Origin of the sequence: Streptomyces sediminimaris, from assembly GCF_047049295.1 — a bacterium.
In the GTDB taxonomy this organism is placed as follows: Bacteria; Actinomycetota; Actinomycetes; order Streptomycetales; family Streptomycetaceae; genus Streptomyces; species Streptomyces sediminimaris.
Map to the genome: position 1 here is coordinate 1 of NZ_JBJWOT010000003.1, position 230,686 is coordinate 230,686.

184 protein-coding genes and 17 pseudogenes (1 of these 201 cut by a window edge) are annotated in these 230,686 nt (G+C 70.3%); 104 read left to right on the forward strand and 97 right to left on the reverse strand.

The genetic code is table 11. The features are described from left to right. Both ACJ9NR_RS39410 and ACJ9NR_RS39415 read left to right on the forward strand, forming a co-directional pair. A partial coding sequence (locus ACJ9NR_RS39410) for a hypothetical protein (RefSeq protein ID WP_412494819.1) occupies positions 1 to 467 on the forward strand: 467 nt, incomplete at its 5' end. 67 nt (positions 468 to 534) lie between these two features. Further along, positions 535 to 1,989 (forward strand): AAA family ATPase, encoded by a 1,455-nt coding sequence (locus ACJ9NR_RS39415; RefSeq protein ID WP_412494825.1) that lies wholly within the window; start codon positions 535 to 537, stop codon positions 1,987 to 1,989. A 1,604-nt stretch (positions 1,990 to 3,593) separates the two neighbouring features. Here the strand turns inward: ACJ9NR_RS39415 and ACJ9NR_RS39420 are convergent. The 3 genes from ACJ9NR_RS39420 to ACJ9NR_RS39430 all read right to left on the reverse strand — a co-directional run bounded on the left by ACJ9NR_RS39420 (position 3,594) and on the right by ACJ9NR_RS39430 (position 6,363). Then, positions 3,594 to 4,991: an IS1380 family transposase gene (locus tag ACJ9NR_RS39420; protein WP_412494820.1), complete on the reverse strand. Its 1,398-nt coding sequence runs from the start codon at positions 4,989 to 4,991 to the stop codon at positions 3,594 to 3,596. Positions 4,992 to 5,332: 341 nt separating this feature from the next. Beyond that, a complete protein-coding gene (locus ACJ9NR_RS39425; RefSeq protein ID WP_108999122.1) occupies positions 5,333 to 5,734 on the reverse strand; it encodes a DUF5958 family protein in 402 nt (133 codons plus the stop codon). Positions 5,735 to 5,736: 2 nt separating this feature from the next. Continuing rightward, a complete protein-coding gene (locus tag ACJ9NR_RS39430) occupies positions 5,737 to 6,363 on the reverse strand; it encodes a DUF6000 family protein (protein ID WP_412494821.1) in 627 nt (208 codons plus the stop codon). 211 nt (positions 6,364 to 6,574) lie between these two features. Here ACJ9NR_RS39430 and ACJ9NR_RS39435 point away from each other — a divergent pair. Then, a pseudogene (locus tag ACJ9NR_RS39435) lies at positions 6,575 to 7,342 on the forward strand (IS256 family transposase); the annotation flags it as partial. Between the two features lie 15 nt (positions 7,343 to 7,357). On the opposite strand, the gene ACJ9NR_RS39440 reads toward ACJ9NR_RS39435, so the two are convergent. After that, positions 7,358 to 9,463 carry an ISAzo13 family transposase gene (locus ACJ9NR_RS39440; RefSeq protein ID WP_412494822.1) on the reverse strand — a complete coding sequence of 702 codons (2,106 nt, stop codon included), beginning with the start codon at positions 9,461 to 9,463 and terminating at the stop codon, positions 7,358 to 7,360. Positions 9,464 to 9,510: 47 nt separating this feature from the next. Here ACJ9NR_RS39440 and ACJ9NR_RS39445 point away from each other — a divergent pair. The 3 genes and pseudogenes from ACJ9NR_RS39445 to ACJ9NR_RS39455 form a co-directional block, all read left to right on the forward strand. Further along, positions 9,511 to 9,969 (forward strand): annotated as a pseudogene (locus tag ACJ9NR_RS39445) (transposase); the annotation flags it as partial. A gap of 345 nt (positions 9,970 to 10,314) precedes the next feature. Further along, on the forward strand, positions 10,315 to 10,437 hold the full coding sequence (locus ACJ9NR_RS39450) for a hypothetical protein (RefSeq protein WP_412494823.1): 123 nt from the start codon (positions 10,315 to 10,317) through the stop codon (positions 10,435 to 10,437). A gap of 12 nt (positions 10,438 to 10,449) precedes the next feature. Beyond that, a pseudogene (locus tag ACJ9NR_RS39455) lies at positions 10,450 to 10,674 on the forward strand (transposase family protein); the annotation flags it as partial. Here the strand turns inward: ACJ9NR_RS39455 and ACJ9NR_RS39460 are convergent. From ACJ9NR_RS39460 to ACJ9NR_RS39470, 3 genes are all read right to left on the reverse strand, one after another. Continuing rightward, positions 10,584 to 11,267, reverse strand: coding sequence for a hypothetical protein (locus tag ACJ9NR_RS39460; protein WP_412512786.1), 684 nt, complete (start codon positions 11,265 to 11,267; stop codon positions 10,584 to 10,586). The pseudogene ACJ9NR_RS39455 and the gene ACJ9NR_RS39460 sit on opposite strands and share 91 nt — an antisense overlap. A 130-nt stretch (positions 11,268 to 11,397) precedes the next feature. Beyond that, positions 11,398 to 12,351, reverse strand: a complete 954-nt coding sequence (locus ACJ9NR_RS39465; RefSeq protein ID WP_412512787.1) for an IS481 family transposase — start codon at positions 12,349 to 12,351, stop codon at positions 11,398 to 11,400. A 79-nt stretch (positions 12,352 to 12,430) separates the two neighbouring features. Beyond that, the gene (locus ACJ9NR_RS39470; RefSeq protein WP_412512788.1) at positions 12,431 to 12,781 is read right to left on the reverse strand and encodes a helix-turn-helix domain-containing protein; all 351 of its coding nucleotides are present in this window, start codon (positions 12,779 to 12,781) and stop codon (positions 12,431 to 12,433) included. 204 nt (positions 12,782 to 12,985) lie between these two features. Here ACJ9NR_RS39470 and ACJ9NR_RS39475 point away from each other — a divergent pair, with 204 nt between their 5' ends. The 5 genes from ACJ9NR_RS39475 (at position 12,986) to ACJ9NR_RS39495 (ending at position 17,005) form a co-directional block, all read left to right on the forward strand. Continuing rightward, positions 12,986 to 13,213, forward strand: a complete 228-nt coding sequence (locus ACJ9NR_RS39475; RefSeq protein WP_412494720.1) for a hypothetical protein — start codon at positions 12,986 to 12,988, stop codon at positions 13,211 to 13,213. A 165-nt stretch (positions 13,214 to 13,378) separates the two neighbouring features. After that, positions 13,379 to 13,963: a transposase gene (locus tag ACJ9NR_RS39480; RefSeq protein WP_412494721.1), complete on the forward strand. Its 585-nt coding sequence runs from the start codon at positions 13,379 to 13,381 to the stop codon at positions 13,961 to 13,963. Further along, entirely contained in the window at positions 13,876 to 15,096 is a 1,221-nt protein-coding gene (locus ACJ9NR_RS39485; RefSeq protein WP_412494722.1) for a tyrosine-type recombinase/integrase, read from the forward strand. The genes ACJ9NR_RS39480 and ACJ9NR_RS39485 overlap by 88 nt, the downstream gene beginning before the upstream one ends. Beyond that, on the forward strand, positions 15,093 to 16,022 hold the full coding sequence (locus ACJ9NR_RS39490) for a tyrosine-type recombinase/integrase (RefSeq protein ID WP_412494723.1): 930 nt from the start codon (positions 15,093 to 15,095) through the stop codon (positions 16,020 to 16,022). The genes ACJ9NR_RS39485 and ACJ9NR_RS39490 overlap by 4 nt, the downstream gene beginning before the upstream one ends. Next, the gene (locus ACJ9NR_RS39495; RefSeq protein ID WP_412494724.1) at positions 16,019 to 17,005 is read left to right on the forward strand and encodes a tyrosine-type recombinase/integrase; all 987 of its coding nucleotides are present in this window, start codon (positions 16,019 to 16,021) and stop codon (positions 17,003 to 17,005) included. The genes ACJ9NR_RS39490 and ACJ9NR_RS39495 overlap by 4 nt, the downstream gene beginning before the upstream one ends. Before the next feature lie 19 nt (positions 17,006 to 17,024). Here the strand turns inward: ACJ9NR_RS39495 and ACJ9NR_RS39500 are convergent, their stop codons facing one another. Then, positions 17,025 to 17,453: a transposase gene (locus ACJ9NR_RS39500; protein WP_412494725.1), complete on the reverse strand. Its 429-nt coding sequence runs from the start codon at positions 17,451 to 17,453 to the stop codon at positions 17,025 to 17,027. A gap of 324 nt (positions 17,454 to 17,777) precedes the next feature. Here ACJ9NR_RS39500 and ACJ9NR_RS39505 point away from each other — a divergent pair, with 324 nt between their 5' ends. The 4 genes from ACJ9NR_RS39505 (at position 17,778) to ACJ9NR_RS39520 (ending at position 21,189) form a co-directional block, all read left to right on the forward strand. Further along, positions 17,778 to 18,071 (forward strand): hypothetical protein, encoded by a 294-nt coding sequence (locus ACJ9NR_RS39505; RefSeq protein ID WP_412494726.1) that lies wholly within the window; start codon positions 17,778 to 17,780, stop codon positions 18,069 to 18,071. 153 nt (positions 18,072 to 18,224) lie between these two features. Next, on the forward strand, positions 18,225 to 19,655 hold the full coding sequence (locus ACJ9NR_RS39510; RefSeq protein WP_412494727.1) for a replication initiator: 1,431 nt from the start codon (positions 18,225 to 18,227) through the stop codon (positions 19,653 to 19,655). Further along, the gene (locus ACJ9NR_RS39515; protein WP_412494728.1) at positions 19,655 to 19,882 is read left to right on the forward strand and encodes a helix-turn-helix domain-containing protein; all 228 of its coding nucleotides are present in this window, start codon (positions 19,655 to 19,657) and stop codon (positions 19,880 to 19,882) included. Before ACJ9NR_RS39510 ends, ACJ9NR_RS39515 begins: the two co-directional genes overlap by 1 nt. After that, on the forward strand, positions 19,882 to 21,189 hold the full coding sequence (locus ACJ9NR_RS39520) for a tyrosine-type recombinase/integrase (RefSeq protein ID WP_412494729.1): 1,308 nt from the start codon (positions 19,882 to 19,884) through the stop codon (positions 21,187 to 21,189). Before ACJ9NR_RS39515 ends, ACJ9NR_RS39520 begins: the two co-directional genes overlap by 1 nt. Positions 21,190 to 21,368: 179 nt before the next feature. Here ACJ9NR_RS39520 and ACJ9NR_RS39525 read toward each other — a convergent pair whose 3' ends face one another. Both ACJ9NR_RS39525 and ACJ9NR_RS39530 read right to left on the reverse strand, forming a co-directional pair. After that, the gene (locus ACJ9NR_RS39525; RefSeq protein ID WP_007505730.1) at positions 21,369 to 21,704 is read right to left on the reverse strand and encodes a hypothetical protein; all 336 of its coding nucleotides are present in this window, start codon (positions 21,702 to 21,704) and stop codon (positions 21,369 to 21,371) included. A gap of 85 nt (positions 21,705 to 21,789) precedes the next feature. Next, the gene (locus ACJ9NR_RS39530; protein WP_412494730.1) at positions 21,790 to 28,821 is read right to left on the reverse strand and encodes an RHS repeat-associated core domain-containing protein; all 7,032 of its coding nucleotides are present in this window, start codon (positions 28,819 to 28,821) and stop codon (positions 21,790 to 21,792) included. Positions 28,822 to 29,509: 688 nt separating this feature from the next. Between ACJ9NR_RS39530 and ACJ9NR_RS39535 the strand changes: the two genes are divergently transcribed. The 4 genes and pseudogenes from ACJ9NR_RS39535 (at position 29,510) to ACJ9NR_RS39550 (ending at position 35,021) form a co-directional block, all read left to right on the forward strand. After that, positions 29,510 to 33,397, forward strand: coding sequence for a beta-sandwich domain-containing protein (locus tag ACJ9NR_RS39535; protein ID WP_412494731.1), 3,888 nt, complete (start codon positions 29,510 to 29,512; stop codon positions 33,395 to 33,397). Between the two features lie 554 nt (positions 33,398 to 33,951). Further along, a pseudogene (locus ACJ9NR_RS39540) lies at positions 33,952 to 34,344 on the forward strand (shikimate kinase); the annotation flags it as partial. Between the two features lie 81 nt (positions 34,345 to 34,425). Then, positions 34,426 to 34,605, forward strand: coding sequence for a hypothetical protein (locus ACJ9NR_RS39545; RefSeq protein ID WP_412494771.1), 180 nt, complete (start codon positions 34,426 to 34,428; stop codon positions 34,603 to 34,605). A gap of 212 nt (positions 34,606 to 34,817) precedes the next feature. Continuing rightward, complete coding sequence (locus tag ACJ9NR_RS39550) at positions 34,818 to 35,021, forward strand: hypothetical protein (RefSeq protein WP_412494732.1); 204 nt, start codon at positions 34,818 to 34,820, stop codon at positions 35,019 to 35,021. A 57-nt stretch (positions 35,022 to 35,078) separates the two neighbouring features. Here the strand turns inward: ACJ9NR_RS39550 and ACJ9NR_RS39555 are convergent, their stop codons facing one another. The 6 genes from ACJ9NR_RS39555 to ACJ9NR_RS39580 all read right to left on the reverse strand — a co-directional run bounded on the left by ACJ9NR_RS39555 (position 35,079) and on the right by ACJ9NR_RS39580 (position 41,356). After that, the gene (locus tag ACJ9NR_RS39555; RefSeq protein WP_412494733.1) at positions 35,079 to 37,532 is read right to left on the reverse strand and encodes an FtsX-like permease family protein; all 2,454 of its coding nucleotides are present in this window, start codon (positions 37,530 to 37,532) and stop codon (positions 35,079 to 35,081) included. Beyond that, the gene (locus ACJ9NR_RS39560) at positions 37,529 to 38,260 is read right to left on the reverse strand and encodes an ABC transporter ATP-binding protein (RefSeq protein WP_412494734.1); all 732 of its coding nucleotides are present in this window, start codon (positions 38,258 to 38,260) and stop codon (positions 37,529 to 37,531) included. Before ACJ9NR_RS39560 ends, ACJ9NR_RS39555 begins: the two co-directional genes overlap by 4 nt. Beyond that, the gene (locus ACJ9NR_RS39565) at positions 38,257 to 38,847 is read right to left on the reverse strand and encodes a PadR family transcriptional regulator (RefSeq protein WP_412494735.1); all 591 of its coding nucleotides are present in this window, start codon (positions 38,845 to 38,847) and stop codon (positions 38,257 to 38,259) included. Before ACJ9NR_RS39565 ends, ACJ9NR_RS39560 begins: the two co-directional genes overlap by 4 nt. Before the next feature lie 417 nt (positions 38,848 to 39,264). Then, on the reverse strand, positions 39,265 to 39,603 hold the full coding sequence (locus ACJ9NR_RS39570) for a hypothetical protein (protein ID WP_412494736.1): 339 nt from the start codon (positions 39,601 to 39,603) through the stop codon (positions 39,265 to 39,267). 153 nt (positions 39,604 to 39,756) lie between these two features. Then, positions 39,757 to 40,593 (reverse strand): helix-turn-helix domain-containing protein, encoded by an 837-nt coding sequence (locus ACJ9NR_RS39575; RefSeq protein ID WP_412494737.1) that lies wholly within the window; start codon positions 40,591 to 40,593, stop codon positions 39,757 to 39,759. 97 nt (positions 40,594 to 40,690) lie between these two features. After that, positions 40,691 to 41,356 (reverse strand): peptidoglycan-binding protein, encoded by a 666-nt coding sequence (locus ACJ9NR_RS39580; RefSeq protein WP_412494738.1) that lies wholly within the window; start codon positions 41,354 to 41,356, stop codon positions 40,691 to 40,693. Positions 41,357 to 41,815: 459 nt separating this feature from the next. Here ACJ9NR_RS39580 and ACJ9NR_RS39585 point away from each other — a divergent pair, with 459 nt between their 5' ends. The 4 genes from ACJ9NR_RS39585 (at position 41,816) to ACJ9NR_RS39600 (ending at position 43,817) form a co-directional block, all read left to right on the forward strand. Continuing rightward, on the forward strand, positions 41,816 to 42,292 hold the full coding sequence (locus ACJ9NR_RS39585) for a peptidoglycan-binding domain-containing protein (RefSeq protein WP_412494739.1): 477 nt from the start codon (positions 41,816 to 41,818) through the stop codon (positions 42,290 to 42,292). A 104-nt stretch (positions 42,293 to 42,396) separates the two neighbouring features. Further along, a complete protein-coding gene (locus ACJ9NR_RS39590) occupies positions 42,397 to 42,801 on the forward strand; it encodes a peptidoglycan-binding domain-containing protein (RefSeq protein WP_412494740.1) in 405 nt (134 codons plus the stop codon). 109 nt (positions 42,802 to 42,910) lie between these two features. Continuing rightward, on the forward strand, positions 42,911 to 43,234 hold the full coding sequence (locus tag ACJ9NR_RS39595) for a peptidoglycan-binding domain-containing protein (RefSeq protein WP_412494741.1): 324 nt from the start codon (positions 42,911 to 42,913) through the stop codon (positions 43,232 to 43,234). A gap of 130 nt (positions 43,235 to 43,364) precedes the next feature. Beyond that, entirely contained in the window at positions 43,365 to 43,817 is a 453-nt protein-coding gene (locus ACJ9NR_RS39600) for a peptidoglycan-binding domain-containing protein (protein WP_412494742.1), read from the forward strand. Positions 43,818 to 43,947: 130 nt separating this feature from the next. Here the strand turns inward: ACJ9NR_RS39600 and ACJ9NR_RS39605 are convergent, their stop codons facing one another. After that, the gene (locus ACJ9NR_RS39605) at positions 43,948 to 44,088 is read right to left on the reverse strand and encodes a hypothetical protein (protein WP_412494743.1); all 141 of its coding nucleotides are present in this window, start codon (positions 44,086 to 44,088) and stop codon (positions 43,948 to 43,950) included. A gap of 203 nt (positions 44,089 to 44,291) precedes the next feature. Here ACJ9NR_RS39605 and ACJ9NR_RS39610 point away from each other — a divergent pair, with 203 nt between their 5' ends. Beyond that, the gene (locus ACJ9NR_RS39610; RefSeq protein ID WP_412494744.1) at positions 44,292 to 44,519 is read left to right on the forward strand and encodes a hypothetical protein; all 228 of its coding nucleotides are present in this window, start codon (positions 44,292 to 44,294) and stop codon (positions 44,517 to 44,519) included. A 29-nt stretch (positions 44,520 to 44,548) separates the two neighbouring features. Here ACJ9NR_RS39610 and ACJ9NR_RS39615 read toward each other — a convergent pair whose 3' ends face one another. After that, positions 44,549 to 45,154, reverse strand: coding sequence for a restriction endonuclease (locus tag ACJ9NR_RS39615; RefSeq protein ID WP_412512793.1), 606 nt, complete (start codon positions 45,152 to 45,154; stop codon positions 44,549 to 44,551). 596 nt (positions 45,155 to 45,750) lie between these two features. Here ACJ9NR_RS39615 and ACJ9NR_RS39620 point away from each other — a divergent pair. The 3 genes from ACJ9NR_RS39620 (at position 45,751) to ACJ9NR_RS39630 (ending at position 49,147) form a co-directional block, all read left to right on the forward strand. Next, positions 45,751 to 47,685, forward strand: a complete 1,935-nt coding sequence (locus ACJ9NR_RS39620; protein ID WP_412494746.1) for an ankyrin repeat domain-containing protein — start codon at positions 45,751 to 45,753, stop codon at positions 47,683 to 47,685. Between the two features lie 497 nt (positions 47,686 to 48,182). Beyond that, positions 48,183 to 48,524 (forward strand): hypothetical protein, encoded by a 342-nt coding sequence (locus ACJ9NR_RS39625; protein WP_412494748.1) that lies wholly within the window; start codon positions 48,183 to 48,185, stop codon positions 48,522 to 48,524. 11 nt (positions 48,525 to 48,535) lie between these two features. After that, positions 48,536 to 49,147 carry a TetR/AcrR family transcriptional regulator gene (locus ACJ9NR_RS39630; RefSeq protein ID WP_412494749.1) on the forward strand — a complete coding sequence of 204 codons (612 nt, stop codon included), beginning with the start codon at positions 48,536 to 48,538 and terminating at the stop codon, positions 49,145 to 49,147. A 235-nt stretch (positions 49,148 to 49,382) separates the two neighbouring features. Here the strand turns inward: ACJ9NR_RS39630 and ACJ9NR_RS39635 are convergent. Further along, positions 49,383 to 49,998: pseudogene (locus ACJ9NR_RS39635) on the reverse strand (Uma2 family endonuclease). A gap of 357 nt (positions 49,999 to 50,355) precedes the next feature. On the opposite strand from ACJ9NR_RS39635, the pseudogene ACJ9NR_RS41730 reads away from it, so the two are divergent. The 3 genes and pseudogenes from ACJ9NR_RS41730 to ACJ9NR_RS39645 all read left to right on the forward strand — a co-directional run. Continuing rightward, positions 50,356 to 50,580, forward strand: a pseudogene (locus ACJ9NR_RS41730) (transposase); the annotation flags it as partial. A 396-nt stretch (positions 50,581 to 50,976) separates the two neighbouring features. After that, complete coding sequence (locus ACJ9NR_RS39640; RefSeq protein WP_412494750.1) at positions 50,977 to 51,207, forward strand: hypothetical protein; 231 nt, start codon at positions 50,977 to 50,979, stop codon at positions 51,205 to 51,207. A gap of 79 nt (positions 51,208 to 51,286) precedes the next feature. Further along, positions 51,287 to 52,063 carry a polysaccharide deacetylase family protein gene (locus tag ACJ9NR_RS39645; RefSeq protein ID WP_412494751.1) on the forward strand — a complete coding sequence of 259 codons (777 nt, stop codon included), beginning with the start codon at positions 51,287 to 51,289 and terminating at the stop codon, positions 52,061 to 52,063. A 170-nt stretch (positions 52,064 to 52,233) separates the two neighbouring features. Here the strand turns inward: ACJ9NR_RS39645 and ACJ9NR_RS39650 are convergent, their stop codons facing one another. Continuing rightward, positions 52,234 to 52,599, reverse strand: a complete 366-nt coding sequence (locus ACJ9NR_RS39650; protein WP_412494752.1) for a transposase family protein — start codon at positions 52,597 to 52,599, stop codon at positions 52,234 to 52,236. A gap of 237 nt (positions 52,600 to 52,836) precedes the next feature. On the opposite strand from ACJ9NR_RS39650, the pseudogene ACJ9NR_RS39655 reads away from it, so the two are divergent. Then, positions 52,837 to 53,013 (forward strand): annotated as a pseudogene (locus ACJ9NR_RS39655) (TetR/AcrR family transcriptional regulator); the annotation flags it as partial. Positions 53,014 to 53,270: 257 nt separating this feature from the next. Further along, positions 53,271 to 54,116, forward strand: coding sequence for an SDR family oxidoreductase (locus tag ACJ9NR_RS39660; RefSeq protein WP_412494753.1), 846 nt, complete (start codon positions 53,271 to 53,273; stop codon positions 54,114 to 54,116). Between the two features lie 53 nt (positions 54,117 to 54,169). Here ACJ9NR_RS39660 and ACJ9NR_RS39665 read toward each other — a convergent pair. The 3 genes and pseudogenes from ACJ9NR_RS39665 to ACJ9NR_RS39675 form a co-directional block, all read right to left on the reverse strand. Continuing rightward, positions 54,170 to 54,350: pseudogene (locus ACJ9NR_RS39665) on the reverse strand (cyclophilin-like fold protein); the annotation flags it as partial. Positions 54,351 to 54,601: 251 nt separating this feature from the next. Then, positions 54,602 to 55,012, reverse strand: coding sequence for a (R)-mandelonitrile lyase (locus ACJ9NR_RS39670; RefSeq protein ID WP_382355118.1), 411 nt, complete (start codon positions 55,010 to 55,012; stop codon positions 54,602 to 54,604). Between the two features lie 46 nt (positions 55,013 to 55,058). Beyond that, complete coding sequence (locus ACJ9NR_RS39675; protein WP_412494754.1) at positions 55,059 to 56,075, reverse strand: zinc-dependent alcohol dehydrogenase family protein; 1,017 nt, start codon at positions 56,073 to 56,075, stop codon at positions 55,059 to 55,061. 219 nt (positions 56,076 to 56,294) lie between these two features. Between ACJ9NR_RS39675 and ACJ9NR_RS39680 the strand changes: the two genes are divergently transcribed. After that, complete coding sequence (locus tag ACJ9NR_RS39680; protein ID WP_412494755.1) at positions 56,295 to 57,182, forward strand: helix-turn-helix transcriptional regulator; 888 nt, start codon at positions 56,295 to 56,297, stop codon at positions 57,180 to 57,182. Between the two features lie 226 nt (positions 57,183 to 57,408). Beyond that, positions 57,409 to 57,639, forward strand: a complete 231-nt coding sequence (locus ACJ9NR_RS39685) for a hypothetical protein (RefSeq protein WP_412494772.1) — start codon at positions 57,409 to 57,411, stop codon at positions 57,637 to 57,639. Between the two features lie 184 nt (positions 57,640 to 57,823). On the opposite strand, the gene ACJ9NR_RS39690 is transcribed toward ACJ9NR_RS39685, so the two are convergent. Both ACJ9NR_RS39690 and ACJ9NR_RS39695 read right to left on the reverse strand, forming a co-directional pair. Then, positions 57,824 to 58,201: a fic family toxin-antitoxin system, toxin component gene (locus tag ACJ9NR_RS39690; protein WP_412494756.1), complete on the reverse strand. Its 378-nt coding sequence runs from the start codon at positions 58,199 to 58,201 to the stop codon at positions 57,824 to 57,826. Continuing rightward, positions 58,201 to 58,440: a hypothetical protein gene (locus ACJ9NR_RS39695; RefSeq protein WP_412494757.1), complete on the reverse strand. Its 240-nt coding sequence runs from the start codon at positions 58,438 to 58,440 to the stop codon at positions 58,201 to 58,203. Before ACJ9NR_RS39695 ends, ACJ9NR_RS39690 begins: the two co-directional genes overlap by 1 nt. An 848-nt stretch (positions 58,441 to 59,288) precedes the next feature. On the opposite strand from ACJ9NR_RS39695, the gene ACJ9NR_RS39700 reads away from it, so the two are divergent. Continuing rightward, positions 59,289 to 61,673 carry a glycoside hydrolase family 44 protein gene (locus ACJ9NR_RS39700; protein WP_412494758.1) on the forward strand — a complete coding sequence of 795 codons (2,385 nt, stop codon included), beginning with the start codon at positions 59,289 to 59,291 and terminating at the stop codon, positions 61,671 to 61,673. 479 nt (positions 61,674 to 62,152) lie between these two features. Here the strand turns inward: ACJ9NR_RS39700 and ACJ9NR_RS39705 are convergent, their stop codons facing one another. The 3 genes from ACJ9NR_RS39705 to ACJ9NR_RS39715 form a co-directional block, all read right to left on the reverse strand. Beyond that, positions 62,153 to 62,278: a hypothetical protein gene (locus ACJ9NR_RS39705; protein ID WP_412494759.1), complete on the reverse strand. Its 126-nt coding sequence runs from the start codon at positions 62,276 to 62,278 to the stop codon at positions 62,153 to 62,155. Between the two features lie 597 nt (positions 62,279 to 62,875). After that, entirely contained in the window at positions 62,876 to 63,106 is a 231-nt protein-coding gene (locus ACJ9NR_RS39710) for a three-helix bundle dimerization domain-containing protein (protein ID WP_412494760.1), read from the reverse strand. 424 nt (positions 63,107 to 63,530) lie between these two features. Further along, on the reverse strand, positions 63,531 to 63,971 hold the full coding sequence (locus ACJ9NR_RS39715; RefSeq protein ID WP_412494761.1) for a helix-turn-helix domain-containing protein: 441 nt from the start codon (positions 63,969 to 63,971) through the stop codon (positions 63,531 to 63,533). Positions 63,972 to 64,170: 199 nt separating this feature from the next. On the opposite strand from ACJ9NR_RS39715, the gene ACJ9NR_RS39720 reads away from it, so the two are divergent. After that, positions 64,171 to 64,782 carry a plasmid pRiA4b ORF-3 family protein gene (locus ACJ9NR_RS39720; protein WP_412494762.1) on the forward strand — a complete coding sequence of 204 codons (612 nt, stop codon included), beginning with the start codon at positions 64,171 to 64,173 and terminating at the stop codon, positions 64,780 to 64,782. An 898-nt stretch (positions 64,783 to 65,680) separates the two neighbouring features. On the opposite strand, the gene ACJ9NR_RS39725 is transcribed toward ACJ9NR_RS39720, so the two are convergent. The 5 genes from ACJ9NR_RS39725 to ACJ9NR_RS39745 all read right to left on the reverse strand — a co-directional run bounded on the left by ACJ9NR_RS39725 (position 65,681) and on the right by ACJ9NR_RS39745 (position 71,442). Beyond that, positions 65,681 to 67,210 carry an ATP-binding protein gene (locus tag ACJ9NR_RS39725; RefSeq protein WP_412494763.1) on the reverse strand — a complete coding sequence of 510 codons (1,530 nt, stop codon included), beginning with the start codon at positions 67,208 to 67,210 and terminating at the stop codon, positions 65,681 to 65,683. Between the two features lie 229 nt (positions 67,211 to 67,439). Beyond that, complete coding sequence (locus ACJ9NR_RS39730) at positions 67,440 to 69,788, reverse strand: hypothetical protein (RefSeq protein WP_412494765.1); 2,349 nt, start codon at positions 69,786 to 69,788, stop codon at positions 67,440 to 67,442. Positions 69,789 to 69,839: 51 nt separating this feature from the next. Beyond that, positions 69,840 to 69,959 (reverse strand): 4-hydroxyphenylacetate 3-hydroxylase C-terminal domain-containing protein, encoded by a 120-nt coding sequence (locus ACJ9NR_RS39735; protein ID WP_412494766.1) that lies wholly within the window; start codon positions 69,957 to 69,959, stop codon positions 69,840 to 69,842. Between the two features lie 14 nt (positions 69,960 to 69,973). Beyond that, positions 69,974 to 70,831, reverse strand: coding sequence for a 4-hydroxyphenylacetate 3-hydroxylase C-terminal domain-containing protein (locus ACJ9NR_RS39740; protein WP_412494767.1), 858 nt, complete (start codon positions 70,829 to 70,831; stop codon positions 69,974 to 69,976). Beyond that, a complete protein-coding gene (locus tag ACJ9NR_RS39745) occupies positions 70,774 to 71,442 on the reverse strand; it encodes a hypothetical protein (RefSeq protein WP_412512789.1) in 669 nt (222 codons plus the stop codon). The genes ACJ9NR_RS39740 and ACJ9NR_RS39745 overlap by 58 nt, the downstream gene beginning before the upstream one ends. Positions 71,443 to 71,702: 260 nt before the next feature. Here ACJ9NR_RS39745 and ACJ9NR_RS39750 point away from each other — a divergent pair, with 260 nt between their 5' ends. Together ACJ9NR_RS39750 and ACJ9NR_RS39755 are read left to right on the forward strand one after the other, a co-directional pair. Next, a complete protein-coding gene (locus ACJ9NR_RS39750; protein WP_412494769.1) occupies positions 71,703 to 73,025 on the forward strand; it encodes an APC family permease in 1,323 nt (440 codons plus the stop codon). A gap of 145 nt (positions 73,026 to 73,170) precedes the next feature. Beyond that, a pseudogene (locus ACJ9NR_RS39755) lies at positions 73,171 to 73,454 on the forward strand (aldo/keto reductase); the annotation flags it as partial. A 526-nt stretch (positions 73,455 to 73,980) separates the two neighbouring features. Here ACJ9NR_RS39755 and ACJ9NR_RS39760 read toward each other — a convergent pair. Then, positions 73,981 to 74,217 carry a hypothetical protein gene (locus ACJ9NR_RS39760; RefSeq protein ID WP_412494770.1) on the reverse strand — a complete coding sequence of 79 codons (237 nt, stop codon included), beginning with the start codon at positions 74,215 to 74,217 and terminating at the stop codon, positions 73,981 to 73,983. Between the two features lie 536 nt (positions 74,218 to 74,753). On the opposite strand from ACJ9NR_RS39760, the gene ACJ9NR_RS39765 reads away from it, so the two are divergent. Then, positions 74,754 to 75,305: a COG4315 family predicted lipoprotein gene (locus ACJ9NR_RS39765; RefSeq protein WP_412494581.1), complete on the forward strand. Its 552-nt coding sequence runs from the start codon at positions 74,754 to 74,756 to the stop codon at positions 75,303 to 75,305. A gap of 53 nt (positions 75,306 to 75,358) precedes the next feature. Then, positions 75,359 to 75,682: pseudogene (locus ACJ9NR_RS39770) on the forward strand (TVP38/TMEM64 family protein); the annotation flags it as partial. Between the two features lie 366 nt (positions 75,683 to 76,048). On the opposite strand, the gene ACJ9NR_RS39775 reads toward ACJ9NR_RS39770, so the two are convergent. Next, positions 76,049 to 76,876: a ZIP family metal transporter gene (locus ACJ9NR_RS39775; RefSeq protein WP_412494582.1), complete on the reverse strand. Its 828-nt coding sequence runs from the start codon at positions 76,874 to 76,876 to the stop codon at positions 76,049 to 76,051. Positions 76,877 to 77,395: 519 nt separating this feature from the next. Further along, positions 77,396 to 78,112 carry an SDR family oxidoreductase gene (locus tag ACJ9NR_RS39780; protein WP_412494583.1) on the reverse strand — a complete coding sequence of 239 codons (717 nt, stop codon included), beginning with the start codon at positions 78,110 to 78,112 and terminating at the stop codon, positions 77,396 to 77,398. A 72-nt stretch (positions 78,113 to 78,184) separates the two neighbouring features. On the opposite strand from ACJ9NR_RS39780, the gene ACJ9NR_RS39785 reads away from it, so the two are divergent. Beyond that, positions 78,185 to 79,000, forward strand: coding sequence for a helix-turn-helix transcriptional regulator (locus tag ACJ9NR_RS39785; RefSeq protein ID WP_412494584.1), 816 nt, complete (start codon positions 78,185 to 78,187; stop codon positions 78,998 to 79,000). Positions 79,001 to 79,361: 361 nt separating this feature from the next. On the opposite strand, the gene ACJ9NR_RS39790 is transcribed toward ACJ9NR_RS39785, so the two are convergent. After that, positions 79,362 to 79,883 carry a hypothetical protein gene (locus ACJ9NR_RS39790; RefSeq protein WP_412494585.1) on the reverse strand — a complete coding sequence of 174 codons (522 nt, stop codon included), beginning with the start codon at positions 79,881 to 79,883 and terminating at the stop codon, positions 79,362 to 79,364. Between the two features lie 97 nt (positions 79,884 to 79,980). On the opposite strand from ACJ9NR_RS39790, the gene ACJ9NR_RS39795 reads away from it, so the two are divergent. The 3 genes from ACJ9NR_RS39795 (at position 79,981) to ACJ9NR_RS39805 (ending at position 81,329) form a co-directional block, all read left to right on the forward strand. Beyond that, positions 79,981 to 80,220 (forward strand): hypothetical protein, encoded by a 240-nt coding sequence (locus ACJ9NR_RS39795; protein ID WP_412494586.1) that lies wholly within the window; start codon positions 79,981 to 79,983, stop codon positions 80,218 to 80,220. Continuing rightward, positions 80,220 to 80,594, forward strand: coding sequence for a toxin Doc (locus ACJ9NR_RS39800; protein ID WP_412494587.1), 375 nt, complete (start codon positions 80,220 to 80,222; stop codon positions 80,592 to 80,594). The genes ACJ9NR_RS39795 and ACJ9NR_RS39800 overlap by 1 nt, the downstream gene beginning before the upstream one ends. Before the next feature lie 285 nt (positions 80,595 to 80,879). Further along, positions 80,880 to 81,329: a transposase family protein gene (locus ACJ9NR_RS39805; protein WP_412494588.1), complete on the forward strand. Its 450-nt coding sequence runs from the start codon at positions 80,880 to 80,882 to the stop codon at positions 81,327 to 81,329. Here ACJ9NR_RS39805 and ACJ9NR_RS39810 read toward each other — a convergent pair. Both ACJ9NR_RS39810 and ACJ9NR_RS39815 read right to left on the reverse strand, forming a co-directional pair. Beyond that, positions 81,293 to 82,030: a response regulator gene (locus ACJ9NR_RS39810; protein WP_412494589.1), complete on the reverse strand. Its 738-nt coding sequence runs from the start codon at positions 82,028 to 82,030 to the stop codon at positions 81,293 to 81,295. The two genes, ACJ9NR_RS39805 and ACJ9NR_RS39810, sit on opposite strands and share 37 nt — an antisense overlap. Beyond that, entirely contained in the window at positions 82,027 to 83,316 is a 1,290-nt protein-coding gene (locus ACJ9NR_RS39815) for a sensor histidine kinase (protein ID WP_412494590.1), read from the reverse strand. Before ACJ9NR_RS39815 ends, ACJ9NR_RS39810 begins: the two co-directional genes overlap by 4 nt. A 236-nt stretch (positions 83,317 to 83,552) precedes the next feature. Between ACJ9NR_RS39815 and ACJ9NR_RS39820 the strand changes: the two genes are divergently transcribed. From ACJ9NR_RS39820 to ACJ9NR_RS39830, 3 genes are read left to right on the forward strand one after another with little or no spacing between them, the layout of a single operon-like run. Further along, entirely contained in the window at positions 83,553 to 84,296 is a 744-nt protein-coding gene (locus ACJ9NR_RS39820; protein ID WP_412494592.1) for an ABC transporter ATP-binding protein, read from the forward strand. Further along, the gene (locus ACJ9NR_RS39825; RefSeq protein ID WP_412494593.1) at positions 84,293 to 85,855 is read left to right on the forward strand and encodes a hypothetical protein; all 1,563 of its coding nucleotides are present in this window, start codon (positions 84,293 to 84,295) and stop codon (positions 85,853 to 85,855) included. The genes ACJ9NR_RS39820 and ACJ9NR_RS39825 overlap by 4 nt, the downstream gene beginning before the upstream one ends. Next, complete coding sequence (locus tag ACJ9NR_RS39830) at positions 85,852 to 86,469, forward strand: hypothetical protein (RefSeq protein WP_412494594.1); 618 nt, start codon at positions 85,852 to 85,854, stop codon at positions 86,467 to 86,469. The genes ACJ9NR_RS39825 and ACJ9NR_RS39830 overlap by 4 nt, the downstream gene beginning before the upstream one ends. A 124-nt stretch (positions 86,470 to 86,593) precedes the next feature. On the opposite strand, the gene ACJ9NR_RS39835 is transcribed toward ACJ9NR_RS39830, so the two are convergent. Continuing rightward, positions 86,594 to 87,757 carry an epoxide hydrolase family protein gene (locus ACJ9NR_RS39835; RefSeq protein ID WP_412494595.1) on the reverse strand — a complete coding sequence of 388 codons (1,164 nt, stop codon included), beginning with the start codon at positions 87,755 to 87,757 and terminating at the stop codon, positions 86,594 to 86,596. Between the two features lie 96 nt (positions 87,758 to 87,853). Between ACJ9NR_RS39835 and ACJ9NR_RS39840 the strand changes: the two genes are divergently transcribed. Next, positions 87,854 to 88,453 (forward strand): TetR/AcrR family transcriptional regulator, encoded by a 600-nt coding sequence (locus tag ACJ9NR_RS39840; RefSeq protein WP_412494596.1) that lies wholly within the window; start codon positions 87,854 to 87,856, stop codon positions 88,451 to 88,453. Positions 88,454 to 88,735: 282 nt separating this feature from the next. On the opposite strand, the gene ACJ9NR_RS39845 is transcribed toward ACJ9NR_RS39840, so the two are convergent. The 6 genes from ACJ9NR_RS39845 to ACJ9NR_RS39870 are packed head-to-tail and all read right to left on the reverse strand — an operon-like array spanning position 88,736 to position 95,211. Then, entirely contained in the window at positions 88,736 to 89,689 is a 954-nt protein-coding gene (locus ACJ9NR_RS39845; RefSeq protein ID WP_412494597.1) for a formylglycine-generating enzyme family protein, read from the reverse strand. 43 nt (positions 89,690 to 89,732) lie between these two features. Next, positions 89,733 to 91,241, reverse strand: a complete 1,509-nt coding sequence (locus ACJ9NR_RS39850; RefSeq protein ID WP_412494598.1) for a sulfatase family protein — start codon at positions 91,239 to 91,241, stop codon at positions 89,733 to 89,735. After that, positions 91,238 to 92,239, reverse strand: coding sequence for an aliphatic sulfonate ABC transporter substrate-binding protein (locus ACJ9NR_RS39855; protein WP_412494599.1), 1,002 nt, complete (start codon positions 92,237 to 92,239; stop codon positions 91,238 to 91,240). The genes ACJ9NR_RS39850 and ACJ9NR_RS39855 overlap by 4 nt, the downstream gene beginning before the upstream one ends. A gap of 32 nt (positions 92,240 to 92,271) precedes the next feature. Further along, entirely contained in the window at positions 92,272 to 93,105 is an 834-nt protein-coding gene (locus ACJ9NR_RS39860; RefSeq protein ID WP_412494600.1) for an ABC transporter ATP-binding protein, read from the reverse strand. Next, positions 93,102 to 93,926, reverse strand: coding sequence for an ABC transporter permease (locus ACJ9NR_RS39865; protein ID WP_412494714.1), 825 nt, complete (start codon positions 93,924 to 93,926; stop codon positions 93,102 to 93,104). The genes ACJ9NR_RS39860 and ACJ9NR_RS39865 overlap by 4 nt, the downstream gene beginning before the upstream one ends. 19 nt (positions 93,927 to 93,945) lie before the next feature. Further along, positions 93,946 to 95,211, reverse strand: a complete 1,266-nt coding sequence (locus ACJ9NR_RS39870) for an ROK family transcriptional regulator (RefSeq protein ID WP_412494601.1) — start codon at positions 95,209 to 95,211, stop codon at positions 93,946 to 93,948. Positions 95,212 to 95,386: 175 nt separating this feature from the next. Between ACJ9NR_RS39870 and ACJ9NR_RS39875 the strand changes: the two genes are divergently transcribed. The 4 genes from ACJ9NR_RS39875 (at position 95,387) to ACJ9NR_RS39890 (ending at position 99,290) form a co-directional block, all read left to right on the forward strand. Next, the gene (locus ACJ9NR_RS39875) at positions 95,387 to 95,716 is read left to right on the forward strand and encodes a helix-turn-helix domain-containing protein (protein ID WP_412494602.1); all 330 of its coding nucleotides are present in this window, start codon (positions 95,387 to 95,389) and stop codon (positions 95,714 to 95,716) included. Then, positions 95,713 to 97,026, forward strand: coding sequence for a family 43 glycosylhydrolase (locus ACJ9NR_RS39880; RefSeq protein ID WP_412494603.1), 1,314 nt, complete (start codon positions 95,713 to 95,715; stop codon positions 97,024 to 97,026). The genes ACJ9NR_RS39875 and ACJ9NR_RS39880 overlap by 4 nt, the downstream gene beginning before the upstream one ends. A gap of 117 nt (positions 97,027 to 97,143) precedes the next feature. Next, complete coding sequence (locus tag ACJ9NR_RS39885) at positions 97,144 to 98,637, forward strand: sulfatase-like hydrolase/transferase (RefSeq protein WP_412494604.1); 1,494 nt, start codon at positions 97,144 to 97,146, stop codon at positions 98,635 to 98,637. Further along, on the forward strand, positions 98,634 to 99,290 hold the full coding sequence (locus ACJ9NR_RS39890) for an N-acetylmuramoyl-L-alanine amidase (protein ID WP_412494605.1): 657 nt from the start codon (positions 98,634 to 98,636) through the stop codon (positions 99,288 to 99,290). Before ACJ9NR_RS39885 ends, ACJ9NR_RS39890 begins: the two co-directional genes overlap by 4 nt. A gap of 88 nt (positions 99,291 to 99,378) precedes the next feature. Here ACJ9NR_RS39890 and ACJ9NR_RS39895 read toward each other — a convergent pair whose 3' ends face one another. Continuing rightward, positions 99,379 to 100,644 (reverse strand): ROK family transcriptional regulator, encoded by a 1,266-nt coding sequence (locus tag ACJ9NR_RS39895; protein ID WP_412494606.1) that lies wholly within the window; start codon positions 100,642 to 100,644, stop codon positions 99,379 to 99,381. Between the two features lie 734 nt (positions 100,645 to 101,378). On the opposite strand from ACJ9NR_RS39895, the gene ACJ9NR_RS39900 reads away from it, so the two are divergent. Together ACJ9NR_RS39900 and ACJ9NR_RS39905 are read left to right on the forward strand one after the other, a co-directional pair. Then, entirely contained in the window at positions 101,379 to 102,734 is a 1,356-nt protein-coding gene (locus ACJ9NR_RS39900; protein ID WP_412494607.1) for a family 43 glycosylhydrolase, read from the forward strand. A gap of 614 nt (positions 102,735 to 103,348) precedes the next feature. Continuing rightward, positions 103,349 to 104,578 (forward strand): hypothetical protein, encoded by a 1,230-nt coding sequence (locus ACJ9NR_RS39905; protein ID WP_412494608.1) that lies wholly within the window; start codon positions 103,349 to 103,351, stop codon positions 104,576 to 104,578. Positions 104,579 to 104,636: 58 nt separating this feature from the next. On the opposite strand, the pseudogene ACJ9NR_RS39910 reads toward ACJ9NR_RS39905, so the two are convergent. Both ACJ9NR_RS39910 and ACJ9NR_RS39915 read right to left on the reverse strand, forming a co-directional pair. Continuing rightward, positions 104,637 to 105,017, reverse strand: a pseudogene (locus ACJ9NR_RS39910) (transposase); the annotation flags it as partial. Positions 105,018 to 105,447: 430 nt separating this feature from the next. Continuing rightward, the gene (locus ACJ9NR_RS39915; RefSeq protein ID WP_412494609.1) at positions 105,448 to 106,017 is read right to left on the reverse strand and encodes a TetR family transcriptional regulator; all 570 of its coding nucleotides are present in this window, start codon (positions 106,015 to 106,017) and stop codon (positions 105,448 to 105,450) included. Between the two features lie 255 nt (positions 106,018 to 106,272). Between ACJ9NR_RS39915 and ACJ9NR_RS39920 the strand changes: the two genes are divergently transcribed. Next, positions 106,273 to 107,661, forward strand: a complete 1,389-nt coding sequence (locus ACJ9NR_RS39920; RefSeq protein WP_412494610.1) for a carboxypeptidase regulatory-like domain-containing protein — start codon at positions 106,273 to 106,275, stop codon at positions 107,659 to 107,661. 484 nt (positions 107,662 to 108,145) lie between these two features. Here the strand turns inward: ACJ9NR_RS39920 and ACJ9NR_RS39925 are convergent, their stop codons facing one another. Next, complete coding sequence (locus ACJ9NR_RS39925) at positions 108,146 to 108,733, reverse strand: TetR/AcrR family transcriptional regulator (RefSeq protein WP_412494611.1); 588 nt, start codon at positions 108,731 to 108,733, stop codon at positions 108,146 to 108,148. A gap of 164 nt (positions 108,734 to 108,897) precedes the next feature. On the opposite strand from ACJ9NR_RS39925, the gene ACJ9NR_RS39930 reads away from it, so the two are divergent. The 6 genes from ACJ9NR_RS39930 to ACJ9NR_RS39955 all read left to right on the forward strand — a co-directional run bounded on the left by ACJ9NR_RS39930 (position 108,898) and on the right by ACJ9NR_RS39955 (position 117,256). Beyond that, entirely contained in the window at positions 108,898 to 109,839 is a 942-nt protein-coding gene (locus ACJ9NR_RS39930; protein WP_412494612.1) for an SDR family NAD(P)-dependent oxidoreductase, read from the forward strand. Positions 109,840 to 110,371: 532 nt separating this feature from the next. Further along, positions 110,372 to 110,545 carry a hypothetical protein gene (locus tag ACJ9NR_RS39935; RefSeq protein ID WP_412494613.1) on the forward strand — a complete coding sequence of 58 codons (174 nt, stop codon included), beginning with the start codon at positions 110,372 to 110,374 and terminating at the stop codon, positions 110,543 to 110,545. Between the two features lie 106 nt (positions 110,546 to 110,651). Then, entirely contained in the window at positions 110,652 to 110,873 is a 222-nt protein-coding gene (locus tag ACJ9NR_RS39940; protein ID WP_412494614.1) for a hypothetical protein, read from the forward strand. A gap of 435 nt (positions 110,874 to 111,308) precedes the next feature. Next, complete coding sequence (locus tag ACJ9NR_RS39945) at positions 111,309 to 114,074, forward strand: multifunctional oxoglutarate decarboxylase/oxoglutarate dehydrogenase thiamine pyrophosphate-binding subunit/dihydrolipoyllysine-residue succinyltransferase subunit (protein WP_412494615.1); 2,766 nt, start codon at positions 111,309 to 111,311, stop codon at positions 114,072 to 114,074. A 128-nt stretch (positions 114,075 to 114,202) separates the two neighbouring features. After that, entirely contained in the window at positions 114,203 to 115,729 is a 1,527-nt protein-coding gene (locus tag ACJ9NR_RS39950) for an SLAC1 family transporter (RefSeq protein ID WP_412494616.1), read from the forward strand. Between the two features lie 447 nt (positions 115,730 to 116,176). Continuing rightward, a complete protein-coding gene (locus tag ACJ9NR_RS39955) occupies positions 116,177 to 117,256 on the forward strand; it encodes a TDT family transporter (protein WP_412494617.1) in 1,080 nt (359 codons plus the stop codon). Positions 117,257 to 118,107: 851 nt separating this feature from the next. Here the strand turns inward: ACJ9NR_RS39955 and ACJ9NR_RS39960 are convergent. The 7 genes and pseudogenes from ACJ9NR_RS39960 to ACJ9NR_RS39990 form a co-directional block, all read right to left on the reverse strand. Beyond that, positions 118,108 to 119,139 (reverse strand): GlxA family transcriptional regulator, encoded by a 1,032-nt coding sequence (locus ACJ9NR_RS39960; RefSeq protein WP_412494618.1) that lies wholly within the window; start codon positions 119,137 to 119,139, stop codon positions 118,108 to 118,110. 176 nt (positions 119,140 to 119,315) lie between these two features. Next, positions 119,316 to 120,029: an SDR family NAD(P)-dependent oxidoreductase gene (locus tag ACJ9NR_RS39965; RefSeq protein WP_412494619.1), complete on the reverse strand. Its 714-nt coding sequence runs from the start codon at positions 120,027 to 120,029 to the stop codon at positions 119,316 to 119,318. A 669-nt stretch (positions 120,030 to 120,698) separates the two neighbouring features. Continuing rightward, positions 120,699 to 121,716: pseudogene (locus ACJ9NR_RS39970) on the reverse strand (GlxA family transcriptional regulator). A 420-nt stretch (positions 121,717 to 122,136) separates the two neighbouring features. Next, the gene (locus ACJ9NR_RS39975; protein WP_412494620.1) at positions 122,137 to 124,920 is read right to left on the reverse strand and encodes an AAA family ATPase; all 2,784 of its coding nucleotides are present in this window, start codon (positions 124,918 to 124,920) and stop codon (positions 122,137 to 122,139) included. A gap of 1,331 nt (positions 124,921 to 126,251) precedes the next feature. Continuing rightward, the gene (locus ACJ9NR_RS39980) at positions 126,252 to 126,794 is read right to left on the reverse strand and encodes an SDR family NAD(P)-dependent oxidoreductase (RefSeq protein WP_412494621.1); all 543 of its coding nucleotides are present in this window, start codon (positions 126,792 to 126,794) and stop codon (positions 126,252 to 126,254) included. 352 nt (positions 126,795 to 127,146) lie between these two features. After that, positions 127,147 to 127,842, reverse strand: a complete 696-nt coding sequence (locus ACJ9NR_RS39985; RefSeq protein ID WP_412494622.1) for a type 1 glutamine amidotransferase domain-containing protein — start codon at positions 127,840 to 127,842, stop codon at positions 127,147 to 127,149. A gap of 721 nt (positions 127,843 to 128,563) precedes the next feature. After that, positions 128,564 to 129,148, reverse strand: coding sequence for a TetR/AcrR family transcriptional regulator (locus ACJ9NR_RS39990; RefSeq protein WP_412494623.1), 585 nt, complete (start codon positions 129,146 to 129,148; stop codon positions 128,564 to 128,566). Positions 129,149 to 129,335: 187 nt separating this feature from the next. Between ACJ9NR_RS39990 and ACJ9NR_RS39995 the strand changes: the two genes are divergently transcribed. Both ACJ9NR_RS39995 and ACJ9NR_RS40000 read left to right on the forward strand, forming a co-directional pair. Further along, positions 129,336 to 130,874, forward strand: coding sequence for an alpha/beta fold hydrolase (locus ACJ9NR_RS39995; protein ID WP_412494624.1), 1,539 nt, complete (start codon positions 129,336 to 129,338; stop codon positions 130,872 to 130,874). Then, on the forward strand, positions 130,871 to 132,046 hold the full coding sequence (locus ACJ9NR_RS40000) for a hypothetical protein (RefSeq protein ID WP_412494625.1): 1,176 nt from the start codon (positions 130,871 to 130,873) through the stop codon (positions 132,044 to 132,046). Before ACJ9NR_RS39995 ends, ACJ9NR_RS40000 begins: the two co-directional genes overlap by 4 nt. 72 nt (positions 132,047 to 132,118) lie before the next feature. Here the strand turns inward: ACJ9NR_RS40000 and ACJ9NR_RS40005 are convergent, their stop codons facing one another. After that, the gene (locus ACJ9NR_RS40005) at positions 132,119 to 132,769 is read right to left on the reverse strand and encodes a helix-turn-helix domain-containing protein (protein WP_412494626.1); all 651 of its coding nucleotides are present in this window, start codon (positions 132,767 to 132,769) and stop codon (positions 132,119 to 132,121) included. 137 nt (positions 132,770 to 132,906) lie between these two features. Here ACJ9NR_RS40005 and ACJ9NR_RS40010 point away from each other — a divergent pair, with 137 nt between their 5' ends. Further along, positions 132,907 to 133,893, forward strand: coding sequence for an alpha/beta fold hydrolase (locus ACJ9NR_RS40010; RefSeq protein WP_412494627.1), 987 nt, complete (start codon positions 132,907 to 132,909; stop codon positions 133,891 to 133,893). A 64-nt stretch (positions 133,894 to 133,957) separates the two neighbouring features. After that, a pseudogene (locus ACJ9NR_RS40015) lies at positions 133,958 to 134,842 on the forward strand (amidohydrolase family protein); the annotation flags it as partial. Between the two features lie 13 nt (positions 134,843 to 134,855). On the opposite strand, the gene ACJ9NR_RS40020 reads toward ACJ9NR_RS40015, so the two are convergent. Then, a complete protein-coding gene (locus tag ACJ9NR_RS40020; RefSeq protein ID WP_412494628.1) occupies positions 134,856 to 135,248 on the reverse strand; it encodes a MerR family transcriptional regulator in 393 nt (130 codons plus the stop codon). Between the two features lie 144 nt (positions 135,249 to 135,392). Between ACJ9NR_RS40020 and ACJ9NR_RS40025 the strand changes: the two genes are divergently transcribed. Further along, positions 135,393 to 136,334 carry an alpha/beta hydrolase family protein gene (locus ACJ9NR_RS40025; protein WP_412494630.1) on the forward strand — a complete coding sequence of 314 codons (942 nt, stop codon included), beginning with the start codon at positions 135,393 to 135,395 and terminating at the stop codon, positions 136,332 to 136,334. Between the two features lie 171 nt (positions 136,335 to 136,505). Here the strand turns inward: ACJ9NR_RS40025 and ACJ9NR_RS40030 are convergent, their stop codons facing one another. Together ACJ9NR_RS40030 and ACJ9NR_RS40035 are read right to left on the reverse strand one after the other, a co-directional pair. Beyond that, on the reverse strand, positions 136,506 to 136,826 hold the full coding sequence (locus ACJ9NR_RS40030; RefSeq protein ID WP_412494631.1) for a hypothetical protein: 321 nt from the start codon (positions 136,824 to 136,826) through the stop codon (positions 136,506 to 136,508). A gap of 419 nt (positions 136,827 to 137,245) precedes the next feature. After that, positions 137,246 to 137,884: a TetR/AcrR family transcriptional regulator gene (locus tag ACJ9NR_RS40035; protein ID WP_412494632.1), complete on the reverse strand. Its 639-nt coding sequence runs from the start codon at positions 137,882 to 137,884 to the stop codon at positions 137,246 to 137,248. Positions 137,885 to 137,958: 74 nt separating this feature from the next. Here ACJ9NR_RS40035 and ACJ9NR_RS40040 point away from each other — a divergent pair, with 74 nt between their 5' ends. Beyond that, entirely contained in the window at positions 137,959 to 138,672 is a 714-nt protein-coding gene (locus ACJ9NR_RS40040) for a carboxymuconolactone decarboxylase family protein (protein WP_412494633.1), read from the forward strand. Positions 138,673 to 138,843: 171 nt separating this feature from the next. Continuing rightward, the gene (locus tag ACJ9NR_RS40045; RefSeq protein ID WP_412494635.1) at positions 138,844 to 140,013 is read left to right on the forward strand and encodes an IS630 family transposase; all 1,170 of its coding nucleotides are present in this window, start codon (positions 138,844 to 138,846) and stop codon (positions 140,011 to 140,013) included. A gap of 48 nt (positions 140,014 to 140,061) precedes the next feature. Here ACJ9NR_RS40045 and ACJ9NR_RS40050 read toward each other — a convergent pair whose 3' ends face one another. Continuing rightward, positions 140,062 to 141,522 (reverse strand): WGR domain-containing protein, encoded by a 1,461-nt coding sequence (locus ACJ9NR_RS40050; protein ID WP_412494636.1) that lies wholly within the window; start codon positions 141,520 to 141,522, stop codon positions 140,062 to 140,064. Between the two features lie 115 nt (positions 141,523 to 141,637). Between ACJ9NR_RS40050 and ACJ9NR_RS40055 the strand changes: the two genes are divergently transcribed. The 4 genes from ACJ9NR_RS40055 (at position 141,638) to ACJ9NR_RS40070 (ending at position 144,938) form a co-directional block, all read left to right on the forward strand. After that, a complete protein-coding gene (locus tag ACJ9NR_RS40055; RefSeq protein ID WP_412494637.1) occupies positions 141,638 to 142,174 on the forward strand; it encodes an SRPBCC family protein in 537 nt (178 codons plus the stop codon). Positions 142,175 to 142,282: 108 nt separating this feature from the next. Further along, on the forward strand, positions 142,283 to 142,696 hold the full coding sequence (locus ACJ9NR_RS40060) for a hypothetical protein (protein WP_412494638.1): 414 nt from the start codon (positions 142,283 to 142,285) through the stop codon (positions 142,694 to 142,696). Between the two features lie 467 nt (positions 142,697 to 143,163). Beyond that, the gene (locus ACJ9NR_RS40065) at positions 143,164 to 143,784 is read left to right on the forward strand and encodes an SCO family protein (RefSeq protein WP_412494639.1); all 621 of its coding nucleotides are present in this window, start codon (positions 143,164 to 143,166) and stop codon (positions 143,782 to 143,784) included. Between the two features lie 530 nt (positions 143,785 to 144,314). Beyond that, the gene (locus ACJ9NR_RS40070) at positions 144,315 to 144,938 is read left to right on the forward strand and encodes a hypothetical protein (RefSeq protein WP_412494640.1); all 624 of its coding nucleotides are present in this window, start codon (positions 144,315 to 144,317) and stop codon (positions 144,936 to 144,938) included. A gap of 131 nt (positions 144,939 to 145,069) precedes the next feature. Here the strand turns inward: ACJ9NR_RS40070 and ACJ9NR_RS40075 are convergent, their stop codons facing one another. From ACJ9NR_RS40075 to ACJ9NR_RS40100, 6 genes are all read right to left on the reverse strand, one after another. Then, positions 145,070 to 146,050 carry an aldo/keto reductase gene (locus ACJ9NR_RS40075; protein WP_412494641.1) on the reverse strand — a complete coding sequence of 327 codons (981 nt, stop codon included), beginning with the start codon at positions 146,048 to 146,050 and terminating at the stop codon, positions 145,070 to 145,072. A 233-nt stretch (positions 146,051 to 146,283) separates the two neighbouring features. Then, positions 146,284 to 147,219 (reverse strand): flavodoxin family protein, encoded by a 936-nt coding sequence (locus ACJ9NR_RS40080; RefSeq protein WP_412494642.1) that lies wholly within the window; start codon positions 147,217 to 147,219, stop codon positions 146,284 to 146,286. Between the two features lie 458 nt (positions 147,220 to 147,677). Further along, complete coding sequence (locus ACJ9NR_RS40085) at positions 147,678 to 148,940, reverse strand: cytochrome P450 family protein (RefSeq protein WP_412494643.1); 1,263 nt, start codon at positions 148,938 to 148,940, stop codon at positions 147,678 to 147,680. Next, positions 148,940 to 149,635 carry an O-methyltransferase gene (locus ACJ9NR_RS40090; RefSeq protein ID WP_412494644.1) on the reverse strand — a complete coding sequence of 232 codons (696 nt, stop codon included), beginning with the start codon at positions 149,633 to 149,635 and terminating at the stop codon, positions 148,940 to 148,942. The genes ACJ9NR_RS40085 and ACJ9NR_RS40090 overlap by 1 nt, the downstream gene beginning before the upstream one ends. A gap of 27 nt (positions 149,636 to 149,662) precedes the next feature. Further along, positions 149,663 to 150,607, reverse strand: coding sequence for a 3-methyl-L-tyrosine peroxygenase-related protein (locus tag ACJ9NR_RS40095; RefSeq protein WP_412494645.1), 945 nt, complete (start codon positions 150,605 to 150,607; stop codon positions 149,663 to 149,665). Further along, positions 150,604 to 152,136 (reverse strand): aromatic amino acid lyase, encoded by a 1,533-nt coding sequence (locus ACJ9NR_RS40100; RefSeq protein WP_412494647.1) that lies wholly within the window; start codon positions 152,134 to 152,136, stop codon positions 150,604 to 150,606. Before ACJ9NR_RS40100 ends, ACJ9NR_RS40095 begins: the two co-directional genes overlap by 4 nt. 1,198 nt (positions 152,137 to 153,334) lie before the next feature. On the opposite strand from ACJ9NR_RS40100, the gene ACJ9NR_RS40105 reads away from it, so the two are divergent. The 3 genes from ACJ9NR_RS40105 (at position 153,335) to ACJ9NR_RS40115 (ending at position 156,556) form a co-directional block, all read left to right on the forward strand. Beyond that, positions 153,335 to 154,252: an IclR family transcriptional regulator gene (locus ACJ9NR_RS40105; RefSeq protein WP_412494648.1), complete on the forward strand. Its 918-nt coding sequence runs from the start codon at positions 153,335 to 153,337 to the stop codon at positions 154,250 to 154,252. Between the two features lie 467 nt (positions 154,253 to 154,719). Then, the gene (locus ACJ9NR_RS40110; protein ID WP_412494649.1) at positions 154,720 to 155,490 is read left to right on the forward strand and encodes an SDR family NAD(P)-dependent oxidoreductase; all 771 of its coding nucleotides are present in this window, start codon (positions 154,720 to 154,722) and stop codon (positions 155,488 to 155,490) included. 202 nt (positions 155,491 to 155,692) lie between these two features. Further along, positions 155,693 to 156,556, forward strand: coding sequence for an MBL fold metallo-hydrolase (locus tag ACJ9NR_RS40115; RefSeq protein WP_412494650.1), 864 nt, complete (start codon positions 155,693 to 155,695; stop codon positions 156,554 to 156,556). A 715-nt stretch (positions 156,557 to 157,271) separates the two neighbouring features. Here ACJ9NR_RS40115 and ACJ9NR_RS40120 read toward each other — a convergent pair. From ACJ9NR_RS40120 to ACJ9NR_RS40130, 3 genes are all read right to left on the reverse strand, one after another. Beyond that, positions 157,272 to 158,117, reverse strand: a complete 846-nt coding sequence (locus ACJ9NR_RS40120) for an LLM class flavin-dependent oxidoreductase (protein WP_412494651.1) — start codon at positions 158,115 to 158,117, stop codon at positions 157,272 to 157,274. A 602-nt stretch (positions 158,118 to 158,719) separates the two neighbouring features. Continuing rightward, positions 158,720 to 161,551 carry a helix-turn-helix transcriptional regulator gene (locus ACJ9NR_RS40125; RefSeq protein WP_412494652.1) on the reverse strand — a complete coding sequence of 944 codons (2,832 nt, stop codon included), beginning with the start codon at positions 161,549 to 161,551 and terminating at the stop codon, positions 158,720 to 158,722. A 732-nt stretch (positions 161,552 to 162,283) separates the two neighbouring features. After that, entirely contained in the window at positions 162,284 to 162,976 is a 693-nt protein-coding gene (locus ACJ9NR_RS40130) for a GntR family transcriptional regulator (protein ID WP_412494653.1), read from the reverse strand. Positions 162,977 to 163,458: 482 nt separating this feature from the next. Here ACJ9NR_RS40130 and ACJ9NR_RS40135 point away from each other — a divergent pair, with 482 nt between their 5' ends. Beyond that, entirely contained in the window at positions 163,459 to 164,307 is an 849-nt protein-coding gene (locus ACJ9NR_RS40135) for an SCO6745 family protein (RefSeq protein ID WP_412494654.1), read from the forward strand. Here ACJ9NR_RS40135 and ACJ9NR_RS40140 read toward each other — a convergent pair. Next, positions 164,308 to 164,592 (reverse strand): annotated as a pseudogene (locus ACJ9NR_RS40140) (hypothetical protein); the annotation flags it as partial. It abuts the gene before it with no gap. An 84-nt stretch (positions 164,593 to 164,676) separates the two neighbouring features. Beyond that, entirely contained in the window at positions 164,677 to 165,264 is a 588-nt protein-coding gene (locus ACJ9NR_RS40145; protein ID WP_412494655.1) for a TetR/AcrR family transcriptional regulator, read from the reverse strand. Positions 165,265 to 165,429: 165 nt separating this feature from the next. Between ACJ9NR_RS40145 and ACJ9NR_RS40150 the strand changes: the two genes are divergently transcribed. Both ACJ9NR_RS40150 and ACJ9NR_RS40155 read left to right on the forward strand, forming a co-directional pair. Continuing rightward, positions 165,430 to 165,999, forward strand: a complete 570-nt coding sequence (locus ACJ9NR_RS40150; RefSeq protein ID WP_412494656.1) for an NAD(P)H-dependent oxidoreductase — start codon at positions 165,430 to 165,432, stop codon at positions 165,997 to 165,999. 325 nt (positions 166,000 to 166,324) lie between these two features. Beyond that, positions 166,325 to 166,972, forward strand: coding sequence for a transposase (locus ACJ9NR_RS40155; RefSeq protein WP_412494715.1), 648 nt, complete (start codon positions 166,325 to 166,327; stop codon positions 166,970 to 166,972). 111 nt (positions 166,973 to 167,083) lie between these two features. On the opposite strand, the pseudogene ACJ9NR_RS40160 reads toward ACJ9NR_RS40155, so the two are convergent. Beyond that, a pseudogene (locus ACJ9NR_RS40160) lies at positions 167,084 to 167,500 on the reverse strand (IS110 family transposase); the annotation flags it as partial. A gap of 103 nt (positions 167,501 to 167,603) precedes the next feature. Here ACJ9NR_RS40160 and ACJ9NR_RS40165 point away from each other — a divergent pair. The 3 genes from ACJ9NR_RS40165 (at position 167,604) to ACJ9NR_RS40175 (ending at position 169,405) form a co-directional block, all read left to right on the forward strand. Then, entirely contained in the window at positions 167,604 to 167,978 is a 375-nt protein-coding gene (locus ACJ9NR_RS40165; protein ID WP_412494657.1) for a DNA methyltransferase, read from the forward strand. A 252-nt stretch (positions 167,979 to 168,230) separates the two neighbouring features. After that, positions 168,231 to 168,851 carry a hypothetical protein gene (locus ACJ9NR_RS40170; RefSeq protein ID WP_412494658.1) on the forward strand — a complete coding sequence of 207 codons (621 nt, stop codon included), beginning with the start codon at positions 168,231 to 168,233 and terminating at the stop codon, positions 168,849 to 168,851. 2 nt (positions 168,852 to 168,853) lie between these two features. Next, positions 168,854 to 169,405: a hypothetical protein gene (locus ACJ9NR_RS40175; RefSeq protein ID WP_412494659.1), complete on the forward strand. Its 552-nt coding sequence runs from the start codon at positions 168,854 to 168,856 to the stop codon at positions 169,403 to 169,405. A gap of 319 nt (positions 169,406 to 169,724) precedes the next feature. On the opposite strand, the gene ACJ9NR_RS40180 is transcribed toward ACJ9NR_RS40175, so the two are convergent. Next, positions 169,725 to 170,843, reverse strand: coding sequence for a fatty acid desaturase family protein (locus tag ACJ9NR_RS40180; RefSeq protein ID WP_412494660.1), 1,119 nt, complete (start codon positions 170,841 to 170,843; stop codon positions 169,725 to 169,727). A gap of 7 nt (positions 170,844 to 170,850) precedes the next feature. Beyond that, positions 170,851 to 171,861 carry a ferredoxin reductase gene (locus ACJ9NR_RS40185; RefSeq protein WP_412494716.1) on the reverse strand — a complete coding sequence of 337 codons (1,011 nt, stop codon included), beginning with the start codon at positions 171,859 to 171,861 and terminating at the stop codon, positions 170,851 to 170,853. Positions 171,862 to 171,993: 132 nt separating this feature from the next. Here ACJ9NR_RS40185 and ACJ9NR_RS40190 point away from each other — a divergent pair, with 132 nt between their 5' ends. Then, complete coding sequence (locus ACJ9NR_RS40190) at positions 171,994 to 173,133, forward strand: PucR family transcriptional regulator (protein ID WP_412494661.1); 1,140 nt, start codon at positions 171,994 to 171,996, stop codon at positions 173,131 to 173,133. Between the two features lie 792 nt (positions 173,134 to 173,925). Here ACJ9NR_RS40190 and ACJ9NR_RS40195 read toward each other — a convergent pair. After that, the gene (locus tag ACJ9NR_RS40195) at positions 173,926 to 174,855 is read right to left on the reverse strand and encodes an SDR family NAD(P)-dependent oxidoreductase (protein WP_412494662.1); all 930 of its coding nucleotides are present in this window, start codon (positions 174,853 to 174,855) and stop codon (positions 173,926 to 173,928) included. A gap of 44 nt (positions 174,856 to 174,899) precedes the next feature. After that, positions 174,900 to 175,787 (reverse strand): SDR family NAD(P)-dependent oxidoreductase, encoded by an 888-nt coding sequence (locus ACJ9NR_RS40200; protein ID WP_412494663.1) that lies wholly within the window; start codon positions 175,785 to 175,787, stop codon positions 174,900 to 174,902. A 72-nt stretch (positions 175,788 to 175,859) separates the two neighbouring features. Between ACJ9NR_RS40200 and ACJ9NR_RS40205 the strand changes: the two genes are divergently transcribed. Beyond that, the gene (locus ACJ9NR_RS40205) at positions 175,860 to 176,804 is read left to right on the forward strand and encodes a LysR family transcriptional regulator (RefSeq protein WP_412494665.1); all 945 of its coding nucleotides are present in this window, start codon (positions 175,860 to 175,862) and stop codon (positions 176,802 to 176,804) included. A gap of 709 nt (positions 176,805 to 177,513) precedes the next feature. Continuing rightward, the gene (locus tag ACJ9NR_RS40210; RefSeq protein ID WP_412494666.1) at positions 177,514 to 179,220 is read left to right on the forward strand and encodes an MFS transporter; all 1,707 of its coding nucleotides are present in this window, start codon (positions 177,514 to 177,516) and stop codon (positions 179,218 to 179,220) included. 240 nt (positions 179,221 to 179,460) lie between these two features. Here ACJ9NR_RS40210 and ACJ9NR_RS40215 read toward each other — a convergent pair whose 3' ends face one another. Next, on the reverse strand, positions 179,461 to 180,408 hold the full coding sequence (locus ACJ9NR_RS40215; protein WP_412494667.1) for a helix-turn-helix domain-containing protein: 948 nt from the start codon (positions 180,406 to 180,408) through the stop codon (positions 179,461 to 179,463). 128 nt (positions 180,409 to 180,536) lie between these two features. Between ACJ9NR_RS40215 and ACJ9NR_RS40220 the strand changes: the two genes are divergently transcribed. The 3 genes from ACJ9NR_RS40220 to ACJ9NR_RS40230 all read left to right on the forward strand — a co-directional run bounded on the left by ACJ9NR_RS40220 (position 180,537) and on the right by ACJ9NR_RS40230 (position 182,485). Then, the gene (locus ACJ9NR_RS40220) at positions 180,537 to 181,580 is read left to right on the forward strand and encodes a saccharopine dehydrogenase family protein (RefSeq protein WP_412494668.1); all 1,044 of its coding nucleotides are present in this window, start codon (positions 180,537 to 180,539) and stop codon (positions 181,578 to 181,580) included. Between the two features lie 268 nt (positions 181,581 to 181,848). Next, positions 181,849 to 182,100, forward strand: coding sequence for a hypothetical protein (locus tag ACJ9NR_RS40225; protein WP_412494669.1), 252 nt, complete (start codon positions 181,849 to 181,851; stop codon positions 182,098 to 182,100). Between the two features lie 4 nt (positions 182,101 to 182,104). Beyond that, entirely contained in the window at positions 182,105 to 182,485 is a 381-nt protein-coding gene (locus ACJ9NR_RS40230) for a toxin Doc (protein ID WP_412494670.1), read from the forward strand. 176 nt (positions 182,486 to 182,661) lie between these two features. On the opposite strand, the pseudogene ACJ9NR_RS40235 reads toward ACJ9NR_RS40230, so the two are convergent. The 6 genes and pseudogenes from ACJ9NR_RS40235 to ACJ9NR_RS40260 all read right to left on the reverse strand — a co-directional run. Beyond that, positions 182,662 to 183,105: pseudogene (locus ACJ9NR_RS40235) on the reverse strand (putative immunity protein); the annotation flags it as partial. Between the two features lie 12 nt (positions 183,106 to 183,117). Next, positions 183,118 to 183,687: a TIGR03086 family metal-binding protein gene (locus ACJ9NR_RS40240; protein ID WP_412494671.1), complete on the reverse strand. Its 570-nt coding sequence runs from the start codon at positions 183,685 to 183,687 to the stop codon at positions 183,118 to 183,120. 405 nt (positions 183,688 to 184,092) lie between these two features. Continuing rightward, positions 184,093 to 184,275 carry a hypothetical protein gene (locus ACJ9NR_RS40245; RefSeq protein ID WP_412512790.1) on the reverse strand — a complete coding sequence of 61 codons (183 nt, stop codon included), beginning with the start codon at positions 184,273 to 184,275 and terminating at the stop codon, positions 184,093 to 184,095. A gap of 68 nt (positions 184,276 to 184,343) precedes the next feature. After that, complete coding sequence (locus ACJ9NR_RS40250; RefSeq protein ID WP_412494673.1) at positions 184,344 to 184,556, reverse strand: hypothetical protein; 213 nt, start codon at positions 184,554 to 184,556, stop codon at positions 184,344 to 184,346. A 179-nt stretch (positions 184,557 to 184,735) separates the two neighbouring features. Then, the gene (locus ACJ9NR_RS40255; protein WP_412494674.1) at positions 184,736 to 185,365 is read right to left on the reverse strand and encodes a VOC family protein; all 630 of its coding nucleotides are present in this window, start codon (positions 185,363 to 185,365) and stop codon (positions 184,736 to 184,738) included. A gap of 249 nt (positions 185,366 to 185,614) precedes the next feature. Further along, entirely contained in the window at positions 185,615 to 186,229 is a 615-nt protein-coding gene (locus ACJ9NR_RS40260; protein ID WP_412494675.1) for a helix-turn-helix domain-containing protein, read from the reverse strand. 692 nt (positions 186,230 to 186,921) lie between these two features. Here ACJ9NR_RS40260 and ACJ9NR_RS40265 point away from each other — a divergent pair. Next, positions 186,922 to 187,188, forward strand: coding sequence for a hypothetical protein (locus ACJ9NR_RS40265; protein WP_412494676.1), 267 nt, complete (start codon positions 186,922 to 186,924; stop codon positions 187,186 to 187,188). Between the two features lie 213 nt (positions 187,189 to 187,401). On the opposite strand, the gene ACJ9NR_RS40270 is transcribed toward ACJ9NR_RS40265, so the two are convergent. Next, positions 187,402 to 188,118, reverse strand: coding sequence for a DUF3152 domain-containing protein (locus ACJ9NR_RS40270; protein WP_412494677.1), 717 nt, complete (start codon positions 188,116 to 188,118; stop codon positions 187,402 to 187,404). A gap of 817 nt (positions 188,119 to 188,935) precedes the next feature. Between ACJ9NR_RS40270 and ACJ9NR_RS40275 the strand changes: the two genes are divergently transcribed. The 4 genes from ACJ9NR_RS40275 (at position 188,936) to ACJ9NR_RS40290 (ending at position 199,462) form a co-directional block, all read left to right on the forward strand. Next, positions 188,936 to 189,985, forward strand: a complete 1,050-nt coding sequence (locus tag ACJ9NR_RS40275; protein ID WP_412494678.1) for a phosphatidylinositol-specific phospholipase C domain-containing protein — start codon at positions 188,936 to 188,938, stop codon at positions 189,983 to 189,985. Between the two features lie 459 nt (positions 189,986 to 190,444). After that, a complete protein-coding gene (locus ACJ9NR_RS40280; protein ID WP_412494679.1) occupies positions 190,445 to 194,743 on the forward strand; it encodes an nSTAND1 domain-containing NTPase in 4,299 nt (1,432 codons plus the stop codon). Positions 194,744 to 194,834: 91 nt separating this feature from the next. Beyond that, positions 194,835 to 195,212 carry a CU044_2847 family protein gene (locus ACJ9NR_RS40285; RefSeq protein WP_412494680.1) on the forward strand — a complete coding sequence of 126 codons (378 nt, stop codon included), beginning with the start codon at positions 194,835 to 194,837 and terminating at the stop codon, positions 195,210 to 195,212. After that, positions 195,209 to 199,462: an nSTAND1 domain-containing NTPase gene (locus ACJ9NR_RS40290; protein ID WP_412494681.1), complete on the forward strand. Its 4,254-nt coding sequence runs from the start codon at positions 195,209 to 195,211 to the stop codon at positions 199,460 to 199,462. The genes ACJ9NR_RS40285 and ACJ9NR_RS40290 overlap by 4 nt, the downstream gene beginning before the upstream one ends. Before the next feature lie 303 nt (positions 199,463 to 199,765). Here the strand turns inward: ACJ9NR_RS40290 and ACJ9NR_RS40295 are convergent, their stop codons facing one another. From ACJ9NR_RS40295 to ACJ9NR_RS40305, 3 genes are all read right to left on the reverse strand, one after another. Then, entirely contained in the window at positions 199,766 to 200,245 is a 480-nt protein-coding gene (locus tag ACJ9NR_RS40295) for an HIT family protein (RefSeq protein WP_412494682.1), read from the reverse strand. Between the two features lie 116 nt (positions 200,246 to 200,361). Beyond that, the gene (locus ACJ9NR_RS40300; protein ID WP_412494683.1) at positions 200,362 to 201,240 is read right to left on the reverse strand and encodes a hypothetical protein; all 879 of its coding nucleotides are present in this window, start codon (positions 201,238 to 201,240) and stop codon (positions 200,362 to 200,364) included. A 75-nt stretch (positions 201,241 to 201,315) separates the two neighbouring features. Next, the gene (locus ACJ9NR_RS40305) at positions 201,316 to 201,750 is read right to left on the reverse strand and encodes a hypothetical protein (protein ID WP_412494684.1); all 435 of its coding nucleotides are present in this window, start codon (positions 201,748 to 201,750) and stop codon (positions 201,316 to 201,318) included. A 294-nt stretch (positions 201,751 to 202,044) separates the two neighbouring features. On the opposite strand from ACJ9NR_RS40305, the gene ACJ9NR_RS40310 reads away from it, so the two are divergent. The 6 genes from ACJ9NR_RS40310 (at position 202,045) to ACJ9NR_RS40335 (ending at position 209,756) form a co-directional block, all read left to right on the forward strand. Further along, positions 202,045 to 204,204 (forward strand): AfsR/SARP family transcriptional regulator, encoded by a 2,160-nt coding sequence (locus ACJ9NR_RS40310; RefSeq protein WP_412494717.1) that lies wholly within the window; start codon positions 202,045 to 202,047, stop codon positions 204,202 to 204,204. 273 nt (positions 204,205 to 204,477) lie between these two features. Beyond that, the gene (locus ACJ9NR_RS40315) at positions 204,478 to 205,398 is read left to right on the forward strand and encodes a U32 family peptidase (protein ID WP_412494686.1); all 921 of its coding nucleotides are present in this window, start codon (positions 204,478 to 204,480) and stop codon (positions 205,396 to 205,398) included. A gap of 171 nt (positions 205,399 to 205,569) precedes the next feature. Further along, positions 205,570 to 206,709 carry a sugar ABC transporter substrate-binding protein gene (locus tag ACJ9NR_RS40320; RefSeq protein WP_412494687.1) on the forward strand — a complete coding sequence of 380 codons (1,140 nt, stop codon included), beginning with the start codon at positions 205,570 to 205,572 and terminating at the stop codon, positions 206,707 to 206,709. Continuing rightward, positions 206,706 to 207,779: an ABC transporter permease gene (locus ACJ9NR_RS40325; RefSeq protein WP_412494689.1), complete on the forward strand. Its 1,074-nt coding sequence runs from the start codon at positions 206,706 to 206,708 to the stop codon at positions 207,777 to 207,779. The genes ACJ9NR_RS40320 and ACJ9NR_RS40325 overlap by 4 nt, the downstream gene beginning before the upstream one ends. Beyond that, positions 207,776 to 208,549 (forward strand): ATP-binding cassette domain-containing protein, encoded by a 774-nt coding sequence (locus tag ACJ9NR_RS40330; protein WP_412494690.1) that lies wholly within the window; start codon positions 207,776 to 207,778, stop codon positions 208,547 to 208,549. The genes ACJ9NR_RS40325 and ACJ9NR_RS40330 overlap by 4 nt, the downstream gene beginning before the upstream one ends. A gap of 190 nt (positions 208,550 to 208,739) precedes the next feature. Next, positions 208,740 to 209,756, forward strand: a complete 1,017-nt coding sequence (locus ACJ9NR_RS40335) for an aldo/keto reductase (protein ID WP_412494691.1) — start codon at positions 208,740 to 208,742, stop codon at positions 209,754 to 209,756. Positions 209,757 to 209,832: 76 nt separating this feature from the next. Here the strand turns inward: ACJ9NR_RS40335 and ACJ9NR_RS40340 are convergent, their stop codons facing one another. Further along, positions 209,833 to 210,594: a DeoR/GlpR family DNA-binding transcription regulator gene (locus tag ACJ9NR_RS40340; protein WP_412494692.1), complete on the reverse strand. Its 762-nt coding sequence runs from the start codon at positions 210,592 to 210,594 to the stop codon at positions 209,833 to 209,835. Positions 210,595 to 211,376: 782 nt separating this feature from the next. Between ACJ9NR_RS40340 and ACJ9NR_RS40345 the strand changes: the two genes are divergently transcribed. The 3 genes from ACJ9NR_RS40345 (at position 211,377) to ACJ9NR_RS40355 (ending at position 215,387) form a co-directional block, all read left to right on the forward strand. Next, a complete protein-coding gene (locus tag ACJ9NR_RS40345; protein ID WP_412494693.1) occupies positions 211,377 to 212,738 on the forward strand; it encodes an ABC transporter ATP-binding protein in 1,362 nt (453 codons plus the stop codon). Between the two features lie 366 nt (positions 212,739 to 213,104). Next, positions 213,105 to 214,163, forward strand: a complete 1,059-nt coding sequence (locus tag ACJ9NR_RS40350) for a DegT/DnrJ/EryC1/StrS family aminotransferase (RefSeq protein ID WP_412494694.1) — start codon at positions 213,105 to 213,107, stop codon at positions 214,161 to 214,163. Between the two features lie 192 nt (positions 214,164 to 214,355). Beyond that, on the forward strand, positions 214,356 to 215,387 hold the full coding sequence (locus ACJ9NR_RS40355) for a GDP-mannose 4,6-dehydratase (protein ID WP_412494695.1): 1,032 nt from the start codon (positions 214,356 to 214,358) through the stop codon (positions 215,385 to 215,387). Between the two features lie 173 nt (positions 215,388 to 215,560). Here the strand turns inward: ACJ9NR_RS40355 and ACJ9NR_RS40360 are convergent, their stop codons facing one another. Continuing rightward, complete coding sequence (locus ACJ9NR_RS40360) at positions 215,561 to 216,187, reverse strand: helix-turn-helix transcriptional regulator (protein ID WP_412494696.1); 627 nt, start codon at positions 216,185 to 216,187, stop codon at positions 215,561 to 215,563. Between the two features lie 491 nt (positions 216,188 to 216,678). Between ACJ9NR_RS40360 and ACJ9NR_RS40365 the strand changes: the two genes are divergently transcribed. After that, positions 216,679 to 217,473, forward strand: a complete 795-nt coding sequence (locus tag ACJ9NR_RS40365; RefSeq protein ID WP_412494697.1) for a thioesterase II family protein — start codon at positions 216,679 to 216,681, stop codon at positions 217,471 to 217,473. A gap of 66 nt (positions 217,474 to 217,539) precedes the next feature. Here the strand turns inward: ACJ9NR_RS40365 and ACJ9NR_RS40370 are convergent, their stop codons facing one another. Beyond that, positions 217,540 to 217,749: a DUF5988 family protein gene (locus ACJ9NR_RS40370; RefSeq protein WP_412494698.1), complete on the reverse strand. Its 210-nt coding sequence runs from the start codon at positions 217,747 to 217,749 to the stop codon at positions 217,540 to 217,542. Between the two features lie 77 nt (positions 217,750 to 217,826). Next, positions 217,827 to 219,650 carry an AMP-binding protein gene (locus tag ACJ9NR_RS40375; protein ID WP_412494700.1) on the reverse strand — a complete coding sequence of 608 codons (1,824 nt, stop codon included), beginning with the start codon at positions 219,648 to 219,650 and terminating at the stop codon, positions 217,827 to 217,829. 215 nt (positions 219,651 to 219,865) lie between these two features. Here ACJ9NR_RS40375 and ACJ9NR_RS40380 point away from each other — a divergent pair, with 215 nt between their 5' ends. Both ACJ9NR_RS40380 and ACJ9NR_RS40385 read left to right on the forward strand, forming a co-directional pair. Continuing rightward, the gene (locus tag ACJ9NR_RS40380) at positions 219,866 to 220,909 is read left to right on the forward strand and encodes a ketoacyl-ACP synthase III family protein (RefSeq protein ID WP_412494701.1); all 1,044 of its coding nucleotides are present in this window, start codon (positions 219,866 to 219,868) and stop codon (positions 220,907 to 220,909) included. A 12-nt stretch (positions 220,910 to 220,921) separates the two neighbouring features. After that, positions 220,922 to 222,118 (forward strand): 3-deoxy-7-phosphoheptulonate synthase, encoded by a 1,197-nt coding sequence (locus tag ACJ9NR_RS40385; RefSeq protein WP_412494702.1) that lies wholly within the window; start codon positions 220,922 to 220,924, stop codon positions 222,116 to 222,118. Between the two features lie 153 nt (positions 222,119 to 222,271). On the opposite strand, the gene ACJ9NR_RS40390 is transcribed toward ACJ9NR_RS40385, so the two are convergent. From ACJ9NR_RS40390 to ACJ9NR_RS40405, 4 genes and pseudogenes are all read right to left on the reverse strand, one after another. Continuing rightward, positions 222,272 to 223,309: an ATP-binding cassette domain-containing protein gene (locus ACJ9NR_RS40390; protein ID WP_412493806.1), complete on the reverse strand. Its 1,038-nt coding sequence runs from the start codon at positions 223,307 to 223,309 to the stop codon at positions 222,272 to 222,274. Then, positions 223,306 to 224,133, reverse strand: a complete 828-nt coding sequence (locus ACJ9NR_RS40395) for an ABC transporter permease (RefSeq protein WP_412493807.1) — start codon at positions 224,131 to 224,133, stop codon at positions 223,306 to 223,308. Before ACJ9NR_RS40395 ends, ACJ9NR_RS40390 begins: the two co-directional genes overlap by 4 nt. After that, positions 224,130 to 225,518: a glycosyltransferase gene (locus ACJ9NR_RS40400; protein ID WP_412493808.1), complete on the reverse strand. Its 1,389-nt coding sequence runs from the start codon at positions 225,516 to 225,518 to the stop codon at positions 224,130 to 224,132. Before ACJ9NR_RS40400 ends, ACJ9NR_RS40395 begins: the two co-directional genes overlap by 4 nt. A 43-nt stretch (positions 225,519 to 225,561) precedes the next feature. Continuing rightward, positions 225,562 to 230,686, reverse strand: a pseudogene (locus ACJ9NR_RS40405) (type I polyketide synthase); its annotated part runs 9,875 nt beyond the window's last position; the annotation flags it as partial.

A 230,686-nucleotide genomic window follows, 5' to 3' on the forward strand; every position in this document is an offset into this window, starting at 1 on the left:
TCACCACCGTCGACCGCTACTACCTCGCCTGGAGCGAACTCCAGTCGGAGCACGGTGACGAGACACTCACCTCAACCCGCATGGCCGAACAGCTCTCCGCACACCTGGCCACCAAAGACATCCACGGCCGCGGCGGCCACCCCCTCAGCCCCACCACCCTGCGCCGCTACCTCCTGCCCTTCCGCATCTACCACCTCTGGGCCCAGCACCGTCAGCACAACACCACACCCACCCCACAAACCATCGCAAAAGAATGCACCGCCCACGGCATCACTGCCCAATACAACAAACCCATCACCACCGACCACATCACCCAGCTGACTCCCGACTTCGAACGACGCTGGCACACCCTCACACACCAGCACACCCACCAGGAGGGGACTGCGGGCGACGCCCTGGAGGTGATCTCGGCCCGGGGCCTACACCGAGGGCATCACCCGCCACGTGAGCAGACCTGGATGGCGTGATTGTATAGGTGTAGCTATAATAAATGCGACTACCCTAGAGAGGGGCGTTGTGCACAAGCCCGCCGAGATGTTCGACCGCGACTTCGAATGGGCCGAGCTCACCCGTTTCGCGGCCCTGCCCGGCCCCCGCGCCGCCCTCGGCGTGGTCTCCGGCCGCCGCCGCCAGGGCAAGACCTTCCTCCTCGACGCCCTCACCCACGCAAGCGGCGGCTTCATGTTCACCGCCACCGAGACCACCGAGGCCGACGCCCTGCGCCAGTTCGGCCAGGCCCTGGCCCACCACCGCGGCCAGAGCACCCCGTTCCGCTTCCTGCACTGGGACGAGGCCGTCACGGAACTGATGCGCAGCGCCGACCAGGGCCGCCCCACCACCGCGGTCATCGACGAGTTCCCCTTCCTCGCCAAGGCCTCCCCCGCACTGCCCTCGATCATCCAGCGCGCCCTCGACCCCGCCGCCCAGCACACCAACACCCCCGTACGGCTCCTGCTGTGCGGCTCCGCCCTGTCCTTCATGGGGGGACTCCTGGCCGGCAACGCCCCGCTGCGCGGCCGCGCCGGCCTCGAACTCATCGTCCCCACCCTGGACTTCCGCCTCGCCGCCGAGTTCTGGGAGATCACCGACCCGCGCACCGCACTGCTCACCAACGCCATCGTCGGCGGCACCCCCGCCTACCGCCGCGAGTTCACCCAGGGCGACACCCCCGCCGGTGCGGACGACTTCGACGCCTGGGTCACCCGCGCCGTCCTCAACCCCGCCCGCCCGCTCTTCCGCGAGGCCCGCTACCTGCTCGCCGAGGAACCCGAACTGCACGACACCGCGCTCTACCACTCCGTCCTGGCCGCCATCGCCGCCGGAAACACCGCCCGGGGCGGCATCGCCGACTACCTCGGCCGCAAGTCCACCGACCTGGCCCACCCGCTCAGCGTCCTCCAGGACGTCGGCATGATCACCCACGAGGCGGATGCCTTCCGCCGCAACCGGTCCGCCTACCGCATCGCCGAGCCCCTCGTCGCCTTCTACCATGCGGTCATGCGCCCGGCCTGGGGCGATCTGGAACGCCCCGGACGCGCCCCCACGGTCTGGCGCCGTACCCAGTCCACCTTCCGCAGCAAGGTCGTCGGCCCGCACTTCGAACAGGTCTGCCGTCAATGGGCCCGCTGGCACGCCAGCCCCGAAACCCATGGCGGACAGGCCACCCGGGTGGCCGCCGGAACCGTCAACGACCCCGCCGCCAGGACCAGTCACGAAGTCGACGTCGCCGTCCACGGAGACAGCGGCGAGGGCCGCGAGGTGCTGCTCGCCATCGGCGAAGCCAAATGGAACGACCGTATGGGCAGGGGACACCTGGAACGCCTCCAGCACATCCGCTCCCTCCTCATCGACCGTGGCATCGCCACCGACACCACCCGCCTGCACTGCTACAGCGGCGCGGGCTTCACCGACGAACTGCACGCTCTCGCCGAGCACGACCCCCACCACCTTCAGTTGATCGACCCGCAACGCCTGTACCACGGCGAATAAAGCCATCAACAGCCCTGAGCAGGGCCCAAGGCCGGCCGTGCAAAACCTCGACGGACTCCCCCGACGGTGACATCCGCGAGGAGCTGCGCCAGCTGCTCGCCCGCGCACCGCTGCCGGACCGTGCCTGGCCGAGTGCCGGTCAGATCCGTGCCTGGGCCCACGAGTTCTGCTCCGCGGCCGACACCGAGAGGAAAGCAACGGGACCTATGAGCAAGAAAGAACGGCGACTGAGTACCCCCTGTGCTCGGAGCCTGAATTGCAGTATGTAGAAATTCGGCGTCAGCACGACCCCACAGCCTTTCCTGTGCTGTAATTCCCTGCACCGCAGAAGCCGAAGTTGAATGCAGTGTTCGTGGCAGCGTTACCTCGAGTCACTGCCCAGTCGATCGCTCTCGTGTATCCATGGATAACGACACGACCGTCGGCCGACCAATACGTCGTTTTGACTATGCGACGTAAACTCGATCGAGCGATTCCGCTGTCCAGGTGCGGGTTGAGTCGGCGGAAGTAGCGGGCAGTGACCCATTTTCGGCCCTTCTTAGGGTGCCTGCGGCAAACCTGCCTGCGGGTCAGTCAAGTGGGTGGAGATGCCGTAGGCCGGGTTAACTGGGTGGCGATGTCGGCCTTGTGAAGGGTTTCTGCGATGGAACATCTATCAACTGCCGCTGAGCGCCACCCAGATCGCACCTACGCCAGCTATCACGGCACCTAGGATGAGAGACAAATCGGCAGGCGCGCACCGTGTCCAGCGGACCTGCGGGGTGGCCTTGGCATCATCTACCGCGCGACCTGAATGTAGCCAGTCGGTGATCCTCCGAGCCGCCTCACCGCTTGAATCTAAATCGGTCGATGAGAGAGCCCCCGAACGCAAAAACCGAGATAGTGCGGTCTTCACCAAAGTGCACTTCCAGCGTTCCGTCACCGCCGACGGAGGCGTTGCGGATCGTTGTTTTCGGAATCACATGAGTCCGCAGAGGGTTAACCACCAGGAGCGCATCGTCACGCAATACCACTTTGCAGTTAGCGATTCGCCCAACGATACTCGCAAGCGCCAAGCAGACTGGTATTCCCTGCCAGCCAGTCCGGAAGTCACCTACGGATACGGCAACACTAAAACCAATTCCAACTCCCACGATTGTGATCCCGCAAAAAATAGGCCAGGAACGTCGCCAGAGTACGGCTTGGCTCGTTCCAGATTTCATTACGCTCTCCTGTTCCTGGCCGTTCAAGAAGTTCAAACAGGGTTGCTCTCAGCACCACTTCTTAACATTCCCTGGGCTCGCGGCGCCCACGCCACAGAATGTTCCTGAATTTGCGAGATTGAGGCTTATGTTCCCCTGAGTGGCTCCCCAGTCAATGGTCTTTCGGTATCCATAGATGGTGACGTTCTCCATCTCAGACACAGTCTTTCCTCGATCATTCACGTGCGCACGCCGGTGTGAGGGGTTCGGCTGGAGTGCTCGGTTGATGGCCGTTTGTTCTGCGGTGTGATCGCTGTCGGCCAGGCTGGTGCGCCGCGTGTCGCCGCGGGCGGCGTCGGCTTCCACCGGCCGAGGGTGCTGCTGGTCGTCTCCTTCCGGGGTGTCGGGGCGGCGGTGTGGTGGTCAGCCGGGATCGGGCAGGGCCTGGATGCAGTCCCACACGGCGACGGCCCGGTGTGCGGCGGGCCAGTCCGGGTCGAACTTGAGCTCCCGGCGTCGGGCGTGTTCGGTCAATTTGGCTGGGACGTCGAACAGTTCGCTGCGGACGGTGGCGGGTTCGGCCCTGGTGAGCTTGCCGTCCAGGGCGAGGAGTTGCAGCCAGGAGAGCAGGTCCATGGCCAGGGCGAGCAGGGTGCACCAGGCCTGGTTGAGGGCGAACTTGAACGAGGGCAGCCGGGTGAGGGTCAGCGATTTCGATCTCCGAATGCCGGACTCGACGTGCGCGTGGACCCTGTGCCGGGCATCGAGCCACTGCAGCTGGCGGCCGGGTGTGTTGGTGGCGATGGCCTGGTAGCGGAAGCCGGTGGCGATCTCGTAGGGCTTGAGGTCACGCGCGTACTTGGGGTGGACGGGCTCGCGGCGCACGGTCACGCGCAGTCCCGGCGGCCATTCGCCGAGGTCGAGCAGGTCGGTGATCTCGGCCAGGGCGGCGTCCTCGCGCGGGGTGCCCTTCGTGTCGAGCGCGGGCGTCCACGCGCCCTTGGGGACCTTGGCCAGCGCACTCCAGAAGTCCTCGTCCCGGGTCCACCCGACCGAGTACTCCCAGGTGTTGGCCTTGTTTCCGCCGCCGGAGGCGATCCAGGCGAGCCACTCCTTGGTGGAGCCGGCACCGTCGGCGCGGAAGAGGACCTTGCGTCGGCGGCGGGTGGGCAACTGCCGGACTGCCTCGGTGGCCACGTCGATGTGGTCGCTCGCGGTGTTCGCGCCGGCCGAGCCCGGGCGCAGACGGCAGACCAGGTGCTCGTCGGTGTTGTCCAAGAACACCAGCAGCGGGTGCAGGCCGAAGCCCTTGCGGTGCGGCCCGGCGCCCTCCTTGTCGGAGTGTGCGGGCACGAAGGAGGCGTCGATGTCCAGCACGGTCCAGCCGGTCAGCGGTCGGCTGTCCACGCGTATCCAGGGGAAGCCGCCCGGGCGCAGGTCGAGCAGGTCGTGGACGCGGGCGCGGACCTTCGCCCGCGCGGAGGTGATCTTCGCGAGCTGGACCGGGCCGATGGCGTCCAGCGTGCGGTACAGCGTGGAGGCCGAGGCCGGATGCCCGAGCACCAGCGCGGCCTGCCGCATCACGTCGATGCCCGCGATCGAGCGGGCGCCCAGCAGCACCGCGCACGCCGCGGCCACCAGCACCCCGCCACGGTCGTGGACCGGGTGGAAGTCCCGGCGCACCAGCGCCGAGGACAGCGCATCGGTCAGCCCGATCCTGTCCGCCAGCCGGCGCACCGGCACGATCCCGGCCTTGCCCACCAGCTTCCGCCCGCCCGCCGACAGCAACAGGCCCTCCGCCCACTCGGTAAGCTTCGACACCCGAAGGGTGCCTCCTCCCCGCCATGATCCAGTCCTAGAGAAGCTGAATCATCGCAGGTCGAGGCACCCTTCCCTCGTCCAGCTCACACTCTGTCACCAGCACCGGGCCGCCCATGAATTCATGAGGCTTTACTCGTATGCGGAGATCTGTGCGTATGAAAGCCGAACCTCGCCAACTTCCTGCGAGCCCCCTTGCCACAGCCCCTCCCGCTAGGGCCCACGCCAGGCCCTTGCCAGCTGCGGCCCACTTCCAGCTTCCTGTCGTCACCCTGTCACCGACAAGATTCACTGCCACCATGCCCACACCTAGGGGGCGGAGGCCAGCGGCGGGAGACTCGTCCTCACCCGTCGGCGACGGGCAGGTTGTGCCACCAGTGACCGCATCCGCCGGAGCAGAAGCGTTCGCGGCGCCGTTCGTCTGCGACCGCGAGGACCTCGACCAGTAGCCGGAACGCCTTGCGTCGTTCGTCGACAGGGGTGAGGCCGGCGATCTTCCCTAGTTGCTGGTCGATCGGGCCGCAGGTGATCAAGACCGCCGGGGTGTGCGTCGGGCGCAGCCCGGCACGTCGGATGCTCTCCGGTCCGTCTTCGGTGACGGCGCGCGCCTGCACGCAGTGGTGGCGCAGGAACAGGAGTATCTCGGCCTGCTCCTCCGGGCTGTGGGTGTCGAACCACTCGATGCCCTGTGACATCGGGCGCAGTCCTTGGGCGAGTTCGTTGAGGATGATGTCCCGCTCGGTCATGATCAGCTCCCGCAGGCCAGCGAAGCGAAGACCTCAGCGGTCTCGTCGACGAAAGCGCACAGTTGCCCAACGGCCTGCCGACAGTCATTCGGGTCGAGAGCCGCCACGGCCCGGACTTCGAGCCATCGGTCCCAGGGACCGGCCGGGGCAAGGAACCGTGTCGTGTACTCGGAGCCGAGAATCTCATCGAGGTACAGAAGCGTCCCAAGGACGACTGCCTGGTCGTAGTCGAGGTCGGGACGCGACAAGTAGTGATCAAGGTATGCGCTGAGCAGTTCGGCATCCGCTGCAGTACCGAACTTCGCAAGGGCGACGCAGTATGCCGCGCCCGCATACGGCCCCTCGCTGGCCAGCAGGAGTCGACCTATGAGCTCGCGGAACTCGGACCTGTGGGCCACAGCAACCAGCCAGGCGGCAGTCTTGCGCTCGCGCCACCCAGCCTCGAAGAGGACGCCGAGCTCCGCCGGAGTGATTTCGTACGCAGCCTGAGCCAGATCCCGCACAAACGCGGAGCGCTCAACCGGGCTCAACCGGAAAACGCTCCCGCCTAACCGAAGGTATCGCCGATCAGGCGTGACGAACCGCCGAACCAGATCCTGCAACTCGGGATCGCTCTGGACATCACGCATAGCCGCATCCTGGCCCGGGACGGTACTCACGTGCCACAGGTTTGCCGACTGGGATGGCGTCCCGCGTGATGGTGTAGGCGATCACTGTGCGGGTGTGCGCGGGCGGATGCCCGGGGCGTGCATCCGGTGATGGTCTCCGCTCCCTGCGCATAGGGCAGGCCACCGTGCAAATCTCCCTGGTGAACGGCCAGTTCAACCCTGGAGGTGCCCGATGGCCTTGTCCCAGTCTGACCTACAACGCCTGCTGGAGTCACTACGCACGGCGGACGGGATCGAGCTCGTCCGCAACGTCGCCGAGCGCATGCTGCAAGAGTTGATCGAGGCCGAGCTCAGCGGCCGCATCAGCGCCCAGTGGAACGAGCACACCGATGCCCGCACAGCCTTCCGCAACGGCCATCGGGAGAAGACCCTGGCCACCCAGGCCGGCGACCTGGACCTGGCGATACCGAAGCTGCGCAGCGGCAGCTTCTTCCCCAGCCTGCTGGAACGGCGGCGCCGCATCGACCAGGCCCTGTACGCGGTCATCATGGAGGCGTACGTGCACGGGGTGTCCACCCGCTCGGTCGACGACCTGGTCAAGGCACTCGGCGCGGACAGCGGCATCTCCAAGAGCGAGGTCTCACGGATCTGCGGTGACCTGGACGAACAGCTCACGGTTTTCCGCGGCCGGCCGCTGGACCACAGCCGCTTTCCCTACCTCTACCTGGACGCGACCTACTGCAAGGTGCGCGTGAACCACCGGATCGTCTCCCAGGCCGTGGTCATCGCCACCGGCATCAGCGAGGACGGCGGCCGTGAGGTGCTGGGCGTGATGGTCGGTGACAGCGAGACCGAGGCGTTCTGGAGCGAGTTCCTGCGCTCCTTGCGCGAACGTGGCCTGGGCGGGGTCCGTCTGGTCATCTCCGACAGTCACAGCGGTCTGGTGGCCGCGATCCGCAAGGTCATGATCGGAGCCGCACACCAGCGTTGTCGTGTTCATTGAAGCCGTCAAGAATCAACCTGTCGGTGTGTCGTGTTCGCTCTGCGCGGCAGTGAGGAGATCGGCTGCGGTGCGGTAGCGGGTGGTGGCCGGGGGTGGGAGGAGTCCACCTTCCGCGAGCAGGGGTCGGATCTCGCGGATGACGTTGCCGATCAGGGATCTGCTCACGTCGCCCAACGCGTCGGCGAGGACGTCCAGAGTGCATAGTTTCCGCAGGTAGAGGACGGCGAGGATGACGCGTTCCTTGTCGCCGATCTTCTGAGGGAAGACGCCGCCGCGGCTGCCCGGCTGGCGGTCGGTGCCCCGGCGCTGGTAGGAGGCGCGTTCGATCTGAGCGAGCTGGCGTGGGGCGAGACGGCGGGCGAGTGCCTCCAGGTCTTCGCGGGACATGCCGGTCAGGCGCGGATGGGACAGGCTCTCCATGATCCGGGTGCGCGTCGGGGTTTGGTCGGTGTCGAGGAAGGTCATCAGCGCGTCCGCCGTGGTGAAGCGGGTGGGGGCGTATCCGGGCTGGTGGCCATGGTCCTCCAGGACCCGGCGAGTCTCGGCGACGAGGTGGCCGACGCATTCGGGGGTGACCTCCAGCATGTCGCTCAGCAGCTTCATCGAGCACACCTGCCGTTGGTAAAGGAGAGTCAGCGGCACCCGGGTCGCGTCGTCGAACAGCGGCTTGCTGCCGCGTAGCTTTCCGGTGGCCCGGCGGGCGCGTCCGCCGCGCTGTTCGCTGTAGCGTTCCTGGGACCGGGCGGCCTGGAGTGGGGCCAACTCGGTGCACAGATCGGCGAGTTGCGTGCTGCTCAGTCCGGTCAGGCGTGGGTCGGCCAGGCGGGCCAGGAGCGCGCGACGCCGTTCGGCGACGCCGTGTGCCTCCCCGGTGGCGGGCGGGGTCTGCGCCGTGGCGGGTTCGGGCAGCAGGGTGTAGTTCCACTGGCCGTGGACATCGTGCTTGACCAGGGGCAGGGCGGCGAATCGGTCCTTGCTGATCGCGATGCCGGTGGGGTAGTCACCGCGGTCCAGGCGGGCCTCGACACGTAGTCCGGCCCGGGTGCGGGTGGCGGCGATCGTCTCGACGACGACATCGTGGCTGGTCAGGGGGCGTCCACGCCAGTTGTGGGTGATGTGGGAGAACAACCGGTGCTCGATCTTGTTCCACTTCGAGGTGCCGGGAGGGAAGTGACAGACGGTGATTGCAAGGCCGGTCTCGGCGGCCAGCGCGGCCAGCTCGCTCTTCCAGACCCGGTAGCGGTAGCCGTTGGAGCCGCCGGCATCCGCGGTGATCAGCAGCCGGGTGGCCTGCGGATAGTCGTCGTGCCCGCGGGCCTTCCACCAGCGGCGGATCGACTCGACGGCGAAGGTGGAGGTGTCATGGTCGACGCCGACGTTGACCCAGCCGGCGTTGCGGGCGATGTCGTAGATCCCGTACGGGATGGCCTGCTCGACGTCCGGTCCGCTGAAGAAGAAGTGGTGGTCCTCGACCTGCACCGGCTCGCCCTTCGGGCGCCACTCGCGTCCGGCCATGGGCAGGCGGCCGATCTGCTCGCGTTTCTTGGTGTCCACGCTGATCACCGGCTCGCCCGCCGCCTGGTGCTGCTTGACCTGCTCGTTGAGGTAGTGGAACTGGGCGTCGCGGTCGGGGTGTTGGGTACCTTCGAGGGTCTTGGCGTTGCCCTGCAGGCTGAAGCCGGCCTGCTTCAGCAACCGCCCCACTGTCGGGGCGGAGACCGGGTGGCCCTGCCTGGCCAGTTCCTCGGCCAAGTGGCGCAGCGACTTCGTCGTCCAGCGCAACGGGGACTCCGGATCGCCGCGCTCATCGGGCTCAACCAGGGCCATCAGCGCGTTCACCAGGCCGGGGTCGAGTTCCTCGGCCAGTTTGCGGCCCCCACCCTCGGCGCGGATGCGTCCGCCGGGCAGCGGCCCGACACCGGACTCCAGTTCTGCGATCCCCCGGCGCACGGTGGTCTCGCTCACGGCTGCCGCCCTGGCGGCAGCGCGTATCCCGCCGTGTCCGAGCAGCCTCGCCTCGGCCGCCACGGCCAAGCGGCGCTGCCGTTCGTTCAGATGCGGCAGCAACACCGAGAAACGGCAGTCGAGTTGGGACAGCATCTCCTCCGTGATCGCCATACCAGGCCAACGAGTCGCTGATCGCGAAGCAACAGGTTGATTCTTGACGGCTTCATTTCGTCCGCAACGTCTTCTCGGTGATCCCGAAGCAGCACGCCGAGATGGCCGCCGCGACCATCCGTACGATCTTCGCCCAGCCCGATGCCGTCTCGGTCCGCGCCCAGCTCGACACCGTCGCCGAGGCTTTCGGCAAGCAGTTCCCCAAGGTGAAGGAGATGCTCCTGGACGCCAAGGACGAGCTGACCGCCTTCGCCGACTTCCCCCACCAGCACTGGAAGAAGATCCAGTCGACCAACCCGCTGGAGCGCTTAAATCGCGAGATCAAACGCCGGGCCGACGTCGTCCAGGTCTTCCCCAACGACGCCGCCGTCGAACGCCTCGCCACCGCCGTCCTGATCGAACTACACGACGAGTGGATCGCCTTCCCCCGCCGCTACCTGTCCAACGAGAGCATGGACAGCCTCTATCCGGACAAGACCACCCTGCTGCCCGCCACCGACGAATGATCGCCTACACCACGCCAAGGGGCACGACCCTTGACCGTCGTACGGCAGTACATCGAGCGGCAGAAACTCCACGTGCGATGAGCTGAACAGTTCAGATCCGTGCTTCGGCCCGAGTCACACTTTTCTTGAGATGGCCCTCACCCCCGGCGTAAACGCCCGAGCACTGGCCAAGATCAAAGGTTGCTGGGTCTTCGATCCTGAGCGGTGCGCCTCGTCCGACACCCTGACTTTTCGTCACGGTCGGTGACCTGCGAGAGGCGTTGGTGCCCCCTGATGCAAGGAGCCCGTGGTCCTGAGTGATCATTTCTGTTCTCTAGGCAGAACGATCATGTGGGAGCCACGGGCGTGGTCAACGATACGACGTTGCTGCTCGACCTCGACGGGGTGTCCGTCATACGGGTCGAGCGGCTTGAGAACGGCACTCGCCGGGTGCATCTGGCCACCGCGGAGGAAGCGGCTCGCGCCTGACCGGAGTGCGGGGCCTTCGCCTGGAAAGTGAAGGGCACGGCCCGGACCCGCCCTCGGGATCTCCCCTACGGGGAGCGCGGGCTGGTGCTGTTGTGGCACAAGCGCCGCTGGTGGTGCCGCGAGCTGAAGTGCCCGTCCTCCTGCCGTCACCCCTTGACAGACACAGAGGCACCTAGAGAACTCCGCGGAGATGCGATGGAGCTGGACGGTGGCGGGGCTGAACCCGCGCCGCCGTGATCGCGCAATGCGGTGGTGCCGCCGATTCCCTCGGCGATGGCCGCGGCCTCGTCCGTCAGCTCCCGCATCCCCGCCTTGTCTCCCTGTCGCGCGGCGCTGTACGCGGCGGACTGCATCAGCAGGCCGCGTTCGGCAGCGCCGCTGCGGGATGCGCGCAGGCCCGGGTCGTCGGCGGCGTTGAGGGCGATCGACAGCGCCTGTTCTTCCCAGCCGGCGCGGCGGGCGAGCACGGCGAGGTTCCGGGCGGCTTCCGCCACGGCGAGGGGGTGTCCGGCGGCTTCGGCCACGTGGCGTGCGCGGTCGGCCGCCATCCAGCCGAGCTGCTGCTCGTCCAGTTTGATGAGCATGCGAGTCGCGAGCAGGTAGCTCTGCCCCAGCAGGTCGAGGTGATCGCCCTCGGCATCGGAACCGAGTGCGTGTCCGGCCCGGATCAGGCGGGGCAGGCGGCGGGCGAGGCCAGCGTAGTGGCAGGTGTGGAAGTCGGCGTGTACGCGGGCGAGTTCGACGGGTAACTGTTCGGGGCTCGGCAGCTCGTTGTCCTGGCCGATGCCAAGCATCGCATCCCGCAGACGGCCAACGAGAAGCTCTCCCACCGGCATGTCCTGCCCCGTTGCTGCCCCCGATGCCGGAAGCGAGACGCCAGCGGTGGCCGCGGCCGAGATGGCCAGGAACTTCCGTCGCCGCACTGGGTCGTCACCGTCCTCCCGCTGAGTTCGTCCCACCCTAGGTGTATTGACCCGTGAGGTTGGGAACGCGGCTGGCGGGTGGCTGACCCTTGAGCGCGGTGTGTCCGCGGTGGTGATTGTAGGTGTGCAGCCAGTCGGGGAAGGCGTCGCGTCGTTCCTGCTCTGAGCGGTAGGGGCGGGCGTAGGCCCACTCGTCGAGCAGGGTGCGGTTGAACCGCTCGACCTTGCCGTTGGTCTGCGGCCGGTAGGCGCGGGTGCGCTTGTGCGTGATGCCGGCCGCGGCCAGGGCATCGCGCCACAGACGGGCCTTGTAGCAGGAGCCGTTGTCGGTCAGCACGCGCTCGACGCTGATCCCACAGGAGGCGAAGAACGCCTGCGCCCGCCGCCAGAAGGCGACGGCGGTCTCCTGCTTCTCGTCGGTGAGGATTTCGCTGTAGGCCAGGCGGGAGTGGTCGTCGACGGCGGTATGGATGTAGCTGTAGCCGGCGCCGGAACGCTTCTTGCGGCCCGCCTGGCGGCCCAGGACCTTGTGGCCACCGCCGTCGGGGATGTTGCCGAGCTTCTTGATGTCCACATGCACCAGCTCGCCGGGCCTGGCGCGTTCGTAGCGGCGTATGACGCGGCCGGTGGCCCGGTCCAGGTGGGTCAGGCGGGCCAGGCCGTAGCGGGTCAGCACCCGGTGCACGGTGGAAGGCACCAGCCGCAGCAGGCCCGCGATGCGGGCGGGTCCCCAGCGGCGCAGCACGCGGACCTTGATGATCCGCCGCTCGGTACGTGTCGGGGTCCGCCGTGGGCTGGCGTGCGGGCGGCTGGAACGGTCGGCCATGCCCGCCTCGCCGTGCTGGCGGTAGCGGTCGGCCCACCGCTTGGCGGTGTTCACGGAGACCTGGAAGCGTTCCGCGGCCCGCCGCAGGGGCCAGTCGTCGTCCACGACACAGCGGGCCAGACGCAGGCGTCCGGTCTCGGTCAGCGGTGCGTTACGGTGCGGCATGAGGGCCTTTCTGGTCGCCGGTGCAGATGTCGCAATCCACACCGAGCCAGAAGGCCCTCACCCATTTCAAGATCACACGTCAGTGATCGCTGTCACCAACCTCCGTGGACAGAACACCAGGGCCGGGAAGGCGCGGGTAAGCAAGACCAGGAGCGACAGGGCATCCGTGTCGGGTCGGCGCAGAGGGCGAAGCGGCGGTGAGTCCGAACTCCTTGGGTGCGATGTCGAGCACATCGGCGAAGCGTCGCAGGACATCGACGTCGGTCAGCGGTGAGAGGCCGCGCTCGTACCGGGACACCTGGGATGCGGAGTAACCGGTTCGGTCACCGAGATCAGCGAGTGTCCAGCCCCGGGCCAGGCGCCTGCTGCGGATCAACTCTCCATGCGCTCTTGGCCGTTCGGATCCAACTCGCGCCGCGCTGACTGGCATCCACGCCCCCGTCGATCGCCGAGGTGGCCCCCGCTCACCGTAGACCGAGCCGCCGGGCAGCAACAGCACTTTTGCACCAGATGCAAACGGCCTTGTGGCCCACGGCAGCGCCCCTGCCGCGGCCGGAGCGAGTGCGGTGCTCTGGAGCACGCCACGGCCCGCAGCAGGCGGGCCGACGTGCTTTCGCCAAGGGGCGTGAACGCGATGAGCGTACGCAAGAAGGCAGCCGTCATCGGGCTCGGCCACCAGGCTCTGGAGGACCACGTGCCGGGACTGGCCGACTCCCAGTTCGGCCAACTCGCCGCGGTCTGCGACACCGACCCCGGTAACTGGCTGTTCTCTATCCGTTCGTGTGGTCGGTCGGATTCGAACGGGGTGCTGGATCGGGTGAGTTGGCTGGTGGGGTGGCATGAAGAGAGGGCCTCTTGGTAGCTCGCGGATGTCGAGTCCAGCGAGAATCAAGAGGTCCTGTTGTCGAAGTGTCGCGTGGTCGTGGTGGCCGGGTCCAGTCCGTCCACTCCTGGGTGTGACTGTCTCGCCCACAGGTTCGGGAACGCGGCCGACCGGCCGGAGCGCCGGCCCCGGTACGACTCGGACATGAGCGATGCCGAGTGGGCACTCGTGCGGGATCTGCTGCCGGTGCCGTCGTGGATGGCCGGGCGGGGCGGGCGTCCGGAGAGCTACTGCCACCGGCAGATGATCGACGCGGTGCGCTACCTCGTCGACAATGGCATCAAATGGCGCGCGATGCCCTGCGACTTTCCGCCCTGGCCGCGTGTGTATGCCTTCTTCGCCCGCTGGCGGGATGCGGGTCTGGTGGCCGAGCTGCATGACCGGCTGCGGGGAGCCGTCCGTGATGCGGAGGGCCGTGAGGAAGAGCCGAGTGCGGCGGTCGTGGATTCGCAGTCGGTGAAGGCGGACGCCACCGTCGCTTTCGCATCGCGGGGTTTCGACGCCGGGAATTATCTGGGGGCGTCGGTTATGGCGGGTTCGGGTGGCTATGGCTGGCTGACGTTGGCGAATTCGGAACAGGGATGTCATAACGGCGGCCTTGCGCGGTCTCCTTCGAAGAGGTTCTCGAAGGAGGCACGCTCATGGTTAAGGCAGCGACAGATGGTCGGTATCCGGTGCGAGTGTCGGGGCCGCTGGCCCTGTTGGTTCATCCGTTCCGGTTGGAGTTGATGCAGCGCGGGTTCACGCCGCGGTCCTCCGAGGATCGCGCATACATACTGGCGGACCTGAGTCGGTGGCTGGAACGTGAAGGGCTGGATCCAGGGCAGTTGACCGCCGAGCGGGTCGGGGAGTTCGTGCAGGCACGGCGGGACGCCGGGCACCGACGGTGGCTGACGGACCGGTCGTTGCGGCTGATGCTCGGCTTTCTGCGGGACGCTGGTGCCATCCCGCCGCAGGAGCACGGCACGGTCGAAAGCCCGGTTGAGGGTGTGCTGGAGGAGTACCGCAGCTATCTGCTGCGTGAGCGCCGGCTCGGCGAGCGTACGGTTCGCGGGCGCGTCGACGTTGCCCGCAGGTTCCTGACCGCACAGCTCGTCGAGGGCCGGCTTCGGCTGGACCGGCTGAGCCCCGAGTCGGTGGTCGGCTTCGTCCTGGACACCTCGAGGCAGTACGCCACCGGATCAATGAAGGGGGTGACGTCGAGTCTGCGGACACTGCTGCGGTTCCTGTTCGTGACCTCGGCCCTTGACCGGGACCTGACCGGGGCGGTGCCGTCGGTCTCTGGGTGGCGGCTGAGCCGGCTGCCGTCCGGCACGGACGTGGTGCCGGTCCTGCTGGGAAGCTGCGATCGGACCACCGCGGTGGGGCGGCGGGACTTCGCGGTTCTACTGCTGATGGCACGGCTGGGCCTGCGGGCGGTCGAGGTGTCACGGCTGTGTCTGGAGGACCTGGACTGGCGGGGCGGCGAACTGGTGGTCCGGGGAAAGGGCGGACGGGTCGACCGGATGCCGCTGCCTGCGGATGTCGGCGCCGCGCTGGCCGACTGGCTGCGCCACGGCCGGAGGCCGTCAGTGTTCCGCGAGGTGTTCCTGCGCACCGTCGGCCCGGACGCGCCAATGGCACGGCAGTCCGTGGTCATGGTGCCGCGCTGCGCTTCACGCCGCGCCGGCATACCTGTCGTTGCCGCGCACCAACTGCGACACCGCGCCGCCTGCCAGGTGCTGGCCGGCGGCGGAACCCTCGGCGAGGTCACGCAACTGCTGCGTCACCACAGCGAGGACACCACGGCGATCTATGCCAAGGTCGACATGGCGGCGCTGGCACCGGTCGTGCGTCCCTGGCCGACGGCGAGTGAGCGGTGAACGGCATCCGGGACCACGCCGAACGCTATCTGACGATCCGCCGGAACCTGGGCTACAAACTCAAGGTCGAGGGCCGGATGCTCGGCCAGTTCGTCGGCTTCCTGGAGGAGCGCGGGGACTCGCACCTGACGGTCCAGGCCGCACTGGAGTGGGCCGTGCTGCCGGACGGAGCCGATGCGGCCTGGTGGGCGGCCCGGCTGACGGTGGTCCGCGAGTTCGCCCGCTTTCTGGCGACTTTCGATGAACTCACCGAGATCCCGCCGCCGGGCCTGCTGCCCCGTGACGCCGGTCGAACGACGCCGCCGTATCTGTATGCGCAGGCGGAGATCACCGCGCTGATCCACGCGGCCCGGCACCTGGCCCACCCCCTTCGCGCGGCGACGTTCGGGTCCTTCATCGGGCTCATGGCCGCGACCGGGATCCGCACCGGAGAGGCGATGGGACTGGACCGGTCCGACCTGGACTTGGACCGCGGTGTCCTGCTGGTGCGGGGAACCAAGTTCGGCAAGTCCCGGCTGGTCCCACTGCACCCCACCACCGTCGAGCAACTCGCCGACTACCAGCGCCGACGCGACGACCTGTGTCCGCGCCCGTCCACCGAGGCGTTCTTCCTCTCCGGAGCTGGCACCCGGCTCAACCACACCAACGCGAGCAAGACCTTCACCCGCCTGCTGAAGACCGCCGCCATCACGGCCCCGGCCGGCGCGGGCAAGCCTCGCCTCTACGACCTGCGCCACACGTTCGCCGTCACCACCTTGGTGGACTGGTACGCCGCCGACGCCGACGTCGCCCACCGGCTTCCGGCGCTGTCCACCTACCTCGGACACGTCAGCCCGGCCACGACCTACTGGTACCTGCACGCCTGCCCGCAGTTGATGACAGCCGCGGCCGAACGCCTCGACCGGACCTGGAAGGAATCACCGTGACCACTCTGGCCCCTGTTATGCAGGGCTTCTTCACCGAACGGCTGGCCCAGCGCCGGGTCAGTGCCCACACCGTCGCGGCTTACCGCGACACGTTCCGCCTCCTGCTGGAGTACGCCCGCCGGCAACTCGGCCGCCCGCCGTCGGCGCTGGAGCTTACCGACATCGACGCCGTGTTCGTCGGCGGCTTCCTGGACCATCTCGAACACGACCGGAACAACAGCGTGACCACCCGAAATGCCAGACTGGCCGCGATCCACTCGCTGTTCGCCTATGCCGCCTACCGCTGCCCGGAACACGCCCTGCTGATCCAGCGCGTCCTGGCGATCCCGCAAAAGCGCCGCGACTGCACACTCGTGTGCTTCCTCAGCCACGAGGAGACCGAGGCGCTGCTGGCAGTCCCGGACCAGTCGACCCTCCTGGGGCGACGGGACCACCTCCTGCTGCTGGTCGCGACACAAAGCGGACTGCGCGTCTCGGAGCTGACCGCACTCACCTGCGCCGACGCCGAATTCGGCACGGGCGCCCACCTGCGCTGCACCGGCAAGGGCCGCAAACAACGCTGCACCCCGCTGACGAAACCCACCGCCCGTCTGCTCCAGCGATGGATCACCGCCCGAAACGCAGCCCCGGACGCCCCGCTGTTCCCCAACCGCGTCGGCGGACACCTCAGCCGCGACGCCGTTGCCGACATCCTCCGCAAGTACCTGCCCGCTGCCACGAAGCGATGCCCGGCCCTGGCCAGCAAGAACGTCACCCCGCACACTCTTCGCCACACGGCGGCCATGGCATTGCTGACTGCTGGCGTCGACACCTCCACCATCGCGCTCTGGCTCGGACACGCGAGCACCAAGGCCACCGACGTCTACCTGCACGCCGACCTGGCGATGAAGGAACGGGCCCTGGCCCGCACCGCACCCCGCGACACCGCCAGCAAACGCTATCGGCCCACCGACAGCCTGCTCACCTTCCTGGAGAACCTGTAGTTATCGCCGGCCTCAGCTCCTACAACACAGCCGTCCACCAGCTCCGATCGGCCTGACCCGCCATAACCGACGCCCCCAGATAATTCCCGGCGTCGAAACCCCGCGATGCGAAAGCGACGGTGGCGTCCGCCTTCACCGACTGCGAATCCACGACCGCCGCACTCGGCTCTTCCTCACGGCCCTCCGCATCACGGACGGCTCCCCGCAGCCGGTCATGCAGCTCGGCCACCAGACCCGCATCCCGCCAGCGGGCGAAGAAGGCATACACACGCGGCCAGGGCGGAAAGTCGCAGGGCATCGCGCGCCATTTGATGCCATTGTCGACGAGGTAGCGCACCGCGTCGATCATCTGCCGGTGGCAGTAGCTCTCCGGACGCCCGCCCCGCCCGGCCATCCACGACGGCACCGGCAGCAGATCCCGCACGAGTGCCCACTCGGCATCGCTCATGTCCGAGTCGTACCGGGGCCGGCGCTCCGGCCGGTCGGCCGCGTTCCCGAACCTGTGGGCGAGACAGTCACACCCAGGAGTGGACGGACTGGACCCGGCCACCACGACCACGCGACACTTCGACAACAGGACCTCTTGATTCTCGCTGGACTCGACATCCGCGAGCTACCAAGAGGCCCTCTCTTCATGCCACCCCACCAGCCAACTCACCCGATCCAGCACCCCGTTCGAATCCGACCGACCACACGAACGGATAGAGAACAGCCAGTCACCCACCCCACCCCGCACCTGGAGGCCACCGCCGCCACCCTTGCCGCAGAGCCGGTGCCCGACGTAGCACCGTCACCCGAATCGGCACTCCCGACGCCCTTCCCGGACTTCGTCGCCTCCCCGGCCGAAAAGCTGGAGCCCGCTCCGACTCCGACCGTCGCCGTCGCCGTCGCCAAGCCTGCCCGGCCCATCTCCGGCCCGGTCCTGCCTATCGCCCTGCTGGACGCGGCCCGGCGCATCGCGGACACCCACCGTGCCGAGCACGGAACATCGATCAGCGCCGCCCACCTGGGCACGCGCATGGGCGTCGCCCTGCCGGTGGCCGCCGCCGCACTCGCTCAGCTCTGAGCCCCGGCCCTCACCGGCGAAATCCCCCTCGCTGAACCCACGCCCGCCCACGGGCCCGGTTCGTCATGCCCCGAGCAGCACCACCGCGCCTTCCCGCTACGTGGCTGGTTGCTGCTCGGGCCCACCCACCCGAACTGAAGGGACACGCCCCGAATGGTCACCCCGGACCTGCGCCACGTGGCAAGCCCCGCCGTACGGGACCTGCTCCACCTGATCAACCACCCCGACTTCGACCGCGCACAGCAGCAGATCGAACACCTCGGCGGCTGCACCGAACCCGTCCGCCTCACCGGCCAGAGCTCCACCGTCGACACCATCACCGGCGAGGTACTGCGCTCCTACACCTCCTCCGAGGAGCCCACGGGCAGCCTGCTGACCGCGTGCGGGAACCGCCGCGCCTCCCGCTGCCCGGCCTGCTCCCGTCTCTACGCGGCCGACACATACCACCTCATCCGCGCCGGCCTCTCCGGCGGCAAGGCCGTCCCCGACACCGTCCGCACCCACCCCCGCGTCTTCGCCACCCTCACCGCCCCCTCCTTCGGCCCCGTACACAACCGCCCCACCACCCGGCCTTGCCGCTGCGGCACCCGCCACGAATCCACGGACCCACTGCTCGGCACGCCGCTCAACCCGGCGACGTACGACTACGCGGGCGCGGTCCTGTTCAACGCCCACGCCTCCGCCCTGTGGGCCCGCTTCACGACCTACCTGCGGCGGGAGCTCGCCGCCCGGCTCGGCCTGACCCAGAAGGCTGCCCGCGCGGTGTTGCGGGTGTCCTTCGCCAAGGTCGCCGAGTACCAAAAGCGCGGCCTGGTCCACTTCCACGCCGTGATCCGACTCGACGGCCCCGACGGCAGCACCCAGGCACCACCGTCGTACGCCACCACCGCCGTGCTCTCCGATGCCATCAGGGCCGCCGCACCGCGCGCCCGCATCTCCGTCACCTCGAACGCGGTCGGGGAACGCGAACTCGGCTGGGGCCAGCAGCTTGACGTGCGCGAGATCGCCACTTTCGGCACCGACGCCGAACTCACCGACCAGGCCGTTGCCGCCTACGTGGCCAAGTACGCCACCAAGTCCGCCGACGCCTCCGGCACCCTCGACCACGCTCTGTTCTGCCGCCCCTGCCAAGGCCGCGGCGCCACCCTCCTACCCCACGGGACCCCGCTCCCGTGCACCGCCTGCGACGGCACCGGCCAGGCCCGCCCGCTACCCCGCCTCGCCGTCGCACGCCACGTCCGGCAGATGATCCGCACCTGCTGGGAGCTGGGCAAACGCCCAGAGTTCGCCGACCTCAAGCTCTGGAAGTGGGCACACATGCTCGGCTTCCGGGGCCACTTCTCCACCAGGTCCCGCAGCTACTCCACCACCCTCGGCGCGCTGCGCGACGCCCGCCGCGCCTGGCGCACCGAACAGGCCCGCGCCCACGCCGGCCTGCCTGAGCCTGACCCGGACACCACCCTCGTCGTCGGGCACTGGGGATACCTCGGCACCGGCTACAGCCCCGGCGGCAGGCTCCTCGCCGCCGCCGTCTGGCACCGCAGAGAACTCGCACGGCAGTTCATCGCCGAAGGGGGCTGCTGATGACCACACATGCACCCGCCGCGCCCCACCAGGGGCCGAACACACCGGAGGAACTGCTGACGGTTCCCCAGGTCATGGCCCGCCTCCAGCTCGGCCGTTCCGCCGTCTACGACCTGCTCCGCACCCGCCAGCTCGCCTCGATCACCCTCGGCCGCGCCCGCCGCATCCCCACCCACGCCCTCACCGACTTCATCCACACCCGCCTCGAACAGGAAGCCGCCACCTGATGAACGCGCCCCGCGACACCCCCGCCTCCCGCCGCGTGCGCGCCAACGGTGACGGGACCGTCTACCAGCGCAAGGACGGCCGCTGGGAAGCCGCCGGATACGTCCTCGCCCCCGGCAACACCCGTCGCCGCATCCGCGTCTACGGCACCACCCGGAAGGAAGCCCTGGCCAAGCTCACCGAGAAGATCGCCACCAGCAACCGAGGCATTCCCGTCCCCTCCGCGCAAGGCAGCGTGGCCGCGTACCTGACGTACTGGCTGGAGAACGTCGCCGTCTACCACCTCCGCGAGAACACCCACACCCGCTACACCGCCGTCGCCCGGCTCTACCTCATCCCTGGCCTCGGACGGAAGAAGCTCGCCAAGCTCACCGCCAAGGACGTCCGCACCTGGCTCAACCAGCTCCGCACCACATGCCAGTGCTGCACGCGCGACATCGACGCCCGGCGCGACAGGCCCCGCTGCTGCGCCACCGGCCAGTGCTGCCACAAGCTGCTCTCCCCGCTGACGCTGACCTATATCCACTCCGTACTCAAGTCCGCCCTGGAGCATGCCGTCCGCGAGGAGGAGATCCCGCGCAACGTCGCCCGCAACGTCCGCACCGGCACCCCACGGCCCCGGCGCTTCGAACCCCTCACCGCCGACGAAGCCCGCCAATTCCTCACCGCAGCCCAAGGCCACCGGCTGCACGTCCTGTTCGAACTCGCCCTCCACACCGGACTCCGCAAGGGCGAACTCCTCGGCCTGCGCTGGGAAGACCTCGACCTGGACACGGGCACCGCCGCCATCCGCCGCACCCTGCAACGCACCCACGCGGGTGGGCTCATCACCCTGCCCACCAAGACCCGGGCCGCTGAACGCCGCATCGCCCTCCCCGCCCGTTGCCTCCACTCGCTGAAGCTTCACCGCGAACTACAGCAGACGGAACGGGACAGAACTGGTGCCAAACGACCGGCCACCGGGCACGTGTTCACCACGCCGCAGGGCAAACCGATCGACCCCACCAACCTCACCCGTGCCTTCCTCGTGCTCCTCGACAAGTCCGGCCTCCGACGCATCCGCTTCCACGACCTCAGGCACTCGACGGCCACCCTGCTCCTTGAGCAGGGCGTCGAGCTCGTCGTCATCAAGGAACTACTCGGCCACGCCCACATCGGCGTCACCGCCACCGTCTACGCCCACGTCCGACTCCGCCTTCAACGAGAGGCCATCGACACCCTCAGCACCGCCCTGGACGGTCCCGCCAACGATGAGCCGGCCCGCAACGACGGCTACGACCCGCCGCCGTGCGGAGCCATCGTCCGCTGACGTTGCCGTCAACTACTGCCGTCAGACCGCCCCGAAAAGCCGCAGCAGCCCTCTCCGGAAAAAACGGCGGGGGCTGCTTTCTTGCGCACTCTTTGGTTAGCCGTCCGTACACTCAGGCCAACGAGAAGACGGAATTCAGACTCCGGTTCCGCGATTGACCATGAAGCCCGAATAGCCCATCATTGACCACTCCCCTCACCTGCAAGCAGGGCCCGGAGACGCCTAACCTCTTCCACAAGGCGCGGCACAGCCTCCCGCGCCATTGCGATGAAGGCCGCGTTCTCGTCCCAGCGTTCGTCGCCAGAATCGACGTATCGCGGATGCTGAACCAAAGTTGCGGCAATCATGTCTCGATGATCAAAGTTCGGCCACCTCTCGGCAGCACCAGTGTCGGGAGCCGTGCTCACCGCCACAAGATTCATGGCGGAGTCATCGTCCAAGGTCCTAACGAACCAAGGCGCCGGAGTGGCCGCAGAGCACAACTCCTCGATCTCCTCGAGTTCATCTTCACGCATGTAGCCACCTTCTACCAGCCTGTTTACCCGGTCTGGGGTGCCCCGCAAGCCAGCAAGCACGGGGCACCCCAAACAGCATGATCAACTAATATCGCTCACTCGAATATCCGAGCCTTTCGATATTTTTATAGAATCTCTTGTCGTTTGTGATGATCGACAATCCATCCTGTATCGCCGAATGCAAGACCGAAGCGTCGTCGTCGGCAATCATCGGATTGAAGGACTTGCCCTTCCACATGCCCCTGAGGCGAGCCTGGAGTGAAGCAACGCCTTCGCTGGTGGAAGCCGGTCCCATGCGTCCTCCCCGCTCCGACAACCAGCTACCAATGGCATCTGCCGAGTGTCCACCTTCGAGTAGTTCACGATGAGCAGTCGGCGAAAGCACCGGGGCGCGCCCCGCCAAGGCGGCATCTACTTCAGCGGTCTTTGCGCCCGAGAGGGCATCCGTCACTGCATTCGTGTCGACTGCCACCTCACCGCAATTGTGAACGAGTACCGGAGTTGCCCCCGCCAGCACATAGTACGTGTGGAGGGTACCGACAGTGAGGTCGTAGGTGGTCTGGTGCTGGTGGGAGTTGTGGACCGCGGTGACGGTGATGGTGGTGCCGTCGGGGCGGCGGAGTTTGGTGCCGGGGGTGAGGTTGCGGGCGTCGGTCCAGCGGTGGTGTCCGGCGTCCCAGAACGGGTGGTGCCAGGTGGTGGTGAGGGTCTGGTGCCGGTGTTGTTTGCCGGTGTGGGGTGGGCCGCGGACCGGAGTGGTGTCCAGGGTGAGGGTGGTGAAGTCGCGGTCGGTGTGGGTGACGATGACCTGCTGAACCTTCTCCGGTGCGGTGATACCGCTCTGCGGATCGGTGGCCAGGACGGTGTCGCCCGTCTTGATGTGGCTGATGGGTTTGGATGAGCCGTCGGCCAGGCGGACCCCGGTTCCGGCGACGAAGCTGTGGACGGTGCAGCTGGCTGCCTCGGTGCCGGCGCTCTCCGCTTCCCGTGCCTCGGCGAGTGCGCGTTCGGCGTCGAGGGCGCCGTCGGAGATTTTGGCTGCTTCCTCGGCGTCCTTGACGGCGGTGTAGGCGCGGTCGAGGGCGCGCCAGACCTTGAAGGCCTCGATGCCGACCTTGATGGCCTTGAAGACCTTGCCCCAGGGCACGGCGGTCAGGGCGGTGTTGATGCAGCCCATGACGTCGCCCTTGGTGAAGCAGTTGTAGGCGTCGGTGAGGCCGATGACGTCCGCGACGAGGTTGAGCAGGTGGTGCTTGAAGCCGGAAACCTGCTTCTTCGCGGCGGCGACGGTCGCCTCCGCGGTGGCCTTGGCGCGTGCCAGGGCCCGGGATTCGGCCTGCGGATCGTAGGTCTTCTTGTTGATGTTGCCGCCGTTGGCGCCCTCGCCGTGACCGAGGCGGTGTCCGTCGGTGCAGTTGCCGTGGTGACAGTAGGCGTGGTTGGAGCCGCCGGGGTCGACGGGGCCGGTGGTGACGTAGCGGATCGGGTTGCTCTTGCTGGTGCCGGTGCCGCCGATGGGGTAGCCGACGCCGCACAGGTCGGCCGGGCACAGACCCGACGGGTCGGAGAGCGTGACCGGGGAGTCGGCGGCGTAGTCGTAGGCGTTCCACGACTGCGGGGCGCCGGTATCCAGGACCGGGTCCGGGCTGAGGAAACGGCCGATCGACGGGTCGTACTCACGGGCCCCCAGGTTGGTCAGACCCGTGTTGTCGTCCTGGGTGCCGCCGACGAAGCCCCGTTGCCCCGCACGCCAGGTCCCGGACTGGTCACGCGCCTCGCCGAAGGGTTTGTACTGGCGGCGGGTGACGGCCTGGGTCTGGGAGTCGACGGCGAGGGTGCCGGTGCCCTGCCGGTCCGGGATCAGATACGTGAACTTGCCGTCGGAGGAGTGGGTGGCCACGGTCTGGCCGGCCAGGGAGATGTAGCGCAGGCCGTCGCAGCTGGTGGCGTCCTTCTTGAGGGTGATCTCCTCGTCGCCGGTGTAGAGGGTGGTGGCGTCCGGGCTGCGGCGCAGCAGCAGGTTGCCGTCGGCGGAGTAGAGGTATTTGGTGTCGCCGGCGCTGCCGGTGGAGGCCAGTTCGGCGAGGTGGTCCTCGTCGTCGTAGGTGAGGGTGTCGGTGCCCGAACGGGTGGTGCGGGTGAGGACGTTGCCGTTCTCGTCGTAGGTGTAGGCGTTGGTGCTGTTCGCCGTCGCATCGCCCGGCACCACCTTGTCCACCCGGGCCACCGCATGGGCCGGGCCCGCGCCCGCCGCGACGGGGGTGTAGGAGGACGTCGCGTCGTGGGAGGTGTCGCCCGACGGGTCGTGGTCGACCTGCTGGGAACGGGCGCCGGTGGCGTCGTAGCTCCAGCTCTGCCAGTACGGGGACGGGCCGCCCACGGTGGTGGAGGATCCGGGTGCTGGGGTGGCCGCGCAGTCGTCCGTGGCCGTCCACGCCGCCTTCAGGCGCTGTGCCCAGTCGTAGGTGAAGCACTGGGTGTCGCTCTGGCCGGTCTCCAGCTTGTCGGTGATCTTGGTGACGTTGCCGGAGGGCTGGTAGGCGTAGGAGGTCTTGTCGGCGATCGCTGCACCGGACTGGGTGACCAGAGTGTCACCGGTCAGGCGGTGGGTCTGGTCGTCGTAGCTGAGCGTCTGCTGGGCGAAGTTGCCGGAGGTACCGTAGGTGAACTGCTGGGGTTCGTCGAACTCGGTGTAGGTCAGTCCGCTGACGTAGGCCCAGCCGTTGACGTCGCCGCCCACGCCGATGGGGCGGTCGTAGGCGTCGTAGGTGTAGGAGACCGTCTCCTTCGGGAGGGTGACGGTGGCCGGGTCCTGGTCGGTGTAGGACTGCAGGGTGCCGGTGTAGTTGAAGCGGTTCTGGTGCAGGTAGGTGCCGGCCAGGGCGCCCTCGGCTGCCGGCACGACCAGCTCGGTGGCCTGTGCCCAGCCGTGGCTGTCGTAGCGGAGCACCTTGCTGGTGTAGGCGCTGCCCGAGGTGCCGCCCACGTAGCGGGTGGAGGAGGTGGGCTTGCCCTTCTTCAGCGTGTCGTAGGTCCAGGCCGCCAGCTCGTTGTCCGGCGCGGGATCGGCGCCGCCGGTGGTGTCGTACTCGGCCGTCTTGCGGCCCATCTCGTCGTAGCTGTAGCTGATGGTCTTGCCGCGCGCGTCGGTGGTGGACTGCAGCTGGCCGGCGTTGTCGTAGGTCGAGCTGGAGGTGCCGGTGTCCGGGTCGGTCTGGGAGGTGCGCCGGCCCAGCAGGTCGTAGTGGCTGCTCCAGGTGTGGCCCTGGCCGTCGTCCTGGCCGGTCTGGTGGCCCGCGCCGTCGTAGGAGTAGCTGACGGTGTCCGCCGTGCCGGTGGGTGAAGTGCCGTGGTAGCGCAGCAGCTTGACCGTCTGGCCGCGCGCGTTGGTGTACGTCGTCGTCGGGGTGGCCCCGGCGGGCGGGGTGACGTCGACGCGGTCCGAGCCGGGGTAGGCCGTGGTCGTGCGCCAGGTCTCGGTCGCGAAGTGGTAGGCGATGGAAGCGGTGACGCGGCCCGCGCCGTCGTAGAGGGTGCCGGTCTGGGACGGGGTCTGGTTGTCGGCGGCGTCCACCAGCGTGGCGGAGGGGGCGCCGCTGTTGTAGTAGGGGCTGGAGGAGCTGACCGCCCAGCCGTGGCTGTCGTAGACGGTGTCGGTGATGACCCGGCCGCCGTCGACCGTCGCCGTCTGCGTCTCCCGCGGGCGCAGCATGGCGTCGTAGAGGGAGATGGAGGTGCGGTAGGTGTTGTTGTCGAGCAGGGTCTGGGTGGTGACCGTCGACGGGGCCTTCGGGTCGAGGTCGTAACTGTATTTGGTGTTGGGGTTGTTGCTGGTGGAAAAGCCCGGGTTCCATACGGCGGTCAGCCGGCCCAGCGGGTCGTAGGTGCTGGTGGTGGAGTAGCCGGCCGCGTCGGTGGTCTTCAGGTCCAGCCCGCGGCCCGGGTCCAGAGTGGTCGTGGTGGCGAAGCCGGCCGTCTGGCCGGTGACCTTCGGCCGGGTGACTTTGATGGAGGTCGGGGTGGCGCCGGTGGCGGGGGTGTAGGCCGTGGTGGTGGTGCGGTTGTCGGCGTCGGTCTCGGTGAGTTCACGGCCGTAGGAGTCGTAGGTGTTCTTCAGCGCGGTGATGTAGTGCGCGGTGCCGTCGCTGGTGACCGAGTCGGCCTTCTGCACCATCGTCACGTCGCCCTTGGTGGGCGGTGCCGTGTTGTCGGTGGAGTTGTCGAAGAAGGTCAGGTCGTCGCTGATCAGGTCGCCCGGATAGGACGGGGTGGCGCTGCAGGCGACGGCGACCTGCTGAACCCGGCGCGGTGTGGGCAGGGTGTTGCCCGAGGCGTCCTTGGCGTACCAGGTGCGGGTGCACTGGTCGTCCGTCGAGGTCGAGGTGTCGCCCTTGTCGTCCACGGCCGTGGGGAGGCCGGTGGCGGCGTCGAGGGTGTAGTCGGTCTCGGTGGTGCGCCGGGTGCCGTCCGCCTTGGTGGTGACAGCGCGGCTGCGCTTGATGTTGACGCGGTGGGCGACCAGCGCGTCCAGGCCTGCCTTCGTGCGGGACTGGGTCGCGGTGGCCGGTGAGCTCCAGGGATCGGTGATCTCGTCCGACAGCAGGGCGCCGCCGTCGCCGTTGAAACCCTCGGTCTCGAAGGCCTGGCCGGCCAGCCAGTCCGAGTCCTTCTGGGGGTCGTCGCCGGCGTGGTCGTCGAGGGTGACACTGCGGGTGCCGGAGGTGGTCTTGTCGCCGTCCATGCCGCGGAAGTACGTCTGCCGCAGCAGGGTGATCTTCGCCGGGGAGGTGCCGGTGCGGGTCTCGACCGTGCCGTAGCCGCGCCACTGGTTCCAGGTGCGGTACTTGGTCTGGGTGAGCGGGTCGTCGTTGAAGTGCCAGGCCGGGTCACCGACGTATGTGTAGGAGGTCTGGACCGGCAGGCCGCCCGCGGTCGGGTCCTGGGTGGTCACCGAGTTGACGACGAACTTGTTGAACCAGTCCAGCTGCGGGGAGGTCTGGCCCGGCGGGGTCCAGTACGACGGATAGCAGCGGTAGGTGTTGGAGTCCGGGCTGGCGGGCAGCACCATGGTGCCCTGGCGGTGGCACTGGGGACCCGTGTAGTTGACGGCGATCACTTCGCCGGACTCGGTGGTGATGGTGGTCAGCCGGTAGCGGGTGATCGGCTGGTAGCCGTCCAGGCCGTCGACGCGGTTCGCCAGGGCCTGGCCGGCGAACTTCACCGGGGGCAGGGCGAGGCTGCCACCGTCCTTGCCGGTGTGGGTGATGGACGACAGCCATAGCGCCGGGGTGGTGGTGTCCCCGGTGGCGGGGAAGGTATGGCTCAGCGACCAGGCGTCCACGTCCTGGTAGGCGGTGCCGGCCAGGATCTGGGTGCGGATGCCGGTCAGGCGCTTGGTGGTGAAGAACGCCGGACCGTGGTTGTCGCAGCTCCCCGTCGCGGAACAGGTCTGGTCGACGGGGACGTCGGGCCAGTGCGAGGCGTTGGCCGTCGTCATCTTCGCGGCCGAGCAGTCGAAGTCGGCATCGGGCAGGCAGCGCTCGGAGGTGTCGAAGAAGACCTGTGCGGCGGCGGGGGCGTTCGTGGTGTCGTAGACGCTGCCCGCCAGCTGCCCGTACTGGATCTTGGTGAGGTGGCCGCCGCGGGTGTACGGGGTGGCGGTGGTGGTGTTGTCCCGGCCGTAGTAGCCGGTCTCGGGCGTGTACCAGTAGCTGAGGGCGTTGCCGTGGGTGTCGACGGCGTAGTCGAGGTTCCAGCGGTAGCCCTGCTGGCACCAGGAGGCGGCGAAGGTGGAGGCGTGGCACGGTTCGCCGGTGTCGTTGCCGTAGACGGGGGTGGTGAAGACGGAGTCGGTGGTCGCATCGCCCGATGCCCAGCCGGGCAGGCGGTTGCGGCCGAAGTAGTAGCGGGTGCCGTCGGCGGTGGTGACGACGAAGTACTCGTGGTCGTTGTCACCGTTGACCGTGTCGGTCTTGATCTCGATCTTCTCGCCGTTGTCGCCCTGCGGGTGCCAGGTGTCCGTCTTGTCGTCGTGGACGAGGGTGTTGGAGGAGCCGTTCAGCGAGAGCGTGAGGGACTGGGCGGTGTCCGACCAGCACTCGTCGGACGTCTTGGGGGTGCCGTTCGCCGCGTCGTCCGAGCAGGCCGGGTAGGTGCGCTCCACGAAGCCGGGCGAGTAGTCCCAGCCGTCACCGATCCAGGAGGCCTGGGCATTGGTGGAGGAGGTGCGCCCGTCCACGCTCTGGGAGTTGTAGCCCAGGGAGATGCTCGGAGCCAGGCCGCCGGGGACGTCGGGCACGGTGATGGGGTACGAGTAGGAGAAGGCGCCGCTGGAGCCGCCGCCCGACCACTGGCCCGATGGGGACAGTGAGGTGGCTGCGTAGGAACCGCCGCCGCCCGCGCTGCCGGCCACCGCCGCCAGGACCACCGGCTGTGCGGCAGCGGACTGCCGGAGCTGGTGTGCGGAGCTCGTGGTGGGCAGTGCCACGTCGGCCGAAACCGTCTGGGACGTGGTGTCGTTGGCGGAGGCCAGGGGGCTTTGGGTACGGCAGGCCGGCTTGTCGGGAGTGGTCAGTGCGCAGGCCGGCAACCGCACCAGGTGCAGGCGGGCGGACCAGTCGCCGCCGTAGGCGTCCTGGAACGCCGAGTAGTCCAGGCTGAGACGAGCACCGCCACCGCGGGTCCCGGAGACGGGCTGGACGGCGAGGACCACGCCGCGCAGCCCGAGCTTCTGCGCGGCCTTCTGGCCCGGCATGCGCACGTGCAGCTTCGTGCCCGGCCGCGCGCGGTGTGCTTTGCCGGCGACGGGTGCCAGGGTCACCGGGAGCCGGCCCGCCAGCCGGGCGGTGGCGCCGCGGGCGGGCACCACCGCATCGGCGCTGCCCGCCGCGGGCCAGTTCCTGCGCGCCTTGCCCGGATTCCAGTGGGCCATCCGCGGCCCAGCCGCCGCTCTGCCCTTGACCGGCGAGACTGGAACGGAGCGTTCCTTCTTCGTCTTGACGAGGTAATCGGGCCGGTGGTCCGCGGCGAGTGCGGACTGGGAATTTACCAGTCCCGCCAGGAGTCCGAGTGCGGTGATGAAGACGATCCAGAACGCGGGAACTCTCCGTACCCGCATCGCTCTTCCGTAAATCCGCCACAGCGAATTCCGACGCACCTCTGACCCCCCAATTCAGCGTGACTGCCGAAGGGATATTCGATCAGTGTGAAGCCGGTTTCCACAGGGCCATCACAGTATGGATCATGCATAGAGATCACCATGAACAACGCCGGAAACGGTCAAGAGATGCCAGCTCTGGCTTGATCTCACCCACGGAATACCCCGTTAACCTAGGAAACCCTCCAACGGACTGGATCATCGACAAATTGCCCATACCACGCAGACATCGCGCGGTGAAGGGAAGCCAGGTATCCAGTGACCCGGTTGTCGCTTTGACGCAATCACGGGTAGCCTCCTCGCGCCTATCGGCTCATTTCTCATCGGACGCAACCTGGGGGGACAGATGTCCGGCCTTTTCCGCGCACGCCATGCGAACAGACCGTGCAAGAAGAAACCGCGAATACCGGGCCGTCTCCTGGCCACGGCAACTGTAGGCGCACTGGCACTGTCCCTGGCGCCCGCCCTCCCCGCCGCCGCAGACACGGGCGGTACGCCGCCGGTCTCCACGCCGGCCCCCGCCCTGCCCGAAAGCCACCCGGACGACCCCCTGGGCACCACGCGCACCACAGACGACTCAAAGCTGACCAAAGACCAGCAGGCGGCGCTGACAGCGGCTCAGAGCAAGGCAGCATCGACCGGCAGCCCCGTGAAGGTGGCGGCGCTGACCAGCGAGACCGCCACCGTCCAGGCCAACCCTTCAGGCACCGTCACCTGGACCACCAGCCTGCTGCCCGAACGCGTCCGCAAGAACCACGCGTGGGTACCCGTCGACGCCACCCTCCAGCAGAACGACGACGGCAGCTACAGCCCCGAAGCGGCGGCCGAACCCCTGACCTTCTCGGGCGGCGGCAGCACGCCCCTGGCCTCCATGACCAGCGGCACGGCCAAGCTGGCCTTCTCCTGGCCCCGGACCCTGCCCAAACCGACCGTGTCCGGCGCCACCATCACCTACCCCGACGTCCTCAAGGACGTGGACCTCCAGCTGACGGCCAACACCCTCGGCGGGTTCTCCGAACTGGTCGTCGTCAAGACCGCCCAAGCCGCCGGCGATCCCGCTCTGGCCACACTGAAACTCACCACCCACGCCACCGGGGTGAGAGTCTCCGACGACGGCCACGACAACCTGCAGGCCGCCACCTCTGCGGGCCAGGTGATGTTCAGCGCGCCCCAACCCGTGATGTGGGACTCCTCCACCAGCGGCGCCTCCACCCGGCGACTCGCCGCCCCCCTCGGCACAGCCGGCGCGGCGTCCCCCGGCACCGCGGGCGCCAAGAACAGCGCGTCCGGGCCCGCAATCGGTGCCCAGGTGGCCCGGGTCACCGACGACGTCACCGGCAGCACCCTGTCCCTGACACCGGACCGGAAACTGCTCGCCGGTCCCACCACCCGCTACCCGGTCTACATCGACCCCACCTGGAACCCGCACTACGCCTCGGGCAAGAAGCAGCACTACGTCGAAACCCAGCAGGGCTGCCCGACGGCGAAGAACTACGACTCCACCCAGTACGGCGACCCCGGCGTCGGCTACAACAGCTGGTCGGGCTGCATCGGGATCGAGCGTTCCTACTTCCAGCTCGGTATCCCCTCCACCGTCTGGGGCACCCACATCGTCTCCGCCACGGTCAACGCCACGGAGAACTACTCCGCCAGCTGCAGCCTCTCCTCCACCATCAAGCTCTATCTCACCGGTGCCATCGGCTCCTCCACCACCTGGAACAACAAACCCGGCCTGTCGAGCTACCTGACGAGCAAGAGCTTCGGTCCCGCCTGCAGCAGCGAACCCTCCGGCGGCTTCTCCGTCACCTCCACCCTCGCCAAGAAAGCCGCCGCACACGACTCCAGCTGGACCTTCGCCCTGGTCAACAGCCACGACGGCAGCGGCGACGGCGCCTACTTCAAACGCTTCGCGAACAACCCGTCGATGTCGATCGAGTACAACCACGTCCCCGCCAAGCCGGGCAGTCTGGTCGCCAGGTTCGGGAGCCACTCGGTCGGCTGCGGCACCACCGCCCCGTACCCGGTCATCGGCAAAACCCTCATCACCACACCACCGACCCTCAACGCCACGGTCAGCGACGGCGACAAGGACGCCCTGGCGGCGACCTACAAGTACTGGGTCAACGGCGGCAGCTCCACCACGACCACCAGCGCCACCGTCTCCAGCGGATCGAACGCGCCCAAGCAGCTCTCCTCGTCGTTCATGAGCGGGCTCACCACCGGTGACACCGTGGTCTGGAACGTCCACTCCAGCGACGGCAAGGACACCAGCCCCACCTCCTCAAGCTGCCATTTCACCGTCGACCTGACCGCGCCGACCGCGCCGACCGTGACGGACAAGGACGGCACCTACCCCGAGGACTCCCCCGGCATCACACCCGCCGGCACCCCGGGCCACTTCACCCTCAGCACCAACAGCGCCACCAAATTCCTCTACCGCCTCGACGTCAGCCCGCCCACCCCCAACACCCCCGCCTCCGAGGTGGCCACGGCCTCCGGCAACACCGCGACGATCTCCGTCACACCAACCGCTCCCGGAACACACACCCTGTACGTCTACGCCGTCGACTCCGCCGGGAACGTCTCCGCCCAGCAGCAGTACCAGTTCACCGCCCTCGGCCACACCGGCAAGACCTACACCAGCCTCCAGGACGCCTTCGACAACACCGCCGTCACCGACGACACCGACCAGTCGGCCGCCGACGCCGACGGAGTCGGTGCCACCATGTCGCTGCAGGACCTCAAGGCGGCCGGCTGGCAGCCCGGAGGCAAGATCACCGTGGACGGCGCCACCTTCACCCTCCCCGACTTCACCTCTGCCTCCGGCGACAACGTCATGGCCGCCAACCAGACCATCCAGATGAACGGCAGCGGCCGCGCGCTGGTCTTCCTCGGCTTCTCCACCTACGGCTTCGTCAGCTCCCAGCACGCCGACGACGACTACTCCAGCCCCGCCGTCCCCGACGGCACCTCCGTCAGCGGCACCCAATGCACCCTCGGCAACGGCCAGTACGAAGACTGCCGGGCCGGCGGCCCCTACGGCTCCGTCACCTACGCCGACGGCACCACCTCCGCCTACCACCTCACCGTCCCCGACTGGGTCTACGGCTCCAACGCCCTGGCCGCCGTCACCCTCCCCCACCGCAACCACACCAACGGCACCCAGGAGACCCGCAGCACCAACATCTACGCCTTCGCCGTCCCCCTCAAGCCCGGCGCCGCGATCAGTTCCGTCACCCTGCCCGACCTCAGCGACGCCGCCCGCCAGGACGTCCCCGGACTCCACCTGTTCGGCATGACCGTCCGCGACACCACCACCGCCCCCGCCGGCGCGAAGTGGACCGGCGCGTGGAGCTCCCCCAACGAGGGCGCGTTCAACTACGAAGACACCGACTACAAGGACCAGACCTTCCGTATCGCGGCCGACCCGAGCGTCGCCGGCTCCAGCGTCCGCATCCGGCTCTCCAACGCCCTCGGCCGCACCCCGCTGACCATCGACCACACCACCATCGCCACCCAGTCCTCCGGCGCCGCCCCCACCACGACACCCACCGACCTCACCTTCAACGGCGGCAGCAAAACCGTCACCATCCCGGTCGGCGGCGAGATCTTCAGCGACCCCACCGACTACGCCGCCACACCCGGCAAACCCATCATGATCAGCCTCCACCTGGCCAATGACGTGCCCTACCTCGTCCAGCACAGCTGGGCAGCCGCCACCACCCAGTACGTCAGCGCCGTCGGCTCCGGCGACCACACCACCGACACCACCACCACCGCCTTCACCGGCACCGGCGTGAAATGGGGCTGGTTCACCGACATCCTCACCGGCATCGACGTCACCACCAGCGGCGACCAGCCCACCATCGCCGTCCTCGGCGACAACCTCACCGATCCCTTCGCCGACGGCACCACACCCGGTCTCACCACTCCGCGTCTCTCCGACGCCCTGGCCACCGCCCTCCAGACCAACGACCAGAACATCCACGACTACGGCGTCGTCGCCACCGGCATCGAGAACAACCGCCTCTCCACCGACCAGACCGGCCAGGGCGGACCGGCCGTCCTCACCCGCCTCGACCGGGACGTCCTTCAACTGCCTGGCATCACCACCGTCATCGTCGACGAGGGACTGAAGGACATCGTCGCCGGCACCGACGACACCACCCTCCAGCAGACCTACGACCAACTCATGAACCAGCTGCGCGGATGGGGCATCAAGGTCGTCCTCACCACCCTCACCCCCTGTCACGGCTACGCCCCCTGCAGCACCGACGCGGACACCAACCGTGGCACCACCAACACCTGGATCACCGATCAGGTCGACTTCGCCACCCCCACCGTCACCTATCTCGACGCCGAACAGGCCGTCGCCGTACCCGACCCCACCAGCACCGCAGACCCCACCCCCCTGATCCTCAACACCGCCGCCGCCCCCGCCGACTACGACACCGGCGACCACGTCAACCTCACCACCGACGCCTACGCCTCCGTCGCCAACACCATCGACCTGACCATCCTCGGACCCGACAACTGACACACCCACCGCACAGACGGCGCCCCCGCGTGCAGACCGCCACACGGGGGCGCCGTCGCTTCCGTATAGTTGCGGTGCGCCGACCTCGGTGGCAGCGAGCCTGCCGGTGATCTGCCACCGCCCCCACCGGCACGCCAGGTCAGCGAATCACGGAGCCGCATGAGGCCCCGATGGGTCGTGACCTGCAGGACTGTGCTGCCGCGACCGGCACGCCATGCCGTAGCCGATAACTGACCGTGCGGTCCTCACGACGCCGGAAGCGGCCCGAAAGGACGGCATCCGACAGATCATCGGTGCTGCTGTCGGCGCGGCCGTGAGCGGCGGTACCCCGGCTCGTGGACCGCTGGCGGATGTCGACCGGCGCCCGCGCGGTCTACCTGCCCCCGTCCGGATTCGCCCCGGGGACGTCCAGGACGCGCTCATCGACGACCGCTTGTGAAAGACCACCCACACGGGCTGGCGCACTCTCACGGCAATACTCGTGGCACTCCCACCGTCCGCAGCGCCCGCGGCCCTGTCGCGATCGGTGGATGTGAGCACCGGTGAGGCGGCGCAAGGGCCGCACGATCGCGGAGATCTTCGTCGAGGAGGGCGAGGCGGCCTTCCGGGCGATGGAGAAGGCCGCCGTGCGCCGGGCGCTTTGCGGGCACGACGGCGTGCTGGCGCTCGGCGGCGGTGCGGTCCTGGACGCGGATACCCGGGCGCTGCTGGCCGGGCAGCGGGTCGTCTACCTCTCGATGGGGGTGGAGGAGGCGGTGCAGCGCACCGGCCTGAACGCCGCCCGCCCGCTGCTCGCCCTCAACCCGCGCAAGCAGTGGCGGGAGCTGATGGAGGCCCGGCGTCCGCTGTATGAGCAGGTCGCCACGGCGGTCGTGGCCACCGACGGCCGTACGCCCGAACAGGTTGCCCAAGCCGTCCTGGACGCACTGGAGTTGAAGGAAGCATGAGCGAGGCAGTCACCCGCATCCAGGTCGGCGGGAGCGCGGGCAGCGACCCCTACGAGGTCCTGGTGGGCCGTCAGCTCCTGGGTGAACGGCGAGACGGCCGAGTTCGGCGGCGAAGTGCATGCCGACCGCGACCGCGGGACCGTGCCGGCACTTGTCGCGCTCGTACTTCCGCCGCAGGTCGTCGGCGCGATCGCCGAGGGCTTTCCGCACCTGTGGGACCGGCTCGACACGGAGCCGCTGGAGACGATGATCGACCGGTGACGTCTGCTTCCCGACGTGCTGGACGTGCTCCAGACCAAGCTCGGTTCGCTCGCCGCGACCCGCAGGACCGAGGAGGACCTTCAGGAGGGCGGCGCCGCGCTGACCGCCATGACCGAGGCTATCGGGCGGGGTGAGCTGGGCGTCTCCGAGCGCAAGCGCCTCCACCCCGCTGTCACACCGCGGCCGGGCACGGCCTCCTGCTCGCCGCCTTCATGGCGGAGATCTCCCTGCCCATCGCAGAGAGCCGGGCCGAGTCACTGCGCCTGCCCGGTTGGCCGGTCAAGTCCCTCGGCGAACACCGGGCCATCGCTGAAGCCACCCGGCCGGGCGCCTCCGAGGCCGCGATCATGCACCACCCCGCCGTGACCGTCGGACACGTCAAGCGGCTGGACTGGCAGGCCGAGGAGCTGGGCTGATGAGACGCCGAACGGCAGGCGTGGCCTGGCCGTCACCGAAGAACCGAGGCTCGACGGTCATTCCCAAAGGCGCCGTGTCATCGATCCCGGTTCGCGCCCGGCGGCGAGCCACGCGGTGACTGCCGCGGCCACGGGGAGCCCGGGGAGGGTGAGTGTGAGCGGCAGGTAGGGGACACGGGTGAGAGGGCTGTGGTCGTCGGCGTATGCGGCGAGAAGGATCGCGTACGCCCCTGCTGTGCCCAGCAGGACTCCGGCCAGGGCGAGGAATCCGGTGGTGGCGGCCGCGAGGCTGCGGCGGATGGTGGTGGTCGCGCCCGTCGCGGTGAGGGTGCGCAGCTCGTCCGTGGCTTCGCCGCGGATCGTGCCGACCGTCATCGCCAGCACGCCGAGGGCGAGCACGACGCCACCGGCCACGGACGCCCACCGCAGCGTGGCGAGCCTGTCCTGTCGGTCGCGGGACTCCATGGTGAGGCCGTTGGCGGCCGCCAGATCCCGGGCCGCGGTGAGCTGCGCCGCGGTGAGGCCGTGTGGGGCCTGAACGAACCAGCCGACGGGAATGGTGCGCCAGCCGAGCCTGTGCAGCGCGGCCGGAGTCAGGAAGGAGTCGGGTACGGAGGTGTAGGCCGAGCCCTGGATATGGCGGGTGCGGGCGATGAGGTCGCGCCGCACAGTGCCCAGGAGCTCGAGGCGGGTTCGGAGTGAGGTGAGCACATCTGTGTCCGGGGCCGCCGTCTTGAGGTCGAAGCCGAAGCGGCGGGCGGTGTCGGGAGTGGCGACATACAGTGCGGAGCTGCGCCAGCTGTTTGCGTCGATCTTGTGGCCGACTTCGACGACCGGCTGGCCGGCGCCGGGATCCGCATCCCCGCCCCCCGACTGCGGCGCATCGGGCGCGTAGGCCATCATGAGTGGCGTCGCGGTGGTGCTCAGCGCGTCGGCGAACTGGTCGACGGCGTCCTGTACCCGCCCCAGTTCCGCCGCGCTGAGCCGTGGCACGACGGGCGCCTGCGAGCCGATACGGATGAGTAGTTGGCCGGCCGCCAGGTTTCCCTGCTCGTCCGTTGCCGTGTTGGCAGCGGCCAGCACCGAGATGGCCACGGGAATGCCGATCGCGAGGGTGATCGCGGCGAGCGCGGCGCCGGAGCGGGCCTGGAACCGGCCCAGGCCCCGCAGTGCGAGCCGTGCGGTGAACGGCATCCGGGCGGCCGTGGCGGCCATGGACCGTATGAACAGCGGGCTGAGCAGCAGCAAGCCGAGGACGAAGGCGATGATGCCCAGGGAGATCAGCAGCCCGTTGACGCGGTGCGCCGCCACCAGGCAGCCGGCGCCCGCGCCGAGCAGGACGAGCGCTGCCCATACGGACGGCCGGGCCGGCACCGGGCGGGGTGGCCGCGCCGACAGCGCGCGGGCGGCGGGAATGCGGGCCGCCGCACGGGCGGGCCACCACGCTGCGGCCGTGGGCGCCAGCACGGCGACGAGCGCCATGAGCGCGAGCAGGGACCAGGGCAGGGCCAGCCGGGAGATTCGGTGACCGGCTGCATCCTCCATGTGGGGCGCCAGCGGCAGCCATGCCAGTACGCCGACGAGCGTGCCGACAGCCGCGGCGCACACGCCGGTCAGGGCACCGTGCGCGAGGAGAACGAGCCGCAGATGACGGGGGCTCGCGCCGATCGAGGCAAGGATCCCGAGCTGCCGCAGCCGACGCTGCGCGAGGACGGCGAAGCCCGCGGCGGCGACCAGCGAGACGAGGAGCAGCACCACAGTGGCGAGTGCGAACACGGCGGTGGTGATCGGCGCTTGGTCGAAGTCCTTGCGCTGCTGGATGAACTTGGGGCTGTTGTCAGTGCTCCGGTAGGCGGAGAAGGCCGCGGGGGATGCGTCCGCGAGGACGACGGCCGAGGTCGCCGGACGGGCCGCGACCTGCGAACCGGGGGCGGCCAGTGCGAAGGTGTCGTCGAGTTTCTGCGGATTCTCGACCAGGCCGACAACGTCCAGCCGTTGTCCGCCCAGGCTGACCTGCTCCCCCTGCTTGGTGTGGAAGAGATTCGCGGCGGACCGGGTCAGCGCGATCTCCGTGCCGGCGGCGGGATAGTGCCCGGCAAGCAGGCGCAGCATCGGTGACCCGAAACGACCGTGCGGATCCTGGGCGCGGATGTCCAGAGACCGTACCGACCCAGGAATGGGCACGGCCCGCTGACCGATGACCTCCACCCGGCCCACCTCGCCGCGTACGGCCGCCACTTGAGCGTCGAGCTGCCGCGGGTCGGCACCGTCGAGTCGCACACGCTGCTGTGCGGAGCCGAAGATGCCGGTAGCGGCGGGCGGGTAGGCGTGGGCCGCGGCGAGGGAGCACACCGCTCCGGCCACGGTGAAGGCGATGAGGCACAAGAGCAGCAGCTGCTGGCGCCATTCACGAAGCAACAGCCGCCACACCCAGCGCACCAGGGCCCTGCGGGCGGGCAGACCGCCGTCCGGCCTCCGGCTCCGGGCCGAGGTGAGCGTGGGCGCGCTCACCGCTCCGGCTCCCCGTCTGAGGACAGCAGGCTCTCCGGTCCCTCGAAGGAGGAACTGGTGTCGACGACCAGGCCGTCCCGTACGAACACCACCCGGTCGGCCCAGGACGCGAGTTGAGCGTCATGGGTCACCAATACCGCGGCCGTGCCCGCACGGCAGGCGGACCGGATGAGGCGCATGACGCCCTCGCCGGTGTCGGAATCGAGGGCGCCTGTGGGCTCGTCGGCCAGCAGCAACCGGCGCTGCCCGATGAGGGCACGGGCGATGGCGACGCGTTGGCGCATGCCGCCGGAGAGTTCGTCGGGGAAGCTGCCCGCTCGGTCGGCGAGCCCCAGCTCCTCCAGCGCGCGCATGCCCTCCTTGCGGGCCTGTTTCGCTTTCAGGCCGTCGAGTTCGAGCGGCATGGTGATGTTCTCGACCGCGGTGAGCCCGGCGAGCAGGTTGAAGTCCTGGAAGACGTAGCCGATGTGGCGGCGGCGCAGCCGGGCCCGGTCGTTGGGGCTCAGGCCGGACAGCGGTGTTCCGTCGAAGAGCACTTCGCCGGTGGTGGGCTTCTCCAGGCTTCCGGCGATGGTGAGAAGCGTCGACTTGCCGGAGCCGCTGGGGCCCATGACGGCGACCAACTCGCCCGTGGCCACGCAGAGATCGACGCCGTGCAGGGCGGGCACGGCGGCCGCTCCCGCGCCGTAGGTCTTCGACACGCCGCGGAGTTCGAGCAGGGCGGTCATCGCGGCGCTCCCGGCAGCCGGGCCGAATCAGCGGAGACGTTCCCGGTGCCGGGTCCGGTGCGCGGTGCGTCGACGTCGTGGTGCTTGAGTCGCCCGTCCACCGAGTCGAGCCAGCGGACCACCGACTCCAGCCGGAACAGCTGGGCGTCGGCGACCAGGAGGAGTGACAGGTCGTCCGGCGCGTCCTCTTTGAGCCGGGTGTACTGCCGCATGCGCGCCACGGTGTGCCTGCGGTGCGCCTGGAGGATGTCGCGTACGTCGACGCCGGGCAGTCGGAGCGCAACCAACACCTTGATCACCAGCTCGTCACGCGGTGGGGCGTCGACGCCTGGAGGTGTGCGCAGCCAGGAAGCCAGCTCCTCCTTGCCGGACACGGTGATCTGGTACCGCTTCTGCGGTCCGTCCGAGATGTCGCCGGGATCGGACTCCGCGAGCCCGTCGCGCTCAAGCCGTTGCATCGTCGTATAGACCTGGCCGGTGTTGAGAGGCCACACGTCTCCGGTCCGGTCCTCGAATTCCTGGCGCAGCTGCAGCCCGTACTTGGGCCCTTCACTGAGCAGAGCCAGCAGGGCGTGACGCACGCTCATGGAACCTCCAGCCCGTTGTATACCGAGTAGAGTACTCGGTATACAAGCAGGGGGCCAGAGGTTCAACGAGTGGCCATCGGCCTGACGCGCCAGTGGAGCGCGATCCGCTCACCGCCCCGGTGGTGTCGACGCCCAGGACACGAACCACGACGAAATCTCCTGGCAGGACGTGCTGTTCAAGGGCTTCGACGTACTGGGCACACGACGGCGGTGCATGCTCCGTGCGGGCTAGTGGTGCGACTGAGCTGCCGCCGCGACGCGGGCTCGTCTCAGCTTGTGGCCGGGCGTCAACCCGTATGCATGACCGCTACGAACGTCGTCTGCAGGATCTCCCGGTAGCCGGACACGCCGTGCGATCCCGTTGTTGGTCAAACGTTTCGTCTGCGCTGGCGGCTCCTGCCTGATGCCCGACCCGCCCTACGACTCCCCGCGCTCCACCAGGCGTTTCGCCTTCGACCCCAGCCCTTCGACCTTCGCCGGGACCGTCTGGAGGCCCAGGGCCGCGGCCAGTTGCCGGCACCGCATCCCCTCCCGGCCCGTAGCCGACTCCAGCACGGACATGATCCGCTGATAGTCGGCGACCAGGACCGTCGCTGTCACCCCATTGGCCCGTCTGTGCACCACCGCCCCCGCCACCGCACTCACCACCGGCTCCGCGACCGCACACGGCGGTTCGGCCAGCACCTCGGCCACCGTCACACGGGCATCGGCAAGACGCTGAAGTGCGCGTTCCGCCTCGCCGAGGGCGACCTGCACCCGCTCGGCTTCCTCCCGCAGCCGTGCCGCCTCTTCCTGGACCCTCTTCTTCCGGGCCTCCAGCAGTCCGAGCCCCGAGATCTGCCGCGACGGGCTCGGGCCTGCGGAGAGGCGCTCGCCGGGCGGTGCCCTCTGGTTGCCCTCTGGCGTGGATCACTTCGGGCTCGCCGCGCCCCCGTCGAAGCACTCACGGCCGGGAGACCCGAGGGAGGGGTAGTAGCACGCGCGGAGGTCTGTGGGGTGAGGGGCGGCGATCATGGTCGTCGTCACTTCGTCGTCGGCCGACCATGCTGTTTCATCGACGCTCTGAGCACGCGCGTCCGGACCGGTGATCTCGATGCGAAAACCAGGGTGCGTGGGCGAGACGCGGATCCACCCAGCCCGGCAGCCCGGGCTGAGCCGGATTTCGAGTCGGGTGCCGTCGGCCGCCGTGTGGGAGGCCAGGGTGACCGGATCCTCACACGCCGTCGTTCGCGGGTTCCGCCCCTCGCACGAGCGCAGTTGGCAGATGGGCGGGCGCGCGGCCGGCTGAGAGGTGGTGGTGCGAGATGCGTAGCTGACGGCGGCGGGCACCACCATGGCACCGCATAGGAGGAACACCGCGACCGCAGTGGTCGTGGGGCGCTGGTCGATCACGGCGGATGCCGCAAGCAACACTCTGCGGGTGCGGCTGACGGGTTGTGTCGCAGGCGGGCTTTCGCGTACGGGACTGTCGAGCGCTGAGGTACCGGCGTCGGAACTGGACGAGGACGCCGAGCCCGAGACAGCAGAGGTTGTGTGCCCGCGTCCGCTCCAGGCTACGTCCGCCAGCGCCCACTGCGTCAGCAATTCGTCCTCTGTCTCATGGACTGCTTTGCACAGGGCCTGGACGGCGTGCCGGGGCGGGAACTGCTTGCCGTTGAGGTAGCGTTCCCAGGACGACTTGCTGATGGCTGTCGCTTGCGCCAGTTCGGTGAGAGTGAGGCCGCTGCCATCTTTCAGGTTGCGCATATAGGTGACGAGACGTGAGCAGGCTGCGGGCAGGTCCTGAGGGAGCCGCCGCCAGCGAGCCGAAGAGTACGCCAATTCCCCCGTCCTTCCTCGTCGTCTATCCCACATGCCGCAATAACGCCCACGTCTGCTCGCCGACCACCCCATCGACTTGTACGTGGCCCAGCCGTTGCAACCGTCTGACCTCCGTTTCCGTGTGTTCGCCGAAGTACCCGTCCACGTCACCGGGTGAAAGTCTGTGACGCAGAAGCAGGCACTGTACTTCCGCGGCGTCGGGGCCCGTCGTATTGCGCATGACCAAGCGGGACGTGGTGGTGCTGTTACCGGCGAACAACTGGTCGCCACGCCGGGTGTAGGTGCAGGTGTATCTCCCTGCCCCTGCCACGTTGGCCGTCCGGGGCGGGCCCTGCCAAGGAGCGGTGATCAGCAAGACGGAGCCGACCGCGGAAAGCAGCAGCGCACCCGCGGCAACGGACAGTGCCGCCACCCGGATCTTTGGATCGGGATCCCTCTCCGGCGCACCCGCCCCGTTTCCCGCCGTCACCTCAGCGGCGGTCCAGGTTCTTTCTGCAGCGTCCCGCAGTGCCAGCAACGACGCGACATCTGCGCCGGCCCGCACGGCCAGAGCACTGACAGCGGCTTGCGGGGGCAGCACTTTGCCGTTGAGGTACCGCTCCCAGGATGACCTGCTGAAAGGCGTCTTGGCCTGGAGTGATTTCAGGCTGAGCCCGCTGTGATCCTTGAGCCGGCGCAACTCCACCACGAGTTGCCGCCCATGCGGATCAAGAGACTCAGGCAGTGCCCTCCACCTCACTGCGCCTCCCCCGGCTCCTTCGCGAGTTGCGGAACGTCCGCGCCGTCAGGACCGCCATGAGTCTCCCCTCGCTCCGTCATCCTCATGGCCCATATCGTCCGGCAGCCCTCTCTCGTCCGCTCGATTCGGTCATTGCCGCAAACGGTACGAAGAGCCTGTTGCTTTCCCGGGAACCCTCCCGCTGACCGCTTTTCCGCAGGTCACAGCGTGGGACGTCCCGAGACGTCTCACATCGCCCGGCACGCCGAACAATGTACCCCGCCCATCCGGCACGCTCGTGTTGCCCGTCCGGCAATGCGTTCCTGCGAGCCGCTCAGAGGTCTCACCTGCTGTCGCCCGGGCTGACCGAATCTCCACCTGCGCGCCCACCGCACCAGGTGGCGACACACCGCCCGGAAGGGGAACGGAATGCGGGCCAATGTCCTGTCGAGGACACTCGTCAGTGTCACTGCCGTGGCCGGCCTAGCCGCCGGAGGCCTTGCGGGTGCGGGCGTCGGCTACGCGGCGTCCGCACCCGCCTCGGAACAGTCGGACCAGGTCGCGAGCTCTGGGACTGCCGTCGCGCTCTCCACCAGCAACTGGGGCCTGAGTACCGCACAGGCCGTTGGGGTGCAGTGCTGGCTGCACAACAACGACTGGGGCTACAACGGCCCGTACGACGGGCTGCTGGGCACCAACAGCTGGAAAGCTTTGCAGCGTTATCTCAAATTCAACGGATGGTACACCGGGCCGATCGACGGGATTGTCGGCGGCGGCACGGTGACGGGATTCCAAAAGCTCCTCAAGAACTGGGGCTACTACTCCGGCCCAGTCGACGGAATTGTCGGATCAGGGACCGAGGCAGCGTTCAGCAAGTGGGCCGACTACATCGGGGAAGCCTGTTAGCTCACCCGGCTCTCAGCCCCCGCGCCGGGGGGCCGTGGGGCGGTGCTGCCTCGTAAGTACCGCCGAGCGCTCCCCACACTCACCGCCGTACACGGAGGAAATCCATGCGCATCCGCAGGCTCACCATCGCCGCCGGGCTGGCGGCCGTTCTGACGGCAGGCCTCCAAACTCCCGTCTGGGCTGTTCAGGACTCCGGCACCACTGCCGCCGCGACGTGCACCATCCGCTGGCAAACCAGCGGTGGCCACTCGGGTTTCACAGCGGGTTACAGCTGGGCCTGGAACACGATCGTACAGCGGGGCGACGAAGGCAACGCCGTCCGCGAGATCCAATGCCTGGTCAACAGTCACGCGTACTACGACGGCCCGAAGCTCACCGTCGACGGGGCCTACGGCCAGCTCACCGAGTCGGCGGTCCGCCGTCTCCAGACCAACTGGAGCCGTGCTCATTCCATCACCATCGACGGCATCGTCGGCCCTCAGACCTGGCGTGCCCTGCGCTCCGCCTGACTGCTTCGGAGCACCGCAGTCCGCCGTCATACGTAAACGACCACACAGAGGACAGGGAATGTCGAATCCACGTGGACTTCGCCGGACGGCCGTAACAGGAGCGGCTCTGGTGTGCACCGTGATGGGACTCGTCAGCACTGCCAGCGCCTCGACCACCGCAGGTTGGATCGGATACGGCTACGCGAACACGCACGACGGGGTGGTGTGTGTTCAAGAGGCCATCGACAATTCGCCTGCTCCCGCCCATGTGACCGTCGACGGTGCGTTCGGTCCCCAGACCTACTCGGGCATCAAGACCTTCCAGCAGTGGTGGAACCAGACCGGCGAATCCCCGCGCCTGAGTGTGGACGGCGTCGTCGGTCCACAGACCGGGGACCAGATGCTGGGCTACGTCGGCGCGGGTTGCTACCTGAACGTCCCCAGCACCGACTGACCGCCGTGCACCGCAGCCCGGTTGACGAACGCCAAGACGATGGGGTGAGTCGATCCGCCCGCGTGGCCGGAGAGATGTCCCCAACCGCTCTCCTCCTCGAAGAAGCACTCCACGTGACGAAAGGACGCACATGACCGGCAAAACACCTCTCCTCCTCGCGGCGGGGGCAGCCCTCACTGTCTTCCTGGGAGGTAGCGCCGGAGCAGCCTCGGCAGCTCCAGCGGCACACTCCACGGCCCCGGCCGCGCAGCCCACCTCTCATGTGCCGGCGTCCACGCCCTTGCGTCCGGACAGCCGCTGCCTGGTCTGGTGGAAGGAGACGACGAACTACGCCGGCATGACGGCCGGATATTCCTGGGCCTGGAATGTCACGGTCTACCCCGGGGCGAGCGGGGACAGGGTCAAGGAGATCCAGTGCCTCACCGACTACCACGGCCAAGGGCCCAGTGCACTCGACGGCATCTACGGGCCCGACACGGTCGCTGCCGTGAAACGTGTGCAGGCACGGTGTCAGTTCCCCCCGTCGCAGCAGGACGGCATCGTGGGCCCGCAGACGTGGCGTTGCCTGCGAATCGAGGAATGAGTCCCTGCCGGGACCCACAGCCGCCTCCGGCTTGTGCCGCGCCCCCAAGTCGTCTCCCCCAACCGGGCTCTACGAGGACGGTAATGGGCACGGCGTTGGGTGCGGCTCTCGTAAACGGAGACCGGGCCAACTACTCTGCGCCGTAGGTGGGTTGGGGCGCCCTGGTGGTGTGTGAGGTGCGACGCTCGAACTGGACGGTGGCGATCACTTGGACGGCCGCCATGATGGACGTGGTCAGCGCGGCGTAGTCATCGGTCAGTGCCCACTTCAACGCTGGCCCCCCTTGGGACGGCTGGTCGGTCCCCAGCGCACTGTAGCGATCACCAGCACCGACGAACACCGGCACAGCCGCGTGAGCAGGGCCCGGGGATGAGGACTTCCCGCACCGGCACACCACCTGACAGCAACGTCACCGGCTCACACAGGCCGCCGACGTCGAGTCCGCCACAGTCAACAAAAAGAGGGAGGACAGCCGTGGTCGGCGACAGCGTCCACGGCCGCCCCGTCGAGGTCCGGGTACGAACCCAGGACGCCGCCCGTCCACAGGCCGTCCTGCTCGACCGCGGGCCGGACGAAACCGCTGACGAAGCCCGCCACCCGCACCCGATACTGCACCGCCGTCGGCTCATGGCCTGCGGCGAAGAGAGCGCTCAGGCCCTGCGGTACCCGGCGTGGCGACTGTACGACACGAGCACCCGCTGACCGGTGAACGGCTCTTGGACGCCGGTCCGTCACTTCCCGTAGGCCTGCTTCCAGCGCGCCCGGTGACGGGAGTCCCCCTGGCCGCGACCGTTCACACGGCTCAGCGCCGAAAGGGACGCTCCGTTGTTCCACAAGCCGAGGTGATCGCGGTGCACAGCGAGAATGCCGTGCTCGACGGCGAACCTCTCGGAAGGACGGCTGAACCTGGTGGTCGTCACAAACACCGCCACGTCGGCCTGGAAGTGGACCTTGGCACCCAGCAGATCACGCAGCTCACGGCTGGCGATGGTGCTGCTGGGCGCGTACCGCTTGCACTGGATCACAAACGTCCGGCCATCCGGCAGACGACCGACGACATCGGCACCGTTGTCGTGCGAACCGCCCACCCGCCAAACCTCCGTACAGCCGTCCCTCCGGCACAAGCCGGCGACCAGCTCCTCGAATTCGGTGCCCGTCATCGCATCCACCTCGGACAGGCTCCGCCGACCGGCCTTCACCGCCTCGTCCTGGCGCCAACGGCGGTCCCGGGCACGCACCCTGCGGTCGGTGCGCCACAGCCACCAGCCCACGGCTCCGATACCGCCGAGGACCACACTCCCTACGGCGTACGGCCACACCTGCGACCAGAACACCATCAGCACGACGAGCAGGCCGCCTCCGCCGAGCGCGACCGGCTTTGCTCCTGTCGCCCGCCCGCGACGACGGGCCGGATTCCGTCCACGTTGAACAGCCATCTCGCCCTCCCCCGATCCTTCCTGAAGCGAGAGTCTCGGCAACGCAGGACAAGCCCGGAAGAGCGCAAGTCAGCCATGACCGATTCCGCTCAACCGGATCCAGCGGCCGATGCGACCATCCGCCGATTCAGCAGGGTGGCGTCAGCGCGCTACTCGTGGACAGTCGTGATCGGCGGTAAGACGCTGGCCCGCTGCCGCGAGCGGCGTACGAGATGCTCCACACGGCGGCGGTCTCGTTGGGGGTAGCCGTACTGACCCGGCCCGTCGCCTGTTTCCTACCGGGCCTCGCCGTTTTACGGGAAGAAGGCATCCGACGGGGGCTGCGGCTCCCAGCAGGCCGTCCGACGGCCGTCGGTTAGGATCGCGTGTGGCGCTGGAGGGTGCCGCCGGGTCCGCGGGAAGGGCTGAGCCCACCTCTGTCTGAAGCACGATCCTCGTGTGATGTGGCCTCTTCCTCGGCCTGAGCAGCGGACCGCAGGCGAACAGAGGGAGTCGCCGTGTCCGATTCACTTCCCGAACGCCCCGACCTCGGTCAGCTGCGCCGCCAGGCCAAGGAGTTGCGCGACGCCGCCCGCCGCGGTGACACCGCAGCTGTGCAGCGGTTTGACCGCCATCACCCCTCTCGCCCGGACGCGACCGGTCTGGCCGCCGCCCAGCTGGTCATCGCCCGCGAGCTGGGATTCGCGAGCTGGCCCCGGCTCAAAGCCGCCGTCGACGCCCACACGGCCTCCTGCCGGCAGGAACGAGCGTTCGTGGCCGCATCGGTCGAGCACCGGGTGCGGCAGGCTGCCGACCTCTTCCGCGCGGATCCGGGGATCGCCCGCGGCAGCCTGCGCGCCGCGGCCGTGCTCGGCGAGGCCGGGGCGGTGCACGAGATCCTCGCCACCGACCCCACGGCGGCGATCGCCATCGACGAGGAGCGCGGGTGGCCGCCGCTGCTGTACGCGTGCTATTCCCGGTGGCATCAGATCGACCCCGGCCGGGTGCCCGGGATGGCCGAGGTGGTGCGCCTTCTGTTGGACGCCGGGGCCGGCCCGAACACCAACGACGGGGGACGGCCGCGCTACCGCTCGGCGCTGCGCGGATCGGTGGAGGCCAACAACCCGGCCCTCACCGAAGTCCTGCTCGACGCCGGCGCCCACCCCGACCCGGGCCAGCCCATCGCCGAGGCCGCCCGTCATCGAGACCACCGATGCCTTGAACTGCTGCTCTCCCACGGAGCCCGGGTGGCGGGAACCTGGGCGGTCGGCGCCGCGGTCGGCAACGACGATCCGGTGGCGACCGCGCTGCTGCTCACCGCCCTCGAACCCGCCGCGGGTGGGGCGGGGACCACCGCTTCGCAGGCGTTGCCCGACGCCGCGGCAGGCGCCTCCGCGGAGGTCGTGGCCGCCCTTCTCGAAGCCGGGGCCGACCCGCGGGCCACCGGCGCGGACGGCCTGTCCGCGCACCGGCTCGCGGTGCGGGCCGGCAACGACGCCTCCGCGGCACTGCTGAGGGCATGCGGCGCCAGGGACGACAGCTCCGCGGTCGATCGGTTCCTCGGGGCCTGCCTCACCGCCGACTGCCGAGCGGCCGAAGAGCTGCTCGCCGATCACCCCGGCCTGCGCGACCAGCTGACCGACCAGGACCGCGCCGTCCTCGTCGACGCCGCCTCCCGGCGCCCCGAGGCGCTCGCCCTCATGCTCGGCCTGGGCTTCGCCCACGATGTCCGCAACGACTCCGGCGAACAGCCCCTGCACACCGCCGCCTACCACGGCAACGCGGCCGCGGTTCGGCTGCTGCTCGACGCCGGGGCCGAGGTCGACGCCCGCGACGCCCGGTTCGACGGCACTCCGCTGGCCTTCGCCACCGTCGGCAGCGCAGAACAGGCAGGCACGCCGGGCGACTGGTTTGCGACGGTGCGTCTGCTCCTTGACGCCGGTGCCTCACGAGAGGGTGTGTGGCTCGCCGGGAAACCGCCCAGCGAGGAGGTCATGGACCTCCTGCGCAGCTACGGCGTCACCCCCGACGCGGCACCCCCCGACGAAGCAACCGAGCAACCGGCGGACGAGCGGACCGACTCGGCCGAGCCGCTCGGCGCGGGCGTCCTCGGCGAGGTCGCCCGGCACCTCGACGCCGCCTGCCGTGACCGCGACCTCGACCTGCTGGCTTCGCTCCTGCACCCCGAGGTCCACTGGACCGGGGTCTGCCATGATCGCGCCCAGGTCCTCGCCTGGTACCGCCAGACCCTCGCCGACGGCACCACGCCCACCCTCGACAGCGTGGAAATCGACCGCGACGCCGTCGTGCTCGGGCTGACCCTGACCCGCCCGGCCGAAGGCGCCCGCCCCGCACCACCCCAGCGGATCTTCCAGGTCTTCACCGTCGACGGCGCCCAGATCGTCGACATCCGCGGCTACCCCGACCGCCGCAGCGCCCTCGCCCGGACCTGAAACCCACATCCCCACCACACCGAAGGCACCGAGACCGGCGCGGACAATGGCCGACGGGGCCGGCGAGGTCTTCCTCTCCGCCCCCGCCGGACCGTTGGTCATCAGTGGGCGCTGCCACCCGCCGCCCGTGCAACCGACAACGGCTGAATCGGGGTGGTGCGCCAGACCCCGTCTCGCGGGTCGGCGTCGCTTGGCGGGGCCGGGATGACTCACGGCACCACCTTGGCCTGTCTCGGACGACGTGGTTCCTCCCGCCGCTTCGGTTCTACGACCCATCGGCCGGGCGGGAGCCTCGGGGCGTAAAATGACTGACCAGTCATCCAGATTGGAGCCTTGGCATGAGGAAGAAGGGGACCCTGCAGGACCGAGGCCGGGGGTGTGGCTCCCGGGCGGTGGTACGAGGCCGCGCTGGATTGTGCTCACCGCCGCCACGGGCGGCGGGTGACCAGCCCGCAGAAGGCGCGGCCGCGCGCTGCCTGCATCGGGTGGAGCCGATCGTGCGGGGTCCGGTGGCCGTGCTGGTGACGGCGGCGTTCTTCGCCGGCGCGGGAGCGCTCGGCGGCCGGAGCGGAGTGGCTCTGGCCAGCGCATACGTGGCGTTTCTCGCCGCGTACTGCCTATTGAACTTCTGGCACTGCGCAGAGACGCACTGCGTGGTCACCGGGATGGGGTGGACGCCGGTTGCGCTGCTGGGGTTCGCCGCTGCGCTGGTGCCCGGTGGGAGTCTGACCTGGTACCGGGTGAACGCCGAGGCGGCTGCTTTCCTGGTGATCCTGGGAGCCGGCTACGCCCTGGAGTGGGCGGTGGCGGCACGGACCGGGCGCCGGGTCCTGCGGTAGGAAGGACTGGTATGCCCAAGCTCGCCCACCAGACACGCACCGCGCGGCGCAACCAGATCATCGCCGCCGCTGTGGGTTGCTTCGCCCGCAGCGGCTACCACTCGACGACGATGGCGGATGTCGCCGTGGCTGCCGGGGTGTCCAAGGGAACCCCGTACCTGTACTTCCCGAGCAAGGAGGCGCTATTCATCGCGCTGCACGACGAGTGGGGCTGCGGGCTCACCGAGCGGGTCGACGCCGCCGTCGGCGCGCTCACCGCTCCAGCGCACGAATCGCCGCGGACGGTGCTGCGGACCGTGGCCGCGGCGGTAGGCGCGCACGTGGTCGGGCAACCAGAATCCTGCCGGGTGCTGATGGAGGCTCGGACCTTGGCTGCCTACCACCCCGCGATCGCCGCCGCCGTCCAGACCGCCGACCGGCGCACGCAGGAAAAGGTGGAGGGTCTGATCCGGGCGGGTGTCGCCGCCGGCCAATGGCCGCAGAACACTGACCCAGCGCTGCAGGCGCGCCTGTTCACCGCCGCCCTGTACGGGCTGATGGCACACTGGCACCTCGCACCCGACTCGTTCTCCTGGGACGCCGCCGCGCACAGCCTGGCCGAGGTCCCACAGACCGAGCGGTAGAGCCCCGGCGGCGACGCGGCCTCACCGGGCGGCTCGCTCAGGCGGGAGGCGCGCCGCCGGAACTCTGTGACGGCCAGGACATGGTCATCATGCTGTGTCCCAGCAACAGAGTCGTCGCCGGTTTGGCGGAGATCCCGTACACCCTCGGCGCGGGTACGTGCACGGAGACGGCCCGGCTGCATGCCCGGAGCAGAGCGTCACGACCGGCGCAAACCACGCTGCCAGCGGCCCGGAGTCAGGGGACGAGCGCGTCGAGGTCGATGTCGAGCGGGAAGGGCACGGAGATCTTCAACCGCCCTCGGTGGATGCCGGTGGGCACGTAAGAACTGGTCATGGAGTCGAGTTCGTACGTATGGACGACCGGGGCCCCCGCCTCGTCCTCGACGCGCCAAAAATGCGCAATCTGGGCCTGCCCGTACTTGAAGGGCTTCAGGGGAGCGGTCCCGGTCCGCTGACTCTTCCGAGACGACCTCGACGACCAGGCTGACATCTTGGGGGGCGTACCACGTGCGGTCCGGATCATACGCGGCGGTGGAAATCAGGAGGTCGGGTTCAGGACGGCTCTTGTTGTCGAGCCGGACCGTCATCTGACGCTCCGCCTCGAACCCTTCGGGGGCGGCGTGCCGCAGGGCGAAGGTCAGGTTCTCCACGAGCCTGGCATGCCACGAACGCTGCGGCGACGTCATGAGGATCAGGGCTCCGTCGATGAGTTCCGTGTGCCGCGGGGCTTGGGGGAGGTTGTCGAGGTCGTCCGACTCCCAGCCGCTCGGTCTGGGCGGGATCAGCCAGTCGGGGAGTTCGGCCTTCACGGCTTCCTCCAGACGTCCATCGGGGGCACGACCCTGGGTCATGTCCACGGCCACGCAACTGGTGACAGCCTATTTGACGCCGTCGCACGACGAGCCGCTCCCGGGGCCAACAGCGAGGCGACGATCGCGTGCTGCTGTTCCGAACGGGCCGGGAAGCGGCCGACCGAAACGCCGGGCATGGCGAGGACCTGGTGGCAGCAACCCGCGTACTCGGTGGCAATGCCGACTTCGGCATTGTCCTTCCACCCGGGCGGGCCACGCGCACCGGTGGCCGGTAGAACCCGTCCACCAGCACCAGCTCCGCTGTCCGGCCCGCGGCAGTCGCCCACCGAGCACCACGTCCTGATCGGCAAGGTGGTCGATCACCATCCCGGCCACCTCCTCGCGAGCCCGGTCGTGATCGCGGTGCACCTGGTGGCGGTCACGCCATGATGCGGGTCATCATCGACCGGGCCCTGTATCTCCCGGCCGACTGGGCCGCCGACGACGAGCGGCGCGGCGGCCGGCGTCCCCGACGAGATCGACTTCGCCACCAAGCCCCAGCAGGCGGCACGGATGGTGGCCGACGCTCTCGAAGCCGGAGTGCCTGCTCGCTGTTTCGCCGCCGACGAGGTGTACTGCGGCACCACGCCCTCGGCCAGCAGCGCGAGCGCCAGTCCCGTGCCCGCGACCGCGCTGCCGATCCGGACCATCCCGGGCCCGCACGAGGTGTGGCTGGACTACGGTGACGGCGAGCGCCGCCGGGTGGGCCCGGTCGCGGACTCGGAGGAGGAACTGCTGGAGCTGCTGCGGGAGTTGGTGCGAGGTTCCGGGCACAGTGAGATCGTTTCATCCTGCAGTTGCAGGTCACGGGGCTGGCGTGGCCGGTCATGGGCGTGCTCATGCTGGTCGGCGGCGAGATCGGTAGCAGGTGATCGTCTGGTCATGGAGTGATTCGCCGGAACTGGGGCCGCGGGGCGTCCGTGCCGTCTACTGCCCACGGAATCAAGGGAGTTCACGGGGCGGGAGAGGGGGCGGAGGATGGCCGTGGTGCTGACGTGGGTGATTCAGCGGCGGGTCGTGCTGGCGGACCAGGTCGAGCAGCTGCGCAAGGAACTCGCGGAGGCGGAATCCGAGGTGGCCCGCCTGGCGGCGGCCGCAGCAGCGGGCCGTTGCCAGGCGCGAGGCACACCAGCGCCACCGTCGGCGGCCGAGCACGTCGGAGAGGCGCTGGAGCGGATCGCAGCCGAGGTGGCGCCGCAGCTCACTTGAAACGCGCTGCATACACGTGTCCTGCCTCACTGTCGAGGCCGCTGGGCAACCCTTCCGGCGCTGAAATCTTCTCCTTGGGATGAAGATCCTGAAGAGGCGGCCTCGCCTACTCATACTCCTGACCCTGGCCGCGGTGGCGGCCGTGACGGTGACCGTCGTCATGGTCATCCAGGCGAACAAGATGAAGACGCTCTCTCCGCGCGAGGAACGTGACCGGGCCGCGTCTGGAGCAGGCGTACCGTCGGGGCAGGTGGACTGCCGGAAGGCCAAGTGCATCGCGCTCACCTTCGATGGCAACCCGGGCGAACCCACCGACCGACTGATGGACCTCCTGAAGGGGTACAAGGCGCCGTCGACGTTCTTCCTTGAGGGCCGGCGCATCCACAAGTTCCCGGATGTGGTGCGGCGGATCGCCAAGGACGGCCACGAGATCGGGGACCACACCTGGACGCACGCGGTACTGACCGATGTCTCTGATGCGCAGATCCGCGACGAGCTGCGCCGCACGGCACGGGCCATCTCCAGCATCACCGGCAGCGAGCCGACGCTGATGCGCCCGCCCCAGGGCCGCACCGACGACCGCGTCTCCAAGGTCTCGAAAGAACTGGGGATGGCGCAGGTGCTGTGGACGGTGACCGCGAAGGACTACGAGACGGACGACACCGCACTGATCACCAAGCGCGTGCTCGCGGGCGCCGACCGCGACGGGATCATCCTGCTCCACCCGCTGCACAAGGGCACCGTGCCGGCCATGCCTTCCATCCTGAAGGCGCTCAGCAAGCAGGGCTACACCTTCGTGACCGTCTCCCAGCTGCTCGCTCCTGCCAAGGCCGAGCCCGGCAAGATCTACAAGTGACTGACTGACGCGCGAAGCGTCCGCCTCCTTGGGCCCCTCACCACCACGGGAGCCGCGGCCACCGGTTCCGCCGAACTCCGGTGACTCGTTCGGCACCCCATTCCAGGTGTGGCCGGTCGTGAGGGTGCTTGTGCTGGTCGGCGGCGGGATCGGTAGCAGGTGATTGCCCGTCACCAGGAGACTTCGGTGCGGGTGAGGACGAGCAGGGCCCGCAGCAGTGCGGTGGCGTGACGGGCATTGAGGCGGAGCTTGGTGAGCACGCGCCAGTTCTTCAAGTCGGCGAAGCCGTGCTCGTTCGCGGCGCGTTCGCGGGCCACGAGCTTGTTCGCCTCCTTCTGCGCGGCGGTCAGCCGTCGGCCGCGGGCGGCGCGGTAGCCGGTGATGATCACCGGGTTGTCGGGGTCGTCGTCGAGGCCGAGGAAGCCAAGGTCGGCGATCGCGACGATGCCGGCTTTGCGCAGGTGGGCGGTGATGTGGTCGTGCCGGGCGGCGGTGACGCCATGGGTACGGCCGCGCCGGGCGGCCGAGACCCTCACCCGGCTGCTGCGACAGCCGGGCGCCGGGGGTCTCTCACCCCCGTCCGGAGACAAAGCGCCTCATGGCGCACTTCCACCGTCCAGTGGCCGCGGATTGCGGTGGCCAGGTCGGCGGAAGTGGTCTGGTGAGCGTCGAGGCTGGTGACCGCGTAGACGCTCTCGCGGCTCTCGCGTCGTCCGGTCTGCCGTCGGCGGCGGCAGTGGACGCGGATGGCCAGGCGGGCATGAGGGAACGCGATCCCGCGGACCGCAACGGCCAGCCGGGCGATCGCCAGGTTCGTGATCGACGCCTATTCGCTGGCTCGTGAGGCGGCCGATCCGAAGGCCGCGGTGGACGAGATCTTCCGGATGATCGAGGCGGCCTGGGAGGTCACCTGCCCCTCCTCAACCTCCGCCGACACGGCCGGACCGTAGTCAGGACTCGCCCCGCCGGGCACCGTTTTCGGCTCGGGCGTCGGCGAGGGCGAAGGCCCGCTGGAGGCCCTTGAGGAGAGGGGGCTCGATGCGGTACGCACCGTAACGGCTCCTCGTGCATCGCAGTTTCGGTGTCGCAGGGCCGCTCTCCACCGCCGCCCTGGGCCGATACCCAGTCACCACACTGGCCCCCTGCCCGTCTGCCTGCTCATGGAAGACCGGTTGGAGACATCCGTGATCCTCTATGGTGTCGCGTTATGTCGGTCTTGGTCGTTGGTGGCAGCGGGTTCCTCGGAAGCGAGCTGGTCCGTCAGGCGACAGCTGCCGGTCATGTCACGGCCGCGACGTTCGCGACCCGGCCGGACTCGGTTCCAGACGCCATCCGGCATGACCTCGACCTGCGGAAGCCACAGCGTGTGGAAAGTGTCGTTGCCGATCTGGCGCCGTGCGCCATCATCAACGCGACCAGCCACGCAGCCGACTGGGCGGTGACGGCAGAAGGACCTGTGCGGCTCGCGCTGGCCGCCGCCCGGCACGGCTGTCGACTGGTCCACGTGTCGAGCGACGCGGTGTTCTCCGGCGCGAGCGTCCACTACGACGAGTCGCAGCTACCCGATCCCGTCACCCCGTACGGCGCGGCGAAGGCAGCAGCCGAGACCGGCGTCCGCCTCGTGTACCCGGACGCCGTCGTCGCCCGTACCTCTCTGATCATTGGCGACCGAGACTCTGTTCATGTCCGGGCAGTGCACGACCTGACGTCGGGCGGATGGGCCGGGGTGTTGTTCACGGACGACGTCCGCTGCCCGGTGCATGTGTCCGATCTTGCCGCCGCTCTGCTGGAACTGGCGTTCTCCCACGCTTCCGGCGTGCGCCATCTTGCGGGGGCCGATCCTGTCAGCCGCTATGAGCTCGGTGTCCTCATCGCTCACCGCGATGGGCTCGACGTCTCCCGGCTGCGGGCAGGACGGCGCAGCGAATCCGGGATCCCCGGCGGGCTCGACATCCGCCTCGACTGCCGCGCGACCCAACGCGAGTTGGTCACCCCACTGCGCGGCGCCAGGGAGTTCCTCGTCGAAGGAACCAACACGCCGAGCAACCGGTAGAAGACGGCCAGGTTGCCCCACGGCACGTAGTAGGCAAGGTCGCCGGCCTTCGCCGCAGACGGCGGGGGCGCCGTCGGTGGTGAGCCTGCGCGGCGGGCAGCCGATCCGCTCCGTGCCGTGGAAGTCCTCCGGCTGAAGGGTGAGCGGGAGCAGACCGGCCAGGTCGCGGGCGGCGGGGCTGTCGTTCAAGGTGCCGTCGGCCTTACGGCCGTCGATCGTCAGGCGGATGCGCATGGCGTTGCTCCTGTCGGACAGTGCGGATGGCTCGCGCGTCGAAGCCGACGGCGAGGACGGCACAGCGGGCGGCTGGTGACGGTCGCCGGCCGTCACGGGCCAGACCAGGACGACGAGCAGGACGGGGCAGAAAGGGCGCGCAGCACGAGCTTGTCCCTTCCCGACCTGCGCTGGGGTGGATGAGCCGCCACAACGGCACGCGGCAGCGCCAGGGGTGGCCGCCGGTGGGCGCGCCCGCCCGGTACCGGATTTCAGCTGGTGGCCGGGGCGGCGGCGTACTCCTCGTCGGTGACGGGGGTCAGCCAGTGCACGACGTCGTGGTCGGCGTCGCCCTCGTTGATGGCCAGGTGGACCATCAGCCGGTTCGGCGCCGCGCCGTGCCAGTGCTCCTCGTCTGCCTCGAACAGGACCCGGTCGCCGGGCCGGATGACCTCGACCGGTCCGCCGCGGCGCTGGCACAGGCCGACGCCCTCGGTGACGAACACGGTCTGGCCCAGCGGGTGGCGGTGCCAGTGGGTGCGGGCGCCGGGCAGGAAGTGCACCAGGTTCGCCGTGACCCGGGACGGGGCGGGTGCCGCGGCGACGGCGTCGATGTAGACGTCGCCGGTGAACCAGTCGGCGGGTCCTTTGACGGTGTCGATCGAGCTGCGGGTGATCTGCACGGTTGCTTGCTCCTTGCTCCTTGTGCGGGGGACGGAGTGGGTGCGGTCAGGGCTTGAGGAGTGACTTGATGGCGCGGCGCTCGTCCATGGCCTTGTAGCCCTCGGCGACCTGCTCCAGGGGCAGGGTGAGGTTGAAGACCCCGCCGGGGTCGATCGCTCCGGTCAGGACGCGGTCGATGAGGTCGGGCAGGTAGCGGCGCACGGGGGCGGGGCCGCCGCGCAGGGCGACGTGGGAGAAGAACAGCTCCTGCCCGTCGATGGCGACCTCGTGGGGAACGCCGACGAAGCCGACGTTGCCGCCGGGGCGCGCGGAGTGCAGGGCCTGCTGCATGGCCTGGGCGGTGCCGACGCACTCCAGCACGCTGTCGGCGCCGATGCCGCCGGTCATCTCCTTGATCCGGGCCACGCCCTCGTCGCCGCGCTCGGTGACGATGTCGGTGGCGCCGAACTCCCGGGCGAGCTTCTGCCGCGTCTCGTGCCGGCTCATGGCGATGATGCGCTCCGCACCCATCTCCTTCGCGGCGATCACGCCGCACAGGCCGACCGCGCCGTCGCCGACGACCACGGCGGTGGAGCCGGGCCTGACCTCGGCGGCGTCGGCGGCCCACCAGCCGGTGCCCATCACGTCGGAGACGGCCAGCAGGCCCGGCCGGAATCCCTCGTCGGGGATCTCGTCGGTGGCGACCAGGGTGCCCTGGGCGTTGGGGATGCGCATGTAGTCGGCCTGGCAGGTGGACATGAACTCGCGGTGCAGGCAGTTCGACTGGAAACCGTTCCGGCAGTTCGCGCAGGTGTTGTCCGAGGTGGCGAAAGAGCCGACGACGAACTGACCAGGCCTGACCGAGGTGACCTCCGAGCCGACCTCTTCCACGAAGCCGACGTACTCGTGCCCCATGGGATGCGGGTCGCCGATCGGCTCCGCGCCCCGGTAGGGCCACAGGTCGGAGCCGCACACGCAGGTCACAGCCGTACGAATGATCGCGTCGGTCGGGTGAAGGATCTTCGGGTCATCCAGGGTCTCGAAACGGACGTCGCCGGGGGCATGGATCACTGTGCCGCGCATGAGAGGGATTCCTTCGCGTGCCGTGACGTGCGGCCGCCGGAGTCCAGGGCCGCACCGAGTGCAGGGGCGGGTGCGCACTTCCTGCCCTGCCGGGACAGGGCGGGCGGAAGGCACCACGCCCTCCAGGTAACCCGCTCCCGGTCCGCGCAGCGAGGCACCGTCAAGGGGTGTACCGGCAGTACATCCCTATGGCAGCGGGCGGGACGTACCGTCGAAAGCGTGGACAACCAAGCAGAGATCCGCGAGTTCCTCACCTCGCGGCGCGCGAAGATCACCCCCGAACAAGCTGGCTTGCCCTCCGGGAACCGCCGACGCGTACCGGGCCTGCGCCGCAGCGAAGTCGCCGCCCTGGCCGATGTGAGCGTGGAGTACTACGCCAAGCTCGAGCGCGGCAACCTCGCCGGCGTCTCCCCTGCCGTACTCGAAGCCGTCGCCCGCGCCCTGCGGCTCGACGACGCCGAACGCGCCCACCTGCTCCACCTGGCGCAGGCCGCGGACGGCTCTGACGCACTCACCCGGCCTCGTCGCCGCACCACCCGGACCTGGACCGCGCACCGGAGCCTCCAGTGGGTCCTGGACGCCGTAACCGCCGGCCCGGCCTTCGTCCGCAACGGCCGCATGGAGCTCCTAGCCACCAACCAGCTCGCTCGCGCCTTCTACGACGACGTCTACACCACGGCCGGCAACCAGGCCAACCTGGCCCGCTTCCAGTTCCTCGACCCCGTCTCCCGCCGCTTCTACCCCGACTGGGACCAGGCCGCCGACATCACCGTCGCCATCCTGCGCACCGAAGCCGGCCGCAACCCCTACGACAAGGACCTGCACGACCTCATCGGCGAGCTCTCGACGCGCAGCGACGACTTCCGCACCCGCTGGGGCGCCCACAACGTCCGCCACCACGGCACCGGCACCAAATGCTTCCACCACCACACCGTCGGCGCCCTCACCCTCGCCTACGAGGGCCTGGAGATGGCCGCCGAAGCCGGCCTCACCCTCACCATCTACACCGCCGAACCGGGCTCGCCCTCCGAAGAGGGACTGCGTCTGCTCGCCTCCTGGGCCGCCACTCAGAGCGCCGGCTCTCCGTCAGCGCAGGGAGCCAGCTGACCATCATCGGATCGGCTGTGCAGTCGGACTGCTCGCCACGCGCGAGGCCACCTGTGCGCGCCTGCGGGAGTTTCCGCGGGCGATTCGCCTGGTCTGGGACTCGATCATGTTGGCGACCGCTCCGGCCGCCCGGCCCATGCCCTGTGCGGTTTGTTAGTCGCTTTGACCTGGCCTTCTCCGCCTCGGCGGCAGCCTTCGCCAAAGCGGTGAGGACATCCTCGGCCAGGTGCATGCCGGCCGCGTCGGTCTCGATCTCCCAGCGCTGGTGATACAGGGTGGCGAGTTCGGCTGCCGCACGGCGGTGGTGATCGAACAGGGTGGTGGCGAGCCGGTAGAGGCCGGTGTGCTCGGCCAAACCCTCACCTACAGACCCCTGGACAAACCCACCACGCCCGTCAACTTCACGGCCTTGCGGCTGGTCCTCTCCCGACGACAAGGCTCATCCGCCGGCGTGTGATGCGCTGCCTTCCTGGGGGCCAGGAACGCATGCCCCGGGTGGAGGGGGAAGCGGGCCGCGTGCTGGCGGCCAGAACGGTGAGCAGCACGTTCCTCCGAAGGGCGCCTCGACCCGCGGCCGGGAAGTGTCAATGCGCACGGGTCTGCTCCCAGCGCCCGCGGAGGCGGTCGCGGGATTGCGGGCGTCAGGTGGTGGTGGGCCAGGTGCGCAGCAGAGCTGCGATCTTCCCTGCGGTGCAGGCGGGGTCGAGGAGCAGGTCTTTGAGGGCGACGGCGTCTTCGCGGACGGGCTTGACGGGAATTCCGGCGGCTTCGAGGTACATGACGCCGGACGCGGCGGCAACGGCCAGGTTGGAGCGCTCCAGCCAGCGGCACCGGCCCAGCGTGTGCACCAGGGCGGCGGCTTTGGCGTAGGGGCCGTCGTAGACGGGCTGCTCGAACAGCTCGGCCCGGTGGCGGGCGACAGCCGAGACGGGCACGCCGTAATCGTCCGGGGCTGGATCGTTGGCCCCGGCGGCCTCGGCGACCTCCAGGACCCAGGGAACGTCGATGTGCGGGTCCATCAGGCCGCGTGCGCTCCCCCGGGCGTCTGCTGGGCCTGTTCGGCCTCGTCGAAGATTGCCTGGTGTTCGGTCAGGAAGCGGGCGGCCGCGTCCACCGCACGGGCGCGCAGGCCGCTGGCATCGTCCTGTACGAGCCGGGCGAGGTAGTCCCCGATGCTCAATCCCAGGTCGGCGGCGCGCTTCTTCGCGAGGTCCGCGACATCCTCGTCCACACGCGCGCCCAGCTGTGTCTTCGCCATAACCAGCATGGTAACAGCTGTTATCACACGGGGGACCCTGTGAGCGGCGGCCTCATCCGTCCGGTCACCGTCGAAGCGGCGGCCGGGCGTCCATGACCGGCACCCGGCCGGCCGGGCCGGTGCCGAGGGCGGGCCTTGACCAGCCAGGCACCGGCCTTGGCCGTGTCGCCGTCGCCTGGCCGGCTTCACGGGAGCCGGAGGCACGGCGGGGTGAGCAGGCTGCTCCCGCGGGCCGGGCCTCGAGAGGCCATCAGCCGCTGCCCGCCGTGGACAACACGTCCGGCGGCGGATCGGATGTGGGACCGGGAGGCGATCTTCGCACCTGCCAGGACGGGAACGCGGGTGAAGCTGCGGCCGGCTCGACCCGCGGCCGCAGCCAGCGTCACCGGGAAGATGCGCCACCCACATCTCCAGCGGGGCCCGGGCAGTCCCCCAACGCGGCACGGGCGCGCGCTCAGGGCCCTCCCGTTCCCATCCGCCCATGAGCCGCGAGCGTCGCGAAGGAGAACCCGTCCGCGCACGCCTGTTGACTGTCCGGGCGGGGAGCAGCACACTCCTGCCCAATGGGAGCGCTCCCACACTCGTCTGTCGGCGCACTGTCCACGCACAGGTGAGGGGGCGCCGCCGCCCGGTGAGCGGCTCCTCCCGTGAGCGGCCCGTTCACCGTTGCGGGCGGTGTCGCGGCTTGCCCGGTCATCCGGCCAGGTGGGTCACGAGCCTGCTGCACGACCGTGTCCACCCCCCACCTGAGCCGCAGCTCAGCGGCGACGGCTGCCGCCCGCAGGCGTCCTGGCGCCTGCGGCCGGGGCTGCCCTGCGTAGGCGCTGCCGGCCGTTGAGAAGGAGACCATGCCTACGACACACACAGCCGCTGCCCTTGCGGCGTTCGCGCTCATGCTGACCGGGACCGGGGCGGCACAGGCCACCGACGCGACACCGGTACGGTCGTCAGCGGCCGTCGCGGCCACGCCCGGCCCGGCGATCAGCGTGGACACCACCACCGGACGCCATGCCATCGACCCGCACATCTACGGCATGAACTTCCCCGAAGAGACGTTGGCGAAGGAACTGCGTCTGCCGGTGGGCCGCTGGGGCGGCAACGCGACCAGCCGCTACAACTACACGAACGACGCCTACAACGCGGGATCCGACTGGTACTTCGAAGACCTGCACTACGACAACGACACCTCGGCCCTGCCGGACGGATCGCAGGCCGACAAGTTCGTCGAGCAGAACCGCAGAACTGGCACCGACACCCTGATGACCGTGCCGATGACCGGCTGGGCCGCGGCCGGCCGCGACAACGGCTGCGGATTCAGCATCGCCAAATACGGCCCCCAGCAGGGCAGCGACGCGCAGTGGCGCCCGGACTGCGGCAACGGCAAGAAGCCCGATGGCACCCTCATCACCGGCAATGATCCGGCTGACACGAGCACGCCGGCCGGCGCGGACTTCGTCAAGGGCTGGGTGCAGTACCTGGACCGCACCTACGGCGGCGCGGGCAACGGCGGAGTGCGTTTCTACAACCTGGACAACGAGCCGGACCTGTGGCACGCCACCCACCGTGACGTGCACCCGGCCGGGGTTGGTTACGACGAACTGCGCGACAGCACCTACGCCACGGCCGCCGCCGTCAAGGACGCCGACCCGTCCGCGCAGACGCTCGGCCCGGTCGGCTGGGGCTTCAACTCGCTCATCTACTCCGGGCTCGACCAGCAGAAGTGCAGTGAGCAGGGCGGAGGGTGCTGGTCGGATCCTCCCGACCGCGCCGCGCACGGCGGCGTGCAGTTCGCGCCCTGGTACCTGCAACAGATGAAGGCATATCAGCAGGCCCACGGCCGACGGATCCTGGACTACTTCGACGAGCACATCTACCCGCAGCAGTCCGGTGTGTCCGGCAGCGCGGACGACGCCGCGACGCAGGCCCTTCGGCTGCGCTCCACCCGGCAGCTGTGGGACCCCTCCTACGTCGACGAGAGCTGGATCAACCAGCCGATCCAGTTCATCCCGCGCATGCACTCGCTGGTCGACCAGAACTACCCCGGCACCAAACTCGCCATCTCCGAGTACAACTGGGGCGCCCTCGACCAGGTCGACGGGGGCCTGGCGGAGGCCGACGTGCTGGGCATCTTCGGACGCGAGGGACTGGACCTGGCCACCTTGTGGTCACCGCCCAAAGCGACCGACCCCGGTGCCTACGCGTTCCGCATGTACCGCAACTACGACGGCAAGGGCGGCGCCTTCGGTGACACGGCCGTCCACGCCGCCAGTGCCGACCAGGACAAGCTGTCGGTCTACGCCGCCGAGCGCAGCACCGACCACGCCACCACGGTCATGGTCGTCAACAAGACCACCGGCGACCTGACCGCTCCGGTCACCCTCACCTCCGGCAGCACGCTCCCGGCGGCCGCCCAGGTCTACCGCTACGGCCAGGCCGACCCCGCCGCGATCGAGCACGCGGCCGACCAGCCGCTGAGCGGGGGCTCCTTCACCGCCACGTTCCCGGCATACTCCGTCACCGAGTACGTTGTCCCCGAGGGATCGGCCCAAACCACCGGGCCCTCGGCCCCCGGCACCCCGACGGCCTCCGCGATCGGCCCCGACCACGTCACCCTGGCCTGGCCGGCCGCCACCCCGGCAAGCGCGCCGCTGGCCGACTACCGCGTCTACTCCGGCGACCCCGCCACCACCGCACCGCTGGCCACCGTCACGGCGCCGGCCACCACCGCCCGCCTCACCGGCCTGACCCCGGCCACCTCCTACACGTTCCGCGTAGTGGCCACCGACACGGCCGGCCGTGGCTCGCCGCCTTCGAATCCGGTACAGGTCACCACCAGCCAGGCCACGACGAGCAGTTGCACCATCGCCTACCAGGTCGGCAACGACTGGGGCACCGGCTTCACCGCGACCATCAAGGTCACCAACCGTGCGGCCCCGGTCAACGGCTGGCAGCTCGGCTTCACGTTCGCCGGCGACCAGAAGGTCACACAGGGCTGGAACGGCACCTGGTCGCAGATGGCGGACACCGTCACCGTCAAGGACGCCGGCTGGAACGCCTCCCTGCCCACCGGCGCCTCCACCACGATCGGCTTCAACGGCACCTACACCGGCACCAACACCGCACCCGGCGCGTTCACCCTCAACAGCACCCCCTGCACCACCGCCGGCACCGCCGCCGCGGCAACGCTCACCGTGCCGACCGGCCACGCGTCCCCGCACCACGCGGCCCATTGAGAAGCCGGCGTTGCCGTACCGTTCACGCGCTTGGACCAGCGGCACCGCCGGCACAACGGCACGGCTCCCCTGGAGGTCGCCGGGGCGACCGTGCCGTTGTCCGCACCCAGTCGCGCCGCACTTCGGCCGACGTCGCTCACAATCCTGCCCCGGGCGGCACCGGTCTCCACGGCCGCAGGGACGTCGGCCACGCCGACGGGCGTGAAGTGCCGAGGGTCGTGCAGCGGCCTGAGCGTCCCGGCGTCGGCGAGGGCGGGCTGGGACTGCTGTTGACGGCGATCCCCAGCCGTCCACTCGCCGAGGTCTTGGTGTCCTTTCCACGCGCACGGCCCGAGCCGATACGACCTGGAGCTGAACCTGCGCTGGCGGCAGTCGTGGGAAGTCGGAGAAGTACTCACCACACCCCCACAACCGCCCGTCGTCGGGTCCGACGGGTTCGTGCCCGAGCCCTTCACAGTGCACCCGGAGCAGGTGGTCAGTCACCCCTCGCCGGCCTCCTGCCCCAGGAGCTGTGCGCCCGGCTCGGTGCCTGGGACGAAGCCCAGGAAGAGCAGGCCGATCAGTCGACCGACGAGAACGCGGCCGATCTGGTCGGCTACCAACACGACCTGTCCATCCCGCCCGGGTGGCGCGTCGGCGGCTTCGCCTCCTGGCACAAGACCGACCCGTACCCCATGGACTGCCAGACCTGCGGGACACCGATGCACCTGCTGCTGACCATCGACAGCTCGGGTCGAACTGTGGCCCGACCGGGTGCACGTGCGAGCCGTCCAGCTGCCGAAAACCTGGGCATCGGGCGCCGGCCGACGACGCATCCGGTCCGGAAACCCGGCACCTTCCCGTTCTGGCCCGGTCGGACGGGGCGGGAACCCCCTACCGACTCTCCAGCGGCTGCATCGGTGGAACAGATACCGCCGAATCCCTGGCCTGGACGTTCCGCCCCGGGCCCGCTGCCGGTCTCGGCCAACTGACCGTCTCGCTGTCCGAGCCCGGTTGCAGGCCCTTCCTCCTGCCGTTGTAGCGCAGGGGCGGCCGCGACTGCCCCAGCGGTAGCCCACGAGGGCCGCGGGCGCGGCCCACGGCACCCGCCGACGGATCCTACAGACCGGCGGCGCTTCCGACCGGCTGTGCGAGAGCGGAGGAGTGCGGGGTGCGCCGCAGGCTCCTGGCCGCACTTGCGTCTCTGCCGGAATGAAAGCGAGTCAGCTCCCTGTGGGGCCGTTTGCGGTAGGTGGCTGATGACCGAGAACGCTCCGCGCTCGGCGCTCGACCAGCACCGGAATGAAGTCGCGTACAGGCCGGTCCGTGAACGCCTGATGGGCCTCTGCCACGGCTGTTTCGATCTCAGCGGGGCTGCGTGTCGCGCGGAAGGCGTTGATGAGGCGGTCCACGACCGCGCGGATGGCGTCTTGTTCACGTGCCCGGTGCGTCACAGTGTCACCTGCCTGGATGAAGGTTGCCCAACCGTCGGTCGGCCCTCTCCGGAATTCTTCTCTCCCCGTCCTGTCGGGTATGGGGCGACGCGGGCCGCGAAACAGGACCGAGGGCCCCTTGCCACGAGGACGGAGCCGTGTGCAGGTAGTGGGTCGCGTCCCTCTTGACCTGCTCCTCGCCCTGAAGCCCAAAGGATTCCGGCCTTCTCGATCGTTGCTGCGCCGCTACGCGGCACAGGGTTCGGTCGGGAATCTGTGGCTTGCTGTTTCTTCGCGCTGTGCACGGCATCGGAGGCCATGCCCTCCCGTCCTCCCCCACAGCGGGCGGGAGCGGCCGGACACGGCGGGGGCGCGGACGAGAGGGGCGCGCCAGCGGGCCGCCACCGCGTCCAGCGTGTGGCGCCGTGCGGCCTCCCGGCAGCGCTTAGCCGCGCGACGGCGCGCCCGGGGATGGCCTGGTGCCCGGGCGACGGCTTCCACGGCGTGCGTCAGGGACGCGAGCCCGGGACGTACGGCGGGTAGTCGGCGCCGGGCAGCGCTTCGTGCCCGGGGGTTGCGGTTGAGCACGGCCGGGATGCCGAGTGCCCCGAGCTCCAGGCCTTTTCGCGGAGTATTCGAGACGGGTGTCGAGGACCGCGTCGCCGGTCCAGGCCCACGTCGCAGTCTCCGGCGATACGCAGGGCCTCCTCGCGGGGCTGTCTGCGGGAGCGCTCAGGCCGCGCCCGATCCCCCAGCGCGGCCAGGCCGTCGGTGGGAACCGCTTGCGCCAGCGGCGCACGGTGTCCAGATGCACGCCAAGGGCGCGGGCGATGGCTGCAATCGCGCCACCGAGCGCATAGGCCAGTGCGGCCCGGGCCCGCTGCACCCGGCCCAGCGGCGCGGTCCGTGACCCCGCCAACTCCTCCAGCGCTTTGTACTGCTCACCATCTCAGGCCGCCCGGAACGAACTTGCTACCGGCACTCACCCCACCCCCTCGAATCCGTGAATCGCATTGAGCATTGCTGGGGGCAGCCTGGCACGTACCACCAGGGCAAGGCGGGGTATGGGTGGCAAGATGGCTGCCATGGCGAACGGCAAGAGCGCGAAGACCCCGCAGACGGCACCGGGCCAGACAGTGCACAAGTTCAAAATCACCTTGCAGGACTCCCGGCCTGCGATCTGGCGCCGCCTGGAGGTACCGTCAGACATCACCTTGCGCGAGCTGCACGACGTCATCCAGGCCGCCTTCGGCTGGGAGGACTACCACATGTGGGCCTTCGAGACCGGCCGGGACCGATACGGCGCCGCCGACCGCGACCTGGGCATCCGCAGCGCCGCCTCCAAGCAGCTCCGCCAGGTGGCACCCCACACCGGCGACCGGCTCCGCTACACCTACGACTTCGGCGACGACTGGGAACACGACATCCTCATCGAGGACGTCACCCCACCGGAGGCCGGCACCGCCTACCCCCGATGCCTCACCGGCCGCCGGGCCTGTCCGCCCGAGGACTGCGGCGGCATCTGGGGATACGACTACCTCATCGAAATCCTCGCCGACCCCCGCCACGAAGAACACGAGGACCGCCTGGAATGGCTAGGCCTCGACTCCGCCGACCAGTTCGACCCCGCAGCCTTCGACGCAGCCCAGGTCAACTCCGCGCTCTCCACCCTTGCGACCGTGCTCGTCAAGAACTGACGCATCACCCTCCGCCGTCACCAGCACGTGTCCCCGCTGACGGCGTGGCACATGCCCTCGCAAGATCAATGTGGCGCTGCACTGGTGAACGCCGCAGCCACCTTGCCTCTACGTGGCGATCAGGATGCAGTGACGTGATACTGCTGGGACTCACGGGACCGCTGACCGGGCGCACCCTCACGGGCAGCTCCGATGGGTTCTGGGTCCCTGACCTCTCGCCGACACCCGACTTCAACGCCTGATACGAACTCTGGCTGGACGACATGGCGGCCGGTCACGACAACCGGGCACTCGCACTTCTCTCCGCCTGTCAGCGACCCGTGAGCCAGGCCACCACGTCGTAGACAGCGTGGCAGTAAGGATCGTGGACGTCCTTCCGCATTCGCTCCAACTCCCCTGTTGCCCAGGGCGCGCGGCCGCGGTACGACGGTCACCGTCGTACCGCAGCGCACCCCTACGACAGGGACGCAGGCGTGCGCGGCGCTGTGGGTGACCGTGGCGGGGCCTTCCAGGCAGCCCGACGACGGCGGAGGCCGCAGCAGGGGGCGTGGCTGTGCCCCTCGGCGAGGGTGTCCGATGGGTGCTGTCGCCGAGGGCGACGTGGAGGACGAGGCTGGATCACCTGCTGCCCCCGTGCTGCTTGCCGACGGCGTCGTGGCGTGCGGGCCGGCGGAAGGACGCGGTGGCCTGGAGTCGGCGTGTGGGCTGCTGCCGCTGCTTTCGCAGGCGGTCAGACGGCGGGCGGCCGCAACGACGGCGGCCCCCGGACCACGGCCACGCGGGCCCTGCATACCGCGATGACGTCCTGGCGCGGCGTCCGGTTCCCGTGCCCATCGTTGGGGTCCTCATCCACAAAGGTGCGCCCCGGCGTCCCCGCCGGAGCGCACCATGGGCTTTCTCAGATCAGTGCCGGATCGATAGCGGCCCGGCGAGGTGCGGTGCGGGGACGGTCGCCGCGCCGTGGGTCGTGGAGCGTGCGCTGCCGCCGGTGACGGCGAGCGGGCCGGCGGTGTAGAGGGCTTCGTCGAAGGCTTGCCCGTTGGTCGGGGCCTTGCCGACGGCGAAGACGCAGACCGCCTTGCCGCTGACGACGGAGGTGGAGATGTAGTCGCCGACCATGCTGCCCTGGGTGGAGCCGGCGATCTGTGACAGGGACATGGCTCCGGCGACCGTGGCCGGGGCGCTCCAGGTGCTGCCGCCGTTGGCGGAGGAGATGTAGCCGACCCCCAGCTGGCAGGTGGAGGTGGTGCAGTTGGCGTTCGGGTAGAAGTAGTAGTAGAGGCCGATCTTGGCCGTCGTGCCGGAGGTGGTGGGGTCGATGCCGATGCCGGGGATGAAGTGGTCGACGCCGCTGGTGGTGGCGTCGATCGGTACCCGTGACTTCCTTGTAGATCGGGTTGGCCACCCGCACCGGCGCGTCCGGAGCGACCAGCCCCAGGTCGCGCACGTACGCCAGGTCGTCGTCGTAGGTGTCCGTCGGCAGCAGCAGCTCACCGGCGATCAACGGCTGGACGATCCGGCGCACCCGGTCCTCGCCCAGGCGCGCGGCCAGCGAGTCCAGATGCGTCGCCCGGGCCAGGATCAGCCGCTCCTTCGCCTCGTCCACGTGCTCGGCCGTGACCGGCTCTGACAGCGGAACCCGCATCCGACTGGTGATCTCATAAGCCAGCGCGTTGACCAGCCAGGGCTGGCCCTGCGTGCACCAAAAGGCGCGCCGGACCGCGTCCAGGGTGAACTCCTGACCGGTCTCCGTGGTGTGCTGCCCGTACAGCTCGGCGACCTCGGCCTCGGTGAAGTCACCCAACCGCAGCGAAGCGACCTTGATGTTGAACGGACTCGACGTCCCCAGCCTGCCCGCATCCCCGCCCGAGGCCGCCTTGTAGTCACGCACGTCCCGCAGCCCGCACAATGCCAGCGCGTGCGGGAACTGATCGCGTACGTCGGTATAGCCGTCCCGCATCTGACGCAGCACACTGCGCAGACTCTGCCCCTGCAGCGCGTCGATCTCGTCGAAGACCAGCACCAGCGGACGCGGACAGCTCCGCGTCCACTCCATCAGCCCCCGCTTGAGCCGGGCCCCGGGCGCGTCATCCGGCCACGGGCTCGGGGGAGCCAGCTCGTCCGGCAGCCCGGCCGCCTCGGCGGACTGCCGGATCGCGCTCAGCACCAGCAGCTCCGCCCGCTCGATGTCCTGATCCGCGGCCTCGGCCATCTCGCAGGAGAAACGCAGCGCCGCGTACCGGCCCGAGGCCGTCAGGTCCCGGGCCATCGCCGCCAGCACCGTGGTCTTGCCGGTCTGCCGGGGCGCGTGCACCACGAAGTACTGGCCCTGGTCCACGATCTCGCGGGCCTGCGGCAGCCGCTCCTGGGCCGACAGCATGTAGTGGCGCGTGGGGAGGCACGGCCCTGCCGTGTTGAAGTAGCGCACGGCACACACGCTATCCAACAGCACCGACAACCGAAGGCGCGTGGAACGTCGGAGGTCTGCCACGGCGGAGCCGTCGCGAATCCACGGCTTCCGTGTTCCGGGCTCGTCGACGCGGTCCGAGGCGTGGTAAGACCACCCCACGCGTGTGCGGGTGATATCCGCGGTACGGATCAGAGCCGACGCCGGTCCGGCTCCTGCGGAGGCGTCCACCGACACCGACCGTGCGGAATCAGTGCCTCCTGCGCTTCTTCTTCGACCGTTTCCCGGCCTGCGGCCTGCCTCGCGAGGCCGTCTTCGCGCCCTTCGCCCGGCCGGTGGGCCTGGCGTGCGCCTCGGCCCGCAGGGCATGCAGAGCACGCCGCGCCTGCTCGGCCACTGTCGCGTCGTGATGACCGGAAAGCTCCTCGAGGACTGGCGGTGTGGCGTACGGATCGGCGACCGCCAGAGCCGCGACCAGGGCCTGGCCGCCTCCGGGCCACCCGGCCGCAGCCTCGTCGAAAGCGGCGCACAGCGCGGCGTTTCGTTTCGGCGGCTGCGCTCCCCCGCCGTCCCCGTCACCCGCCGCGTCGGGGCGGACCGCCATGCGACGGGTGCGGGCGGCGGCCAGGCGGATCTCCTCGAACCGGTCGGCCAGATACGTCGCGCGGGCGGCCTCGGGTACCCGGGTGAAGTCGGCCCGGTGGCCGAGAGCGCGCAGGGTGTGCGCGGCGTATTCTCCCAGTGCGGGGTCGTCGAGCAGGGTCTCCCAGGCCGGCACCGGGGCGGCCGCCGCGTCGAGCAGGCCGAGCAGGGCACGCCGACGGGCCGCGTCCGGCCCTGCGGGGGTGTCGGCGAGCGCGGCGAGGAGCTCGGACCAGCCGTCGGCGCCGCGACCGGACAGCCAGTCGCCGAGCGTCTTGCGGGCCGCACCTGACGGCCACCACTGGGCGGCGGCCACCAGCCGGCCCCCGTCCCAGGCCCGTACCGCTTCCTCGGTCGGGAAGATGTCGGGGTCGACGTCCGGCAGGCTCGCGGTGCCGAGGAGCAGGCCCTCGCGGAGCAGGGCGTGGCCGAGCGGGGTGAGGGTGAAGACGTCGCCGGTGCGCTCGGTGACGCCGAGGCCGGCCAACCGGTCGATGACGCGGGCCAGGACGGCGGCGACGGGCCTCAGTTCGGCGCGGTCGTCCTCGGTCAGGCCAGGCAGCCCGGTGAGCGCGGAGAGGGTCTCGGGGTCCGGGAGTTCGTACGGGCCCGAGGCCGGGGTACGGACAGCGGTGGCGGGGGCGTACGAAGGCGGGACGATCCACGCGTCCTGCAGCGCGGCCTGGCGGGCCACCGACTGCGCGGTCCCCGCCTCCTGATAGAGGAAGTAGAGCTTGGAGAGATGCTCGCCGCGGTACTCCTCCGCGGTCTCCTCGTCCTCGGCCAGCTGGGCCAGGAGGGAGCCGAGGAGATCAAGGCCGAGTCCGGCCAGTTCTCCCGGCGCCCCTTCGCGCAGGACGACGGCGGCCGGTCCCTCGATGAGCGCGCCGTCCGGCGTATCGGGGGACTCCAGCAGCAGGCCGACGGCCAGCGCGAGCCGGACGAGCGGTTCGTCGGCTGTTTCCGGGCTGTCCAGGGCTGCCGTGAGCGACTGTACGAGCGGTGCCGCGCGCAGCGCGCCGGCCAGCGCATCGAGGGACTCCGGCAGCGGGACCGGGGCCAGCGGGTCGGGATCCGGGCCGAAGCACTCCAGGTGCTCCTGGGCGAGGGAGGCGGCCACGCCGAGCAGCGGCGCGGGGTGCCGGCCGCCGGGGGCCAGGTGGGCGAACGGTCCGCGCGTCAGGGCGTCGAGCCCGGCAGCCGTCCACCGGTCCGAGACCACCGCCGCCTGCGTCTCGTACCAGTCCTCCTCCCGGTGCGTCCCGTCCGGCGCCCCCAGCGGGGCGCCCGGGAGCAGCGGGCCCTGGCCGGGGTGGGACCGGTCACGCTCGTCCAGGGCCACGAGGTGCAGCCGGGCGGCGAGCTCGGAGCGGGCCCGGCGGGTGCGCTCTCCCGCCAGTGCCTGTTTCCAGGCCCCCGAGGCCGCCGGGCCGCCCGCCGTCGCGCGGGCCGAGAAACCGAGTGCCGCCGCGCGTTCGGCCGGCGGACGGGCGGCGAACGACTCCAGCCATCCGCATACGGCGTCCGCGTCCCCGGTGTCCACGCCCTCGGCACGCATCAGCCCGGCGTACAGCCGTGGCCACGTGGTGCGTCCGGGAGCGGTCATCGCCTCGGTGAAGCCGTCGGCCAGCTCCCGCACCCGGGCCACCAGGCGCGCCTGCCGCTTGGCGTTCAGCCAGCCCTTCTCACGGGTGTGGTCGACGAGCGCGAGCAGCACGTCCACATAGCTCGGCAGCTCGGCCGGTGCGGCACCCGCGTACAGCGGCAGCAGGATGTGCAACAGCTCCTCGGCGAGGTGCTCGGTCGGCTCGGGCAGGCCGGTCCTACGGTGCTCGGTGCTCAGCGCGAGCAGCCCGGTCACGGCATCGGCCGCACGCGGATCGAGCGGGGTGCCGCGGTGTTCCGCCCAGGCGAGGAACGGTTCGAGGGGAAGACTCAGGGGCGTACCGCTGTCCATCCGAGCAGGCTAACGCCGAGCGGCGCCCGGCAGCGCCGGAAACGACGATCCTCACCCGCCCCGGGGAGCGCCCATCCGCACCGGATCGCCGAAGAAGTAGTACTCATACAGCGCCTGGCGGCTGGAGAAGGCGGAGACGCAGGCGTCCCCGACGAGCCGGAACAGCTTCACGCGCTCCGGGCCGGTCAGGGTCGCGGTGGAGGTGCGCCTCGATGCCGGCGGCGGCCCGGGCCGTTGATGTCGGACTCGGTCGGAGTGGCCATCAGACCCCAGGCGCCGAGCTTGCGCAGGACCTGCGGGAAGCGCCGGTACAGCTTCGGGCAGAGGTTGCGGGCGGCAGTCACCGGCGCGAAGGCCGGGGTCAGCACCCCGTACTCGTTGACCTCGGCACCGGCCTCGGCGGCGCGCAGGGAGGCGCGCAGCAGCTCCACGGTGACGATGACCCCGGCGATGTCCTCCTGGACGTGCTGGAACTGCTCGATGCCGATGGCCTCGACCGGCAGCGGCACCAGGCCGAGGAGGCACTCGGTCCTGGGGATCGTGCGGGTCACGACCTGGTGGGTCATGTGGTGGACCGAATTGGTCCGCGCGTAGAAGCCGTTGCACAGTTCCGCGTCACCGAGCGCGAAGACCCTCCCGTAGGGCAGGTACACGTTGTCGAAGACGACGACGCAGTCCGACTCCTCGAAGCGGGAGAAGAGCGGGTGGTCGTGGGTCGGCCGGTCGTGGTCCAGCGGCTCGCGGGCGATGTGGCGCAGCCCGGGAGTCTGGACGGCGATGGCGAAGGCGTACGAGTACGGCCTGTCCTCGGGGGTGCCGCGCCGCACGGTCGAGGGGAAGAGGAGCATCTCGTCGGCGAGGGCGCGATGGTGGCGAGCATCCGGGCGCCGCGGACGGCGATGGCGCTGTCGTCCCCCTTGACGCGCGGCGAGCTCGCCTCCAGCCTGCTGGGTGCCGGCCACCGCGCGGTTGACCTGCGGCGGGATCAGGGCGCAGGTGGCCAGGATGTCCTCCTCGCGGGCCTTTGCGTAGGAGCGGCGCATGTTGAAGGGGCCGCGATCCCGGCACGTTCGAGAATCTCCCCCGCATCGTCGAACGCGGCCTCGGCACCTACGGCACCCGCCAACTCGGTCTCGGCATCGAGGCCTTCATCCGCGGGACCGAAGAGGTCCTCCTGCCCGGACGTGCCGACGCGGCCGGACGCCGAGCAGTCGGTGCCGAAGCTGTCGAGGAACACGCCGCGAAGCCGGTGAAAGTCGTCGACCACCGCTGCGCTCGATCCACCGAAGGGCGACCATGCCCCCATACGAATTGCGACACCCGGAATGTCTTTCCGCGGTTCCCGCAGTGCGGCACGGCACGAGGTGGAGCTGGCCGCGTGAACATCCACGAACTCCTGCGGCTGCTGCAGGCCGAGGACGACGAGACCGCCGCCCGCGCCGACCAACTGCGCGAACGGATCGAACAGTTCACCACCGCTCTGGCCTAGACCGAGGCCCGCCTGGTCGAACTGGCCGCCACCCGCAAGGTCATCGACGGCCTCACCACGCCCGGCCACGAACCCGCCGCCGCGGAGAACTCCACCGTCTACCAGCGCATCGTGACCGCGTTCAACGAGCATCCTGGGAAAGTGTTCCGCGTCCGCGATCTGCACGAACACCTTGGCCTGCCCACGGACGGGCTTCGCTCAACGTCACCCGCTCCCGCCTGGGCCGACTCGTCCGCCAGGGGCTCCTTGAGCAACCCGGACGCGGCCAAGATCAGAAACGGACTTAACGCCCTCTAAGCTGAGGACGATTTCGTGGCGTGGGGCACTTGTCGTGCCTCGTAGCCGGACCGCTCGCGACATGCATGACGACCGGCCGACGCCCGGGGACGCCTGGTCCGTGGCGGGCCGTGGCACGAGGAGGTCAGATGGCGGTATCAGGCGCGGGAGAGAAGTCGACGGGGCTGGGCGTGCCCGCGCTCGTTTCGATCGGTATCGGCGGCATGGTCGGTGGAGGCATCTTCTCGGTCCTGGGCCTGACCGTGCAGGTGGCAGGTGCGGGTGCCTATGTCTCTTTTCTCGTCGGCGGCATCGTGGCGGCACTGACGGGTGTGTCCTACGCGCTGCTGTCGGTGCGGGTCCGCAACCGCGGTGGGACGGCCGCCTTCCTCGACCAGTCCTTCGGCACGAAAGTGGCCGGACCTCTCAACCTGCTGCTGTGGCTCAGTTACTTCGTGATGCTGGGGCTCTACGCTGTCGCCTTCGGCTCCTATCTGGCCGCGCTGCTGGGCCAGCCCGCCGGCTGGAACCGCCTGTTCGGCAGTATCGTCGTGGTCTGCTTCGCCGCGCTCAATCTGGCCGGTGCCCAGGTGGTCGGCCGGGCGGAGGCAGTGCTCGTCTACTTCAAGGTGGCCGTCCTGCTGGTCTTCTGCATAGGCGGCCTGGCATTCGTCGATACGGCCCGGGTCTCACCGTCTGCGTTTCCGCACGGCGGCGCCATTGTCTACGCCGGAACCCTGATCTTCCTCGGCTACGAGGGCTTCGAACTGATCGCCAACGCCGCAGAGGACGCCAGAGAACCGGAGCGCACCCTCCCACGTGCGTATCTCATCTCCATCGCCGGCGTGATCGTCCTGTACGTGCTGGTCGCCTTCGTCGCGGTCGGCAACCTCACCCCATGGCAGATCACACACGACCGGGACTACGCGCTGGCGGTCGCGGCCCGGCCGCTGCTCGGCCAGGCGGGGTTCTCACTCATCGCGATCGCCGCGGTCGTCTCCACCGCCAGCGCCATCAACGCCACCCTGTACGGCACCGCCAAGTTCACCTATCTGATGGCCCGCCACGGCGAACTGCCCGAACACCTCGCCGAGCCGATCTGGCATCGTCCGATCGGCGGGCTCGTCGCCACCACCCTCGGCACGCTCCTGATCGTCAACCTGGTCGACATCGAAGGCATCAGCCTGATGGGATCGGCCGGGTTCCTGATCGTCTTCGCCGCCGTGAACCTCGCCGCTTCCCGGCTCCCCGATGCCCGCCCCGCAGCGAGGACCGCCGCCGGATGCGGCGTGGCAGCTTGCGCCGGATGCCTTGTCGCGCTGACCGCCTACGCCGCCACCACCATCCCACGGCAACTCGCCGTGTTCGGCGCTATGCTCGGGGTGGCCGTACTGGCCGAGGCCGTCATCCGGGCACGGGGCCGCGCCCTGCCCCGGAATGCCAGGCCGCACACCCCTGTGCCGAAGCAGTGACCAAGCCCGAGGACGAGGCGACCGCGGTACCCGCCGCCCAAGTGATGGCCGGCCGTGGTCGAGCGGCTCGTCGCTGCCGGCCGGTGGACGCCTGGAGACCGGACGTCACGATCGTCGTCGGCGCCGGCCGCGGCGTCGCCTGTTCCAGTCCTGGGGCGGCTTCGCCGAAGGCAGGAACGACCTGTTCACGAACCCGCTGCTCGCCGAGATCGGCAAGGTGTACGACAAGTCCGCCGCCCAGGTCGTCTGCGCTGGCTCACCCAGCGCGGTGTCATGACCGTCCCCAAGTCCGTACGTGCCGAGCGCATGGCCGAGAACACCGACGTCTTCGGCTTCTAGCTCACCGACGAGCAGATGGACCAGATCACCACCCTCGACACCGGCGGCTCCCTGTTCTTCGACCACCACGACCCCGAGATGGTCACCTGACTCGCAGAGCGCCGCCTGGACGGCTGAAGGTCCCACCCCATGCCCCTCGTCGGCCGCGGGTGCTCTCACGTGAATGCCCGGGGCGCCCGCCCGGCTTCCACCGTGCACCGGGAGCCATCCACGTGATCACGCGCTCTCCATGCCGGGCGGCCCATGGCCGCACTGCTGGGCGCCGGTCGGCGCCGCACTGCTGGGGGTGGGCGCCCACGCCGCGAACGACCTGCCTGACATCGACGACGACCTCGCGGTGAACATCCGCGGCCTGCCCCAACGCGCTGGCCTCCGCAGCGCGCGGACGCCGGCAGCATCGGCCCTCGCTGCGGCTCAGCCGTGCCGGTCCTGGGCACTGCGGGACCCGTCGGCATGCCCGAACGAGCCGGGCTCGCCGCAACCTGCGCGCTTTCACTCACCGCCGCCCTCTGGCCGGCCGGGCCGAGCCGAACCCCCTTCCTCCTTTGTCTGGGCCTGACCGCCTCCGACGTCGCCCTCCTGCTCCTGAGCAGCGCGCGCCTCGCGTGACCAGGCATCATTTCGATCGCGCACCGATGAGCACCGGAACTGCCCCACTTCCACGGGAGTTCGCGCCCAGGCGGTGGGTCAGGAGCAGCCCCGCGGCGGCGATGATCATCGCTGCCGCCTCGGCGACGGCGGACGCGGTCCTCTCCGGATACCAGGGGGGCTCGTACATGGTGGGCGGCGGCCCGACCGAGCCGACGTGGACGTACCGGTAGAACAGCACGGCGGCGAGGCCGGTCGCAGCCACCAGCAGCGCGTAAACCCACAACGAGGGACCTCGTGCCGAAGAGGACCACCAGCAAGACCGCCAGGACCGCGGAACCGGCCTCGATGCGGAACAGATCGTCCTTGCTGATCGTCTTGGTGACCGGGTCGGCGCCATCTCTATCGGTCCGGGCGGCACTCCGCGCAGCGGGGCATGTGCCGCTCCATGGCTGAGCACTCCGCCGGTTCGAGCGCCCTCAGCAGGTAGGCGCCGGGAGCGAGGCTCTCGCGACACACCATCGCATCGTCACCCCACCTCCGCCCCCCCCCTGCCGACTGAACAGACGCCTGCATGCGGAAGGTCGCTATGACCGGATATACATGCATCGAGTACCTCACGTTCATTCGCCGCAGCTCTCGGCAGCTGAATGCCGCGCATGCGCCGAGCGAGACAGGAACAGGAATGAACAAAAAGGGAGAATTAGACGTATCGAACTGCAGACCCGCCCCGCCGCGGGCCGTGGACCAGTCCTACCGCACACGTCGCGGCAGGAGGTCCCAGCGGAAAGAAGAACCGCCATGAACCGCGCCGCCATCATCGCCGCGACCGCGACCGCCGTCGCGGCCTTCGCCGCCGGGTGCGGAAGCTCCGGCGCCACAGGCTCGTCGTCTCCAGCCAAGAGCCCATCACCTCCGCCCAGCAGCTCGACACCCGCCACCGGCGGATCCGGCATACTGCAGTCACACGGCTCCCCCGTCGGCCAGATCCTCGTCGACGGATCAGGCAGGACCCTGTACCTGTTCAAGGCCGACAGCGGCACCACCTCGCACTGCTACGGCAGCTGCGCCCAGGCTTGGCCACCCGACATCACCACCGGACACCCCAGCAACCACGGCCTCAAGGCCACCATGGTCGGCACCGCCCCCCGGCACGATCACACCACCCAGGTCACCTACAACGGCCACCCCCTCTACCGCTTCTCCCAGGACGCCGGGCCCGGCGACACCACGGGCCAGAGCAGCACGGCCTTCGGAGGCGCCTGGTACGTGGTCAGCCCCAGCGGCACACCGATCACCAGCCCCGCGCCCAGCCCCTCCTCAGGCGGGTCGGGAGGCGGCTACACCTACTGACCGCCCCCCGATGACCAGTGACCTCCCCGGCCTGCCGACCTGCCCTGGCTCAGGTGCCCGATCCCCGACGGGATAAGAGCCGACGCCACCCGCTCACCCTTGTCCTGTCCCTGGCGGCGTACGCTCTGACGGGCGCGACCGTCGGCGCGGTGCTGTCGTTCGGGCCGGCCCGCTGGATGGGGCGTCCCACGGTGGCCCGGTGGGCCGGCACCGGGCGACTGGCCCGGTTGGACGCGACGGTGTCCCGGCGGGGCTTTGCGACCGTACTGATCCTCAGGCTGATCCCGTTGTTCCCGTTCACGCTGGTCAACTACGCGGCCGGGGTCACCGGCGTCCGGCTGCTGCCGCACGTGACGGCCACGGCGACCGGGATCGTCCCCGCCACCGTCTGCACCGGTCCGGGCGGAACGCCTGACGACCCGTCGCCCGACTTCTGGGCGGCCCTGGACGCCTTTGCGCTGCTCGCCACCCGGGCTTCGTGGGCCACGCGGCACCTGCGTGTTCACGAAGCCCCGTGGAGGCGACACCGAGGCAGGCGGCGCGACCGGCAGCCGAGCAGACTGGCCATCGTCCGGCGCACGCCCTCGGCACCAGTCTCCCCGTCAGTGCGGCCGAATTCGTGCGCCCACCTGCAATCCGGCTGCGTGGCCAGACGGGGCACCACGTGGTTCGCCATGGGCACCCGCGAGCGGTGGGCGGCTCGCTTCCCCAGCGGATATGCAGCCGCCGGGAGCACACGGAGGTCAAGCTCCTGCGGCGGTGACCACGGCGTCCGTGGCGAAGCCGAGGAGGAGGCCCAGGAGGATGCACCAGGTGGTGAGCGTCTTCAGGGTGGTCTTGCGCGCTACGGCGAGCAGTTCGATGACGACGTAGAGGATGGAGCCGGCGGCCAGACCCAGGAAGGCGATGGAAAGGGTGTCGTTGACGAGGTGCTGGCCGACGAGAGTGCCGAGGAAGGTGGGGCCGCCGCCGATCAGGCCGAGCCAGAACAGGGCGGTCCAGGAAGGGCGTTCACCCTCGGCGGCGAGCGGGGCGACGATGCCGAAGCCTTCGGTGGCGTTGTGCAGGCCGAAGCCGATGATGAGCAGCAGGGCGAGGGAGAGTTCGCCCTTGGCGGCGGAGTTGCCGATGGCCAGCCCCTCGGCGAAGTTGTGCAAGCCGATGCCGGTCGCGATCATCAGAGCGAGCGAGGCCGCCTGACTGCGGGTCCTCGACGCCAGTTCCGCCGCCGTGGCGGCGCCGGGACCGGCGGGACGCTCGGCGGCGGCCCGGCGTCGGGCGATCCAGGCGTCGTAGTAGACGAGTCCGACGAGTCCGACGGTGAGCCCGGCGGCGAGGACGAGTCCGTCGGAGGCGACCGTCGCCCAGTGGTGGTCGCTCAGTGCGCCGTCAACCGGTTCCCAGGCGTGGGCGAGTACGTCCCACACGAGGAAGACGAGGATGCCGATGGCGACGGCGTTCAGCCCGGCCTTCAGGCGGGGTGCCGGCGTGCGCAGTCGGCCGAGCGGGAGGCCGAGATAGATGGTGAGGCCCGCGATGGCGCCGAGCAGTGCGATGTTCGCGCTGGACATGGGAAGACTCCGAGGAAAGCGCTCTGGGGGCGGCCTGGTGGGGCGGGCGACCCTGAGGACAACCCCCACCATAAATGAGGTGAGCCTTACCTAATAACCCATGTGTGTGGTATGGGGGAATCTTGACGAACCGGTTGCCGGTCGGTGATCTGGACCATGGACCTGACGACGTCCGCCGATCTGCCTCGACAACGGCGCAAGACGCCGCATGCCCCCTCGCTCCGAGCGAAACCATGCCTGACCAGTAGGAATCACACGATCCAGTCCGGTTGATATACGGCTTCTGCGGCACGCAGCCCAGGCCCGGCACGGCGAGCGCCCTGCGCTGCCGCCGGATCCGCGGCTGGCCCGGCTGCCGGGCATCGACGGCAAGCCCGGCAGCGAGCGCCGGGCCACCGTCCTCGGCGCCTTCTTCGGCCTCGCCGGCGCCATCATCACCGTACGTAGCCTGATCCGCCAGGCATGGAGGAGCCGCCCATGGGACCCCCGTCTCCGACGCCGCCCATGACTGGTCACCAATCACCAGGGCACGGGCGTTCCGTCCCAGGAGAAGAAGCCACCGGTGGGGCCGTCGTCCGGCAGCAGGGCCAGGCGGAGGGCACCGTGGGCGGCCTCGGCCGGGTCGCCGTCGGCAGCGGCGGCCCGGGGGTTGAGATCGGTGGCCCGCAGACCGGGGGCGAGCGCATTGACCTTGAAGCCGTCCTCGGCCAGCGTCTGGGCGTAGAAGACGGTGAGGGCGTTGAGGGCGGCCTTGGACGACCGGTAGGCGGCACCGTTGCCGTTTCCCGGGGTGAATTGGGGGTTGGGGTTTGTGCTCCAGGTCAGCGACGCGGTGCCACTGGAGATGTTGACGATGCGGGGGTGCGGGGACCGGCGCAGGGCGGGCAGGAAGGCATTGGTCACCGCCATCACCCCGAATACGTTGGTCTCGTAGGTACGCCGGTATTCCTCGACGCCGGTGTCGGCCGGCGGGGCGAGGGACGGTGCGATGCCGGCGTTGTTGACCAGCACGTCCAGGCGTTCCACCTGAGCCGCCGCGTGTGCGATGCCGTCGGGATCCGTCACGTCGAGGACCAGCAGCCGGGCGCCGGCACCGATGTCCCCGACGGCCCGCTGTCCGCGCCCCGGGTCGCGGGAGCCCACGTACACGGTGAGGCCCTCGGCCGCCAGCAGCCGGGCGATGTGCTTGCCGATGCCCTTGTTGGCACCGGTGACCAAAGCTGTGCGATCGTTCATGGGAACAACGGTCCCCTGGCCGTGGGCGCCCTGCCAGGGACAACCTGTACCAGGCAAGCGGCCGGAGGTGGCATGGCGCGGCAGGAACTGGCCCGCTTTCTACGGGACCGCCGAGCGGGCCTGCGCCCGCACGAGATCGGCCTGACGACGACGGGCACCGCCCGCCGTACACCGGGCCTGCGCCGCGAAGAGGTCGCGGACCTCGCCCACATGTCGGTCGACTACTACACGCGACTGGAGCAAGCCCGCGGACCGCGGCCATCGGCCCGGATCCTGGACGCGCTGTCCCAGGCCCTGCGGCTCACGCCGGCCGAACGCAGCCACCTCTTCCGCCTGGCGGGATCGAACCCGCCGCCCGGCAGCAACGCCGTGCGGCGGGTACGCCCGCACGTGGCCCGGATGCTGGAGCGGCTGCCCCAGACCGCCGCCATCGTCACTGACGCAGCGTACGGCGTCGTCGCCTGGAACCCCCTGGCCCAGGCGTTGCTCGGCGGCGACCTCGCGAGCGGGACGACGAACCTGGCCCGGCGCCGCTTCCTGGGCCAGGGACGGATGTACGAGAGCTCCAGCGCCGAGGAGTTCGGGCACATCGTGGTGGCGCGACTTCGCCGGGCCGCCGACCGCTACCCGCACGACCCTCAGGTGACCGCCCTGCTGGCCGAACTGCACGCCGGCAGCGAGGAGTTCCGGCAGATCTGGCAGACACGTCCGGTCCACGCACCCGGGCACCGCACCAAGACCCTCCACCACCCCCAAGCCGGCACGCTGCGGTTGAACTGCGACGTCCTGCTCGTGCCCGAGGACGACCAGGAAGTCGTCCTGATCACCGCCGACCCCGGATCACCTGCCGTGCGGGCCCTGCACAGGCTGGCCAGGCAGGCGACCTGAAACGGATGACGCGGACAGGCCTCTCTCCAGCGGTCACAGGATCATGGTCGCGTCCCACGTCGTGGTGTAGGGATCAAGCGCTCCGCGTTCCGCTTCTCGGCCATGGTGATCTCTGCGAAGGCCGCAAGCCCACGAGACATGCCGACCAGGCGGGTTGGACGCCCGACGCGGGGCGTGAAAGGCAGCCGTTTCCACGGGCCGGTGTAGGCGGCGCCGCATCCGGTGCAGCAGGCGAGGTAGAGGGCGGGGGTGTGGGCGGAGGCTGGCACGACCGGGTGGGTCGTGCCCTCGATGAGAGCGCTCAGGGCGGGCCACGGAGACATGCAGGTGCAGGCCGGTGCAGCGGTCTCGGGGCGATCGCTCATGAGGGCTCCGGCGTGACCGGAGGCCGGGCGCGGCGGCTGTCGGGTGTGCGGCCGATGCCGCGGGCGACGGTTTCGGTCTCGCTGGGGCCGTAGGCGGTGCGGATCCCGGAGGGCGTCATGCCGCCGGCCCGGGCGAGGGGTTGGAGCTTGTAGGGGCGTCCGCCATGGAAGTCGCGGCCGTGGGCGAGCAGATGACGGATTTCGCGGTCGGCCGCCTCCCGGGCAGCGCGGGCGTTGCCGGGAGCGATCAGCTGGGGGTCTTCGCGCAGGTCATCGTGCGGGACCTCAAGGGCTGAAGCGTAGTCCGCACGGGCCTGTTCGGCCTTCTCGCGGGCCTCGGTGTACAGCTCCTCGGGCGTGACGTCACCGTGCTGTGGCAGGGGGATGCGGATGGCGGCGATGTCACCGATCAGATCCATGATTACGACGACCGCAAAGTACTGCGCTGACCGCGATGGCGTCGAGGTGTTCGTGACCGCCGCGCGGGCGCCGGCACGGCGTGCGCCGCCGTGGCTCACACGCCTCCGCAGTTGTGGCGCAGCTGGACCACGGGGATGTGGGCCCGGTCAGCCGCACCTGCTGGCCATCAAGGTACCTATTAGGTACCATCGCGGTATGCCGTCCTTGAACATCACCTTCACCGAAGATGAGATGGCGGAGGTCCGTGCCGCCGCGGCCGCCGCCGGGCAGTCCCTCAAGCAGTACGTGCACGACCTGCCGCTGCGGGAACGTCAGCGCAAGCAGTTCGTGCGCGTAGCTGTCGAGTGGGGCGAGCAGCACCGCGACGAGTTCGACGACGCATTTCCCGACGAGGTCCCCCCGGCCGGTCGTCACCAGGGAGCTGCAGCCGCCTGATGGTGCTCCATATCGACGTGTCCTGGCTGCTCGACGTCCAGGAACAGGCCGTGCCTGAGGATGTCAGCGTCGCGGACTACTCGGCCCTGGTCTCCGCGGTCGCCCGGCACAAGACCCGCATCCCCCGCCCCGACATCCCGCAGCCGGACGCCTCCTGGCGGGCTGCCTCGCTCCTGCATTCCATCGTCCGGCTCGACCCGCTGCCGTACCGGAACTCGCTGTACGCCTGCCAGGTCGCCGTCGCCTACATGAACGCCTCCGGCGAGGGAATCGACCCTCCCTACGGGGCGCTGGTCGAACTCGTCCGGGACATCCAAGCCCGCAAAGCGACCGTTTTCCAGGCGGCGGACCGGATCCGAACCTGGCGCATCTGAGAACGAGGCGCCGGCCCTGTGCTCACAGCCGCACCGACAGGGGCCCCGGCGCCACCCGCAGACGGACCAGACCGGCCGTCACCGGTCACCGGGACCAGCCCGTCAGGAGTCACGGACGCCTCCCTGCAGCGTGAATCCGCAGCAGGCGTCGGGACTTCGGCCTCCGGCTCTCACAAAGCGTGCCCGGGAAGTATGTCGGCAGGGACGCCCCAGAGCGCCGGTCGACGACACGGCGCCCCTGACGGCCGGTGGACGACCACTCACCGTCTCGGCCGGACGAACCTGTTGGAGCGGCTGGCCGAGGTGTCGGACCCGCGCGACCCGCGCGACCCGCGCGGCGTGCGCGGCGTGCGCGGCGTGCGCGGCGTGCGCGGCGTGCGCCACACGCTGGCCGTGGTGCTCGTGCCGACCGCGTGCGCGGTGCTTGCCGGAGCGACCCCGCTGGTGGCGGTCGGCGAGTGGATCGCCGACGCACCCGCCCACGTGCTCCAGCAACGCGGCGTCCGGCCCGATCCGCTGCTGCCCCTCCATTCGACGCTCTCCGAGTCCGCCGCGTGCCGGCTGCCGGCTTACCGACCGCTGCCCGAAGGCGGAGGACCCCGGCGGGCTACGCGCGCCTGCGGTGGACGGGAAGGGTCTGCGCGGGGTCACCCGGACGCGGGGCTGTCGGGCCCGCACCGGACAGCGTCGAGCGCCCGCTACCGTGAGCCCGGCGTGACCAGTCCGGTCTCGTAGGCGACCACCACGGCCTGGGCCCGGTCGCGCAGGCCGAGCTTGGTGAGGATGCGGCCGACGTAGGTCTTGGTGGTCTGCTCGGCGATCACGAGCGCATCGCTGATCTCGGAGTTGGACAGGCCGCAGGCGATCAGCCGGAGGACCTCGGTCTCGCGCTGGGTGAGCACGTCGAGTGCGGGCGCCGGTGGCGGGCCGCCGTGGGGGACGCGGGCGAAGTCGGCGATCAGGCGTCGGGTGACCGATGGGGCGAGCAGCGCCTCCCCCGCGGCCACCACCCTGACCGCTTGGACCAGTTCGGCGGCAGTGGCGTCCTTGAGCAGGAACCCGCTGGCCCCGGCGCGCAGTGCCGCGTACACGTAGTCGTCGAGGTCGAAGGTGGTGAGCATGAGCACCCGCGGGCCCCCCGGCTCGGCCGTGCCGTGCAGGATTTCCCGGCTCGCCTGGAGGCCGTCCATCACCGGCATCCGCACGTCCATCAGCACGACGTCGGGCGACAGTTCCCGGGCTCGGGCGACAGCGGCGGCTCCGTCCGCGGCCTGGCCGACGACCTGGAGGTCCGGTTGGGCGTCGAGCACCGCGGCGAAGCCTTCGCGCACCATCGCCTGGTCGTCCGCGATCAGGCAGCGCGTGAGGGCGGGGCGTGAAGCAGGACCCGAAGCGGGATCGGACGCGGCGCCGGAAGCAGGACCGGCGGTGCTCATCCGGTCTTCTCCAGCGGGAGCACCGCTGACACCTCGAAGCCCCCCGTCGGTGTCGGCCCGGTGGACAATGATCCGCCGAGCAAGGCGACCCGTTCGCGCATCCCGGTGAGCCCGTGGCCGTGCCCGCTGCCGTGACCGTAGCCGTCGTCGCTGTCCGGTCCGTGCTCGTGCCCCGGCCGGACAGCGGAACCGCCCGGATCGTTGGCCACTCGCACCTGGACGGCGTGCGCCTCCTGATGCACCGTCACGGCGACTGCGGCGCCCGGGGCGTGGCGGCCGGCGTTGGACAGTGACTCCTGGACGATCCGGTACGCGCACACACCGACCCCCGCGGGCACCCCGCCCAGTTCGTCCGGTACCGAGAGGCAGACCGTCACGCCTGCCCGGCGGGCGGCGTCGACCAGTGCCGGCAGATCGGTCAGTTGGGGCTGCGGCGCGAGAGCGGCCGGCTGGTCCTGGCGCAGCACGCCGAGCAGCCGCCGCATCTCCGTCAGCGCCTCGCGGGCCACCCCGCTCATCGCAGCGAACTCGGCGCGGGTGGGTTCCGGCAGTTCGCCCAGCCGGAAGGGAGCGGTCTCCGCCTGGACCGCGATCAGAGACAGGTGATGGGCCACCACATCGTGCAGTTCCCTGGCGATCCGCGTGCGCTCCTCCAGCACCGCCCGCCGCGCCCGCTCGGCGTCGGTGCGCACGGTCTGGGTGGCCAGCGCCCGCTGGGTGCGCAGCCGGGAGCCGATGCTGTCCACTGCGACCGCCACGACCGTGAAGACCAGCGTGGCGCCCGCCGGACCGTTCAGGTTCGGGATGTCCCGGACCAGCCACCAGACCCAGGGAATTAGCGTCAGGGCCCACATCCACCACAGCGCCGCCCGCCGCTGCCGGACTCCCGCGAGGCAGAAGGTGACGAGCAGCACCAGCATCTGTGGCGGCCCCCAGGGCCAGCCGCCCCACCAGGCGGCGGGCAGCAGCGGGGACAGCAGCAGCGCGAGCCAGCCGATCCGCCAGGCGAGCATCGGACGCATCGCGACGAGCACGAGCGGCAGCACCACCACGGCGGCGAGCAGGACCTGTCCCGTGCCGGGCGGTCGCTGGGCGCCGCCGAGAGTGGTCCCGTGCACGTGGGTGGCGTTGACGGCGGCCGACACGATCGTCGCCGCGACCAGCGCCGCGTATTCCGCCCGGCGCTGTCGTGGCGAAGCGGGCCGGACCGGTTCCGGATTCGGCCCGGCCAGCACCCGGACCAAGGCACGCCAGGCATTCCGTGCCCACCCCTGCAGCCGATTCACGAGTTCAGCGTAGGGGGGCCGAGCCGCCCGATCATCACCCCTGGATGGTCATACCCAGGTATGACCCGGGCCCGCATCCGGCCCGGAATGTCCTCCGCACGTAGCACCGGGATTCGTCCGCCCCGGGGTGACGACCCCGCCCTCACCCGCCGGGCAGCCTGGCACCGACTTGCCCGCCCGCTGGAAAACAGCCGGAAGGCAAGCCCGGAACAGATGGAGACAGGGGAAGGAGCACGATGAACGTCCAGATCAGCGGGCTGACCCGGCGCTTCGGCGCAGTGCAGGCGGTGGCCGGGGTGGACCTGCAGGCCGGTCCCGGGGTCTTCGGACTGCTGGGGCCGAACGGCGCGGGGAAGACCTCGCTGCTGCGGATGATGGCGACGGCCATACCGCCGTCCTCGGGCAGCCTGCGGCTGCTCGGCCGCGATCCGGGCAGTTACCGCCCTCGCTGTGAGATCCGGCGCAGGCTCGGCTATCTGGCGCAGAACCCCGGCTACTACCCCGGGTTCACGGTGGCGGAGTACGTCGAGTACTTCGCGTTGCTGAAGGAGGTGCCGCCGGCCCGGATCCGCGCCGCGGTCGCGACCGCCCTGGACCGGGTCGGGCTCGGTGACCGGAACAGGGCCAGGCTGCGCACCCTGTCCGGCGGCATGCTGCGCCGGGCCGGCATCGCTCAGGCCATCGTCAACGAGCCGGAGTTGCTGCTGCTCGACGAGCCGACCTCGGGCCTCGACCCCGAGCAGCGGGTGTCGTTCCGGGCGCTGCTGCGCGAGTTGGGGCAGCGCTCGACGGTGGTGGTGAGCACCCATCTGGTCGAGGACGTCGCCGCCGCCTGCGCCGAGGTGGCCCTGATGGACCAAGGCAGGATCGTCTTCCAGGGGACGCCCGCGGGACTGGCCGCCCGAGGCGACGAGCAGGACACCGGGGACACCCCGATCGAGCGCGGATACAGCGCCGTCCTCGCCCAGGCGCGATCATGAGCGCGGCGGCCACCGCATCGGCGGCCCGACGACCCGGCCTGCTGCCGCCGCGTCTGCTGCGCCCACTCGGGCTGCTCCGGCTGATCCGTCTCGAGTTGCGGCACAACGCGATGTCCTGGCTGCTGCCGGTCGTGATCGGGCTGTTCTGGCTCACCACCTACCGCAAGGACATGGCCATGCCACCGCTGTGGAACCTGCGTGCGTCCGGGCTGCAGAGCGGGGCCGTGCTCGACTTCGCGATCCCGGTGACCGGCGCGGCGGCCTGGACCGCGTCGCGGGAAGCCCGCCGCCGCCTCACCGACCAGTTGGTCGTCACCGCGCGCCCGCGCTGGGAGCGGCAGTTCGCGTCCTGGCTGGCCACCACGGTCTGGGCGGTGGCGGCCTACATCGGCTGTGTGGCCGTCCTGTACGGGGTGACAGCCCATCAGGCTCGCTGGGGCGGGCCACTGTGGTGGCCGGTCGCTGTGGGGGCGGCGAGCCTGCCCGCCTTCGCGGCCCTGGGCTTCGTGATGGGGACGCTGCTGCCCGGGCGCTTCACCGCACCGCTGGTGACCGTCGCCGCGTTCCTCGCCCTCGCGCTCAGCACCGAGCTGATCCACGGCAGCCAGTCCGCCTGGCAGGTCTCACCGGTCGTCACCGGGCCGTGGGACCTGGAACCGCAGGCGGGTGTGGCGACCTTCTACCCGTTCACCTCCGATCTCTCCCTCGCGCAGGTGATCTTCCTGACCGGGGCCACCGTCGCGCTGCTCGGTGTGCTCGCGCTGCCTCCGGGGGCGGCCGGCCTGTCGGCGCGCGTGGCGGCGGCCGGGCTCACCGGGACTGCCGTGCTCGTGGCCGGGACCGCGGTGGTGCTGGCCGGATCCGGCACTCTGGGGCCGCAGGGGCAGATCACCATTCCGGCTCTGCACGATCCCGCCGAGGACCGGCCGCTCCGGTTCACGCCGGTGTGCGGCGACACCGCGATCCCGATCTGTCTCAACCCCGCCTACGCCTCCTACCTGCCCACCACATCGAACGCCCTGGCGCCGGTGCTCGACCAGTTGTCCGGGCTGCCGGGCGCGCCGACCCGGATCCTGCAGGTTCCCGTGACCTACCGGCAGGACACCGGCAACAGCGTCAGCGTCCGGCCGGAGAGGCCACGCGGGGACGGCACGGCAACCGGGTTCCCTCTGGTGCTCCCCGTCCAGCTGCCGGGGCCGTCCCTGACGGGCGCGCAGATGGCGGGCCAGGTGGCCGGGACGTACGGCCCGCAGCTGGTCACCCGCCTCATCGGCACCGGGCCCGGCGCGTCCCCCGCGCAGAACGCGGTGGCCAAGGCGCTGCTGCTGGCTGCCGGCCTGCGCGAGCCGACGGACCCGGCCGCCTCCCCCGGATCGGACGGACGAGACGGAGCAGGCAGGTCAGGCGGGACCGACTGGCCGAGTCTGACGGCGGGGACGCCGGCCTACGCGGCCGCCGAACGCTTTGCCGCGCTGCCGAGCGCGACCCGGCACGCCTGGCTCGTGCGGCACCTGGCCGCGCTGCGGGCCGGCGGGATCACCCCCGAGCAGCTGCCATGACCGGAGCCCGCCTGCTCCTGCTGTACGCCAAGAGCCGCCGGGTGCCGTTCGCCCTGCTGGCGGTCGCGGGCTGCGCCGCCGGGCTGCGGCTCGCACTGCTCAGGCAGTGGGACGCCTACGGCGCGCTCCAGTTGCCGCTGATCTTCGAGGCCGCCGCGGCGGTCGGCGTCACAGCCACCGCGGCGAGCCCGCTCGGCGAGCCGGAGCGCGTGTCCGTGCGGTGGCTGCCGTATCTGCGGTCGGCCGTCACGCTGGCGCTGACCGCGGTGGCGGTCGGCCTCCTGTGCTCCGCCGGTATCGGCGGGCACCTGGCCGGCGGCACCCTGGACGTCCTGCGCAACGTCACCGGGATCACCGGCATCGGCCTGCTGTGCGCCACCGCGCTCGGCGGTGGCCTGTCCTGGACCGGCCCGACGGGCTACCTGGTCGCGGCGGTGTACGCGCTCTACACACAGTGGCACCCGCCCGCGCTTTCCACCCCGTGGCTCTGGCCCGCGCGCCCGCCGCACGATCTGGGCGGTGCCCTCTGCGCCGGGCTGATCTTCGCCTGCGGACTGGCGGCCCTCACCGCGCGCGGGGCGCGTGAGCGCCCGGCCGATCCCGACGCGGCATGACGGAGGTCTGTACGGTGAGCGGGTCCCTGGGCACAGCCGTGCACGCTGCGGGCAGCGCACCGCGAAGGCGGCCCGCGACTCGTCTGCGACCGCTGCGGGTTCGAGGGACTCCTGCTCGGCGGAGTCAGGAACGAAGGGTGCGCAGGCCGGTGCGGATTTCGCCGACCAGAGTCCCGGGCTGCTCCAAGGCCGCGAAGTGCCCGCCCTTATCGGCCTCTCCGTAGTGGATCAGATTGCTGTAAGTGTCTTCGATCCAGCTACGGGGCACGCGTGGGATGTCCCTCGGGAAGACGGTCACCGCGACCGGTAGCGTCACTTTCGGGCCGGCGAAAGTGAGCGATTTGTTCTCCCAGTAGATGCGGCCGGACGACGCTGCGCTGTTGGTGAACCAGTAGAGGGATATCGCGTCAAGCATGTCGTCCATGCTGAGGGCGTCCTCGGCGAGCCCGTTGTTGTCGGTCTTGGACTGGAACTTCTCGTAGATCCAGGCTGCCTGGCCAGCGGGAGAGTCCGCCAGGGCGAATCCGACCGTCTCCGGCTTCGTGCCCTGAAGATGGTTCGACCCACCGAGCTCGCCGGTGTAGAGGGCGAGGGTCTCCACGGCGTAGCGCTGTTCCGGCGACAAGGTGTCGGGGATCTGTGCGGGAAAGGCATATTGGGTGTTCAGATGAATTCCGAGAAGCCCCTCAGGTTGCATGGCCCCGAGGGCGGTGGTGACCACGGCGCCCCAATCGCCGCCTTGCGCGGCCCACCTCGTGTAGCCAAGACGCTTCATCAGCTCCACCCACGCGCGTGCGATGCGCGATACAGTCCACCCGGTCGCCGCGGGCTTCCCGGAGAACCCGAACCCGGGCAGCGACGGGACGACGACGTCGAATGAATCGGCGGCGTCCCCTCCGAACGAAACCGGATCGGTCAGCGGGCCGATCAGCTTCAGGAACTCGACGATCGAGCCCGGCCATCCGTGCGTGAGTATCAGCGGCATCGCGTGGGGATTCTTGGACCTGACGTGGATGAAGTGGATGTCCAGCCCGTCAATCTCGGTCTTGAATTGGGGGAAGCGATTGAGCTCGGACTCGAAGCGCCGCCAGTCGTAGCCGCGCTCCCAGTAGTCGACCAGAGACCTGGCGTTCTCCACGCGAACCCCTTGCGACCAGTCGCCCACCGTTTCCGGATCCGGCCATCGAGTCCTGGCCAGTCGCTGCTTCACATCGGCGATCTCCGAATCCGGGATCGAGACGGTGAACGGGCGGACGAGGGCCGAGGTCGGCGGCGTCGGTGCGGTCATTGGCTTCTTCCCCTGGCTCCGGAACACGGCGCAACCCTCCGTTGCACACTGCTGTGCAATCTACTTCACTGCACACTGGTGTGCAACAATGGTGCCGTGCCCACCGAGTCCTCCCGTGTGCGCTCGATGAACGAGACACGCGATCGCATCCTCGACGTCGCCCTCAATGTGCTGGGAGACAACCCCGACGCCGGCATGGGCGACATCGCCTCCGCTGCCGGCGTCGTCCGTCGCACCGTCTACGGCCATTTCCCCTCGCGCCTCGACCTGGTTCGCACACTCACGGAACGGGCCGTCACCGAGATGACGGCCGTGCTCACCGAAGCCGACGCCTTTGACGCGGAAGCGGACGCGGTGTGGGCCGGGTTCATCTCCCGCCTCTGGCCGGTGGCGCACCGGTACCGAGTGCTGCTGGCGCTGCGCAGGGGCGAGTACAGCGAGGCGATCCACGACCTGCTCGGGCCGGTCGACGAGCTCCTCGCGGACCTCGTGAAACGGGGCCAGGACAGCGACGTGTTCGCACAGCACCTGCCGGCCGGCATTCTGAGCCAGGTTGCCTACGGCGCCGTGTTCGCCATCGTGGACAGCGATCTGCCGAACGGGAGCCTCGGCGCCCGGGCAGCGACGATCACGAGCCTGCTGATGCTGGGAGTTCCCGAGACGCGCGCAATTGCTCTCGTGGGCGACCCGCCCTGACCCGCAGCACTCAAGCAAACCGCGGATCGTCTTGCTCCGGACACGGCGGCGTGTCCGTCACGAAACGCGCGTACATCCGCGGCCGCACCCTCGCAGGGCACGAGTGCGCAGCAGCGGGCCCCAAGAGCCGATACCGCGGGCTCACCCTCCACCAGATCCTCGACCCAATCCGGGACCTCCTGAACTGGTGGACCGGCACCTGCACCACCTGCGACCAGCCCCTGCCCACAACACCCGCCACCAGCCGGAACCCAAGAGCCGGAGCAACCCAACGGAGTCCTGCTACACGTCGTTGGCGCACCGGAAGCCAAGGTTCCCGGCGGATGAGTCCGGTGTGTTCGAGGAACGGGCAGCCACCCGATAGCGGTTGCAGTACGAGTGGTGGCAGAGATAAGAGCCTCCGCGCAGCACCCGCGTCGTGCCCGCCTCGGGCCCGCGCGGGTCGTCGACCGGTGCCTGTGCGTAATAGGTGGGCGAGAACCAGTCGGCGCACCACTCCCATACATTGCCCGCGGTGTTCCACAGCCCGTAGCCGTTGGGCCGGTAGGACCTGACCGGTGCGGTGGTCAGATAGCCGTCCTCGGCGGTGTTGTGGTCGGGAAACCGGCCCTGCCAGATGTTGCAGCGCCAGCGGCCGTCCGGGGTGAGCTCATCGCCCCAGGCGTAGCGCCGGCCCGCCAGACCGCCGCGGGCGGCGAATTCCCATTCGGCCTCCGTGGGCAGCCGTTTACCCGCCCACTGGGCGTATGCCGTCGCATCGTTGAAGGAGACGTGGACGACCGGGTGGTTGCGGCGGTCCGCGATGCCGGAGCGCGGCCCGTCCGGGCAGCGCCAGTGCGCGCCTCGCACGTTGATCCACCACGGGGTACCGGCGGCTGTGCCGAGCAGATCGGCCGGTGCCGCGTCGACGGCGAGGTGGAAGACGGCGGAGGAGCCGTAGCGCTCGGCGTCGGTCTCGTGCCCGGTGGCCTTGACGAACGCGGCGAACTGGGCGTTGGTGACCGCGGTCTCGTCGATGTGGAAGGGCTTCAGACGCACCTGGTGGACGGGGCCCTCCCCATCGGCGGGATACCCCTCCCCGAAGGCGTCCCCCATCGCGAATTCGCCGCCCGGTAGGCGGACTTGTCCCTTGGTGGACCGCAGGCGCACAGCCTGCGCCGGTGGCTCGGCCCGGGCCGGCACGGCGCTGACAGTCGTGGCGGTCGGCGTACAGCAGGGGCGGTGGTCGCTGGTCATCCTCGGTCCTCGTTCTGCGGCTCCCGTCCGGCGGGCCGGCCGGCTAGGGCTGGTAGGTGGACTCGTCGAGCCCGCTGAGCGTCGGGTCGTGCCCCACCTCGCCGATGTCGTACATCGACGTCATCCAGTGATAGAAGTTGTCGCCGCGCTCGCGCAGCACGTCATAGAGCCGGCGCATCATCCGGCTGCGGACCTCGGCCCGTTCGGGGTGCTCGTAGACGTTCTGCAGTTCGTCCGGATCGGTGTGCAGGTCGTACAGCTCGTTCACCGAGTCCGGGTTGACCACCAGCTTGTAGCGGTCCTCGCGCAGCATCCGCTGTGGATAAGGGAAGTGGTGGCCGTGGAACTCGCAGACGATGTCCTCGTCCCACTCCGGGGCCTCGCCGCGCACCAGCGGCAGCAGACTGCGCGAGTCGAGCGCCGGCTTCGGGTCGATGCCCGCGAGTTCCAGGATGGTCGCCGTGCAGTCGAGCAGGCTCACGAACTCCGAGCGCACCGTCCCGGCGGGTGCGCCCGGGACCCGCAGCAGCCCAGGAGTGCGGTAGATGTCCTCATACATCGCGGGGCCCTTGTCGTGCAGCCGGTGGGAGCCCGTGAATTCGCCGTGGTCACAGGTGAAGAACACCGCCGTGTCGTCGGCCAGGCCGAGCCGCTGCATCGCGTCCATGACGCGGCCGATCTGCCGGTCGATCAGCGCGACATAGCCCCAGTAGACGGCGATGAGCTTGCGGGTCGTCTCGATCGGCATGGTGTCGAAGGTCCAGTGTGCGCTGTAGTTGCGCTGCACCGGCGGCTTGCCCTGGAACGTCTCGGAGACGGACTTGGGCAGTTCGACGTCCGCCGGGTCCACGAGGTCGAAGTATTCGTCGGGCAGGATGTAGGGCAGATGCGGCCCGTAGAAGTGCAGGGCGAGGAAGAAGGGCTGCGTGCGCTCGCGGTAGTCGGCCGCGTACTTCTCGAGGTGCTCGATGGTCCGTGTGGCGAGGTAGTGCTCGAAAGTGGCCTCCACGGGCTGGTGCAGTCGCGCGGCCAGCAGATTGCCGGGGCCTCCGTTGGGGAGAGTGCCGCGGATACGGTCGCTGATCTCGTACGGCGGGAGCCCGCGCTCATCGAGATACGCGAGGTAGTCGGGGTTGTCCACCGGGTTGTGCCAGCCGGGCAGTTCGGGCCCGTCGAAGCCGTAGTCGGCAGCGGTGCGCCGGTTGCCGGCGTGCCACTTGCCGATGAGGCCGGTGTTGTAGCCCTCTTCGCGCAGGGCCCCCGAGAAGGTGAACTGGCCCTCGGGAAGGTCCTCGAGATAGCCGACGTTGCGCTCATGGTTGGCGAGGACCCGGTGGCGGAAGGGCGCCTGACCGGTGAGCAGGCTGGCGCGGGCGGGGGTGCAGATCGCGGTGGGGGTGTACCAGCGGTCGAAGCGGGTGCCGGTGGCGGCGAGTTCATCGAGAACCGGCGTGCGCGCCAAGGTGTTTCCGTAGGCGCCGAGTGTGTCCACACGATGCTGATCGGTCATCAGGAAGAGGATGTTCTTGCGGTCGCTGCGGGACGCGCTCACTTGCCGGCCTCCATGAAGAGGTCGCCGGTGTAGTACGACTTCGGGTCGACGGGCTGCTTGAGTTTGCCCGCCTCGACGAAGTAGTCGTTCATGCCCTTGAGCCACTTGTCGACGGTGCCGTCCTTGGTCAGGGCATCGAGCTGGTCGACGCCGAGCAGCTTGTTGTTGGCGGCGTCGGCCTTCACCTGGTCCACGGGGATCTTCAGCTTGGCGGCGGTGAGCTGGATGGCTTCGTCGGTGTGCCGGGCGCGGAAGTCGATGGCGTCGCGCAGTACGGCGAGGACCTTCTTGACCTTGTCAGGATGCTCCTTGACCAGCTTGTTGCCGGCGACGAAGGCGGTGGGGAAGGAGACCTCGTCCTTGAAGTCGCTGTCCTTGGCGAGCTCGACAAGGCCGGGGACCTGCTTCTTGATGGTGGCCGCCGCCGGGTACCAGAAGCCCGCCGCGTCGACCTTCTTGGAGGAGACCGCGGCCACGATCGTCGAGGGGTCCATGGGGACGGCCTTGATGTCGCTCTTGGTCATTCCCGCCTTCTTCAGGGCGAGCGTGAGGATCATGTCGCCGGAGGTGCCCTCGGGTACGGCGACGGTCTTTCCCCTGAGCTGCTGCATGGAGTTGATGCCGGGCTGGGCGATGACCCGGTCGGAGTTGCCGAGGGTGTTGAGGGCGATCACCTTGGCCTTGCCGGAGGCCGGCAGCCACATGGCGCCCGGGCCTATGTAGCCGAAGTCGAGGTTGTCGGTGCCCAGTGCCTGGATCTGGAGCGGGCCGTTGGTGAAGACCTTGCTGTCGGCCTTCAGGCCGTGCTTCTTCCACAGTCCCTTGGCGTCGGCGATGGCGATCAGGCTGGCGCCGTTGAAGTCGCCGATGTAGCCGAAGCGCACGGTGTCGCCGCCCCCGCCGCCGGCCGAACCGCTGCCGCAGGCCGTCAGCAGGGCCATCGCCGCAAGGCCCGCGGCGCCGGCGAGGAGGTGTCTGCGGGTGAGGGTGGGTGCCATGATGATCGTTCCCTTTCGGATCGGGTGGTGGCTCAGTGGGTGGCGGCGAGGGCGGCGGTCGCGCCGACCTGGTGGTACACGGAGTGCCATACGCGGTTGCGCAGCCGGGCGAACTCGGCGCTGAGGCGGAAGTCCTCGTCGCGTTGGACCGCGGGGACGTCGATGACGTCGTAGATCCGTCCGGGGCGGGATGCCATGACGATCACGCGATTGGCCAGGAAGACGGCCTCGTCGACGTCGTGGGTGATGAACAGGACGGTGCGTTTGTCCTGGCTCCAGGTGCCGAGGAGCTGTTCCTGCAGCTTGACGCGGGTGAGTGCGTCCAGGGCTCCGAAGGGTTCGTCCATCAGCAGGATCGAGGGGCCCACGGCGTAGGCGCGGGCGATGGCGCAGCGCTGGCGCATGCCGCCGGACAGCGTCTTGGGCAGGGCGTCGGCGAATCGCTCAAGACCCACCAGGTTGATGAAGTGCTCGGCGCGCCTTCGGCGTTCGTCCTTCGCCATGCCCATGGTGCGCAGCCCGAACTCGACGTTCTGGCGCACGGTGAGCCAGGGGAAGAGCGCGTACTGCTGGAAGATCACCCCGCGTTCGGGGCCGGGTCCGCTGACCTCTTCGCCGTCCACGAGTGCCCGGCCCTCGGTCGGGCTCTCCAGGCCGGCGAGGATGTTCATCAGGGTGCTCTTGCCGCAGCCCGAGGGGCCGACGACGGTGACGAACTCGTTGTCCGCGATGTCGAGCGAGACGTCGTCGAGCGCGGTGAAGGTCTCGCGGCCCAGGGCGAAGGTCTTGGTGACGCCGCGGACGGAGATCTTCGCGGGCTTGGGTTCCGTGGCGGGCTTCGCTGTCCCGGCGTGCTTGTCGGTCATCGGCGTTCCTGCCATCCGGTGAGCTTGCGTTCGGCGAGGAGCAGGATCCGGTCCATGAGCAGGCCGAGGATCCCGATCGAGATGAGCCCGACGAAGATGGTCGGGAGGTCGTAGTAGAGCTGGGCGTTCTGCATGCGGTAGCCGAGCCCTTTCTGGGCGGCGATCAGCTCCGCGGCCACGAGGGTGGCCCAGGCGGAGCCGAGCCCGACTCGCATGCCGACGAGGATGAACGGCGTGGAGGCCGGCACCACGACCCGGGCGAAGATCCTGCCGTCCTTGGCGCCGAGCACCCGAGCCGCGTCGATCAGTGTGCGGTCGACGTTCACCACGCCCTGGTAGGTGGAGATCACACAGGCGAGGAATGCGGCGAGGAAGATCACGAAGATCTTGGGTGTCTCGTCGATCCCCATGACCACGATGGCCAGCGGGATGATCGCGAGCGGCGGGATCGTACGGAAGAACTGGATCCAGGGCTCGATGAGCGCACGGGCAGTGGCGTACCAGCCCATCAGGAAGCCGACGGGTATCGCCACCGCGGTGCCGAGTACGAAGCCGATCACCACTCGTGTCAGAGAAGCGAGTACGTCGTCGGCAAGCGTGCCGTCGCTGATCAGTGCGCCGGCCCGGGAGACGACCTGCGGCGGGGTCGGGAGCTTGAATCCGGTGGCGGCCAGGGCCCACCACAGGGCGATTCCGAGCACCACGGACACAGCGTTGAGCACAAGTGCTCGCCGCTGGTTGCGCTGACCGGACGGCGTCCTGGCGGACTTGGCCGCTGGGCCCGGCGGTGCCTCGGGCGTCGTGTCGGACAGGGCGTCCATGGGACTGGCACCCTGCTGGTCAAGTACGTGCATGGGCGGTTCTTTCTGTGATGGAGTCGGGTGCATCCGTACGGCCCTTCACCTCAGCGATTTCGGGGTACTTCGCGAGCAGCGGGGAACTGTGGAAGACCGCCGCGAGCGCACCGAGAGCTCCGTCCTCGTCCGAGAGACGGGCGGCCTCGACCACAGGCCCGGCCGACGCGGTGGGGAAGAGTTCGGCCGCGAGGGTGGCGGCGACCTGTTCCACGATCACCGGGGCGAGCCTGGTGATCTCCCCGCCGATGACGACCTTCGCCGGGTTCAGCGCCATCGTGGCCGAGCCGACGACCCGGCCGAGTGCCGCCGCGGCCTCGCGCAGCACGCTGTCCACCACGGGATGAGCGCGGGACACCGCGGCCGCAAGGGCGTCCAGGTCTTCCAGGGGAAGGCCGAGCTCCCAGCATTTGGCAAGGATTCCGGGCACCGAGACGACGGTCTCCAGACAGCCGCGTTTGCCGCACCGGCAAGGCCGGCCCGCCGGATCGACGGTGACATGCCCCAGTTCACCCGCCAGCCCTCCGGATCCGGTGACCAGCTGACCGCCGACGACCAGGCCGCCGCCGACACCGTCCGAGAGGCGTACGTACACCAGGTCGGCGACGCTCGTCGCGCCGCTGATCGCCTCGGCGAGTGCGGCGAGGCGGGTGTTGTTGTCGATGATCACGGGTGCGTCGAAGCGGTCGGCGAAGGCGGTGTCGACGCCTTCGGGTGCCGGGCGCAGCACGGGGGCGCCGGCCGAGGCGCGCGGCCAGGGCGCGCCCTGGGGTGCCGGATAGGGGCCGGGTACGCCGATGCCGATGCCCTGCAGCGCGCCGTAGTGGACGCCCGCCTCTGCGCTCAGCCGGTCGAGCAGGGAGAGTGCGAGCTCCAGGCGTACGGGCCAGGAGGCCGAGTCCTCGTAGCGTACGGAGCCCGAGACCCTGATCTCGTGGGAGGCGTCGGCGACCGCCACATGGACCCGTCGGTGCCCGAAGTCGACCCCCATGAACTGCGCGGACGCCGGGTCGAGCGCGAGGCGTTCGGCCGGGCGGCCGCTGCCCGCGCGCCGCGCGGCGTCGGTGTCGACGACGACGATGGCGCCGCGCTGCAGCAGGCTCCCGACGATGTCGGACAGCGTGGTGCGGGACAGGCCCACGACCCGGGCTATCTCTCCCCGGCTCAGGGCGCCGTTCTCCTGCAGGGCACGCAGGACGCAGTCCTCATGGGTCCGTCTGACCAGGGCGTGCACTCCGGTGGGCATCTGCATGCCGGTCAACGTAGGCAGGCTGGAATATTCCGTCAACCATCCGACAGAATTATCCGGCGGTAGACCGCAGATCCAGCACAGGCACCACCTGAACCCGCAGCGGCTTGGCTCATGTCATCCGGATTATTCATCCGGAGTGTTGACGTAAAGAGCGGACCTTCCCATGCTGTGCCGCATGCCTGAAAGTGACGGCACCCCGATACGAACCGGCCGACGGCACGAGGCACTCGTGCTCGAACTGCTGCACCGACACGGTCCGCTCAGCAGAAGCGGACTCCAGAACCTCAGCGGCCTGTCCAGAACGACCGTGTACGACGCGGTCGCCAGACTCGTGGTCGACGGCACTGTGGTGATCCACGGCGCCCCGCTGGCCTGGCGCAGGCGCGGCCGCCCCGTGGAGCTGCTGACCGTCAACACCAGGACGACGACGGTGCGCAGCGCGCCCGCCGCCGAGTCCGGCAGAGCCGACGGCACGGACGACGACAAAGGAGATCGCGCACGATGACTTCGCACGCCCTGCCGAGAAGGTCGCTGCTGGCCGGAGCCGCCGGTCTCGCGGCCGGGGCCGCGCTGCCGGTCACCGCCGGCCCGGCCCGCGCCGCCGCGCCGCGGCACTTCCCGGCGAACTGGCCGGACCCCGAACCCTACGGCCTGGCCGACGACCGCCTGGACCTGTGGCCGCGCGACGACAACTCCTTCACCCTGCCGCTCGAGCTGCGCCCACGCGACGAGGAACTCGGGCGGGTCTGGATACGCGACTTCTACGTCAACTGTCACCGGGCCGACGGTCGCCGCCCGCTCTACGTCGCCACCGGGACCACCCGGGTGCCCGGCCTCGACACCGCCGGCCCCTGGAACGACGGCATCTTCATGTGGACGTCCACCTCCCTGCGCGGTCCCTGGCGTCTGGCCGACACCACCGGCATCCGGCCGGGCACCGAGAAGGGCAAGGTCTGGTCGCCCGAGTTCGTCGACGAGAACCGGCCCGGGCGCACGGTCGTGGCCCCGTGGCAGGAGTACTGGTACGACGCCCTGTTCGGCAAGCGCGGCAACGTCTGGGCGCCGGAGGTGCACTACTTCCGCGGCACCTGGTACATCGTCGCCTGCATGGGCGACCGCGCGCCCAAGGTCGGCTCGTTCCTGCTGGTGAGCGACGGGGGCGTCGAGGGTCCGTACCGGCTCGCCGAGGGCAACCTCGACAAGCCGTTCGGCGATCCGCTGCCCGACGCGCCGCACATCGGTCACGGAGCGCGCTACCACATCGACGGCAGCATGTTCACCGAGGGCGACAACGCCTGGCTGGTGCTGCACAACAACCTGTACGCCCCGTTCCGGGACGACATGGAGGACATCGTCCCGACGACGAACCTCCCGGCGTTCCAGCAGCAGCCCTACAGACCCGAGCCGTACCTGGAGGGCGCCTACGTCTTCAAGCACGGCGGCAAGTACTTCCTCGTGCAGGCCGCGTGGGACCGCACCTCGACGGCCGCCGACGGCAGCATCCGCCACGCCTACAGCGGCGGCGGGACGCAGTACCAGTACGACGCGGTCGTCGCCGTCGCCGACCACCTGGAGGGCCCGTACTCCCGGCGCTGGACCGCGGCTGTGGGCGGCGGCCACAACAGCGTCTTCGCGGACGAAGGCGGTCATCTGTGGGCGACCTTCTTCCGCAACCCGAGCTTCGGCTACTGGGCCGACCCGGCGCGCATCGCCGACGCCGCGGTGCCCGGCGTCGTCCGCCTGGAGTGGACCGGCCCGCAGGGCAACCGCCTCTACGTCCAGCGGCAGAGCCGAGGCCAGACCATCGGCGGGTGAAGGCCCAGGACGACGCGATCCCCCCAGCGAGGCGTCGACGGGCGCCGCGCACGCTCGGGTCGACCCGCGTCCCCGCCCCATTGCTCCGAACACGTTGTCCCACTGGAAGGGAACACTGTGACCTGCCCGACCGCTCCGAACATCGTCTTCTGCATGTCCGATCAGGTCCGCGCCGACTTCACCAAAGGCATGGGCTTCGAACTCGACACGATGCCCTTTCTCGACTCCCTCGCCGCCAAGGGCACCCGCTTCCGCCGCGCGTACACCACGGCTCCGGCCTGCGTCCCGGCGCGCACCAGCCTGCTGACCGGCAGATGGCCCAGCACCCACCGCGTCCGACAGAACTCCGACACCGGCACGACGCAGGTGTCACGCGGCGAGGACCTGCTCGACGTCCTGCGCGGCGCCGGCTACCAGCTGTTCTACGCGGGCAAGACGCACATGTACCGGGACAACCCGGCGGAGTACGACGCCTTCTCCGAGTACGGGCACACGAAGGCGCCGGACCACACCACCGAGCAGCGGGCCTTCACCGCCTATCTGAAGTCCATCGACATGGGCCCGACGACGGCGCCCACGCCGTTCCCGGCGCAGCAGCAGTACCCGTACCGGATCGTCTCCGACGCCATCCAGCAGATCGACGCGCGCGACCCCGACAAGCCGTTCTTCGCCTTCGTCTCCACCCCCGAGCCGCACAACCCGTACCAGGTGTCGGAGCCGTACTACTCGATGTTCTCCGAGGACGAGATCCCCGAGCGGCTCACCGGCCCGGCGGACGCGGAGGCCAAGGGCGGCGCCTACAAGTGGCTGCGCGACCTGGTGGAGGACAAGCGCCCGGGCTACGACGGCCTCTGGCGCCGCTACCGTGCCACCTACTGCGGCATGCTCCGCCTCATCGACGACCAGTGGCGCCGGCTCGTCGACCACCTCAAGCAGCAGGGGCTGTACGAGAACACCCTGCTGGTCTTCCTCGCCGACCACGGCGACTACACCGCCGAGTACGGCCTGCAGCGCAAGGGCGCCGGCATCCCCGAGGTCCTGGCGAACGTGCCCGTGATCGTGCACGGCTGCGGCATCAAGGCACAGGACAACAAGACGGACTTCGTCTCGATCGCCGATATCCTGCCCACGGTGTGCGAGGCGATCGGCCACCCCATCCCGCTGGGCGTCCAGGGCCGCAGCCTGTGGCAGATGCTCACCGGCTCCGACTACCCCGCCGCGGAGTTCGCCGACATCGTCACCGAGCGCGGCTTCGGCGGCCTGCCCTACCCCGCCGACGCCCGGCCGCCGCTTCACTTCCCCTACGAGGGCACCAGGTACGACGAGCTGAACAGCGTGACGCAGAGTGGTTCGTCGCGGATGCTCCGGCACGACCGCTGGAAGCTCTACGAGCATGTCGGCGACGTGGGCGAGCTCTACGACCTCGACAAGGATCCGATGGAGCTGCGCAACCGCTGGGACGATCCGAGCCTGCGCAAGGTCAAGGCCGATCTCATGCAGCGGCTGCAGCGATGGGCGGTCCGGCTCACCGACGACCTCCCCAAGGGCGTCTACGAGCCCAGGCTCGCCCCGCACAACTGGTACCGGACCTCGGAGGATGACGGAGCATGACCGGACCGAACCACCTCGGCGACGCCCACCAGCAGGCCGACCCGTCGCGCCGTACGGTCCTGCGCGGTGCGGCCGCCGTGAGCCTGGCCACGGTGGCCACGACCGCGGCTGCCACCGGGACCGCCTCCGCGGCCGGCGGCTCGTCCGCCGCGGTCGTCGACCACCCGGGCGCACAGTGGCTGCCCGCCGCCCGCACCAATTTCCGCACCGCGCAGCGTCCTCACACCCATCCGATCGACTACGTGCTCATCCACGTGACGCAGGAGCACTTCGACGACGCCGTCACCGTCTTCCAGAAGCCCGGCCGCAAGACCTCGGCCCACTACGTGGTCCGTTCGGCGGACGGCCACATCGGGCAGTGCGTCAGGGAGAGGGACATCGCCTGGCACGCCGGTCACCCCGACTACGACGACCGCAGCATCGGCATCACCCACGAGGGCTGGGTCAACTCCACCCGCTGGTTCACCGAGGAGATGTACGCCGCGTCCGCGGCGCTCACCGCGGCCGTGTGCGTCCGCTACGCCATTCCCGTCGACCGCACCCACATCCTGGGCCACCACCAGGTGCCCGGGACCACCCACACCGACCCTGGGGCCAACTGGAACTGGGAGCACTATCTCGAACTGGTGCGCCAGGTGAAAACCGCGAGCTGAGCATGGTCAGCGGCCGGCGGAAGGGACCGCGGCGCGGATGTCTCCGGCGAGCGTCCCGTTGGGGTCTCGCCGGTCGGGACCCTGCCTGTCAGGAACGGACTTGGGCGGCTCTTCCTGGGGTCGGGGCGGATCCTTCGGAACAGGCCTTCACGTCGGCGGTCTCGGGATACTTCGCCAGAAGGGGGGAGTTGTGGAAGACGGCTGCGAGCGCGCCGAGGGCGCCGTCGTCGTCCGAGAGCCGCGCGGCCTCGACGACGGGACCTGCCGCCGCGATCGGGAAGAGTTCGCCGGCGAGAGTGGCGGCCACCTGATCCACCATCACGGGTGACAGCCGAGCGATCTCTCCGCCGACGACCACCTTCGCCGGGTTCAGGACCATCGTCGCGGCTCCCAGGACCCGTCCCAGCGCCGCGGCCGCCTCCCGCAGCACGCGTTCCGCGACGGGGTGCCGGCGGGACACGGCCTCCGCCAGAGCCTCGGGGCCGTCCAGGCGCAGACCCAACTCCCAGCAGGTGGCGAGGATGCCTGGCGTCGAGGCCACGGTCTCCAGGCAGCCGCGCTTGCCGCACCGGCACGGACGGCCCACCGGTTCGACGGTCACATGCCCGAGTTCGCCCGCCAGCCCGGTGGAGCCGGTGACCAGCCGGCCGCCGATGACGAGCCCGCCGCCCACACCGTCGGCCAGGCGCACGTACAGCAGATCGGCGACGCTGTCCGCGCCGGTGATCGCCTCGGCGAGAGCGGCCAGGCGGGTGTTGTTGTCGACGATCACGGGCGCGTCGAAGCGTTCGGCGAAGGCCGCGTCCACCCCGTCCGGAGCCGGTCGCAGAATCGTCGCGCCCGGGGTGGCGCGGGGCCAGGCGCTCTCTTCAGGCGCCGGGTAGGGACCCGGGACGCCGATGCCGATGCCCTGAAGTGCCCCGTAGCGGACGCCGGCTTGGGAGCCCAGCCGGTCGACGAGTGCCAGGGCGAGCTCGGTGCGCATCTGCCAGGACGCCGTGTCGTCGTAGCGGACCGACCCCGAGACCATGATCTCGTGCGAAGCGTCGGCGACGGCGACGTGGACCCGCCGGTGCCCGAAGTCGACGCCCATGAACTGCGCCGACGCGGGGTCGAGCGCGAGGCGCTCGGCCGGCCGTCCGCTGCCCCGTCGGCGGGTGTCGTCCTTGTCCAGGACGACGATGGCCCCTCGCTGGAGGAGGTTGCCGGTGATCTCGGAGAGGGTCGTGCGGGACAGGCCGACGACCCGGGCGATCTCGCCGCGGCTCATGACACCGTTCGCTTGGAGGGCGCGCAGCACGCGGTCTTCATGGGTCCGCCTCACCAGGGCGTGCGCTCCTGCGGGCTTCTGCATACAGGTCAAGGTAGGAAGGCCGAGATATTTCGTCAACACTGCGGCAAAAGCAACTGGCAAAATCTTCACACGCGGCAGTGCGGCTCGCCCGGTCCGCCCACCGGAGGAGGCCCACGATTCCGGTTCTGGCAATGCCGTGAACAGCGGCAACGTCCACCACATGCGTCTTTGAAGCGCCCGGATGGATCATGGCAAGCACCTCCGCACATCCGCCTGATCTCTGCCGGCCGGCGGTGAACGTGCGCCGCTGTGTCCAGTCTGTCCGGGAAGATCGCGCGCGTTACGCAATCTTGACGTAGCAGGCGGGGAGCTCGCACACCTCATTGACGTGCACAAACACCCTGTCGGATGGGCTGCGGCAGGGAGCGGGATCGTCCGGATTATTTATCCGGAGTGTTGACCTAATGAGGCGGTCGTTTGAATGCTGTGCGGCATGCCAACCAGGGACCTCCCTCCGAGACGTGGTGGATCGGAGCACGAGGTGCTGGTGCTGGAACTGCTGTGCCGGCACGGCCCGCTCAGCCGGAGCGGGCTCCGCGAGCTCACCAGATTCTCCCGGACGACCCCGTACGACGCCGTCGCGAAGCTCGTCGACGACGGCGCCGTGGTCGTCAGCAGGTCCGGATGCACGCGTCGCGGCCGGGGCCGGCCGGCAGAAGAACGGGTCCTCGGCCCAGGGACGGCAGGGGCGATCGGCCCGGCCCGCATCCCGCACAACGAAGGAGATGTGACTGATGACCGGCTTTGACAAGGACGGAATGCGCAGGCGGTCCCTACTGGCCGGTGCCATCGGGCTGGGAGCCGCTGCCGCCCTGCCGATGAGCGCCGCCCACGCGGTGTCCGATCCGGCGGCGGCGCGGTCGGGATCCATGCGGCGCTACCCGCCGAACTGGCCCGACCTGCAGCCGTACGGCACCGCCGACACCCGGGTGGACCTGTGGCCCCGTGACGACAATTCCTTCATCCTTCCGCTCGAACTGCGCCCCCGTGACAAGGACCGCGGAGTGGTGTGGATGCGGGACTTCTACGTCAACTGCTTCCAGGACCACGGCAGCGGTGCCCCCGTCTACGTCGCCACCGGCACCACCCGCGCGCCCGGGCTCAGCATCGCCGCCCCCTGGAACGACGGCATCTTCCTGTGGGTCGCGCACTCCCTCACGGGGCCGTGGCGGCTGATCGACACGACCGGGATCCGGCCCGGTGCCGAGAAGGGCAAGGTGTGGTCGCCCGAGTTCGTCGACGAGAACACGACCGGTCGGACCGTCGTCGCGCCGTGGCAGGAATACTGGTACGACGACATGTTCGGCAAGCGCGGCGAGGTCTGGGCGCCGGAGGTGCACCGCTTCAACGGGAAGTGGTACATCGTGGCCTGCATGGGCGACCACTCCCAGAAGGTCGGCTCGTTCATGCTCGTGAGCGAGGGCGGGCTGGAGGGCCCGTACCGGCTGATCGAGGGCAACGTCGACAAGCCCTTCGGTGACTCCTTCATCGGGGGACCGAACTTCATCAAGCCGGGCGCGTACTTCCACATCGACGGAAGCTTCTTCTCCGAGGACGACAGCGCCTGGCTCGTACTGCACAACGACCTGTACGCCAAGTTCCGGACGGACATGGAGGACATCGTCACGCCGACGAACCTCCCACTGTTCGCGCAGACGCCCTACACGCCCGATCCGTACCGCGAGGGCGTGTACGTCTTCAAGCACGGAGGCAAGTACTTCCTCTCCCAGGCCATCTGGGACCGGCAATGGACCGGCGCCGACGGCACCACACAGTCCGCCTACAACAAGGTGGCGGGCACGAAGCAGTACCAGTACGACTCGGTGCTCGCCGTAGCGGACCGCTTCGAGGGCCCGTACTCGGAGCGCTGGACCGCCGGTGTGGGGCTGGGCCACAACAACTTCTTCCTGGACCGGAACGGAGAGCTGTGGTCGACCTTCTTCCGCAACCCGAACCGGGGCTACTGGGCTGACCCGTCACGGATCGCCCGGGGGGCCGTCCCCGGCGTCGTCCGGATGGAATGGACGGGCCCGGCGGGCAACCGCGTCTACGTCAAGCGCCGGAACCTCGGGCAGACGATGAAGGGCTGACCGTCCACGCGGCGGCCGGTGGCGCGGGGTGCGCGGCACCCACGCCGTCACCGGCCCCTCATCGCGTGCTGCCCTTGAGGCAAGTCTCGTGGTCGTGCCGCTCTTCGCCGTCCTCACGCGCCATGCCGGGTGCGGGCGGGTCGGGCGTCCTTCGCGCGGTGAGACAGGCCCCGACCTGTTGCCTCGCTCTTCGCCGGTGCGGGGGCGGACGTGGCGGACCCGTACTGTCCCGCCCGCATGGAGACCGGGCAACTGTGCCGCCCCCACAGCGGCCAGGACTCCACTGCCCGCGGCTATGTGCCTCGGCAGCTCACCGGATTCTCGGAGGACGACCCCGCCGAGCGGCCAGGCTTCGGACAACCCTGCCGAGGTGCATGAGCTCACCAGGCGGATCGGGGCCGGCTTCTGTGATCCCGTGCAAGGACAAGACCGCACCCACCGGTTCGCCCAACGGCACATCTCCGTACGCGAAAGCCGAAGGTGGCAACGTGCCCTGAACAGCCGTTGCCGCCGGGATGCGAGGGCTGTTTTCGCTGATGGAACCTAACGGAAGGGCAGGCGATCACATGCAGGCAAGTGGTACAGAATCCGGTGGTGGGCCACAGCGCACGTCGATGTCCCGGCGCGGGTTGCTCGGCCTGGCCACAGGCGCTGCGCTCGCGGCGGCCGGGTTGGCGGCCCGCAGCGCGGACGGCGGGCGCGACGCGATGACCGCGGCCGACGCCGGCGGTTCCTCCGGCGCGGTGCCGGCCGGTGCGGTCGTGAACCAGGTGACCGCGCCCCCCGCCTCGGGCATCCTGGGCGCCAACTACAACGAGTCCTTGGACATGATCGACTACGCGGAGCTGAGCGCTGTCTCCGCCACCTGGATGCGTGGCTTCTACCTGATGTCCGACGCCGACTCGGGGGATCCGGCGACGCAGACGGGGATGGCGACGTTGCTGCGGGCGTCGTCCGCCGGCTACGGCACGGTGCTCTCCACGAAGTTCCAGTACCACGACACCACGCTTCCAGCGCCGGGTACCGCGGCCATGGACGCCGCCCTGACCCGGCTCGACAAGGTCCTTGCGGCGGTGCTCGGGAAAGTCGACATCGTCACCATCGGCAACGAGCCCTTCTACGAGACCAGTCAGGCGGACCGTACGGCCTCCGCCATCAACGACTTCTACGAGGCGCTGGCCCGGCACGCCATCCGGTACCGGCGCACGCACTTCGGCACGACCTGCAAGACCGTCTTCTACATGGGGGCGCTCAACGGCCTCGAGGACGCTGCCAAGCGGGACGCGCAGACCGACCGCTGGATGACCTTCGTGGCCGGCAACGCCGACATCGCAGGTACGGACATCCACCCGCATGTGGCGGGCATCGACGCGGCGCAGAAGTACCTCGACTACATCCTGCCCTACCTCCGCGCGGACCAGACGTTCCTGGCCACCGAGTTCTCCCTGATCCAGCTCTGGAAGCAGCACATGAGCGACCCGGTGGACCCCTCGTTCACGAGTGCCTACGGCCTTCCGGCGGGCACGTTGGTGTGGCAGGTCATCCACGATGCCGCCAACAACCCCTTCACGGAGCAGAAGTGGAACGACTTCCTGCTCTCCAACACGTGGTTCGCCAACCACTCGACCTTCATCACGAACTGGGTAGCCCGCATGCGCAACACCGGTAAACTCGCCGTGTCCAGCTACGGCATCACCGAGGGCGCGCCGATCCCCGACTTCGGTCCGAGCAGCACCCCTTGGGTGCTCAACAGCATCTTCTGCCCCTACGTCTGCCAGACCGGGACGGGCGGCCTGCCCGGCCGCGACCGCACCTGGGCCTCCTCCTTCCGAGCCGCGCAGTAGGACCGGGACTGTCAGAAGACCGGCCCTGTCTCACATTCGGTGGTGGCGGAGCGTGCTGTCATCCGAGAAGGATGCGGTGCCGGAGCAGGGTGAAGCCTGCTCGGCCGTGCATCTGGCGCGCGATGCGCTTGCTCTTGGCGTTGACGCCCTCGGTGGGGCCGTTGCTGTACGGAAGCGGGAGGGCGGCGATCACGGCGTCGAGGTCTCGCTCCAGACCCCGAGTGAAGGCGTGCAGGTGGGGCAGGCCGACGCCGCGGACCTGGCTGATCCCAGCGCGACAGCGCGTCGGCACATTATCGGCGTGAGGTGCAAGGAGCGGAGCAAAGCCCCTGATAGCTGCTGCCAGTTGGCTCATCTCGGGGCACGCGGCGGTGAACTTGGCCAGGAGCTCGCATTGTCGGGCCTTGCTGTTGTCGGGCCTGGTCAGCAGCATCCGGGCCCGGCTGCCCGCCATCAGCGGTACTGCCGTCCACCGCCAGCAGCCGCCGTCCGCGCCAGAAGCAGCCCGGCATGCCCTCGGTGCCCAGCGGCTTCGCGGTCATGGCGGACAGCACACGCAGCGGCTCCGGTCCCAGCCTCTGGCGGGGGGGGAACAGGGACGACTTCGCCGGGATGTGCCACTCACCCAGCAGCCCCTGGCCTCGCAGGACCTCGACCAGGTGCCGAAGACGGGACCTCCGGCCGGCATCGGGAACTCCTTGGATCGCCCAGTCCGCTCTCGGCCCTCAGCCTCTGAGGCGTGCGCCCGCGCGTACGGCGGCCCGGGGGCGCATGGCGCCTCTTCTGCCGCGCGGCGGAGGCGGACGGGTCCGGCCTGCTTCGCGCATGCGGGGGGTGGCATCGAGGCCTCGGAGTGACGGGGCGCGGGCTCAGCCGACCGCCGTGACCGCGTCCCTGATGAGGCGGCGGGCGGCCGCGTCGGTACGGACGACGTCATGGGTCACCAAGCGGTCCTGGCACAGACCGCGCAGGCCGGAGACGAGCAGTGTGGCCCCTGCCCTCGCCTGCTCCGGCGGGTGTCCCAGCCGGACGTAAGCCTCGGCGATGGGGCCGACCATGACCTCGACGGTCTCGGCCGCGATGTCGCCGTACTGCTCGGGATCGGTGACGGCCAGGCTGAGCAACTGCAGCAGCATGCGGACCGGACCGGACTGCTCCCCGACGGTCATCGCCTCCCACAGGGCATGCGCCGCCCTGCACAGTGCCGCACTGTCGCGGACGTCGTCGAACATCGCGTGCGCGTCGGGGCGGCTCGCGGCCAGCGCTTGGGCCAGGAGGTTCTCGCGGCTGCCGAAGTAGTAGAGAAGCATGCGCTTGGTGGTGCCGATCGACTCGGCGAGCGGACTCAGCGACATCTGGGCGACGCCTTGATGCTGCAACTGGTGCACCACCTGCTGCAGCAGTTCGGCACGCTTCACGGCATTGACGGGGCGGGGCACGCTTTGACTGTACCGATCGGTACGCGTAAGGTCCAGGCAGACGTAGATGTGCCGATCGGTACATTAATCGACAGGCGCCATGGCGATGGTCAGGCGCGGGGCAGCCGAGAGGGGCGCCGTGACACTGAGTGGACCGCGAACGGTGAGGGACTACCGCTGCCGGAACGGCCGCCATGCGGTTGCCGGGCCACCGGTCGGCCATGTGCCCCGCGGGGTGTGCGGCCCAGCCCGCCGTGGCGGACAGGGGATGCTCCTGTGAAACACCGGATCGAGCGCCCACGGGGCAGATCCGTTGCCAGAGTCCTCGCCGAGACCCTCACGATCCCGGCAGCCCTCTTCCTCGGCCTGCTCTTCTGCTTCCCCCTGGCCTTCCACCAGCCTCAGCCCCACCACGCGAAGCTCGTGATCGCTGATCCCGCGGTGGAACGCACCGTCGGCACGGCCCTGCAACGACAGCGTCCCGGCGAATTCCGCGTCAGCGCCGTCAAGGACTCCCGAGCAGCCCGCCGGGCGGTGCTGGGCCGGGACGCAGTGGCGGCGTTCGCCGCCACGGGCGGACATGCCGCACTGTACGTGGCCCAGGCCAACGGCGCGGCCCTCGAGCAGGCGCTGACGAAGGACTTCACCCGGCTTGCGGCGCACAACCACCAGAAGCTCACCGTCACGGACGTGGCCCCCACAGTCAGCAGGGACGCGACCGGGACGACCTTGGTCTACTTCGCGATCGCCTGGAACGTGCCCGGCTACATACTCGCGACGACCCTGCTGCGCGCGGTGACCTTCAACCGGCGCACGAAGCTGATCACGATCCTGGGCGTCGCCGGCCTCTTCAGCATCGTGGGCTTCCTCGTCGGCGTGAGGCTGGACTTCTTCCCCAACGACCCGACAGCCCTGACGATCGCCTTCCTTCTCACCACCGCCGTGGCCACGTTCTCCCTCGGCATGGCGCCCTTCGTCAAGCACTTCTTCCCGCTGGCGGGTCTGGGCCTGTACGTCGTCCTGAGCGTTCCCTCCAGCGGCCTGGTCCCCGTCCAGCTGCTGCCGGGATTCTTCCAGACTCTGCACCGCGTCATGCCACTGGGCAACGCGGTCGACGCCCTGCGAGGAGTGCTGTACTTCGACGGTGCCGGGGCGCTGAAACCGGTCCTCGTACTGTGCGCGTGGATCATTGCGGGCACAGGGCTGCTGGGCCTCGACGCCTGGCACCACCACCGCATGGCCGTACGACCGGCAGCGCAGGACGATCTGGAGGACGTTCCCGAACCGCCGGTGGAGGACCCCTCCGTGGAGGCGCCCAGGCCCACCGCGCTACCGGTCCATCCCCACCACTTCGGCGAGCTGTTGCCGATGCTGGAGGGCACCGTCCGCGACGCCGAACAACAGCCCGTCCGGCATGCCGCCGTGACCGTCATGGACACCGGCGGCCGACAGTTGGTGCGGACCACGACGAACGCGCACGGCGAGTACGCCCTGACCGGCCTGCCCGAGGGATACATCAGTGCGGTCGTCTCGCACCCCGGACGAACCCCCCTGGTCCGCCAGAAGCTGCTGCAGTCCGGCGTGGCCGTCCGGGCCGACTTCACCCTGCATGACGGGCGCGACCGGACGTCAGTTCGCGCGGGCGGCGAACGCGTCGGTTCCTGACACGCGGGACACGGATCGTGAGCCACCCAGACGGCGCCGGCCGGCGCCGGCGAGGTCGGTGGTCTCGCTCGCCGAGCACCGCGACGACCTCGGCCTTCGGAAGGACACCGTGCTTGCGTGGCGGTTCCTCCCAGAGCCTGGACGGACCGGGTGGGTGCCGTGGCAGTCGGCCCCCGGCCACCCGGCAGGTACACCGCGCCGCAGTCCTCGAGGCGGACGTCCGACAGCGTCAGCGGCCGCCGCATCACTTCGGCGGAACGGATGATGGCCTGCAGTCCGAGGGACCCTTCCTCACCGCCCGCCGACTGAAGCGCGAAGGCTCATCATGTCGGCGGTCGGTATCGCACCGCCCGGTGTCGCGTCCGGCATCGGCCTGGCGGGCTCGGCGTCCTCGGTTCCGGCTCTCCGGTCAGCGTCGAGCCCGCCCGAGGCGGACGCCGGCGCGGACTCCAACGGAACGTGCCATGGCGGCGGGTCGAGCATCTCAGCGATCCGGCCACGCCGGGGCGGGCCGGTGGCCGGCGGCGAGGCCGTCGAGGAGCAGGACGATAAGCCGCGAGGCGAGGCCGCGCTGGTGCTCGTGGCTGCTGATGAGGGTGATTCCACCGAGCGCCATGAGGACGTCGTTCGGCTCGGCGTCCTCGCGCACCTGACCGGCCGCGGTCCCGGCGTCGAGCAGTGCGGTCACCGCCTCGCCCAGGGCGTCGCGGCTGTGCCGGCGCAGGTCCTCGCGGGCGGCGAGGATCGCGGGCAGCGCGTCGGCCATGCCCCGCTTGGTGAGCATGTAGTCCACGAACGCCTCCGCCCACTCGCGCAGCGCCGCCAGGGGCGCGCGGTCGGCGAGCAGCTCGCGGACCGAGGCGCACAGCCGGTCGGTCTCGTTGCGATAGGTGGCCTCGATGAGGTCTTCTCGGGCGGGGAAGCGGCGGTAGAGGGTTCCGATCCCGACCCCTGCCTCGGCGGCGATCGCCTTCAGCGAAGCGTCGGCACCCTGCTGCGCGAAGGCACGGGCGGCCACCTCCAGCAGGCGATCGCGGTTGGCCTGGGCATCCGCCCGCAGTGCGCGCTGCATGACTCCTCCTTGCAAGCGGAGCCGACTCCGCTTATGGTCGTCGCATAAGCGGATCCCACTCCGCTTATGACCATCGTAGGCGGCGGCTCCGCATCCGCCCATCCTCACGAGCACACGGCCGGCGGTGCCCCCGGCCACGCGTCCACCAGAAACAGGGAAGAATCATGACGCAGAGCCCCACCACACCGTTCGGCGCACAGTCGACAGCGTCCGAGGTCGTCGACGGCGTCGACCTGACCGGCCGCAGAACCGTCGTGACCGGCGCCACCGGAGGCCTCGGCCGGGAGACCGCTCGTGCCCTGGCCTCGGCGGGTGCCGAAGTGACCGTCGCGGGACGCACCCTGCACGCCGCCGCCCACGTCGCGCGGGAGATCGCCGCCGAGACCGGCAACGTCCTGACGCGGGCCGCTGCTCTGGACCTCGCCGACCCGGCGTCGGTCGGCTCCTTCGTCGCGGACTGGCACGGACCGCTGCACATCCTGGTGAACAACGCCGGGATCATGGCCACACCCGAGTTGCGTACCGCCGCCGGCCGTGAGCTGCAGTTCGCGACCAACCACCTCGGCCACTTCGCCCTCGCCGTGGGCCTCCACCACGCCCTCGCGGCGGCGGGCGACGCCCGTGTGGTCGTCCTCAGCTCGGTCGGACACGTCAACGGCCCTGTCCGCTTCGACGACCCCGACTTCACCAGGGAGCCCTACGACCCGTGGCAGGCGTACGCCCAGTCCAAGACCGCAAACGTCCTCTTCGCCGTGGAGGCCGCGAAGCGCTGGGCCGCCGATGGCATCGCCGTGAACGCACTCAATCCCGGGCGCATCTGGGAGACCGGCCTCGGCCGCCACATGGACGCACCGCCCGCCTCCTTCGATCCGTCGGGCACCTCCGGCGTGTCGGAGAAGAACATCGCCCAGGGCGCTGCGACCTCGGTCCTACTGGCGGCGTCCCCCCTGGTCGACGGTGTCACCGGCCGGTATTTCGAGGATTGCCAGGAAGCCGGAGCGCACACCCCCGGTGTGCGCCGCGGTGTCGCGGCCCACGCCGTCGACCCCGACAGCGCCCGCAGACTGTGGGACCTGTCGGTGCGGCTGACCGCCGGCGACCGGTGAGCCGGGCGGGCTCCGGCCGTCCGCACCAGGAGATACCCGAGGACCGCACGAGACCCCCGAGCACTTCGACGGCCTGCACACCTTGTCGCCGGAGGTGGCACGGACATCGGCCGCACCACAGCGATGAAACGCGCACGCAGGACGTACGTGACGGTGGCGGGCGCGAGCAAGTGCATGCCGTCGGACGCCCGCGTCCACCGGCCGCGCGGCGCGAACCCTGCGCAACGCAGCCTGTCATGAAGGCCCCTGACCCCTGCCTTGCAGCCCCGCAGGCGGCTGCTTCACGGTAGGTCCGGCACCGGCACGCGTGGCATGACCGGCTGGAACCGTGCCAGCTGCGGCATTTCCTCGCGGTCGCAGAGGAACTGGACTTCGGCCGCGCCGCCGGCCGACTCCTGATCGCCGGGACGTGTGGCACCGCAATCCCGCGCCGCGACTGGCACGCCGCCCCGCCGCCTGCGTCAGCCGGCCGTCGGCGTCCGCCCCGGCCGTGGGCTCCGCCCACCGGCACGCCGCGGAGGAGGGGGGCCCGGTGGCGACCGCCTTCCTCGGCGGAGCGCGCGCATGGATCCAGCCGGACCCGAGCGGGCTCGACGCGCACTATCCTCCGCCGGCTCTCGCCGTGGAGTTCACCCGACTCCGCGTCGCATCCGGCCGGCCCGGCCGTTCCGGCCTGATGGCCGACGGCCCGTTCGCCGGCTCCTGACCGTCGGCGCTGCACGGTCAAGGGCCCATGCACCCGAGAACGGCTTCACCTCATCAGCACGTCACCCGCACGGCACGCCGGCGCCCCCACCGGACAGCGGCCGCCGATGAAGACCGTGGTCACGGGCGCCACCCGCCCGGTCCGGGGCGCGACAGGCTCGTCCGCCATCACCACGGTACTTCGGCGTCGCCGCACCAAGGAACTGGACCTGCGCGGCCGCGTCACATGCCTGCAGGCAGAGCCGAAGAACGCACTGTTCCGCTGCCCACGGGCCCCGGCCTTCTCCACCGTCGCCGACCTCAGGCCCTACCTCGCCGCCGCCCGATGACGAGGCGGCGGGCCGCCGCCGACTCGCCGGAGCGTCCTCCGTCGTCAGGGCTGACTTCCTCAGAGCCGACTTCCTCGGCTGCCGGTTGCAGCGAGTCTCCGCTTCCGGGATCCGCCAGGCCGCCCTGCCGGGCACCGGCCTGGACAGCCGGCCCCTCCGAATGAACTGCTCACCACCATCCGGCCAGGCGATCTTCGGGGCGACATCAACGGCCGCAGGGCCATCCGGCCGATGTCCTGATGTGAGGCTGATGTGGCCGCAGCGGCCGTCTGTCCGGCTCCTCCCCGCGTCCTAGCATCGTCGGTGCGACGTGGTCACGCAGGTCGGTCTGTTCAGCGGAGGACGCTTCCGCGCACAGGGGACGCGCGGTACAGACGGCCGTCCGGCCGCGCCGGGTTTGGTCGGCCACGCACAAGAAAGAAGGCGTTTCACGCCATGGCGTCGCAATCAGACACCGCTCCAGCGGTGATTCGCGGTCTGGATTTCGGACTCAACGAATGGGTTGTGGACGAGCAGCGGCAGCGCTACCTGCACGACCCGGGCTCGGTCGACGAAACCTGGCGGAACTTCTTCGCGGCACCGGCCGAGCCGGTCACATCGGTGGACCGGCCGGCGCGCACCGCTGTCACGGCGGCACGCGAGGACACCGACGGGCCGGCCCTCAAGGCCGTACGCGTCGCAGCACTGATACATGCCTATCGCGTGCGGGGCCACCTGATGGCCGCCACCGATCCGCTGTCCTCACGACCCGCCGCCACGCCTTCCGAACTGGACATCGCCGCGTTCGGACTCCACGACGCGGACCGGGTGAAGCAGTGCGTCGTGGACAGGTTCGCGGGACGCGCCACGATGACGACCGAGGAAGTTCTGCGCGCGTTGCGGGAGTTCTATTGCGGCACCGCCGGCTTCGAGTACATGCACATCCAGGACATCGGTAAACGCCATTGGATCCAGCGGCGTGTCGAGAGCCCGCAGCACCAGCCCGACCGCTCCCGGCAACTGCAGATCCTCTACCGACTCGGCGCCGCAGAGGCGTTCGAGACCTTCCTGCAGACCAAGTACGTGGGTCAGAAGCGGTATTCGCTCGAAGGCGGGGAGTCGGCCATCGTGCTGCTCGACGCCCTGATGCTCCGTGCCATCGACGACGGAGTGGCGGAAGCCGTCATCGGCATGGCCCACCGCGGCCGGCTCAACGTCCTGGCCAACATCATCGGCAAGTCCTACGCGCAGATCTTCGGGGAGTTCGAGGACACGGCGGACATCGGATCCGTCCAGGGTTCGGGAGATGTGAAGTACCACCTCGGCGCGCAGGGCGACTACCGCGGGCTGCGCGGCGGGTCCATCACCGTCTCCGTCGTGGCGAACCCCTCGCACCTGGAGATCGTGGGACCGGTCGCGCAGGGAGTGGTGCGCGCCAAACAGGACCTCGCCGAAGAGGGTGTGCCCCGGGCGGTCCTGCCGGTCGTCGTGCACGGCGACGCGGCCTTCGCGGGTCAGGGCGTCGTCGCCGAGACCTTCAACATGTCGCAACTGCCCGGCTATCGCACCGGCGGAACGGTACATGTGATCATCAACAACCAGGTCGGCTTCACCACTGCGCCGGCCAACGGCCGCTCAAGCACCTACGCCACCGATGTGGCACGCATGGTGGAAGCCCCGATCTTCCACGTCAACGGCGACGACCCGGAGGCCGTCGACCGCGTCGCGCGCCTCGCCTTCGACTATCGCCAGACCTTCCACAAGGACGTCGTCGTCGATCTGGTCTGCTACCGGCGTCACGGACACAGTGAGGTCGACGACCCGTCCATCACCCAGCCGGCGATGTACGACCAGATCGACGGCAAGCCCTCGGTGCGCACGCTCTACGCCGCGTCACTGGTGGCGCGTGGGGCCATCGGCGACCGGCAGGTGGAGGGTGCCCGCCACGACTACCAGGAACACCTCGAACGGGCTTTCAGCGAGACGCGCGCGCTGCCTGCCCCCGCACCGGCGCTTGACGTTCCGGCCACTGGCGGCGGACAGGCGGGCGCCGCACCCGCTGCCCCTCGGGCGGTGACCGCCATCGACGAGGGGACCGCCCGGCGGGTCCTCGCCACCCAGACCGACCTGCCCGCCGGCTTCACCGTGCACCCGCGCGTCCTGCCGCAGCTGAACCGGCGTACGGCGGCCCTTGAGGCCAACGCGGTCGACTGGGCAACCGCGGAAACACTGGCGATCGGTTCCCTCCTGCTGCAGGGCGTGCCGGTACGGCTGGCCGGGCAGGATTCGCGACGTGGCACCTTCGGCCAGCGCCATGCCGTACTCACCGACCGGCGCACCGGCGCCGAGTACACACCGCTGGGCTCCCTCGCGACGCGGACCGCGCCCTTCACCCCGTACGACTCCATGTTGTCCGAACTGGCGGTACTGGCCTTCGAATACGGCTACGCGCTGGCCCGCCCAGAAGCCCTGGTGCTCTGGGAAGCCCAGTTCGGAGACTTCGTCAACGGCGCGCAGACGGTCGTCGACGAGTACATCGCGTCCTCCGAGCAGAAATGGGGTCAGTGCTCCGCCGTGACACTGCTGCTGCCCCACGGCCTGGAAGGACAGGGACCCGACCACTCCTCGGCCCGGATCGAACGATTCCTCCAGCTCTGCGCACAGGGCAACATGACCGTGGCCATGCCGTCCTCGCCCGGCAACTACTTCCACCTGCTCAGGCAGCAGGCGCTGGAGGGCCCCCGGCGGCCGCTCGTGGTCTTCACCCCGAAATCGATACTGCGCTCGAAGACCGCCACCTCCGCCCTGACCGAGTTCGCCCGGGACGGCTTCCGCCCGGTCCTGCCGGACGACAAGACGGACCCAGGTCAGGTCTCGCGCGTACTCCTGTGTTCCGGGAAGGTCTTCTACGACCTCGACGCCCACCGGCACGCCTCCGGCCTCACCGACACGGCACTGGTCCGTATCGAGCGCCTGTACCCCTTCCCCCAGCGGGAGCTCGCCGCCGCACTCGCCCGCTTCCCCGTGACCGCGGACGTGAGGTGGGTGCAGGAGGAGCCGGAGAACCAGGGCGCGTGGTCCTTCCTCGCGCCGCGTCTGCACCGACTGGCGCAACGCCCTGTGAGCTGCGCCGGCCGACCCGAGGCACCCGCTCCCGCGGTCGGCTCCAGCCGCCGGCACGGCCTGGAGCAGAAGACCCTCGTGACCGCGGCTTTCCGATGATCCGGGCCCGCGCCGCCACCGCGGGCTCCACGGTCCCGACCGCCCCCGCACAGTCCTCGGCCCGGATTTCCTCGACATGCCCGTCCCACTGAAATGCACGTACGGCAAGAGCGACCGGAGGGCGCACCATGGTTAATCGGATCACGTATCGCCCGTTCAGCGACCAGATGCTCCTTCAGGACGGCGGCACGGGCGCGCGCGTGCTGGTGGACAGAGTCTGGCCGCAGGGCATCCGCCGTCGAGGCGCACCCCTTGAGTGGTTGTCCGGCATCGCACCCTCCACCGAACTGCAGGACTGGTACAGCCGACACCCCGCACGGTTCGACGAGTTCCGCTGCCGCTATCTCACCGAGCTGGCCGATCGGGGGCACCGGCAGGCCACCACCCGGCTGCGGAACATGGCCGCGCGCGGCAGCCTCACCCTGCTGACCGCCACCCAGGACGTCGACCACAGCCACGCCGCTGTCATCGCCGAGTGGCTCACCGACGGCGTCCCCCGCGACGCCAGGGGTACTGACGCCCCGGGTCCCCAGCCCGGACATGCTCACCCTTCTCCCCCATCGTCCGGTCACCGGGCAACGGTCTCCGCCGCGGTGACCAACCTCAACGCCGGCGCGCTCTCGTTCGTCATGGGTACCGGAATCGTCTCCACGGCTCTTCACGTCAACGGCGCCGACACCGTCTCCGCGGCACTGCTGTGGACGGCTGTTGTCGGCTTCGCGGTGCTGGTGCCGGCCTACGGCTGGCGAATGCTGCGCCGACGGCAGCGTTTCGCCGCAGATTTCCTCGGTCCGCGTGCCTTCGCCTTCCTCACCGTCGCCGTCTCCTCCAACGTGCTGGCCGCACGCCTCGTACCGGACGGCCGCACCATGGCGGCAGGCGCGTTCCTGACCTTCGGCGCGCTCGGGTGGCTGATTCTGGACTACGGCGTCCCCATCGCCCTCATCACCACCGTGAAGCGGGAGCCATCGCTCGACCAGGTCAACGGCACATGGTTCCTGTGGGCCGTGGGGTCGGAATCGGTGGCGGTCGCGGCGGCCTCGCTGGCCCCTGCAACCCCGGGCCGCGCGCTGGCCGTGGTGGCAGGGGTGTGCTGGGGCATCGGGCTGATCCAGTACCTGCTGACCGCGGCGATCGTACTGACCAGGCTGCTCGCCCGTCCCGTCCGACCGCAGGGCCTCATGACATCCGTCTGGATCTTCATGGGAGCGGCGGCGATCACCGTGCTCGCGGCCGTACGTCTGATGGCCCTTCCGGCGGACAGCACGCTGCTGCGGCGTCCCCTTCTCGAAGGAGCGGCCGTCGTCCTGTGGGCGTTCTCCAGCTGGCTGATCCCGCTCCTGCTGGCGCTGGGTGCATGGCGCCACGTCCTGCGCCGGGTCCCGCTGCGTTATGACGTGGGCTGGTGGAACCTGGTGTTCCCGATCGGCATGTATGCGGTCACCACACACGAGTTGGGGCGCGCGACCGCGACCTCGTGGATGACGAGCGCGGGCCGCTGGGAGGTCTGGGTGGCCGGCCTCGTCTGGGCCGTGGTGTTCGCCGCGATGGCGGCCGCCCCGGTCCGCCGCCGCTCGACGAGCAGGAAGGAAGCCGACGCCGGCCGGACACAGGCGGATCGAGTGCCCGCCGTGTCCGCTCGAGCGCTGCCGTAGGGCGGCGGTCAGCAAACGTGGCGGGCCATGCGGAGAGACTTGGCCGCGCCGCCTCGCGCGACCTGGTGGTGCCGGGCGGTGAGCGCGGCCATGTGGATGTCCACGCGGGCCGCACCGGCTGAGCCCGCGGCTCCAACGGGATGCGGGCACGGGCGATCCGGCTCGCCCGCGGGAACGGATGATCTCCTCCAGTTCGACAGGCCTCTGCACACCGCCGCCGTGGACGGGCACAGGCTCATCATGTCGACGTTCGGAGTCGCACGGTTGGACGTGGCGACCACGACGTCGTGCCCTGCCTCGGTGAGCGCCTTTTATGCAACCGCGAACTCACCGACAGGACGCGCGGGTCCTCCCGGCGGGCCTGCTCATGCTCGGTCTGTGCCAGCGGTCCCTCACATCAGGACATGATCAGCAGACCTGCCCCGGCCCGAACCTATGCTGCGGATCATGGATCTCTCGCTGCCGGCCCGCCCCGCAACTGCCATAACCCCCAGAACGACCCGCCCGCTCCTCGGCCCCACCTGGTTCGCGGCGGTGATGGGCACGGGGATCGTCGCCAACGCCGCGGCGACCCTGCCGCGCTCCCTTCCCGGCCTGCGGACGGCCGCCACGCTGGTCTGGGCCGGCGCCGGGGCGCTGCTGCTCGTGCTGGCCGCGCGTTACCTCCGGCAACGAGCGATCCGCTCCCACGCCGCCGACCCGGTACTGGCCCAGTTCTTGGGCGCGCCCCCGATGGCGCTGCTGACGGTGGGCGCGGGCGCGCTGTCGCTGGGCAAGGACGTGATCGGGCTCGAGGCGGCTGTGGGCGTGGACTGGGCGCTGTGGCTGACCGGAACCGGGCTCGGCCTGGTCACGGCCTGCGCGGTGCCGTACCTGCTGGTCACCCGGCACCGGTTCGCGCCGAACGCGGCGTTCGGCGGGTGGCTGATGCCGGTGGTGCCGCCGATGGTCTCCGCCGCGACCGGCGCGCTGCTGGTCCCCCACGCGCGGGCCGGACAGCTGCGGCTCGCCCTTCTGCTGGGCTGCTACGCGATGTTCGGTCTCGGCCTGATCGCGACACTGCTGGTACTGGCCATGATCTATGGTCGCCTGGTGCACCACGAGGTGCCGACCGGGGCCGCCGTGCCCACCGTGTGGATCGGCCTGGGCGCGCTGGGGCAGTCGGTGACCGCCCTCGGCGCGCTGGCCTCGGTGGCACCGACGGCGCTCCCCGCGCCCTACGCTCGGGGAGCCGCCGTCCTCGCGCTGCTGGGCGGCATCGTGCTGTGGGGCTTCGCCATGTTGTGGCTGGCCCTCGCCACGGGGCTGACGGCACGGACGATCCGGGCCGGCCTGCCGTTCGCGCCCACGTGGTGGTCCTTCATCTTCCCGGTCGGTGCCTGTGTCACGGCCACCGGCACCCTCGCCACGCGCACGGGCTCCGCACCGCTCACCTGGACGACTGCCTTTCTGTACACGGCGCTTGTCCTGGCCTGGCTGATCGTGGCGGGCCGGTCCCTGCTCCACGCCAGCCGACACATGCGCTGATCCGCCTGTCCGATCACCGGCTGAGCGCCGGTGAGTATTCCGCCGAAACCGGTCTCGTGTGCCTGCCACAGAGACCGCCACCTGATCGTCTTCGATGCGCTGGTCCTGAGCCCGCGGACGGACCCCGGCCCGCGGAAGCTTGGAGATGACTCAGGTCGACGGGCCGCCGCCGGGACGCCACGCGGTGTGCGGTGCGTTGGGGTCCGCCGACGCCGTACTGCGGAAGAGCCGCCATGCCCTCCTGGGAAGCGACCGGTCCCGCGCAATCGCTCGCCGCAGGGACCACACGTTGGACCCGGACACGCCACCAGGACCGCGATCGAGAAGCACTCGTGAGCGTGCGAGCCCGGGGACGTCGAAGCCGAGCACTCCGTCCACGCTGAGCACGCGGTTCTGGGCCGCCCCGTCACGAGGGCGTTTTCGCGGGCGCGCCTCGATCGCGACGCGGCCCTGCGGGCAGGCGGCCGATCGGCACTTCGTCCTCCGCCGGATCGTGGGCAGCGGTGACCCCAGGGTGAGCGGGTGCGTCATCGCCTACGCCAGTGACCCTTTTCCCGGTAAGCGTCATGGAGTTCGCCCACATTCAGGTGGTCCACGCGGCGTCGTGTTCCGCGGATCCGTTCCTGGCGCCCAAGGCGCGGGCCGCACTCGCGGAGGCAACACCGGGCAGCGCACTCACCATTGACCGGACGTTTCGCCTGGACGCGGGGCGCTCCCTCCCCGCGACAGACGAGTCTCCAGCGTCCGACCGCCGCGCGGCCCCGCCGGTCCAGTGTCCTGATTTCGAGGTTCCGCACTGCCATTTGCATGATCAGCGGCCTTCTGACCAGGCGCTTGGTGCTGGACGCGCCTCACGTGGTGCGGCGGACACTCGAAACCGGCTCACGAGCCTTTTCCGGCCTCGCGCCGGTCGTCCGAAACCTGGTGCGGAAGGCTCCAGGCGTGACACCCAGATGCCGTACGAACGCTCTGCGCAGGGACTCGGATGATCCGAATCCAGTGCGTCGCGCCACCACGGCCGTGGAGTCGTCACCTGTCTCCAGCAAGACCTGGGCGGCCTCCATCCGTACCTCCTCCACATATCTGGCCGGCGTCGTACCCGCTTCCTCGTGGAAGAGCCGGGTCAGGTGGCGGACACTGACACCGGCCCGTCGCGCCATCGCCGCCAGGCTGTGGTTGGCTCCCGGATTCTCGACCACGGCGTCCAGGATGCTGCGAAGCAACTCGTGCCGGGAATGGGGAATCTGAGAGCGCACGCTGAACTGGGACTGCCCTCCCGGTCGCTGCATGAACACGATCATGTCCTTGGCGACTGCCCGAGCCACCTCCGCCCCGTAGTGCTCTTCCACCAAGGCCAAGGAGAGATCGATACCGGAACTGACGCCCGCGGATGTCATCATCTTGCCGTCCGTCACGAAAATGGCGTCCGGTTCGATTCGCACGGACGGGAAACGCAGGGCCAGTTGGCGCGTGAAACGCCAGTGGGTCGTGGCGCGACGACGGTCCAGGAGCCCCGCCGCGGCCAGCAAGAACGCCCCCGTGCACACGGAGGCCGTACAGCGCGCTGCCGCGCTCAGTCGCCGGACGACGTCCAGGAGCGCGTCATCCTTGATCAGCGTCTCCCACTCCGGGCCACCGGGAATCACCAGCACATCGGAAGGCTCCTGAACCTCGTAGACGCACCGGTCGGCACTGACGCGCGTCCCGGCCGAGGTGATCACGTCCGCTCCGTCCTCGGACACGATCTGGACCCGGTAGTGGCCTCCGAACTCGTTGGCCGAGGCGAACACCTCGACGGGGCCGGTGACATCCAGCAGCCGCACACCCGGGAAGACGAGCACCGTGACGGTCAGGGGACTCGTTGCAGGACGGTTGCCGTTCATCGGGTGCCTCCAGACGGCGCGCGACGGGCACCCCGGACTCTCCGGCGGGACCGGCCGATCGGTCTCGGGCAGGCCCGTCGTGCCAAGCGCCTCCCTTCCCCGATCGTTCGCCCCGAGCAGGGTCCGCGCCACGACCGATGTGCTTCCAACTGAGAGGCACAGCCTTACAGCGCTGCTCAGTGGCCGGCACTCCGGCCCCCGTCGACGTACAACGTCACGCCTGTCACGAAGGACGCGGCCTCGAGGTAGAGGACGGCCTGGACGACGTCCTCCACCTCGCCCATCCGCCCGAGCGGATGCCTCCGCGCGAGTTCCTCGTCGTAGTCGTCCGGGTGCATCGGGGTTCTGATGACGCCCAGCGAGACCGCGTTGCTGCGAATACCGCGAGCCGCGTACTCGATGGCGAGGGACTTGGTGGCCGACTGCAGGCCGCCCTTGGTCAGGGAGGCGAGCACCGAAGGCTCGGTCGAGCTGGCATAGTCGGCCAGGCTGGTGGTGATCTGCACGATGTGTCCGCCGCCCTGCCGGAGCATCTCCTCGACGGCGAGCTGGGTGAGGCGGAAGAAGCCGGTCAGGTTGACGCCGATGATCGCCTCGTACTCCTCCTGGGAGTATTCCGTGAACGGCTTGCCGATGAAGAGGCCGGCGTTGTTGATCAGGGTGTCGATGCGTCCGAACCGCTCGGTCGCGCCGGCGGCAAGACGCCCGGCCGTGGCGGGATCACCGATGTCCCCAGGGACGGTGAGGACGTCCGGGTCCGCGGAGGGGAGAATGGTGCGGGAGGTCGCGACGACCCGGTGGCCGAGCCTGCGGCAGGCGTCGACCAGGCCTGCGCCGATGCCCTGTGAGGCACCGGTGATGACGACGACCTTCTTGCCAGGAACGTTCATGATCGGCTCCCAAGGTTCGATCAGCAGGCGACGTCGGCCTGGTCGTCGCCGTCGTCAACGTTGTGGTAGGACATGACGTCTCCTCTCCGGGGCCACGAAGGCTCCCATGCGGTCTCCCTCCACTCTCACCACGCGCCGGGCACGTCGCGCCCGTGGAAGTCACTGGTTCATCGGGCGGCGGGCGGCGCACAGCCGGGGTGGGTCGCCGATCGGCGACCCGGCGGCGAATATCACGGAACCTGCGGACGCATCCCGGTTCCGGGCGGTCCCGGCGGCGGCCGACGGCCCACGAGGACCAGGGCGCGAGCCCGTGTCCGTCCGGAACGCAACGGGGCACGCCCCACTGCGGGACAACGGGCACACGGGACACAGTGCCGGAATGGCGTGCCATGTCTGGCATCTATGCCGTCAGGGAGCAACGGCTGTGCCGGCGCACCGGCGGCCGGCTCATCGCTCGCGATGATCTACCTCACGGCCTACGCGGTACCGCGTGGAACGACCCCGCCCGCACGCCACCGTCACCACATTCGGCGACGCGCTGTGCTGGTCCCTCACCACGGTCACGGCCCACCCACTCATCGCCGCTCACCAGCCCCTCGTCAGCGCACGCGCACGGCGACGGTCACACGTGCGCAGACGACGCCAAGCCGTCGCCCGCGGTTGCCGCGATCAGCGGCGGCTGCACACGACCGAGGGACGGGCCGGGAAAGAGGCCGCACGAAAGCTGGTCCGGTAGGCACCGGGCGTCACGCCCAGGTGCCGCATGAATGCTCTGCGCATTGACTCGGACGAGCCGAATCCTGTACGCCGCGCCACCGCGGCCATGGAGCCGTCATCTCTTTCCAGCAGCGCTCGGGCCGCTTCCAAGCGGACCTCCTCCACATAGCGGGCGGGCGTGGTTCCGGCCTCTTCGTAGAAGAGCCGGGTCACGTGACGGACGCTCAGGCCCGGCCCTGCGGGCCATGGCCGACACCGTGTGGTTGGCCCCCGGGTCCGCAGCGACCTCGTCCAGCACCCGTCGGAGCGTCTCGTGACGGGAGTCCGGGAATCGGCAGCGGACACTGAACTGGGATTGGCCTCCCGGCCGTTGCATGAAGACGACCAGGTCAGTGGCGACCGAGTGGGCAACGGTTGCGCCACAGTGATCTTCGACCAGGGCCAAGGACAGGTCGATGCCGGCGCTGCCCCCCGCCGAAGTCATCACGCCCCCGTCGCGCACGAAGATGGCGTCCGGTTCGACCAGCACGGCCGGGAAACGCAGGGCCAATTGCCGTGAGTGCCGCCAGTGCGTCGTGGCACGGCGTCCGTCCAGGAGGCCGGTCGCCGCCAGCAGGAACGCTCCTGTGCACACCGATGCCGTGCGGGAAGCCGTCTCATGCAGACGCCGGACGACAGCCAGGAGAGCGTCGTCCTTGATCAGCGTCTCCCATTCCGGACCACCCGGGATCAGCACGACGTCGCGCGGCTCCCGTACGTCGTCGACACACACATCAGCGCTGAGGCGGGTCCCTGCGGAGGTGATCACGTCTGCCCCGTCCTCGGACGCGGTCTGCACCCGATACCGGCCGCCGAACTCGTTCGCCGTGGCGAACACCTCGATGGGGCCGGTCACATCGAGCAGCCGCACCCCGGGGAAGACGAACACCGTCACGGTGATCGGGCCCCTCACGGGTCGCTTGTCATTCATCGGACGCCTCCCCACCGTGCGCGGAACCCAGGCCGCCGTTCGTTCAGGCTGCGGTCTCGACCGGTGCCGCGGCCCTGATCTGTTCACTCCCTGCTGGGAGGCTCAGGTCTCCAGTCCGCTCAGGTGCCGTCGCGAACAGTTCCGGATACCCCGCGCCACGCTGCGCGCCTCCTGCCTGGTGTCCACCGTCCCGCCCTGCACGGCCGGTCGCGCCCGTGAAAGTCACTGGCCACGGGTCGTCGGGGAGCCACAAGGGCGCCGTGCGCGAGCGTCGATCGTGACGTCGGGGCTGCCAGCGTGGGAGGCCAGGTGGTCTCCGCTGCGCGATCGGCCGCCGTCGGCCCTGACCGTGGTCGCATGAGGCCAGAGATCATCCCCGGCGGCGTCCTTCCCGACTACGCGGCGCTCGTCGGCGACACCCTATGCGGTGCGCCCGCGAACGAGCTCGCCTTCCGGGGAGATCACCGTCCGCAACTGCCTTCGCGAGCTGATGTCGAGTTTCACGAACACCTTGCGCAGATGCCATTCGACAGTCCGCGCACTGAGGAAGAGCTGCGCTCCGATCTCCGGGTTCGACAGCCCCCCGCGTGCCAGTCGAGCGATCTGCTGCTCCTGCGGCGTCAGGTCGTCGCGCGTCGCGAGGGTTCGCTTGCGCGCCTTGTCGCCCGTCGCCGCCAACTCCCTGCGTGCGCGCTCAGCGAACCCCTCCATGCCGATGCCGGCGAACATCTCATACGCGGTGCGCAGTTCCCCGCGCGCGTCAAGGCGGCGGCGTTCGCGCCGCAGCCATTCGCCGTACAGGAGATGGGCCCGGGCGAGCTCGGTGCGAAGGGGCGTGCGGTCCAGCCGCTCGATGGCGAGACGGTAGAGCTCGTCGGCACTCTCGTCCACATTCAGCAGGGCCCGGCACCGGGCCTCCAGTCCCAGAGCCCAGTCGGTGCCGACGGCGCGGGCGATCTGCTCGAACCGTTCGAGCGCCTCCTGGCCGACGTCCTGCCTGCGGGTCTTGACGCTCGCCTCGACCAGCTCGGGCAGCGCCCATCCCGGCAGGATCACATCGAACGCTGTCCTGGTCGCGCGCTGCGCGGATGCCAGCGCCTCCTCATAGCGGGCGAGGCCGTTGAAGAGCAAGGCGGTGACCCAGTGGGTCCACAGCACGCTGTTGCCCTGCCCTCGGGCCGTCCCGAACGCCGTCGTCGCCCCGACCAGTGAGCGAAGTTCCGTTTCATGCCCCCGCAGAGCCGCGAGGTGCATCGCGTTGAGGGGCGCGAACTCCACTCCGGTGGCCTCCGACACCACGTCGGCCTCCGCCATCGCCGAGGCAGCGGCCGCGAACTCACCTCGCCACGTGAGCGTGAGCGCCAGGCCCGTCAGATCGATCGGGAGCCGGGCGAGCGCGCCCATCTGGCGTGTACGTCTCAGCTGACGCTCGGTGATCGCATGCCACGCCCGGTCTTCCCAGAGCACGATCGAAGGCACGACCGTGAGCCAGCCCCAACGGAAGCTGATCTCGACCGTGCTCTCGGTCTCAATCGCCTTCTGTGCCTTCCGCAGCGTCGCGGCCGCAGCGTCGTGTCCGCCCGTGACCAGGGCAGCGAGGCCGGCCAGCAGCAGATGCGCCGGCCGCGCGGCGCCATCCGACGGCGGGACCCGTTGCGCGGCCCGCGAGACCTCGACGAGGTCTCCGCCGACGGCCAGGTCGCCCGCATACAGCGCCGCACCCCATGCGTCCAGATAGGTCTCGCGAGCGAGCTCCATGGCGAGCGGCTCCAGCCGCTTCGCGGCCGCCAGCAGCAGAGGCGGGGCATCTCGACCCTGGTTCGACGCAAACGCGACACGACCGCGCACAAGATCCACTCGGGCCCGTTGAAGATCGTTCAGCGAGGCCGTCTCCACGGCGGCCGCCAGTCCGAGCGCGACATCGAACGCACCGGCCTGCAGACTCGCCTCCGCCGCCGCGAGCGCCCGCTCGACACGACGGGTCCGGTCCGGCGTCAGGGACACCGCACGGTGCAGGAACGCAGCCGCAGCGGCGAGGCCTCCGCGTGCCTGTGCGCGCCCGGCGGAGCGCTCGAGCTCGGCGGCGACATCCTCGTCGGGAACGGCTGTCGCGTGGGCGCGGTGCCAGGCCCGCCGATCAGGATCCCGCTCCGCGTCGGTGACCTCGGCCAGCGCGAGGTGCACGCGTTCGCGATCTGCGGAGCGCGCCGAGTGGTAGGCGGCCGTCCGCACGAGCGGATGGCCGAACTCCACCCGCCGCCCGACCCTCATCAACCCGGCGTCGATCGCGGGAGCCGCAGTGCTCATCTCAAGGCCCAACGACCCCGCGGCGCGGTGCAGGAGAACAGGATCGCCCTGGGGCTCGGCAGCGGCGACGAGCACCAGCGATTGCGTATCGCGGGGAAGCTCCAGCAGCCGACGCGAGTAGCTCTGCTCGATCTTCCCCGCGACCGGTTGATCGCCGGGAAACCCGAAGCCGCCGGCGAGCTCCGCCACCTTCCAGGTGCGGGGCAATTCCAGAAGGGCCAACGGATTGCCGTGGCTCTCGGCAACGATCTGGTCGCGGATCGCCGCATCGAGCGGACCGGCCAGGCTCGCGAGCAGGAGGGCGCGCGCATCGCTGTCGTCGAGCCCTGAAACCGTCAGCTGGGGAAGATTGGCGAGGGCCTCGCCGCCCGCGCCGGTTCGCGCCGCGCACACGATCACGATCCGCTCGGCGAGCAGGCGGCGGGCAACGAAACCCAGGATCTGCGTCGACGCCGCATCGAGCCAGTGCGCGTCGTCGACAAGGCACAGCAGCGGCTGCTCCTCAGCGGCCTCCGCCAGCAGCGTCAGCGTGGACAGAGCGACGAGAAACCTGTCCGGTGAGGACCCGGCCCTGAGACCGAACACGGTCTGCAGCGCGACCCGCTGCGGGTCGGGCAGCCGCTCCAGATACCCCAGGAACGGCGCACACAGCTGATGAACACCGCTGAAATCGAGTTCCATCTCCGACTCGACGCCCACGACGGTGGCAGTGCGCCACGCTTCGTCGTGCCGGGACACGTATGCGATGAGCGCGGTCTTGCCGACTCCCGCGTCGCCGCGCAGCACGAGCACTCCGCTCTCACCGCCAAGCCCCGCTTGCAGCAGGCGGTCGAGCGTCGCGCACTCCTCGGCCCGACCGAGGAGGCCCACAGGCTGCCCACTGAGGACACCGGTCACTTCGCCCTCCTAGCTTCGGCGGTACGGACGCGCCGGGACGATGGTGGCAGGGGTGGACATCGGTCTTCCCCAGCGTCCCAAATCAGGGAAACTTCCACTACCGGTCAAATCGACAAGAACGCATAAGAAACAGGGTGCGGAGGACCGTCGTCCCGGCATGCGCGGCCATGCGTGGGCAGGCCTGTCGCCCTGATGGCCGACCGGCTCGTGATCTGCGCGGCCCCGGGGCGGCAGCGTTCCTGCGCCAGGGTGCCGGCCAGGGACTTCCACCGGTGCGAGAGCCTGTGAGCCGGGCGCACGGTGGATCCGTACGACGGGTTCGGCAAGACCCCCGACCCTGACCGGACAGGGCGAACAGGTCACTGGCCGAGGTTGCGAATGCCGAGCCGCTTCTGCCGACTCGACCGGGTGGTGATTGGTGATGCGGACTTCGGTGTGGTCCGCGCGGCGCTTCGCCGACGGCAAGATCTGGACAGGAGTGTGTCACGGCGGCGCATCACGCCGTCAGTCCAAGGCCGTGGCTCGGAGCGGGAGTGCTCCGAGGGCTCAAGCCGGGGCTTTCGTCGAAGACGCCGCGATCGACGACGTCGCGCGGAAGCTACTGCGCGCCGCAGCGCTGACCGGCGAGCGTCCGGAGGATCTCCTGGCCAGGCTGTCGGACACGGAGCTGGCCTCTCTGTACCTCGACCGTGCTCACGGCATGTGCAGGCTGCCGGCGCCACGGGCGGCCTGCCGGGTCGGCCGGCAGCGCGGCGGCTGGCTGCGATGAAGTCGCCGGCCCGCCGGCCCGCGGTGACAGGCGTTCCGGGCACAGCGGCCCCTCGTCGTTGCTGCCAGGAAGGCCCGCCTCAGTCGGCGGCCTCATCGGGGCAGGTGTCAAGGACGAAGTGGCCGCCGTCGAGCAGGCGAACCGCCGCGTCGGAAGCTCGACCTGGTGGGAGGCGGCTTCCTGAGCCTCGAACAGGGCGTCGTGCCGCCCTCAGAGCACAGGTGTTCCCACAGGCGTTCATCCCTCCACAGGTCGGGATCGTGCGGCAGGACCGTGCCAGCCGGGGGTGTGAGGACCATCCAGCCGCCGACACGTCGTCGCCTGCGCCACCTCCAGCCCGACCGGGTCAGCGCCGGGCACGAAGCCGATGCCGGACGGCCTTCATACCGTTCTCCTCACACGGCGCCACGCCGTGCCGCCCCAGTGGTCACCACGGCATGCTCGGCGGTACAGCGAAAACCGGCCGACGCCGGCCGACGTCTGAGCAGGCCGAGACCATGACGCGCCAACTCGAGCTCCACCGGGCCCGATGGTCCGTGCTCCGCTGCGGCTACGGCTACGGCTACCACGTCTGATCACCGGCGCGAAGCAGCATCTCGTTGACGGCAACCCTCCGCTCTCGGGTGACGATGTAGCCGACGGCGTCCGCCACGTCCTGGGCCCGGAGAGGTTCGATCGCGCTGACCTGCCGCAGTGCCGCGTCCCGGACGGCGTCGCCGAGATGGTTCGTCAGCTCTGTCTGCACGGTGCCCGGCTCCACGACACCGACACGTACCCGCTCCGCGAGCAGTTCCTGGCGCAGCGCCTCAGTGAAACCGTTCAGGCCGAATTTGGTCGGGTTGTAGACACTGCTGCCGGGCCGGGCGACGCGTCCGGCCGTCGAGCTGACGTTCACGATGTCGGCGACCTGCCGGCGGGAGGTGACGGCCGCGTCGATGAGATACGGGACGGCGGCGTGGGTGACGTGGAGCAGCGCCGAGACATTGAGCGAGACCATCCGGTCCCATTCCTCGACCGTGGCGTGCAGGGCCATGCCGAGCAGCATGATCCCGGCGTTGTTGACCAGGGCGTCGAGGCGCTCGAACCGCTCGAGGGTATTCTGCACGGCCTGGCGCGGGCGAATCCGGCGGCGTCACCTGCGCCACCCGGACGATCTCGTCGGTGGCGGTGTCAGCGTGGAGCCTCCATCCCCATGCCATGTGAGGGCCCTTGGCTCGGTTGACGTCTGACACAGGTGACACAGGCACAACGACGACTTCAAGTTTCATGTCCCTGACGTGCGCTTCCTCTGCCTGTACGGGCTGCCGACGCCACAAGGCTCGTCGGCACGGCGCCCCTGGCCCCTCGGGGTAATGGCAGATCCCGGGCCGCAGGAGTGCCGCAAGGCTGATCCCGCGGCCCAGTGCGAATGCCTGCAGCAGACTGCCACCGCCGATCGCTGCGCGGCGCGTCCGGTGCTAACTCAGCTCCTTCAGCAGCCGCTCCGCCAGCACTGCCGCCGACTGGGGATTCTGCCCGGTGAACAGGTTGCGGTCCTCCACCGTGTACGGCTCCCAGATCGGGCCGCGACTGAACTCGACACCGATCTTCTCCTTCAGTTCGTCCTCCAGCAGCCACTGTGCCTTGTCGGCCAGCCCGACAGCCGCTTCCTCCTCATTGGTGAAGCAGGTGACCCGGTACCCCTTGAACGGCGACTCGCCATGGATCCTGGTGGCGAGCAGCGCGGAGGGAGCGTGGCACACGATCGCCAGCGGCCTGCCGGAAGCGAGCGCCGCCGTCAGCAGCCGTCCCACGTCGGCGTCCACGCACAGGTCCTGCATCGGACCGTGACCGCCGGGCAGGAAAACCGCGTCGTAGTCCTCGAGACGGACGTCGGACACCTGGATCGGCCGCCGCATCGCCTCCGCGGAACGGATGATGGCCTCCAGTTCGAGGGCCCCTTCCTCGCCACCGGCCATGGAGGGGCGCAGGCTCATCATGTCCACGTTCGGTGTCACTCCGCCCGGTGTCGCGACCACGACCTCGTGTCCAGCGTCCGTGAGCGCCTTGAACGGGCGCGCGAACTCCTCGGCCCAGTAACCCGTCGCGTAGCGGGTCCCGTCCTTCAACGTAAGGTACGTGGCCCCTGAGACCACGAAAAGTACCTTCGCCATCTTCGATCACTCCTGCCGTCCGGGGTGTGCGGCCTGCGTCTGCGTCGCGGAACCGCCGTCCGGATCAGACTCCCGGCCGAAGCGGCGGGCTCGAACCAGTCGAACTCCCTGGCCCTCCCGGCCGAGGCCCCTCGACCAGGGACCAGGCACCCCGGCGCACGTCGGACGTGGCAGCAGAAAAGGAGGCGCGTCAGCCCAGGGCGGCGGTAGACATGAAACCCTCAGCAACGATGCCGGTGCGGTCACCAGCGGGCGTCCTGCGCGGCCTCGGGACAACCGGCCGGGCAAGAAGGGCGGCTGCACACGTCAGCACACCGGCATCGGACGGCGTGCCGTCGTCAGGTGTGTCGCCGCGCGGGATCGGCAACTGCGCAACCGTTCACGGGTGATCACCTTGTTCCGGGTCAGCCGTGAGTTCCGACCGGACCTCACCGCAACGAGACCCCGCCTTCGCCCCACTGCTCGAAGACCGAGTCCAGGAGTGTTCTGGTCCCGCAGGCCACCAGCGCGACCATTGCGACCAGCCGCGGCATCGGATAACCGGCGGGCCCGTTCGGCCCGGCCGCGCCTTGGGAACGCCGACAGATTCGCCGGTGTGTCCGGCAGCGGTATCCGGGTGCCGCCGATCGCGACCACCATCCTGTCCGCGAGCCGTGTCATCCGTGTCGCGGTCATCGCTGCGGGGCCTTTGACGGGGTCGAACAGCGCTTTCAGACGAGTCCTAGCAGTGGAGCGTGTCGGCCACCGTGGTGCACGTGAGGCGCACCACTCCGCGCAGTTCCGCCTCGGAGGCGCCGGCGCGGCTGAGTACGGCGAGTGACTGGTTGACGGCGACGATGTAGGTGGTCAGCTCGTCGAGTACCCGAGGCTCGGCCGCGGAGTCCGCGAGGGCTGCGCGCACCCGTGCACGTTGGATGTCGAGCAGGGCGCGCACATGGGCGCTGTTTTCATCCTTGAGCATCGGCGCCTGCACGGCCGAGTGCGCGATGAGACAGCCTGCGGGGACCGAGGGGTCGGCGATGCGCGCCAGGACGACCTCGAAGAACGCCTCGATGGCCCGCACGGGCTCACCCGGGTGGGACGCGAGCGCCCGCTCGTACTGGACGCCGTAGGTGCCGGCGTAGCGATCGAGACTCTTGCGGAACAAGGCGTCCTTGTCTCCGAAGGTGCCGTACAGGGAACCGCGGCCGAGGCCGGTGGCGGACGTCAGGGCACCGAGCGAGGCGTCTGCGTAACCGCGCTGCCAGAACACTCTCATCGCCTGGTCCAGGGCTGCGGTGACGTCGAACTGTTTGCGGCCTGACACGGCACTCCTCCCGGTGAGGCTCCCACTCTACGCGCTTTGGATCGATCGGTCCAAGAATGTTGGACCGATCGATCCAGAATGGGCTACGGTGGCCACACAGCGACTGCCGCACCTCGGACACGCACCGGCCTCCGGCTGGTCTCGGTGGCGTACACGCTGGTCAGCCCCTTGTGATGGAGAGATCTCTGTGACCACCTCGACGACCCGGCCGCCCGTCCCGGAAGGGTCCGGCGCGGCATCCCACGCCCCCGGCCTGCCTGCCGGCTTCACCGACACCTTCACCAGCCGGTACATCGACACCGGCACAGTGCGGCTGCACGCGGTCATCGGCGGCGACGGCCCCCCGCTGCTGCTTGTGGCCGGATGGCCCCAGACCTGGTACGCCTGGCGCCTTGTGATGCCGGCACTCGCCCAGGACTTCCAGGTCAGCGCCGTCGATCCGCGCGGCGTCGGCCTGTCCGACAAGCCCGAGGACGGATACGACACCGGCACCCTGGCCGGTGACATGGCGGCCCTCATGACCGCCCTGGGCCACGAGCGGTTCGCGATGGTGGGCCACGACGTCGGCATGTGGACCGCCTACGCCCTGGCTGCCGACCATCCCGACCGCCTCGAGCGCCTCGCGGTCGCCGAGGCCGCCATTCCGGGACTGTCTCCCTCGCCGCCGCTGTTCGCCGGCCACGAGGCCAACACCAGGCTGTGGCACTTCGGCTTCAACCGGCTCGGCGAGCTCAACGAACAGCTCGTCCGCGGACGCGAACACCTCTACTTCGGCGGCCAGTTCGCGAGCAAGGCCGCACGGAGGCTGCCCGACGAGGTGGTGCGCCACTACGTCGACACCCTCGCGTCCGACCCCGACGCCCTGCACGCCAGTTTCGCCTTCTACCGGGCGCTGGACACGACGATCGCGCAGAACGAACAGCGCAAGAAGAAGCCCCTGGCCCTGCCGGTCCTGGCCATCGCCGGCGAGGCGAACTCCGGCGACCTCGTCGCGAACACCATGAAGCTCGCCGCCACGGACGTGGAGAGCCTGGTCATCCCGGACTGCGGCCACTACCCGGCCGAGGAAGCCCCCGAGGCGATGGCGGACGCACTGCTCCGCTTCCTCGCCCCCTACCGCGACGGGTTGCCGACCGGGCACGCGCCCCGGCAGGGCACGCCCGCGCGACGGGAACACACGAGCAAGGAACCCCTCGACGGCACGACGCCGTTCACCGCGCCACCCGACCGGACAGCACCGCTGCCGATCAACCACATCGGGATGCGCGTCGCGGACATGGACGCCGCGATCGCGTGGTACCGGAGCGTGCTCGGCTTCGAGCTCATCGACGGGCCGCTGGAGTACTCTCCCAAAGGCCCACAGGCCGCACGACTCAGCAGCATCTACGGGCCGACCTGGAGCCGCATCCGCCAGGCGCACCTGGCGAGCGGCAACGGAGTCGGTGTGGAACTGTTCGAGTTCACCGACGCACCCGAGGAGTGGGCGGCCCCCTGGCACCCGGGCACGGTGCCTCCGCCCGGCCTGTACCACTTCTGCGTCACCGCACACTGCATCCACGAGATGGCCGACCGGATCGGCACAGCCGGCGGACGCCGGAACACACCGATCGCCGAACCCGTCCCCGGCATGTCGATGACCTACGCGGAGGACCTGTTCGGCCACGCGGTCGAGATCAACAGCCGCAGCTACGAGCAGTCCCATCCCAGCCGCAACGTGCGCTCGTGACGAACATCCGGTACAAGGCGATCTCCCCGCGCCCGGAGGACACCGGAAGCGGGCAGGCCGGCTCCAGCGACGGGGATCAGCAGGTCCCGGCCGGCAGGCGGGCACGCGGCCCCCGCCATCCCGGCGGCCGGGCACTCGGCGGGCTGGCAGTCACCGCCTCGGTGCTCGTGCTGGGCGGCTTCGCGCTGGGACCGATGGGATCACTGCTGGTCCTCGGCGCCCCCACGACGTTCGCGATGCCGATACTGGCCGCCGTCGCCGACTGGGATGCCGGGGTGCGCGGCCGCTGGGCGACCACCGTCGATTCCCTGCTGATCGTCATCGGCGCCGTGGGACTGACCTTGCTCGGGCAAGTCCTCATCGGTCATGCCGACCTCGTCGGCGCAACACGCACGACCGCCACCGGGGCCGGCCGGCAGATGCCCACCTTCCCCTACGAGATCCCTCTTGGCGCGCTCGCGTTCGTGACGTTCCTGCAGGTCTCGATCGTCAGCGAAGGCCGCCTGGTGTTCCCGGCGCGCCACGGCCCGAAGGCGGGCCGCCTTGCGGTGCTCGGCTGTCTGGCTGCGGCACTCGCCGCGTACGCGGCGCTGGCCAACTGGGACGCGGCGTCCGCGGACGTGCGGCAGCTGTCACTGTGGGACCCGCACGGCCCGTTCCGGGCACTGGACATCGCCGCCTGGCTGATCTCTGTGGCGATCTGGCAGACCGCACACGCTCTGCTCGACGGCTGGCCGTACTCCCTGATCAAGGCCCGGCCCGCTCGCGTGGCCGTGGCGAACGTCACGGTGGTTGCGCTCGGCTCGGCCACGTACACCGTCGCCACCGGTCCGCTCGGCGCGAACGGAGCCCAACTGTCGGCCGCCGGTGCCATGTTCGTCGTCGGCTCGTCCCTCGTCGGCCCCCTCCTGAACGGATGGCCGCTCACCGCGGCTCGCCCCGCCTGGCGCCGCACCTGGCTCGCCGTCAGCGCAACCGGCATCGCCGTGGCGGCCTACGCGGCCCTGCACCGGCTGGGCCTCACCACCGAACACCACTGGACGCGGCAGACTCCCGTCGAACTGTGGATGGTCGTCTGCGGCCTCAACCTCATCGGCGGTGCCATCCCCTGGTATACGCGGATCCTCCGTCGCCCACACCCACGTGCCGGACATCGTGCCCAGCTGCCGTGAATCCGGGCGGCCCCCGGCAGGGAAGCTGCGCGCCGGTCGGGATTCGCTGTCGAGTCGGAGCGGGTCCGGATCCTACGGCTTCGCCTCGCGGCCGCCCTGGTCATGATTCGAACGACGGCTCCCGTGGCCGACGGCTGGAGGGGTGCGCGGCCGAAGTCGCTCGCCCTGGGGCCCGAACATGATCAGGTACTCGACCGGAGCGCCGGGGCCTGCGTTCGCCACCCCGTGCGGGGTACGGGTGTCGAACTCGGCGACGTCCCCCGGGGTCAGGATGAGGTCGTGGCCGCCGAGCGCGAGCCACAGCCGCCCGTACAGGACGCACAGCCACTCGTAGCCGTCATGGGAGACCTGACGGGGCCGCGCGGGCCGGTCCTCACCGGCGGGCAGGACGTGCTTGTGGGCGTGCAGGCCGCCGACGTAGCGGGTCAACGGCAGCACCGTCTTGTCCTCGCCGAAGCTCAGCGGCGCCCTGGCGCGCGGCTCGGCCGCGGGGGCGGGCACCGTGCCGGCCAGCTCGTCCAGGGAGACGCCGTACTCCTTCGCCAGCTGCAGCAGCATCTCCAGGGTGGGCCTGCGCCGGCCGGTCTCGATCCGGGACAGCGTGCTGGTCGAGATGCCGGTCGCGCAGCTGACACCGGCCAGTGTCGCGCCATGGTGCTCGCGCGCGGCCCGCAACCGGGGCCCCATCGCGGCCAGCGTGCCGTCCACGTCATCGACTGCCACCCTCCCGCTCCTCCTCGCCGTGCCGCTCCCGCTCCGTCCTGCGAGTTTGCCAGACTGGCAAGGCTGATCGCGCCGGGCGGGTGCCGCGCCGCATGATCGACACGTAGCCGCGTCCGCCGCGAACCGAGGAGAAGCCCATGCCGCCCGAGCCGACCGCCGAGCTCCGCCACCGCACCGTCGAGGCCCCGGCCGGGCGCCTGCACCTGGTCGAGCAGGGCACCGGCCCGCTGGTCCTGCTCGTGCACGGCTTCCCCGAGTCCTGGTACTCCTGGCGCCGCCAGCTCCCAGCCCTCGCCGCGGCCGGCCACCGGGCGGTGGCGATCGACGTGCGCGGCTACGGCCGCTCCTCCAAGCCGGAGACGACCGACGCCTACCGGATGCTCGACCTGGTGGAGGACAACGTCGCCGTCGTACGCGCCCTCGGCGAGGAGAACGCGGTGATCGTCGGCCACGACTGGGGCTCCAACATCGCCGCCGCCTCCGCCCTGCTCCACCCCGAGGTCTTCCGCGCCGTCGCCCTGCTGAGCGTCCCCTACGCGCCCCCCGGCGGCCCCCGCCCCACCGACGTCTTCGGCCAGATCGGCGGCCCGGAGCAGGAGTTCTACGTCTCCTACTTCCAGGAGCCCGGCCGCGCCGAGGCGGAGATCGAGCCCGACGTCCGTGGCTGGCTCGCGGGCTTCTACGCGGCCCTGTCCGCCGACACCATGCCCGCCCGGGGCGAGCCCGACCCGCACCTCGTCGCCCGCGGCGGCCGGCTGCGCGACCGCTTCCCGACGGGGGTCCTCCCGGCCTGGCTGAGCGAGGACGCCCTCGACGTCTACGCCGGGGAGTTCGAGCGCACGGGGACCACCGGCGCACTCAATCGCTACCGCAACATGGACCGGGACTGGGAAGACCTCGCCCCGCACCGCGGAGCCCCGATCAAGCAGCCGTCGCTGTTCATCGGCGGCGCCCTGGACGCCTCCACCACCTGGATGTCCGATGCCATCGACGCCTACCCCGCCACCCTCCCCGGTCTGTCGGCCTCCCACATCCTGGACGGCTGCGGCCACTGGATCCAGCAGGAGCGTCCCGAGGAGGTCAACCGCCTGCTGACCGACTGGCTCGCCGGCCTCCAGGGGTGAGCCGGGCGGGCCGCCTGCAGCTCGGCGCCCAGATCCGCGCACCAGGCTCGATCGACCGCCGATTGATCCGACGGACGCAGTCCTGGACTCGCGGGCCGGAATCGCCGCGGGCACGCTGAGAGGCCCGCGACTGCTGGCAACCGGTTGCGGCATCACCGGACGCGACGGGCACCCCGCCGCCACGGTCTTCGGCGACAACCCCTGGGCGCGCGAGCGGTTCACGGCAGAGGTCGAGAGTGCGCAGCAGATCCGCGATCTGGTGCACCACCTCGCCGACCGCGAGGTGGACGCGATCAAACTCCTGCCGGAAGGCGCGTGCGCACATTCCGGCGGACCGAAGTACCTGCGGCGAAATCCCGCCTTTCCGGATGGTGCCGAGGTGGAACGGCCACCCCCCGACCTCCTTCGGGCAGGGATCGAGACCGGGCACGAGCGAGGCCTTCGGGTCACCGTCCACACCACCCAGCAGGCCGCGGCACGCGAGGCGATCGAGGCCGGCGCGGACGGCCTGGAGCACGGTGTCACCATCGAGCCCCTCACCGACCACTCGCTCATCGACCTGATGCTCGACCACGACATCACCTACACGCCCACGCTCTGGATCGACGATGCCCACCCGGACGCCCGCGGCAATCTCAAGAAGGTCGCCGAGGCCGGCGTGCGCGTCGCGCTGGGCAGCGACGCCCTCAGCGGTCGGGGCCTGTTCGGAGCCAACACCATGGAGGAGGCTGAACTCATGGCGGCGGCCGGCATGACACCCACCCAAGTGCTGGCCGCAGGCACGAGCGGCGCCTGGCGGCAGTGTGCCCGCCCCGACCTCGGCGGGCGGGTGGAGACACAAAACGCCTGTGGAGCGCCGGTAAGACGGGCACACGTGCCCGCACAGCGCGGTGAAGCAGGAAGCCCCCGGAAGGGTCAGACGCCCCAGGCCGGAATCCCTGGACTTTAGGCCAGGGAGCACGTCAAGGGCCAGCCCCGGCCGACGGTTCCTGCCGGCAGGAAGCACCGGTGAGCATGTTGGCGGTGGCCGCGGTGACGACCGAGTCGAGCTGGTCCCGGACGTGCAGGAGATCGGTGATGCGCTGGTCGACGTGGTCCCGCTCCGCCGCCAGCCGCTCGAGCAGGACGGGCGTGGCACGGCCGTCGACGACGCACGGCAGCAGCTCGGCGATGGTCTTGCTGGACAGCCCGGCGGCGTACAGCTGCTGGATCAGCTGGACCCGGTGGACCGCGCTCTCGGGATAGCGGCGCTGGCCACTGGAACTGCGCTCGGGGCTGAGCAGGCTCTGCTCCTCGTAGTAGCGCAAGGCCCGGACACTGACGCCGGTACGGGAGGCGAGTTCTCCGATGCGCATCCCGCCTCCTGCGCGGTGTCCGTCACTCGACTTGCCTCTGACGTCAACGTCAGGTCCTAGCGTAACCGATGTGCGCCTCACCAGGGAATTTCTCCTGGCTCGTCTCCTGACGCACATGAGCTCTCACGCAAGGAGTACGCACCCATGACCGCGTATCGCAGGACCGGCCTCACCGGTCCCCCGTCCGCCCCGACCGTGTCGGTCAAGCCGGTCGTGCTGCCCGCCCCGCAGCGCGGAGCAGACCTGCACGTACGCGTGTCGGCACCGGTCACCGGCACGCACCTGCCCATCGTGCTGTTCGCGCACGGATTCGGCTCGCACCTGGACGGCTACGCACCGCTGGTGGACCACTGGGCCTCCCACGGCTTCGCGGTGATCCAGACCACCCACCTCGACTCCAGGCGCTTCGGCATCACCGCGGACGACCCTCGCAGGCCCCACCTGTGGCACCGGCGCGTGCAGGACATGAAGCAGATCCTCGACGAACTCGATCGCCTGGAGGCCTCCGTGCCCGGCCTCGCCGGCCGGGTGGACCGCACTCGCGTCGTCGCGGCCGGACACTCCTTCGGCGGCCAGACCGCAGGCATCCTCGTGGGTCTGCGCGTCATGGATCCGACGACCGGCAGCGCACAGGACCTGTCCGACCCCCGGGTCATGGCCAGCATCCAGCTGGCCACCGCCGGCAAGGGCGGCGATCACCTGACCCCTTTCGCCCTCCAGAACGCCCCCTGGCTGCGCCACCAGGACTTCTCCCACATCACCGCCCCCGGACTCGTCGTCGCCGGCGACAAGGACGAACTCCCGCTCTCCACCCGGGGAGCGTCCTGGACGACCGACCCGTACACCCTCGCCCGCGGCGACAAGAGCCTGCTGACGGTCTACGGCGGCCAGCACTCCCTCGGCGGCATCTCCGGCTACGAGGCGGCAGAGACCACCGACGAAAATCCCACCCGCGTCGCCCTCGTCCAGCAGGTCACCCTCGCCTACCTGCGCCACGTCACCGGCATCGACCACACCGACTGGGAAGCGGCACAGGCCGTCCTCGCCGGCGGCTCCCACCCGCTGGGACGACTGGAATCGAAGTGACCGCCCGCGCGCGGCCCTGTGGTGAGGAACCGCGTGGTCGGGTGCGTCCCCGCTTCCCCGGTACGCACCCCGAAAAGGAGGGACGGACAGCGCACGCCGAGTCAGCTGCGGTCGGCCGCCACGTCGACGGAGGCGATATCCGCCAGCGGGTGCCGATCGCCGGCCGGCCTCTCACCGAATTCCTTGTCCCCGGTGAGGTGGCGCCGACGAGGCGTTGATGCCGTTGGCGCGGAAGGACACCACGATGAGGCCGCGGCCGGCCGGTTCCTCGCCGAGGGAGTCGTAGCCGCGCTCGTCGGCGATGGGGCGGGTGCCGCCGGCGCAGAACCAGCCGAACAGCTTCTGGCCGGCGGCCGCGTACGCGTCCCGGTCCCCGGCCTGTTCGGCAGCGTCACGGGCATCCGCCGCCGCCCGGTCCGCGCAGGTCTCATGCCGGCTGCGCAGCTGGACGGTGAGGGGCCGCGGCCTCAGCCACCTGAGCCTGCGGCGCAAGGGCGGGCGTCCGCACCGGCAGCGGCCGCCCGCATGGCCCTGCACCAGCCACGGCGAGCACCGTTGCGGCACCAAGTGGTCGGCTCCGGAAGTGGTTCGGGGGTTGACGCGAGGTTAGGCTGCGTGCAGGGTGCGGATCGCAGGTTCGGTCCGGCGAGGTAGAGACCGCGGGTGCAGTCCGGGGCACCTGCCAAGAGGGCTGGCGAAGTCGCGGAGACCGGCACTCCGCTGTCGCACTGGAGCCGCTCGAAACCAGCCGCGCGCTGCATCCCTGGTCCCGGCATCCGCCTCCGCCGTGGGCCAGCGGCTCGCCCGGGACGCGATCAAGCCCTCGCCGGGTCCGGGGCGCGGAGCCCAGCCTTCCGGGATCGGCTGCCGTGGCGCGACACCGAGCCATTTCGCCGCACGTCACACCGCCGTCACCCCTCCGTAGGCGGAACGCCAACCAGTTTCACCAGGAACCGGTCCACTTGTTCCTCCAGCGGGGGCCAGGTCAACTCGGGTTGGTTGACGCGCATCGAGACCGCGCCGTGAACGGCCGTGCGCAGATCCAGGGAGACGGTCTCCGCGTCGCCGCGCGGCGCCAGCCCGGCGTCCATGCAGCGGCGGATCGCTGCGGTCGTGCGCTTGGCCATTTCCTCCTTGAAGGACATGTCCGTGCGCCGGTTGAGGGTGCTCTCGTGCAGCACCTTGTACAGCCCCGGGTGCTCGCGGGACCACGCACCGAGCAGCGCCGTTCGGGCGCGCAGCGCGGCCACCGGGTCGGCGGCGCCCGACTCCGCGTTGTCCACCGCGCGCACCAGGTCCGCATAGCAGTGCTCCAGCGCGGCCAGCACCAGGGCGTCGCGGTCGGCGAAGTGGATGTAGACGGAGGTCGCGGCGATGCCCACCTCGCGGGCGACCGCCCGCAGCGACAGCGCCTGGTCGTCGGCGAGTTCGTCCAGCAGCCGCAGTGCCGCGTCGACGATCTCGGCGCGCAGCCGCTCGCCCTGGCCACGCGGGTTGCGGCCCCGCGGCGCAGTGCGGGCGGTCTTTCGGGCCGGAACGGTCGCATCCATGACCAGCCATTGTATCGGAACGCCTGTAGGGCTACAGTCGTAGCCCTACAGGCGTTCACTTATAGGGAGTCACCATGACGCTGCCGACCCAGACCACGGTCAAGGAACTCGACCCCGTGTTCGCGGAAATGGCCGCCGCGAGCTTCCGACTCACCGACTCAGGAACGCAGCTGACGCCGCGCGAGCTCACCCTGCTCAACCTCGTTGCCGACGCCTGCGAACAGGTCCTCGGAATGCCGTTCGAACTGCACGTGCGGGCCGCCCTGGACAACGGCCTCGATGCCGATGACCTACGCGAGCTGCTCCGATTCATCTCCTACGACAGCGGCTACCCGGCGGCGCTGGCCGCCTTGGAGCGGCTGGCCGAGGTCGAGCGCAAGCACGGCCTGCCCGGGCCGACAGGCCACGGCCACCACGTGAACGCGGACGGCACGGGCAGCCCCATCCCCACCGCGATGCGCGCTGAGGTGCGTGCCCTCGACTCGGGCTTCGCCGACTACATGGACTTGCAGTCGCGGATGCGCGCCGACATGTCCCGGATCAGCGTCCGCGAGCGGGCGTTCGCCACAATGACGGTGGACGTCCTCTACCAGACCCTCCAGGAGAGCTTCCGTGCCCACGTCGGCCGCGCGCTGGGCGCGGGAGCGACGCCCGACGAGATCCGCGCCGTCGTCCGCGCCACCGCAAAGTTCGGGATGACCCGGACCTGGCGCGCCCTGAACGTCCTCGACGGGCTGCTGGCCGACCAGGAGGAACCGCAGGGGAAGCAGACGGCCGGGGACGCCTGAATCGCTGTCGCCTGCACCCCGCACACGACTCGGACCGCAGGGCTGGTCCGTCATGGTGCAGGCCGCAGGCGCAGTCCAGGGCATCGTTGGGCGAGCCGGCGGCGCCACCGCGGCGCAGCAGGCTGAACAACCGTCAGTGATCCACTCCCCGAGATCGGCCGTTCTCCTGCCATGCGCATACCCTGCGCCCGCCCCGTGCTGCTGGCTGCCGCCGAGCGCGAGCGGCTGAAGAAGATGGCCTACGGTCACAAGACCGAGTACCGGCTGCGGGTCCGCGCACAGGTCGTCCTGCACGCGGCGCGAGGGCGCTCCAACGCGCGCATCGCCCGCGAGACGGGTCTGCACCTGGACACGGTTCGCACTTGGCGGGACCGGTTCGCCACCGGCGGGCTGCCGGCCTTGGCCGACCGCAAGCGCTCAGGGCGCCCCGCCCGTTTCACTCCCGTGCAGGTCGCCGAGGCCAAGGCGCTGGCCTGCCAGTTACCCGCCGAGACCGGCGCACCGCTGGCGCGGTGGTCGTGCCCGGAGTTGGCTGCCGAGCTGACCGCGCGCGGGAGCACCGATACCGTCTCCGCGTCCACGGTGCGCCGCCGGCTGCGCGAGGACGCGCTCAAGCCCTGCCAGTACCGGTCCTGGATCTTCATCCGCGACCCGGACTTCCGCGCCACGGCCCAGCGTGTCCTGGACCTCTACGCCCGCACGTTCGAGGGTGCCCCGCTGGACGAGGACGAGTACGTCCTCTCCAGCGACGAGAAGACCTCCGTCCAGGCCCGCTGCCGCTGCCATCCGGCCCTGGCCCCGGGCCGGGCCCGGGCGACGCGCGTCCACCACGAGTACGGACGCGGCGGCGCGCTGGCCTACCTGGCCGCCTACGACGTCCACCGCGCGAAGGTCTTCGGCCGCTGCGAGCCGAAGACCGGCGTCGTGCCCTTCATGGCCCTGGTCGCGCAGGTTATGGCCACCGAGCCCTACGCCAGCGCGAAACGCGTCTTCTGGATCGTCGACAACGGCTCCTCCCACCGGGGGAAGAAGGCCATAGACCGTCTGACCAAGGCGTGTCCGAACGCGGTCGTGGTCCACACCCCCGTGCACGCCTCCTGGACGAACCACATCGAGATCTTCTTCTCGATCGTCCAGCGCAAGGTCGTCCGACCTGACGACTTCACCGACCTGACCCAGGTCCGGAACCGGCTCCGAGCATTCGAAGACCTCCACAACGCCACGGCGCAGCCGTTCCAGTGGAAGTTCACCACCTCAGACCTGGACGATCTACTGGCCCGGCTCGACCGACACCCGTCCGCCGACCGACAAGAAGAATCCTCCGCGGCCCTGGCAGCCTGATCATCCCCCGAAGGACTTCCAGAGCCGACCACTAAGCGTCAGAGCGTTTCACAGCAGCCGCCGGATGTCTCCGCGCACCCGGTAGAAGCCGCCCGCCGCCGGGTGCAGGGCGTCCACGACGTAGCGCGCTCCGGGCTCGCGTATGGCGCGCGGGAACTGGACCTTCCAGGAGGAGTCATAGCCGTCGGACACCACGTGCACGCGCAGACGGCCGCTCTCCTGGACGCATTCGACGACGACCGCCCCGGCGGGAGCCCGCTCGACGGTGGCCACCGCGGCAACGGCCGTCGCCGGTGCGTAGGTCGGCAGGGCCGCGGCGAGCTTCACGTCCCGCGCCACCGGCACCGTGCCCTGCTGGGCGGCACAGACGGCGGCCTCGCTCGCGTCGACGCACACCAGCGCGCCGTCCGTCATGACCAGGTACAGACGCTCATCGTGGTACTGCATCGACAGCGCCGAGCCGCCGCCCGTGGCGAGCTTCCACAGGCGTGTGCCGTCCCGGTCGAAGCAGTAGACGGAGGACGCCGCGTCGCCGGCGAAGACGAACCGTCCGCCGGGTGAGGTGGCGCACGAATACACCGCGCCGTCACAGGCGTAGGTGGCCTGGATCGCGCCGGTCGACTTCGACAGCCGCTGGACCACGCGATGCGCGGTGCCCGCGTAGAGGGTGTCGTCCTCCTGCCAGCCGAAGAGGACGGCGCCCCGGGTGGGGGTGTGCCACAACTCGCCGGTGCCGTCGGGCGCGTAGGCCGTCACGCCCTGGTGGTGGCCGTGGTAGACGGCGCGGTCGTCGGCGCGGACCATCCAGGCGTGCTCGCCCCGGCCGCGGCGGGACCACTGGTGCTCGTCCTCGTGGTCGATGACGGTGAGCCGGCCGTCGCGGTCCGAGACGTCGAGGACGCCCTCGTGGATGTCCAGCCAGAAGATGTCGACGTCCGCGGCGATGTCGTACGCCGCGAACGGCAGCTTGGAGGACAGGTCGTAGACCTTGCCGTCGTCACAGCCCGCGTAGATCCAGAAGTCGTCCGCGACCAGGCACTTCACGCCGTCCGGCAGGCTGAAGCGGGCGAGGACGCCGCCGTCGTGGTCCAGGGTGTAGACGTCGCCCGCCTGGTTGCCGACCCAGCAGTGCTCGTCGTCGACGTGGATGCCGAACGCCGCCGAGCCGGTGCGGAACCGCCACACCACGGGCGCCACGGCACGCGCGGTGGACGGGGCGGAAACGACCTGACGCCGCGTCACCGGGCGCGGGGCGCGCTGCCCGGGAACGGCCGGGGCGTATCCCTTGCGCACCTTCTCGCCGACCTTCTTCGCGGCGGCCGTCCGCGCCTTGTCCGCCGTGGGGAACGTCGTCGTCTGCGTCTGTCCGGCGGCGCCGATCCGCCCGTACCGCACCGTCACCACCTGGCCGTCGACGGTCACTTCGTAGAACTTGTGCGCGCCGCCGTCTTCCTGCGACAACTCCAGATACGTCGTCGACACGGTGGACCCGGTTGACCCGGTGGACATGGCAGACCCCTTCCCTCGACGGATCCGCGGTCTCTCCCGCCGATCCCGGTCCTCGAACCATAGGAGGTGCCACCGACAATGGCATGATCAGTGAATCCGACACGAGGGGGACGAGATGTTCCTTGCCGACGGTCCGAGCGTGCGCTGCGACGTGCAGGTGGGGGCGCCCGTGGAACGGGTCTGGGAGCTGGTGACCGACATCGCCCTGCCCACCCTGCTCAGCCCGGAACTGCGGCGCGTGGCCTGGCTCGACGGCGCCGACCGGCCCGTCCCGGGCGCACGCTTCGAGGGCCACAACCACCACCCCATGCTCGGCGAGTGGCGGACCGTCTCGCATGTGGTCGAGCTGGACGCGCCGCGGGTGTTCGCCTGGGTCGTCACCGACGCGGACGGCCGCTACGGGGAGGCGACCCTGGACCCGGCGAAACCCATGGCGTCCTGGCGCTACGAACTGCAGGCCGAGGGCGACGGCACGCGGCTGCGCCAGACGGCCCTGATCGGGCCGGGCCGCAACGGGGTCACTCTGGCCGTCGAACGCCGGCCGGACCGGGAGGAGGAGATCGTCGCCTTCCGGCTGAAGGAGTTGCGCGCCGGGATGGAGGCCACCCTGCACGGCGTCAAGAGGCTGGCGGAGGAAGGGCGACGGCACTGAAGCGAAGGGCCTGCCCGTCAGTCGCACTCCGGCGACGTCGTCGGCCTGCCCCGCGCCACCCTGTTCCGGCACTTCGGCACCAAAGGGCGGGACACCGTCCTGGTCGACTTGAAGGACCGAGTCCACGAGATCGCCGACGTCCTCGCCTCCCGGCCCGATGACGAGGCGCCCTGGGAGGCACTGCGGCACACGTTCCACGTCATCACCGAGGCGTGGGACGAGGCACCGCAGCAGGCGCTCCACTACCTGCGGATGATCAGGGAGACGCCCTCACTGCCTGCCCGCTACGGGGAGAAACAGCTGAGCCGGCACGAACCCCTGCTGCCAGAGACGGCGCGTCGGCTGAACCCGGACGGGGACGACCTCGCAGACCCCAGCCGGACGCCCTGGTCGGATCCGCTCGCCTGCCTCGATGCGGCCGTCGCTACGTGGCCGGCGTACGAGACCGCAGTGCCCTCCTCGCTGCTGCTCGACAGCGCGATGGCCGCACTCCTGGTGCAGCTCTCCAGGTCACGTTCGTAGTCGATCGGGCTCTCGAACCCGCATACGCTGTGTAGCCGCCTGGTGTCGTAGAAGCCGGTGATCCAGGTGGCGATCCTTTTCCGGGCCTCGTACGGGTGGCGAAGGCGCGCCGGTGAACGTATTCGTCCTCCCCTCCGTCCACCAGCGTCTGGCAGGGGCCCCCGTGCGGGGTGCCGGGGAGCTCTCGCTAGCGTGGGCTGTGACCACACACTCGGCACGGCCGCCGCGTCCAGGGGCGCCACCGCCGGGATCGGGCGAAGGAAGACGATGTGACACGTGAGCAAGACCGCCTCCCCTCCCGCCATCCGTCACGCCGCAAAGGTGCCCTTCTCGCCGCTGCCTGCCTGTCTCTGGCGGCATGCGGCGGCTCGCACCGGCCGGCAGCGGCGCAGCCGGGCGGTTCTCCGGCCGGCAGCGCATCCAGGGGCAGCGCGCTGAACATCGCGCTCCCGCAGAACATCACGACCATGCCCCTGGTCGACTCGGCGGGACACAAGACGACGCTGGCCGCCTACAAGGGCAAGGTCGTCGTGATCAGCGACGTGATGACCCTGTGCCAGGAAACCTGTCCACTGGACACCGCCAACATCGTCCAGGCCGCGCGGGCGGTCGAGAAGGCCGGGCTCGCGAACAAGGTGGAGTTCCTGAGCATCACCATCGATCCACAGCGCGACACCACCGCCCAGCTCGCCGCATACCGAAACCTGTTCGCCCCGGCGCCCGCCGACTGGGCCACCCTCAACGGCAATCCGTCCGACCTGACCAAGCTGTGGAAGGACCTGGGCGTGTGGTCGCAGAAGGTGGCCGAGGGCAAGCCGCCCGCAGCGAACTGGCGTACCGGCGCGAGGCTGACCTACGACCTCAACCACAGCGACGACGTCTTCTTCCTCGACCGCAACGGCCGCGAGCAGGCCCTCCTGCAAGGCCCGGCCCACGTCGCGTCCGGCACGCGGATGCCCAAAGCGCTGAACAGGTTCATGGACGACGACGGCCACAAGAACCTCGCCCATCCCAGCTCTGACGCCTGGACCACCCAGCAGGTGCTCCACAACATCAGCACCCTCGTCCACCACCCCATTGCGCAGTAGGCGGCACCTGAGCCAGAGACGAAGACTGGTGGTGGAGATGCGGCTCGTGATGGTGGGCGACCAGGAGCAGCCGCTCGCATCACAGCGGCGGTGTCCGGTGAAAAGAGCGACGACCCCACCAAGGCGTAGAACCCCTCCACGGCCGCGGGCGGGTTGCTCGAGCGGGCCGGGGCCGCCCGGCCGACCAGCTCTGCCGGCTCACCGGGCCCACGGCCCGGGCACGTGCCCCGTCGTTCCGGCCGTCCGTGCCTGAGCTTGTCCTACCGTTTCGGCGCGGGCCCACGCCGGTCAATCGTAGGATCGGTGAGCCCGAGGACTCCGGGTGGGGCAGTGAGCCTGTCGCCGCTCGATGGCTGAAACAGACTTGGCCGGTCTATACGACTTGATCGCTGTGCAGGACAACGTCGGCAGGGCCGCCCGGAGGGACCCAGAACGACAACCGGCGGAGGCTGTCGACGATCACGTAATTCGGCTCTGTCGTCACGTGATTCCCCAGGTCCTCGCTTCAGTACAGGTCTAGGTTGGCGAGCATGACCTTGGGCGGGTGGAACTATCGCTATGTCGGACCGGCCGAGTTGAGGAGTCTCGTCCGGCGGGATGGCGAGGGTCAGAGCGTACGTTCGCCGACGGACTTCGATGCGTGGGTGTCGGCTCGGACGGCGGAGGAGTTGGCTGAGCCGTTCACCTTCGTTGTTGATGAGGCTGGGGTCCTGCGTCTCGCGCCGCGTCGCAGAGAGCACGTGGTGTGTGCCGGTGGAGAAGCGGTCCTGAGTGCCGGCGAGATCAGCTTCCGTGAGGAGTCCGGGCGGTGGGCGGTCGACGAGGTCAGCAATCAGTCGACCGGCTACTGCCCGGACATCAGCTCCTGGTCGGCCGTCGCCGAGGCCCTGGACCAGGCCGGGATCGTACGCCCGTCCGGTTTCACACACGAAGTGGTGTTCCGACGCTGCCTCTCCTGCCGGCAGCTCAACATCGTGCGTGAGGAGCACTTCGTCTGCGTCTTCTGTGACGAGGCCCTGCCGCGGCAGTGGAACGTCGACCAGTCCGAACGCCAGGCAGTGGGCGGCTTGCCGGTCGCTTCGGCCACGGCGCGGACCGGTGCCCGTGTGCCGAGCCGGGTCGGCTGGAGAGGACGGTCGCGCTTGACGCCCTGATCGAGCGCTCCCGCGGCTCCCGGCTCACCCGTGGGGCCGGAGCAAGCGCATCGGCGCCCCGGCGTGGGCAGGCGCGGCCGGAGCCGGCCGGCGGTGCTGGGCTGACGTCGAATGGCGGACAGGGAATCGCGTCATCTCAGGCCACCTTCCGGATAGCCGATGTACGGCGCCGACACCTCGTCAAGTCGCTTTCTGGCGTCGTCGGGCAGAGTGACACGATCGGCGGTGAGCGACTCGCGCAGCTGGCCGATGCTGCGGGCACCCACTACCGCGGCGGTCACGCCCGGCCGGTCCCGGACCCACGCCAGGGCCACCGCCGCCGGCGGGACACCCAGCTCGTCCGCCACCGACACCACGGCTGCGACAACCGACTCCGTGCGGCTCTCCCGCAGGAAGCGACCGACGTACCAGTTGAAGAACCAGCTGGCCTGCCGCTCCTCCGGAACGCCGGCGCGGTACTTGCCGGTGAGCACGCCCCTGCCCAGCGGCGCCCACGACAGCACACCGACACCGTGGTGGTCAGCTGCGTGCAGGACCTCACGCTCGATACCTCGTTCAAGGAGCGAGTACTCGGCCTGGACCGACGCCACCGCGGCCGCATCCGTGACGAGTGCCTGCCGCGAGGCAGCACTGGCCAGCTGCCAGCCGGCGTAGTTGCACACGCCGATGTGCCGTACCCGGCCACTGGCCACGGCGGTGTCCATCGCGTCCAGTGTCTCGTCGAGCGGGTTGCGTGCGTCCCAGCCATGCAGCTGCCACAGGTCCACATGATCGGTGGCCAGCCGGCGCAGCGAGAGGTCAAGCGCGGCCAGCAGGTGCTGCTTGGACGCGTCGATCGAAAACGGCGAGTTGCGATTCGCGACCGCCGCCGCTTTGGTGGCGAGGACGACCTCATGCCGCGAGACCACCGTGCCGAGCAAGGCACCGACGGTCTTCTCAGCACGGCCGCCGCCGTAGGCGTCGGCGGTGTCCACCAGCGTCCCGCCGGCACGCACGAACTCCCGCAACTGCTGCCGCGCATCGTCGGCCGGCGTGGACGTCCCCCAGGTCGCCGTGCCCAGGCCGAGTCGGGACACGCGGAGGCCGGAGCGGCCGAGGGCGCGATGTTCCATGGCGGGCCTCCTGAGCTGACGCGCGTTGTCCGGACAGTCGCTGGTTGTCTTCTTCCGCTGCGACCAGCGGGTTCAGGCACTCGTCGCGGAACTCGCGTGGGGTCTCGCAGCCGAGTCCCGAATGGCTGATCATGATCGCCGACATACCGGCACCCGAACTCCGGCCAGGGCACACCCTCGCCGGAGCGAGACGATACGCAGCGGTGGCGCCATCTGAGACTGGAGCGGGACGCCTACGTGACATACGGCTCGGCCTGGCGATCCGGCGAGACGACCCGGTCGTAGGCGTCGAACGCGGCAAAGCGGGCTCGGATCGTGTCGCGCTGTGCGGCGTGCCGTCGTCCCGTCTCGAGCATCTCGCGGAAATGGGCACGTTTCTCGTGCATCGAAATGATGGAGGTCGTGAGATCGGTCCAGCGTACCCGGGCGTTGTCGCCGAACTCGCCCACCGCCCCGCAGGTCGCGCATTCGACGTCGCGTCCGTGCAGCACCACCACGTCGAGGTGGCACATCGGGCACAGACCCGGATCGCCACAGTATTGCGCGTCCTCGAACGAGCGGCCCATCTGCGAGGCAACGTGACGCCCCAACAGGCCCGCGCGCTCCACGGCAGTGGGATCCAACAGAATCGAGCGTGGAGTGCCTCCGCCTGCGAACTGGACCTGGTCGACGACCGCGATCTGCATCGGCACCACCGTCACGTGCATCAGCGGCAACGTCAACGTCTTCCAACGGGCCTCCAGCGACCCACCCACGGCGATGAAGCCGGCCACCCTCGGCCTGAGGATGCGCTCGTCGGCGCGGAACGGCCCCAGTGGCTCACCACCGGCGCGCCTGGCAGCGAGGACCGCCTCGGTCACTGCGGCGTCAGCGTTCACGCCGAGCAGCCGGTCGGCCAACAGCTTGAACCTCGCGTTGATCGTGCGGCAGATGATCGGCGTGCTGATGACCAGCGCGTCGCTGCTCACCAGCTTCTCCCACAGCCACGACAGATCAGCTCCGTTCGGTTCGTTCGGGTCGCTCGGGATCCGCAGATCAGCCAGCCTGACCAGTTCAACCGTGGCGCCCACGTCTTCAGCCGATCGAAGCGCGGCCTTGAGCAGAACCTCGGCGCTGCCGTTGGGTTCACCACAGCTCAAACCAAGCAGTCGGTTGCTGCTGTTCTCCATCGATCTCACCCAACTCTTGTTGAAGAACCGCTTGTCCAGACCGTGCCGACCGGACGATGGCTCGCCGATCTGGTGCTGTGCCTTGCTTTCCGTTGCCGTTCTTGGGGATCTCGGGGACCGGCGCGATCCGGTCCGGCATCACCGATGCGGCATCCGCCCGCACAGCAACTGGTGCAGCGCACCGACGTCCTTGGCCACCGGCACCCACGTGTCCCGACTCGCACGGGACACGGCGCCCCGAGGGACATCTGCGGTCGGGCGGCAGCGCCTGCGAAGCTCGGCGTCCCGCCGCGGTGGTGGGTGCCGTAGCGTCGACCAGCTGCGTGAGTCGGTCGCTGCGGACCGCCGCACGCTCCCCCACGAAGCCAAAAGCAGCTCGCCGAGGTGTCCGCCCTGTATGCCGGGTGTCCAAAGGGTGGTCCGAGTGACATGGTGATCGTTCCCGCCGCCGGCGCGTGTCAGCCCAGCACTGCCGGGAGGCTGTCCAGCCGGCGCATGAACATGCCGGGACGCCATCGCACCTGATCCGGCGGGACGGCGAGCCGCGAGCCGGGGAAGCGCTCCACCAGCGCACGTAGCGCGATCGTCGTTTCCAGCCGTCCGAGCTCGGAGCCGAGGCACCGGTGCGGGCCGTGGCCGAAGCCGAGATGGCCCCTCGCGTCTCGGGTGACGTCGAATCGTTCGGGGTCCGCGAAGCGCACCGGGTCCCGGTTGGCCGCCGCGACGGACGCCATGACCAGCTCACCAGCGGGAATGGTCACGCCGTCCAACTCAACCGCTCGTTCCGCCAGTCGTGGTGCAAGCATCCGGAACGGCGACTCGTACCGAAGGATCTCATCCACGCACGCGGCATACCGGCTCGGGTCCGCGCGTACCGCGGCGAGCTGGCCGGGATTGCTGAGCAGGTGCAGCAGGCCGTTGCCGATCGCGCTGGTCGGCTCCGAGCCGCCGACGAGCAGGACGAGATAGGTCGACGCGAGCTCGTCGTGGTCGAGCACGCCGTCCTCGTCGTGCTTGCGCAACAGCAGGGTGAACACGTCGTCGCCCGGCTCACGGCGTTTGATCTCGATGAGACGGAGCGCGAGCTCGTGCAGCTTCCGGGTCGCCTCCTCGATTCCGGCTTTGCTCGGGGCGGTCAACATGTCGTTCTCCCACACGGGAAAGCCGTCCCGCTCGCCCTCCGGAACACCGAACACCTCTGAGATGAACGTCGTGACCAGAGGCCGGGCGAACTGATTGACCAGGTCAACGGGTTCGCCGACCGGGAGACGGTCGAGCAGCTCGTCGGCGATCTGCTCGATCCTCGGCCGGTACTGCGCGACCCGCGCCGGGCTGAACTGCCCGCTGAGCAGCGCACGCAACCTCTTGTGATCAGCGCCGTCGCGGTCCAGAAGGCTACGCCGGGAGGCGAGCGGCATCTTGGCGATCCGTTCCGGGTGGAGCACGCACTGCCTCATGACCCGCTTTCGGTGCTGCACGATGTCCTTGGAGAACGTCGGGTCGGCCAGCACGCGCCGCACGTCGTGGTATCGCGTGACCAACCACATCCGAAGGCCGTTGACCTCGGCCACGGCCGCCGGTCCGGTGTCGCGCAGCGCCGTCAGCATCGGATAGGGGTCGTGCATGAATGCCCGGGTCAACACCTTCATCGGGCATCGTATGTCGGTACTGACGGCTGGTTGTTCCGGACGACCGGCTGATGACGCGCTGTCAATGGTCATCACCCTGCTCCTGACTCGCGCTTACGGGCGATGGTCAGGCCGTCAGCGACCGCAAGCATGACCGCTTCGACCCTCCTGTCCGCGCGGACGTGTTCGTTGAAATCTCGTATCGCCCGTCCGTTGCCGGTCGCGTCGGGACGTGCGGCTTCGCCCGCGTACAGGACGTTGTCGGCCAGCAACAGCCCACCGGGCCGGACCCGCGGGACCAGCAGATCCCAGTACTCCTGGTAGCCCGGCTTGTCGGCGTCGAGGAACACCAGATCGATCTCGGGTGTTGCGGGCAGTGCTTGCAAGGTGTCCGCGGCGGGGCCCACTCGTAGCTCGATCCGGTCCGCGACGCCGGCTTCCTGCCAGGCTTGCCACGCGATGCTCGTCCACTCCCGTGACACGTCGCAGGTGATCACGCGGCCCGCGGGCGGGAGGCCGAGGGCGAACGCGAGCGTTGAGTATCCGGTGAAAGTTCCGACCTCCACGACCAGCCGCGTGGCGGTGACGGTCGTCAGCATCCGGAGGAAGACCGCCTGCTCGTGCGGGATCTGCATCTCCGCGACCGTGCCCAGGGCGAGAGTGCGTTCCATGAGCCGGCGCTGGACCGGGGTGGGCGGCTCCGCCTGGGCAAGCAGGTACCGGTACAGTCCGGGCGTCATCGGCACAGTCTTGATGTTGTCGTCCGCTGCGCCCGCGATCGTGTTCACTGGCTCAGCCATCGGTATGCCCCCTTGTCACGCACGTGGGCTCGGCGGTGGAGAAGTCACCCTCATGTGGACGCCGTCGGCGACGCGCACCACCACCCGCTTCATGTCTGACCTGATCCGTTCGATGAGGCTGCCGTCGGTGCGAAGCTGGAAGACGTTCGGGTCGAACGGCTCCAGCGGATGTAGTTCGATGTCGCAGAGGACCTGGCCGAGACGGCGCAGAAGCTGCGCCGCGCGCCAGTGAGCACCTACGTCCGTCCGGATGACCTGGAAGAACCGGTCGAACACGTCACGCTCCGACTCTGTCGGGCCGCCGCCTGAGCCCTGGCGGGCTTGCCGGAGCAGCGACACCCCGTCCCGGACCAGATACCGGGCCACGGCGATGTGCATGAGGCGGCTGTCGCGATACGCGTCCGTCACGGGTCTCACCGCCGCGCCCGGATGCCGATGCCGCAAGGTCTTCAGCAGCTTGGGGAGCGCCTCGTGGTCACGTGCCCAGGTGCCGCTGAACGCCGGATCGGCCGCCCTCATCGCCGGACGGAGGATCTGGTGGTACTGCTCGGGCGAGCAGCTTGCGGTGTAGAGCAGCATCGCCGAGTACAGATCGAGGTAGTCGGCCACCTCGAGAACCGTTGCCGAACCCGCGGTGGCCGCTGACGTCAGGTGGATGAGGGACTCGGTCGCCAACTGCCACACCACGAAGGACACCTGATGGCCGACCAACCAGCGGTAACGGATACGGTCATGCGTACCGCGCGGAGGGTGTGTCGCGGCAGGCCGGTGCCCCCGGGCCACCTGGCGAACCAACGCGAGCGCCTCGTCCAACAGTTGAGTGTCGTCGCGGCCCTGTCCCACAGGCGGCGCCCTGACCCGGCCGGGCATGGGAAGCCACAGCGGCTCGACCAGCCCCAGATCGGCCTGGGCACCGAATGCCACCCAGCAGACGGCACGACCGGGTACGGTCTCGCTCACGGCGCCACCCAGGAACGTGTGATGCTCTCGAAGTCATCGGTGAGATCGTCGAGAATGTCCGCGGCCCGGCGAACATCGCCATCAAGGGGGCGGTCGGGGTCGATCGGCTCGATCTCCGCGGCGAGCCGGTTCAGCAGTGCCTCACTCGCCGCCGCCCGAGGCTGACGGCGCCCGACGTGCCACGCCTGCCGCAGGGCAACCGCGAGAGAACCGTGCAGTATCCGCAGCAGCTCGGCCTGGCAGAGCGCATTCAGCGCCGCCTGAGTCCCGAACGGGACCACGTCCTGGTTGTGCAGATTCGTGGGCAGACTCTGCATCGAGGCGGGGGTGGATGCGCGCCGCATCTGCGCCACGATCGCGGTGGCAGCCAGCTGGACGCCCTGTACGCCATGCTGTTGGCCGGGTGCCGGCGACAGCATGGGATTGATTCCACCGTTCCGGTTCGGATCGATGAGGAGGTCCAGCTGCCGCTCCGCCAGGTTGCCGAGCTGTACTGCGGCGGTGGTCAGCAGGTCTGCCGCAAACGCCGCCGGCTGTCCGAAGAAGTTGCCGCCGTGGGCGATCTCGCCTGTCTCGGGAAAGAGAAGAGGATTGTCACTGATACTGCTCAGGTCGGCTTGGATCACGGCGTGTCCGTGCCGCAGGCTTGTGCCGACCGCGCCGACGAGCTGCGGGACGCAGCGCACGCTGTACGGTTCCTGCAGCGGTCGGCCCGGGTCGGAGTCCGTCCCGGCCAGACGCTCTCGTAGTGCCGCCCCGGCGCGCTCGGTATCAGGGTGACCGAACGCCGACAACAGTGCGGGGGAAAGGAACCGTGGAGCGCTGCCGAGCAGGTCGATCAGGACGGCGCTCAGGGTGAGCGCGGTCGAATGAGCCCGGTGAAGATGCGCGAGGGCGAACGCGGCCGCCGCGGTCGTCAGCGACGTGCCGTTGACCAACGCCAGCGCGTCACGACCGTCCAATCTCAGGGTTCGGAGGCCGGCGATGCGCAACGCTTCCGCAGCCGGCAGCCGCCGGCCATCAAGGTAGGCGTGGCCTTCGCCGCACAGCGCGCGTGCCACATAGGCCAATGGAATGAGATCGCCACTCGCTCCGAGCGAGCCCAGTTCCGGAACCGCGGGCGCGAACGTTGTTCCCAGCGCGGCACCGAGCGAGTCCATAACGTCCAGGGAGGCTCCGGAACGCCCCCTGGCCAGGGACGACAGGCGCACCAGCATCGCAGCCCTGATCAGGCCGGGAGCCAGATCCCGGCCTTGCCCGGCCGAAAGGTGGCTGAGCACGTTGTCGCACTGATCGGCACCCCCGCGACGGCCCGGGAATACGATCAGCGGCCCGAAGCCCGTCGTCGCCCCGTAGATCTGGTCGCCACTGACCAGCCGGTCGATCAAGAAGGCCCGACAACGCGCCACCCGGTCGCGAACGTCGTCGGAAAAGGCGATGTCGAGGGGTCCACGCACCCGCTCCAGCTCGCTGGGGCTGAGGGCGCGAGGAAGGGTGAAGTCCGTGCGGGTCGCTGCCGTGACGGACATGAGCCACCACCTTCCGTGGATGTTCAGTCGCCACCTGGGTCTGCGTGCCGCTTCGGCGCAGCGACTCATCCTCGGTCGCTGCGGAAAGGCCTGCCAACGGCCCGTTCCACACCGTGGAACGCCCGATTCAGCCGGCCCCGATGAAGGCGTACTTCACGGGTGGGTACCGGTCAGGAACACGGCCGTGCTGCAGCCGGTTCGGGTGGCGCGCCCGTCCCGGGCTGTCGCGAGGCCAAGCCGTGGAGCCGGTCAGGTGCGGCGAGACCGGTGCGGTACGCGGGACCCTCCTCGTCCAGGAAACCGACCCCATCGAGTTCCTCTCGGACACGTGCGGCGGCGCCGCCCACGGTGCCACCCGCACGGTGCTGAGCTCGCAGGACCGGGAGCAGCTCAACTCGGCGAACGGAGTGACCACGACCCGGCTGACCGTCTCATTCCACGGGTTGTCCTCGTGGTGCGGAAGGTGACGGCGCTGATCGGAACGGCCTGCGGCTTCTTCGAGCGCCGGGATCGGTCGCCTGTGAGGTGCCATACCTGTGTCACCGCGGCTGAGCGGGGTCTACGGGCCGATTCGTTCTGGTCGATGCCTGGGCGTGCGGCAACTGCCGCCAGTTGACGTCGCCACCGCGCCGCGGCGCCGGCGGGATCCGGGCCCGTCTCATTGGGCGTGCCGCCAGTCGTCGGCCTGGTCGTCCGGTCCGAGGGTGTGCGGAGATCGTCAACGTGATCGTAGAGTTGGAGCGCAGGCTCGGGACGACGGTGCCCGGTGGTAGCCCGGCACCACGCGTCATGCCGGTCGCACCGCATGGTGGAGGCTGGACGGGCCCCGGCAATACCCGCACCGGGCACCTCCGCCCAGCCGCTGCCGGCGTGCCGGCGGGCACCGTTCACGGCGTGCCCATCTACTAGGGCTTAACCCTAGGCACGTTCGGCCCAGGCGCCGTTAATCTCCTGCAGATGGTGGTCACCGGGCACCCCGGCCGGCACCGGACGCCCCACTCGCCCCGGGCGCGCACCCTGCAGGTGCCCGTCGGGGGCCCGTGGTGCCCGCCGACCGCTGGCGATCGACCCGCTTGTGCAGAAGCTCCCGAGGCGACGCCGTCCACCTAGAAACCGGCGGGTGGGTTACATGATGATGCTGCGAGCTCACGAACCAGAGGCCGTCGGCCGCCCCGGGGACCGGTCGACTCCGGGCGCCGTGGACAAGGCAATGACGGTGCTGTCGGAACTGATCGTCAACAACCGACCGATGCGGCTGGCGGAGCTGACCCGGCGGACCGGCCTGCCGAAATCCACAGTGCATCGGTTGGTCGGCGTCCTCCGCGCGTACGACATGGTCGACCAGCGTGACGAAGCCTACGTCCCGGGTCCCCGGCTTGCCCAGGTCAGGATGCCCACCAGCGACGCGTACCTGAAACTCGTGGGCCGCCTCGCCAAGCCGTACCTGGTTGACCTTCACGACGCGACGGGCGCGTCGACCAGCCTGAGCGTGCTCGGTGGCAAGGAAGTGCGCTACGTCGAGCGGGTCTACGGCCGTCGCTCGATCCGTACGCCGTCCTATGAGTCCGAACGGGCGCCGGCGCACTGCACCGCGACGGGCAAGATCCTGCTGGCCAGCAGCACCGACACGCTCACCGTCCTTCAGGAGGGAGAGGCTCTCGCGGCGATGACCCGGTCCACCATCACCGTGCCGACGGCGTTGTGGGCGGAGCTACGCGAGATCCGCCGGACCGGCATCGCCTACAGCCGTGAGGAGTACGTCAGCGGCGTGGTCTGCGTGGCCGCTCTGGTCATGCGTGGCACTGCACGCCTGCCGCCGGCCGCCATCGCGATCAGCGGCAAGGCCGGCGCACTTGATCTGGCCGCCGTCACCCCTCAGTTACTGCGGGCGGCCTTTGCCTTGGCCACGTCGATCCGCCAGGCCATGTCCCAGACCGGGAGGGCAGGGCAGAACACGGCGAGCCGGCCGCCCACCGGCCACCCGGATCGGACGAGGCCGGGCGCGGCCGGAGCGGACGGCTCTGCCGGCGACGCGAGCGGCGGCCAGAGACGACCTTGGGATGGCAGCCCGGCCCCCGGCTGCGACGGGCGACGCGATGAAAGGCCGAGCCGATGACGGCGGACCGAAGTCGGCTACTCGGGTGGAGCTGCGGCGACCGGCCCGCCAGTGCCGGTCGCCGCAGCTCAAGGCAGCGCCTGGCGGGGCCGACGGCGAAAGGGCACGGTCGGCGAACGTGGGTCGGGCTCTGCGGCCTGCGGATTGCCACCGACTCGAACGATCCGGAGGGTGACGATCTGTCATGGTCGCGGAGAAGCTGCTCGCTTGCGACGCGCTTGCGATCAGCACGCCGATCATCTGCCGAACGATGTGGCCTCGCCTCCATCCGTTGCAAGTCCAGCGGCAACACCCGTTACTTGATGCCGTTGCGTACGACGTGACCGATCGCGTCGAGCACCGCCCGCAGGTCATGCGCCACCGGCCGGCAACCCGGCGCATCTGCTCCGTCCCCAGCGGCACCGGCAGGAGCAGCCGGCACTGGCAGAAGAGGAGGACGACGACCGATGGCGAGAAGGGACAGGGACATGAGGAGACTGCAGGGCAAGCGGATCGTCATCGCCGGCGGCGCCTCGGGCATCGGTGCCGCTGCGGCCAAGCGGCTCGCCGAGGAGGGCGCCTTGGTGGTCGTGGGTGACATCAACCTCGCGGGAGCGCAGGTCACCGTCAAGCGCATCACCGAAACCGGAGGAACCGCGATCGCCGTCGAGTTCGACCTTGCCGACGAGGATTCGATTGAGGCCCTGGTCGACCGGACGGTCGCCGAGTTCGGCGGCGTCGACGGGCTGTACAACGTCGGCGCCGATCTGTCGGGCCAGACGCTGGGTCGCGACAGCGACCTGCTGGAGATGGACCCAGCGGTGTGGCGGCGAACCCACGAGGTGAATCTGCTCGGTTACGCCGTGACCTGCCGGGCGGTGCTGCCGCACCTGCTGGGCCGGGGTGGCGGGGTCATCGTCAACACCAGCTCGATCGCGGCGTGGCAGGGCGAGCCGGCCAGGCCGGCGTATGCCGCGTCCAAGGCCGGGATCAACGCGCTGACCCGCCACGTCGCCTGCCGCTGGGGCAAGGAGGGCATCCGCTGCAACGCCGTCTCGCCTGGCATGGTCCTGGGCGAAACCCAGAGGCAGACCATCCCCGAGCAGTTCCAGGCGATGACATTGCAGATGACCCCGAGCCCTCGGCTGGGCGAGCCGGCCGATGTGGCTGCCACGGTCGCGTTTCTCCTCTCCGACGATGCCGAATGGGTCAACGGCCAGGTCTGGTCGATCTGCGGCGGCATCAGCCTGCGTGAGTGAGGCCGTGCGCCTCGATATGCCCGGCAGCCGTTCCCCATGCACAGAGCCAGAGACGCCACACCACGATCAAGACGCTCGGACCCATCGGCAGCCGCATGATCGGCAGCGCGTTCGGCTCGCACGCCCGCCGGCTTCGACGGCGTGAGCACTCCATGGGCCTGAGACAACCGACAAGGTCGACACACCCGGGAGAGGAGACACGGTGACAACACCACTGCGGACCAAGGTGTTCATGAGCAGTGAACGGCACTTCGGCCTGGGAGTCACGTCGACGATCATTTACGGGCCCAGCCAGGCGCTGCTGGTGGACGCTCAGTTCACCCTGGCAAACGCGCATCGGCTGGTCGCCGAGTTGATCGAGACCGGCCGCGAACTCACCCAGGTCTTCATCAGTCACATACATCCAGACCACTATCTTGGCCTGGAGGTCGTCGTTCGAGCGTTCCCCGAGGCACGCGTGATCGCCTACGGTGAGATCGCTGACGAGATCAATGACGCCTTCCCATTCAAGATCGAATACTGGAGCGAGAAGCTACTCGGACGTAACGGCGCACGAACGGCCGTCCCGGTAGAGCGGATCCACGAGCCCCGACTGTGGGTGGACGGGCACGAGGTGGAGATCATCGGAGTCTTCCGGGGCGACTCGGCGCATGCCGCAGCAGTCTGGGAGCCATCCACCAGGACCCTTGTGGCTGCCGACGCGGCGGTCTCCGACACCCACGCCTGGGTCGCGGATGCGCGCACTCCCGCCGATCGGCAGGAGTGGCTGGACACTCTGGACCGGCTCGAAGCTCTGGACCCCAAGGTGGTGGTTCCTGGGCACGCTCCGAGCGACCGCCCCTACGACCCGGACAGCATCGGGTTCACCCGGCGATACCTGCGAACCTTCATCCGCCACCTGAAGGAGTCGGCAGATTCGAAAGATCTCGTCGTCCGGATGGACCAAGAGTTCCCCGGCCTCGCCGGGCATGTCGCACTGGAAAAGAGCGCTCAGATCTTGCGGGACGGCTACCGGTGGGACGGCGACTACCCGGAGTCGCTGCGCAACACGCCCGCGGTCATTTGACCACTCCGGTCCAAGGACCGTGACGCACACGGTGGCAGACATGCACGTCCTCGGCTGTGGTCATGACGTCCACAGTGGCGTTGGCGCGCTGTGAGCGACGATCCAGGCTGGTACGGGGCTCGGTGGCAGCCATCGCTTGTCGAGGACGGCCCGACGAAGCGGCCAGTGAAGCCGGCCCGGTTCTCCGGACGGTTTCGGCGCATGGCCGACTGGAAGAGGTCCGCCCGCAGCACCCGGTTCCCCTTCCCAGCGAGGAATACCGCAGCCCCGCCGTGCAGGAGTGGGAGGAGTTCCTCGGCCACTTCGAACGCCGCAGGGCCGCGCTCGCCGACTGCGCGAGCCCACGGCACCAGCTGCATCACGAGGACAGCTGCATCCGATGCCGCTGCCGCGGGCCGACCCTGGTCAGCGGCTCGCCCCCCGCCTGGCCCACATCTGCGGCAACCGCATCGCCCGCAGCACCGAAGCCGAACGCGAAGGCTGGGGCGGCCAAGCCGAAGGCCTCACAGTCAGCCTCGCCGCAGCGAACGCCAAGCCCGACCAGCGCGACCAACCTCAACGCCGGCCGAACCGGAGCCGTGGACCTCGGTATACCCGCGTTCCCCGACGTCGCCGGGCGCCAGGTCACCACCAACCACCGTCTCCACCAGGACGGTTTCGCGCGACACCCATACACCAGCCCGTCGACCGGCCGATTACGCGCGCGCTTCAAGCGTCACAGGATGTCGGCCAGGCGGTCCACCTGGTCCGGGTCGAGGCCGTAGCAGTAGAGCATGACCTCGTCGGCGCCGAGGTCGGTGAAGCGGGCGATCGCATCGCGGATCTCGGTGGGCGTGGTGAGCAATCCGGCGACCATCCGGTCGGCCATGCCGGTGAAGGTGTAGTACCGGTGCATGTTGGCCTCGGCGTCCTCAACCACGTCTTGAGGGCCAAGGGCGACGTTGACCTGCGCGACGATGCGCGGTTCGCCGTCGCGACCGTACTCTTTCCAGAAGGTGCGGACGGTGTCGAACAGGCCGCCTGCCCACGAAGGCGCCGCGGCGGCGAGAAAGCCGTCCCCCCAGCGAGCAACGCGTTCGAGCGCGACGGGCTTGAAGCCGCCGAAGAGCACCTCGGGGCCGCCGGGCCTGGCGGGCGCGGGGCCGATCGGGCCGACGCCGTCGCCGTACGGCTCGCCGGACCAGAGGCGGCGCATCACCGACATCTGCTCGTCGAGGCGTCGGCCCCGGGTGCGCTTGTCGATCCCCGCAACCTCGTGGTCATCGTCTCGGCCACCGATCCCCAGACCGAGGACCAGGCGGCCACCGGTCATCCGGTCCAAGGTGGCAGCCTGCTTGGCGAGGAGGGCGTTTTCGCGCAGCGGGGCGAGCAGCACCTCGGTCTGGACGCGGATGCGGGAGGTAGCGCCCGCGAGGACGGCGAGCGCGACCAGGGGTTCCGGGTTGTGGTACACGAGCCGGTCCAGCAGGCCGAGTGTGCTGAAGGGCCCGGCGTCGGCGCGCTGCGCCCAGGTGAGCAGGGTAGCCGGATCGCCGACGGGCAGGCCGATACCAACGTTCATGACGGAGACCTCCGAATAGAAGGGTCGACAAAGACTGCTGCCGCCCCTCCGGCACCTCAGCGAGGTGGGACGCTCCCGCTCTGCGGCGTGCTTCCGGGGAACGTCTCGTCGAAGTGATCCGACCTTAGGGCGAGCCGCGTGCCCGGGACAAGCGAATTCGCCCCCCGCGCCCGGCAGCCATGGGCACCGCATCTGGAGCGGCTCTGCCGCGACCGCGCCGGCGCCTACGCCGAGGCGGCCGACACCGCCGCACCCCAGGCCCCCCGGATCGCTCCGAAGCCGTGCTCGGCCGTTGCCCCGGGCTGGCGTCCGCAGCCGAGCTCACCAGCCCCTTCGCGGAGATGCTCACCACACTCAGCGGTACCTGCCTGCCGGAAGGGATCACCGACCGCCACCGACGTCAACGTCCCCGGCCTCACCAGCTTTGCCACCGACTGGAAGCCGGGCCCGGTCGAAGGCGCCGTGAACCGGACCAAGACCCTCAAGCGGCAGATGTCCGGCCGCGCCGGCTTCATACCCGATCCCTCTCCGCCTGGTTCTTTTCGTGCCCGAGGTGCTCGTCCATCTCCTCGCCCGGCAGGGTCTCCGGCTCCCGCCGGACCTCAGCCCGGAGCGTCGGGCCGGAAACTCCGATCTTGAAACAGTCCCACTCCGCGCAACCGCTCGGGCTGTTGTTCCGCTTGTATGAGGTTGCGCAGTTCGCGGCGTCCGGAGATGTCGAGTTTGAGGTAGATGTTGGCGAGGTGGTATTCCACGGTCTTGACGCTGACGAACAGTTCGGCGGAGATTTCCCCGTTGGTCTTGCCCATGCCGATGAGTTGCGCGATCTCTCGTTCACGTTCGGTCAGCCGGGTGGCGTGCAGGGTGGGTTGGCGGGGTGCGTGCAGGCCGCACTTCGCGAGCTCTTTCCGGCAGCGTTGGAGAACCGGGGTGGCGCCGAGGACGGCAAGGGTCGCCGCGGCGGACTGAAGGTGTTGGCCGGCGCGGCGGCGTTGCCCGGTCAGCCGCAGCAGCCGCCCGTAGGCCAGGTTGAGCATGGCCCGCTGGAACGGCGCGTCGTCGCGTGTGACCGCGGACTCGGCCGCTGTCCGGTACGTCCGAAGGGCGCGGTCGGGGACGTTCAGCCGCTCGGTCAGTTGGCCGCGCAGCCGGGACGTCTGGAGGTGGAGGTATGGCACGTCGCCGGTATCGCCGAGCCGTTGCAGCGTTTCCTCGGCCGCCGCGAGCCGGCCGGTGCCGATCTCGGCTTCGGCGAGCAGCGGGAGCCACCAGCGGGCGGTCTGGGCGTGGTCGTGGGAGGTTGGCGGGCTGTCACGAAGCCCTTCCAGGGCCCGGTACATCTCGTCGTGGTCGCCGCGTGCCTGGGCGATGACGGCCCGGCCGATCGAGGCGCACAGGTGCTCACCCCCGCCCGCCTGCGGCAGGCTCGCCTGGCGGATCAGGTCCAGTTGCCTCTCGGCATCGGGCCAGTCTCCGCGGGCGGCCGGGACCCAGATGCGGCACAGATGCTCGAACGGATCGTCATACCAGGCGTTGCCCCCGGCGGCGGCCTGGGCGTCGGCGGCCGACAAGGGCGACACGTCCCAGCGCCCGGTCAGGAAGTAGACCCATCTGGTGTAGGCCCACATCCGCCGGCCGATGATGATCGGCCGGCCCTCGCGGGCGTGCTGCTGCGCCGCCTGCAGATCGGTCAGCGCCTGGGACAGCTTGCCGTCGAGGGCCTCGATCGAGCCGCGTACCGCGATCAGCTGGGCGTTGTCGGGGCCCATCTCGAACCCGTCGACGGCGGTCTCCTCCGCTATCGCCGACAGGGCGGCGCGCGGGCCGGCCAGCACGAGGGTGGCCCAGGCGAGGACGCCGCGGGTCGCGCTGAGCGGTTCCCCGCCGAGCCGTCGCAGCGCGAGCAGCCAGTGGCACATCTCGCGTGCCGCCCGGGCATCGCCTCCGACCAGGAACACCGCGGGGATGCTGTAGCCGACGTACTCGGCGAACTCTTCCGGGTGCGGGTGAGCCGTCAGCGCACGCCGCACTCGACGGGCCAGGTCCAGCGCCTCGGCGTGGCCGCCATACGACATAGCCGATGCCAGGGCGGTGTCGCGCAGGATCCCGGAGCTGCACGCCTCGAGATCCTTGCAGAGGCTGAGCATCCGGGAGCCCTGCCCGGCCCGCATGAACGCGAAGTAGGCCAGCACCAGCAGGCGTTCCCGGTCGCCCCTCGCAGGGCTCAGATCGGCGGCCCACCGCAGGTGGGTACCGGCAATCGCGTGCTGGCCGCGGTCGGACTCGTCGTCCGCCACCGCTTCGAGCTGCTCGGCGAGGCGCGGATCGGGTGCGCCGGCGGCGGCCGCCACCCGGTGCAGCCACACGGCCGAGCCGCTGACGACCGCGGCGGCGCCGGTGTGCAGCTGTTGGCGGCGGGCCGGCGAGAGCTGGGCGTAGACGGCGTCGCGTTGCAGCGAGTGGCGGATCGCGACGGGGGTGGCCGCCTCCTTCGGACGCCATTCCACCAGACCGGCACGGAGCAGCGGTTCGAGTGCACGCGTGGCGGCCGCCGTCTCCGTCACCCCGATCAGCCCAGCGGCTACGTGCAGCGGAACCCGGGCATCGAGCACAGCCAAGGCCTCGGCCAACGCCCGAGCGGACGGCGGCAGCGCAACGAGCGCATCGCGGATCACGGCGATCAGCGAGGGCGCCGCCAGCAACGCGTCGGCCTGGCCCAGCCGTTCGAGCGGCACCTCGGCCAGCAACATGCACACGTACAGAGCGCGCCCGCCAGTAGTTGCCCACAACGTGTCGAGCACCGCGGAGCCGGGCTCTTTCGCGCCCAGCATCGCGACGGTGAGGTCGGCGATCTCGGTGCGGGTCAGCCCCTGCACGTGAATCTGGACGGCTCGTTCGTAGCGGCGAGCGAACGAACGCAGCTCCGCCTCCCGCGCATCGCCCTCCCCCGTCCGCACGGTCATCACCACCATGACCCGGTCCATCCGCAGCCGGCGCAGCGCGAACAGCAGCGCATGCAAGGAGAGCTCATCCATCCACTGCACGTCGTCGACGACGATCAACACGGGCTGCTGCTTCTCCAGATCACCGAGCAGCCCGATCAATTGGCCGCCCGCGCCGAAAGAGGTAGCGTTCTGTAGGTCTCCGGCCAGCAAGAGCGGGAACGGCCGGCGCCACTGGGGACCGACTTGGTCCAGGACCTGTCCCAACACCGCACCGGGAAGATCCACCTCGTGGGGATCCGCGGTTGCGTGAAGCCGGGTGAAGCCCTCGAGCTGCCGGCTGAAATGCCGGATCAGCGCGGTCTTCCCCATCCCCGGCTCGCCAGCGACGAGGACCAGCCACGATTCTCCCGCCGCTGTCCTGGCCGATACGTTCGAAAGTTCGGCTAGTTCCCTGTTGCGCCCGACGAAGACTCCATCATGCGTATTCATAGGGGATGTCCAGCTTCGCACGCACGAAATGTCCGAGGCTTCAAACCCTAGTGCTGCGACGACGCTTGCCGTGACCGCTGGTCAATTCGCTCATCAGTATGATTAGAATGTGTCAATTTAACGGCTGATTTTGGTCGTTGACGGTCAGATGCTGCTCGAAGTCGGACGGCGTTCGAAGACGATCTGAAACGCGGCTGAGGGGCGCCCTCGTGCGCCGCGAGGCGCTGCTGATTCGAGTGGGGGTGAGAGACCGCCACCGTCGGGCCGTCGCAGCGGTCCGGCAGGAGCTGAGGCCGGCCTGTCCGGGCAGACGCCGGGGTCGGGTGGGAGCAGTCCTGACAAAGCCAGAGCGCGGTCCTGGAGCACGCGCGCAGCCTGTTCACCCAACACGGATACACGAAGTCTCTATCCAACCGGGCGGCTTCTCCAGCCCTGGCAGTCGGCACCGGACGAGGGCGCCCTCGTCCTCCTGGCACAGATACACGGCCAGTCGATCGGCCTCAACGTCTACACCCAGGCCCTGATCGCCGGCACTCGCGAGGACATCGCAGAGCGCCGGTACCACGCCCTGAAGTTCGAGCAGCAGGTCTGAGCGGCCACCAGCTTGCTCACCACGGCCCTGGCTCCCTCTTTCATCCGGTGGGGCCGTTGCGTTCGACACGGATCGGCCGGCTCGCGGCACCGACGTGGTGAGGGGAACGCCATCAGAAGCGACCTGGCGACCCCTGGTCGCTAGGTGCCCTGGTCCGAGTCGCCGGTCAGAGCAGCCGCGGTCAAGGTGAGGTGCTGGACCAGGGCCGCGGCCGCGGTGTCGGCGTCGCGGGCCAGCGCGGCCTCCTCCAGCTCGCGGTGTTCCTTGGCACCGTCCCTGCCGGGGTTGCGGTGCGCCGACCAACGGCGGGCCAGCTCACTCGCGGTCCACAGCCGGTCGAAGGTCTCCAGCAGCGCGCGGTTGCCGCATCCCTCCAGCAACGTGCGGTGGAAGGCCCTGTGCGCCTCGGCCCAGGCGGCGGTGTAGTACTCGCCTTCCTCCGGCACGTACGCCGGAGTGCGCGCCAGACGATGGTGGGCGGCCCGCACACGGGCTTCCCACTCGACGTCGCCTCGCTCGATGGACATGCGCAGTACGACCGGTTCGACGGTCCGGCGGGCTTCCGTGATCTCCTGCCAGCGGCGATCGGAGAAGGACGGGACCGCGAAACCGCGGTTGGGCAGCCGGTCGGCGAATCCTTCGCCGACCAGCCGCACGAGCGCCTCGCGCACCACAGCCAGGCTCACGCCCTGCTCCTTGGCAAGATCCTGCGGCTTGAGGGGAGCACCGGGGGCATGGTCCCCGCGCATGATCGCGTCCCGCAGGTGTGCGAAGACGCGCTCGGAAAGCATCTGCTTCCCCGGCGGGATCGAGGAGTGCGCCGTCTGACTCATGAACCCATCCTAGACGATCCCTCGAATAATCGATTATCGATGCTATGGTCGATTCAACAGCCGATAGGGACACCCCCGTCCGGAAAGGACCGGCCCCTGTGCCTGCCGACGCCCCCTTCGCTCGCCTCCCGCAGACTGCCTCGTTCACCGTCACCGACGGCGCCGCCTGGCCGCCCGATCAGCACTCCCCCGGCCTGCCCGGTGGGCAGGACAGCGCATCGGCGCCGCCCCGCCCACCGGACACGGCCCGCACCGCTGCTTCGCCGTGGTGCACGTCTTCGACGTCCCCGTCACCGACGTCGTGACCGACTCCGAACCGGCCGTGCTCGGCTTCACCATGGCCGGTCGCACCCTCGGACCCGCCGTGTTGATCGCCGCTGCAGAAACCCCGCCCCATGAGAACGCCACCCACAACTGCCGGAGAGACCACAGCCATGCACCTCGCCCCTCTTCCCGACTCAGCGCGTACCGATGCCGACCCGATGGACCTCAAGACCGTCCGTGACGTCAGCCGCGCCGTCAGCGCCGCCCACTTGTTCATCTACCTTGTCCCCGAGACCGCCGAGGAGGCGGCCGGGCTCGGCGTGACCGACCGCGGGCCGGCGTATCTGGCCTTCCGGTCGGCCGCGATGGGCGCGGTCCCGTGGCAGGTCACGCTCGCGGCCTTCTACAACTTCAGCCCACGGGCCGTGAGGGCCATGGCAGGGGTGTGGGACGCCGCGCCGCCCGAGCGGTGGCAGACCGCCCGCTTCCTGGCCGCCGGCCGGGCGATGCGGCGCGTCGACGCACACCTCACGGACGACCACCTCGCCGAGGCGCGCTCACTGATCGACCCGGTCATCGCCGGTGCCGACTACGCCGGCAAGGTGCTCGCTGCCGCGAACGCCTCGGTCACGCTTCCCTCCGACCCGCTTGTCGCCCTGTGGCAGCAGATCACGGTGGCGCGCGAGTGGCGCGGCGACGCTCATCTCGTCGTACTCGCCGACAACGGCCTCGGGCCATGCGACTGCCTCGTCCTGCACACCGCGACCGGCCGCCTCCCGACCGCTCTCGCGCGAGCGACCCGGCAGTGGGAGGAGCAGGAGTGGGACGCGGCGACGGCACGCCTCGTCGCGCGCGGCTGGCTCGACTCCCGCGGCGTGATCACCAGTGCCGGCAGCGCGGCACGCGAGCGCATCGAAGCGGAAACGGACGAGCACTGCGCCGCCTTGTGGGGGCCGATCGGCACGGCGGGCGCCCGCCGCTTCGCCTCGCTCATCGCGCCGATCACCCACGCGTTCACCGCGGCGGGGACGTTCCAGGCCGTTCACGGACAGCCGGATCTCGCATAATCAGTCCGATAGGCGAGCAAGATCGATCCTGATAGTGGGGCGGGCTACCGCCTGAGACTTGTCTGGCACGAAAGTCCGGACCCATGACGGGGTCAGCGGCCTGGTGGCGTGGAGTGCAGCGGGGTGCCGGGTGGGCGGGACGGAATTCACCACCGTGCCCCGGTGTTCCTGGGCGGCGATGGCGACGAGGAACGCACGGGCGAGCATGGCGAGGGTGATGTGCCGACACCGGCCGGTCCAGCGGCGGACCTCGTAGTCGTCGAGGCCGGACTCGTTGATCGCGGCTCGAAGTATTCCTCGCTCTTCCGCCGGCACCCGCCGATGACCACCCGCTGCCACTCGGACAAGATCCGGTTCGCCGCAATGCGCTCAGGGGCGGCCAGGCTCCTCGCAGGCAGTCCAGATGAGGCGACGGGCGAGTTCGCCGGTGCGTTGGGCGGGACCCTGAGGGCCGAGGACGCTGGCAGTGACATAGACGCCATTGAGGAGGAGCACTAGGTCATCGGCGAGCTCCTCGGGGCGGCGAGCGCAGGCGTCGGCTGCCAGGTCACGCATCCAGTCGCGGACCCGCTGCTCGTGGGTGACGGCCACACGGTTTGCGGGGTGTTCCGAATCCGGGAACTCCGCATGGGTGTTGAGCATGGGGCAGCCGCGGAAGGTGGGCAGTCCCGTCTCCTCGATGACGGCCCTGAAGATTGCGAGGAGTTTCTCACGCGGGTCGTCGACCTCGTCGGTGGCCTGGCGCATACGCGCAAACCAGGCGTCGGCGCGGTCCTGTGTGAAAGCGCTGGCTAGTGCATCTTTGGTGGGGAACTGCCGATAGACGGTGGCGTTGCCGACCTGACTCTCTTTCACGACCAGGTCCATACCGACAGCGCGGATGCCGCGCTGGTAGTACAGCCGGCTCGCCACGGCTAGGACGTGGCGCCGGTTCTCCTCGGCTGTCTTGCGAGCCACAGGGGCGCTCCTTCTGCTTGTTGCGCGTCGCATGGCAGTCGACGCGGCCCGGTGAGCCCTTTCGCGGTACGGCGGGCACGCACACAGTTTGACAGACGGATCGTTCCGTCACAAAGTTTGTGACGGAACGATCCGTCTAAACCTCGTCGTAGCCAAGGATCCCTGATGAACCACCCCAGCCTCCACTCCACGTCCTCAGCCAGGCCGCCCTCTCCGAGCACCCTGGTTGCCGTCGCCCACCCTGACCTGGGTTCCTCGCGGGTCAACGCCCATCTGGTGACGGCGGTGAGCGATCTTGCACACGTCACCGTCCATGAGATCGTCCCTCCCTACCCCGATGGCCGCTTCGACGTCGCCCGTGAGCAGCAACTGCTGCGCGACCACGCCAGGATTGTGTGGCAGTTCCCCTGGTACTGGTACTCCATCCCCGCCGTGCTCAAGGCGTGGATCGACCAGGTCCTCACTCACGGCTTCGCCTACGGCAGCGGAAGCACCGCGCTGCGCGGCAAGACCCTCCAGCTGGTCACCTCCACAGGAGGGCCCGCAGCGTCGTACGCCTCCGTCAATCCCACCTCCCATTTCTCGATGAACCAGCTGCTGGCGCCCATCGAAGCCACCGCTCGCCTGGTCGGCATGCGCCTCGCCGAGCCTCTGGTTCTGCACGGCACCCGCACCATCTCCGACGAGGACCTCGCCGTGCACGCCAAGCGCTACCGCGAGCTCCTGTCTTCCTGATCCTGTCCAGACAGCCATTGCGAACATCCGTTGAGCTTGTCCTACCTTCCAAGCGTGGGTCTGAGTCGATCATTCGCGAGATCGGCGGACCCGGGGGTTCCGGGTATGACTGTGAGCTTGTCGCCGTTGGATGGCTCAAAGAACGTGGCCGCCCGGAGCCCCGCGACGACTCGACCGCCGATTGGGATGGGCGACTTGATCGCTGTGTAGGACGACATCAACGAGGTCCTCTGCGGGGCCGTGTGTGACGACGAGCCGACGGAGGTGGCCCGTGCCCCAAATCTGGGCCGGCGTGGACACCGGCAAAGAACACCACCACTGCGTGGTGGTCGACGAACGGGGCGAACGCCTCCTCTCGCGCCGAGTCTTCAACGATGAACCGGCCCTGCTGACTCTGATCGCAGACATCCTCGGACTGTCCGAGGACGCCCTGTGGGCGGTGGACCAGCGGGCGAGTCGGATCGGGTCCCGGCCGAAGGACCGCAGGATGAGGAGCTCCGCAACGCTTGCCGAGACAGCCGTCGAGGCGGCCCGAGCCCAGCACACCGCGCTGTCCGGAGAGACACTCGCCGCCGCCATGGTCGCCCGCATCGCCAAGGGCGTGCTGGCCCTCGATGAGGAGATCGCCGCACTCGACGCGCTCATCGAGGCCCGGTTCAACGAGCCCCGACACGCAACAGTGATCCGGAGCCTGCCCGGCATGGGCGCCCTTCTCGGCGCGGAGTTCATCGCCGCCACCGGCGGAGATTTCGACGCCTTCGGCTCGGCCGACCGGCTGGCGTCCTTCGCCGGCCTCTCACCCGTGCCGCGGGACTCCGGCCGTACTCGATCAGCCCCAGTGCCAGGTCGCGGACGACGTTCGCGATCGCGTCCTCGCCGGGCAGACGCGTGTGCTGCCGATCCGCCGCGTCGACGGCAGCACCGGCAAGCGTATCGACTCTGCGGACCTTGCGGCGACGCAGCCACGGTGTGAGCCGCTTGCGGTAAACGCCGCAGGCCAGCAGGGGCCCGGTAGCCCGACAGCAGCACCAGCGGGCCGGTGTTCGTGAGCTCCCAGCGCGTGTTCCAGGGCGGGAAAGACGCTCAGCACCTGCGCGTGCAGGCGGTTGGTCTTCCGGGTCCGCTCCTTGACCAGATCGGCCTGCCGGCCGGTCATGACCCGTGGTCCGGCGGCCAGTTCACTCCCGGGAGTGAGAACGTGCAGGTCACGGCCCATGCAAGCCTGATCGTCGATGGCCCGGGCGTCCTTCGCATCGGATTTCCCCGGGCCGCAGAAGCCGGCGGAGGCATGGTTCACCACGGGGCCGGGCAGATAGACGATCGTCTGCCCATGGCTGAGCAGGACGTTGACGAGCAGGGATGCCATGCCTTCGGCGACGTCCACGGCCCGGACGACGCCCTCACCCAGCTTCAGGACGTCGCTGATGAGGTCCTGCAGTTCCGGCTCCTCGTTGACCACTTTCCACGAGAACGGGACCCCGCCCTCGGCGTCCAGGACGACAGTGTGACGGTGGCCCTGCCGCTATCGGTACCCGACCAGTGCCAGGCCATGGGGCTGCGCCGGCAGGTCGGTGCACTCCGTGTATCCGGACGACCCCGCCAGCATGATCCTACTCGGCGATACCATCACCCACCCCCAGCCGGGCCACCTGCGCCAGCAGTGCGAGTTCATCGTCGGGAGCAGCAACGACGCCATGACCCCGGGCAACCAGTCCGTCTACCTGCTCGGACACCTCACCGGCAACCCGCCCCGCGGCAACGCCCGCCAGCACATCACGCAGAAGCCCGTCGAGGTCAAGCAGCAGCTGCTGCGCATCGTCCCCGCAGGCGGCACCATGATGGACCCGTTCACGGGCTCCGGCACCACCGGCGCCGCCGCGCTCCACGAGGACCGGTCGTTCGTCGAGATCGCGCAGTCCGCCACCTACGCCCAGACCGTACGGGGCCGGCTCACCGTGATCGCCCTGCACACCGCATGACCTCCTGCAGCCCGGTGCGCCGGGTTGGGGCCGGACGGCCCTACCGGCCTCCAGGCACTTCCATATGCTCAAAGAACCCCCGCCGCGGTTCCCCCGTCGCGGCGGGACCCTGCTGCCCCCTTGCGGACACTCGGCGCCTGATAGGCGGCCGTTCAACACGATCGGGTGAATCACTCCGACCTGAGGCAACCACACGCCACCTTTACAAGTCGCACACCTTGCATCCAGCAACGTCTGACTCCTGGGGGGACCATGAGCCACCAGCAGCACCCACCACAGCAGCCCGGCTGGGGAGGCCCACAGCAGCCCTACGGCCAGCCGCCGATCCCGCCGCAGCCCCCGAAGAAGAGAGGGGTGGGCAAGATCCTCGGCTTCGGCTGCCTCGGCTTCCTCGCCGTCATCGTCCTCTTCGGCATCATCGCGGCGCTCGCCAGCGGCGGCTCCAAGTCCAAGGAGAGCAGCTCATCCGACGTCAAGGCCACCGATTCCCCGTCGAAGAGCGCGAAGCCGGCCGCTGCCGGCACAGCCAAGAGCAGCGAGAAGAACACACACGGCACAACGAAGCCGGCCAAGAAGGTCGTCACCTTCAAGGTCTGGGGCACGGCCCCCGCCGGCGCCCTCGGTGGCCTGGACATCGGCTACGGCTCCGACTCCGACACCCGCAAGGGCACCTTCAAGAACGGCAAGTTCGAGGCCACACTGCCTTTCAACAGCGACGCGATGTACTACAACGTGAACGCGCAGCTGCAGGGCTCCGGGGACATCAACTGCTCGGTCACCGTCAACGGGCACACGAAGAAGGGCCACGCGTCCGGCGGCTACAACATCTGCGACGCGCAGCTGAGTTCGGGCCTGTTCGGCAACTGGGAGTGACCATGGCCGACCCGGCGCCACCCGTGCCCGACTCCCCGCCGCCCCCACCGGGACCGAAGAAGTCCCGCACCAACCTCGTCATCATCGGCTCAGCCGCCGCCGTGATCGTCGCCATCATCGGCACCGGCCTCGTGGTCGTGCAGTCCCGCGACGACGGCAACAAGCCGGCCACCGCCGCTTCACCGAGCGCCTTGAGCGAGGACGCTGTGACCGACGCCGCGGAAGACTCGCCCACGCCGACGTATGACGATGTCACCGCCGACAGCTTCACGATCGAGCTCAAGACCACCGCGCGGCAGTGCTTCGGGTCTGCGGGCTGCAATGTGACGGTCGAGCCGGACTTGGCGTACCTGGGTGACAGCGCGAACGTCGACCCGGACGCCGTCTACGACATCACCTACGAGATCCACGGCGATGAGTCCGGCCCGGTCATCGAGACAGCCGAACTGTCGGACCGGACGAGCCTGAACTACACGCCGTCACTGATCAGCACAGCTTCGTCGAACACAAAGGTTTCCGTGAAGATCACCGACGTGACCGTAGAGGGCGGCTGACGCCTCGTAGCCAAGCACAGACGGCTCCGTCCCGAAGGGCGGGGCCAGCTGTGTGCGCGGGCTCAGCGGCAGAGCGGCCGCCAGCACTGCTGGAGGATCTGCCTGCCGCTGGCTTCGGCCGCGCCTTCGTCGATGACGATCAGCTGCTGCATGGCTCGAATCCACATGGGCGGAGCGGTGATGAGCGGTCCCACGCAGCAGTAGTGCGCTCGCGCCGGGGCGGCATCCGATGTGTCCGAGGCCGCATGCTGCGCAAGGCATCTCATCGAAGTCGGCGGTGCCGCCGGCCGGGCCGAGAGATCTGGAGGAATACCGCACATCAGGCGGCGACAAGCTCCTGCTCGCGCTCCGGCGTCCTGACCGCGGGCCTCGTGTCCGGCAGCGAGAGACGGAAGACCTTGCGCCACGCGGAGAACACCTGCTTGGGCAGCGGGCCGGTGACGTATTTCAGCTCGTACTTCTCGAACAGCGCGCGCACCTTCACCGCGACCTCGGCGTACCGGTTGCTCGGCAGGTCCGGGAACAGATGGTGCTCGATCTGGTGCGAGAGGTTGCCGGTCATGAAGTGCATGGCCCTGCTGCCGCTGATGTTCGCCGAGCCCATCATCTGGCGCAGGTACCACTGGCCGCGCGTCTCGCCGTCGATCGACCGGCGCTCGAAGACCTGCACGCCCTCGGGAAAGTGCCCGCACATGATCACCGAGTGGGACCAGATGTTGCGGACCACGTTCGCGGTGAACGTGGCGGCGAGCGTGGGAAGGAACGACGGGCCCGACAGCAGCGGGTGGATCACGTAGTCCTTGAGCACCTGCTTGCGGATCTTGCGGCCCACGGCCTTCGCCCGCGCGCGGAACTCGGGGCTCTTGCGGCGGCGCTTGTTCAGGTTCTTGCCGAGCTCCAGGTCGTAGGCCGCGATGCCGTACTCGAAGAAGCAGGCGTTGATGAAGTTCCACAGCGGCTGGCCGAGGTGGACCGGGTGCCACTTCTGGTCCTCGTCGACGCGCATGATGCCGTAGCCGAGGTCGTTGTCCTTGCCGAGCACGTTGGTGTAGGTGTGGTGCAGCTCGTTGTGCGAGTGCTTCCACTGGTCGGCCGGTGAGACGTGATCCCAGTCCCAGGTGGTGGAGTGGATCTTGGGGTCCCGCATCCAGTCCCACTGGCCGTGCAGGACGTTGTGGCCGATCTCCATGTTGTCCATGATCTTCGCCACGGACAGGCCTGCGGTGCCCAGCAGCCAGGCGGGCGGGAAGATCGAGAACAGCAGCACGCCCCTGCTGACCAGCTCGAGCTTGCGCTGCGACGAGATGACCTTGCGGATGTAGGCGGCGTCTTTCTCGCCGCGGCCGGCGATCACCTCGTCGCGGATCGCGTCCAGTTCGCGGCCGAGTTCCTCGATCTGCTCCGCGGTCAGGTGGGCGGTGGGGTCGATGGCGGTCAAGGTGTTCCTACCGTTCGATGTCGCAGGGGCCCGCCGCGGCGGACACGCAGGTCTGGATGAGGACGCCCGGCTCGGCCTCGGTGATCTCGCCGGTGCGCAGGTCACGGACGGCGCCCGTCTTGAGCGGCGTGACGCAGCCGTAGCAGATGCCCATGCGGCACCCGGAGGGCATGAGCACGCCGGCCTCCTCGCCGATGTCCAGCAACGGCGTGGCGCCGTCCGCGTCGACGGTCTTGCCGGTGGCGCTGAACGTGACCTCGCCGCCGTCGCCGGCGACGACGACGCCGGGGCGGAAGCGTTCGGTGTGCAGGCGCTCCGGTACGCCGTGCTCGCTCCAGTGCTTTTCGGCGGCGTCGAGCAGACCCGCGGGCCCGCACGCCCAGGTCTCGCGCTCGGCCCAGTCGGGCACGAGTTCGTCGAGACGGGCGATGTCCAGCATGCCGTCGGTGTCGGTGTGCACCTCGGTGAGCCGCAGCTTCCCCTCCGCGACCAGGTCGTGCAGTTCGCTGCGGAAGATCACGTCGCGCGGCTGTGGCGCACAGTGGACCATGACGACGTCGTCGAACTCGGTGTCGCGCAGCATGCCCATCACGGGCGTGATGCCGCTGCCGGCCGTCAGGTAGAGCACCTTGGCGGGCGTGGCCCGCGGCAGCACGAAGTCACCGGCCGCCTGGTCGAGCTGGATCAGCGTGCCCGGTTTCGCCCTGCGGACCAGGTGGTTGCTGACCTTGCCGTCCGCAATCGCCTTCACGGTGATCGTGACGCGGCCGTCCGGGCGGTTCGCCGGCGAGGTGATGGAGTAGGCGCGCCACAGGCGCACCCCGTCGACGTCGACCCCGATCCGCACGTACTGACCGGCCGTGTGGCCGTGCCAGCCCCGCCCCGGTCTGATCACGATGGTCGCGGCGTCCGGCGTCTCGGGGTGCACGGCCTCGATCCGCCCCCGCAGGTCGGCGCCCGCCCGCAGCGGGCTGACCAGGTCGAGGTAGTCCGACGGCAGCAGCGGCGTCGTGACCATCTCCAGCAGCTTCCACGCCCTGCTGCGCAGGGCTGTACTCGTCATGAGCCCAGCTTGCTGCGCCTTGAGGCGTAAAGTCCTGACCGCAGGACGTGAATCTGATCGGCGGAATTGTTCGCAGGGAATAGAATCGTGAGCCATGTAACCCAGAGGGCCAGCGAACTGGCCCTGGATGAGACGACGGTCACCGCGCTGCGGGCCGCGCTGAAGAGCACCGCCGAGGAGGTCGTCCAGGCGATCATCGACGAGGTCCCGCCCTACGCCAACGCCCTGTCGGGTCACATGGGCGCCACCATCCGCCGAGCTGTCCGCACCGCCCTGGGGCACTACCTGGACCTCGCGAGCGGGAACGCCACAGGCGGCGACGGCGGCGACGCGGCCTACGAGCTGGGCCGCGGCGAGGTCCGCGACGGCCGTTCGATGGACGCCCTGCTCAGCGCCTACCGCGTCGGCGCCCGCGTGGCCTGGCGATGCCTGGCGGCGGGTGCCGTACCCGCGGGCCTGCCCGCCGCCGAGGTCGCCAAGTTCGCCGAGCTGACCTTCGCCTACATCGACGAGCTCTCCGCCGCGAGCGCCGCGGGCCACGCCGACGAACTGGCCGCCCGGGGCAGGGACCACGAGCGGCACCTGGAACACCTGGCCCGCGACCTCCTCGCCGGCGCGAGCCCGGACGTGCTGCTCGTCTCTGCTCAACGAGCCGGGTGGCAGCCTCCCGTCTCACTGACCGCGGTCCTGCTGCCCGCCGCCCAGACCCGGCCCGCCTACCGCACACTCGACCCGAGCACCCTCGTCCTCGACGATCTGCCGGACGCCACCGGCGTGCTGCTCGTCCCCGATGCCGACCGGCCGCATCTCCTGCGGCAGCTGACCGAGCGCACGGCCGTCGTCGGCCCCGCCCGGCCGTGGACCCGTGCGTCCGCCTCGTACGCACGCGCCGTCCGCGCGCGCTCCCTCTCCTGCGACATCCGCGACACCGAGGACCACCTGTCCGAGCTGGTGCTGAGCGCCGACATGGAGGCGTTCGCAGACCTGCGAGCCCGCGCCCTCGCGCCGTTGCGGACCTTGCCTGCCGCCACCGCACGACGGCTGGAGGAGACGTTGCGGGCATGGCTGCTGCACCAGGGCAGGCGGGAGGAGGTGGCGGCGGAGTTGTTCGTCCACCCCCAGACGGTCCGGTACCGGATGTCGCAGGTGCGGGAGCTGTTTCCGGATCTCGCATCGCCACACCGGGTCCTTGAACTGACGATGGCGGTCGGTCTTCAAGTCAGCTGACGCCTGGCCCGGCCGTCCACGAGCCCGCCCGCGAGCGGTCCAGGAACCGTGTCTCGTTCTCAAAGCCACCAGCCGGCTCATGCGGCCCGGGGATGAGCGGTATCAGCCAGCTGAGATCTGGGGGATGCGAAGACCGACAAGGTCCCGGGAAGCCCGTCCGGGGGCGCTGGCTCTGAGAAGCGCGGCATCGGTGAGACGACGTGGAGGATGCAGTCGCAGTCGGCGACGGCGTCGTCCCAGCCGTCGGGGTGCTGCGGGCCAGCGCGTACGACCGTGAGACGGCCGTCGTCGAAGGGCGCGGCGCGTGGAGCCAGGAGCGCAGTCCCGGCTCCCCCGTCGCAGGTCGCGGACCTGTGGTACGTACGGTGTGCCCGGCGTCGAGCAGGTCAGGATGCACCAGCTTCCGATGCATCCTGACCCTCCGGTGACCAGTACCCGTGTCATCTGTGTCTCCTCAGTTCGCGACGTGTGCTTCCGGCGGTGGCCGCGGCCACGTCGCATGATGTCGCTGGGCGGCGGTCTGGCTGCTTCCGAGGACAGCGGTGGCCGATCATGACGGGGCAGAGAGGCGAGTACGGCGGGATCTCCCCCGCGGCGGCGGTGATGAACTCGGCGATCCCGCGCCAGAGCCCTCCTCATCCTCCTCGGCCCGCTCGTGTCCTGGTGGCCGCGCCGGAACGGACGACGGAGTTGATGCAAGGGCCATACCGAGGACACGTCTGCGGATGGCCTCCAGTTCGGCCTCGTCTAAGACGCCCCTTGGAAGGTCCCGCCGTGTCGTCCGGGGGTCACTCAGCGGGCGTGTTCGAGCAGTTCCTGCGACAGGGTCCACAGGCGTCGGGCGTTGTCCGGGTCGACGGCGTAGCGGGCGACGCCGTGCAGTGTGCCGGAGCGTCGCTCGACGACCTCGGTCTCGTTGCAGTCGACGAAGTAGCGACCGCCGACGCCTTCGAGCAGGGGCGAGGTGGCGAGGAGGACAGAGGTCGCCGCACCCTGTTCGACGGTCTTGATCAGGTCGTCCGGGACCTTGCCGCTGCCGCGGCCGCCGGTGTGACGCTGCAGGTTCGTGTAGATCGCGCCGGGCATCAGGGCGTTGGCGGTGATGTGGTCATCGGCCCAGCGGCGGGTGGCTTCGACCGCGAAGAGAATGTTGGCGGTCTTGGACTGGCCGTAGGCGAGCCACGGGTCATAGGGACGGAAGGCGAAGTCGACGTCGTCCCAGACGATCGGTGACCGCTGATGGCCACTGGAACTCACAACGACGATACGCGCGTCGCCGTCGGCGGCCAGCGCGTCGTGCAGGCCGGTGGCGAGGGCGAAGTGTCCCAGGTGATTGGTGGCGAACTGCCGCTCCCGTCCCTGGTCGGTGTACTGCTCGGGGCAGGCCATGACGCCCGCGTTGTTCACCAGGACATGCAGCGGGCCCCGCCAGGCGGCGGTGAAGGCGCTGACCGACGCGGGATCGACCAGGTCGAGGTGCGCGGCATGCACCTCCCGGTTCCCGGTGGAGGCGGTGATCTCCTTGGCGACGCGTTCGCCCGCCGGCACATCCCGTACGGCGAGGACGACCTCGGCACCGGTGGAGGCCAGGGCGCGGGCCGTCTCCGCGCCCAGTCCCGACGAGGCGCCGGTCACGACGGCACGGCGGCCGGTGAGGTCGATCGCTTCGGCTGCTTCGGCCGCGGTGGTGCTGAATCCGAACGGGGTGGTGATGGCACTCATGGGTGACTCCTTGCGCTGTGCTGCAACGCGGGTCTGTGGTGTGGTCAGGGGGTGAGCAGGCGGTCCTGCTCCGTCGGCGGCGTGCCGGAGTACCAGTCCAAGGCCCGGCCGAAGCGGACCAGTTCGCCGTACAGGGCGGAATCGACGTGCTCGGCGAGGACCAGCTCGAGCACGGCCTCGGCGGCCTGGGCGGGCGACTGGGCCCGGCTGTAGTCGCTGAACCAGGGGCGCGAGGTGGCGGTGTCGACCATGCCGGGGCATACGGCCGCGATCAGAGTGCCGGTGGCGAGGTCGTGTTCGCGGCGCTCGGCCGCGACCGCACGGACGGCGGCTACCTGAGCCACCTTCGAGGGCACGTTCAGCCAGAGGGGCCAGCCGGCCTCGTGCGCGGTGCCGTTACGCAGGGCAGTGCGCCACGACGCGACGGCGTGCTCCACCTGATCCAGGCTCGCGCCGTCGAACAGGTGGTGCAGTCGCGGGCTGAGGTGGCCGAGGGTGCCCAGGCTGCTGGCCACGACGAGCAGCCGGCCACCCGGCCGCAGGACCGGGCCGAAGGAGCGCAGGACCGCATGGGTGGCGACGTTGGAGACGTCGATGAACTCATCTGCCCGCTCCGCCTGCGACTCCTCGGGCAACAGGCGGGCGACCGCGTTGGAGAGAACGACGTCGACGCCTCCGAACCGAGCCCGCACCTCCTCGGCGAGACGGACGACGGCATCCGTGTCGGTGACGTCCAGGACCCGGCCCTCGACGCGGGCACGGGTGCCAGGCAGTCCCCTGACCTCGCGCGCGGCGTCCATCACCCGCTGGGGGTTGCGGCCGGTGAGCAGAACGAGGTCGTGCGGGTTCATGCCGGCCGCAAGTCCTTCGGTGAGGGCGCGGCCGAGTCCCTGGTTGGCGCCCGTGACCAGGGCGATACGCGGAGCATTCATGCACGCCACGCTAGGAACGCGCTCGTCCATGAGTCCAACGAAAGTTCGGAACAGGTGGTATGCGTAAACGTCATGGACTTCACGGACGTGTCGCTGACCGCCCTGCGCGTCTTCCGGGCCGTCGCCGAGCATGGAACCTTCACCGCGGCCGCCGTCTCGATGGGCTACACGCAGTCGGCGGTCTCCCGGCAGATCGCCGCGATCGAACGTGCGGCGGGCGCGGAGTTGCTGGAGCGGCGGCGTGACGGTGTCCGGCTCACCGCGGCCGGAAGGATCGTCATGCGCCGCGCGACGATCGTGCTCGAGGAGATCGAGGCCACCACGCGCGAGTTGTCCGGCCTGCCCGGGCAGGCCGGGACGGTGCGCCTGGGCTGGGTGCCCAGCTCAGGCGCCGTACTGGTGCCCCGGGCCCTCGCCGAGCTGCGCCGCACCGACCCGGACCTGCACGTTGTCGGGCGTGAGGGCGGTACCCCCGCGCTGGCCCGCGCGCTGCGGTCCGGCAGCATCGACCTGGCCCTTCTCGCCTCCGCGCCGCCCTTTCGTGCACCGGACACCGACTCGCCCCCACTCGCGCTGCAGACACTGACCGAACGGGCCCTGTGCGTCGCGGTGCCGGCCGCTCACCCGCTGGCCCGCGGTGACTACGTGGACGTGGACGACCTGCGCGGACAGCAGTGGATCACCGGCTCCTCCTCAGGAGGGGACGGGCTGATGGGCGTATGGCCGGGCCTGGACGAACGGCCCGAGATCGTCCTCACCGCCCGAGACTGGCTGGCCAAACTGCACCTCGTCGCTGCCGGGTGCGGACTGACCACGGTGCCGGCCACCCTCGCGGCCGTCGCACCTCCCGGGGTGCGCGTCCTGTCCGTCCACGGTGGCCCCCAGGAACAGCGGCGCCTGCTGCTGGCCCGCCTTCCCCACCCGCCGGAGCAGGCCGTCAGCCGCGTCGCAGCCGTGCTGCGCGCCGAGGCGCTTGCCACCAGCCCCCACCCCGCTGGGCTCCCCCGGCCTTCCTGACGGCCGGACCACATCTGACCGGCGTGGTCCGCCCACGCGCCCCGCCTCCACGGCCACCTTCACCTGCTGGGCGGCACAGTGCTCGTCGCTGTCGGCGCCGCGGCCGCCGAGGACCGCACCGCCTTCGCCTTCCCTTCGCTTTCCCTTCGCCTCCCAGCAGGCTCTGGCCGGGCCGCCCGGCGGCCCACCGCAACCACCGCCCCCAGCATCCGCGGCCCGGCAAGCCCGGGATCCGGCCGGCCGTGCCGCTGCCTGGACCTGCGACGGCGCAACGCGCCCGGCTCCGGACCGGCGGCCGGGGATCCAGCCGTTTCCGATCCGCTGCTGGTGACCCGACCTGCAGGACCGTCCACGCAGATGACCACCCGCTACTCGGCCGGGCGAAAGCTCCACGGGCACAGAACCGGCCGCGGGTTCATGGCCGTCGTGTCGGACACGGTCCCGATCCGCACCGCCCGGCGGTACAACCGGGCCTGGCCGTCGTAGATCGCGGCAGGCGAGGACCAACCAGACCGCCTTCGCCGTCCGGTTGCTGCTCGCCATCCGCTGCGCCCTCGCTCCTGCCGAACGCACCACGGTCTCGCGCGCAACCTCTATGCATACCGACTAGTCGGTACTACCCTCTGGCCACGCTCCCGGAGCCAGGCGACCGCGCGCCCTCGTCACCCCGCCGCGTGTACCGGCTCCGGGCACTCCCGGGAGGAGCCGTATGTCCGCCACCACGACGCCGTTCGACGACAACAGACCAGCGCCCGACGCACCACCCACGGACGCCCCCGGCCCGCTGGCCCGGCTGTACCGCCGCGAACTGGTGGACTACCCGCCCACCGGTCGCCGTCTGGCGTATCTCGCGATCGTGGTCATCACCACGGTCGTCCTGTACTACATGCTGTACATCCAGTACGCGGTGGCAACATCGATCATCACGCACTTCGACATGACGTACCGCTACTTCGTCTGGGTCTCGGTGATCGGCAACGCGATCGGGGCCTTCGCCTCGCTCGTGGCCGGTCTGGCGGACCGCTGGGGCCGGGCGAATCTGGTGGTCTACGGGCTGCTGATCGCCGCGCTGCTGGTCCTGTTCGGACTGCCGAACGCGGCGGACAAGACCACCTACCTGGTGCTCTTCGCACTCGTCAGCTTCATCGAGGGCATCGTGCTGGTCGCGACCCCGGCGCTGATCAGAGACTTCTCCCCACAGCTCGGCCGGGCCACCGCGATGGGGTACTGGACGATGGGCCCGGTCATCGGCTCCCTCGTGGTCACCACCGTCACCAGCAACACCCTCGACAACGCCACCTGGCAGGACGAACTGCGCTACTCGGCGATCGCCGGCCTCATCGTCTTCGTCATCGCGATCCTCGCACTGCGCGAGCTGTCCCCGGCACTGCGCGACCAGATCATGGTGACGCTACGGGACCGGGCACTGGTCGAGGCACGCGCCAAGGGGCTGGACACCGAGGCGCTGCGCCGCGGCGAGTGGCGGCAGATGATGCGATTGGACGTGCTGGGATCGGCCTTCGCCATCGCCGTGTTCCTGCTGCTGTACTACGCCGCGGTCGGCAACTTCGTCGTCTACTTCGCGACCGTCTTCGGCTACAGCGAGCAGCGCACCAACGCACTGGCCAACTGGTACTGGGGCGCGAACGCCATCGCCCTGGTGCTGGTCGGCCTGCTCTCGGACCGGCTGAAGGTGCGCAAGCCCTTCATGATCGTCGGCGCGGTCGGCTCCATCGTGATGACAGCGGTCTTCGCCACCCGCGCCACCCACCAGACGACCGACTACTACACCTTCGCCTGGCTGTTCGTCGGCATCGGTGTCTTCAGCGGTATCGCCTACGCGCCCTGGATGGCGAGCTTCACCGAGACGGTGGAGAAGCACAACCCGGCGGCGACCGCCGCGGGCCTCGCGGTGTGGGGCTGGACCGTGCGTATCGTGGTCGCCGTCTCAGCGGCCTTCATCCCGGTACTGGTCACCTCCGTCACCCCGCTCGTGGAGCACGGCGCCGAGGTCAAGGCCGCCTCGGCACAGGCGGCGCCCGCGCTGGCCATCGTCAACGCGCATCCAGCGCTCTTCGCCGAACTGGACAAGTACACGCCGACCACCGTCCCGCCTGCACTCGGCGCGCGCGCCGTCCAGGAGGTCGGAGCGAAGGACCTCTCCGTCGTGCAGAAGGCGGCGCCGCAGTTGAAGCTGCTGAAGGAGTACGGCGCCACGGTCCAGAAGGCGTCGAAGGACGGGCCCGGCGAGTGGCGTGACTGGTGGTGGATCTGCGTCGGCGGCCAGGTGCTCTTCCTGCCCTTCGTGTTCGTGATGGCCGGGCGCTGGAGCCCGAAGAAGGCACGCCGGGACGCTGAGGCACACCAAGCCGCGGTCAACCGCGAACTGGCCGCCCTCGCCGCCGCCAAGGGGTGAGCAGTCGTGGAGCCGGCCCTCCGTGGACGGGCCGGCTCCACGACAGCACAACGCGACGTTCATGCGCCCATCCGCGATGACCACGGGCCGCGTCACCGTCCACCCCCCACCGGTCGGCGCCGCTCGGCGAAGGCACGTGCCCCTTCCTCGGCGTCCTTCATGAGTTCGGGCAGCGTGCGTTCACCACTTCGGACGGCACCGTGCCTTGGTGCTGCTCGATCGGCCGCCCGGGCCGTGGAGCTACTCCCTGAGCTGGGGACGGAAGGTGCGGCGGTAGGTATCGGGTGGGACGCCGACACTGCGGTGGAAGTGGCGGCGCAGGGTGGTGGCGGTGCCCATGCCGGTGGCCGCGGCGATGGTGTCCACGGTGGCGTCGGTGGTCTCGAGCAGTTCCTGGGCGAGGCGAATGCGCTGGGTGTGGAGCCACTGCAGTGGCGTGGTGCCGGTGAGGTGCCTGAAGTGGCGGCCGAGGTGGCGTGAGCTCATGCGGGCCTGGCGGGCCAGGTCCTCCACGGTCAGCGGCTGGTCCAGCCGCTGAAGCGCCCAGGGGAAGAGCTCGTCCAGTGGGTGGGTGCCCGGGGCGGGGAGCGGGGTTGCGATGAACTGGGCCTGGCCGCCGTCGCGGTGCGGCGGGACGACCAGGCGTCGTGCGATCTTGTTCGCGTTTGCCGAGCCGTGGTCGAGGCGGACCAGGTGCAGGCACAGATCCATGGCGGCGGCCTTGCCCGCGGAGGTGAGGACGTCGCCGTTGTCGACGTAGAGGACGTCCGGATCGACGGTGGCCGCCGGGTGGCGCCTGGCCAGTTCCCGCGTGTGGGCCCAGTGTGTGGTGGCGCGCCTGCCGTCGAGCAGTCCTGCCGCGCCCAGGACGAAGGCGCCCGTGCACAGTGAGGCCACGCGGGCTCCGGCCTCGTGGGCGGCACGTACCGCCTCGACCAGCTCGGCAGGCGGGTCGCGGTCGGTATCGGCCCAGCTGGGGACGATCACCGTGTCCGCGTGCACCAGGTGCTCGAGTCCGTGGTCGGGTTCCAGGCGGAAGCGGCCCACGTGCACCGGGCCGCTTCCGCAGACGGAGAAGCCGTACCAGGGGTCCACGATGTGGGTCAGGTCGGCTCCGAAGACCTCGACGGCCACGGACAGTTCGTAGTGGAGCATGCCGTCGGTGACGGCCAGCGCGACAGCGGGCATGTCCGAAACTGTACGTGGCATGTCGTTTCCGACGCTCGTGCGGGGCGCTGCCCGAGAGAAAGGATGTGGATGTCAGGCCGCGGCGGATGGATTTCGCAGCGGGCGTTCGAGTGCACGGGAGCAGGCACATGGGGTCAGGTCAGCTGGTGACGGTGTTCGGCGCGTACGGTCACACCGGGCGGTTCGTGGTCGCGGAGCTGGCCGCGCGTGGGTTCGTCCCGGTGCTGTCCGGGCGCAACGCGCAGACCTTGGAGGAGCTGGCCCACAAGCACGGGCTGCAGGCCCGGGCGGCCTCGGTCGACGACCCGACCGCGCTGGACCGGGCCCTGGCGGGAGCGGCGGCGGTCATCAACTGCGCCGGCCCCTTCGCCTCGACCACCGGCCCCGTGATCGAGGCGGCGCTCCGTGCGAAGATCCCCTACCTGGACGTGGCCGCCGAGCTCGAGGCCAACCTCGACACCTTCGCCCACTACCGCGAGCGGGCCCGGGACGCGGGAGCGGTGATCGTCCCAGCCATGGCCTTCTTCGGCGGCCTCGGCGACCTGCTGGCCACCGCGGCGATGGGCGACTGGACCGAGGCCGACGAGGCACACATCGCCTATGCGCTCAGCCACTGGCACCCCACCGCGGGTACCCGGCTCTCGGGCGCGGTCTCCCGCGAGCGACGTGGCGACCACCGCCTGCGCTACAGCGGCGGACAATGGGAGCACCGCACAGACGCCGCGCCCGTCCTGGAGTGGACCTTCCCGGAACCGGTGGGACCCCGGGCGGTGATCGGGGAGTTCACGATGGCGGACGTCGTCACCGTCCCCCAGCACCTCGCCATCCCCGACGTGACCACCTACATGAGCGCCGAGGCGGCCCGCGACGTCGCCGCCCCCCACACGCCGGCCCCGGCCGCCGCCGACGAGAGCGGGCGCTCGAGCCAGACCTTCCTCGTCGACGTCGTCGTCCGCTCCGGCGGAGCCGAACGCCGGGCCACGGCGGGCGGCCAGGACATCTACGCCGTCACCGCGCCCCTCGTCACCGAGGCCCTCGAGCGCGTCCTGACCGGCCGTACCAAGGCCGTCGGAGCCGTCTCCGCCGGCGAGATCTTCGATGCCCCCGACTTCCTCCACGCGCTCGCCCCGCACATCGCGCTCGACCTGCACCCGCAGAAGCAGAACGCCTGACCGAGTCCTCCGCCCGGCCGTCGGGCTCGCGCCCTCAGCGGGCCGTCACGGCACGCACGTCGGCGTCCTCGTTCGATCACCTCACCTCCACGGGTACTGCCAGAAGTCCTCGACGAACGCTGACCCAGCCCGTGAACAGAGCCACGGCGGCGCGGGCAGGCGCTCCGCCCGCGTTCACCATGGATGGTCCCACGGCCACGGGTACCCAGGATGCATGCGCTGACCTGCAGTGATTGAGTCCTGGGTACCCCGGCGGTACGCTGACCGCATGGCAGCGCTCAACGTGGACTTCTCCGATGCGGAGCTCGAGGACCTCCGGGCTGCCGCCCGGGAGCACGGCATGACGCTGAAGGCCTTCGTGAAGGCCTCGACGAGCGAGGCGATCGCCCATCAGCGGAGCCTGAAGAGGGCAGCGGCGGAGTTCCAGCGGGTCTTCGCGGACCCCTCGCTGGCCGACGCCATCGAAGCGGCGGGCATCGACGACGGCCCGAGCGGGAGCACGACGGGCAGGGCCGCCTGAAGCAATGGCGCCCGCCCCACTGCACGTCGACGTGCGCTGGCTCCTGCAGCAGCACGAGACGGCCCTCCCCGATCAGCCCACCATCAACGACTTCTCCGCCCTGGTCGCGGCCGTAGCCCGCCACCGCGTCGATCCGCCCCGCCTCGGCATCGACCCGGACGCGTCCTGGCGGGCGGCGGCGCTGCTGCACACCCTGCTGCTGCTCAGGCCCCTGCCGTCCCTCAACGTCCGCTACGCGTGTGCTGTCACCATCGCCTATATGCACGCCAGCGACGAGGGCATCGACGTCCCGTACGGGGAGCTGATCGAACTGTGCAAGGACTTGCTGGCGGGCAAGGACAGCGTGTTCGGTGCCGCCGACCGGATCCGTTCCTGGCGCATCTGACCGTCCTGGCTCCAGGCCGCCACCAGTCGCCCGGTCCCGGATGAGACGGGCATCGCCGGAGCCGTCCGAACGGGCGAGGACGAGGTCGGCCCACGGAGCGGACCAGGTGGTGGCGGTACGGCCGCGGCCTGACCGACGGCATACCCGGCATGCCGTACTGCGCCACGCAGCTCTCGAGCCGCGCCCAGGGCATGGCCGCCCGCCGCGCGGGCCCGCACCACCTTGGCCTCGCCCCCCACCCAGCCGCGCAGGTGCTCGATCGCCCGGCGCGGTCGTGGGTCGTCAGGCTGAGCCGCCCCGAAGTGGTGGAGGACATGTTCCGCGCAGCTTCCGCGCAGGTTCCGCGCAGGCTGCCGCCCGCAGGGCGAAGCTCCTGTTACTGACCAGGGCCGGGCCGGGCCGCGCCGCAGCGAGGCCGTGGGGCTTCGGCGCGAGGACCTTCGCTTCGTCCTGGGCGCCGGCGTGCCGGGCTGCCGGATCCCCAGCGGCTGAAAGCCTTGGCCACGACCGGACGGGTGGAGATGAACCGGCCTGCGAGCACTACACGGCCACCAGGTCCGAGAGAAGGTGCACCATCGCCGCTCAGAGGCGGGGTCGAGATCACGCCCAGGCGGGATCACGCCCAGGCGGGATCACGCCCAGGCGGGATCACGGCCGGTCAGGCCGAGGATGCGGTCCAAGGTGGGTGCGTCGGCCGACACCGCGACCTCCGGTGCGTACAGGCCCATCTCCCGCCCCTGCTCCACGCCGGCGAACATCGTGTCGTGCAGATGCGCCAACAGGTCGGCGGGCAGTTCCAGCCGCTGCCCGGTCGCGACCGCCAGGTCCCAACCGTGCACGGCCAGCTCGCCGACGATCATCTCGCCCATGACAGACGCGGGCAGCATGTGCGGCGTGCCCATGCTCGTCTCGCCCTCCCAGGCGCTCGGCGGCGCCCACGACGACGTGATGTCATTCAGCAGCGCGAGCAGACTGCCGCGCCAGTCGCCGGTCGCCAGGTCCACATCGGACTCGGCGGCCGCCGGCTGCGGAACGTGCTCCTTGCGGCCGGCGCCGGCGAGCGACGGGCCCCAGAACAGGAGGTGGTTGACCAACGCCCGCACGTCATACTCCGTACACGGAGTCCTGTTGGCGAGCTGGTCGTCCGTGATGGTGCGGGCCACTGCGGCCATGGCCTCGGCCGCGCTGGAAAGGTGTGACATGGCGGCGACGCTAGGCGCCATGGGCCGGAGGGGTATTGAAGAAAGACGACATGCACTCTGCCGCGTGGGGCGGGACGTTTCGTGAGCTGGTGAGTGCATGGGTCTGGCGTTCCACCAGTGGCGCCGCCGGGACGAGGCAGGACCACACATCGAGGGCAGCATCTGGAATCACGAGGTATCACTGGTCGACCAGTTCTACGAGTGGGCGGTCCGCCAGCGCTACCTCGCGCCGGTCCCGATCCCGCACCGCGCCCGCCGCACCGCGCCCGCCGCACCGCGCCCATGTGTTCGGTTGTCCGGCCCTCGACTCATCGACGGTCCCGGCGACCTATGGCGCATGACGAACTCGTTCTGCTCCTTCTACCCCTACGCTCGCCGCGCTGGAGACCGCGTCCTCGCTCAGCGTCAGATGTGGGCCCTGACTTGCTGCACCGGATGTCCGAGTGCGTCCCCGATCGCGATCAGTTCCTCGTCGCTGAACCAGACGCGCTCCGGGTTCCAGACGGTGATCTCGAAGCGGGCGAAGCCACAGGGCCAGTCGTACTCCAGCGCGTCCAGCGAAGTCGCGCCGCCGCAGCAAGGGACCACCACGGCGAGGGTGGCGAAGCCGTCGTCGCAGTGAGCTTCGAGGAGGTCGGCCCACCACTCGGTGCCGATCAGCGCGCCGCATTGGGGACAACCGATCTTCTGCAGATTCTGACCACAGTCGACGACGGTGAGTCGTGCCAGGCGACATCGATTTCGACCTCGACACCGCCGGGGAGCCCGGGGGCCAGGTCCTCCACGAGCCCCGCAGCGCGCTCGGCCGCGGCTTGCTCAGGCTGCCAGTGCGGGTCGGTCGGAATGACAGAGAGGACATCGTCACTCACGGACTCACTCGATTCGTCAGGCCAGACCTCATCCGGGTGACGTGATATTACCGGGCGCGCATTCGGGCGACAGGCTCCCCGTGCGGGTCACACCTCGAAGGCGGCGTGACCGGATGCCGCACCCCTTGCCGACGGAGACCGCCGAGCACAGGACCCGCAGCTCGACTCGCACGGAACAATCAGTTCGAAACGGGCCCTGGCGGATCAACCGGGGGCCGGCACGAGACGTGGAACTCGTTCCCTCCGGCGTCGAGGAACTCTCCGGGTTCCCAGTCGAGACGGCTGACCTCCAGTCGCAGCCTGTTGCGCGCCACCTTCGACGCAGCAGGCGGCCCCATCACCAACGAGACCGTGCTGGTGGGCCGCCGGCGCAGCCGGACGCCCCAGTCGTGGGACTCGACCGCGTGCCAGTCGGCCCGGTTCTGCCAGAAGGCCAGCTGCGCGTAGCGGTCTTCCTCGGCGACATCGAGGCAGATCGCGACGAGGCCGGAGTCCGCGAGCACGCCAGGGTGACCGGGACGCAGTACGCAGAACTCGTTGCCCTCAGGATCGGCCAGCACATCCCACGGGACATCCCCCTGACCGATGTCGACCCGCGTCGCACCCAGTGTGAGCAGGCGCGCCACTTCTGCCTCCCAGTCCGGTCCCCCGGCCAGGTCGAGGTGGAGTCGGTTCTTGTGTGCCGTCTTCGGCTGCGCAGTCGGCACGAACCGCAACTGCAGGCCGCCCGTCCGCCCTTGTGTCGCGTCCATCCAGAAGCGATCCATGCGCGCGACGTCCAACGCGTCGATCACGATCCCGGTCAGCATCCCGTTCTCCGTTGAAGGGGCGGTTGTCGCGGCGCAGAGCCCACAGACCGTCGACGCGGGCCCCGACGCCCTCGAGCCCCCGACCGTAGCACCGGCCGGTCCGCCCGGCTGTCGCGGCGGTCGAGACCCTTCAACCAGGTCGTCTCCCCCGCACGCGTTGGCCGGTACTCCGCTCCTGGAAGGACGAGTGGCGGATCTGAGCGCCCTGGGTCATCTCAGCCTCTCGTCGGAGATGTTCGGTACTTCGGATCAGTCCGCGAGTCCATCCTGCGTGTCGGACCCACCGACGGTGTAGGTGTCCTTCAGCTTCACCTCGGTTACGCAGCGGCCCTCTTCGAACGCCGCACGCCAGTCGCCGATGACGTGGAGTTCGTCGGTACCCATCGCGCGGACCACCATCAGACCGCGGGCCAGGTGCCTGCGGCACCGCAGGCCGACTCGTCGGCGCGGGCTCCGCGGCTTGGCACTCGGCGGAGTCCAGGTGCTGGGGGAACCCTTCACCTGGTGACGGGCGGGGTGCCCGCACAGCACACACGGCCGGGGGGCAGCGAGCACGTCGGCGTCGTCGTCCTGGCCGGCCGCCTGTCCGGCATCCGCGCGAACCTCGCCCTCCGGCTCATCCTCGGGGACTTCACCGGTCGTCTCCGCCACCTCCGCCGCCTCGGCCGCCTCGGCCGCCAGCTTCGCCTTCGCCCCCTGCAGGAAGTACCCGCACTTCTCCCGCACTTCGCCGCTCGGGTCCCGTCCGGACTCCCAGCCCCCGACTGTGGAAGGGCTGACGCCGAGGGCCCGCGCGAGCTGAGCGCGCGAGAGGCTCAGTTCCTCGCGCAGGGTGCGCCGCTCCTCGGCGGGGGGCAGTGCCACCTCCTTCCGGCACCGGCGAGCAGGGCGTCGATCGCGCCGAAGTCCGTCATCACACGACTCCTTCGACGGCTGCACGACGTCGGGGCCCAGCCTGTCGGCCGGGGAGGCGGCAGTGCGTGGCAGGCAGCGCTTCCGCGGCCCGGGTGGGTCCCGCCAGGAGTTCGACAACGTCGATGCCGTAGTGCGCGGCGACCGCCTCGCAGTCGGTCAGGCTCCAGGCCGCGGTGCCGGACTGACGATGCACCAGGCGCGGGACACCGGAAGGCCGCACGCGCTCGGAAAGAGCTGCGGTTCGCATCAAATGTCACAGCCGATCAGTCCGTGTGTCACACACGTGTCCCGGTGCCTCTGATCGAAAACCTGACCGGTGAACCTTACGTCTTGCAGATCACAAAGCCCGCTCGCCCGGAGCGGGGCGTCCTGAGGAGAGATCGATGACCGTTCGGAAGACCCGTAAGACGTCAGCGTTCGCGCTGGTCGCGATTGCCGCAGGCTTCGCACTCACGGCCTGTGACAGCAGTAGCGACAACGCCTCGTCTTCCGCGTCGGCGTCCTCGTCCGCGCCTTCCGCTCCTTCTTCCCCCTCCTCTGCCTCTTCGTCTTCCGCCGGCGGCTCATCCGCCGCGGCCGCCGCGTCGCAGCCCTCCAAGGCCGCAGGGGGCTCCGAGGGTTCCGGCGGGAGCGCGTCCGGGGTGTCCCCCAAGGACGGCGTGAAGTGCACCGACCAGATCGACTACGCGGGCGACCCCCGGTCCAACGCCCAGATCAACTCGATCGGCGAGAACACCGGCACCTGCCCGGCGCCGCGAACGGGGGACGCAACTCCGTCGGGCGTGCCCAACAAGCCCGGCGTGAAGTGCACCGACCAGGTCAACTACGCGGGCGACCCCCGGTCCAACGCCCAGATCAACTCGATCGGCGAGAACACCGGCACCTGCCCGCCGGTCCGGCACCAGTGAATCGCTGTACGGCGGGAGCCGGACGGCTGCGGCGCCCGGCTCCCGCCGATCCCGCCGATCCCGCTGACCGCAGATGCCGAAGGAGCCGCTGTCGCGGACCGGCGTGCCGTTCCACGTGATGCGTTTGTCGCTTCCGCAGGCACCGATTCCGCGGGTGCTGAGCGTGGACGACTTGCAGGACCACATCAGCGTGTACGCCGGCAACGGGTACCGTCACTCTCCGGCCGCCGTGCCCTTCACCGGCGGTCCGCCCAGGTAGTGTCCCTGGGAGTCGTAGGGCCAGGCGTTGGCCTTGCAGCCGTGGAGTCCGTATATCTGCTGCATCATCGCCGGTGCCGGCTTTCCGGGACCGGGGCAGCCTTCGTGACCGTGGCCGATATGGTGGCCGACCTCGTGGTTGATGATCAGTGCGCGGTATCCCGAGATGGGCCCAGGGAACCTGGGTGAACCGGTGAGCCAGCGTTTGAGGTTGACGACCACCTTGTGGCCGAGGTCGCAATTGACCTCGCCGTGGGTGTCCAGTCGGCCTTCGGCGCAGATCCGGTCCGCGGTGTCGGGGCTTGCTATGTCGATCACGAAGTCATACGGCTTCCGTGAGACGAGTTGGAACGCGTCGGTTCCGTCGGCGGTCCAGCCTCGCTTGTCGGCGAGTATCTTTTCGATCTCCCGGGCCGCCGCATTGGGCGAGACGCCCGTTCCCTGCTCGACCAGGACCGCAAAGCGTCGGACGTCAGGGCCTTTGCCGTACACCTTTCCGGAGGCCTGTGCGGTGGTGAACTCCCCGTTCCCGTGCTGCTGGACCCCCGACATCTTGGCCGTATCGCCACTGCCGCCCGGGGCGCAGGCCGTCAGGAGAAGAATCATGACGGCCGCGAGGGCGTGAGCCATCGGTTTGTGATCCAGCATGGTTTCCGCTCCGAACTTCGCCACTCGTCGTCCACCTCTGCAGAACGTCCTTGCGATCTGTTCCAACGTCCTTGCCGTGCGAGCAGTTCGATTCCCGGGGCGACGGACACTCCTGTGACGAGCGTGTGACTGCGCCGTGACGCGTAATCGGCTCGTGTGGTGAGATGCCGACGCCGGGCGGTTGACGGGCGCACGGGGCACGGTCACGTCTCCTGTGTCGGTGGAGGCCATCGATCGTGCGCGGCTGATGGTGGAGGCCATCAATCACGGTGTCGTGGGTGTGGTGTGTGCCAGGCCCGCTGACCAGCCGACAGGCGCTCCTTCGGCCGGCCAGGCGCCAGATGGAGCAGTCGGCCGGCATGGCCGTCGTCCCGGGCGAGGAACTCGCGGAGGCAGGCCGGCACACTGTGCTGGGGCAGGGATCGTCCGGCTCCAGGGCCCTGGCCTGTACTCGAAGTCGATGCGGCAGCACACCGCGCTGGGCGCCTCGGGATGGGGCCTTCCGTCGAGTGCGCGCGACGGGGGCGCCCGCTCGAGGCAGTGCGGACCTGTGCCTCTCCTCGCCGCATCCGCGACCATACGATTCACGCCAACCCCGAGGCCCCAACTTGCCTTGTTCTCTGTGCACTTGACCGCCCGACGCGGGGGATCACAGCCTCCACCGGGTGACCGGAATTCGCATGCCGCCGGAGAGCGGAGCTGACAGCAGGAATCCGGATCACGTTAGATGTCATGTCCCCGTCCATTCATGTGTGGCCGTCAACGTCCTGACGGGAAGCCACCCCCTGGAGGACACGTGATCGGTCAGTTGAACCGCCGAGTTTCCGTTGGACTGCGTACGGTGTTGAGGGCCACGCTCACCGCGTGCCTGGCGATCACCGTCGTCGGCGCCGCAGGCGGCACGTCAGCCGCCGACACCAGCGGAACGGACGCCCTTCCGTTCTCGGGCGCCACCACGTCCGGCCTGCACAACACCTACGACCCCGCCGCGTTCACCTATCTCGCGCAGGCGCTCGACACGGGCACCTCGATGATCGAACTCGACGTCTGGGACGACTTCTTCACCAAGGAGTGGAAGGTCAGCCACTCCAGCCTGACGAGCAACGGCAACAACTGCGTCAACGCCTCGAGCCCCGCCGATCTCTACACCGGCGGCGCCAACAAGGACCTGGAGAGCTGCCTGGACGACGTACGGGTCTGGCTCGGCGCGCACCCGGGACATGCACCGCTGATCATCAAGCTGGAGATGAAGGCCGGCTTCCAGGCCAGCCTGGGGATGAGCCCGGCCAAGCTCGACCAGTCGATCAGCGCCCACCTCGGCAACCTGGTCTTCAAGCCGAACGATCTGCTCAACAAGCCCGGCGGCGGCCAGTACGCCACCCTGGACGACGCGGCAAGAGCCGACAACTGGCCGACGCGGCAGTCGCTCGCCGGCAAGGTGATCTTCGAGATCATCCCGGGCACCGTCGAGGAGAACAACCCGACCGACTCCCTGTGGACGGACCGGGAGTACGCGGGCTACCTGCGTGACCTGCACACCCAGGGCAAGACCGCGCAGGCGAACATCTTCCCGTCGGTCCACAGCGCCCAGGCCGGCGACCCGCGCACCCGCTACTCCGACACCTCGCTGCGTCCCTGGTTCGTGGTGTTCGACGGCGACGCGGCCACGTACCTCAACGGCACCATCGACACGAGCTGGTACGACACCCACCACTACCTGCTGATCATGACCGACGCGCAGAACGTGTCGCCCGCCCTGGACGACACCAACCCCTCGGACGCGGACGCCCGGGCCCGGATCGCCGAACTGGCCAAAGCGCACGCCACCGTCGCGTCCAACGACTGGCGCGGTCTGCCCGACGTCCAGTCGCTGGTCGCACCCCGCGGGTGACCCGACAGCGGTCACTTGGCACGACCAGGCGCCCCATGGGTGATCACATGGGGCGTGTCCGCTTTCCGCGAGCCGAGCCTCCACAGCTCTGCCCCACGAAGCTGTCGGACAGTCCAGCGGCGGCAGGAGCTGGGGGCTGGGGCTGGGACTCCTGACCCGGTCGCGCCCTCCGGCTCCGGAGCCGGAGGGCGCGACCGGGTGATCCATGGGGCAGGGCCGGTTGGAGATCTCTTCGCCCTTGCACGCTCCCGGGTCCTGCTGTCAATTCCGAGGTGATGCCCGCCGTCGACAGCCGGTCGGGGAGCACGCCGGGGAGCACGACGGACGCCGCTGACGTCCGATTCCCGTAGGAGGTATGCCAAGGCTTTGTGGAAGTGCCCTGTGGGAGCGGCGTGAAAGGGGTAGAAGGGCAGGGAGAGGTAAAAGCCGTGCGGGCGGCGGGACTTGTGGACGGGGGGCATGGTGCGTCAGGCTCAGCCGACGCCGGAGGGGGCCGGGACGGGAAACCTGCACGCGGCCCTGCTGCGCGTGCTCGACGCCCGGGGCGGCCCGGTGGGCGTCGCTTTCCTCGTCACCGAGGATCGCGCGCTGACCTGCGCCCACGTGGTCACGGCGGCGTTACGCGCCCCGGACGGCCCGGAACCGGACGTGGGCACCGACCTCCCGGTGGACCTGCCGTTGGTGCCCGGTGGGCAGGAGACGCCCATCACCGCCCGGGTCGAGGTCTGGGGGCCCGGACTGCCGGACGGCGCACAGGACGTGGCCGTCCTGCGGCTTCCGTCCGTGCCCCCGGGATCGTCGCCGGGCACGTCGCCGGTACAGCTGGTCACCGGCCGGGATCTGTGGAACCATCCCGCGCGCGTCTTCGGCCTTCCCGTCGGGCGGCCGGGCGGGGTCTGGCACTACGGTCGGCTGCGCGCCGTCCAGGCGGACGGCTGGGTGCAGTTGGACCTCACGGCGGACGGCTACCGCGTCTCGGGCGGTTTCAGCGGCGCTCCCGTCTGGGACGACGAGCTCAACGGTGTCGTCGGGATGGTGGTGGCGGCCGAGTCCGGGGAGCCGCCGGCCAGTTATCTGCTGCCCACCCGCCTGCTGGCCGGGGCCTGGCCGCCGCTGTCCGAACTGGCCCTGCCGCCCTCGCCGTTCCGTGGCCTCGCGGCGTTCCGGGAGTCGGACGCGAGCGAGTTCCACGGCAGGGCGCGGGAGAGCGGGGAGGTCGCCGGCCTGGTGGCCGCGCAGCCCCGGACCCTGGTCGTCGGCCCATCCGGCTGCGGCAAGTCCTCACTCGCGATGGCCGGCGTCGTGCCACGGCTGCGTGCCGAGGGGTACGCCGTGGCGGTGGTGCGTCCGGGCACCGAGTCCGATCCGCTGACGGCCCTCGCGGCGGCACTCGTACCGCTCCTGGAGCCCGGTGCCGCACCGGCCTCCCCCGCCCGCCCTGACCCCGAACGAGCCGCGGACGTGGCGGAGTTGAGTGCTCTCCTGGTATCACAGCGGTCGCTGGCCGACGTCGCGCCGAGCGTACTGCGGGTCGCCGGGGCCGAGCGGCTGCTGATCGTCGTCGACCAGCTGGAGGAACTGCTGGCTGCGGAGCCGGCGGCCGTCGACCGGTTCGCCGAGCTCCTCTTCGGCGCCGATGCGCTCCCAGCCGGTGTTCATGTCCTGGCCACCTTGCGGGGGGACTTCCTCCAGGCCGCCCTCGACCATCCCCGCATCGGTGCGGCCCTGCCCCGTAGGCCCTACGTGCTGCGGGTCATGACGTCCGAGCAGCTGCGCGAGGTGGTGACGGCCCCCGTCGCGTCCGTGCCGTCGGTGTCCTACCAGCCCGGTCTTGTCCGGCGGATCCTGGACGACGCCGGTGACACCCCGGGCGCCCTGCCCCTGCTCGGTCTCACCCTCGACCTGCTGTGGCAGCGCCAGCGGGACGGCCTGCTCACCCACGCCGCCTACGAGCGGCTCGGCCGGGTCGCGGGGGCCTTGCGGCAGCACGCCGACGAGGCCTGGGCCGAGTGCGTCGGCGCGGCCGACGAGGAGGCGGCCCGACGCCTGCTGGGGCGGCTCATCCGGCTGCCGCTCGGGGCCGGTTCGGTGACCCGGCGCACGGCACCGCGCCGTGACCTGGACGACGAGGCATGGCGGATCGCCGGGCGACTGGCCGCCACGCGCCTGTTGGTCGCCGGCCGCGACGCGGGAGGCGGCGAGACCGTCGAACTCGCCCATGACGCGCTGATCACCGCGTGGCCGAGGCTGGCGGACTGGGTGTCGGAGAACCGCTCGTTCCTGGGCTGGCGCGAGTCCCTGCGTCACGACATGGACCGCTGGCAGGAACACGGGCGCCGGCCGGACCTGCTGCCCGGCCCGGTCACCCTGGCGAGCGCGGAGCCATGGCTGGGAAGCCACGCCGGCGACCTCACCGACGCGGAGCGGGACTACCTGCAGCAGGGCCGCGCCCGGCAGCGCACGCGTGCCCGCAGACGCCGCCGCTTCTTCACCGGCCTGGGCCTGATCGCCGTTCTCGCGCTGGTCCTGGGGACCCTGCTCGGCTTCCAGCGCCGGCAGAGCCGTGCCCAGCAGAAGGTCGCGGACTCACGTGCCCTGGCGCAGCTCTCCGCAGACCGGACGAAGGCGGACCCGGTGCTCTCCACCATGCTGGCCCTGGCCGCGTACCGGACGTCGCCCACCACCGAGGCCGCGAGCGCACTGATGCGCAGCTACGTGCAGTACGCGGGCACCGCACGGCAGCTGGCCGGGCTGCCCGACACCCTCGGTGGCTATCAGACGAGCGCCGACGGCCAGGTCGTACTGGCCCGCTCCAGTGGCGGCAAGGCTCGCCTGTATGTGCACGCGGCCACCGGGGAAGTGCGCAGCGAGCGGCTTGCGCAGCCCGTCCAGGCACTGTTTCCGCTGGTCTCCCGGGACGGCGGCCGAGCCGGGTACGTGGGCCTGGACGGATCCCTCGTCTGGTACCGGGTGAACAGGTCCGCCGGCGGCGGCCCGATCGCCGGACCCCCGCACCGGCTGCCCGCCGCCCACGAGGTGACCCAGGGGCTCTACGACGACCACCGGGCCGCCCTCTCCCCCGACGGCCGTGTGGCGGTGGCGGCGTCCGGGACGCACATCGTCTCCTGGGACCTGGACCGGGGCACCCTCACCAGGGTCCCCGCACCCAAGAACATCGCCTACGACCTGGCGCTGTGGGCCGGCGCGGACGACCGGACGGCGCTGGTGCAGACCGCCACGGGCCGCCCCGGTCACTTCACCGTCGGACTCGACGTGATCGACCGCCTCACCGGCACGGTGCGGCCGCTGCAGAAAGCGCCGGGCGTCGATCAGGTCCAGGTGTCCGGCGACAGCACGGCGGCCGTGACCTGCCGTCGCCAGGGCGGCCGGGCGTACTACTCCGTCCTCCCGGTGACCGGCGGGCGGGCGGTGCGCGGCTTCTCCGAGAAGGCCGACCTGTGCCGGCTGCAGGCCGTGGACGGCAGTGGGCAGCGGGCCGTCCTGCAGGACGGCAACAACATCCGGCTGGTCGGCCTGGCCCATGGCACCGCGCTCTCGCGGATCGTCGGCGTGGGCGCCGGAGGCTCCGAGATCAGCCTGTCCTACGCCGCGGTGGGCAGCACCCCCACGGTCATCGGCATCATCGACAACCGGCTCTCCTACAACGCGTTGACCCCCGAGCTCACCCCGCTCGACATCCACACCATCGCCTTCACCGGCCGCGGCGGGACCATGGTCGGTGTCGTGAAGGGCGGTTCGCGCATCCAGGTCCGAGCGGTGGACGAGCCGGACAAGGTGCTCGCCGACGCCGCCCGCCCCACACCGTATTGGGACACCACGTTCACCCACGAACACCTTCAAACCAACGACGACGGAACCCTCGTCGCCGACCGGGACGGCCAGGACAGCATCTCCGTGCGCCGACTACCGACACTGCGCCGCACCGCGCGGATCACCCCCGCCCCTCCCCCACCCACCACGGGCGAGGACCCCACTCTGACCTGCTTCTTCGACCGGTCCGGACACCTGGTGACGGTCTCCGGCACCGTCATCCAGCAGTGGAACCCCTCGACCGGCCGCCAACTCGCCCGCTTCGACGCCTCCGTGTACCACCCCGACACCGGATCCGACGGCGCGCCCGAGCTGTCCGTCGCGCCCTACCCGGAGGGCGACGCCGTCGCCGTCACCGTGACGGGTGACCCCCGCACGCACCTGGTGGACCTGGCGAAGGGCCGCGAGACCGCTCACCTCACCACCGGGAAGGACGCGACGGGCGTCGAGTTCGACCCCGGCGGCCGCCATCTGGCGATCCTGCGCCGGGGCGGCCTGGTCGAGCTGTGGCGACGGCACCCGTGGCAGCGCGAACTCGGCCCGCTGCCCGTCGTCCTGGACGACGAGTCCACCGCCCGGTTCATCGGCGACCGGGGCCGCTTCCTCGTGGCGGTGGCCGGCAAAGTGCGCGTCTACCGGGTGGCGGAGCACTCCTACGACTCCTTCTACGAGCTCGGCGGCCCGGCGGGCATCGACATCCCCGAGCCCTACTCGTTCCCGGGCGCCGCCGCCGACGGGACGGCCGTGCTCTATACGGACATCGACGGTGACGGCGGCCCGGTCCCGCTCGACCCGGCCCTGTGGGAACGGCGGTTGTGCCAGGTCATCGGCTACCGCGACTTCACCACGAAGGAGCGGTCGGGTCTGCCGACCCACCTCCCGACCGGCCGCACCTGCCCCCGCTCTTCCGCGGGAACAGGCGGCTGAGACACCTGGCCACGATGGCTCCGGCTCCTGCGGACACCGTGAGCGAGGGGCCATCGGGACGACGACGGAAAACAACGGAGGAACGCACGGCATGGAGTTCTTGGTGGAGGTTCCGGTCGCCCGGAACGCGGCCCGAGGGGACGAGATCATCAAGGTCGCGATCGAGGCGGCCGAGCCCGAGGGACTGGTCCAGGTCGCCCGGCCGGGCCAGGTCGTGGCCCGGGCCGGCCGCTCACTGGGCGAACTCGTGGCGGGCGTACGGCCGGTGGCGCAGAACTTCGTCGACGGTTTCCGCTCGATGGCGCAGGCACCCGACGAGATCACCGTGGAGTTCGGGCTGTCGCTGTCCGCCGAAGCCGACGTGGTGATCTCCAGCACCTCCGCCCAGGCCAACTTCAAGGTGTCGCTCACCTGGAAGAACGGCTCCCCGGGAAGTGCCGTCCCGGCCGCGGCCGCTCCGACGTCATGACCCCGCCACCGGCCGAGACCGGGCCGCGGTCCGGCCCGGCCGCCCTGGAGGCGGCCGTCCTGCGCATCCGCGACCGCGCGGACCAGACCGTCGGCATGGGCTTCCTGATCACCCCCGACACGGCCCTGACCTGCGCGCACGTCGTCTCCGCGGCGCTCGGCACCCCGGCGCACGAGGAGCCTTCGCCGGACGCCGGGGTCCGGGTGGACCTCCCCCTGGCGGCCGAACCAGGCCCGTCGGTGACGGCACGGGTCGAGCGCTGGGTCGCACCGCGTTCCTCCGACGGCGGGGACGTCGCCGTACTGCGGCTGCCCGCACCGCTGCCCGCCGCCCGGCCGGTACGGCTGGTCGGCGCCGCGGCCGCGGACACCTGGGGACATCACGTCCGTGCCTTCGGCCTTCCCCGGGGCCGCCCCGGTGGGGTCTGGCACGCCGGAGTGCTGCGCGGACCGCAGGCCGACGGATGGGTGCAGGCCGACCTGGAGGGAGTCGGCTACCCGGTCTCGCGGGGGTTCAGCGGTTCCCCGGTGTGGGACGAACAGCTGGCGGGCGTGGTCGGCATGGTCGTCGTGGCCGAGGCCCGCAAGCCCTCGGCGAGTTATCTCATCCCCACCGGCCGCCTGGCGGACACCTGGCCCGCACTCCACGGGCTCCTCCGGCCGGCCCGGCCCTTCCGGGGTCTTTCGGCGTTCCGCGAGAGCGACGCCCAGATCTTCCACGGGCGGCACCGGGAGAGCACCGAGTTGGCCCGCATGGTGGCGGACCATCGCTGGGTCACCCTCGTCGGCCCGTCCGGCTCGGGCAAGTCGTCTCTGGCCATGGCGGGTGTGGCACCACGGCTGCGGGCCGCCGGGACCCAGCCGGTGGTCGTACGGCCGGCTGCCGGAAGCAGCCCGCTGTCCGCCCTGGCCTCGGCGCTGCTGCCCCTGCTGGAGCCCACCTCGAGCGAGACGTCCCGGCTGACCCGGGTCTCCGGACTGACGGACGAGCTGACCGCGGCGGGCGGACTGGGACGGATCGCCGAACGGCTGCCGCGGCCCACCGCGGACGGCCCCGCACTCCTCGTGGTCGTCGACCAGCTGGAGGAACTGCTCGCGGCGGAGCCGGCGGCGGCAGCCGAGTTCGCCGCCGTCCTCTTCACGGACACACTGCCCGCCTCCGTCCGCGTCCTGGCCACACTGCGGGCCGACTTCCTGGACACGGCCCTCGCCGACCCGCTCCTCGGACCCTGCATCGGCCGGCAGGTCTATGTGCTGGCGCCGATGGGGCCCGAGCGGCTGCGGGAGGTCATCACCGCTCCGGTCGCGGCGATCCCGGGCGTGGAGTACGAGGACCGGCTCACCGAGGTGATTCTCGCGGACGTCAGCCGGGCCCCCGGTGCCCTGCCGCTGCTGGGCCTCACCCTGGACCTGCTGTGGCAGCACCGACGCGACGGCGTCCTCACCCATGCCGCCTACGAGGACACCGGCGGCGTGGCCGGCGCGTTGGCCCGGCACGCGGAGCGCGTCTGGGCCGAGCACGTCTCCCCGCAGGACGAGGAGACCGCGCGCCGCCTGCTGACCCGGCTGGTCCGGGTACCGCCCGGCCAGGCACCGGCGACTCGCCGCATGGTGCCGCGCACGGAACTCGGCGAGGCCGAGTGGCAGATCGCCGGGAAGCTGGCCGCCGGGAGACTGGTGGTCACCGGGCGCAGCGCCGAGGACGTCGAGAGCGTCGAACTCGCTCATGACGCGCTGATCACCGCCTGGCCCCGGCTGGCCACCTGGGTGGCGGACGACCGGCGGTTTCTGGCCTGGCGGGAGTCGTTGCGCCTGGACCGGGAACGCTGGGAGCGCGGCGGGCGCCCGGTGGATCTGCTGCCGAACCGGACCGCCCTGACCGCGGCCCGCATCTGGCTGCGTGAGCGCGGCGCCGAACTCGGCGAGGCCGAACGCGACTTCCTCGACCGCGGACGCGCGCACCGCGGGGCGCAGGCCCGCCGCCGCCACTCGCTCCGCGCGGGCCTCGCCCTCGCCGTCGCCCTCACACTGGTGCTGGGCACCCTGCTGTACGCGCAGCACCGGCAGGCCCAGCAGCACACGGCGCTCGCGAACTCCCGCGCCCTGGCCCAGGCTTCGGCGGACCAGCTGGACTCCGACCCGGCGCTGTCGTCGATGCTGGCCATCGCCGCCTACCGCGCCTCACCGACACCCGAGGCCCGTGACCAGCTGCTGCAGCAGTATCTACGGCAGATCCCGGCCGGCCGCACGGTCTCGGGCTTCCTGGGCCCGCTCGGAGACTTCAGCGCCGACCGCGACGGCGAGGTGCTGCTGGTCCGCTCCCTGACCCGGGCGACGCTGTACGTGCATGCCGCGACCGGCCACCTGCGCATGCTGCGGCTGCCACCCGCGACGCCGGTGTCGTATCCCGTGGTCTCCGCCGACGGCACCCGCGCCGCGACGGTCAACGAGGACGGTTCGGTGGACTGGTACCGCGTCACACCGAACGCCCGGCGGATCGTGCAGGGCGTGCACCATCTCGCGCCGGGACGAGGGCTGCCCAGGCCGGACTACGCCGGCGGCAACGCCGCGATGCTGCCCGACACCCACGGCTCCAACGCCGCGCTGTCCCCCGACGGACGGATTCTGGCGTACGCCACGTCGACCCGTGTCGTCGTGAGGAACCTCGACACCGGCCGCGGCAGCACCATGGCGGTGCCGCACGGCCACAACGGGGATGTGTGGTTCGGGCCGGACGAGCGGACCCTGCTGGCGGACGTCCGGGCCGGCGACGGCCGGTCCCGGATAATAGCCCTGGACCTGGTCACGGGCCGGACCCGGGCGATCACCCCGGCCGCCGACCAGACCCTGGTCTCGGCCGACGGAAGCGCGGTCGTGGTGTGCCGCAAGTCGGGCGCCGACGACGTGCTGCACGCCGACGGCACTGTGCAGGTCTTCCGGACACGGGACGGCAAGCAGCAGGGCAGAACGTACCCGGACCGGGGCAACTCCTGCCGTCTCCAGGCCGCCGACGCGTCCGGGCACCGCTTGCTGCTGGGGCCCCCGGCCTCCGACACCGCCTCGTCCCTGCGGGTGATCGACGCCGACCGGGGCACGTTGCTCTCGACGTTCCACGCGACGGGCAAGGCGGCCCAGCTCGTCACGGCGCACGGAAAAGCCCTGCTGCTGACCGCCGACACCAACCGGATCGGCTTCGTGCCCGTTCCCAGGGCCCCCGGAACCCTGCGGGTCGACAAAGCGGCTCTCACCGACGACGGCAGCAAGGTCATCTCCGTACTGAGCCACAGCTGCCTCATCCAACTGCGCCCCGCGAAGAGCGGCTCCAAACTGCTCGCCCAGGTGCGGCGGCCCGAGCCGTGCCGTCCCCTGGGGAAGGACGACCAGCTCACCCTCGACCCCACCGGGCGGCTGTTCGCCCTGCGGGACGGTGACCACACGGTCTCCGTCCACCAGGTCTCCACCCTCAAGCGCCTGAGCCGGGTCACGACACCCGCGCCCCCCGGCACGAGCCTGCAGTACTTCTTCGACGACGGCGGACACCTGGTGACCCGGTCGGGCACCCTCGTCCAGCAGTGGGACACACACACGGGCCGTCAACTGGCCCGGTTCGACACCAAGGTGTTCCGTCCGAAGACGGTGGACGGGATCCTCGACCTCTTCGTCGGCCGCTATCCGGCGCCCGGCACGGTCGACGTCATCGCCTGGGGCGACCCGGTCGTCCACCTCGTGAACCTCACGACCGGACACGTCACCAACGGCCCACGCCTGACCTCCGACACCCACGCGGTCATGTTCGATCCCACCGGACGCCACCTCGCGGTCCTGCACTCCGGCGGCACCATCGAGCTGTGGAACCGCGACCCGCTGCGCCGCGAGGTCGACACCCTGCCCAGCGTCGAGAACGAGGACGGCCTGTACGTCGCCCAGTTCATCGACGGGCAAGGACATTTCATGATCGCCGCACAGGACTCCGTACGGATCTACCGCGTCGGTCACAGCGCCTACGAGGACGCCTACGAGTTCGGCAACCCCACCGGCATTCCCAACGCCATGAGTTACCGCTTCCTGGACGCGTCCAAGAACGGCAGGACGGTGCTCTACGCGAACACCGCGGACGTCACCGGCGGGCCCGTCGACCTGGACCCCGCCGTCTGGCGCAAAGCCCTGTGCCAGGCCATCGGCTACCGCGAGTTCACCTCCGACGATCGCCGGAACCTGCCTGCTCCCGTACCGACTCGACCGGTGTGCTGAGCGCCCGACCTACTGCTCGGACGCGTGCCGGACGACCTCCCGCACCAGCGCGAACGCGAGGGCGGAACGGGCCTGCCGCAAGGATGCCGAACGCGGACACGACCACGCCCGCGACCAAGCCCGGACCCGCCGACTCGGCGAGGCGCCGGCACCTCCCCCACGGCCGAAGGAGCCACCGCAGCCCACGCGAATCAGCCGAGCATCATCACTCCAAGCAGCCCCCGGACACGACCCGTTGCAGGCGGCGGCCACCCGGAACTGTGATCACCGGGCCCGGCCCGATGGCCGGCGGGGCCCTTGCCGTCAGGCCGTCGAACGCAGTCCGTCCAGTTCGCCGCCGATCGCATCCCGCAGCACATCGTGCTGCGGGCCGAGCATGAACCGCTCATCACGCCACCGCTCAGGGGGATACAGCCACACCGGCCTGCCCACCAGGTCAGCCGGCTCCCACTCGAACCGCGGCCAGACGTGGGCGTGCAGGAACGGGTCCGTGTTGCCGAGGATCTCCAGGTTGACCCGGCGGAAATCGGGGTCCAGCCGCCGGCAGGCCCGCTCGACCGCTTCTGCGAGCTGGTCCATGTCGGACAGAAACCCGAGCCGCCTGGCCCTCGGCAGGTCGGACAGCCGTTGAACAGCCGGCTGGTCCGTGAGGAGAACCGAGTACCCGGGCAGGAACTGAACGTCGCCGATCACCGCGAAGCCGGATTCGAGCCGCCGCAGCACGGTCGGGTTCTCGCCCCGCAGAGCAGCTCCGATCCGGTCCGTCCACCAGTCGCCGGTCATGGCCCGAGCCTATCCGCGAGTGATCAAGACGTGCTCTTCGCCCCCCGGCCCGTCCATCCCTCATCGAGCGCGCGCCCGGTCTGCGCCGGGCGCCTTCGCCGGTCACGCCCTCGCGGTCAGGCGAGCACCCTTCGGGCCTCGGTGTCCTGGCGGGTCTGGAGACGGTTCCATTCGGTGAGCGTCGCCGCATGGCCGTCCAGCCATTTCTGCTGTACGACCCGGAGTCTGGCGTAGGCGGTGGGCAGGTAGTTCGTCGCGGCTTTGCACCGCATGTCGGCCCGCGCCGCGGGGTTCGCGCCGGGCTGCGTGTCTCGGGGCAGACTCAGCAGCACGTCGAGGGGGTCCTTCTCGCGGAACCCGGCCCGGCTCATGCACGTGCGCCAACGGGCTTGCAGGGCACGGAAGTCAGCGTCCCGTTCCACCTGGTCCCTGGCCTGCTTCTCGCCCTCCCCGAGCTGGATCCGCAACTGCAGCCAACGCAGCCGCGAGTCGCCCAACAGCCGCTTCTCCGCCTCGGCCTGGCAGCCGTCGGCCGGCCGGGTGACCTTGAACATGGTGCCCTTGGCGGAGATCCGCTTGCCGGGGTCGCCGTACAGCGCTCTGGTGAACGCCTTGCCCCGTGACTTCTCGGGCGGCACGGACGCCGCCGGCGGTTGCGGCGCGAGGGACTCGAGCCCGAAGGGGGTCGGGTGTTCGTCGGAGCCGACGGAGGTGACGGGCTCGAAGGTGAAACCGTGCCGCGCCATGCAGGCGACCGTGAGCTGCTGCTCGGCCCGCTGGACGCGGAGTGCCGCGGCGCTGGGCAGGTACAGCAGCCGCTGGAAGGGCAGACGCCGGTTCAGGGCGTCGGTGTTCACCCGGGTCGAGCCGCTCGGCTTCACCGGAGTCCCGGGTGAGCTGCGGCCGTGGATCACCCACACGGTCAGGGCCACGGCCAGGACCAGGACGACGGCGGTGATTCGGGCGGCGTGGCTGCGTGCGGCGGCCGGCGGCATGGGGTTCCTCTTCCTCGGTGGCCGGTACGGCGACCGTCGTCACCGACGATCGCCGTACCGGCGGACGTCCGCGGGTCAGTAGCAGGAGATGGTGGTCCTGCCGCGCAGTCGCAGAGAGCTGGCCAGGTTCTGCTTCGAGGAGGGCAGGTACTCGACGCTGCTGCCCGGGTTCACGCAGAACAGGAAGGTTCCGTAGTTGGAGTTGACGTAGTAGTGGCTCTCGTAGTTGCTGTTGCTGGAGTTGCTTGCCGAGACCACGTTGTCGTTCACGGACTGGCCGTATCCGGACAGCCCGCTGCCCTGGTTGAACGTGTCACCGCTGAAGTTGGTGTCACTGTTGAAGTACGAGTGCTTGGCCGAGTCGAAGCCGAGGTAGAACACACAGTGATACCCCGACGCGCAGTTCGGGCCCGCCGAGGCCGGCGAGGCCAGGACCGCGCCTCCCGCCGCCATGGTCACTGCCAGACCGACGACCGCGGCAAGCCGCTTCCGCGTACGTGCGAGTGCCATCCGCATCCCTTTCGTCACTATGGGTTTCCGGGACCGCACCTTGGTGCCGACCGGTGGCGCAACAGTGGCTCAAGGCGGTGCAGTTCCTGCTCAGCCGCGGTGCAGTACCGGTGCAATCCGCGCGCACCGGACCGCTGGGTCTGCGCGGCCGCGCAGGGCGCGGGGACGCCGTTCACAACAGGCCGAAACGACCCCTGGCGCCGCGCCTGCGTCCCACAGCATCGTGGGCATCACAGGCGCAGCGGTCCTGTGCCGTGCGACACCGGGACCGCGGGGGGAGCCTTGGGGGCCTTGGTGGAGTTGCGTGTACTGGGACCTGTCGAAGTGCGGTCCGAGGAAGGAGAGCTGCGGCCGCTGGCGCGCAAACCGACGGCGCTGCTGGCGGCGGGCCTCCTCGACGCCGGGCAGGTCGTGTCGGTGGACCGGCTGGTGGACGCGGTGTGGGGGGAGAGACCTCCTACCACCGCGCCGAAGCTGGTGCAGAGTTACATCGCCCGGCTCAGACACGTGCTGCACGTCCCCGGTCGCCGTGAGGTGATCGTGACCCAGCCCCGTGGCTATCTGTTCCAGCCGGAATCGGACGAGCTCGACCTCAACCGTTTCCTGAAGCTGACGGAACAGGGCCGCGCGCAAGCGGCGAGGGGCGAGCCCTCGGCGGCGGCCACCCTCGGCCGGGCGCTGGCGCTGTGGCACGGCCCGGCGCTGGGCAACCCCACCACGGCGGTGCTCCGCACCGAGGCCGCCCGCCTGGAGGAACTCCGACTGGCGACCTTGGAAGTCCTCATGACGGTGCGGGTGGACGGGGGCGCGGCGCCGGATCTGGTGGCGGAGCTGAACCGGCTGGTCGCCGTGCACCCGGAGCGCGAACGGCTGCGACTGCTGCTGATGACGGCGCTGGCCGGCTGCGGACGACGCGCCGAGGCCCTCGCCGCCTACCGGGACGCCCACCGCTGGCTGCGTACGGAACTCGGCATCGGCCCCGGCCGCGAACTGCGTGAACTGCACGCACGTCTGATCGCCTGGGAGGCGCCGGGGCGGAGCGGCGGCGACGAGTCCGAGGCGGGACCGTCGGCGCCCGCCCCGGCGGTCGTCGACGTGTCCGAGCGGGCTTCGGTACCCGAGCAGCTTCCCTACGCCACCCTGCTCACCGGCCGGGACACGGAGTTGGAGGACCTGCGGACCACCCTGCGCCACAACCGACCGCACCCGTCGGTCGGTGTCGTGCACGGCATGCCGGGCGTCGGCAAGACAGCCCTGATCGTGCACGTCGCCCGTGACGTCACTGCCGACTACCCTGGTGGACGGCTCTATGCGGACCTCGGTGGCACACGTCGGCAGAGCGCCGAACCGACGCAGGTCGTCACCGGTTTCCTGCACGCGCTCGGCATCGCACCCGCCGAGCCGTGCAGCACCTTCGAGGAGGCTTCCGCGATCCTGCGCACGGTGCTCTACCGGCGTCGCATCCTGATCGTCCTGGACAACGTTGCCGACGAGCGGCAGGTACGCCCGCTGCTGCCCGGCCCCGGGGGAGGCAGCTCCGTGCTCATCGCCGGCCGCTCGGCGCTTCTGGGGCTGGACGCGACCAGCCGTACCCACCTCGACGTGCTCGACGTGCCGGACGCTGTGGCGCTTCTCGCCAGGCTGGCCGGCCCCCAGCGGATCGCGGCCGAACCCGCGGCGGCCGCTGACATCGCCCGGCTGTCCGGAGGGCTGCCGCTCGCCGTTCGCGTGATCGGCGCCCGGCTGGCCGCCCGCCTCTGGTGGCCCTTGCAGTCGGTGGCGGACCGGCTGCGCGCGGAGGACACCCGGCTGGACGAGATGGTCTGCGGCGACCTGGATGTACGGGCTCGGCTCCACCAGAGCTACGACCGGCTGTTGCACGCCGAGCGGCGGATGCTGCGCAGGCTGGCCGCCCTGGACGTGGCGGACTTCGCGTCATGGGCGGCAGCCGCGCTCGCGGCGACGGAGGTGCACGAGGCGGAACGGCTGGTCGAACGACTGGCGGACGCCCATCTGCTGGACCCGCTCGGGGCGGACCGCTGCGGGCAGGTCCGCTACCGCCTGCACGACCTGGTGCGGCTGTTCGCCCGTGAACGCGCTGCTGCTGAGGACACCACGGCCGAACGGCAGGCCGCCGCCGTACGGCTGGTGGACGCCATGGTCGTTCTGGCCGGCGGTGCCGGCGGACATCAGGCCGCGGAGACGTACGTGCGGACGCCATCCGCCGAAGCGCGGCCGGCCGAACTCAGGCCGGCGCCCAGGGCCTGGCTCGATGCCGAGCATGCCTTTCTGCGGGCCGGCGTGAGCCTTGCCGTGCGCTTCGGTCTGCACCGCAGCGCGTGCGACCTGGCGTCCCTGCTCGCAACGGCGGCGCCGGGTGGCGAGCGCTGCCCCGCGGCGCGAGCGCGTCAGAGCTGCCGCCGTGCCGCACCCGCCCTGGTCACCGAGGTGTGATCGCCGCCGGACCGCCTCAGGCGACACCGACCGGCTCGGTCCGGGAGCGAACCACGAACCGTCCGGGCCGGTCGGCCTCGCCGCGTTCCAGCGCCTGGAGCGGTCCTGCGACACGGAGACCGGCCCGGACATGGGCGGTCGGTCCGGTGAGCAGGCCGGACCTGCGGTGTCCGAGGGTCTTCGCCGACCGTTGACGGCTCGTCGCCGGCTGCCTACCGTCCAAGCGCAGCGATGCCGAACAGAGTTCGAGATATCGACTGAAGGAAGGTCCTGATGGACGGCATGGAAAGGTCACGGCGGTCCCTGTCCGCGCTCGGGCTGCCGGAGCGGGACCTCGGGGAACTGCCCGACTCGGACAAGCGCTTCCCGGACGGCGCGCAGTACCGGGTGGAGATCCCGTCGGTCGAGGGCCCCGGGCCGTTCCGAGCAGTCATGGACGAGGCCGACCGGCACGGGATCCGGATAGACCGGATCAGCCAGGGCAGCGGCATGATGCTCCTCGCCGACGCGGAGATCGAGCAGATGGTGGCTCTCGGCCGCGAACGCGAGGTGGAGGTCTGCCTCTTCGTCGGACCGCGCGGCGGCTGGGACGTCGGCGTCCAGGCCACGTCCGCCGCGGGCGGCGGTGCGGCTGCGGTGCTGCGCGGCGCCGACCAGCTCGCGTACGGGGTCGAGGACGTCATCCGGGGCTGCGACCTCGGAGTGCGCAGCGTGCTCGTGGCCGACATCGGCCAGCTGTGGGTCCTCGGCCGCATGCGGCAGTCCGGCGACCTGCCGCCGGACCTGGGGATCAAGGCGTCGATATCGATGCCGACGGCCAATCCCGCCGCCGCGCGGGTCCTTGAGGACCTCGGAGTCACCACGATCAACCTGCCGATCGACCTCACCCTGTCCCAGGTTGCGGCGATCCGGAGCGCGGTGGACGCGCCCCTGGACGTCTATGTGGAGGGCGCCGACGACTTCGGCGGCGTGGTCCGCTACTACGAGATCCCGGCTCTCGTGCGCGTGGCGGCTCCGGTCCACCTCAAGTTCACGGTGCGCAACGCGCCCTCGCTGTATCCCGCCGGAGCGCACCTCGCCGACGTGGCCGTGGCGACCGCACGCGAGCGCGTACGGCGGGCGGCGATCGGTCTTTCCGTGCTCCGCCGGCACTATCCCGAGGCCAAACCCAGCCCCGGACCGGGGACGCCGTAGGCGCCGACGCAGGCGGGGCGGAACGGACGATTCGCGTACAGGTATTGCCGCAACCGTAGCCTGCTCGGGGCCTTGACGGCCTGTCAGGCCGGTTCTACGTTCTGCCTCACCAAAGAAGCCGAACATTGTTCGAGATACCGGACTGTAGGGCCCGAGCGCGCCGGAGTGATCATGAAGAAGATCGATCCGCAAGTGGAAGAGGCCGTCGACACGCTCGGCCTGAACGGGCTGGCCAGGCGGCGGCTGCTGAGCGGCGCCGGAATGATGAGCGCCTCGGCCGCCGCGGCGGCCCTGCTGTCCGCCTGCTCAGCCGGCAACAAGAGCAACGCCAGCACATCCGGCGACGGTGTCGGCGACTTCCCGAAGACACCGAAGTGGAAGTTCGTGTTCGTCAACCACGTCACGACCAACCCGTTCTTCACCCCGACGCAATACGGCGCGGCGGACGCCTGCGCGCTCCTGGGCGCCTCGTTCCAGTGGACCGGCTCGAAGGACTCGAGCGTCCCGGAGATGGTCAGCGCCATGGCCTCGGCCGTCTCCGCGAAGGCCGACGGCATCGCGGTAGCGGTCGTCGACAAGAACGCCTTCAAGTCGCCCGTCGACAAAGCCCTCAGCGCCGGGATCCCGACCGTCTCGTACAACGCGGACGGGGCGAGGGGGAATCCGGGGACGAGCCGGCTCTGTTACATCGGCCAGGACCTGTACCAGTCCGGGGTCGAACTGGGCCGCCGCATCGCCTCGGTGATGCCGTCCGGCGGGGACGCGGTCGGGTTCATCGCCACCCCGGGCGCACTCAACATCCAGCCGCGCATCGACGGGGCCACCGACGCGATCAAGGCATCCGGCAAGTCGATCAACTTCAAGTCGGTCGCCAGCGGCGCGGAGCTTCCTCAGGAGCTGTCGACCATCGACGCCTATGCCAGCGGACACAAAGGCCTCAAGGGCCTGTTCGCGGTCGACGCGGGCTCGACGGAGAGCGTCGGCAAGGTCGTGAAGAAGTACGGCCTCAAGAAGAAGGGCGTGGTCGCGGGCGGCTTCGACCTGAACCCGAACACCCTCACCGCGATCAAATCGGGTGACCTCGACTTCACCATCGACCAACAACCCTATCTGCAGGGCTTTCTGAGCGTGCTGTACCTGTGGATGTACAAGCTGTCCGGCGGACTGGTGATCCCGAGTGTCACCGACACCGGCCTGCTCTTCGTGACCAAGGACAACGTCGACCCCTATCTGCAGACCAAGACCCGCTACGAGGGCTCCAGCACGAAGCAGCAGCTGATCAAGCGCTCCGGCCCCATCGCACACGCATGAGCGAGCGGGCCGCGCAGGACGCGATCGACGGGAAGACCACCCCGGCCGACGGCAGGACCGCCACGGCAGGCACCCCGCCGGTGGGGCGGCACGGCCCGCTGCGCCTGGTCCTCGAGGCGTTCGTCATCCGCCGCGAGGCCACCATCTTCATCGTCGCGGTGGGCCTGCTGCTGTACTTCTGGTCCAACAACTCCGACTTCCTGGCACGCAACAACCTGGTCAACCTCTCCCAGCAGACGGCACCGTACGCGATCATCGCGGCGGGCATGGTGCTGCTGCTGGTCAGCGGGGAGATCGATCTGTCGGTGGGCGCCGTCTTCGCGCTCTCGCCGTTCCTGATGCACTACATGATCGACTACTACGGCACGTACCCGATCGTCGCGATCATCGGCTCGGTGCTGGCCGGCGCCGTCATCGGTCTCGTCAACGGCTTCGTGGTGGTCGTGCTCAAGGTTCCGTCGTTCGTCGCCACGCTCGGCATGCTCTTCCTCATCCTCGGCATCATGCTGACCACATCGCACGCCTACCCGGCACAGATCCCCGAGGCCGCACACGGGGTGCGCGGCTGGTTCGGGCAGTCGGACTGGTCGGAACTGATCTGGTGCCTGATCATCGTCGCGTACTTCCACGTGGTGCTCACCCGCTCGCGCTGGGGCCTGTACACGATCGCCACCGGCGGCAACCCGCTCGGCGCCGGCGAGGCCGGCATCAGGACCGGACGCATCAAGTTCGGCAACTTCATGGCCACCAGCGCCCTCGGGGCCTTCGCCGGCATCCTCGAAGCCTTCCGCGTCGACTCCATCGACCCGACCGCTGCGGGAGCCGACGGCGCATCCCCGATGTTCACCGCCGTCTCCGCCGCGGTCATCGGCGGTACGGCGCTGGCCGGCGGCTCCGGCACGGTCGTCGGCGCGCTGCTCGGCGCGCTCGTCCTCGCGGAACTGCGCAACGGGTTCAACCTCATCGGCATCAACGCCAACCCGTTCAACATCATCCTCGGTGCGGCGATCATCCTGTCCATGGTGCTCAACGTGCACCTGGCCCGACTGCGAAGGGCGGGCCGCCGATGAGCGAGCCGACCGGGCCGGCAGCCACGCCGGCGCTCTCCGTGGAGCACATCGCCAAGGGCTTCGGCGCGGTCACGGCGCTGCGGGACGTGAACCTGCACCTGGACAAGGGTGAGGTGCTCGCCCTGGTCGGTGACAACGGCGCCGGAAAGTCGACCCTGTTGAAGATCCTCTGCGGCTTCCACCGGCCCGACGCCGGCCGCATCCTCCTGAACGGCCAGGAGGTGACGCTCAAGTCGGTCGACCATGCCCGTTCGCTCGGCATCGACGCGGTGTACCAGGACCTGGCGCTGGTGAACGAGCTGACGGTCTACCACAACATGTTCCTGAACCGGGAGAAGATCCACCCGACCCGGCTGCTGAACAACCGCGCGATGCGCACGCTCGCCCAGGAGCACCTCGACGAGATGGGGGTCAACATCCCGTCGGTCGATGTCCAGGTAGCCAAGCTCTCCGGCGGCCAGCGCCAGGCCATCGCCGTGGCCCGCTCGGTCTATTCCGAGGCCAGGGTCCTCCTTCTCGACGAGCCCCTGGCCGCGATGGGCGCCAAGGAAGGAGCGCTCATCCTCGACCTGGTCAACGACCTCAAGGCCCGCGGTGAGGTCTCCGTCATCATCATCGCCCACAACTACGCCCAGGTCTTCGAGGTCTGCGACCGGGTCAACCTGCTCCAGCACGGCGAGATCACCTTCGACAAGCGCACCTCGCAGACGTCGGTGGCCGAGCTGACCGACCTGGTGGTCGAGGAGTACCGCAGGTCGCGTACCAGGTAGGCGTCTTCGGCCGGATCTCGTCCACGCGGGTGCGACGGCCCATGCCGCCCCGGGCCACCGTCTTCGCCCGCTTCTCGCGGAAGTACGCCCACCGATGTGCTCGCCGAGCTGCGGGATACCCTCGGTGTGCCCGGCTTCAGGATCGACCGGCACGTGGGACGCGCAGCCCGAGTCAGGGGACAGTGACCAGATGAGCACGGAGAAGATCGCCACCGTGGAGCTCGGCGCGAACGGCCCCCGGGTCGGGGTGCAGGGCCTCGGCTGCATGGGCATGAGCGAGTTCTACGGGGAGACCGACGAGGCGGCGGCCCGCGAGGCGCTCGACACCGCGCTCGCGACGGGCGTCACCCTCTTCGACACCGCGGACCAGTACGGCCTCGGCGCCAACGAGACCTTTCTCGCGCCGTTCTTCCGCGCCCACCGCGACGACATCACGCTCGCCACCAAGTACGCCATCGTCCGCCGGGCGGACGACCCGGCGTACCGCGGTGTCCGCAACGACCCCGCGTACATCCGGCAGGCGGCCGAGGCGAGCCTGCGCCGGCTGGGCGTGGACGTCATCGACCTGTACTACATGCACCGCCGCGATCCCCAGGTGCCGTTCTCCGAGTCGGTCGGCGCGATGGCGGAGCTGGTCGCGGAGGGCAAGGTGCGGCATCTCGGGCTCTCCGAGGTGACCGGCGCCGAGCTGCGCGAGGCGCACACGGTCCACCCGATCGCCGCCGTGCAGTCCGAGTGGTCGCTCTTCAGCCGGGACGTGGAGATCTCGCTGGTCGGTGCGGCCGCCGAACTCGGCGTAGCCGTCGTGCCGTACTCGCCGCTCGGCCGCGGCTTTCTCACCGGCTCCTTCCAGGACGCCGCGCGCGAGCTGCCGGCCGACGACGTCCGCCGCTTCTGGCCCCGCTTCACCGGCGAGAACGCCCAGCACAACTCCGGCCTCCTGGAGCCGGTCCGCCGGGTCGCCGAGGCGCACGGCGCCACACTCGGCCAGATCGCGCTCGCCTGGGTCCACCAACGCGCCCGGACGCACGGGCTCACCGTCGTACCGATCCCCGGCACGCGCAGCGCCGACCGCGTGCGGGAGAACACCGCGGCGAGCGGGATCATGCTCACCGACGCGGAACTCGCGGCCCTGGAGCCTGTCGCCGCGCAGGTCGCCGGCGACCGCTACCCGAACCTGCGCGACACCTCGGCCGCCCGCGAGTAACGCACGCGCTCAGCCGGCCGTTCTGCCGCCGGTCGTTCTGCAACCGGAGGTTCCTGAGCGCGGCCGTGACCGTGGTTCAGACTCGGATGACCTCGGGACCCAGGAGTGAATAGCGGCCGGCTTCGGAGGGCAGCAGCCCGACATCGGTGACGATCGCTTCGAATTGCGCGACTTCGGCGAAGCGGCAGAAGCTCACGGCACCGAATTTCGTATGGACCCCGGCGAAGACCCGCCGCCTGGCGAGCCTGATGGCCTGGGCCTTCACCTCGCAGACCGCGGGATCGGGAGTGGTGAGTCCGAACTCGTGGGAGATGCCGTTCGCTCCGAGGTACGCCAGGTCGATGGCGAGGCCGGAGAGCATGCGAGTCGCCCAGTGGTCGACCGTGGCCATCGTTCCGCCGCGCACCCGGCCGCTGAGCAGCAGCACGGTGATGTGCTCGGCGGAAGACAGGGCGCCCGCGGTGGCCAGCGAGGAGGTGACCACGGTCAGGGGCCGGTCCCTGGGGAGGGCGGTGGCGATGAGCTGGGGGGTGAAGCCCTCGTCGATGAAGACGGTCTCGGCGTCCTTGAGCAGTTGGGCCGCGGCCGCCGCGATTCTGGACTTCTCGGAGACGTGCATGGTGGTGCGGACCGCGAGCGAGGTCTCGAACCCTCCGCTCTCCACGGCATGGGCACCGCCGTGTGTGCGCCGGACCAGCCCGCGCCTCTCCAGCGAGTTCAGATCGCGCCTCACCGTCTCCTTGGAGACTCGAAGGTCGGCTGCAAGTTGTCCGACGTCCACCGATCCGGAACGGCGTGCCATTTCCAGAAATCCGCGTCTGCGTTTCTCGGGGTTCACGGTGTCGCCTCCGTTCCGCGCCTCCGCGCGACGAGCTCGCGTCGGCTGTCTTCCGCGGCCCGGCCTTTCGGGCTCCGGTCGCCAGGTTTACAAGTGGAATGCCCATACTGACCAGGCTCGCCATGGGCCGGATCATGACCGAACCTGCCCGCTCGACCGATCACGAAACCCCTGGAAGATGCCGCAGGAGGCCGTCGCGGCACAGGGACCGCAGCCCGCATCGCGCCCGAAACCCGCCCGTTTGCTGCCCGTTTCCCGGGCTCCTGGTCCGGACCTGGTCCGAAACAAGGCGGAAATCAGCGTCAGCCTCAGCTCTCACCTTCCGCTGCTGCCACGACGTCGGGGCGCGGGGACGCAAGTCGCCCCGCGAGGACGGCACTTGGGACGGGCGGAACCGAGTTGACACACCCCCGTGCCGCGCGGCCACGCGGCACGTGCCGGCGACTCCACGACCAGGGGCCCGCATCACGTCGTGGTCATGGCGCGCTCCGTGCACGGAGGCAGGCTTCCGCCTGCGCCGCCGTACATGCCGGACGAGGATTTTGTTAGGGGAATCCATTCCTCCGATGCGCAATACTCCGCCCGTCCAGACCCCGGAGCGGCGAGTGGAGGGCGCAGCCGGCCCGCGGGCGAGTCGACCGCCCGGCGGAAGTCCCGCACACGCCCCGTACGACCCGCACGAGGCGTTCGACAGCAGAGCACACCAGGAACAGCCCGGCGGCACGCGTCGGCACACCTGCCGGAGCTGCTCCGGCGCCCAACTGAGCCTGGGGGTAACCGCCATGACACGCGCCATCTCTCTGCACGACGTCAGCAAGTCGTACACGCACGGCGTCCGCGTGGTCGACCGGCTCTCCCTGGACATCGAGCCCGGCGAATTCCTCGTCCTCCTCGGGCCCTCCGGGTCCGGCAAGTCCACCGTGCTCAGAATGATCGCCGGCCTGGAGGAGATCGACGAGGGCGAACTGCTGCTGGACGGCGAGTACGCCAACGATCTCCGGCCCGGCGAACGGCAGTTGGCGATGGTCTTCCAGAACTTCGCCCTGTACAAGAACATGACCAGCCGGGACAACATCGGCTTCCCGCTGCGCATCGAGTCGCCCGACACCGACCCCGGACCGAGGGTGGAGGCCACCGCCCGCATGCTGGGGATCGAGGATCTCCTCGACCGCTTCCCCGCCCAGCTCTCGGGCGGGGAACGTCAGCGCGTGGCCATGGGCCGGGCCATCGCCCGCCGCCCCGCCGTGTTCCTGATGGACGAGCCGCTGTCCAACCTCGACGCCAAGCTCCGCAACCATCTGCGCGCCGAAATATCCGGCCTCACCAGGGAGTTGGGCGTCACCACGGTCTACGTCACCCACGACCAGGCCGAGGCGATGTCGCTGGGTGACCGGGTGGCCGTCATGCGCGCAGGCGTCCTCCAGCAGGTCGGCACCCCGCGCTCGGTGTACGCGCTGCCCCGCAACGTCTTCGTCGCCGCCTTCATCGGGCGTCCCCGCATCAACCTCCTGCGCGGTGTCGTGCATGCCCCGCTCGGCGGCGCGATGGCCATCAGCCTCGGCAAGCAGTACCTCCGCCTGCCCGAACCCCTCTCCCTGGACCACCAGTTGCTCCGGGTCCAGCAGGGGCGCGAGGTGATCGTGGGGCTGCGTTCGGAGGCGGTGCGGATCGCCGGCCGCGCCTCCGCCGCCCTGCCCGGCGAAGTACGCATCACCGGCCTCGTGGAGCATCTCGAGTTCCAGGGGCACGAGATGCTCGTCCATTTCAACACCGGCTCCCACCCCGCCGTCGTACCCGATCTGGAGGGCCCGCGGCCGGACCGGCCGGTCCGGCGCCGCAGGCGCCACGACCTCGCTACCGTGCTGGACCGGCTGCTCAGCCGCGCGGGCGCCCTGCGTGCGGGTCCTGTGGCCACGCTGGAGCACCCGGCCGACGACGAGGCCGACCCGGCGCCGCCCGAGGGTCAGGTCCTGCAGCGTGCGGCCCTGCCCGGTGACCTCATCGTGCGCACCGCGCCCGACCTCGGGCTCCGCCACGGCATGCAGGTCCGCCTTCTCGTCGACCTCGCCCACCTGTTCGTCTTCGACCAGCACGGTGAGCGCATCTGCCCGGCCCCGGCACGGCTGCCCCAACTGGAGGACTGAGCCCGGTCAGTCCTTCGTACCCGGCCTGTGCCGGCGGCCGGAGCACGTCCGGCCGCCGCGCCGCCGGCGGGTACGTGCACCGGCCGTGCCGGGGCTCGGAACGGGTACGACACGAGCGCGGCAACAGGCAGGACGGCGACGGCACTCCGAGACACGAACGCGGCAACAGGCAGACGGCGACGGCATCTCAGGGCACGACGGCCGCACCGGGCGGGGCGACCACAGGTCCACGAGGTCGGCGCGCACCGTGCCGATCGTGGGGATTTCCAGGTCGCGGGCGGGATTGCATGACTGCGCCGGCGTGCACTCGCTCCGTCGCGACCGGCAGCGAGCGTCCCATCAGCCTGCCGATCCGCGCGAGGAATCATGACTTTCATGTACCAGGCTTCCCGCCCGTACCTGACCGGGAACGAGGCGGGCTATGTCGCCGAGGCCATCGCGACCGGGATGATCTCGGCTCAGGGGCCGCTCATGAAGCGGTTCGAGCGGGAGTTCGCCGGCTTCACCGCAACGGCGCACGGCGTCGCCTGCTCCTCGGGCACCGCCGCGCTCACGCTCGCCCTGCGGGCCCTCGGCATCGGACCCGGCGACGAGGTCATCGTGCCCGAATTCACCATGATCGCCACCGCCTGGGCGGTGACCTACGTGGGAGCCACGCCGGTCTTCGTGGACTGCGCGGACGACCTCACCATCGACGTCGATCTGATCGAGTCGAGGATCACGCCGCGCACCAGAGCCGTCGTGCCCGTGCACGTACACGGCCGACGGTGCGACATGGCCGCGATCATGCGCCTGGCCCGTGAGTACGGCCTGCGGGTCGTGGAGGACTCCGCCGAGGCGCACGGCATCGCACCGGTGGGTGACATCGCCTGCTTCTCCCTGTACGCGAACAAGATCATCACTGCCGGGGAGGGCGGAATCTGCGTCACCGACGACGCGGGCCTGGCCGGGCGGATGGTCCATCTGCGCGGGATGGCCATCGGCGCCGACCACAGCTTCCTGCACGACACCCTGGCGTACAACTTCAGGATGACCAGCCTGCAGGCAGGGTTCGCGCTGGCCCAACTGGAGAGGATCGACGAGATCCTCGCGATGCGCGCGGCGATCGAGAAGCGCTACGACGCCGGCCTGCGCGACATCACGGAGCTGACGCTCATGCCGCCGCGCGAAGTGCTGTGGATGTACGACGTGCGGGCCGAGCGCCGAGACGAGCTGTACGCGTTCCTGCGCGGTGAGGGTATCGAGACCCGGGTGTTCTTCAAGCCCATGAGCAGACAGCCGCTGTACGCGCAGCCGGACCGGTCGGAGCTGAACGCCGACCGGTTCGCCGCAGACGGCCTGTGCCTGCCCACCTACACCGACCTGAGCGAGACGGACCAGGAGTACATCATCGAGCGGGTCCGGCGGTTCTACCACGCCGGGTGACGGCGCTGGGCCGGGCCGCGGCAGTGGGGAGCTCCCCCGCCCCTCGCCCGCCCGGGCGGGACGCACCGAACGGGATCGCCGAACCCGGCCGCAGCATTGGGGAAACGCCCAGTTCTCCGCTCCTAGGCTGCTCGCGCACCCGCCACCTTGACCGCCGACAGAGGGGTCACGGCGATCGTAAGGAGAAGCCGCGTGTCGAAACGAGCGCTGATCACCGGCATCACCGGTCAGGACGGTTCGTATCTGGCCGAGCACCTACTGGATCTGGGATACGAGGTCTACGGCCTGGTCCGCGGGCAGGCGAACCCGCGCAAGGGCCGGCTGAGCCAGCTCATGAAGGACCTGTCCTTCGTCGGCGGCGACATGATGGACCAGGGCAGCCTCGTCGCCGCGCTCGACGCCGTCCAGCCGGACGAGGTCTACAACCTCGCCGCCATCTCATTCGTACCGCTCTCCTGGTCGCAGGCGGAGCTGGTCAGTGAGATCAACGGCACCGGCGTGCTGCGCATCCTCGAGGCGATCCGCATCGTCTCGGGTCTGAGCACCTCCCGGACGGCCACCGGAGGCCAGATCCGCTTCTACCAGGCCTCGTCCTCGGAGATGTTCGGCGAGGTCGCCGAGTCCCCGCAGCACGAGGCCACCCCCTTCCACCCGCGCAGCCCGTACGGCGTGGCGAAGTCCTTCGGGCACTTCATCACCCGCAACTACCGCGAGTCCTACGGCCTGTACGCCGTCTCCGGCATGCTGTTCAACCACGAGTCACCGCGCCGGGGTCTGGAGTTCGTCACCCGGAAGATCACCTGCGGCGCGGTGAACATCAAGCTCGGACAGCAGGAGAAGCTGCTGCTGGGCAACATGGCGGCGCAGCGGGACTGGGGCTACGCCGGCGACTACGTGCAGGCCATGCACATGATGCTGCAGCAACCCGAACCCAGGGACTACGTCATCGGCACCGGCCGCACGCACACCGTCGAGGACGTCGCGCGCATCGCCTTCGAGGCGGTCGGCCTGGACTGGCGCGACTACGTCGTCATCGATCCCGGCCTGGTGCGCCCGGCCGAGGTGGACACGCTGTGCGCGAACCCCGCCAAGGCTCAGGCCGAGCTCGGCTGGCGCCCGACGGTCTCCTTCGAGGAGCTCATCCAGATGATGGTCGACTCCGATCTCTCGCACACCACCAAGGAGCAGCAGTACGGACACCTGCAGCTCGCGGCGGCCTGGTAGGCCGCCACCCCGGCACGTCGTACGTCCATGAGCGCCGCAGGAGACACCTGAGGCGCTCATGGACGTACGACGTGCGGCGCGCCACGGACCGCGGCATCTCGCCGGCGGCACACGAACGCCCCGTCCCGGCGAGGTGGAACTCCGGGCGGGGCGAGGGCATTGCCGGCGGGCGGCTACTTCACGAGGTTCTGCGGCACGCGCGGCGGCCACTGGCCGATGCGCAGAATGCCGGCGGAGTAGGCCTTGGAGATGAGCGCCGAGCGGTTCTTCACCTTGAACCGCTGCATCAGGGACTTGACGTGGTACTCGACGCCGCCGCGGCTGAGGAAGAGCGCGGCGGCCAGCTGCATCGTGGACACACCGGCGCAGATGCCCTCGAGGATGCGCGCGTCGACCTCGGACAGCTGCTGGCGGCGGTGGCCGACCGCGTCCCCTGGGCCGCGGTTCTCGAGTTCGACCAGGACGTGCACCCCGTCGAAGAGGTCGGTGCCGTCGGGCAGGTAGGGCACGACGAACACGGTCAGCCGGCCGGTGAGGACCTGGCCCTGGGTGCGCAGCGCCACCCGCTCGACGTAGCGGCCGCGGGGCTGGTGGAGGAGAACGGCCAACTGCCGTTCCACCGGCTCGCGATAGTCCGGGTGCAGGATCTCCGTCAGGCCGACACCGCGCAGATCCCGCCGGCCGCCGCCGAACTCCCGCTGGAACTCGCCGTTGGCCGCGGCGATCCGCAGCTGCCGGTCCAGGCGGGCGACGCGCAGCCCGGAACGCTCGTAGAACGAGCGGAAGAGCGCGATGTCCAAGTCGGCGAACCGTGATGCGTCGACCGGGACCATATCAATCGGGCGAGGGCCATCTATGCTGATCGTCATCTTTCCTGACCACTCCATACACAATTGTTCGCGTCGCTGCGATTAACAATTCGTGCCCGCTGGTCCTGGCACGGTGGAAACGCTGCGCAGACAACTCATAGGCTGACAGGAAAACGTTTCCGTACGATGCGGTGATGAGCTTGATCGAGCATATGAGGCGTGACTGTCCCATGGCAAGCCTCTGGGAGTGACTTTGTACGCCCTTTGAGACCGTTCATGTGGTTCTCCCGCACGGCACACGGAGCGTCGCGGCAGTTCACAGACCCGGTCGGAGAAAAGCAGGCCCCCTGGATGTGGTTTTGTGTGAGGTCTCTGGGCGTAGAACTAATAATTCCCCCATATTCTCGGCGCTTGACTGGAGTCGTAGACGTCCGCGATCCGCGGGGATCGGCCCGGCGGACGCGCCCATGGAGAGGACCGATATGGCCACCAGCACCAGCACCGGCGACCGCGGCGCGCTCGAGGCCGGCAACGCCTGGCTGCGCCGCTACCGCCGGGATGCCGCCGGGGCGCCGCGCCGGCTGATCTGCTTCCCGCACGCGGGCGGCGCCGCGACGTTCTACCGGCCGCTGGCGCAGCGTTTCGCGCCGGAGGTGGACGTGCTCGCCGTGCAGTACCCCGGCCGCCAGGACCGGCTGCGCGAGCCCTGCGTCGACAGCATCGACACGCTGGCCGATCTGGTCGCCGAGCAGCTGCGCGGGCTGCCGGCCGTACCGACGGTGTTCTTCGGGCACAGCATGGGCACCGTGGTGGCGTTCGAGACCGCGTGGCGGCTCGAACAGACCGGGCACGGACCGGGCGCTGTGGTGGTCTCCGGCTGGCGGGCACCGTCGCTGCCGTTCGACGAGGGAGTGCACCGGCGTGACGACGCGGGCGTGGTGGCCGAGATCGGGGCGCTCGGCGGCACCGAGGCGGCCCTGCTGGCGGACGAGGAGGTGCTGCGGATGGCGATGCCGGCGATGCGCGCCGACTACCGGGCGATCGAGTCCTACGCGGGCGACCCGGACCGCCGCGTCGGCTGCCCGGTCACCGCGCTCATCGGCGACCGCGATCCGAAGCTGGACGTGGCGAGCGCCAAGGCGTGGCAGCGGCACACGACCGCCCCCTTCCGCCTGAAGGTTCTGCCCGGCGGCCACTTCTACCTGGTCGAGCGGCACGCCGAGGTCGAGGGCGAGATCCGTGCGGAACTCGACCGGTGGGCCGTCGACCGCCCTTGAGCCGGGCCCGCGGACGATCCGCGGTCGTGGCGCCGCCCGGCCTTCGGGGATCGACGGCCGGGCGCGCTATTCCGCGATCCGGGTCGATGCGCACCATTCGAATACCGGAAGCATTTCACCCCCGATGTCACGCACTTCCGCGGTCGGCAGGAAGTGTTCGTATCCAGCCCCCCACAAAACCTTCACCTTCTCGTTGAGATCGGTGATCTCACGCAGCTCGAAAATGTCCGGAAGGTCTTTCGGGCCACCGGAGAGAACGACCCTCTTTGCGTGCACGGCAACCAACTCCTCGTGACTTGAAAGGCCATGCTTCCTGTGGTTGAGAGAATTGCCGCGCGACGCTGGTGAAACCCCTAAACACGGGACGCGGACTCGGGCTGCTCGGCCAGCAGCCGGGCGACGGCCGCCGGGGTGGGGAAATCGAAGACGAGGGCGGCTGGCAACGGCAGGCCGGTGGCCTCGCTCAGCTCGTTGCCCAGCCGCACGGCCAGCAGCGAGTTGACGCCCTGGCTGCGGAAGCCCACCTCGGCGGCGATGCCCTCGGGCTCCCGGCCGACCAGTGCGGCGGTGTGCTCGCGCACCAGCGCGAGCGCCTCGTCGTAGCGGAGCTTCCGGGTCGGCGCGGCGGCGGACTCGCCGGCTCGCGCCGCCTCGGCCTGCAGGGCGCGCCGGTCGAGCTTGCCCGCCGGGGTGCGCGGCAGTGCCGCCACCCGCACCACCTCGAGCGGGATCTTGTACTGCGCGAGCCCGTGCAGGCGCAGCAGTTCGGCCACTTCGGCGAGATCGACCTCGCCGGTCACCACCAGGCAGGGATACTCCCCCAGCCGCGCGTCCGCCTTGGCCACCACCGCCAGCGGTCCCCACTGCGCGACCCGCTCCAGCAGCCCCTCCACCTCCGCGGCGTTGAACTTCTGACCGCCCACATTGATGAGCTCCTGCGAGCGGCCGTGGAAGAGCACGGTCCCGTCCTCCAGGACCGCCGCCATGTCGCCGGTGCGCAACCAGCCGTCCGGCGTGACGGCCGCGGCCGTCGACTGCGGCTCCCGGTAGTAGCCGCGGAACAGGCCCACGCCGCGGTACTGCAACTGCCCCACGGTCCCCGCGGCGACCTCGGCGCCGGAGTCGTCCACGACGCGCACCGCCGAACCCGGCACCGCACGGCCCACCGAGCCCTCCGCCCGCGAGTCCTCCGTGCCGGTGCACGTGCCGTAGCCGATCTCCGACATGCCCCAGACCACGCTCACCGATGCCTTCAGCTCCGTGCGCACCCGCTCGGCCAGCGACTCCGTCAGCACCGCGCCCGCCGTGCGCACCTGCCCCAGTGCCAGGCCGCCTCGGGCCACGAGGTCGTACAGCTGCGTCGGCACCGCGAAGACGATGCCGGGCCGGGTGCGCTCGGCCACCGCCGCGAACCGCTCCACGTCCCAGCTTCCCGACAACGCCACCGGACAGCCCGCCAGCAGAGCGGCGTAGAAGGCCTGCAGCCCGAACATATGGGTCATCGCCGACGCGATCAGCGCCGGGCCGTCCGTCCCTTCGACCGCCAGTGTCCGGGTGTTCGCCAGCAGCCCGCCGTGCGTGTGCAGACACAGCTTCGGCCGGGCCGACGTCGTGCCCGAAGACGGCAGCACCAGCATCGGCCAGCCGGCTTCGACCTCCACCGGCTCCGCCGTGCGGCCGGCGTAGCGCGTGCGCAGTTCGCCGACGCCCACGACCGCGGCCGGCTCCCCCGCCCCGCCGGCGCCGTCCGCCTCGCCGCCGCCGATCAGCACCGCGCGCAGGGACTCCGGCGCACCGCCCGAGCCCACCAGGGACCACGCCGTCGAGCCGGAGGCGCACACGAGAGCAGCCGGCTCCACGCGCGCGAGCAGCGCCGCGGCGTCCGCCTCGCCGTAGCCGACGTGCACCGGCAGCAGCACTCCGCCCACGGCGGCGATCGCCAGGACCGCGGTCGCCAGGTCCACGCCGTTCGGCAGCTGCACCGCCACCGCGTCGCCCGCGCGCACGCCGAGCTCCTGCAGGCCGCAGGCCACCGACTGCACCTCCGCGGCCAGCTGCTCCCACGTGCGTGCGGAGCCGTGCTCGTCGGTCAGCGCGACCGCCTGCGGTTCCCGCCGCACCGCCCGCGCGAACACCTGCGGCAGCGTCAGGCCGCCGTCCCCCTCCGCGTCCCCCACGACCTCCAGCAGACAGTCTTGCGCGCGAACCGCCACAGTCCCTCCAACCCTAGGCATCCGGGCGCCGCGTCCGCGCGCGCCACCGTGAGGACGTTAGAGCGAGCCCGGCATGGAAGTCCGTAGCTCAAGGACCAGGGGAGCCCAAGGACTAGGGGATTGCCGATCGGCCGGCGCCTAGCGTGGCACGGACAGCCCGGCTACCCGAGGAGCCAGCCATGCGCGTGCGAGACGTCTTCCTGAGCGGGATCGGGGTCCACCTGCCCGACAAGGTCGAGAGCATCGACTCGGCGGTGACCCGGGGACTGTTCCCGGCCGACGAGGTCGAGGCGCGCGGCTACACGGGCGCGCTGGTCGCCGGCGAGACCCCACCGCCCGAGATGGCCCTGAACGCGGCCCGGGACGCACTGAAGAACGGCGGTGTCAGCCCGCAGGACCTGGCCGCGCTGCTCTACGCCGGCGTCTGGCACCAGGGGCCCGACGGCTGGGGGCCGCAGTACTACCTGCAGCGCCACCTGGTCGGCGACGAGCTGCTCGCGGTGGAGATCAGGCATGGCTGCAACGGCACCTTCAGCGGGATCGAGCTGGCCGTCGGCATCCTGCGCTCGGCCCCGGAGAACCGGGCCGCCCTGGTCACCGCGAGCGACAACTTCGGCACCCGGCTGTTCCGCCGCTGGGACTCGGGCGCGCAGAACAGCGTGATGGGCGACGGCGCCGCCGCCGTGGTGCTGACCAAGGACCAGGGCTTCGCCCGCCTGCTGTCGGTCTGCACGGCGAGCTACTCCGAACTGGAGGAGGCGGACCGGGCCGGCGAGCCGCTGTTCCCGCCGGGCATCACCGAGGGCCGGGTGCTCGACTACAAGACCAGGTACGCGGCGTACGGCCGCAAGCTGCTCGCCGAGAACATCGGGCCGGAGCTGCTGGTCGAGCACGCCCGGCGCAACACCGACTGCCTCAACCGGGCGCTGGCCGAGGCCGAGGTCACCGCGGACGACATCAAACGGGTGCTGATCCACAACGTCGGCAAGGGCGACGCCGCGACGTACCTCAACGACCTGGGCTTCCCGATGGAGATGTCGGCCTGGGACTACGGCGCCGGCATCGGCCACATCGGCGCCGGCGACCACCTGATCTCGCTGCACCACCTGCTGAGGACCGGACAGCTCCAGCCCGGCGACCACGTGCTGCTCGCCGGGATGTCTCCCGGGGTGACCTACAAGGCGGCGGTCGTCAAGATCCTCGACGTGCCGTCCTGGGCCTGAGGACGGTCGGCCGTGGGATACGTCGACACCGAGGCGCCGGCCGCGCCCGCGCAGCAGCAGCCCGTCTGGCTCGACGCCGCCGAGGCACTGCGCATCCGCAGGCTGCTGGCCGCCCGCCCGCCGCTGGTGAGCCTCGAGGACGTGTGCGCGCTGCGCGCGCGGCTGGCCCGGGTCGCCGCCGGGGAGGCGTTCGTGATGCAGGCCGGCGACTGCGCGGAGGATCCCGCCGACTGCGACGACGAGCGGGTGCTGCGCAAGGCCGCGACGATCAACGAGTGCGCGGCGGCGCTGGCCGCGGTCGGCGGCGCGCAGGTCCTGCGGATCGGACGCATCGCGGGGCAGTTCGCCAAGCCGCGTTCGCGGCCGGTCGAGCGGGTCGACGGCGTCGAACTGCCGGTCTACCGCGGGCACATGGTCAACGGCCCCTACGCCGATCCGCGCAGCCGCTTCCCGGACCCGCGGCGGATCCTGACCGGCTATCTCGCGGCGAGCCGGATGATGGGCGTGCTCGGCTGGAGCGGCGCGACCGGGCGGGTCGGGCGGCGTGCGGCGGCGGACGGCGAGCCGGTCGTGTGGACCAGCCACGAGGCGCTGCTGCTCGACTACGAGCTGCCGATGCTGCGCGGCGCCCGGGGCGGGCCGCGCTGGCTGGCCTCCACCCACTTTCCCTGGATCGGGGACCGCACCCGCCAGCCGGACGGCGCGCACGTCGCGCTGCTGGCCGCCGCCGCCAACCCGGTGGGCTGCAAGGTGGGGCCCGGCACCGGGCCGGAGGAGCTCGCCGCGGTGTGTCGCCGGCTCGACCCCCAGCGGGAGCCCGGCCGGCTCACCCTGATCGCGCGGATGGGCGCGGAACAGGTCGGGGACCTGCTGCCACCGCTGGTGCGCCGGGTGCGCGAGGCGGGCCATCCGGCGATCTGGCTGTGCGACCCGATGCACGGCAACACGATCAGCACCGCCGACGGCCGCAAGACGCGGCTGCTGACCGCGATCGGCCAGGAGGTCAGCGCCTTCCGGCTCGCGGTGACCCGTTCCGGCGGGGTCGCCGGCGGCTTGCACCTGGAGATCACACCCGACGACACGACCGAGTGCGTGCGCGACGAGAGCGAGCTCGAACGGGTCTCGGACCGGTACGCCAGCCTGTGCGACCCGCGGCTGAACCCGGATCAGGCCCGCACCGTCATCGAGGCCTGGGCCGCCGCGCCCTGAGCCGCCGCCAGCCCGTGCAGTCCTCGTAATCCTCGTGGTCCTTGCAGCCCTTGCAGTCCTTGCGGTCCTTGCGGTCCTTGTTCCTGCACACGTCGTGGCCGCCACCCCTGAGCGGGTGGCGGCCACGACGTGTGCGGAGCAGCGGCCGCGGGCTCAGACCCGCTCCAGCGCGCCGGGGCCGATGGCCTTGGGCCCGGGCCGCGGCTCGGTCCGGCGGTGCCGGCCGGCCGGTTCGGCGGTCAGCTCGGCGTAGAGCTCGGCGAGCGTCGGATGCTCCAGGCCGACATCGTGCACCTCGATGCCGTGCCGCCTGAGCCGCTCGACCACCGCGGCGAGGTCGGCCAGCGCCTTCGGGGCGGGCACGGTGACGACCCGTCCGGCGACGGTGGCGCTCGGGCCGAGCGCCCGGCCCGTCGCCCCGACCAGCTCGGGCCTGGACTCCGGCAGGGTGACCCGGACCCGGGCCAGGCCGGCCGCCGCGGTCAGCTCGGACGGGGTGCCCTCGAGCAGCACCCGGCCGCCGGCCAGCACCACGATCACGTCCGCGAGCGCGCTGGCCTCCTCCATGTCCTGCGTGGTGAGCAGCACCGCGGTCCCGCCCCCGGCCACGTCGCGCACGATCTGCCAGGTGTCGGTGCGGCTGATCGGGTCGAGGCCGGTCGTCGGCTCGTCCAGGAAGAGCACCTGCGGCTCGGGCAGCAGGCTCACCGCCAGGTCGAGCCGGCGGCGCATGCCGCCCGAGTAGGTGCCGACCGGCTTGTCCGCCGCGTACGTCATGCCGAACTGCTCCAGCAGCTCCTCGGCACGCCGGTCGGCCCCGCGTGCGCCGAGGTGGTGGAAGCGGCCCATCAGCCGCAGGTTCTGCCGCCCGGTGAGGACCTGGTCGAGACTGGCGCCCTGCCACGCCACGCCGATCCGCGCGCGCACCCGCTCGGGCTCGGTGGCGATGTCGTGCCCGGCGACCAGGGCGCGGCCGGCGTCCGGTCTGATCAACGTGGTGAGGATGCGCACCGTGGTGGTCTTGCCGGCGCCGTTGCGGCCGAGCACGCACACCACGCTGCCGGCCGGCACCCGCAGGTTCACCTCACGCAGCGCCCGGTACTGCCCGAAGGACTTGACCAGCCCCTCGACCTCGATGGCCGGTCCGGACAGGTCGCCTGCGCCCAGGACCGAACCTTCAGACGGTGTCACCGCACCCTCCCGTAGAGCCGCACGGACAGCGGCACCAGCACGGCGAACATCAGCCCGATCAGCACGACCGACGCGGCGACCGGGTGCTGCAGCGGCAGCACGCCCGCGGGTGCCGGCGCGGTCGGGACGCCGAACAGCCGGCGGACCGCGGCGACCACGGTGGAGAGCGGGTTCCACAGCGCGGCCACCCGCAGCCAGGCCGGCATGTGCGCGGGGTCCACGTACACGTTCGAGACGAAGGCGAGCAGCAGCGACGGCGCCATGCTCAGGCTGTTGGCCGCGCCGGGACCGCTGACCACGAGCCCGATGACGGCACCGACCCAGGCCATGGCCCAGGCGAAGGAGAGCATGACGGCGAACGCGGCCAGCGTGTGGGCGGGGCCGCGGTCCGGCCGCAGTCCCATGGCGAAGGCACACCCGGTCATCACGGCCAGACCGGGCAGCCCGGCGATGCCGGTGGCGATCGTCCGGCCGAACAGCACCGAGGGGCGGGCGATGGGCATGACCCGGAAGCGGTCCATCACCCCCTCGCGCATGTCCGCCGCCACGGCCACCGCGACGGTGCCGGCGGCGAAGAGCATGCCCTGCGGCAGGATGCCGGACAGCAGATACGGCTCGTAGTCGCCGCCGGGCACGGCGACAGAACCGCCGAAGACATAGCTGAACACCAGGACGAAGATCACCGGCATCACGATGCTGACGGCGAGGGTGTCGGTCTCGCGCAGGCTGCGCAGGATGTACATACGCGTCGCGGTCGCCATGTCCCGCAGGGAGAAGCGCGTCCGTGCGAGCGCCGTCAGCGGCTCGGCCGGGGCCCCGTTCACGGGGCCGCCTGCTCCGCGCCGTCCCGGGCCGCCAGCTGGGGCAGCGCGAGAATCAGCCCGGCGGCGGTCTCCCGCCCGCCGGCCCGGCGTTGCAGGGCGCCGAACCGCGCCGAGCGCTCCCGGTAGCCCGGGTCGCCCAGGACCCGCATCAGCTTGTCGGTGAGGTCGTCCGGGTCGATCGTGTGCGGATCGTCCAGGGTGAGGCTCACGCCGCGGTCCTGTCCTCGTACGGCCACGTCGTGGTTGTCGGCCCACAGCGGCCGCACCACCATCGGCTTGCCGAAGTACAGCCCCTCGTTGAAGCCGTTGCCGCCGCCGTGCGTGACGAAGGCGGTCACGTGCGGGTGGGCGAGCACGTCGAGCTGCGAGGGCACCCAGCTCTCCACCCGGAGGTTGCCGGGCAGCGCGTCGGGCAGCAGCGCGTGCAGGCCGGCGGGCAGCTTCCAGAGCACCTGGTGCGCGCCGTCGAGCCGGCGGGCCACCTCGACCACCGCGGCGACCTGGGCGCGGGTGAGCCGGGTGATCGTGCCCAGCCCGATGTAGACGGTGGAGGGCCGGCCGTCCAGCCAGGCCTCCAGATCACCGCCCGGCCGCTCGGGCACCGGTGGGAGGATCGCGCCCACGGTGCGCACGTTCTCCGGCAGGGCGATGGGGTAGTCCAGTTCGGCGACGGTCGAGCAGAGCACGAGCTCGGCCCGGTCCACCTGGGCCAGCCGCCCCGGCGGCGGGATGCCGATCGACTTGTGGAAGTCGAGATCGGCGCGCAGCGACCGCCCGATGCGCGGGTCGAGGAGTACCGCGAGGGTCCAGGCCTTGAACAGCCGGTTGGTCAGCCGCTGCCGCAGGCTCATGCGCAGCGGCAGGCCGGTGAACGGGACCGGGAAGCCGCGCGGGACGCAGGAGCGGGCGAAGGGCGGGTGGGAGGCCAGCATGTAGCTGGGCAGGAACGGGACCGTCAGCACGTAGGGGATGCCGCGCGCGACGGCGAGGCTGATCGCGAAGCGTGCCTCGCAGTCGATGACCATCACGGCCGGGTTCACCTTGTCCACCAGTGCCTCGAGCCTGCGGTACTTCTGCTGCCAGAGCCGGGGCCGGTAGGCGTGCTTCAGCACGGCGTGATGCGAGCGGAACCGGGACCTTCCGGTGACCTGCCGGTAGACCTTCTCGTCCCAGCTCTGGGCGGACATCTCGGAGACCACCTCGCCCAGCGAGGCGAAGGTGAGTTCAGGCTCGGACTCGATCCGGGCGCGCTGGGGTTCGTCGGTGGCGAACCAGACGTCCACGGCGGCGTGCCGGGCGGTCTCCCGGGCCAGCACGAGCATCCCGTTGACGAGCCCGGCCTCGGGCAGGCTGACGAACAGCACGGGCTTGGCGGCGTCTCGCACAGTGGTCCTTTCCGTTCCGTTGGCGGGCGGCGGCCTGACGGCTTCAGCCCAGACCCAGTGTCTTGTCGATGAGCGCGAAGACCTCCTCGTCGCTGCCGTCCGCCAGGTCGGCCGGTGCGTCCGGGCGGCGCTCGGCGTCCAGCCGCCACTGCAGGGCCCTGAGCCGTTCGGCCAGCCGGCCGCGGGACCTGGCGTCCAGGTCGGCCCCGGCGACGGCGGCCTCCAGCCGGTCGAGTTCGGCCAGGCCCGGCCCGGCGCTCCCGGCCTCGGCCGGGACCAGCAGGGAGTGCAGGTGCCGGGCGAGTCCGGTCGGATTCGGATGGTCGAAGATCAGCGTCACGGGCAGCCGCAGGCCGGTCTCGGCGCCGAGCCGGTTGCGCAGCTCCACGCCGGTGAGCGAGGACATGCCCAGATCGAGGAAGCCGCGCTCGGTGTCGACGGAGGCCGGCGAGCCGTGTCCGAGCAGAACGGCCAGGTGAGCGCGGATCAGGTCGAGCAGCAGGGCCTCCTGCTCGGCGTGGCGCAACCCGTCGAGCCTGGCGCTCCAGGACTCGACCGTGCCGGAGGCGGCGGGTGCCGGCGCGCGGATCAGACCGCGCAGCAGCGCGGGCACCTCGCTGATGCCCGTGTCCAGCCGGGCCGGCACCAGCAGCGCACGGCCGTCGGCCGCCGCCGCGTCGAGCAGGCCGAGGGCCTGCTCCGTCTGCAGGGGCAGCAGTCCCTCGCGGGCGAACCGGGCCATGTCGGCCGCGCCGAGCCCGCCGGTCAACTCGCTGCGCCGCGCCCACAGCCCCCAGGCGAGCGAGGTGGCGGGCAGGCCGCGGGAGTGACGGTGCCGGGCGAGCGCGTCGAGGTAGCCGTTGGCGGCGGCGTAGTTGGCCTGTCCGATCGGCCCGGCCAGCGCGGCGAAGGAGGAGAACAGCACGAACACCGACAGGTCCAGGTCGGCGGTGAGCTCGTGCAGATTCCACGCGGCGTCGGCCTTGGGCCGCAGCACGCCCTCGAGCCGGTCGGCGGACAGGTTCCCCAGCAGCGCGTCGTCGAGCGTGCCCGCCGCGTGGATCACCGCGGTGAGCGGGCGCTCCGGTGGGATGGCCGACAGCACGCCCGCCAGGTCGTCCCGGTCGGCGGCGTCGCAGGCGGTCACCTCGACATCGGCGCCCAGGGCGGTGAGTTCCTCGTACAGGGCGGACGCACCGGGTGCGTCCGGGCCGCGTCGGCTCAGCAGCACGAGGTGGCGGACGCCGTGCCGGGTCACGAGATGCCGGGCGACCAGGGCGCCGAGGGTGCCGGTGCCGCCGGTGACCAGGACGGTGCCCGCGCGGGCGGCCTCCCAGGGCCGCGCGCCGGGCTTCGGCTCGGTCCTCGCCAGCCGGGGCACGTGGGTGATGCCGTCCCGCACGGCGATCCGTGGTTCGCCGGCGAACCTGGCCGCGACGGCCGCGGCGGGCAGCGCTGCAGCGGACGCCTCGCTGCCGTCCAGATCGGCCAGCAGGAGCCGGCCGGGATGCTCGGACTGGACGGACCCGGCCAGTCCCCGGACCGCGGCTTCGGCCGGGCCGCTCTCCTCGTCGTCGCCGACGGCCACCGCGCCGTGCGTGGCCAGGACGAGCAGCGAGTCGGCGAAGCGCTCCTCGCGCAGCCAGCCCTGAAGAAACTCGGCGGCCTGGCGCACGCCGGCGTGCGCCGCAGCGGGCGTGCACCGGTCGGCGGCCGGATCCGCCGCCCGCACGATCACGACGTCGGGTGCCGGGTCGGGAACGGTGTCGAGCAAGGGCAGGCCGGGGCCGGGCGCCGTCCAGGACCGCGGCGCGGGATCGCCGGCCTCGTCGGCGACCGCGGCCCATGCGACCTCGAAGAGGCTCTCCGCCTGCTCGGGCCGCGCGTCGGGCGCCGGCGACTGGGCCCGCGGCCGCGCGGCAACCGGCTCCAGCCAATACCTCTGCCGCTGGAAGGCGTAGAGGGGCAGTGCGGCCGGAACGCCACCGGCCAGGTCGGCCCCCCAGTCGACGTCCACGCCGCTGACGTGCGCCTCGGCCAGCGACGCGAGCACACGCTGCGGCCCGTCCTCGTTGCTGCGCAGCGTTCCGAGGACCACGGCGGCGGCCTGCGCCTCGGCGGCGGTGTCCTCGATGCCCAGCGTCAGCACCGGGTGCGGGCTGCACTCGACGAACGTGTCGAAGCCCTCGTCCAGCAGTGCGCGCACCGACTCCTCGAAGCGCACCGGTCGGCGCAGGTTCTCGTACCAGTAGGGCGCGTCGAGCTCGCGGGTGTCGATCCAGTCGCCGGTCGTGGTGGAGAAGAACGGGATGCGGCCCTCGGCCGGGGCGAGGCCGGCCAGCAGCTTGCCGAGTTCGTCCTCCAGCCGGTCCACCTGCGGCGAGTGCGCGGCGAAGTCCACGGCCGGCACCCACCAGCGCATGATCCTGGCCGCAGACAGCCGTCGTTCCAGCTCGGCCAGTGCGCTCGGCTCGCCGGCCACGGTGACCGTGCCCGGGCCGTTGACGGCGGCGATCGACACGCGGTCGGCCGTGTCCCCGAGTTGTTCGAGCAGCTCGCCGACCGCCGCACGCGAGGCCATCACCGAGAGCATCGCGCCCTTTCCGGCCAGCCGCTCGCGGATCAGGCGGCTGCGCAGGGCGACGACGCGGGCGGCGTCGGGCAGCCGGAGCGCGCCGGCCGCGCAGGCAGCCGCGATCTCGCCCTGGGAGTGGCCCAGTACGGCGGCCGGCCGCAGCCCGCGGTCGAACCACATCCGGGCCAGCGAGACCATCATCGCGAACAGGGCGGGCTGGACGACGTCCACGCGGTCCAGCGGCGGTGCGTCCTCCGCACCGCTCAGCACGTCCGGCAGCGACCAGTCCACGTGGTCCGACAGCGCCTTGGCGCACTCGGTCATGCTCTGCGCGAACGCGGGACTGTCCTGCATCAGCCGCAGGCCCATCCCCGGCCATTGGGTGCCCTGGCCGGGGAAGACCAGCGCCACCTTGCGGTCCCGGCGGGCCGAGCCCCGGCCGCGGACCAGGCCGGCGGCCGGTGTGCCGTCGGCGAGCGCCGCCAGTCCCGCGCGCAGGGCCGGCCCCGCGCCGACGAGCACCGCGCGCCGCTCCAGCCGCGCACGCTGCGACACCAGGGAGTACGCCGTGTCGAGATCGCGCTGTTCCGGGTGCTCGGACAGGTGCGCCAGCAGCGCCCCGGCCTGCCCGCGCAGCCCTTCCTCGGTGCGGGCCGACAGCACCCAGGGCAGGACCGTGTCGCTCTCGCCCGTCGCGGCGCTCCTGGCCGGCGGCGCGGCCGCCGGGGGCTCGGGCGCGGCCGGCTGCGGGTCGGGGGCCTGCTCCAGGACGACGTGGGCGTTGGTGCCGCTGATCCCGAAAGAGGAGACCGCGGCCCGGCGCGGACGGCCGGTCCCCGGCCAGGGCGTGGCCTCGCCCAGCAGCCGGACGGCACCGGAGGACCAGTCGACGTGCGGAGTCGGCTCGTCCAGGTGCAGGCTGGCCGGCAGCACGCCGTGCTGCATCGCGAGGACCATCTTCATCACCCCGGCGAGGCCGGCCGCCGCCTGGGTGTGCCCGAGGTTGGACTTGACCGATCCCATCCACAGCGGCGCGTCCGCCGAGCGGCCCGGGCCGTAGGTGGCGAGTACGGCCTGGGCCTCGATCGGGTCGCCCAGCCTGGTGCCGGTCCCGTGCGCCTCCAGCGCGTCGACCTCGCCGGGCTCGAGCCCCGCGCCGGCCAGGGCCTGGCGGATCACCCGCTGCTGGGCCGGACCGTTGGGCGCGGTCAGGCCGTTGGAGGCGCCGTCGGAGTTCACCGCCACGCCGCGCACGAGTCCGAGGATCCGGTGGCCGTTGGCGCGCGCGTCGGACAGCCGCTCGACGAGCAGCAGCCCGGCGCCCTCGGAGAAGCCGGCGCCGTCCGCGGCGGCGGAGAACGGCTTGCAGCGACCGTCCAGGGCGAGGCCGCGGTGCCGGGCCATGTCGAGGAACAGGGTCGGTGTGGTCATCGTGGTCGCGCCGCCGACCAGGGCCATCGTGCACTCCCCCGCGCGCAGCGACTGCGCCGCCATGTGCAGCGCGACGAGGGACGAGGAGCAGGCGGTGTCGATGGTCACGGCGGGCCCCTCGAGCCCCAGCGTGTACGCGACCCGGCCGGAGGCGAGGCTGCTCGCGGTGCCGTTGACGAGGTAGGGCGCCAACTCCTCGGGGCAGGACTCGGCGCGCACGGCGTAATCGTTCTGCGACAGTCCCGCGAAGACGCCGGTACGGCTGCCGCGCATCGACTGCGGGTCGATCCCGGCGTGTTCGAAGGCTTCCCAGGCCGTCTCCAGCAGCAGCCGCTGCTGCGGGTCCATCGCGGTCGCCTCGTGCGGCGACACGCCGAAGAAGCCGGCGTCGAAGTCGGCCATGTCGTAGAGGAAGCCGCCCTCGCGGGTGCGCGAGGCCTCGGGGTCGTCCGGAAGCCGGTCGTAGAGCCCGGCCAGGTCCCAGCCGCGGTCGGCCGGGAAGTCCGACACGGCGTCGGTCCCGGAGGCGAGCAGCCGCCACAGGTCCTCGGGCGAGCGGACGCCGCCGGGGAAGCGGCAGGCCATGCCGACGATCGCGATCGGGTCATCGGCCGCCGGGGGAACCGCGGCGCGGCTGCCGCCCTCCGCTCCGTCGGCGCCTGCCGCGGTGTCGCCGACCAGCGCGGCCGCGACGTGCGCGGCCACGTCGTCCGGGGTCGGGTGGTCGAAGACCAGGGTGGCCGGCAGCCGCAGCCCGGTGGCGGCGTTGAGCCGGTTGCGCAGCTCGACCGCGGTGAGCGAGTCGAAGCCGAGGTCGCGGAACGCGCGGTCGGCGGCGACCGGGCCGTCCTCGGCGTGGCCGAGGATCGACGCGGCGTTGGCGCAGACGAAGTCGCGCAGCTGTGCCAGCCGCTCTTCGGCGGGCAGCGCGGCGAGGCGCCTGCGCAGCGCCGGCTCGCCGTCCGCACCGGCCTGGGCGGCGGTCCGCCGGGCCGGGGCGCGGCGCAGGGAGCGCAGCAGCGGGGAGATCTCCCCGGGGTCGCGGAAGCGCAGCAGCCCGGTGTCCAGCCTGGCCGGCACGAGGCGGTCCCGGCCGGTGGCGAGCGCCGCGTCGAACAGGGCGAGTCCGGTCTCGCTGGACAGCGCCGTCATCCCGGATCGC

Coding starts and splice junctions, on each gene's coding strand:
- ACJ9NR_RS39905 (WP_412494608.1), top strand. CDS start 103,349: ATGTCCCGGCGCGGGTTGCTCGGCCTGGCCACAGGCGCTGCGCTCGCG.
- ACJ9NR_RS39530 (WP_412494730.1), bottom strand. CDS start 28,821: ATGCGGGTACGGAGAGTTCCCGCGTTCTGGATCGTCTTCATCACCGCA.
- ACJ9NR_RS40175 (WP_412494659.1), top strand. CDS start 168,854: ATGGCCGACCCGGCGCCACCCGTGCCCGACTCCCCGCCGCCCCCACCG.
- ACJ9NR_RS40050 (WP_412494636.1), bottom strand. CDS start 141,522: ATGTCCACCGGGTCAACCGGGTCCACCGTGTCGACGACGTATCTGGAG.
- ACJ9NR_RS40280 (WP_412494679.1), top strand. CDS start 190,445: ATGGTGCGTCAGGCTCAGCCGACGCCGGAGGGGGCCGGGACGGGAAAC.
- ACJ9NR_RS40185 (WP_412494716.1), bottom strand. CDS start 171,861: ATGGTCACGACGCCGCTGCTGCCGTCGGACTACCTCGACCTGGTCAGC.
- ACJ9NR_RS40350 (WP_412494694.1), top strand. CDS start 213,105: ATGACTTTCATGTACCAGGCTTCCCGCCCGTACCTGACCGGGAACGAG.
- ACJ9NR_RS39900 (WP_412494607.1), top strand. CDS start 101,379: ATGACCGGCTTTGACAAGGACGGAATGCGCAGGCGGTCCCTACTGGCC.
- ACJ9NR_RS39565 (WP_412494735.1), bottom strand. CDS start 38,847: ATGAGCGTGCGTCACGCCCTGCTGGCTCTGCTCAGTGAAGGGCCCAAG.
- ACJ9NR_RS39875 (WP_412494602.1), top strand. CDS start 95,387: ATGCCTGAAAGTGACGGCACCCCGATACGAACCGGCCGACGGCACGAG.
- ACJ9NR_RS39575 (WP_412494737.1), bottom strand. CDS start 40,593: ATGCGCAACCTGAAAGATGGCAGCGGCCTCACTCTCACCGAACTGGCG.
- ACJ9NR_RS39965 (WP_412494619.1), bottom strand. CDS start 120,029: ATGAACGTTCCTGGCAAGAAGGTCGTCGTCATCACCGGTGCCTCACAG.
- ACJ9NR_RS39940 (WP_412494614.1), top strand. CDS start 110,652: ATGAAGACCGTGGTCACGGGCGCCACCCGCCCGGTCCGGGGCGCGACA.
- ACJ9NR_RS40085 (WP_412494643.1), bottom strand. CDS start 148,940: ATGACCATTGACAGCGCGTCATCAGCCGGTCGTCCGGAACAACCAGCC.
- ACJ9NR_RS39845 (WP_412494597.1), bottom strand. CDS start 89,689: ATGACCAGCGACCACCGCCCCTGCTGTACGCCGACCGCCACGACTGTC.
- ACJ9NR_RS40295 (WP_412494682.1), bottom strand. CDS start 200,245: ATGACCGGCGACTGGTGGACGGACCGGATCGGAGCTGCTCTGCGGGGC.
- ACJ9NR_RS39820 (WP_412494592.1), top strand. CDS start 83,553: ATGAACGTCCAGATCAGCGGGCTGACCCGGCGCTTCGGCGCAGTGCAG.
- ACJ9NR_RS40225 (WP_412494669.1), top strand. CDS start 181,849: ATGGCAGCGCTCAACGTGGACTTCTCCGATGCGGAGCTCGAGGACCTC.
- ACJ9NR_RS40300 (WP_412494683.1), bottom strand. CDS start 201,240: ATGCCGCCGGCCGCCGCACGCAGCCACGCCGCCCGAATCACCGCCGTC.
- ACJ9NR_RS40305 (WP_412494684.1), bottom strand. CDS start 201,750: ATGGCACTCGCACGTACGCGGAAGCGGCTTGCCGCGGTCGTCGGTCTG.
- ACJ9NR_RS39645 (WP_412494751.1), top strand. CDS start 51,287: ATGAAGATCCTGAAGAGGCGGCCTCGCCTACTCATACTCCTGACCCTG.
- ACJ9NR_RS39830 (WP_412494594.1), top strand. CDS start 85,852: ATGACCGGAGCCCGCCTGCTCCTGCTGTACGCCAAGAGCCGCCGGGTG.
- ACJ9NR_RS40020 (WP_412494628.1), bottom strand. CDS start 135,248: ATGCGCATCGGAGAACTCGCCTCCCGTACCGGCGTCAGTGTCCGGGCC.
- ACJ9NR_RS40130 (WP_412494653.1), bottom strand. CDS start 162,976: ATGAGTCAGACGGCGCACTCCTCGATCCCGCCGGGGAAGCAGATGCTT.
- ACJ9NR_RS39585 (WP_412494739.1), top strand. CDS start 41,816: ATGCGGGCCAATGTCCTGTCGAGGACACTCGTCAGTGTCACTGCCGTG.
- ACJ9NR_RS40285 (WP_412494680.1), top strand. CDS start 194,835: ATGGAGTTCTTGGTGGAGGTTCCGGTCGCCCGGAACGCGGCCCGAGGG.
- ACJ9NR_RS39425 (WP_108999122.1), bottom strand. CDS start 5,734: ATGACCGAGCGGGACATCATCCTCAACGAACTCGCCCAAGGACTGCGC.
- ACJ9NR_RS40025 (WP_412494630.1), top strand. CDS start 135,393: ATGACCGCGTATCGCAGGACCGGCCTCACCGGTCCCCCGTCCGCCCCG.
- ACJ9NR_RS39950 (WP_412494616.1), top strand. CDS start 114,203: ATGGTTAATCGGATCACGTATCGCCCGTTCAGCGACCAGATGCTCCTT.
- ACJ9NR_RS39720 (WP_412494762.1), top strand. CDS start 64,171: ATGGCGAACGGCAAGAGCGCGAAGACCCCGCAGACGGCACCGGGCCAG.
- ACJ9NR_RS39925 (WP_412494611.1), bottom strand. CDS start 108,733: ATGCAGCGCGCACTGCGGGCGGATGCCCAGGCCAACCGCGATCGCCTG.
- ACJ9NR_RS40365 (WP_412494697.1), top strand. CDS start 216,679: ATGGCCACCAGCACCAGCACCGGCGACCGCGGCGCGCTCGAGGCCGGC.
- ACJ9NR_RS40345 (WP_412494693.1), top strand. CDS start 211,377: ATGACACGCGCCATCTCTCTGCACGACGTCAGCAAGTCGTACACGCAC.
- ACJ9NR_RS39865 (WP_412494714.1), bottom strand. CDS start 93,926: ATGGACGCCCTGTCCGACACGACGCCCGAGGCACCGCCGGGCCCAGCG.
- ACJ9NR_RS39430 (WP_412494821.1), bottom strand. CDS start 6,363: ATGCGTGATGTCCAGAGCGATCCCGAGTTGCAGGATCTGGTTCGGCGG.
- ACJ9NR_RS40120 (WP_412494651.1), bottom strand. CDS start 158,117: ATGAACGTTGGTATCGGCCTGCCCGTCGGCGATCCGGCTACCCTGCTC.
- ACJ9NR_RS39930 (WP_412494612.1), top strand. CDS start 108,898: ATGACGCAGAGCCCCACCACACCGTTCGGCGCACAGTCGACAGCGTCC.
- ACJ9NR_RS39590 (WP_412494740.1), top strand. CDS start 42,397: ATGCGCATCCGCAGGCTCACCATCGCCGCCGGGCTGGCGGCCGTTCTG.
- ACJ9NR_RS40045 (WP_412494635.1), top strand. CDS start 138,844: ATGCGCATACCCTGCGCCCGCCCCGTGCTGCTGGCTGCCGCCGAGCGC.
- ACJ9NR_RS39855 (WP_412494599.1), bottom strand. CDS start 92,239: ATGGCACCCACCCTCACCCGCAGACACCTCCTCGCCGGCGCCGCGGGC.
- ACJ9NR_RS39660 (WP_412494753.1), top strand. CDS start 53,271: ATGTCGGTCTTGGTCGTTGGTGGCAGCGGGTTCCTCGGAAGCGAGCTG.
- ACJ9NR_RS39695 (WP_412494757.1), bottom strand. CDS start 58,440: ATGGCGAAGACACAGCTGGGCGCGCGTGTGGACGAGGATGTCGCGGAC.
- ACJ9NR_RS39550 (WP_412494732.1), top strand. CDS start 34,818: ATGGCGGAGATCTCCCTGCCCATCGCAGAGAGCCGGGCCGAGTCACTG.
- ACJ9NR_RS39515 (WP_412494728.1), top strand. CDS start 19,655: ATGACCACACATGCACCCGCCGCGCCCCACCAGGGGCCGAACACACCG.
- ACJ9NR_RS39740 (WP_412494767.1), bottom strand. CDS start 70,831: ATGCGCCGCTCCTACGCAAAGGCCCGCGAGGAGGACATCCTGGCCACC.
- ACJ9NR_RS39510 (WP_412494727.1), top strand. CDS start 18,225: ATGGTCACCCCGGACCTGCGCCACGTGGCAAGCCCCGCCGTACGGGAC.
- ACJ9NR_RS40135 (WP_412494654.1), top strand. CDS start 163,459: ATGGACCTCAAGACCGTCCGTGACGTCAGCCGCGCCGTCAGCGCCGCC.
- ACJ9NR_RS39730 (WP_412494765.1), bottom strand. CDS start 69,788: ATGGACAGCGGTACGCCCCTGAGTCTTCCCCTCGAACCGTTCCTCGCC.
- ACJ9NR_RS40205 (WP_412494665.1), top strand. CDS start 175,860: ATGGACTTCACGGACGTGTCGCTGACCGCCCTGCGCGTCTTCCGGGCC.
- ACJ9NR_RS39700 (WP_412494758.1), top strand. CDS start 59,289: ATGCCTACGACACACACAGCCGCTGCCCTTGCGGCGTTCGCGCTCATG.
- ACJ9NR_RS39785 (WP_412494584.1), top strand. CDS start 78,185: ATGGCGCGGCAGGAACTGGCCCGCTTTCTACGGGACCGCCGAGCGGGC.
- ACJ9NR_RS40290 (WP_412494681.1), top strand. CDS start 195,209: ATGACCCCGCCACCGGCCGAGACCGGGCCGCGGTCCGGCCCGGCCGCC.
- ACJ9NR_RS39860 (WP_412494600.1), bottom strand. CDS start 93,105: ATGACCGACAAGCACGCCGGGACAGCGAAGCCCGCCACGGAACCCAAG.
- ACJ9NR_RS40055 (WP_412494637.1), top strand. CDS start 141,638: ATGTTCCTTGCCGACGGTCCGAGCGTGCGCTGCGACGTGCAGGTGGGG.
- ACJ9NR_RS39880 (WP_412494603.1), top strand. CDS start 95,713: ATGACTTCGCACGCCCTGCCGAGAAGGTCGCTGCTGGCCGGAGCCGCC.
- ACJ9NR_RS39500 (WP_412494725.1), bottom strand. CDS start 17,453: ATGAGCGATGCCGAGTGGGCACTCGTGCGGGATCTGCTGCCGGTGCCG.
- ACJ9NR_RS39870 (WP_412494601.1), bottom strand. CDS start 95,211: ATGCAGATGCCCACCGGAGTGCACGCCCTGGTCAGACGGACCCATGAG.
- ACJ9NR_RS40195 (WP_412494662.1), bottom strand. CDS start 174,855: ATGAGTGCCATCACCACCCCGTTCGGATTCAGCACCACCGCGGCCGAA.
- ACJ9NR_RS39780 (WP_412494583.1), bottom strand. CDS start 78,112: ATGAACGATCGCACAGCTTTGGTCACCGGTGCCAACAAGGGCATCGGC.
- ACJ9NR_RS39415 (WP_412494825.1), top strand. CDS start 535: ATGTTCGACCGCGACTTCGAATGGGCCGAGCTCACCCGTTTCGCGGCC.
- ACJ9NR_RS39485 (WP_412494722.1), top strand. CDS start 13,876: ATGGTTAAGGCAGCGACAGATGGTCGGTATCCGGTGCGAGTGTCGGGG.
- ACJ9NR_RS39690 (WP_412494756.1), bottom strand. CDS start 58,201: ATGGACCCGCACATCGACGTTCCCTGGGTCCTGGAGGTCGCCGAGGCC.
- ACJ9NR_RS39960 (WP_412494618.1), bottom strand. CDS start 119,139: ATGAACGGCAACCGTCCTGCAACGAGTCCCCTGACCGTCACGGTGCTC.
- ACJ9NR_RS39765 (WP_412494581.1), top strand. CDS start 74,754: ATGAACCGCGCCGCCATCATCGCCGCGACCGCGACCGCCGTCGCGGCC.
- ACJ9NR_RS40165 (WP_412494657.1), top strand. CDS start 167,604: ATGATCCTACTCGGCGATACCATCACCCACCCCCAGCCGGGCCACCTG.
- ACJ9NR_RS39480 (WP_412494721.1), top strand. CDS start 13,379: ATGAGCGATGCCGAGTGGGCACTCGTGCGGGATCTGCTGCCGGTGCCG.
- ACJ9NR_RS39800 (WP_412494587.1), top strand. CDS start 80,220: ATGGTGCTCCATATCGACGTGTCCTGGCTGCTCGACGTCCAGGAACAG.
- ACJ9NR_RS40320 (WP_412494687.1), top strand. CDS start 205,570: ATGAAGAAGATCGATCCGCAAGTGGAAGAGGCCGTCGACACGCTCGGC.
- ACJ9NR_RS40325 (WP_412494689.1), top strand. CDS start 206,706: ATGAGCGAGCGGGCCGCGCAGGACGCGATCGACGGGAAGACCACCCCG.
- ACJ9NR_RS40075 (WP_412494641.1), bottom strand. CDS start 146,050: ATGGAACATCGCGCCCTCGGCCGCTCCGGCCTCCGCGTGTCCCGACTC.
- ACJ9NR_RS40240 (WP_412494671.1), bottom strand. CDS start 183,687: ATGTCACACCTTTCCAGCGCGGCCGAGGCCATGGCCGCAGTGGCCCGC.
- ACJ9NR_RS40380 (WP_412494701.1), top strand. CDS start 219,866: ATGCGCGTGCGAGACGTCTTCCTGAGCGGGATCGGGGTCCACCTGCCC.
- ACJ9NR_RS40210 (WP_412494666.1), top strand. CDS start 177,514: ATGTCCGCCACCACGACGCCGTTCGACGACAACAGACCAGCGCCCGAC.
- ACJ9NR_RS40040 (WP_412494633.1), top strand. CDS start 137,959: ATGACGCTGCCGACCCAGACCACGGTCAAGGAACTCGACCCCGTGTTC.
- ACJ9NR_RS39750 (WP_412494769.1), top strand. CDS start 71,703: ATGGCGGTATCAGGCGCGGGAGAGAAGTCGACGGGGCTGGGCGTGCCC.
- ACJ9NR_RS40150 (WP_412494656.1), top strand. CDS start 165,430: ATGAACCACCCCAGCCTCCACTCCACGTCCTCAGCCAGGCCGCCCTCT.
- ACJ9NR_RS39890 (WP_412494605.1), top strand. CDS start 98,634: ATGACCGGACCGAACCACCTCGGCGACGCCCACCAGCAGGCCGACCCG.
- ACJ9NR_RS39600 (WP_412494742.1), top strand. CDS start 43,365: ATGACCGGCAAAACACCTCTCCTCCTCGCGGCGGGGGCAGCCCTCACT.
- ACJ9NR_RS40070 (WP_412494640.1), top strand. CDS start 144,315: ATGACCTTGGGCGGGTGGAACTATCGCTATGTCGGACCGGCCGAGTTG.
- ACJ9NR_RS40010 (WP_412494627.1), top strand. CDS start 132,907: ATGCCGCCCGAGCCGACCGCCGAGCTCCGCCACCGCACCGTCGAGGCC.
- ACJ9NR_RS40215 (WP_412494667.1), bottom strand. CDS start 180,408: ATGCCCGCTGTCGCGCTGGCCGTCACCGACGGCATGCTCCACTACGAA.
- ACJ9NR_RS39825 (WP_412494593.1), top strand. CDS start 84,293: ATGAGCGCGGCGGCCACCGCATCGGCGGCCCGACGACCCGGCCTGCTG.
- ACJ9NR_RS39985 (WP_412494622.1), bottom strand. CDS start 127,842: ATGGCGAAGGTACTTTTCGTGGTCTCAGGGGCCACGTACCTTACGTTG.
- ACJ9NR_RS39440 (WP_412494822.1), bottom strand. CDS start 9,463: ATGGCGATCACGGAGGAGATGCTGTCCCAACTCGACTGCCGTTTCTCG.
- ACJ9NR_RS39955 (WP_412494617.1), top strand. CDS start 116,177: ATGGATCTCTCGCTGCCGGCCCGCCCCGCAACTGCCATAACCCCCAGA.
- ACJ9NR_RS40200 (WP_412494663.1), bottom strand. CDS start 175,787: ATGAATGCTCCGCGTATCGCCCTGGTCACGGGCGCCAACCAGGGACTC.
- ACJ9NR_RS40065 (WP_412494639.1), top strand. CDS start 143,164: ATGCCCCTGGTCGACTCGGCGGGACACAAGACGACGCTGGCCGCCTAC.
- ACJ9NR_RS39520 (WP_412494729.1), top strand. CDS start 19,882: ATGAACGCGCCCCGCGACACCCCCGCCTCCCGCCGCGTGCGCGCCAAC.
- ACJ9NR_RS40315 (WP_412494686.1), top strand. CDS start 204,478: ATGGACGGCATGGAAAGGTCACGGCGGTCCCTGTCCGCGCTCGGGCTG.
- ACJ9NR_RS40080 (WP_412494642.1), bottom strand. CDS start 147,219: ATGGAGAACAGCAGCAACCGACTGCTTGGTTTGAGCTGTGGTGAACCC.
- ACJ9NR_RS39630 (WP_412494749.1), top strand. CDS start 48,536: ATGCCCAAGCTCGCCCACCAGACACGCACCGCGCGGCGCAACCAGATC.
- ACJ9NR_RS40170 (WP_412494658.1), top strand. CDS start 168,231: ATGAGCCACCAGCAGCACCCACCACAGCAGCCCGGCTGGGGAGGCCCA.
- ACJ9NR_RS40035 (WP_412494632.1), bottom strand. CDS start 137,884: ATGGATGCGACCGTTCCGGCCCGAAAGACCGCCCGCACTGCGCCGCGG.
- ACJ9NR_RS39465 (WP_412512787.1), bottom strand. CDS start 12,351: ATGCCGCACCGTAACGCACCGCTGACCGAGACCGGACGCCTGCGTCTG.
- ACJ9NR_RS39810 (WP_412494589.1), bottom strand. CDS start 82,030: ATGAGCACCGCCGGTCCTGCTTCCGGCGCCGCGTCCGATCCCGCTTCG.
- ACJ9NR_RS39675 (WP_412494754.1), bottom strand. CDS start 56,075: ATGCGCGGCACAGTGATCCATGCCCCCGGCGACGTCCGTTTCGAGACC.
- ACJ9NR_RS39835 (WP_412494595.1), bottom strand. CDS start 87,757: ATGACCGCACCGACGCCGCCGACCTCGGCCCTCGTCCGCCCGTTCACC.
- ACJ9NR_RS40125 (WP_412494652.1), bottom strand. CDS start 161,551: ATGAATACGCATGATGGAGTCTTCGTCGGGCGCAACAGGGAACTAGCC.
- ACJ9NR_RS39775 (WP_412494582.1), bottom strand. CDS start 76,876: ATGTCCAGCGCGAACATCGCACTGCTCGGCGCCATCGCGGGCCTCACC.
- ACJ9NR_RS39895 (WP_412494606.1), bottom strand. CDS start 100,644: ATGCAGAAGCCCGCAGGAGCGCACGCCCTGGTGAGGCGGACCCATGAA.
- ACJ9NR_RS40255 (WP_412494674.1), bottom strand. CDS start 185,365: ATGCTGACCGGGATCGTGATCGACGCGTTGGACGTCGCGCGCATGGAT.
- ACJ9NR_RS39475 (WP_412494720.1), top strand. CDS start 12,986: ATGAGCGTACGCAAGAAGGCAGCCGTCATCGGGCTCGGCCACCAGGCT.
- ACJ9NR_RS39945 (WP_412494615.1), top strand. CDS start 111,309: ATGGCGTCGCAATCAGACACCGCTCCAGCGGTGATTCGCGGTCTGGAT.
- ACJ9NR_RS39795 (WP_412494586.1), top strand. CDS start 79,981: ATGCCGTCCTTGAACATCACCTTCACCGAAGATGAGATGGCGGAGGTC.
- ACJ9NR_RS39525 (WP_007505730.1), bottom strand. CDS start 21,704: ATGCGTGAAGATGAACTCGAGGAGATCGAGGAGTTGTGCTCTGCGGCC.
- ACJ9NR_RS40230 (WP_412494670.1), top strand. CDS start 182,105: ATGGCGCCCGCCCCACTGCACGTCGACGTGCGCTGGCTCCTGCAGCAG.
- ACJ9NR_RS39470 (WP_412512788.1), bottom strand. CDS start 12,781: ATGCCAGTCAGCGCGGCGCGAGTTGGATCCGAACGGCCAAGAGCGCAT.
- ACJ9NR_RS39560 (WP_412494734.1), bottom strand. CDS start 38,260: ATGACCGCCCTGCTCGAACTCCGCGGCGTGTCGAAGACCTACGGCGCG.
- ACJ9NR_RS40330 (WP_412494690.1), top strand. CDS start 207,776: ATGAGCGAGCCGACCGGGCCGGCAGCCACGCCGGCGCTCTCCGTGGAG.
- ACJ9NR_RS40100 (WP_412494647.1), bottom strand. CDS start 152,136: ATGTCCGTCACGGCAGCGACCCGCACGGACTTCACCCTTCCTCGCGCC.
- ACJ9NR_RS40335 (WP_412494691.1), top strand. CDS start 208,740: ATGAGCACGGAGAAGATCGCCACCGTGGAGCTCGGCGCGAACGGCCCC.
- ACJ9NR_RS39615 (WP_412512793.1), bottom strand. CDS start 45,154: ATGGTGTTCTGGTCGCAGGTGTGGCCGTACGCCGTAGGGAGTGTGGTC.
- ACJ9NR_RS40220 (WP_412494668.1), top strand. CDS start 180,537: ATGGGGTCAGGTCAGCTGGTGACGGTGTTCGGCGCGTACGGTCACACC.
- ACJ9NR_RS40110 (WP_412494649.1), top strand. CDS start 154,720: ATGAGGAGACTGCAGGGCAAGCGGATCGTCATCGCCGGCGGCGCCTCG.
- ACJ9NR_RS39640 (WP_412494750.1), top strand. CDS start 50,977: ATGGCCGTGGTGCTGACGTGGGTGATTCAGCGGCGGGTCGTGCTGGCG.